200 protein-coding genes, 1 tRNA gene and 2 pseudogenes (2 of these 203 running past the window's edge) are annotated in these 224,627 nt (G+C 64.0%); 89 read left to right on the top strand and 114 right to left on the bottom strand.

The window, feature by feature from the left end; all coding sequences use genetic code 11:
• Positions 1–367, bottom strand: the 5' end (the start) of a protein-coding gene (gene modA, locus PQV96_RS13035) for a molybdate ABC transporter substrate-binding protein (protein ID WP_273623148.1). 398 nt of this gene lie to the left of the window's left edge; 367 of the gene's 765 nt are visible here — the first part of the coding sequence; its start codon is at positions 365–367; its stop codon lies off the left edge, out of view.
• A 108-nt stretch (positions 368–475) separates the two neighbouring features.
• Here modA and PQV96_RS13030 point away from each other — a divergent pair, with 108 nt between their 5' ends.
• Complete coding sequence (locus PQV96_RS13030) at positions 476–1,231, top strand: TOBE domain-containing protein (protein ID WP_273623147.1); 756 nt, start codon at positions 476–478, stop codon at positions 1,229–1,231.
• Between the two features lie 82 nt (positions 1,232–1,313).
• Here the strand turns inward: PQV96_RS13030 and PQV96_RS13025 are convergent, their stop codons facing one another.
• Entirely contained in the window at positions 1,314–2,423 is a 1,110-nt protein-coding gene (locus tag PQV96_RS13025; RefSeq protein WP_273623146.1) for a sigma-54-dependent Fis family transcriptional regulator, read from the bottom strand.
• 237 nt (positions 2,424–2,660) lie between these two features.
• On the opposite strand from PQV96_RS13025, the gene PQV96_RS13020 reads away from it, so the two are divergent.
• The 7 genes from PQV96_RS13020 (at position 2,661) to PQV96_RS12990 (ending at position 10,563) form a co-directional block, all read left to right on the top strand.
• Complete coding sequence (locus PQV96_RS13020) at positions 2,661–3,125, top strand: (2Fe-2S)-binding protein (protein ID WP_273623145.1); 465 nt, start codon at positions 2,661–2,663, stop codon at positions 3,123–3,125.
• 21 nt (positions 3,126–3,146) lie between these two features.
• Entirely contained in the window at positions 3,147–5,534 is a 2,388-nt protein-coding gene (locus tag PQV96_RS13015; protein ID WP_273623144.1) for a xanthine dehydrogenase family protein molybdopterin-binding subunit, read from the top strand.
• Positions 5,535–5,546: 12 nt separating this feature from the next.
• Positions 5,547–6,341, top strand: a complete 795-nt coding sequence (locus tag PQV96_RS13010; RefSeq protein ID WP_273623143.1) for an FAD binding domain-containing protein — start codon at positions 5,547–5,549, stop codon at positions 6,339–6,341.
• 215 nt (positions 6,342–6,556) lie between these two features.
• Positions 6,557–7,531 carry an AAA family ATPase gene (locus PQV96_RS13005; RefSeq protein WP_207373770.1) on the top strand — a complete coding sequence of 325 codons (975 nt, stop codon included), beginning with the start codon at positions 6,557–6,559 and terminating at the stop codon, positions 7,529–7,531.
• Positions 7,528–8,811: a vWA domain-containing protein gene (locus PQV96_RS13000; protein ID WP_207373769.1), complete on the top strand. Its 1,284-nt coding sequence runs from the start codon at positions 7,528–7,530 to the stop codon at positions 8,809–8,811. The genes PQV96_RS13005 and PQV96_RS13000 overlap by 4 nt, the downstream gene beginning before the upstream one ends.
• A 27-nt stretch (positions 8,812–8,838) precedes the next feature.
• Positions 8,839–9,468 (top strand): SRPBCC family protein, encoded by a 630-nt coding sequence (locus tag PQV96_RS12995; protein ID WP_207373768.1) that lies wholly within the window; start codon positions 8,839–8,841, stop codon positions 9,466–9,468.
• Positions 9,469–9,498: 30 nt separating this feature from the next.
• Positions 9,499–10,563 carry an XdhC family protein gene (locus PQV96_RS12990; protein ID WP_066696857.1) on the top strand — a complete coding sequence of 355 codons (1,065 nt, stop codon included), beginning with the start codon at positions 9,499–9,501 and terminating at the stop codon, positions 10,561–10,563.
• 4 nt (positions 10,564–10,567) lie between these two features.
• On the opposite strand, the gene PQV96_RS12985 is transcribed toward PQV96_RS12990, so the two are convergent.
• The 3 genes from PQV96_RS12985 to PQV96_RS12975 form a co-directional block, all read right to left on the bottom strand.
• Positions 10,568–11,257, bottom strand: coding sequence for a glutathione S-transferase family protein (locus tag PQV96_RS12985; RefSeq protein WP_066696855.1), 690 nt, complete (start codon positions 11,255–11,257; stop codon positions 10,568–10,570).
• A 131-nt stretch (positions 11,258–11,388) separates the two neighbouring features.
• On the bottom strand, positions 11,389–12,168 hold the full coding sequence (locus PQV96_RS12980) for a response regulator (protein ID WP_207373767.1): 780 nt from the start codon (positions 12,166–12,168) through the stop codon (positions 11,389–11,391).
• A complete protein-coding gene (locus tag PQV96_RS12975; RefSeq protein ID WP_273623142.1) occupies positions 12,165–12,827 on the bottom strand; it encodes a response regulator in 663 nt (220 codons plus the stop codon). Before PQV96_RS12975 ends, PQV96_RS12980 begins: the two co-directional genes overlap by 4 nt.
• 159 nt (positions 12,828–12,986) lie before the next feature.
• Here PQV96_RS12975 and PQV96_RS12970 point away from each other — a divergent pair, with 159 nt between their 5' ends.
• The 3 genes from PQV96_RS12970 (at position 12,987) to PQV96_RS12960 (ending at position 16,793) form a co-directional block, all read left to right on the top strand.
• On the top strand, positions 12,987–13,358 hold the full coding sequence (locus PQV96_RS12970) for a response regulator transcription factor (RefSeq protein ID WP_044398272.1): 372 nt from the start codon (positions 12,987–12,989) through the stop codon (positions 13,356–13,358).
• Positions 13,359–13,461: 103 nt separating this feature from the next.
• A complete protein-coding gene (locus tag PQV96_RS12965; protein ID WP_066788919.1) occupies positions 13,462–14,256 on the top strand; it encodes an ABC transporter substrate-binding protein in 795 nt (264 codons plus the stop codon).
• Between the two features lie 2 nt (positions 14,257–14,258).
• On the top strand, positions 14,259–16,793 hold the full coding sequence (locus tag PQV96_RS12960) for a sensor histidine kinase (RefSeq protein WP_082758825.1): 2,535 nt from the start codon (positions 14,259–14,261) through the stop codon (positions 16,791–16,793).
• Positions 16,794–16,900: 107 nt separating this feature from the next.
• Here PQV96_RS12960 and PQV96_RS12955 read toward each other — a convergent pair whose 3' ends face one another.
• From PQV96_RS12955 to PQV96_RS12945, 3 genes are all read right to left on the bottom strand, one after another.
• On the bottom strand, positions 16,901–17,071 hold the full coding sequence (locus PQV96_RS12955) for a hypothetical protein (protein WP_167336958.1): 171 nt from the start codon (positions 17,069–17,071) through the stop codon (positions 16,901–16,903).
• Between the two features lie 169 nt (positions 17,072–17,240).
• On the bottom strand, positions 17,241–18,209 hold the full coding sequence (locus PQV96_RS12950) for an MBL fold metallo-hydrolase (RefSeq protein WP_273623141.1): 969 nt from the start codon (positions 18,207–18,209) through the stop codon (positions 17,241–17,243).
• Positions 18,210–18,350: 141 nt separating this feature from the next.
• Complete coding sequence (locus tag PQV96_RS12945) at positions 18,351–18,719, bottom strand: hypothetical protein (RefSeq protein ID WP_066696845.1); 369 nt, start codon at positions 18,717–18,719, stop codon at positions 18,351–18,353.
• Between the two features lie 108 nt (positions 18,720–18,827).
• Here PQV96_RS12945 and PQV96_RS12940 point away from each other — a divergent pair, with 108 nt between their 5' ends.
• The 5 genes from PQV96_RS12940 to PQV96_RS12920 all read left to right on the top strand — a co-directional run bounded on the left by PQV96_RS12940 (position 18,828) and on the right by PQV96_RS12920 (position 29,745).
• Positions 18,828–19,466, top strand: coding sequence for an ABC transporter ATP-binding protein (locus tag PQV96_RS12940; RefSeq protein ID WP_273623140.1), 639 nt, complete (start codon positions 18,828–18,830; stop codon positions 19,464–19,466).
• Positions 19,467–19,644: 178 nt separating this feature from the next.
• A complete protein-coding gene (locus tag PQV96_RS12935; protein ID WP_273623139.1) occupies positions 19,645–21,087 on the top strand; it encodes an MdtA/MuxA family multidrug efflux RND transporter periplasmic adaptor subunit in 1,443 nt (480 codons plus the stop codon).
• 66 nt (positions 21,088–21,153) lie between these two features.
• Positions 21,154–24,261 carry an MdtB/MuxB family multidrug efflux RND transporter permease subunit gene (locus PQV96_RS12930; RefSeq protein ID WP_273623138.1) on the top strand — a complete coding sequence of 1,036 codons (3,108 nt, stop codon included), beginning with the start codon at positions 21,154–21,156 and terminating at the stop codon, positions 24,259–24,261.
• A gap of 850 nt (positions 24,262–25,111) precedes the next feature.
• Positions 25,112–28,261 (top strand): efflux RND transporter permease subunit, encoded by a 3,150-nt coding sequence (locus PQV96_RS12925; protein ID WP_273623137.1) that lies wholly within the window; start codon positions 25,112–25,114, stop codon positions 28,259–28,261.
• A gap of 8 nt (positions 28,262–28,269) precedes the next feature.
• Positions 28,270–29,745 carry an efflux transporter outer membrane subunit gene (locus tag PQV96_RS12920; RefSeq protein ID WP_273623136.1) on the top strand — a complete coding sequence of 492 codons (1,476 nt, stop codon included), beginning with the start codon at positions 28,270–28,272 and terminating at the stop codon, positions 29,743–29,745.
• A gap of 65 nt (positions 29,746–29,810) precedes the next feature.
• On the opposite strand, the gene PQV96_RS12915 is transcribed toward PQV96_RS12920, so the two are convergent.
• Both PQV96_RS12915 and PQV96_RS12910 read right to left on the bottom strand, forming a co-directional pair.
• A complete protein-coding gene (locus tag PQV96_RS12915) occupies positions 29,811–31,079 on the bottom strand; it encodes a putative Na+/H+ antiporter (protein ID WP_273623135.1) in 1,269 nt (422 codons plus the stop codon).
• 147 nt (positions 31,080–31,226) lie between these two features.
• Positions 31,227–31,679, bottom strand: coding sequence for a LytTR family transcriptional regulator DNA-binding domain-containing protein (locus PQV96_RS12910; protein WP_420482147.1), 453 nt, complete (start codon positions 31,677–31,679; stop codon positions 31,227–31,229).
• Between the two features lie 253 nt (positions 31,680–31,932).
• On the opposite strand from PQV96_RS12910, the gene PQV96_RS12905 reads away from it, so the two are divergent.
• Together PQV96_RS12905 and PQV96_RS12900 are read left to right on the top strand one after the other, a co-directional pair.
• Positions 31,933–32,757: an undecaprenyl-diphosphate phosphatase gene (locus PQV96_RS12905; protein WP_273623134.1), complete on the top strand. Its 825-nt coding sequence runs from the start codon at positions 31,933–31,935 to the stop codon at positions 32,755–32,757.
• 62 nt (positions 32,758–32,819) lie between these two features.
• Positions 32,820–33,689 carry a MipA/OmpV family protein gene (locus PQV96_RS12900; protein WP_273623133.1) on the top strand — a complete coding sequence of 290 codons (870 nt, stop codon included), beginning with the start codon at positions 32,820–32,822 and terminating at the stop codon, positions 33,687–33,689.
• Between the two features lie 52 nt (positions 33,690–33,741).
• Here PQV96_RS12900 and PQV96_RS12895 read toward each other — a convergent pair whose 3' ends face one another.
• The 5 genes from PQV96_RS12895 to mutS form a co-directional block, all read right to left on the bottom strand.
• Positions 33,742–35,328, bottom strand: coding sequence for a diguanylate cyclase (locus PQV96_RS12895; protein WP_273623132.1), 1,587 nt, complete (start codon positions 35,326–35,328; stop codon positions 33,742–33,744).
• A gap of 2 nt (positions 35,329–35,330) precedes the next feature.
• The gene (locus tag PQV96_RS12890; protein WP_244939131.1) at positions 35,331–35,546 is read right to left on the bottom strand and encodes a hypothetical protein; all 216 of its coding nucleotides are present in this window, start codon (positions 35,544–35,546) and stop codon (positions 35,331–35,333) included.
• Between the two features lie 380 nt (positions 35,547–35,926).
• Positions 35,927–36,766, bottom strand: a complete 840-nt coding sequence (locus PQV96_RS12885; protein WP_207374303.1) for an alpha/beta fold hydrolase — start codon at positions 36,764–36,766, stop codon at positions 35,927–35,929.
• Positions 36,767–36,804: 38 nt separating this feature from the next.
• Positions 36,805–37,632, bottom strand: a complete 828-nt coding sequence (locus PQV96_RS12880) for a proteasome-type protease (RefSeq protein WP_066689983.1) — start codon at positions 37,630–37,632, stop codon at positions 36,805–36,807.
• Between the two features lie 194 nt (positions 37,633–37,826).
• Positions 37,827–40,454, bottom strand: a complete 2,628-nt coding sequence (gene mutS / locus PQV96_RS12875) for a DNA mismatch repair protein MutS (RefSeq protein ID WP_273623131.1) — start codon at positions 40,452–40,454, stop codon at positions 37,827–37,829.
• Between the two features lie 275 nt (positions 40,455–40,729).
• On the opposite strand from mutS, the gene PQV96_RS12870 reads away from it, so the two are divergent.
• The 3 genes from PQV96_RS12870 (at position 40,730) to PQV96_RS12860 (ending at position 49,423) form a co-directional block, all read left to right on the top strand.
• Positions 40,730–43,225: a sensor domain-containing protein gene (locus PQV96_RS12870; RefSeq protein WP_337931942.1), complete on the top strand. Its 2,496-nt coding sequence runs from the start codon at positions 40,730–40,732 to the stop codon at positions 43,223–43,225.
• Positions 43,226–43,375: 150 nt separating this feature from the next.
• Entirely contained in the window at positions 43,376–48,259 is a 4,884-nt protein-coding gene (locus PQV96_RS12865) for a PAS domain S-box protein (RefSeq protein WP_273625255.1), read from the top strand.
• 33 nt (positions 48,260–48,292) lie between these two features.
• Positions 48,293–49,423 (top strand): response regulator, encoded by a 1,131-nt coding sequence (locus tag PQV96_RS12860; protein WP_273623129.1) that lies wholly within the window; start codon positions 48,293–48,295, stop codon positions 49,421–49,423.
• Positions 49,424–49,477: 54 nt separating this feature from the next.
• On the opposite strand, the gene PQV96_RS12855 is transcribed toward PQV96_RS12860, so the two are convergent.
• Positions 49,478–50,413: an inositol monophosphatase family protein gene (locus PQV96_RS12855; protein ID WP_273623128.1), complete on the bottom strand. Its 936-nt coding sequence runs from the start codon at positions 50,411–50,413 to the stop codon at positions 49,478–49,480.
• A 149-nt stretch (positions 50,414–50,562) separates the two neighbouring features.
• On the opposite strand from PQV96_RS12855, the gene PQV96_RS12850 reads away from it, so the two are divergent.
• On the top strand, positions 50,563–51,381 hold the full coding sequence (locus PQV96_RS12850) for an RNA methyltransferase (protein WP_207374297.1): 819 nt from the start codon (positions 50,563–50,565) through the stop codon (positions 51,379–51,381).
• Between the two features lie 33 nt (positions 51,382–51,414).
• The gene (cysE, locus tag PQV96_RS12845; protein ID WP_044398324.1) at positions 51,415–52,194 is read left to right on the top strand and encodes a serine O-acetyltransferase; all 780 of its coding nucleotides are present in this window, start codon (positions 51,415–51,417) and stop codon (positions 52,192–52,194) included.
• A 104-nt stretch (positions 52,195–52,298) separates the two neighbouring features.
• Here the strand turns inward: cysE and PQV96_RS12840 are convergent, their stop codons facing one another.
• From PQV96_RS12840 to yjgA, 3 genes are all read right to left on the bottom strand, one after another.
• Positions 52,299–53,396, bottom strand: a complete 1,098-nt coding sequence (locus PQV96_RS12840) for an NAD(P)-dependent alcohol dehydrogenase (protein ID WP_273623127.1) — start codon at positions 53,394–53,396, stop codon at positions 52,299–52,301.
• A 199-nt stretch (positions 53,397–53,595) separates the two neighbouring features.
• Positions 53,596–54,207, bottom strand: a complete 612-nt coding sequence (mog, locus tag PQV96_RS12835) for a molybdopterin adenylyltransferase (protein ID WP_207374295.1) — start codon at positions 54,205–54,207, stop codon at positions 53,596–53,598.
• A complete protein-coding gene (gene yjgA, locus PQV96_RS12830) occupies positions 54,200–54,865 on the bottom strand; it encodes a ribosome biogenesis factor YjgA (protein ID WP_142084742.1) in 666 nt (221 codons plus the stop codon). The genes mog and yjgA overlap by 8 nt, the downstream gene beginning before the upstream one ends.
• Before the next feature lie 64 nt (positions 54,866–54,929).
• On the opposite strand from yjgA, the gene pmbA reads away from it, so the two are divergent.
• Complete coding sequence (gene pmbA, locus PQV96_RS12825) at positions 54,930–56,363, top strand: metalloprotease PmbA (protein WP_207374294.1); 1,434 nt, start codon at positions 54,930–54,932, stop codon at positions 56,361–56,363.
• 147 nt (positions 56,364–56,510) lie between these two features.
• On the opposite strand, the gene PQV96_RS12820 is transcribed toward pmbA, so the two are convergent.
• The gene (locus PQV96_RS12820) at positions 56,511–57,599 is read right to left on the bottom strand and encodes a tartrate dehydrogenase (protein WP_198846017.1); all 1,089 of its coding nucleotides are present in this window, start codon (positions 57,597–57,599) and stop codon (positions 56,511–56,513) included.
• A gap of 96 nt (positions 57,600–57,695) precedes the next feature.
• Between PQV96_RS12820 and PQV96_RS12815 the strand changes: the two genes are divergently transcribed.
• Complete coding sequence (locus PQV96_RS12815) at positions 57,696–58,631, top strand: LysR substrate-binding domain-containing protein (protein WP_198846018.1); 936 nt, start codon at positions 57,696–57,698, stop codon at positions 58,629–58,631.
• The gene (locus tag PQV96_RS12810; protein ID WP_242638178.1) at positions 58,628–59,563 is read left to right on the top strand and encodes a DMT family transporter; all 936 of its coding nucleotides are present in this window, start codon (positions 58,628–58,630) and stop codon (positions 59,561–59,563) included. Before PQV96_RS12815 ends, PQV96_RS12810 begins: the two co-directional genes overlap by 4 nt.
• Before the next feature lie 105 nt (positions 59,564–59,668).
• On the opposite strand, the gene PQV96_RS12805 is transcribed toward PQV96_RS12810, so the two are convergent.
• From PQV96_RS12805 to PQV96_RS12785, 5 genes are all read right to left on the bottom strand, one after another.
• Positions 59,669–60,115 carry a GatB/YqeY domain-containing protein gene (locus PQV96_RS12805; RefSeq protein WP_044398339.1) on the bottom strand — a complete coding sequence of 149 codons (447 nt, stop codon included), beginning with the start codon at positions 60,113–60,115 and terminating at the stop codon, positions 59,669–59,671.
• A 191-nt stretch (positions 60,116–60,306) separates the two neighbouring features.
• Positions 60,307–60,519 carry a 30S ribosomal protein S21 gene (gene rpsU / locus PQV96_RS12800; protein WP_007833691.1) on the bottom strand — a complete coding sequence of 71 codons (213 nt, stop codon included), beginning with the start codon at positions 60,517–60,519 and terminating at the stop codon, positions 60,307–60,309.
• A 207-nt stretch (positions 60,520–60,726) separates the two neighbouring features.
• On the bottom strand, positions 60,727–61,974 hold the full coding sequence (locus PQV96_RS12795; RefSeq protein ID WP_273623126.1) for a BaiN/RdsA family NAD(P)/FAD-dependent oxidoreductase: 1,248 nt from the start codon (positions 61,972–61,974) through the stop codon (positions 60,727–60,729).
• Between the two features lie 66 nt (positions 61,975–62,040).
• Positions 62,041–64,266: a TonB-dependent siderophore receptor gene (locus tag PQV96_RS12790; RefSeq protein WP_273623125.1), complete on the bottom strand. Its 2,226-nt coding sequence runs from the start codon at positions 64,264–64,266 to the stop codon at positions 62,041–62,043.
• A 226-nt stretch (positions 64,267–64,492) separates the two neighbouring features.
• Positions 64,493–65,626 (bottom strand): sterol desaturase family protein, encoded by a 1,134-nt coding sequence (locus PQV96_RS12785; RefSeq protein ID WP_273623124.1) that lies wholly within the window; start codon positions 65,624–65,626, stop codon positions 64,493–64,495.
• Between the two features lie 141 nt (positions 65,627–65,767).
• Between PQV96_RS12785 and PQV96_RS12780 the strand changes: the two genes are divergently transcribed.
• Entirely contained in the window at positions 65,768–66,256 is a 489-nt protein-coding gene (locus PQV96_RS12780; RefSeq protein WP_273623123.1) for an acyl-CoA thioesterase, read from the top strand.
• A gap of 56 nt (positions 66,257–66,312) precedes the next feature.
• Here the strand turns inward: PQV96_RS12780 and cobA are convergent, their stop codons facing one another.
• From cobA to nirB, 6 genes are all read right to left on the bottom strand, one after another.
• Positions 66,313–67,146: a uroporphyrinogen-III C-methyltransferase gene (cobA, locus tag PQV96_RS12775; protein WP_207374291.1), complete on the bottom strand. Its 834-nt coding sequence runs from the start codon at positions 67,144–67,146 to the stop codon at positions 66,313–66,315.
• Between the two features lie 11 nt (positions 67,147–67,157).
• Positions 67,158–68,066: a DNA-binding protein YbiB gene (gene ybiB / locus PQV96_RS12770; protein ID WP_207374290.1), complete on the bottom strand. Its 909-nt coding sequence runs from the start codon at positions 68,064–68,066 to the stop codon at positions 67,158–67,160.
• Positions 68,067–68,246: 180 nt separating this feature from the next.
• A complete protein-coding gene (locus PQV96_RS12765; protein WP_207374289.1) occupies positions 68,247–71,084 on the bottom strand; it encodes a nitrate reductase in 2,838 nt (945 codons plus the stop codon).
• A 160-nt stretch (positions 71,085–71,244) separates the two neighbouring features.
• Positions 71,245–71,628: a nitrite reductase small subunit NirD gene (gene nirD, locus PQV96_RS12760; protein ID WP_099655083.1), complete on the bottom strand. Its 384-nt coding sequence runs from the start codon at positions 71,626–71,628 to the stop codon at positions 71,245–71,247.
• A 43-nt stretch (positions 71,629–71,671) separates the two neighbouring features.
• A complete protein-coding gene (locus PQV96_RS12755) occupies positions 71,672–72,475 on the bottom strand; it encodes a type IV pili methyl-accepting chemotaxis transducer N-terminal domain-containing protein (protein ID WP_420482209.1) in 804 nt (267 codons plus the stop codon).
• A gap of 54 nt (positions 72,476–72,529) precedes the next feature.
• Complete coding sequence (gene nirB / locus PQV96_RS12750; protein WP_207374287.1) at positions 72,530–74,974, bottom strand: nitrite reductase large subunit NirB; 2,445 nt, start codon at positions 74,972–74,974, stop codon at positions 72,530–72,532.
• A gap of 311 nt (positions 74,975–75,285) precedes the next feature.
• Between nirB and PQV96_RS12745 the strand changes: the two genes are divergently transcribed.
• A complete protein-coding gene (locus tag PQV96_RS12745; protein WP_207374286.1) occupies positions 75,286–77,052 on the top strand; it encodes a bifunctional protein-serine/threonine kinase/phosphatase in 1,767 nt (588 codons plus the stop codon).
• Positions 77,053–77,479: 427 nt separating this feature from the next.
• Here the strand turns inward: PQV96_RS12745 and PQV96_RS12740 are convergent, their stop codons facing one another.
• A complete protein-coding gene (locus PQV96_RS12740; protein WP_198846030.1) occupies positions 77,480–78,694 on the bottom strand; it encodes an MFS transporter in 1,215 nt (404 codons plus the stop codon).
• 501 nt (positions 78,695–79,195) lie between these two features.
• Here PQV96_RS12740 and PQV96_RS12735 point away from each other — a divergent pair.
• Positions 79,196–79,402, top strand: a pseudogene (locus PQV96_RS12735) (transposase); the annotation flags it as partial.
• A gap of 115 nt (positions 79,403–79,517) precedes the next feature.
• Here the strand turns inward: PQV96_RS12735 and PQV96_RS12730 are convergent.
• Positions 79,518–80,630 carry an IS5 family transposase gene (locus PQV96_RS12730; RefSeq protein WP_273623122.1) on the bottom strand — a complete coding sequence of 371 codons (1,113 nt, stop codon included), beginning with the start codon at positions 80,628–80,630 and terminating at the stop codon, positions 79,518–79,520.
• A gap of 161 nt (positions 80,631–80,791) precedes the next feature.
• Between PQV96_RS12730 and PQV96_RS12725 the strand changes: the two genes are divergently transcribed.
• Together PQV96_RS12725 and PQV96_RS12720 are read left to right on the top strand one after the other, a co-directional pair.
• Positions 80,792–81,277 carry an IS5 family transposase gene (locus tag PQV96_RS12725; RefSeq protein ID WP_273625254.1) on the top strand — a complete coding sequence of 162 codons (486 nt, stop codon included), beginning with the start codon at positions 80,792–80,794 and terminating at the stop codon, positions 81,275–81,277.
• A 39-nt stretch (positions 81,278–81,316) separates the two neighbouring features.
• The gene (locus PQV96_RS12720; RefSeq protein WP_207375479.1) at positions 81,317–82,966 is read left to right on the top strand and encodes a methyl-accepting chemotaxis protein; all 1,650 of its coding nucleotides are present in this window, start codon (positions 81,317–81,319) and stop codon (positions 82,964–82,966) included.
• Between the two features lie 54 nt (positions 82,967–83,020).
• On the opposite strand, the gene gntR is transcribed toward PQV96_RS12720, so the two are convergent.
• Positions 83,021–84,046, bottom strand: coding sequence for an HTH-type transcriptional regulator GntR (gene gntR / locus PQV96_RS12715; protein ID WP_207375480.1), 1,026 nt, complete (start codon positions 84,044–84,046; stop codon positions 83,021–83,023).
• A gap of 169 nt (positions 84,047–84,215) precedes the next feature.
• Between gntR and PQV96_RS12710 the strand changes: the two genes are divergently transcribed.
• From PQV96_RS12710 to PQV96_RS12690, 5 genes are all read left to right on the top strand, one after another.
• Positions 84,216–84,737 (top strand): gluconokinase, encoded by a 522-nt coding sequence (locus PQV96_RS12710; RefSeq protein WP_242638360.1) that lies wholly within the window; start codon positions 84,216–84,218, stop codon positions 84,735–84,737.
• Complete coding sequence (locus tag PQV96_RS12705) at positions 84,734–85,240, top strand: TRAP transporter small permease (RefSeq protein ID WP_207375481.1); 507 nt, start codon at positions 84,734–84,736, stop codon at positions 85,238–85,240. Before PQV96_RS12710 ends, PQV96_RS12705 begins: the two co-directional genes overlap by 4 nt.
• A gap of 8 nt (positions 85,241–85,248) precedes the next feature.
• On the top strand, positions 85,249–86,541 hold the full coding sequence (locus PQV96_RS12700; RefSeq protein ID WP_207375482.1) for a TRAP transporter large permease: 1,293 nt from the start codon (positions 85,249–85,251) through the stop codon (positions 86,539–86,541).
• Positions 86,542–86,597: 56 nt separating this feature from the next.
• Entirely contained in the window at positions 86,598–87,617 is a 1,020-nt protein-coding gene (locus PQV96_RS12695; protein ID WP_207375483.1) for a TRAP transporter substrate-binding protein, read from the top strand.
• Between the two features lie 416 nt (positions 87,618–88,033).
• Positions 88,034–88,474, top strand: a complete 441-nt coding sequence (locus PQV96_RS12690; protein ID WP_207375484.1) for a CBS domain-containing protein — start codon at positions 88,034–88,036, stop codon at positions 88,472–88,474.
• A 45-nt stretch (positions 88,475–88,519) separates the two neighbouring features.
• Here the strand turns inward: PQV96_RS12690 and PQV96_RS12685 are convergent, their stop codons facing one another.
• The 6 genes from PQV96_RS12685 to PQV96_RS12660 all read right to left on the bottom strand — a co-directional run bounded on the left by PQV96_RS12685 (position 88,520) and on the right by PQV96_RS12660 (position 94,826).
• Positions 88,520–89,983: a methyl-accepting chemotaxis protein gene (locus tag PQV96_RS12685; protein ID WP_273623120.1), complete on the bottom strand. Its 1,464-nt coding sequence runs from the start codon at positions 89,981–89,983 to the stop codon at positions 88,520–88,522.
• A 189-nt stretch (positions 89,984–90,172) separates the two neighbouring features.
• Positions 90,173–90,397 carry a hypothetical protein gene (locus tag PQV96_RS12680; protein ID WP_207375064.1) on the bottom strand — a complete coding sequence of 75 codons (225 nt, stop codon included), beginning with the start codon at positions 90,395–90,397 and terminating at the stop codon, positions 90,173–90,175.
• A gap of 157 nt (positions 90,398–90,554) precedes the next feature.
• Positions 90,555–91,370, bottom strand: coding sequence for an ABC transporter ATP-binding protein (locus PQV96_RS12675; RefSeq protein WP_066786300.1), 816 nt, complete (start codon positions 91,368–91,370; stop codon positions 90,555–90,557).
• A 93-nt stretch (positions 91,371–91,463) separates the two neighbouring features.
• The gene (ntrB, locus tag PQV96_RS12670) at positions 91,464–92,414 is read right to left on the bottom strand and encodes a nitrate ABC transporter permease (protein WP_066786303.1); all 951 of its coding nucleotides are present in this window, start codon (positions 92,412–92,414) and stop codon (positions 91,464–91,466) included.
• 65 nt (positions 92,415–92,479) lie between these two features.
• A complete protein-coding gene (locus tag PQV96_RS12665) occupies positions 92,480–93,724 on the bottom strand; it encodes a CmpA/NrtA family ABC transporter substrate-binding protein (protein WP_099655098.1) in 1,245 nt (414 codons plus the stop codon).
• Between the two features lie 475 nt (positions 93,725–94,199).
• Complete coding sequence (locus tag PQV96_RS12660; protein WP_066784816.1) at positions 94,200–94,826, bottom strand: ANTAR domain-containing response regulator; 627 nt, start codon at positions 94,824–94,826, stop codon at positions 94,200–94,202.
• Between the two features lie 216 nt (positions 94,827–95,042).
• Between PQV96_RS12660 and PQV96_RS12655 the strand changes: the two genes are divergently transcribed.
• The 6 genes from PQV96_RS12655 to PQV96_RS12630 all read left to right on the top strand — a co-directional run bounded on the left by PQV96_RS12655 (position 95,043) and on the right by PQV96_RS12630 (position 102,501).
• Positions 95,043–96,206, top strand: a complete 1,164-nt coding sequence (locus PQV96_RS12655; protein WP_207375063.1) for a branched-chain amino acid ABC transporter substrate-binding protein — start codon at positions 95,043–95,045, stop codon at positions 96,204–96,206.
• A 91-nt stretch (positions 96,207–96,297) separates the two neighbouring features.
• The gene (gene tsaD / locus PQV96_RS12650; RefSeq protein ID WP_142084722.1) at positions 96,298–97,347 is read left to right on the top strand and encodes a tRNA (adenosine(37)-N6)-threonylcarbamoyltransferase complex transferase subunit TsaD; all 1,050 of its coding nucleotides are present in this window, start codon (positions 96,298–96,300) and stop codon (positions 97,345–97,347) included.
• A 390-nt stretch (positions 97,348–97,737) separates the two neighbouring features.
• On the top strand, positions 97,738–99,072 hold the full coding sequence (locus PQV96_RS12645; RefSeq protein WP_420482208.1) for an efflux transporter outer membrane subunit: 1,335 nt from the start codon (positions 97,738–97,740) through the stop codon (positions 99,070–99,072).
• A gap of 80 nt (positions 99,073–99,152) precedes the next feature.
• A complete protein-coding gene (locus tag PQV96_RS12640) occupies positions 99,153–100,502 on the top strand; it encodes an efflux RND transporter periplasmic adaptor subunit (protein WP_273623118.1) in 1,350 nt (449 codons plus the stop codon).
• Complete coding sequence (locus PQV96_RS12635; protein WP_273623117.1) at positions 100,499–101,293, top strand: ABC transporter ATP-binding protein; 795 nt, start codon at positions 100,499–100,501, stop codon at positions 101,291–101,293. The genes PQV96_RS12640 and PQV96_RS12635 overlap by 4 nt, the downstream gene beginning before the upstream one ends.
• Positions 101,293–102,501 (top strand): ABC transporter permease, encoded by a 1,209-nt coding sequence (locus PQV96_RS12630; protein WP_273623116.1) that lies wholly within the window; start codon positions 101,293–101,295, stop codon positions 102,499–102,501. The genes PQV96_RS12635 and PQV96_RS12630 overlap by 1 nt, the downstream gene beginning before the upstream one ends.
• Before the next feature lie 101 nt (positions 102,502–102,602).
• Here PQV96_RS12630 and PQV96_RS12625 read toward each other — a convergent pair whose 3' ends face one another.
• The gene (locus PQV96_RS12625) at positions 102,603–102,998 is read right to left on the bottom strand and encodes an Hsp20/alpha crystallin family protein (RefSeq protein WP_066694537.1); all 396 of its coding nucleotides are present in this window, start codon (positions 102,996–102,998) and stop codon (positions 102,603–102,605) included.
• A gap of 92 nt (positions 102,999–103,090) precedes the next feature.
• Between PQV96_RS12625 and PQV96_RS12620 the strand changes: the two genes are divergently transcribed.
• Positions 103,091–104,437 (top strand): branched-chain amino acid ABC transporter substrate-binding protein, encoded by a 1,347-nt coding sequence (locus tag PQV96_RS12620; protein WP_082759071.1) that lies wholly within the window; start codon positions 103,091–103,093, stop codon positions 104,435–104,437.
• 39 nt (positions 104,438–104,476) lie between these two features.
• Here the strand turns inward: PQV96_RS12620 and mltB are convergent, their stop codons facing one another.
• The 4 genes from mltB to PQV96_RS12600 all read right to left on the bottom strand — a co-directional run bounded on the left by mltB (position 104,477) and on the right by PQV96_RS12600 (position 109,791).
• Positions 104,477–105,568 carry a lytic murein transglycosylase B gene (gene mltB, locus PQV96_RS12615; RefSeq protein WP_273623115.1) on the bottom strand — a complete coding sequence of 364 codons (1,092 nt, stop codon included), beginning with the start codon at positions 105,566–105,568 and terminating at the stop codon, positions 104,477–104,479.
• Positions 105,569–105,577: 9 nt separating this feature from the next.
• Positions 105,578–107,683, bottom strand: a complete 2,106-nt coding sequence (locus PQV96_RS12610; RefSeq protein WP_207375055.1) for a transglutaminase TgpA family protein — start codon at positions 107,681–107,683, stop codon at positions 105,578–105,580.
• 147 nt (positions 107,684–107,830) lie between these two features.
• Positions 107,831–108,871 (bottom strand): DUF58 domain-containing protein, encoded by a 1,041-nt coding sequence (locus tag PQV96_RS12605; RefSeq protein ID WP_142084704.1) that lies wholly within the window; start codon positions 108,869–108,871, stop codon positions 107,831–107,833.
• On the bottom strand, positions 108,871–109,791 hold the full coding sequence (locus PQV96_RS12600) for an AAA family ATPase (protein ID WP_273623114.1): 921 nt from the start codon (positions 109,789–109,791) through the stop codon (positions 108,871–108,873). Before PQV96_RS12600 ends, PQV96_RS12605 begins: the two co-directional genes overlap by 1 nt.
• Before the next feature lie 101 nt (positions 109,792–109,892).
• Here PQV96_RS12600 and PQV96_RS12595 point away from each other — a divergent pair, with 101 nt between their 5' ends.
• The 8 genes from PQV96_RS12595 to PQV96_RS12560 all read left to right on the top strand — a co-directional run bounded on the left by PQV96_RS12595 (position 109,893) and on the right by PQV96_RS12560 (position 119,254).
• Positions 109,893–110,798, top strand: coding sequence for a histone deacetylase family protein (locus tag PQV96_RS12595; protein ID WP_273623113.1), 906 nt, complete (start codon positions 109,893–109,895; stop codon positions 110,796–110,798).
• 90 nt (positions 110,799–110,888) lie between these two features.
• Positions 110,889–111,680, top strand: coding sequence for an enoyl-CoA hydratase (locus tag PQV96_RS12590; protein ID WP_273623112.1), 792 nt, complete (start codon positions 110,889–110,891; stop codon positions 111,678–111,680).
• The gene (locus PQV96_RS12585; RefSeq protein ID WP_420482146.1) at positions 111,680–113,029 is read left to right on the top strand and encodes a mechanosensitive ion channel family protein; all 1,350 of its coding nucleotides are present in this window, start codon (positions 111,680–111,682) and stop codon (positions 113,027–113,029) included. The genes PQV96_RS12590 and PQV96_RS12585 overlap by 1 nt, the downstream gene beginning before the upstream one ends.
• Before the next feature lie 195 nt (positions 113,030–113,224).
• Positions 113,225–113,974: an electron transfer flavoprotein subunit beta/FixA family protein gene (locus PQV96_RS12580; RefSeq protein ID WP_273623111.1), complete on the top strand. Its 750-nt coding sequence runs from the start codon at positions 113,225–113,227 to the stop codon at positions 113,972–113,974.
• Positions 113,975–113,986: 12 nt separating this feature from the next.
• Positions 113,987–114,919 (top strand): electron transfer flavoprotein subunit alpha/FixB family protein, encoded by a 933-nt coding sequence (locus PQV96_RS12575; RefSeq protein ID WP_273623110.1) that lies wholly within the window; start codon positions 113,987–113,989, stop codon positions 114,917–114,919.
• A 75-nt stretch (positions 114,920–114,994) separates the two neighbouring features.
• Positions 114,995–116,785: an acyl-CoA dehydrogenase gene (locus PQV96_RS12570; protein ID WP_273623108.1), complete on the top strand. Its 1,791-nt coding sequence runs from the start codon at positions 114,995–114,997 to the stop codon at positions 116,783–116,785.
• A 142-nt stretch (positions 116,786–116,927) separates the two neighbouring features.
• Positions 116,928–117,881, top strand: a complete 954-nt coding sequence (locus tag PQV96_RS12565) for an NAD(P)H-dependent flavin oxidoreductase (protein WP_044403012.1) — start codon at positions 116,928–116,930, stop codon at positions 117,879–117,881.
• 254 nt (positions 117,882–118,135) lie between these two features.
• Positions 118,136–119,254, top strand: a complete 1,119-nt coding sequence (locus PQV96_RS12560) for an acyltransferase family protein (RefSeq protein WP_273623107.1) — start codon at positions 118,136–118,138, stop codon at positions 119,252–119,254.
• Positions 119,255–119,301: 47 nt separating this feature from the next.
• On the opposite strand, the gene rnk is transcribed toward PQV96_RS12560, so the two are convergent.
• Positions 119,302–119,715, bottom strand: a complete 414-nt coding sequence (gene rnk / locus PQV96_RS12555) for a nucleoside diphosphate kinase regulator (RefSeq protein WP_273623106.1) — start codon at positions 119,713–119,715, stop codon at positions 119,302–119,304.
• A gap of 205 nt (positions 119,716–119,920) precedes the next feature.
• Here rnk and PQV96_RS12550 point away from each other — a divergent pair, with 205 nt between their 5' ends.
• Positions 119,921–121,156, top strand: coding sequence for a PA0069 family radical SAM protein (locus tag PQV96_RS12550; protein ID WP_273623105.1), 1,236 nt, complete (start codon positions 119,921–119,923; stop codon positions 121,154–121,156).
• Positions 121,157–121,337: 181 nt separating this feature from the next.
• Here PQV96_RS12550 and PQV96_RS12545 read toward each other — a convergent pair whose 3' ends face one another.
• A complete protein-coding gene (locus tag PQV96_RS12545; RefSeq protein ID WP_066695513.1) occupies positions 121,338–122,405 on the bottom strand; it encodes a sodium-dependent bicarbonate transport family permease in 1,068 nt (355 codons plus the stop codon).
• 95 nt (positions 122,406–122,500) lie between these two features.
• Here PQV96_RS12545 and PQV96_RS12540 point away from each other — a divergent pair, with 95 nt between their 5' ends.
• Positions 122,501–123,400, top strand: coding sequence for a LysR family transcriptional regulator (locus PQV96_RS12540; RefSeq protein ID WP_066695511.1), 900 nt, complete (start codon positions 122,501–122,503; stop codon positions 123,398–123,400).
• A gap of 11 nt (positions 123,401–123,411) precedes the next feature.
• Here PQV96_RS12540 and PQV96_RS12535 read toward each other — a convergent pair whose 3' ends face one another.
• From PQV96_RS12535 to PQV96_RS12510, 6 genes are read right to left on the bottom strand one after another with little or no spacing between them, the layout of a single operon-like run.
• Complete coding sequence (locus tag PQV96_RS12535) at positions 123,412–125,166, bottom strand: phosphoethanolamine transferase (RefSeq protein WP_207373076.1); 1,755 nt, start codon at positions 125,164–125,166, stop codon at positions 123,412–123,414.
• A gap of 43 nt (positions 125,167–125,209) precedes the next feature.
• Positions 125,210–126,553: a response regulator c-di-GMP phosphodiesterase, NosR family gene (nosR, locus tag PQV96_RS12530; RefSeq protein WP_207373075.1), complete on the bottom strand. Its 1,344-nt coding sequence runs from the start codon at positions 126,551–126,553 to the stop codon at positions 125,210–125,212.
• Positions 126,554–126,607: 54 nt separating this feature from the next.
• Entirely contained in the window at positions 126,608–127,570 is a 963-nt protein-coding gene (locus tag PQV96_RS12525; protein ID WP_207373074.1) for an ATP-binding protein, read from the bottom strand.
• Positions 127,567–128,445: an HDOD domain-containing protein gene (locus PQV96_RS12520; RefSeq protein ID WP_273623104.1), complete on the bottom strand. Its 879-nt coding sequence runs from the start codon at positions 128,443–128,445 to the stop codon at positions 127,567–127,569. The genes PQV96_RS12525 and PQV96_RS12520 overlap by 4 nt, the downstream gene beginning before the upstream one ends.
• Positions 128,442–128,666, bottom strand: a complete 225-nt coding sequence (locus PQV96_RS12515) for a hypothetical protein (protein ID WP_207373072.1) — start codon at positions 128,664–128,666, stop codon at positions 128,442–128,444. The genes PQV96_RS12520 and PQV96_RS12515 overlap by 4 nt, the downstream gene beginning before the upstream one ends.
• 56 nt (positions 128,667–128,722) lie before the next feature.
• Positions 128,723–131,698, bottom strand: coding sequence for an EAL domain-containing protein (locus PQV96_RS12510; protein ID WP_273623103.1), 2,976 nt, complete (start codon positions 131,696–131,698; stop codon positions 128,723–128,725).
• A gap of 332 nt (positions 131,699–132,030) precedes the next feature.
• Between PQV96_RS12510 and PQV96_RS12505 the strand changes: the two genes are divergently transcribed.
• The gene (locus tag PQV96_RS12505) at positions 132,031–133,959 is read left to right on the top strand and encodes a PhoX family protein (protein ID WP_207373069.1); all 1,929 of its coding nucleotides are present in this window, start codon (positions 132,031–132,033) and stop codon (positions 133,957–133,959) included.
• A gap of 84 nt (positions 133,960–134,043) precedes the next feature.
• On the opposite strand, the gene fghA is transcribed toward PQV96_RS12505, so the two are convergent.
• The 11 genes from fghA to PQV96_RS12450 all read right to left on the bottom strand — a co-directional run bounded on the left by fghA (position 134,044) and on the right by PQV96_RS12450 (position 143,718).
• On the bottom strand, positions 134,044–134,907 hold the full coding sequence (fghA, locus tag PQV96_RS12500) for an S-formylglutathione hydrolase (RefSeq protein WP_273623102.1): 864 nt from the start codon (positions 134,905–134,907) through the stop codon (positions 134,044–134,046).
• A 115-nt stretch (positions 134,908–135,022) separates the two neighbouring features.
• Positions 135,023–136,138 (bottom strand): S-(hydroxymethyl)glutathione dehydrogenase/class III alcohol dehydrogenase, encoded by a 1,116-nt coding sequence (locus tag PQV96_RS12495; protein WP_142084659.1) that lies wholly within the window; start codon positions 136,136–136,138, stop codon positions 135,023–135,025.
• Between the two features lie 34 nt (positions 136,139–136,172).
• Positions 136,173–136,439: a metal/formaldehyde-sensitive transcriptional repressor gene (locus tag PQV96_RS12490; RefSeq protein ID WP_044397595.1), complete on the bottom strand. Its 267-nt coding sequence runs from the start codon at positions 136,437–136,439 to the stop codon at positions 136,173–136,175.
• 250 nt (positions 136,440–136,689) lie between these two features.
• On the bottom strand, positions 136,690–137,028 hold the full coding sequence (locus PQV96_RS12485; protein ID WP_207373067.1) for an ankyrin repeat domain-containing protein: 339 nt from the start codon (positions 137,026–137,028) through the stop codon (positions 136,690–136,692).
• A gap of 637 nt (positions 137,029–137,665) precedes the next feature.
• Positions 137,666–138,976, bottom strand: a complete 1,311-nt coding sequence (locus PQV96_RS12480) for a citrate synthase (RefSeq protein ID WP_066695491.1) — start codon at positions 138,974–138,976, stop codon at positions 137,666–137,668.
• Between the two features lie 57 nt (positions 138,977–139,033).
• The gene (locus PQV96_RS12475; protein WP_066786571.1) at positions 139,034–139,354 is read right to left on the bottom strand and encodes an FAD assembly factor SdhE; all 321 of its coding nucleotides are present in this window, start codon (positions 139,352–139,354) and stop codon (positions 139,034–139,036) included.
• An 18-nt stretch (positions 139,355–139,372) separates the two neighbouring features.
• Positions 139,373–140,077: a succinate dehydrogenase iron-sulfur subunit gene (locus PQV96_RS12470; protein ID WP_044397589.1), complete on the bottom strand. Its 705-nt coding sequence runs from the start codon at positions 140,075–140,077 to the stop codon at positions 139,373–139,375.
• A 25-nt stretch (positions 140,078–140,102) separates the two neighbouring features.
• Positions 140,103–141,911, bottom strand: coding sequence for a succinate dehydrogenase flavoprotein subunit (sdhA, locus tag PQV96_RS12465; RefSeq protein ID WP_066695481.1), 1,809 nt, complete (start codon positions 141,909–141,911; stop codon positions 140,103–140,105).
• Between the two features lie 22 nt (positions 141,912–141,933).
• A complete protein-coding gene (sdhD, locus tag PQV96_RS12460) occupies positions 141,934–142,299 on the bottom strand; it encodes a succinate dehydrogenase, hydrophobic membrane anchor protein (RefSeq protein ID WP_273623101.1) in 366 nt (121 codons plus the stop codon).
• A 64-nt stretch (positions 142,300–142,363) separates the two neighbouring features.
• Positions 142,364–142,798 carry a succinate dehydrogenase, cytochrome b556 subunit gene (gene sdhC, locus PQV96_RS12455; RefSeq protein WP_066695475.1) on the bottom strand — a complete coding sequence of 145 codons (435 nt, stop codon included), beginning with the start codon at positions 142,796–142,798 and terminating at the stop codon, positions 142,364–142,366.
• 134 nt (positions 142,799–142,932) lie between these two features.
• Positions 142,933–143,718 carry a GntR family transcriptional regulator gene (locus PQV96_RS12450; protein ID WP_066695470.1) on the bottom strand — a complete coding sequence of 262 codons (786 nt, stop codon included), beginning with the start codon at positions 143,716–143,718 and terminating at the stop codon, positions 142,933–142,935.
• A gap of 198 nt (positions 143,719–143,916) precedes the next feature.
• Between PQV96_RS12450 and PQV96_RS12445 the strand changes: the two genes are divergently transcribed.
• The 6 genes from PQV96_RS12445 (at position 143,917) to PQV96_RS12420 (ending at position 153,542) form a co-directional block, all read left to right on the top strand.
• The gene (locus PQV96_RS12445) at positions 143,917–144,903 is read left to right on the top strand and encodes a malate dehydrogenase (protein WP_066695468.1); all 987 of its coding nucleotides are present in this window, start codon (positions 143,917–143,919) and stop codon (positions 144,901–144,903) included.
• Positions 144,904–145,090: 187 nt separating this feature from the next.
• Positions 145,091–146,104 carry an HpcH/HpaI aldolase/citrate lyase family protein gene (locus tag PQV96_RS12440; protein WP_273623100.1) on the top strand — a complete coding sequence of 338 codons (1,014 nt, stop codon included), beginning with the start codon at positions 145,091–145,093 and terminating at the stop codon, positions 146,102–146,104.
• 22 nt (positions 146,105–146,126) lie between these two features.
• Entirely contained in the window at positions 146,127–146,756 is a 630-nt protein-coding gene (locus tag PQV96_RS12435) for a hypothetical protein (RefSeq protein ID WP_142084653.1), read from the top strand.
• Positions 146,757–146,844: 88 nt separating this feature from the next.
• Positions 146,845–149,436 carry a bifunctional aconitate hydratase 2/2-methylisocitrate dehydratase gene (gene acnB, locus PQV96_RS12430; RefSeq protein ID WP_273623099.1) on the top strand — a complete coding sequence of 864 codons (2,592 nt, stop codon included), beginning with the start codon at positions 146,845–146,847 and terminating at the stop codon, positions 149,434–149,436.
• 142 nt (positions 149,437–149,578) lie between these two features.
• On the top strand, positions 149,579–150,910 hold the full coding sequence (locus PQV96_RS12425; protein WP_125958944.1) for an IS4 family transposase: 1,332 nt from the start codon (positions 149,579–149,581) through the stop codon (positions 150,908–150,910).
• Positions 150,911–151,010: 100 nt separating this feature from the next.
• On the top strand, positions 151,011–153,542 hold the full coding sequence (locus PQV96_RS12420) for an ankyrin repeat domain-containing protein (RefSeq protein WP_273623098.1): 2,532 nt from the start codon (positions 151,011–151,013) through the stop codon (positions 153,540–153,542).
• A gap of 137 nt (positions 153,543–153,679) precedes the next feature.
• On the opposite strand, the gene tolA is transcribed toward PQV96_RS12420, so the two are convergent.
• The 11 genes from tolA to PQV96_RS12365 all read right to left on the bottom strand — a co-directional run bounded on the left by tolA (position 153,680) and on the right by PQV96_RS12365 (position 161,236).
• The gene (gene tolA, locus PQV96_RS12415) at positions 153,680–154,717 is read right to left on the bottom strand and encodes a cell envelope integrity protein TolA (RefSeq protein ID WP_273623097.1); all 1,038 of its coding nucleotides are present in this window, start codon (positions 154,715–154,717) and stop codon (positions 153,680–153,682) included.
• A 24-nt stretch (positions 154,718–154,741) separates the two neighbouring features.
• A complete protein-coding gene (locus tag PQV96_RS12410; protein WP_066693534.1) occupies positions 154,742–155,164 on the bottom strand; it encodes a biopolymer transporter ExbD in 423 nt (140 codons plus the stop codon).
• A 9-nt stretch (positions 155,165–155,173) separates the two neighbouring features.
• A complete protein-coding gene (gene tolQ, locus PQV96_RS12405) occupies positions 155,174–155,878 on the bottom strand; it encodes a protein TolQ (RefSeq protein WP_066693536.1) in 705 nt (234 codons plus the stop codon).
• Complete coding sequence (ybgC, locus tag PQV96_RS12400) at positions 155,875–156,291, bottom strand: tol-pal system-associated acyl-CoA thioesterase (RefSeq protein WP_273623096.1); 417 nt, start codon at positions 156,289–156,291, stop codon at positions 155,875–155,877. Before ybgC ends, tolQ begins: the two co-directional genes overlap by 4 nt.
• Positions 156,292–156,310: 19 nt before the next feature.
• Complete coding sequence (locus PQV96_RS12395) at positions 156,311–157,495, bottom strand: pyridoxal phosphate-dependent aminotransferase (protein WP_273623094.1); 1,185 nt, start codon at positions 157,493–157,495, stop codon at positions 156,311–156,313.
• Between the two features lie 125 nt (positions 157,496–157,620).
• Entirely contained in the window at positions 157,621–158,187 is a 567-nt protein-coding gene (gene nusB / locus PQV96_RS12390) for a transcription antitermination factor NusB (RefSeq protein ID WP_044397567.1), read from the bottom strand.
• Complete coding sequence (gene ribH / locus PQV96_RS12385) at positions 158,184–158,648, bottom strand: 6,7-dimethyl-8-ribityllumazine synthase (protein WP_044397565.1); 465 nt, start codon at positions 158,646–158,648, stop codon at positions 158,184–158,186. The genes nusB and ribH overlap by 4 nt, the downstream gene beginning before the upstream one ends.
• Before the next feature lie 2 nt (positions 158,649–158,650).
• On the bottom strand, positions 158,651–159,772 hold the full coding sequence (gene ribBA / locus PQV96_RS12380) for a bifunctional 3,4-dihydroxy-2-butanone-4-phosphate synthase/GTP cyclohydrolase II (protein ID WP_142084639.1): 1,122 nt from the start codon (positions 159,770–159,772) through the stop codon (positions 158,651–158,653).
• A 296-nt stretch (positions 159,773–160,068) separates the two neighbouring features.
• Entirely contained in the window at positions 160,069–160,359 is a 291-nt protein-coding gene (locus PQV96_RS12375) for a 2Fe-2S iron-sulfur cluster-binding protein (RefSeq protein WP_044397561.1), read from the bottom strand.
• A gap of 61 nt (positions 160,360–160,420) precedes the next feature.
• The gene (locus PQV96_RS12370) at positions 160,421–161,047 is read right to left on the bottom strand and encodes a DUF938 domain-containing protein (RefSeq protein WP_066690847.1); all 627 of its coding nucleotides are present in this window, start codon (positions 161,045–161,047) and stop codon (positions 160,421–160,423) included.
• A gap of 42 nt (positions 161,048–161,089) precedes the next feature.
• The gene (locus PQV96_RS12365; protein ID WP_156451199.1) at positions 161,090–161,236 is read right to left on the bottom strand and encodes a hypothetical protein; all 147 of its coding nucleotides are present in this window, start codon (positions 161,234–161,236) and stop codon (positions 161,090–161,092) included.
• A gap of 439 nt (positions 161,237–161,675) precedes the next feature.
• On the opposite strand from PQV96_RS12365, the gene PQV96_RS12360 reads away from it, so the two are divergent.
• Both PQV96_RS12360 and gshA read left to right on the top strand, forming a co-directional pair.
• Complete coding sequence (locus tag PQV96_RS12360) at positions 161,676–162,584, top strand: SDR family NAD(P)-dependent oxidoreductase (RefSeq protein WP_044397557.1); 909 nt, start codon at positions 161,676–161,678, stop codon at positions 162,582–162,584.
• A 177-nt stretch (positions 162,585–162,761) separates the two neighbouring features.
• Positions 162,762–164,285 carry a glutamate--cysteine ligase gene (gshA, locus tag PQV96_RS12355; RefSeq protein ID WP_273623093.1) on the top strand — a complete coding sequence of 508 codons (1,524 nt, stop codon included), beginning with the start codon at positions 162,762–162,764 and terminating at the stop codon, positions 164,283–164,285.
• An 85-nt stretch (positions 164,286–164,370) separates the two neighbouring features.
• Here gshA and PQV96_RS12350 read toward each other — a convergent pair whose 3' ends face one another.
• Positions 164,371–164,544 (bottom strand): oxidoreductase-like domain-containing protein, encoded by a 174-nt coding sequence (locus PQV96_RS12350; protein ID WP_066782794.1) that lies wholly within the window; start codon positions 164,542–164,544, stop codon positions 164,371–164,373.
• Positions 164,545–164,609: 65 nt separating this feature from the next.
• Positions 164,610–164,864 (bottom strand): hypothetical protein, encoded by a 255-nt coding sequence (locus tag PQV96_RS12345; protein WP_066690810.1) that lies wholly within the window; start codon positions 164,862–164,864, stop codon positions 164,610–164,612.
• Positions 164,865–164,989: 125 nt separating this feature from the next.
• Between PQV96_RS12345 and ylqF the strand changes: the two genes are divergently transcribed.
• Entirely contained in the window at positions 164,990–165,964 is a 975-nt protein-coding gene (ylqF, locus tag PQV96_RS12340; protein ID WP_273623092.1) for a ribosome biogenesis GTPase YlqF, read from the top strand.
• Positions 165,965–166,048: 84 nt separating this feature from the next.
• Here the strand turns inward: ylqF and PQV96_RS12335 are convergent, their stop codons facing one another.
• Together PQV96_RS12335 and PQV96_RS12330 are read right to left on the bottom strand one after the other, a co-directional pair.
• On the bottom strand, positions 166,049–167,317 hold the full coding sequence (locus tag PQV96_RS12335; protein ID WP_273623091.1) for a sensor domain-containing diguanylate cyclase: 1,269 nt from the start codon (positions 167,315–167,317) through the stop codon (positions 166,049–166,051).
• A gap of 144 nt (positions 167,318–167,461) precedes the next feature.
• Positions 167,462–168,724, bottom strand: a complete 1,263-nt coding sequence (locus tag PQV96_RS12330) for a DEAD/DEAH box helicase (protein ID WP_273623089.1) — start codon at positions 168,722–168,724, stop codon at positions 167,462–167,464.
• 300 nt (positions 168,725–169,024) lie between these two features.
• On the opposite strand from PQV96_RS12330, the gene PQV96_RS12325 reads away from it, so the two are divergent.
• From PQV96_RS12325 to PQV96_RS12310, 4 genes are all read left to right on the top strand, one after another.
• Positions 169,025–169,483: a DUF2721 domain-containing protein gene (locus PQV96_RS12325; RefSeq protein WP_142084619.1), complete on the top strand. Its 459-nt coding sequence runs from the start codon at positions 169,025–169,027 to the stop codon at positions 169,481–169,483.
• 3 nt (positions 169,484–169,486) lie between these two features.
• Entirely contained in the window at positions 169,487–169,858 is a 372-nt protein-coding gene (locus tag PQV96_RS12320; RefSeq protein WP_198848004.1) for a translation initiation factor Sui1, read from the top strand.
• A gap of 10 nt (positions 169,859–169,868) precedes the next feature.
• Entirely contained in the window at positions 169,869–170,090 is a 222-nt protein-coding gene (locus PQV96_RS12315; protein WP_273625253.1) for a DUF3820 family protein, read from the top strand.
• 84 nt (positions 170,091–170,174) lie between these two features.
• Complete coding sequence (locus tag PQV96_RS12310) at positions 170,175–170,348, top strand: LiaI-LiaF-like domain-containing protein (protein ID WP_170207419.1); 174 nt, start codon at positions 170,175–170,177, stop codon at positions 170,346–170,348.
• A gap of 92 nt (positions 170,349–170,440) precedes the next feature.
• Here the strand turns inward: PQV96_RS12310 and PQV96_RS12305 are convergent, their stop codons facing one another.
• Positions 170,441–170,866 carry a group III truncated hemoglobin gene (locus tag PQV96_RS12305; RefSeq protein ID WP_066694100.1) on the bottom strand — a complete coding sequence of 142 codons (426 nt, stop codon included), beginning with the start codon at positions 170,864–170,866 and terminating at the stop codon, positions 170,441–170,443.
• An 18-nt stretch (positions 170,867–170,884) separates the two neighbouring features.
• On the bottom strand, positions 170,885–171,610 hold the full coding sequence (gene ytfE, locus PQV96_RS12300; protein WP_273623088.1) for an iron-sulfur cluster repair protein YtfE: 726 nt from the start codon (positions 171,608–171,610) through the stop codon (positions 170,885–170,887).
• A 92-nt stretch (positions 171,611–171,702) separates the two neighbouring features.
• On the opposite strand from ytfE, the gene PQV96_RS12295 reads away from it, so the two are divergent.
• Positions 171,703–172,191 carry an RrF2 family transcriptional regulator gene (locus tag PQV96_RS12295; protein ID WP_273623087.1) on the top strand — a complete coding sequence of 163 codons (489 nt, stop codon included), beginning with the start codon at positions 171,703–171,705 and terminating at the stop codon, positions 172,189–172,191.
• 148 nt (positions 172,192–172,339) lie between these two features.
• On the opposite strand, the gene serB is transcribed toward PQV96_RS12295, so the two are convergent.
• From serB to mfd, 4 genes are all read right to left on the bottom strand, one after another.
• Positions 172,340–173,056: a phosphoserine phosphatase SerB gene (serB, locus tag PQV96_RS12290; protein WP_273623086.1), complete on the bottom strand. Its 717-nt coding sequence runs from the start codon at positions 173,054–173,056 to the stop codon at positions 172,340–172,342.
• A 261-nt stretch (positions 173,057–173,317) separates the two neighbouring features.
• Positions 173,318–173,503 (bottom strand): DUF3149 domain-containing protein, encoded by a 186-nt coding sequence (locus PQV96_RS12285; protein ID WP_066789441.1) that lies wholly within the window; start codon positions 173,501–173,503, stop codon positions 173,318–173,320.
• Between the two features lie 99 nt (positions 173,504–173,602).
• Positions 173,603–174,259: a hypothetical protein gene (locus PQV96_RS12280; protein ID WP_273623085.1), complete on the bottom strand. Its 657-nt coding sequence runs from the start codon at positions 174,257–174,259 to the stop codon at positions 173,603–173,605.
• A 36-nt stretch (positions 174,260–174,295) separates the two neighbouring features.
• Positions 174,296–177,769: a transcription-repair coupling factor gene (gene mfd / locus PQV96_RS12275; RefSeq protein WP_273623083.1), complete on the bottom strand. Its 3,474-nt coding sequence runs from the start codon at positions 177,767–177,769 to the stop codon at positions 174,296–174,298.
• A gap of 98 nt (positions 177,770–177,867) precedes the next feature.
• Here mfd and PQV96_RS12270 point away from each other — a divergent pair, with 98 nt between their 5' ends.
• Both PQV96_RS12270 and ispF read left to right on the top strand, forming a co-directional pair.
• Positions 177,868–178,698 carry an IspD/TarI family cytidylyltransferase gene (locus PQV96_RS12270; protein WP_273623082.1) on the top strand — a complete coding sequence of 277 codons (831 nt, stop codon included), beginning with the start codon at positions 177,868–177,870 and terminating at the stop codon, positions 178,696–178,698.
• Between the two features lie 75 nt (positions 178,699–178,773).
• Positions 178,774–179,253, top strand: coding sequence for a 2-C-methyl-D-erythritol 2,4-cyclodiphosphate synthase (gene ispF, locus PQV96_RS12265; RefSeq protein WP_273623081.1), 480 nt, complete (start codon positions 178,774–178,776; stop codon positions 179,251–179,253).
• Between the two features lie 45 nt (positions 179,254–179,298).
• Here the strand turns inward: ispF and PQV96_RS12260 are convergent.
• Positions 179,299–180,481: pseudogene (locus PQV96_RS12260) on the bottom strand (MFS transporter).
• Positions 180,482–180,673: 192 nt separating this feature from the next.
• Positions 180,674–181,093, bottom strand: a complete 420-nt coding sequence (locus PQV96_RS12255; protein ID WP_211360827.1) for a thermonuclease family protein — start codon at positions 181,091–181,093, stop codon at positions 180,674–180,676.
• 230 nt (positions 181,094–181,323) lie between these two features.
• Between PQV96_RS12255 and PQV96_RS12250 the strand changes: the two genes are divergently transcribed.
• The 3 genes from PQV96_RS12250 to PQV96_RS12240 all read left to right on the top strand — a co-directional run bounded on the left by PQV96_RS12250 (position 181,324) and on the right by PQV96_RS12240 (position 182,868).
• Positions 181,324–181,902 (top strand): DUF2242 domain-containing protein, encoded by a 579-nt coding sequence (locus PQV96_RS12250; protein ID WP_198847514.1) that lies wholly within the window; start codon positions 181,324–181,326, stop codon positions 181,900–181,902.
• Positions 181,903–182,010: 108 nt separating this feature from the next.
• On the top strand, positions 182,011–182,430 hold the full coding sequence (locus tag PQV96_RS12245) for a hypothetical protein (RefSeq protein WP_273623080.1): 420 nt from the start codon (positions 182,011–182,013) through the stop codon (positions 182,428–182,430).
• A 66-nt stretch (positions 182,431–182,496) separates the two neighbouring features.
• Positions 182,497–182,868 (top strand): hypothetical protein, encoded by a 372-nt coding sequence (locus PQV96_RS12240; RefSeq protein WP_273623079.1) that lies wholly within the window; start codon positions 182,497–182,499, stop codon positions 182,866–182,868.
• 98 nt (positions 182,869–182,966) lie between these two features.
• On the opposite strand, the gene PQV96_RS12235 is transcribed toward PQV96_RS12240, so the two are convergent.
• The 3 genes from PQV96_RS12235 to PQV96_RS12225 are packed head-to-tail and all read right to left on the bottom strand — an operon-like array spanning position 182,967 to position 184,870.
• Positions 182,967–183,638: a pseudouridine synthase gene (locus PQV96_RS12235; protein WP_273623078.1), complete on the bottom strand. Its 672-nt coding sequence runs from the start codon at positions 183,636–183,638 to the stop codon at positions 182,967–182,969.
• Between the two features lie 27 nt (positions 183,639–183,665).
• The gene (locus PQV96_RS12230) at positions 183,666–183,902 is read right to left on the bottom strand and encodes a hypothetical protein (RefSeq protein WP_207373037.1); all 237 of its coding nucleotides are present in this window, start codon (positions 183,900–183,902) and stop codon (positions 183,666–183,668) included.
• Positions 183,887–184,870 carry a peptidoglycan DD-metalloendopeptidase family protein gene (locus tag PQV96_RS12225; RefSeq protein ID WP_273623077.1) on the bottom strand — a complete coding sequence of 328 codons (984 nt, stop codon included), beginning with the start codon at positions 184,868–184,870 and terminating at the stop codon, positions 183,887–183,889. The genes PQV96_RS12230 and PQV96_RS12225 overlap by 16 nt, the downstream gene beginning before the upstream one ends.
• A 199-nt stretch (positions 184,871–185,069) precedes the next feature.
• On the opposite strand from PQV96_RS12225, the gene PQV96_RS12220 reads away from it, so the two are divergent.
• Positions 185,070–186,401: an IS1380 family transposase gene (locus PQV96_RS12220; RefSeq protein ID WP_103737289.1), complete on the top strand. Its 1,332-nt coding sequence runs from the start codon at positions 185,070–185,072 to the stop codon at positions 186,399–186,401.
• Positions 186,402–186,614: 213 nt separating this feature from the next.
• On the opposite strand, the gene PQV96_RS12215 is transcribed toward PQV96_RS12220, so the two are convergent.
• The 7 genes from PQV96_RS12215 to katG form a co-directional block, all read right to left on the bottom strand.
• On the bottom strand, positions 186,615–186,863 hold the full coding sequence (locus PQV96_RS12215; RefSeq protein ID WP_044400959.1) for a hypothetical protein: 249 nt from the start codon (positions 186,861–186,863) through the stop codon (positions 186,615–186,617).
• A gap of 142 nt (positions 186,864–187,005) precedes the next feature.
• Positions 187,006–187,467 (bottom strand): SRPBCC family protein, encoded by a 462-nt coding sequence (locus PQV96_RS12210; RefSeq protein WP_273623076.1) that lies wholly within the window; start codon positions 187,465–187,467, stop codon positions 187,006–187,008.
• A 128-nt stretch (positions 187,468–187,595) separates the two neighbouring features.
• Positions 187,596–187,916: a DUF2322 family protein gene (locus PQV96_RS12205; RefSeq protein ID WP_198847488.1), complete on the bottom strand. Its 321-nt coding sequence runs from the start codon at positions 187,914–187,916 to the stop codon at positions 187,596–187,598.
• 137 nt (positions 187,917–188,053) lie between these two features.
• Positions 188,054–188,767 carry a dethiobiotin synthase gene (bioD, locus tag PQV96_RS12200; protein ID WP_198847489.1) on the bottom strand — a complete coding sequence of 238 codons (714 nt, stop codon included), beginning with the start codon at positions 188,765–188,767 and terminating at the stop codon, positions 188,054–188,056.
• A complete protein-coding gene (bioF, locus tag PQV96_RS12195) occupies positions 188,764–190,005 on the bottom strand; it encodes an 8-amino-7-oxononanoate synthase (protein WP_198847490.1) in 1,242 nt (413 codons plus the stop codon). The genes bioD and bioF overlap by 4 nt, the downstream gene beginning before the upstream one ends.
• 3 nt (positions 190,006–190,008) lie before the next feature.
• A complete protein-coding gene (gene bioA / locus PQV96_RS12190; RefSeq protein ID WP_198847491.1) occupies positions 190,009–191,334 on the bottom strand; it encodes an adenosylmethionine--8-amino-7-oxononanoate transaminase in 1,326 nt (441 codons plus the stop codon).
• 484 nt (positions 191,335–191,818) lie between these two features.
• On the bottom strand, positions 191,819–194,041 hold the full coding sequence (gene katG / locus PQV96_RS12185) for a catalase/peroxidase HPI (protein WP_273623075.1): 2,223 nt from the start codon (positions 194,039–194,041) through the stop codon (positions 191,819–191,821).
• A 226-nt stretch (positions 194,042–194,267) separates the two neighbouring features.
• Between katG and PQV96_RS12180 the strand changes: the two genes are divergently transcribed.
• Together PQV96_RS12180 and PQV96_RS12175 are read left to right on the top strand one after the other, a co-directional pair.
• Positions 194,268–195,050, top strand: coding sequence for a transporter substrate-binding domain-containing protein (locus tag PQV96_RS12180; RefSeq protein ID WP_207373034.1), 783 nt, complete (start codon positions 194,268–194,270; stop codon positions 195,048–195,050).
• Positions 195,051–195,239: 189 nt separating this feature from the next.
• Positions 195,240–196,184, top strand: coding sequence for a M14 family metallopeptidase (locus PQV96_RS12175; RefSeq protein ID WP_066690331.1), 945 nt, complete (start codon positions 195,240–195,242; stop codon positions 196,182–196,184).
• A 62-nt stretch (positions 196,185–196,246) separates the two neighbouring features.
• Here PQV96_RS12175 and PQV96_RS12170 read toward each other — a convergent pair whose 3' ends face one another.
• The 9 genes from PQV96_RS12170 to PQV96_RS12130 form a co-directional block, all read right to left on the bottom strand.
• Positions 196,247–197,236: a restriction endonuclease gene (locus PQV96_RS12170; protein ID WP_273623074.1), complete on the bottom strand. Its 990-nt coding sequence runs from the start codon at positions 197,234–197,236 to the stop codon at positions 196,247–196,249.
• A gap of 599 nt (positions 197,237–197,835) precedes the next feature.
• A complete protein-coding gene (locus tag PQV96_RS12165; protein ID WP_066690325.1) occupies positions 197,836–198,147 on the bottom strand; it encodes a hypothetical protein in 312 nt (103 codons plus the stop codon).
• Between the two features lie 95 nt (positions 198,148–198,242).
• Positions 198,243–198,599 carry a HepT-like ribonuclease domain-containing protein gene (locus tag PQV96_RS12160; RefSeq protein WP_273623073.1) on the bottom strand — a complete coding sequence of 119 codons (357 nt, stop codon included), beginning with the start codon at positions 198,597–198,599 and terminating at the stop codon, positions 198,243–198,245.
• Positions 198,596–198,886, bottom strand: coding sequence for a nucleotidyltransferase family protein (locus PQV96_RS12155; RefSeq protein ID WP_273623072.1), 291 nt, complete (start codon positions 198,884–198,886; stop codon positions 198,596–198,598). The genes PQV96_RS12160 and PQV96_RS12155 overlap by 4 nt, the downstream gene beginning before the upstream one ends.
• A gap of 108 nt (positions 198,887–198,994) precedes the next feature.
• Entirely contained in the window at positions 198,995–199,534 is a 540-nt protein-coding gene (locus tag PQV96_RS12150; protein ID WP_207373031.1) for a DUF924 family protein, read from the bottom strand.
• A 2-nt stretch (positions 199,535–199,536) separates the two neighbouring features.
• On the bottom strand, positions 199,537–200,250 hold the full coding sequence (locus PQV96_RS12145; protein WP_207373030.1) for a phospholipase D family protein: 714 nt from the start codon (positions 200,248–200,250) through the stop codon (positions 199,537–199,539).
• Between the two features lie 105 nt (positions 200,251–200,355).
• Positions 200,356–201,843, bottom strand: coding sequence for an AAA family ATPase (locus PQV96_RS12140; protein ID WP_207373029.1), 1,488 nt, complete (start codon positions 201,841–201,843; stop codon positions 200,356–200,358).
• Positions 201,840–202,682, bottom strand: a complete 843-nt coding sequence (locus PQV96_RS12135; protein ID WP_207373028.1) for a hypothetical protein — start codon at positions 202,680–202,682, stop codon at positions 201,840–201,842. Before PQV96_RS12135 ends, PQV96_RS12140 begins: the two co-directional genes overlap by 4 nt.
• Positions 202,682–204,550 (bottom strand): glutamine--tRNA ligase/YqeY domain fusion protein, encoded by a 1,869-nt coding sequence (locus PQV96_RS12130; protein WP_273623071.1) that lies wholly within the window; start codon positions 204,548–204,550, stop codon positions 202,682–202,684. The genes PQV96_RS12135 and PQV96_RS12130 overlap by 1 nt, the downstream gene beginning before the upstream one ends.
• A gap of 173 nt (positions 204,551–204,723) precedes the next feature.
• Between PQV96_RS12130 and PQV96_RS12125 the strand changes: the two genes are divergently transcribed.
• From PQV96_RS12125 to PQV96_RS12105, 5 genes are all read left to right on the top strand, one after another.
• Positions 204,724–205,071, top strand: a complete 348-nt coding sequence (locus PQV96_RS12125) for a hypothetical protein (protein ID WP_273623070.1) — start codon at positions 204,724–204,726, stop codon at positions 205,069–205,071.
• Between the two features lie 224 nt (positions 205,072–205,295).
• Positions 205,296–205,715, top strand: coding sequence for an alternative ribosome rescue aminoacyl-tRNA hydrolase ArfB (arfB, locus tag PQV96_RS12120; protein ID WP_273623069.1), 420 nt, complete (start codon positions 205,296–205,298; stop codon positions 205,713–205,715).
• A 151-nt stretch (positions 205,716–205,866) separates the two neighbouring features.
• Entirely contained in the window at positions 205,867–206,700 is an 834-nt protein-coding gene (locus PQV96_RS12115; protein WP_273623068.1) for a DODA-type extradiol aromatic ring-opening family dioxygenase, read from the top strand.
• An 82-nt stretch (positions 206,701–206,782) separates the two neighbouring features.
• The gene (locus PQV96_RS12110; protein ID WP_273623067.1) at positions 206,783–207,454 is read left to right on the top strand and encodes an alpha/beta hydrolase; all 672 of its coding nucleotides are present in this window, start codon (positions 206,783–206,785) and stop codon (positions 207,452–207,454) included.
• A gap of 155 nt (positions 207,455–207,609) precedes the next feature.
• On the top strand, positions 207,610–208,506 hold the full coding sequence (locus PQV96_RS12105; protein ID WP_273623066.1) for a DUF3014 domain-containing protein: 897 nt from the start codon (positions 207,610–207,612) through the stop codon (positions 208,504–208,506).
• Between the two features lie 31 nt (positions 208,507–208,537).
• Here PQV96_RS12105 and PQV96_RS12100 read toward each other — a convergent pair whose 3' ends face one another.
• Entirely contained in the window at positions 208,538–209,005 is a 468-nt protein-coding gene (locus tag PQV96_RS12100) for an Lrp/AsnC family transcriptional regulator (protein ID WP_044401006.1), read from the bottom strand.
• Positions 209,006–209,154: 149 nt separating this feature from the next.
• Here PQV96_RS12100 and PQV96_RS12095 point away from each other — a divergent pair, with 149 nt between their 5' ends.
• Positions 209,155–210,459 carry a methionine gamma-lyase gene (locus PQV96_RS12095; protein WP_273623065.1) on the top strand — a complete coding sequence of 435 codons (1,305 nt, stop codon included), beginning with the start codon at positions 209,155–209,157 and terminating at the stop codon, positions 210,457–210,459.
• Here the strand turns inward: PQV96_RS12095 and PQV96_RS12090 are convergent.
• Positions 210,407–210,880: an Lrp/AsnC family transcriptional regulator gene (locus tag PQV96_RS12090; protein ID WP_044401012.1), complete on the bottom strand. Its 474-nt coding sequence runs from the start codon at positions 210,878–210,880 to the stop codon at positions 210,407–210,409. The genes PQV96_RS12095 and PQV96_RS12090 overlap by 53 nt on opposite strands.
• 103 nt (positions 210,881–210,983) lie before the next feature.
• On the opposite strand from PQV96_RS12090, the gene mdeB reads away from it, so the two are divergent.
• Entirely contained in the window at positions 210,984–213,686 is a 2,703-nt protein-coding gene (gene mdeB / locus PQV96_RS12085; RefSeq protein ID WP_273623064.1) for an alpha-ketoglutarate dehydrogenase, read from the top strand.
• Positions 213,687–213,808: 122 nt separating this feature from the next.
• On the opposite strand, the gene PQV96_RS12080 is transcribed toward mdeB, so the two are convergent.
• The 6 genes from PQV96_RS12080 to PQV96_RS12055 all read right to left on the bottom strand — a co-directional run bounded on the left by PQV96_RS12080 (position 213,809) and on the right by PQV96_RS12055 (position 219,338).
• The gene (locus tag PQV96_RS12080; RefSeq protein WP_207373021.1) at positions 213,809–214,639 is read right to left on the bottom strand and encodes a M90 family metallopeptidase; all 831 of its coding nucleotides are present in this window, start codon (positions 214,637–214,639) and stop codon (positions 213,809–213,811) included.
• Between the two features lie 53 nt (positions 214,640–214,692).
• Positions 214,693–215,472 (bottom strand): UDP-2,3-diacylglucosamine diphosphatase, encoded by a 780-nt coding sequence (locus PQV96_RS12075; protein ID WP_273623062.1) that lies wholly within the window; start codon positions 215,470–215,472, stop codon positions 214,693–214,695.
• Between the two features lie 183 nt (positions 215,473–215,655).
• A complete protein-coding gene (locus PQV96_RS12070; protein ID WP_273623061.1) occupies positions 215,656–216,183 on the bottom strand; it encodes a peptidylprolyl isomerase in 528 nt (175 codons plus the stop codon).
• A gap of 21 nt (positions 216,184–216,204) precedes the next feature.
• A complete protein-coding gene (locus PQV96_RS12065) occupies positions 216,205–216,786 on the bottom strand; it encodes a peptidylprolyl isomerase (RefSeq protein ID WP_142084563.1) in 582 nt (193 codons plus the stop codon).
• Complete coding sequence (locus PQV96_RS12060; RefSeq protein ID WP_244939125.1) at positions 216,783–218,111, bottom strand: L,D-transpeptidase family protein; 1,329 nt, start codon at positions 218,109–218,111, stop codon at positions 216,783–216,785. Before PQV96_RS12060 ends, PQV96_RS12065 begins: the two co-directional genes overlap by 4 nt.
• Positions 218,112–218,237: 126 nt before the next feature.
• Positions 218,238–219,338 (bottom strand): L,D-transpeptidase Cds6 family protein, encoded by a 1,101-nt coding sequence (locus PQV96_RS12055; RefSeq protein WP_142084562.1) that lies wholly within the window; start codon positions 219,336–219,338, stop codon positions 218,238–218,240.
• Between the two features lie 215 nt (positions 219,339–219,553).
• Between PQV96_RS12055 and cysS the strand changes: the two genes are divergently transcribed.
• The 6 genes from cysS to PQV96_RS12025 form a co-directional block, all read left to right on the top strand.
• On the top strand, positions 219,554–220,930 hold the full coding sequence (gene cysS, locus PQV96_RS12050; RefSeq protein ID WP_066690118.1) for a cysteine--tRNA ligase: 1,377 nt from the start codon (positions 219,554–219,556) through the stop codon (positions 220,928–220,930).
• Positions 220,931–220,975: 45 nt separating this feature from the next.
• Positions 220,976–221,650, top strand: a complete 675-nt coding sequence (locus tag PQV96_RS12045) for a DNA-3-methyladenine glycosylase family protein (protein WP_142084560.1) — start codon at positions 220,976–220,978, stop codon at positions 221,648–221,650.
• Between the two features lie 87 nt (positions 221,651–221,737).
• The gene (locus PQV96_RS12040) at positions 221,738–222,715 is read left to right on the top strand and encodes an acetyl-CoA carboxylase carboxyltransferase subunit alpha (RefSeq protein WP_066690120.1); all 978 of its coding nucleotides are present in this window, start codon (positions 221,738–221,740) and stop codon (positions 222,713–222,715) included.
• A gap of 156 nt (positions 222,716–222,871) precedes the next feature.
• Complete coding sequence (gene tilS / locus PQV96_RS12035) at positions 222,872–223,822, top strand: tRNA lysidine(34) synthetase TilS (RefSeq protein ID WP_273623060.1); 951 nt, start codon at positions 222,872–222,874, stop codon at positions 223,820–223,822.
• 65 nt (positions 223,823–223,887) lie between these two features.
• Positions 223,888–223,980: transfer RNA gene (locus PQV96_RS12030), tRNA-Ser, on the top strand.
• A 439-nt stretch (positions 223,981–224,419) separates the two neighbouring features.
• A protein-coding gene (locus PQV96_RS12025; protein WP_170207418.1) for an HD-GYP domain-containing protein crosses the window boundary here: on the top strand, positions 224,420–224,627 show its beginning. Its footprint extends 1,061 nt past the window's final position; the window shows 208 of its 1,269 coding nt (coding positions 1–208); it begins with the start codon at positions 224,420–224,422; the stop codon falls past the right edge of the window.

The raw sequence follows: 224,627 nt of genomic DNA, 5'->3' as shown, positions 1-224,627 counted from the left end.
CTTGCGCGTCCACGTAGTGGGCGTTGGGGCTCCAGAGCACCAGTTGGCCTATCGCGTAGGTGAAGCGCGACCCGGCCACGGTGCGGCCTTCCCGGTCGAGCCGGGCCGGGGTGGTGTCGTCTGCCGACAGGAACACCTGAAACGGTGCACCGTTGGTGATCTGCGCATAGAACTTGCCTGTAGCCCCAAACGAAAGCACGGCCTTGTGGCCCGTGTCTGCCTCAAAAGCGGCTGCAATCTTCTGCATGGGGGCGGTGAAGTTGGCTGCCACGGCGACCTGAACCTGGTCTGCGTGGGCGCAGGTAAGGCCGCTGAGCAAGAGGGCGAGGGCAACGGCCCAAGGGTGGCGGATGGCAGGCAGGCGCATAAGGTGGGCGCAAAGCGCTATTCATGAATGGAATAGCGAAGTATAGAAGCGCCTGCCAACCAGTGGGGCGTATGCCCCTGCGGTGTGTAGGCTGTCTACACTTCCTGCATGCCTTCTTCTTCCCATTCGCTGGCCGGTGCTCTGGGGCACGACCTTTCTGACCGCCGCATCGGCATCCTGCGCCAGATTGGCGCGCTGGGCTCCATCTCGCGCGCAGCGCGGGCGGTGGGCGTGAGCTACAAAGCGGCCTGGCAGGCGGTGGACACGTTGACCAACCTGGCGGGCGTGGCGCTGGTAGAGCGCGTGGTGGGGGGCGCTGGCGGTGGTGGGGCGCGCCTGACCCCTGCCGGGCTGGAACTGCTGGCGGCCGCTGATGCCATGGCCCAGGCCCGCAGCGCGGTGCTGCAGCGCCTGCAGCAGCCTGCCCCCCGCTTGGGCGTGAAGACCAGCATGCGCAACCAGTGGCCCTGCGTGGTGGAGTCGGTAGAGCGGCTGGGGCCCATCGCCCGTGTGCATTTCAAGGCGGCCGAGCCGGGATCGGTGGCCTTGTCGCTGGCATCGCGCATCACGGCGGAGAGTGCCGAGCTGCTGGGCCTGCAGCCTGGGCAGGCCTTGTTGGCACTGTGCAAGGCCACGGCGGTGCGGGCGATGCCGTATGCCGAGTCGCCCTCCGCTGGGGTGAACTTGTGGGAAGGGCGCGTGACCCGCCTTTCACGCGGCCCCGAGGTCGACGAGGTGGCCGCGCAGCTCGATGCGGGTGTGCAGATGGTGGGCTTTGCGCCGGCAGGCAGCGGCTTGCGGGTGCGATCCCGGGTCAAGCTGCAGGTGGATGAATCGGCGGTGGTGCTGGCGCTGTGGGATTGAGGGATGGGCCGCCGTAGGTTGGCTTGCTCTGTTTTTGATAGCTGCTGGCGCTTTTCTGGTGAGCTCTAGGGCTCATTTTTGTTCAAAATTTCCCTGCGGGCTGACCTAGCTTGCGGTACACCGTGGCGCGGCTGATGCCCAGTGCGCGCGCGGCCTCGGCCACATTGCCACGGGCGTCTTGCACCGCCTGGCGGATCAGCGCGGTTTCTGTCTGCCGCAAGGGCGCGGCAGGGCTTGCGCGCACACGGCCCTGAACTGCTGCAGCCGGTTGCACCAGCGCTTGCAGGCGCAGACCCGACCACAGCGGGACCGGCATGGCTGCACTGCGCTGCTGGCATGCCGCATCGCGCAGCATGGCCCAGGGCATGGCAAACAGATCGGCGCTGTGCAGAGCGCCGCCGGGGCTGCGCAGCGGCATGGGAAGCAGTTGCCGCGCCGTGGTGTTGGTGCCCAGCACCTGGCCGTCGTCGTCCAGCGTGACCAGGCCATCGCTTTCGCCGCCCAGTGCGCCGCCGGGCCAGTTCAATCGCATCAGCCAGTCGTGCGGGCGAGACAGCAGCAGTGCATCTTCGATCGCACGGGCAGATCGCGCCACCAGGTGCCGCAGCTCGGGCCGCTCGGGCACATCCACGCCTGTCAGGTCCAGCATGCCCATGCAGCGCCCTTCCGGGTCGAACAGAGGCGCGCCTGCGCAGCTGTATGCGCTGTTGTCATCGCAAAAGTGCTCGCCCCGGTGCAGCCAGACCGGGGTCAGTTCGGTCAGCGCAGCGCCGATGGCGGTGGTGCCCACAGCGGCTTCAGAGAGGTCCACCCCCACGCGGCCGATCAGCTGGCTGCGCGCGTCGTGCCGATCCACCGCGCCTTGCACATCAATCACCACGCCGCGCGCGTTGGTCAACATCGCGAAGTAGCGCATGCCCGCAATTGCGCGGGTGAGCTGGTCCAGCACCGGCCGCGCGGCCTGCACCAGCGCATGGCTTTCATCGGCCAGCTGGCGCAATGCCTGGCCGCTGATGGGGTTGAAGACCACCTTGTGCCCGGGATGGAGCCCGGCGGCCAGGCACCGCTGCCACGAGCGCGTGATCCATGGCTCCAGCGATACCTCGCCACCCGCGCCCAGCAAAACGCTCTGCCGGGCCCTCTGGATCAGGGCCTGGCGGTGGTGGGATGACGGATCGGCAGCAGCAAGCATCGCAGTCCCTGGGGCAGGGCCTTGGGTACGCCGTGGGAGCGTGCGCGCAAGGCGAGGTGGCAAGGGGGTGAAGATTTCCGCGCATGGTGCACCGGTGTGCAGTGCAGCATGTTTCATTTTGAGAATATCCCGCGCAGCGCCGGGTGTTTCTAGGGTTGTCCCTAGAGAAGCGGGGGGCAGGGGCGTTTCAAGATGCGCCGTGCGAATCCAGCCATCACCATTACAGGAGACAGCGAGATGCAAGTGCAGTTCACCGTCAACGGCCGCGCGGCCAGCATAGACGTCCCCCCCAACACCCTGCTGGTTCACGCGTTGCGAGAGCACCTGCAGCTCACAGGCACCCACGTAGGGTGCGATACCAGCCAGTGCGGTGCCTGCACCGTTCACGTCAACGGCCGCGCCGTCAAGTCCTGTGCCATGCTGGCCGTGCAGGCCCAGGGGGCCGAGGTGACCACCATCGAGGGCATGGCCGCGCCCGACGGCACCATGCACCCCATGCAGGCGGCCTTCAAAGAGTGCCACGGCCTGCAGTGCGGCTTCTGCACCCCCGGCATGGTGATGAGCGCGGTAGACCTGTGCAAGCACCACCCCGACGCCAGCGAGGGCGAGATCCGCGAGCTGCTGGAAGGCAACATCTGCCGCTGCACGGGCTACCAGAACATCGTGCGCGCAGTGCAGGTCGGCCAGAAGGCCATGGCTTAACCAGGAAAGAGGAGAACGACCATGGGTGCATCCGACTTTTCCAAGCTGCCATACATTGGCGAGGCCTTGAAGCGCAAGGAAGACTACCGCTTCCTCACCGGCGCCGGCCAGTACACCGACGATGTGGTGCTGGCCGCGCAATGCCACGCGGTGTTCGTGCGCTCACCGCACGCCCACGCCAAGATCAACAGCATCAATATCGATGCGGCCAAGGCCGCTCCTGGCGTGCTGGGCGTGTTCACGGGGGCCGATGTGGCCGCCGACAACATCAACGGCCTGCCCTGTGGCTGGCTCATCACCAGCACCAACGGCGAGCCCATGAAGGAGCCGCCACACCCCATCCTGGCCCAGGGCAAGGTGCGCTACGTGGGCGACCATGTGGCCATGGTGGTAGCGTACACCCAGCAGCAGGCCCGCGATGCGGCCGAGCTGGTGCAGGTGGACTATGACGTGCTGCCCGCCGTGGTCAATGTGGCAGATGCTGCATCGGGCGCGGTGGCCGGTGCGGTGGTGCACGACATTGCGCAAGACAACCATTGCTTCAAGTGGGCCATTGGCGATAAGGGCGGTGTGGACGCAGCGTTTGCCAATGCGGCGCATGTCACCAAGCTCGACTTGGTCAATAACCGCCTGATTCCCAACGCCATGGAGCCGCGCGCAGCCATCGGCAGCTACAACCGGGCCAGCGACGAATACACGCTGTACGTGAGCAACCAGAACCCGCACGTTGAGCGCCTGTTGATGACAGCGTTTGTGATGGGCCTGCCAGAGCACAAGGTGCGCGTGATTGCGCCCGACGTGGGCGGTGGCTTCGGCTCCAAGATCTATCTGTATGCCGAAGACGTCTGCCTGACCTGGGCGTCCAAAAAGCTCAACCGCAACATCAAGTGGGTGGCCGACCGCAGCGAGGCTTTCCTCTCCGACGCCCATGGCCGCGACCATGTGAGCCATGCCGAAATGGCGATGGACAAGGACGGCAAGTTCCTGGCCCTGCGCGTGCATACGCACGCCAACCTGGGTGCCTACCTCAGCACCTTTGCCAGCGCCGTGCCCACCATTCTTTACGCCACGCTGCTGGCGGGTCAGTACAGCACGCCTCAGGTGTATGTAGAGGTGGACTCGTGGTTCACCAACACTGCGCCGGTGGACGCCTACCGGGGCGCAGGCCGCCCTGAGGCCACCTACCTGCTGGAGCGCCTGGTCACCCGCTGCGCGTGGGAGATGGGCCTCTCGCAGGACGAAATCCGCCGCCGCAACTTCATCCAGACCTTTCCGTACCAGACGCCGGTGGCGCTGCAGTACGACACGGGTGACTTCAACGCCTGCATGGATGGTGCCAACAAGCTGGCCGATGTGGCCGGGTTTGAGCAGCGAAAGGCTGCCAGCGCTGCCAAGGGGTTGCTGCGGGGCATCGGCTATTCGTCGTACATCGAGGCCTGCGGCATTGCGCCATCCAACATCGCTGGCGCTTTGGGCGCACGCGCCGGGCTGTTTGAATGCGGCGAGGTGCGGGTGCACCCCACGGGCAGCGTGACGGTGTTCACCGGCTCGCACAGCCACGGCCAGGGGCATGAAACCACTTTTGCCCAGGTGGTGGCCGCGCGCCTGGGCATCCCGGTGGAGAACGTGGACATCGTGCACGGCGACACGGGCCGCGTACCGTTTGGCATGGGGACGTATGGCTCGCGCTCCATCAGCGTGGGCGGCGCAGCCATCATGAAGGCGCTGGACAAGATCGAGGCCAAGGCCAAGAAAATTGCCGCGCATTTGATGGAGGCCAGCGACGCCGACATCGACTTTGCCAACGGTGAATTCACCGTGCGCGGCACGGACAAGAAGATCCCGTTTGGCCAGGTAGCGCTCACCGCCTATGTGCCGCACAACTACCCGCTGGACAAGCTCGAACCTGGGCTGAACGAAACCGCCTTCTACGACCCGACCAACTTCACTTTCCCAGCAGGCACCTACATCTGCGAGGTGGAGATTGACCCACAGACTGGCGTGACGCGCGTGGACAAGTTCACGGCGGTGGACGACTTCGGCACCATCATCAACCCCATGATCGTGGAGGGTCAGGTGCATGGCGGGCTGGTGCAAGGCATTGGCCAGGCGCTGCTGGAGAACTGCGTGTACGACCGCGAGACCGGCCAGTTGCTTACCGGCAGCTTCATGGACTACGCCATGCCGCGTGCGGACGACTTCCCCGAGTTCAAGCTTGGCCATGTCTGCACGCCGTGCACCCACAACCCGCTGGGCACCAAGGGCTGCGGCGAGGCCGGGGCCATCGGCTCGCCACCGGCGGTGATCAACGCCGTGCTCGATGCGCTACGACCTCTGGGCGTGAAGGACTTTGACATGCCCGCATCGCCCCACCGCGTGTGGGAAGCGATTCAACAAGCCAAGGCATAAGGAGATTCGACCATGTACGCATTCACCTTTGAAGCGCCTGCTTCCACCGCCGCTGCCGCGCAGTTCATTGCCCAGGGCGGAAAGCTGCTGGCCGGTGGGCAAAGCCTGCTGCCTTCCATGCGGCTGCGCCTGGCCAATCCCGAGAAGATCGTTGACTTGAACAGCATTGCCGAGCTGGCGGGCATTCGCCGCGAGGGCAACGCTTTGGTGATCGGTGCCATGACGCGCCACGCCGATGTGGCGGCCAGCAGCGAGGTCAAAGCAGCTATCCCGGCCCTGGCCGACTTGGCTGCGGGCATTGGCGACCGGCAGGTGCGCGCACGCGGCACGCTGGGCGGCTCTGTTGCCAACAACGACCCCGCCGCCTGCTACCCCAGCGCGGTGCTGGGACTGGGGGCCACCGTCATCACCAACCGGCGCGAGATTGCGGCAGACGAATTTTTTGTGGGCATGTACACCACCGCGCTGGACGAGGGCGAGATCATCACCGCCGTGCGCTTCCCTATCCCAAAGCGCGCGGCCTACATGAAGTTCAAGCAGCCTGCCTCGCGCTTTTCGCTGGTGGGCGTGTTTGTGGCGCAGTTCGATGCGGGTGTGCGCGTGGCTGTGACCGGGGCTTCAAGCTGCGTGTTCCGCCACGCGGGGCTGGAAGCCGCGCTGTCGCGAGACTTTACGCCCCAGGCCGCAGCCGCGGTGGTAATCGACCCCAGCGACCTGAATGCTGACCTGCATGCCAGCTCGGCCTACCGGGCCAACCTCATCAGCGTGCAAACCCAGCGCGCGGTGGCGAAGATGACATCCCCCTGAGCGGCTGCGCCGCTTCCCCCTTCTCTCGCATGGCGGTGCCATTCGGGAAGGGGGACACCGCCGGTGCTGCGGGGCGGCCCTTGCACGGCGGTTGCTGGCCCAGGGCGCTCCGGTATCGAAGGGCGCGTGTACTAATGGTGATGTTTTTGAATGAAATTGTCCTCTAGCGCTTATCCATCAAGCGCAAGTAGCTATCAAAAGTGAAGCAATCAAGCATGAATGCCTTGGCCTCTGTCGATGCCCTGATGCAGGCGCTGCGGAACGAGGGCTACCTCGCAGACCGGCGGCTGGCCACCGCTGTGTTCCTTGCGTTGAAGTTGCAGCGGCCGCTGCTGCTGGAGGGTGAGCCCGGCGTGGGCAAGACAGCCTTGGCGCAGGCTTTGGCCCGGGCGCTGCAGCGGGTGCTGATTCGCCTGCAGTGCTACGACGGCATGGAGCAGCGCGAGGCGCTGTACGAATGGAATTACGCCGCGCAGCTTTTGCATCTGCGTGCCGCTGAAATGTTGGCCCCCACGCTCGGCACTGGCGTGTCCTCGCTGCCCCCCGAGGGGGCGCCCGCGCCTTCGGGCGGCCGTGCGGCGCTCGGTTCCGTTCGTGACATCGAGGCCGAGGTGTACCAAGACCGCTACCTCATTCCCCGTCCGCTGCTGCAGGCCCTGCGCGCACCTGCGCCCGGGGCAGTGCTGCTCATTGACGAGGTAGACCGCGCCGACGAGCCGTTTGAAGCCTTCCTGCTCGAATATCTGGGCGAGTACCAGGTCAGCATTCCGGAAATCGGCACCGTGCAGGCGGCCGTGACGCCCGTCACCATCCTCACCAGCAACCGCACGCGTGACCTGCACGACGCTGTGAAGCGCCGCTGCCTATACCACTGGCTGGACTACCCCGAGCGCGAGCGCGAGCTGGCCATTGTCCGCGCGCAGGTGCCCGGTGCCAGCGATGCTCTGGCCCAGCAGGTGGCGCTGTTTGTGTCGCGCCTGCGCAGCCAGCCGTTTGCTGACGCCTTCCAGCGCGCCCCCGGCATTGCCGAAAGTGTGGAATGGGCCAAGGCCCTGGTGGCGCTGGACACGCTGGTGGTGGACCCCGAGGTGGTGAGCGACACCGCGGGCATCTTGTTCAAGCAGCGTGAGGATGTCGCGGCACTGACCGCCGCGCTGGCGTCTGAGTTGTTGCAGCCGGAGGCTTCATGAGCGGGGCAGGGGCTGCTCCTGTTGCCGCAGCTACCGGCTGGACGCATGGCACCGCCTCGCAATTGGGGGATGCGCGCAGCGGCAAGCTGGCGGACAACCTTACCGGCTTTGGTCGCGCCCTGCGCCGCGCCGGTGTGCCAGTCGATGCCGCCCGGATGGCGCTGGCCCAGCAAGCCCTGTTGCTGGTGGGCCTGGCCCGGCAGGACATGGCCGCCGCGCTGGAGGCCGTGCTCATCAGCCGCGAGCAAGACCGCCAGGTGTTTCGCGAGCTGTTTGCCGCGTACTTCCGCAACCCCGATGTGGCGCAGAAGCTGCTGGCGCAGATGTTGCCCACCGCCCCCGAAAAATCCAAAGGCGCCCCCCGCCGCCAGCGCGTGGCCGATGCGCTGGCGCCGCTGCGTGCGGCACGGCAGCAGCACGCCAGCACGCAAGAGCAAAAGATCGAATTCGACGCCGCCATGACAGCGAGCGACCAGCAGCGCTTGCGCCGGGCAGATTTCAACCAGCTCACTGCTGGTGAATACCAGCTGGTGCAGCGCTTGGTGTGCGAGGTGGCCTTGCCCCTGCCGCGCTACGCATCACGCCGCACCTGCCCCGGCAGCCGGGGCAGCCGCCCGCATTGGGCCGCCGCCATGCGCCGGGCCGCGCGCACGGGCGGCGAGCTGCTGGAGTTGCCACGCCTGGCGCGGCGCGACCAGCCCGTGCCCCTGCTGGTGCTGGTGGATGTGTCCGGATCGATGGAGCGCTATGCACGCCTGCTGCTCACCTTCTTGCACGCCGCCACGGCGCGAGGGCAGGGTGCTGCGCGGAATGTGGGGCGGCGCGATGTGTTCGCGTTTGGCACAGGCCTGACCGACCTGACCCCGACCTTCCGTCACGCCGATGGCGACGCCATGCTGGCCCACGCCAGTGCCGCCATCACCGACTTTGCAGGCGGCACCCGACTGGGTGAGGCGTTGCACCAGCTGCGCCGCCAGCACGCGCGCCGACTGGTGGGGCGGCGCACGCTGGTGCTGCTCATCAGCGATGGGCTGGACACGGGCGAGCCTGCCGCGCTGCTGCAAGAGTTGGGCTGGCTGCGCCGACACTGCGGGCAGCTGATGTGGCTGAACCCCCTGCTGCGCTACGAAGGCTACCGCCCCACTGCGCGTGGCGCAGAGGTGCTGCATCGCCACGCCCACGGCATGCTGGCCGTGCACAACCTGGAGAGCCTGCAGCAATTGGCGCGCAGCATTGCGGCGGTGTTGCAGCCGCAGCGCCGTCAGGCCGTAAAAGTTTGAATATTCACTGAACGAAGGAACCTAATCATGGAAATGCAAGCCAGCCGCACCCTGGCCGTGACCCAGCAACAAGCCTGGGAGGCGCTGAATGACCCTGATGTTCTCAAGCTTTGCATCCCCGGCTGCGACAAGGTAGAGGCCAGTGGCGAAAATCAGTACGTCGTGGCCATGGCGCTCAAGATCGGGCCGGTGTCTGCGAAGTTCGCGGGCAAGATCACGTTGGCAGACATCGTGCCGCCTGAGAGCTACACCATCGCTTTCGATGGTTCGGGCGGTGTGGCCGGTTTTGGCAAGGGCACAGCGCAAGTGCGATTGGAACCAGCGCCTGCCGATGCCTCGGGTCTGCCCACCTGCGAATTGCATTACACCGTGCACGCCACGGTGGGCGGCAAGATCGCGCAGCTCGGCCAGCGGCTCATCGACGGGGCTGCCAAAACCATGGCAGAAGATTTTTTCAAACGTTTTGACAACGAAATGCAGCGCCGCTACCCCCGGGAGGCGGCCGGCGAAGAAGCCCAGGATACGGTGATGTCGCATGCCCCAACGCAGCCTATTGCGCTGCCAACCGATTCGCAAGCCTCGGGCGGCATGCCGGTGTGGGGCTGGATTGCCATCGGTGTGGCGGTATTGGCGATGGTGGCGTGGTTAATGAGTTGAACAAGCCAGCGCTTGCAGTGAGGTAGGAGCATGGAAAATCTGGATGTGATGGTGTTGCGCACCCTGCTGGCTTGGCGCCAGGCGGGCCAGCGCGCTTTGCTGGCCACGGTGGTGCGCACCTGGGGGTCGTCGCCTCGGCCCGTCGGCTCCATCATGGCCCTGTGCGAAACGGGGGCGGTGGTGGGCTCCGTATCCGGCGGTTGCATTGAAGACGACTTGATTGACCGCCACACCCGCGCCTACGCGCAGGCCGCAGGGGCAGACCGTGGTCTGGCGCACGCCATCCCCAGCGGGCCGCCCACCTTTGTGAAGTACGGAGTGACAGCCGACGAGGCCCACCGGTTTGGATTGCCCTGCGGCGGCACACTGGAGCTGCTGTTGGAATACGACCCCGACCCGCAGAGTCTTGCGGAATTGGTCGCACAGCTGGAGTCTGGTCAACTGGTGCAACGCACTGTGCTGCTCCCTGATGGGCGGGTCAGCCTGCAAGCGGCTGCAGCACCTGCCGAGCTGGTGGTGGACGCTGTGCAGCTCACCAACACCTTCGGCCCCGAATACCGCATGCTGCTCATCGGAGCCGGACAGTTGGCGGAATACCTGGCCACCATGGCGCTGTTCAGCGGTTTTGCCGTGACGGTGTGCGACCCGCGCGAAGAGTTTGTCGGCAGCTGGAACGTGCCGGGCGCCAAGCTGGTAAGAGACATGCCAGACGATGTGGTGGCCGCCTTCAAGCCCGACCGCCGCAGTTGCGTGGTGGCCCTCACGCACGACCCCAAGCTGGACGATCTGGCGCTGCTGGAAGCCTTGGCGTCAGAGGCGTTTTACATTGGTGGCATTGGCTCCCGGCGCAACAACGAGGCGCGCCGCGCCCGCATGATGGAGCACTTCGGGCAGACCGAGGTATCGCTGCAGCGACTGCGCGGCCCCATTGGGGTGTACATCGGCAGCAAGACACCGCCTGAGATTGCCGTCAGCGTGATGGCCGAGATCCTGGCGGTGAAAAACGGCGTGGCCCTGCCACAAGGCGTAGAGGTGGCGCGCGCCAAGAACGAGCGTGAACTGGCGCCCACCGGGCCGCTGGTGTGCGGCGTGTGAGGGCTCAGGCGCTCATCACCACAGGCCCGCCTTTGGCAATGCCGCGTTGGTAGGCTGGGCGGGCCTGCATGCGCTGCAGGTAGGCCTGCAGGTGAGGGCGGGGTTTGCCGGGGTTGGCCCGCGCAAGAGCTGCTTCCACCGCAAAGCTCATTTGAAAATCAGCCATGGTGATGTGCTCACCCGCGAACCAGTGGTGGGTGGCCAAGTGGTCTTCCATGAAGTCCAGGGCCGTGTCCACGTTGGGGTCGATCAGCTTGCTTTGCACAGTGGCACACAGCGCCTTGGCCACCGGCCTCACAAAGAACGGCATGGGCTGTTTGGGAATGCTGGCGAACACCAGTTTCATGACCAGCCAGTTCATCAGTGACCCCTCTGCGTAGTGCATCCAGAACCGGCATTGGCGGTGGGCAGGCGTGCCCGCAGCGGGAGCGAGGTGCGCCAGCTCGCCAGTGGCTTGGATGGCATGGGTTTCGACCAGGTATTCAATGATTGACCCCGATTCCGCCACCACGATCTGCCCGTCGGTGATGACGGGCGACTTGCCCAGCGGGTGGATCTGTTTGAGTTCAGGAGGCGCAAGCCGGGTGCGCTTGTCACGTTGGTAGACCTTGAGCTGGTAGGGCAAGCCCAACTCTTCCAAGAGCCAAAGAATGCGCTGCGAGCGCGAGGTTTCAAGGTGGTGGACGGTGATCATGGCGTCATTTTGAACAGGTTTGCACGTCAGTGTTCGTGCAGGCGTTTTGCACCCCCATTGGGAGGGTGGCGCAGTGACTCATGCGCCGATGGGGCAAACCAACCAGCCGTCATGTGGCTGGCGGGCTGCGTTCAGTTCAGCATCGCGAGGCGATGCCGCAAATCACTCCAGCCGCTGCTACAGGTGGCGGCATCAGCCACGGCTGCGGCATCCTCCAGCGCCCTGGCGACCAGGCTGTCTTGCGGCCTGCCCAGTGTGAGGAGCACGGTGGCGAGGCTGTGGGCCAGCGTGCGCAGAGCGGGCCAGTCTTGCGCTTGCGCTGCGGCATCACCCGTTTGCACATCGGCGGCAAACTGCTTGAGACATGCCGCGCGGTAGGTGGTGAAGAGTTGTGTGTCGCCACCAAAATGGGTTGCGATGGCCAATGTCTCGGAAGCGTTGGTGGCTGGGGTTGGTTTGGCAGCCGGGTTGGTGGAGGAGGGCTGCAGCGCTGCCGTTGCAGTATTGGTATCCGCCTCTGGCGACGCATGCAGGCCCAGTGCATCGCGCACGCAACTCTCCAGTTCTCGCGCGGCGATCGGCTTGGACAGAACTCTCCAAAGGTCCATTCCCTGCAACTTCTCCTTCACAGCCGTCGTCAGGCCAGCGCTGAAGACGGCCACCAGCGTGCCACCCCGCAGCTGCGGATTCGCTGAAAGGCGTTGCACCAAAGAAATGCCAGACTCGCCCGGCAGCATCAAGTCCGTGATCACGAGCTGGATATCGTGCTGCTCTAGCAACGCCACTGCGGCAGGCACGCTGGTGCAGGTGAGCAGCTCAATGGGCAACTGATCCAGCGCCATTGCCACGAATCGCGTGATGGAGGTGTCGTCCTCCACCAGCAAAACACAGGGCGATGCAGCGCTCGTCATGCGGTGGGGGCGGGCAGCGACTGTGCCAGTATGGCGGGCAGTTCTGCCACCAGTTGGGGTTTATGGATCACTGTCACACCCTGCAAGGCGAACGCGTAGGGCTCTCGCTGCTCTTGGTCCAGCGAGGTCACCACAATCAGCCGGCTGCGGGCGAATTGCGGGTGAGACCGCAAGGTGGTGATCAGCGTGGCCCCGTCGATGCCCGGCAGCAGAATGTCCACGATCAGGATGTCGGGCTGAATCTGCCCATACATGGCCAAGCCGGTGATGCCATCGCTGGCCGTGTGCAAAGCAGCGCCTGGGAAGTGCTGGTTCACAAGCAGGGTGACCAGGTTTTGAAAGTGGATGGAGTCTTCGATCAACAAAATCTGCGGAGCACCACGGCCGCGCGCTGGCGTGCCAGTACCCACTGCGCCATTGCCACTGCCAGCAGGCTGCGAGGCGGCCTTGCCGCCTGCGCCCGTACGGGCATTGATCCACTGCTCTACCGAAGCTCTAGAGATGCGGCGGTGACCCCCAGGGGTCTTCCACGCTTCCAGCTCGTTGCGATCGACCATCAATTGCACCGACCGCACCGCAAGCCCGAGCATGCTGGCCACTTCCAAAGTGGTGTAGTGGTCTTGGACCAGCGACGGTGGTGGTGTTTTTTCAGATTTCATGAGTTGCGCATTTTCCTCTTTTTTCATAGCAGGGAGAAGAGCTTGCATTTGATACAAATGCTTGATATGATTTGATCATACCAAGCAAACGAAGCAACGGGACAATAACCACCTGAAGCGCCATGAGGCTAGGTTCACCATCTCTTTCAAGGGCGTGCCATGAAAAAAATACTGATTGTTGAAGACCATGCCGACATTCGCAAGTTATTGAAAATGACGCTGGAGTTCGATGACTTCGAAATCCATGAGGCTTCTACGGGTGACGCTGGGTTGGCACTGTGTCGTGAGATCTGCCCTGACATCGTGCTGCTGGACATCATGATGCCCGGCACCCTGAACGGTTTGGAAGTATGCCGCCAGATCAAGGCAGACCACGCCACACGGTTCACGAAAGTCGTCTTGCTGACAGCCCGTGTTCAGGCCGGTGACAAAGAGGCAGGTTTGGCCGCAGGGGCGGACGATTATTTGATGAAGCCTTTCAGCACATTGCAGGTGCTCGAAACCATCTACCGCATGGAAGCCGAGGCGTGAGCTTCACGGCCGCGCTACCGTGCCCAAGCTGCGAGGTAGAGCGGCTGCGCGCTCGATGGACCCGCCGCGTTTGAGCGGCTACTTCTGGGCGGAGGGGGTTGTCATGATTTTTCTCTCGAGGGCTTGCCCGCTGCTGGCGGTGCTTGGCATGCTGCTGCTTGGCTACGCCCACGCTCAGCCCGTTCTGGACAGAGTGCGCACGGCAAGGGCTCTGAAGGTGTGCATCTGGCCCGAATACTACGGTGTCACTTACCGCCACCCACGCACGCAAGAACTGAGCGGTATCGACATTGAGCTGGCCGCTGCGCTGGCTGCAGACTTGAACGTTCGCGTCGAATACGTGGACTCTTCGTTTCCAACGCTGGTCAGTGACCTTGTGGAGGATCGTTGCGATGTGGCGATGTTTGCCGTGGGCGTTACCGCGCAACGGGCGGAGAAATTGCGTTTCACCCAGCCTTATTTGCGCAGTGATATTTACGGCATCACGACCAAGAGCAACCAAGTTGTCCGCGAATGGTCGGATATTGACAAGCCAGGGGTGCTGGTTGCCGTTCAATCCGGCACCTTCATGGAGCCGGTGATGGAGCAGCGCCTCAAGCATGCCCAACTGGTGCGTGTGAAGTTGCCGGCGACGCGAGAGCGGGAACTGGTGGCTGGGCGTGTGGATGTGTTCATGACCGACTATCCCTACAGCCGGCGCTTGCTGGACAACGCTGACTGGGCGCGACTGATTGCACCCGCCGAGCCTTTTTCGGTGCTGCCTTATGCGTATGCGGTGAAACCGGGCGATGCTCAGTGGCTTGCGGTGGTGGATGAGTTCGTCTCGCGCATCAAGAAGGACGGCAGGTTGAACAATGCCGCCAGCAAGCAGGGGCTGGGGCCCATTGTGGTTCGTTGAACATGGCCAACACGCATGCAGCCGCTTCCATCAACGCCCCCACCTCGGAGCGTTGGTCCAGGGCCAGCACACTGGTGCTGGTGGGGGGCGCCGCTGCCACGCTGATCGCTGTGATCCTGGTGGCGCTGGTCACTGGCAATGCGTTTCGCCGTGCCATCGCTGAAGAGCAGTCTCACTCGATCTTGCTGGCCAGAGTGATTGAAGACCAGGTCACGCGCACGCTGGATTCCGGCGAAATGGCGCTGGATGCTCTGGCAATATCGCCAGCGCTGCGCGCTGATGTTCCTGATGCTGCGGCCATACAGGCGGCGCTGAATCAAACGCTGTCGGGCCTGCCTTTTTTGCGAACCATTGCGGTGGCTGATGCGCATGGCAATATTCTTGCAAGCACCAGTCCCTCTGAGGCAGGCATTCGCATCGATCTGGAGCGTTTGGGCCCCCGAAATGTCGGCGGCCGTGCAGTGCTGGGCCCCTTGGTCATGGGGAGGGGATTGGCTGCGATCCAGGTGGGCGCCCCTGCGGTGAAAGCACCGCCGGGCCTGGCGTTCATTCCTTTGTTGCGCCCTATGGCGAGCGAGGCGGGTCGCCCACTGTTTCTGGTGGGCTTGATCAACCCGGATGCGTTTTCCAACTTTCAGTATCTTGCGCTGGAAGGTGGCAGCTTTGAATCCATCGTGACCACTGATCGGGGCATGGTCTTGGCCGGGTCTCGCGATGGTGCTGCGCTCATGGGCACCAACGTCGGCGGTATCCCTGTATTCACCAGTTACCTGGCCTCCAAAGAGCACGAGCAGTACGTAGGGCGTGGTGTGCTGGGGGATCGGCAGCTCCTGGCATTCCGCGCCTCCAGCACCAAACCGCTGGTGGTGATCGTGGAGGAGTCGTACAGCGGTGTTGTCTGGCGTTGGTTGTCTGGCGCCAAGGCGCTTTTGGGCATTGGTGGTGCTTTGGTCCTGCTGGTGGCTGGTTTGACCGCAGCCGTGTGGCGGGTGGTCAAGTTGCGTGAAGCAGCCCAAGTTGCTGCCAACAAAGCGCAGCAGCGCATTGCCCAGAGTGAGCGCGAGCTGAGCGTGCTGATGCGCAGCGTGCAGGAGCTGATCTTTCGTATCGATGCGCAGGGGATGGTCACTTATGTGAACGATCACTGGGTAGCCTTCAGCGGTAGCCCGAAAGAGCAGGCCATCGGCAAGCGCCTGGAGGACATCGTGGATCCCTCCAGCCGCGATGATGTGCGCAAGGCGCTGGATCCGTTGGCGCCTGCTGGGGTGCGTCACCTGCAGACCAAGGTTCGCCCGCGAAATGGCGGCGAAATGCATTTCGACGTGGCCTTGGTGTCCTTGCGGTCCGAAGGGCGGCTGGTCGGCTTTGTGGGCAGCGCTGTGAATGTGACCGAGCGCCGGGTGGCAGAACACCGCTTGCAGGCCCAGATCGCCTTCCAGAATTTGCTGCTGGACACCAATCCGCTGCCGATTTCCGTCGTGGACCTGCGTGGGGCGGTGGTTCAGGTCAATCGTGCCTGGGAGGAATACAAGGGTCTGGACCGAAGCTCGGTGGTCGGGCGGCTGCTGCCGGATCTGTTGCCTGCAGATGAAGCGCAGGTTGAGCTGCTGCACACCCGAGAATTGCTTGTCAAGGGCGGGCAGGCTTTTTTTGAAACCAAGGTGCTGCATGCCGATACGACGCGGCGCGAGACCCGGGTGATCAAGGCCGCCATCACAGATGCGCAGGGCCAGGTGTCGGGCGTGCTGACCATCTTCGTGGACGTGAGCGAGTTCCGCGAGGCCGAGCGCGCCACCCAGGAAGCCCGGCACGCAGCCGAGGAAGCATCGCGGGCCAAATCAGAGTTTGTGGCCAACATGAGCCACGAGTTGCGAACCCCCTTGCAGTCCATTCTTGGTTTTGCCGAGCTGGGCGCGCTGCGCGGGCGCGCCGAGCCGCGCTTGGCAGGCATGTTTGAAGACATCCATTCAGCCGGGCAGCGCATGCTCGCTTTGGTGAACGACTTGCTTGAGGTTTCCAAGCTGGAGAGCACGGTGGGCACTTTCCACCTGGAGCGCATCGATTTGCGGGGCCTGATCCAGCCGGTAGTAAAGGAGTTGGAGCCCTTGCTCGCGCGCAGCCAGCAAACCATGCAGTTGCGGCTGTCAGAACTGCCACTGGTGGCGAAGGTGGACCCGCTGCGCCTGCAGCAGGTCATTCGCAATGTGGTGGCCAATGCCATCAAGTTTTCGCCCCCTGGCTCCGCCATCTCGGTGGTGGGACGCATGGACTCCCGAGGGCAGGTCCATCTGGAGGTGCACGACGAAGGCCCTGGGGTGCCCGAAGCTGAGTTGGAGCAGATCTTTGAAGCCTTCGTACAGTCCAGCAAAACCAAAGATGGTTCAGGCGGCACCGGGTTGGGGCTGGCCATCTGCCGCAAGATCATCGAAGCCATGGGAGGCCAGATATTTGCGCGCAACCTCACGCCTAAAGGGGCCGCGTTCCACATCGTGTTGCCAGCACGCGGTTTTGCAGAGACCCAGCCGGCTTCTTTGTGAGTGCATCCGCGGCACGGTGAGTGCAACAGTGAGTGGGGGCGAAAAAAAAGCCAACCGATTGGTTGGCTTCTGTTTTTGGGTGACCCTGCTTGAGGTCACCACAGGCTTTAGCCGCCCTTCTTGGAGCGCTTGCCGGGGTTCTTCTTGCTGCGGGTAGCAACGCCACGTTCCAGGCTCACGCGCTGGCCACGACCGGGGGTTTGCAGTGTGTTGCCTGGCAGGGGCTGTGGACGGGGAGTGCGCTTGCGGTCTGCTTCGGTAACGATCTTGTTGCCCATGGAACTTCTCTGGAAAAAGTGGTGGAAAAGCTGCTATTAGGCCATAGGTTGGCGTGGTTGCCAAAAATTGGGGGATAGGTCACAGCAGCAATGCCACCATGATCTCGCTTTTTTGCCCCCAACCTTTCGCTGCTTGGATGCGATGGGCTGCTAAGGCAAACAGCCCGCGTCAGACCGTTGGCTCGAATGTGTAGCCGTTACCTGTCGCAGTCATCCGGCCAAACGCCGGGAAGGGGAAGTGGAACCCGCCCACGAGCGATTTGCTGGAAGTCACCCGCGCAAAGACCTCACGACGCACCTTGCGTGCGGCTTCTGCGTCCATATCGAAAGACACGGCCCAGTCGGGGTTGCGTGCAAAGAGGGAAGGCACGTTGGTCAGGTCAGCCAGGTAGAAGAAGCTCTGCCCTGCAGATGTCACTTCAAACAGGGTGTGCCCTGGGGTGTGCCCGTAAGCGGCCACCGAGCGGATGCCAGGCAACACCTCGGCACCTGCTGCGAACTGCACCAGCATGTCAGGCCCCATGGCGCTGAAGGTATGGCGGGCATTTTCAAAGGCACCCTTTTGTCCGGCGGGAGCGGCTGCCATTTTGGCGTCGTCCATCCAGAACGCGTACTCGGCTGCAGGCACCATCACCTTGGCTTTGGCAAAGGCCAGTTCGCCCGCCTTGTTGCGCAGGCCATTGATATGGTCGCCGTGAAAGTGGCTGATGAGCACGGTGTCGATGTCGGAGGCGGGCACACCTGCGGCACGCAGGTTTTCCAGCAGCTTGCCTGCGTTGGGGCCACCGAAGTCACCCAGGCCGGTGTCGATCAGCACCTTGCGTCCGCCAGCAATCACCACGAACGGGGTGAACGGCACGTCGATGTAGTCGGTGGGCAGGCCTTGGGAGGTCAGCAGGGCTTTGACTTCCGCGAGCGGGGCGTTCTTCACGAATTCTTCGCCCAGCGGCCGGCGCGCAATTCCGTCCAGCACCGAGATGATTTCGACGTCACCCATCTTGGTGCGGCGAAACCCCGGAGATGGCAAGGTGGGCGTACCCAGATTGGGCGCGCTTTGAGCCCACACGGGAACGAAAGAGCCAGCAGCATAGGCGCAGAGCCCTGCACCAGCACCCAGAAATTGACGGCGTTTCAGCATTGTTACTCTCCGGTCATTGATTAGACTAATAAGTATTCCAATGTAACGCCAGAGTTTGCTGCGTGCATGCTGCGGGCTTTTCCCCTAAAGGGCTTGGGGTTTTGGGTCGCCATCGCGCACCCAAAACGCCCCGCAGATGGGCTACTCCAGGCCGAATTCGGCGCGCAACGCCTCGCAAAACTGTGCGTGGCCGCTCAAGGTCAGGGTCACCGTCAGTCTTGGTGGTGCTGCCGTTTCAAGCTTGCGCGCAATGCCCCCGGTCGCTGGGTCGAAATGCAGGGCCACGGGTGTGCTCACTTCCTGCACCCCTTGCAGGTCGTACTGCCAATCGCCGCCATCTTCCAAGGGGCTGGGGCCTTCCGGAAACTGCTCATGACACCACTGCAGCACCTGAGTGATCTCATGTTGCAGGCGTGCCCATTGCGCTTCCGTCACACAGGCCATCGCGTCAAAAGTGCCGGTGCCTTCGTCGTCTTCGCTGTAATCAAAATCAAGGTAGTCCAGGGTCATGGGGCGTAGGTGTGAGAGGGTGGTGATCAGAGCGCATTGTCCGGTCTGTGCAGCAGTCGCCGTGCACAATGTCTGCCGCCACCCACTACCTTTTTTGCTCGCAACGCCATGTCTCCTATGCCCACTTTGCTGTCTGTCGATGCGCTGGATTTTGGTTATCCCCAGTGCAACGTTTTTCAGGGCTTCAGCCTTCGCTGTAATGCGGGATTGGTGCTGGTGTGCGGCGATGAAAGCACGGGCAAAACGACCTTGCTGCGTTTGCTTGCAGGTGAGCTGGCGGCGCAAAAAGGGCGCGTGGCAGTGGGTGGCGTGGATGCTGTGCAGGAACCTGAGCGCTACAGCGCCCAGGTTTTTTGGATGGACCCGCGCTCGGATGCAGTGAACCCCACCACCGCCCAGGCTTGGCTGGATGCGCAAGCCGCCAAGTATTCGCGCTGGGATGCGAACGCTTTGGCGGTGCACGTTGCAGGCTTTGCGTTGGCAGAGCATTTGCCCAAGCCTTTTCATGCGCTGTCCACCGGCACTCGGCGCAAGGTGTGCATGGCGGCTGCATTGGCCAGCGGGGCGCCGCTGACGCTGATTGATGACCCCATCGCCGGGCTGGACAAGCCTTCGGTGACGTACCTCGCCCAGGCGCTGAACAGTTGTGCGGACCAGCCCGAGCGCGCCGTGGTGGTTGCCCACCATGCGCCTTTGCCCGGAGTACGGTGGGCACACAGGGTGGATTTGGCTGGCCTCGGCAGATAGGCGAGTGCCACGTTGCAGGCCCAGTCAGGTCGGCGTGCGCTAATGAATGCCCATGTCTGTACAAGACCGGTAAAGCCTGGGTAAATCCCGCGCCCGTCCAGCGCTGGTGGCCGAGCCATGGCTACCATACGGCCTCCGTTACCGCATTGCTCCGGCACGCCTGGCTGCGCTTTTTCCCATGCCCGCTCCTCTTTTCATGTCTTCCTGGTCTGCTGTGCGCCAACAGGGCCGCGTGCGGTGGTGGTTCGTGTCATTGGTGTTGCTGGCGGCCGCTGCGGCCGGGGCCTGGTGGTGGAAGCAGCAGCAGGCGCCCGCTGCCGCATTTGCGGGCGCCGCGCGCACGCCCGGCCGGTTCAGTGGGGCAGGGGCCGCCCAACCGGTGTCGGTGGGGGTGGTGCAGCGCCAGGATGTGCGCGTGATGGTCAGCGCCATCGGCACCATGAGCGCGCGTGCCACGGCCGTGGTGCGGGCCAAGGCCAGCGGGGAGCTGTTGTCCATCAAGTTCAAGGAAGGTGATGAGGTCAAGGCCGGGCAACTGCTGGCTGAAATCGATTCCCGCAGTTACCAGGCCACGCTGACCCAGGCCCAGGGCAACCTGCAGCGCGACCAGGCCCAACTCAAAAATGCCCAGCTGGATTTGCAGCGCTACCAGGACCTGCTCGCCAAGGATTCGATCGCAGCCCAGCAGGTAGACACCCAAAAAGCTTTGGTCCGCCAATTGGAAGGCACGGTAGCCGCCGACCAGGCCCAGGTCGATGCCGCCAAGCTGCAGCTGAGCTACACCCGCATCACCGCGCCCATCAGTGGGCGTCTGGGCTTGCGCCAGGCCGATGTGGGCAATGTGGTGGGCCCATCAGACGCCGCGGGCATCGTCACCATCACCCAGGTGCGGCCCATCGATGCCGTGTTTTCGGTGCCCGAGGCACAGTTGGTCGCCATCAACCAGCGCCTTCAAAGTGGTGCCAGCTTGCCGGTAGAGCTGTGGGACCGCGAGCAAAAACAGCGCCTGGCCCGCGGGCGGCTGGGTGCGGTGGACAACGCCATCGACGCCACCACCGGCACCATCAAAGCCAAGGCAGCCTTTGCCAATGAAGAAGGCGCTCTCTTTCCCAACCAGTTCGTCAACGTGAAGCTGCAGGTCAACCTGCTCAAAGACATGCTCACGGTGCCCAGCACGGCGGTGCAGAACAACTACGTGTATCTGGTGCGGCCCGACGGCACCGTGACCCAGCGGCGCATTCGTGTGGGTGTGGTGGACGGCGACCGCGTGAGCGTGGAGGGTGAACTGCAGGACGGTGACCAGGTGGTGACCGATGGCATCGACCGCCTGCGCGAAGGCGCCAAGGTGGCTGTGATTGACAGCGGCGCTGCCACCCGCGCGGATGCTGCCGCCCAGGACGCAGGTGCCCGCCGCGCAGCCCTGATGGCCAGCCTGACCCCGCAAGAGCGTGAACAGGTGGCCAAGATGACACAAGAAGAGCGGCGGGCGTTCTTCCGCAACCGGCGCGCGCAGGCGCCGCAGGCGGCGGCTTCCGCCCCGGATTCTGGCCCGACTGCTGCGGTGGCCTCCACGCAGGCGGCCTCTGCGGCAGCATCGCCAGGGTCTGCCCCCGTGCGCTGAGCGATAGCGCTTCTCCACCCAGCGCTTTCCGCGTCGCACCTCGCAGGCCCCGTTGCCGTACCCGCCATGAATTTGTCCCGCATCTTCATTCTGCGCCCCATCGCCACCTCGCTGTTGATGGTGGCGCTGCTCATCGCGGGCTTGCTGGCTTACCGGCTGCTGCCCATCTCGGCTTTGCCTGAGGTGGACTACCCCACCATTCAGGTCACCACGCTGTACCCCGGCGCCAGCCCGGATGTGATGACCTCCAACGTCACTGCGCCCCTGGAGCGCCAGTTTGGGCAGATGCCGGGTTTGTCCCAAATGTCGTCCACCAGCTCGGGCGGGGCCTCGGTCATCACGCTGCGGTTTGCGCTGGATATGTCGATGGACGTGGCCGAGCAGCAGGTGCAGGCCGCCATCAACGCCGGCAGCAACCTGCTGCCCAGCGACCTGCCCATGCCGCCGATCTACAGCAAGGTCAACCCGGCCGATGCGCCCGTGCTCACGCTGGCCATCACCTCGCCCTCGTTGCCTGTCATTCGCCTCAACGATCTGGTGGAAAACCGCCTCGCGCCCAAGCTCTCGCAGGTCAACGGCGTGGGCTTGGTGGCCATTGCGGGCGGGCGCCGCCCGGCGGTGCGCATCCAGGCCAACCCCACCGCGCTGGCCAACCTGGGCCTCACGCTGGAAGACGTGCGCACTGCGATTGCGGCGGCCAACGTCAAGCAGGCCAAGGGCGGCTTTGATGGTCCCGCGCGTGCTTCCACCATCGACGCCAACGACCAGCTGCAGTCCGCGCAGGAATACCGCGACCTGATCCTCGCCTTCAAAAACGGCAACCCCATCCGCCTGCGTGATGTGGCGCAAACCGTGGACGACGCCGAGAACACGCGCCTGGCCGCATGGGCGGGTACGCCCGAGACGGGCTCCAAGTCCGGCGTCATCCTCAACATTCGCCGCCAGCCGGGCGCCAACGTCATCGACACGGTCGATCGCATCAAGGCCTTGCTGCCCCAGTTGCAAAGTACGCTGCCCGCGTCGATGGACGTGCGGGTGCTCACCGACCGCACCACCACCATCCGCGCCTCGGTCAACGACATGCAGACCGAGCTGGCGCTGGCCATTGGCCTGGTGGTGGCGGTGATTTTTGTGTTCTTGCGCAGCGCCTCGGCCACGCTCATCCCCAGCTTTGCGGTGCCGCTGTCGCTGGTGGGCACGTTTGGCGTGATGTACCTGGCGGGCTTTTCCATCAACAACCTCACGCTGATGGCGCTGACGATTTCCACCGGCTTTGTGGTGGACGACGCCATCGTGATGATTGAGAACATTGCCCGCTATGTGGAAGAGGGCGAGCCACCGCTGCAGGCCGCGCTCAAGGGCGCCAAGCAGATCGGCTTCACCATCATCTCGCTCACCATTTCGCTCATTGCGGTGCTGATTCCGCTGCTGTTCATGGGCGATGTGGTGGGGCGCCTGTTCCATGAATTTGCCATCACCATGGCGGTGGCCATTTTGCTGTCGGCGGTGGTGTCGCTCACGCTCACGCCCATGCTGTGCGCCCGCCTGCTGCGCCACACACCCGAAGAAAGCCACGGCCGCCTGTACCAGGCCACGGGCCGGTTTTTTGACCGCACCATTGACCACTATGGCAGAGCGCTGCACTGGGTGCTGAACCGCCAGGGCCTGACCTGGCTGGTGTTTGGCGCCACGCTGGTGCTGACGGTGGTGCTCTATCTGGTGGTGCCCAAGGGGTTCTTTCCAGTGCAAGACACCGGCACGCTGCAGGCCACCACCGAGGCCGACCAGTCCATCTCTTTTGCTGCCATGGCCGAGCGCCAGCAGCAATTGGCCGAGCGCATCCTGCAAGACCCGGCCGTGAAAAGCGTGTCGTCCTTCATCGGTGTGGACGGGGCCAACACCACGCTCAACACCGGTCGCCTGCTCATTGACCTGAAGCCCCATGCCGAGCGCGACCGCGCCCCCGTGGTGCTGCGCCGCCTGGCCGATGAAACGGGGGACATCGTGGGCATTCGCCTCTATGCCCAGCCGGTGCAAGACCTCACCATTGAAGACCGCGTGGCGCGCACGCAATACCAGTTGCTGCTCTCGTCGCCCGACATGGCGCAGCTGCAGACCAGCACGGCCGACCTGGTGCAGCGCATGCGCGCCCTGCCGCAACTGGCCGATGTGGCCAGTGACCTGCAAAACCAGGGCCTACAGGCCTTTGTGCAGATTGACCGCGCCCAAGCCAGCCGCCTGGGCGTGACGGTGGCGGGCATCGACACCGCGCTGTACAACGCCTTTGGCCAGCGGCTTATCTCCACCATCTTCACCCAGTCCAACCAGTACCGCGTGGTGCTGGAGGTGGCGCCCCAATTCAAGCTGGGGCCGGAGGCTTTGAACAGCATCTACGTCACTTCGAGCGCAGGCAAGCCCGTGGCTTTGTCATCGGTGGCGCGCATTGAAGAGCGCCCCATGCCGCTGGCCGTGAACCACGTGGGCCAGCTGCCTGCCGCCACCATCTCGTTCAACACCGCGCCGGGCGTGTCGCTGGGCGATGCCGTCAAGGCCATCCAGACCGAGCAGGCGGCAGCGCGTGCGGCGGGCTTGCTGCCGCTGTCGGTGGACACCAGCTTCCAGGGGGCGGCGCTGGCGTTTCAGGCGTCGCTGTCGAACACGCTGCTGCTCATCCTGGCGGCGGTGGTCACCATGTACATCGTGCTGGGGGTGCTGTACGAGAGCACGATCCATCCGGTCACCATCCTCTCGACCTTGCCCTCGGCGGGTGTGGGGGCGCTGCTGGCGTTGTGGATGGCGGGGCTGGACGTGGACATCGTGGCGGTGATCGGCATCGTGCTCTTGATCGGCATCGTCAAGAAGAACGCCATCATGATGATCGACTTTGCGTTGGAGGCTCAGCGCGACCAGGGGTTGCCTGCGCGGGAAGCGATTTACCAAGCCTGTTTGCTGCGGTTTCGGCCGATTTTGATGACGACGCTGGCGGCTTTGCTCGGTGCGTTGCCGTTGATGTTGGGTGGGGGTGTGGGCAGTGAGTTGCGGCATCCGCTGGGGGTGACGATGGTGGGGGGGCTGATCGTGAGCCAGTTGCTCACGTTGTTTACGACGCCGGTGATTTATTTGACGTTTGAGGGGTGGGCTGAGCGGTGGCGGGCGCGGCGAGGGGCTGTGTGATGGGTGCTCCTGTTTTTGTAGCTGGTTGCGCTTTTTTGATAAGCGTTAGAGGCCGTTTTGGCTTCATGCCTTTGCATGGGGCGGGGGCCGGGTTGTCGCCCCGGCGGGCGACTCACTTTCTTTTGCTTCGCCAAAAGAAAGTAAGCAAAGAAAAGGCGACCCCACTGTCTGCGTCCCTGCGCTTCGCTTCGGGCAACCTGCGGTGCTCGCGTCCAGCGGGGTCTCGCTCGAACTCGCTGCGCTGCGCTTCGCTCAGACAATCGCGAGCCCTGATCCGCTGGCCGCTGCGCTCCTCGGCGCATACAGAGGGGATGGGGGAGCCAAACAGCCAAACAGCCTCTCGGGCCATTGCTTCGCTCGGCCCTTTGTTGTGGGCGCAAGCACCTTGCGCAGGGCGCAGCATTTTTTGGGTCGAGCGCAGCGAAGACCCGAATGGCTGTTTGGCTGTTCACCCCCTGCTGGCTGCGCCTGCGGCGGGGCGGTTGCGGGGTGGCACGCGCGTCGGAGCGCGCGTGCTTCGTGATCTGACTCGCCGTGGCTGTCCGAGCGGCGCTGCGCAGCAGCAAAGCGAGTTCCACGGCGCACCCCGCAAGCGCACCGCCGCAGGTTTGCCCCGTAGCGCAGCGCAGGGGTCGCAGACTGGGGGGCGCCTTTCTTTTGGGTACTTTTCTTTGGCGAAGCAAAGAAAAGTGCCTCGCCCGCCGGGGCGAACACCCGGCTCCCGCCCTTGGCAAAGGCATGCAGCCAAAAGAATGGCGACAAATCAAGACACTATCAAATTAGTAGCTGCAAGCGCTTATCTAGTAAGCGCTAGAGCTATAAAACACATCAAAACCCAGAGGCCCGTTCCATGAGCCTCTCCACCCCCTTCATCCACCGCCCCATCGCCACCATGCTCCTCACCCTGGGCCTGGCCCTGGTGGGCGCGGTGTCGTACTTCCTGCTGCCTGTGGCCCCGCTGCCCCAGGTCGATTACCCCACCATCTCCGTCAGCGCCAGCCTGCCCGGCGCCAGCCCCGACACCGTGGCCGCCACCGTCGCCACGCCGCTGGAACGGGCGCTGGGCTCCATTGCCGGGGTCAACGAAATCACCTCGCGCTCCATCCTGGGCAGCACTAGCATCACCCTGCAGTTTGATCTGAGCCGCGACGTGGACAGCGCCGCGCGCGATGTGCAGGCGGCCATCAACGCGGCGCGCTCGCTGTTGCCCACGGGCATGCCCAGCAACCCGACCTACCGCAAGGTCAACCCGGCCGATTCGCCCATCATGATCCTGGCGCTCACGTCCAGCTCGCTCACGCGCGGGCAGATGTACGACGCGGCCTCCACCGTGCTGGCGCAAAAGCTCTCGCAGGTCGAAGGGGTGGGGCAGGCCACCGTGAGCGGCGGGGCGCTGCCTGCGGTGCGTGTGTCGCTGGACCCGGTGCGGCTGGCGGCCAACGGCGTGTCGCTGGAGCAGGTGCGCAGCGCCATCAGCACCACCAACGCCAACCGCCCGCTGGGCGCGGTGGAGCGTGAAGACCACTATTGGCAGATCGCCGCCAACGACCAGGCCCGCGTGGCGGCTGACTACGCGCCGCTGGTGCTGCGCTGGAAGGATGGCAACGCCATTCGCCTCTCAGACGTGGCCGAGGTGACCGACTCGGTGCAGGATGTGCGCAACTTTGGTGTGGCCAACGGCAAGCCTGCCATCTTGCTGCAGGTGTTCAAGCAGCCGGGCGCCAACATTCTGGAGGCCGTGGACCGTGTGCGGGCGTTGATGCCGCAATTGCAAGCGTCTATCCCGGCGGCCATCGACATTGAAATCGTGTCAGACCGCACACCCACCCTGCGCGCTTCGGTCAAAGAGGTGGAGAACGCGCTCGTCATCGCCGTGGGGCTGGTGATCCTGGTGGTGTTTTTGTTCTTGCGCAACGCGCGCGCCACGCTCATCCCGGCGGTGGCGGTGCCGGTGTCGCTGGCCGGCACGTTCGGGGTGATGTACCTGGCGGGCTACACACTCGACAACCTGTCGCTCATGGCGCTCACCATTGCCACCGGCTTTGTGGTGGACGACGCCATCGTGGTGCTGGAAAACATCATGCGCCACATGGAGCGGGGCAAGTCGGCGCTGCAGGCGTCATTGGATGGTGCCCGCGAGATCGGCTTCACCGTCGTCTCCATGAGCATCTCGCTCATCGCCGTGTTCGTGCCCATTTTGTTCATGGGCGGCATCGTGGGCCGGTTCTTTCGCGAATTTGCCATCGTCATGTCGGCGGCCATTCTGGTGTCGCTGGTGGTCTCGCTCACCACCACACCCATGATGTGCGCGGCCTTGCTCAAGCACCCTGCGCCTGCGCAGGCGGCGCCGCGCACGCTCTGGTGGGCGCGGTTTTCGCGGTGGGTGGATGGCTGGCAGACCCGTGGTTTGCGGGCTTACCGCCACAGCCTGGCCTGGTGCCTGCGCCACCAGCCCGTCGTGCTGCTGGTGCTGGCCGGTGTGGTGGGGCTCAATGTGTACCTCTATACCGCCATCGACAAGGGCTTTATGCCTGAGCAGGACACGGGCCGCATCTCGGGCTTCATCCGGGCCGACCAAGCCACGTCATACCAGGCCATGGAGCAGCGTCTGCAGCGCTTTTTGGCCATCGTGCAGGCCGACCCGGCGGTGGAATATGTCACCGGCACCACGGGTGGCTGGCAGCGCAATGCGGCGGCGATGTTCATGACGCTCAAGCGCGGGCCGGGGCAGGAGTCGTCTGAGGCGGTCATCGCACGGCTGCGCGAGCAACTCAAGAACGAGCCGGGCGCGCGCCTGTTCATGTCGCCGCAGCGTGACATCCGCATTGGTGGGCGGCAAAGTGGCGCGTCTTTCGACTTCACGCTGCAGGCCGACGATATTGCCGAGCTGCGCACCTGGGAGCCGCGCATCCGCCAGGCGCTTTCGCAACTGCCCGAGCTGGAAGACGTGAACAGCGACGTGGCCGACTACGGCTTGCAGACCACGCTGGTGATTGACCGCGACGCCGCCACCCGCCTGGGCCTCACCATGGCGCAGATCGACGCCACGCTGAATGACGCCTTTGGGCAGCGCCAGGTGGGCGTCATCTACAACCCCCTCAACCAGTACCGCGTGGTGATGGAAGCCGCGCCGCAATACCTGCAAAGCCCCGAGACGCTGCGCGGCTTTTTCTTTGTGAACAACGTGGGCCAGCAGGTGCCGCTCACCGCGTTTGCGCGCATCACCACCGCCAACACGCCGCTGTCCGTCAACCACGAGCGCGGCACACCCGCCAGCACCATCAGCTTCAGCCTGGCGCCGGGCGTGTCGCTGTCGCAGGCGGCCGATGCCGTGAACAACGCCGTGGCCGAACTGGGCGTGCCCGTGGGCATTCGCGGCAGCTTCAGCGGCACGGCGGGGGCATTCCAGTCGGCTCTGGCGGGGCAGCCGCTGCTCATCCTGGCGGCCATCATCACCATCTACCTGGTGCTGGGCATCTTGTATGAAAACCTGGTGCACCCCATCACCATCCTCTCCACACTGCCTTCGGCCGGGGTGGGGGCGCTGCTGGCGCTGATGTGGTTCAAAACTGAGTTCTCGCTGATCGCGCTCATCGGCGTCATCCTGCTGATCGGCATCGTCAAAAAGAACGCGATCATGATGATCGACTTCGCCCTGGCGCGGCAGCGCGATGGCTACGCCACGGCGGCCCAATCCATCTACCGCGCCTGCAGCCTTCGCTTGCGCCCCATCCTCATGACCACCATGGCCGCCATTTTTGGTGCGCTGCCTCTGGCGCTGAACCGTGCGGACGGGGCCGAGCTGCGCCAACCCCTGGGCATTGCCGTGGTGGGTGGGTTGCTGGTGAGCCAGCTGCTCACGCTCTACACCACGCCCGTGGTTTATGTCGCGCTGGACCGCTTGCGCCAGCGTGTGCTGCGCGCTTTGCGCCGCCAGCGGGGGCGTGCGCCCCAGGCCGCTCATGGCCCCGTGGCCCCAGCGCTCGAAGGAAACGACTGATGTCTGCCATGCCACTATCCCTTGCGTTGACGATCCGTTCTTGTCGGCCTGCCACTCTGCGCCTGCTGCCCGCCTTGCTGGTAGCTGCCGGGTTGGTGGCATGCAGCACCCCGCCGGTGTACGAACGCCCCGCACAGCCCGTGCCCGCCCATTACAAGCAAGCCTTGGCCGCCACGGCGGGGGGTGTTTGGCAGCCTGCGCAGGCGGGCCAAATCGCCGCTGAAGCCCCCGCCGCGTGGTGGACGCTGTACGGCGATGCCACGCTCAACGCCCTGCAAGAGCAGGCCGCCAGCGGCAACCAGAACATCGCGTTGTCTCTGGCCCGCCTGCGCGCGGCCCAGGCAGTCGTGGCCAGCAGCCGCGCCAGCCTGGGACCCACGCTGGGCACCACAGCCAGCGCTTCGCGCGCACGCAGCGGCAGCCAGGCGGCAGACGGCAGCAGCAATACGCGCACCAGCAGCAGTTATTCGCTGGGCCTGAACGCGAGCTGGGAGCTGGATCTGTGGGGCCGCCTTGCTGGCACAGTGGATGCTGCCCAGGCCACCGCCCAGGCCAGTGCGGACGACCTGGCCGCTGCCCGCCTGTCGGTGCAGGCCAGCGTGGCGCAAACCTATTTTTCGCTGCGTGCGGCAGAGGCCAACGCGCAAATTCTGCGCGAGACGCTGCAGGCCTACGAGCGCAGCTGGGAGCTGACGCGCAACCGCCAGCAAGCGGGCGTTGCCTCGGTGGCTGATGTGGCGCAGGCCGAATCGCAATACAAGTCCACCCAGGTGCAATTGCTGGAGGCAGAAACCACCCGCACCCAGCTGGAAAACGCCCTGGCTGCGCTGCTGGGCCAGGCCCCCGCCAGCTTCAGCCTGCCCGCCACGGGCACGCTGCCCCAGCCCCCGGTGGTGCCCGCCCAGCTGCCATCGCAACTGCTGGAGCGCCGCCCCGATATTGCCGCTGCCGAGCGCCGGGTGGCCGCCGCCAACGCGCAAATCGGCGTGGCCCAGGCCGCATTTTTCCCAGCGCTCACGCTGTCGGGCACGGCGGGGTACCGGGACTCGGAGCTGTCCAACCTGTTCAATGCCCCCAACCTGTTCTGGTCGCTGGGGCCGCAACTGGCGCTGTCGCTGTTCGATGGCGGTGCCCGCACGGCGGCGGTGGAATCGGCCCGCGCCGCCAACGAACAGGCCGCCGCCACCTACCGCCAGACGGTGCTGACGGCCCTGCAAGAAGTGGAAGACAACCTGACCGCTGCCACGGCCCTGGCGCAAGAGCAGCAACTGCAAACCGAAGCCCTGGCCGCCGCCCAGCGCGCGCTGGAGGTGGTGAGCAACCAGTACCGCGCGGGCACGGTGGGGTATCTCAATGTCATCACCGCGCAGGCCACGGTGCTGTCAGCCCAGCGCAGCCTGATCGATGTGCGCAGCCGTAGGCTGGCGGCGGTGAATACGCTGCTGAAGAACGTGGCGGGGCGGTGGGAGGTGGAGGGCGGGTGACACGGGGGGCTTGCGCTGCAGACTGCTGAGTCTGCAGGGCAAGCGCTGTCAGCCACCGGCCCCCTTCACAACACCAAAAACGCCGCCGCCGCCATGGCCGTAGGCCCCAGCGCCCCCAGCAGCAGCCCGCCGGCCCCAATCGTCTGGTCGGCAAAGCCGTTCTTCAGCAGCGCCACACCCGCAGGGTTGGGCGCGTTGGCAATCACGGTGAGGCCGCCGCCTGCCACAGCCCCAGCCACCAGCGCGTATTGGGCGGCGGGTGAGATGCCTTCAATGAGCGAGCCCAGGTAGGTGAGTGCGGCGTTGTCGGTGATGGCGGTGAGGCCCAGGGCGCCTGCGAACAGGGCCAGGGGCTCCAGCCCCGCGACGATGGGTTGCAGCCACCATTGCTGCATGCCGCCCAGCACCACCAGCCCCGCCAGGAAGAAGCCCACCAGCAGTGCCTCTTTGAGGATGAGCGGGCTCTGGTGGCGTGCATAGGCCTGCGTGTAGCCCAGGAACATCAGAAAGATGCCCAAAAACACCACCGGGTGGTGTGCAAACAGCACCACGCCCGCCAGCAGCGCAATGTGCACAGCGGCCACACTCACAGGCACAGGGCGCTGGTCAGCCGCTTCTTGCCCTGCCCGCAGGGCTTCGGCGCTGGGCAGGTGCCGGCGCAGGGCCAGCGCACATGCCGTGGCGTTTACCAGCACGGCCAGCGCGGCCTTCCAGCCAAAGGTGGTAAGCATGAAGGCGCTGTCCCAACCCCAGGTGGCGGCCACCATCAGCACGGGCGGCGCGGCATACGAGGTGAGCGTGCCGCCGATGGATACATTGACAAACAGCACGCCCAGCGCCAGGTATTTGAGCCGCTCTGGCACGCCCGTGCGGAAGATTTGCGGGGCCAGCATGAGGGCGGCAATGGTCATGGCGGCGGGTTCGGTGATGAGCGAGCCCAGCAGCGGCACAGCCGCCAGCCCCAGCCAGGCGGTTGCCAGCGGGGTGGGCACCGGGGCCAGCTTGGCAAGGGTGTGGACGATGGCCACCACCGTGCGCAGCACCGGGCGCGATGCGGCAATGACCATGACCACGAAGACGAACAAAGGCTCGGTGTAGTTGCGCGATTCAGCGTATTGCAGGGCCTGCGGGCCGCCCACGGCCAGCGCCATGGCCACGATGAGCACCATGGCCCAGAAGCCAAAGACCACCTCGACCTCGCCCAGCAGGTGAAACAGCCCGGCGTGGCGTGGGTAGCGGTGCGAGAGCCGCTCGAAGAATTTGACGGAAAAGGTGTGCAGCAACGCCACGCCAAAAAGGGCAGCGGCAATCCATTGGATGAGGGGTGTGATCATGCAGGCAAGCGGTCGTAGAAAAGCCGCGTGGCGGCCCGACCATCGCTGTACCTGTTGCGCCGATTTGCGCAGACACCCGGCGCGCATTTTAACCGCCAGGACTTGCGCAGCTGCGTAGGAGAAGGGCGCCCGTGGTGCCCGGCACCGCTACATCGCCTTGAACAGGTGTGCGTAAAGGCGGCTCACGGCCAGGCGCTCGGGGCGCCCGTGCAGGTTCAGGTGCAGCTTGCCCAATTCGTCGCGCACCGCGGTGGCGATGGCGCTGGCGCGCACCAGGGTGCTGCGGTGCACTTGCCAGAATTCCTGCGGGTCCAGCTGGTCTGCCAGCTCTTTGAGCGGGGTGCGGATGAGGTATTCGGCACTTGCCGTGAGCACGCGGACGTACTTGTCTGCGGCCTCAAAGTACAGCACGTCGCCCACGGGCACCATGTGGATCTGGCTGCCGTGGCTGGCCTGGATGACGGTGAGGCGTGGGCGCTGTGCCTGGCTGCGGCGTGCCCACAGGGCCACCGAGCCCAGGGCGGTGGCCAGCACGGCGGCGGTGAGGTGGATGGCGACAGCGGGGCTGAGGTTCGACAAGGCAGGCAGGGCGGTGGTCATGGCGTTCATCTGTGCGGCATGGCTGGGATGGACGTGACTGTGCCGCTGTCCCCGCGCAGCCACTACCGGTTTGCGACGAACTGCATGGTGACGCCGCGAAATGCAGGCGGCTTACCGCGAGGTGCAGTCCACTTCGCTTCGGGCGAGGTGCGCAGGTGCTGCATCGCCTGGGAGTAGAGACTGTGCCAAACCAAGATGCGGCGCGACGATAATTTGCGCTTTAGTTGGCCCGTGGGGCCTGAAGGAATTGCGCGTGGATATCGTTTTGCTGGTCAAGGCCGCCATCATGGGCGTGGTCGAGGGATTGACCGAGTTTCTTCCCATCTCGTCCACCGGCCACCTGATTTTGGCGGGGTCGCTGCTGGGTTTTGACGATGCCAAGGCCAAGGTGTTCGATATCGCCATTCAGACCGGTGCCATCTTTGCCGTCATCCTGGTGTATTGGCAAAAGATTCGCGCCACGCTGGTGGCCCTGCCCACTGAACGGCAGGCCCAGCGTTTTGCGTTGAATGTGTTGATCGGTTTTGTGCCCGCCGTGGTGCTGGGCCTGCTGTTTGGCAAGGTCATCAAGGCACACCTGTTCACCCCGGTGGTGGTGGCCACCACGTTCATTGTGGGCGGCTTCATCATCCTGTGGGCAGAGCGGCGCGCCCCGGTGGCCACGCGCATTGAGTCGGTCGACGATATGACCCCGCTCGACGCCCTGAAGGTGGGCCTAGTGCAGTGCCTGGCCATGGTGCCGGGCACCAGCCGCAGCGGCTCCACCATCATTGGCGGCATGCTGCTGGGGTTGTCGCGCAAAGCGGCGACGGACTTCTCCTTCTTTTTGGCCATCCCTACGCTGATTGGCGCAGGGGTGTACAGCTTGTACAAAGAGCGTGCATTGCTGTCGATGGCCGATGCACCCATGTTCCTCACCGGGCTGGTGTTCTCGTTCATCAGTGCCTGGCTGTGTGTGCGCTGGCTGCTGCGCTACATCAGTACGCACAGTTTTGTGGTGTTTGCCTATTACCGCATCGTGTTTGGTGTGGTGGTGCTGGCAACGGCATGGTTGGGGTGGGTGCAATGGGCCGAATGAACATGCTGCGAGATAGGGTGGCGGTGACAGCCGCCCTGGTTTGCTGCGCCACAGGCTCAGCTTTGGCTGAGGAAGTCGCCAGTCAGGCGACTTCCTCCACCTCTTCGGCCCACGGGCTGGAACCAGCGTCCACACTGGCGTCTGGTGCTCTTGACGAGTCGGGGGCTGTGGTCACAGAGGCGGCGGCCCCAGCCCCCAAACCCCGTGTCAACTACGTGCTCGGCGCCATCGTCAGCTCAAGCCCTGACTACGCGGGCGGTACCGAGCGCTCTTACGGCCTGCGGCCTGCCTGGGCTCTGGAGTACGGGCGCTTTCGCCTCAGCTCCTCGCGTGGCAATGCCTTGATGGGACACGGGCTGACCGCGCAATCAGAGTCAGGCGCCAGTGCGATGCTGGCGCAAAGCGAACGGTTTTCTCTGCGCGCTTCATTGCGCATAGACCAGGGCGATGACGGCTCGGACTCTCCACGCCGCCGGGGCTTGCCCGAAGTGCGCTCCACCCTCCGGGCGCGGCTCAGCACCGGCTATGCCCTGACCCCACGCTGGTCGGTGAGCGCCGGGGTTTCGCAAGACATTCTGGGGCGTGACGGTGGCGCCCTGATGTCGCTCAACCTGGGCTACAGCTTTCCCTATTCACAGCAAACGCGGGTGTCGTTTGGTCTGGGGGCAGGCTTTGCCGACCGGCAGTACCTGCGCAGCCATTTCGGCGTGCCCGCAGGTTCGGCCAGCCCGCTGCCTGCGTTCGACCCGAAAGCCGGGCTTTACTCGGTGGATGCTGGTGTGGATGTGATGGTGGCCCTGAGCCGCCATTGGGTGGCGGTGGGCGGGGTGAGCGTGTCGCAGTTGCAGGGCGATGCGCGGCGCAGCCCGCTCACGGTGAAACCCCTGGGGTATTCGGCCTCGGTGGGGCTGGCATACCGCTGCTGCCGTTGAGATGTGCGGGCATGGCCAGACACGCTGGCCGCTTGATTCGCGCAGAGGACAGCTAGGCCGATGACAGGGCCAGGTCGCCCGTATTGCGGCGCACACAGAACTTGCCGCTTTGTTTGCCGCTGTACATCGCCGCATCGGCCAGCTTGATGAGGCCGGCACCGTCCTGGCTGTCGATGGGCGCGATGGCGTAACCGATGGTCAGGCCCACCTGGACCTGGATGCCGCCCAGCGCGAAGGGCGATGAAAACGCCTCAAGCAACTTGAGGCCCAGTTCATGGGCTTGCGTGGTGCTTTGCAATTCGCCCGTCATCACCACAAACTCGTCGCCACCCAGGCGGGCAATCACATCAGACTGGCGCAGGTGGCACTGCAGGCGGCGGGCCACGGCCACCAGCAGCTCGTCGCCCACGTCGTGCCCGTGCTGGTCGTTGACGGGCTTGAAACCGTCCAGATCCATCACGTAGACCGCCAGCAGGTTTTCATGTGTGGCGCGCGCGAGGGCTGACGACAGTTCGATCTGCATGCCGCGGCGATTGGGCAGGCCGGTCAACGGGTCGGTGTGGGCCAGTGAGTGCATGGCATCGAGCTGCTGGTTGGCGTGTTGCGCCTTGGTGTGCAGCTCTTTGGTGCGCAAGCCCAGCACGCGCATGAACAGCAGCATGTCGAGGGTGGCAGAGATCTGGAATGAATACAGCGTCCAGAAATTGACGGGCAGCGCCCCATTGATCACACCGATGATGGCTGCCGAGCCCAGGCCGTATACAAACCACGCTATCAGCAAGGTGGTGCCAATGCTGCCGCCCGCGCGTGCGCGCCGCCAAGCGCCCGGCAGACAGAGCAGGGCGGGCAGCGGGCCCATGATGCTGACGATGGCGGCCAGCCCCTTCAGCGAGATCAGGTCAAGGGCAAACGCCACCCCCAGACCCACGCTGAACAAGGCGCCCCACCGCATGCGGCGCAAGAAGCGGCTTTGCGGGTTGTGCCCCTCCAGGGCCTGGCTCATGAACAAAAAGCTGCCCGTGATGGCCATCAGCGATGCCAGCCCCACGGCATGGCTCGTCAACCAGGGGCTGTGGCCCCACAGATACTGCTGGCCCACGCCAAAAAAGTGCAAGGAATAGAGCAGGCTGCCGCTGGTGAGCAGCGCGTACTGGATGAACATCGGCTCGCGCAGGCTGTACCACTGCGCCATGCTGTAGAAGATGAGGCACAGCGCCAGGCCGGTCAACACGCCTTGGAGCATTTGCTCGTTCACGGCACGGCCCAGAATGCCGGTGGGTGTGTTGAAGGTGATGGGCAAAATCATCGCGCCCCGGGTCTGCACCCGCAGCAAGAATTCGTAGTTCTGGCCTGCTTCCAGTTGAAACGCCTGGGCAGGCGTGCGGCCGGGCAGGGGCCGCTGGGCCCGCGGCACTTCTGTGCCCAGCACGCTGCGTTGCAGCACTTTTCCGTTTTGCAGCAGCACATCAATGCGGTTGAGGTCGGGGTGGTTGATTTCAAGCACCCACCGGCCGTCTGATGCGGGGTCCACCGCCAGGGGGATGTGCAGCCACACGGCATCCTTGCGCACGCCCAGCGTGGCATCTTTGGTGGGCTTTTGAAACTCGTCCAGCCGGGCCAGCGTCTCTTCGGCGGTCAACGTCAGTTGCTCATCGACCAGAAGCCGCAGGCGGGCCAGGCGGCCACTGTGTTGTCAGCGTCACGCAGCAGCAGCGGCCCTGCCGCCTGCACCGGGCTCAGGTGCGCTATCCACAGCATCCAGACAGCAGCCATACCCATGCACCAGCGCACAGAGGCCGCGCGCGGGCCCAGGCCTGTGAGCCAGTGGCTGATCAGCTGAAGAAACGAGATCTGCACGTGCTGAGACTGTTTGAGCGAGGGAAAGTGGGACGGATGGCCTCAGGGCGTAGCGGTGTGCCAGCACGCAGGCGTAGCCTCTGCCACCCACAGGGCTCGCGGGTGGCTCCACAGGAATTTCATGGGTTGCTCGCCCTGAACCCTCCGCCCGGCAAGCAACCGAGCGCAAGAAGCAAAAAGATGGGCGGCAAACGGCGGCATGATTGATGTATCACCTTGTAACGCGCACTCAGTGTAGGGTATCGCGGGCTCAAAGCGTGCTGAATTTTCACAATTCCGTGCGTGCTGGTGCCTCCCACTACAGGCTTGATGGCTCGGGTGAGGGTAACCATCGGGGGCGCAGTTGCCTTCCGCCCACCAAACGGGGAAGGGCTCGCCGCTCAGCGGCCCTGGGTGACGGCCTGCAGGTTCAGCAGCGAGGCCTCGATGGCAGCCGCCGTGGCCAGGGGCTGCTCCATGGGGAAGAGATGGCTGCCGTCCAGCATCATGGTGCGGCCCTGGGTTACGCGCTGCGTCATGGCCATGCCCACCTGGCGCATCTCTTCAGAATCGCGCCCGCCGATGAAAGCCACAGGGCAGCGCAGGGGGTGGGTGCTGAGCAAGCGCCCCAGGTTGTGGGGCAGGGTGTTGTAGATGGCGGTCTCCACCGCCCGGTCAAAAGCCAGCACGCGTTTGCCTGCGTGGTCTTGCAGACCGTGTTCGATGTAGTCCTGCAGCACCTGGGGGTGCCAGCGGGCAAATGCCTTTTTCTTGCGAAAGTGCTCCAGGGCTTCTTCGTTGCTGGCCCAGCTTTCGCGGCGGCGGCTGCTGACCTTGCCGGGCGAGAGCGAGCCCACCACCTGCGTGCGCTTGGCCACGCCCAGGGCATTGGCGCGCCAGCCGCCGATGAGCGGCGAGTCGATCAGCACCACGCCCCGTGCCAGTTCGGGGTGGCGTGCGGCAGCCATCACGCTCAAGAATCCGCCCAGCGAATGCCCCACCAGATACACCGGGTCGCCAATGCGTTGCACCTGGGCCTGGGTAAAGTCCACCAGTTGCTGCACCAGATGGGGCCAGTTGTTGGTCACCGGGTACTGGGGCTCGTGGCCGAAGCGTTCCACGGCGCTCACGTCCATGCCGCGTTCTTTCAGGTACTTGAACAGCAGCCGGTAGGTGCCGGCTGGAAAGCTGTTGGCGTGCGAGAAAACGACAGGCAGGTGAGGCGAGGCGTGGCGTGGCATGGTGGGGTGCGGTGGGTGAGGTCAGCCGGGGCTGGCGGTCAGATCAGCTTGTCCTGGGGGGTGGTGATCTTCTTGAGCGGCTTGCTGCGCGGGTTAGTCGTCAGGATGGGCGCCTGCGTGCTGCCGCCGTTCCAGGCCGGGTCTTCAATGCTGTCGAACACTTCGCGCAGCTTCTGGCCCCAGCTGTCGTGCAGCATGCGGAAGTAAGGATTGTTCTCGTCGATGCACACCACCTTGTCGGTGCCGAAGCGGTCGGCTTCGTACACCACCAGGTCCAGCGGCAGGCCCACCGACAGGTTGGACTTGAGCGTGCTGTCCATGGACACCAGCGCGCACTTGGCGGCCTCGTCCAGCGGGGTGTCGGGCGTCAGCACGCGGTCGAGCACGGGCTTGCCGTACTTGGATTCGCCGACCTGGAAGTAGGGCGTCTCTGAAGTCGCTTCGATGAAGTTGCCTGCGGAGTAGACCTGGAACAGGCGCATGCCCTCGCCCCTGATCTGGCCGCCAAACACCAGCGATACGTTGAAGTCCACGCCCGAGCGCTTGAGGGCTGCGCCATCGCGGTCGTGCACATGGCGCACGGCGGCGCCCAGCACGCGGGCCGCGTCGAACATGCTCTTGGCGTTCCAGATGGTGATGCCCTCGGCGTCGTCGCGGTCCTTGATCTGCGTGGTCTGCAAAATCTCGCGCACCGACTGCGAGATGCTCAGGTTGCCCGCCGACAGCAGCACCATGAACCGGTCGCCCGTCTTCTCGTAGATCATCATCTTGCGGAAGGAGCTGATCTGGTCCAGGCCCGCATTGGTGCGGGAGTCGGACAGGAACACCAGCCCGGCATTGAGTTTGATGGCGACGCAGTACGTCATGGGTCGATTGGGGGAGAAAACAAAAGCGTGGAGTGTAGTGCGCCGCCTGTCAGCGCGGTGTCGCCTGCCAGTCGCAGCCGCCACCACAGGCGGCCGCGCCTGCAGGAGCCTGTTTGCATAGCATTCAGTTTGCTATGAAAAGTGTAGCTGCTAGCGCTTATTCATCAAGCGCTAGAGGCCAATTTGGCTTCAAATCAGCCAGCAGAACCGGTCAGGCGCTTGAGCTGGTACAGCGCATCCAGCGCCTCGCGGGGGCTCAGCGCATCGGGGTTGATGGCGGCCAGAGCGGCTTCCACCGGGCTGGTGCCTGGGCCCTCGGGCTCGGGCGGGGTAGCAAACAGGTCCACCTGCACGTCGTCCTCGCCCGCGCGTTCTTCCAACGCCGCCAGGGTGTGGCGGGCGTGGTGCAGCACCGGCGATGGCATGCCTGCCAGCTTGGCGACCTGGATGCCGTAGCTGCGGCTGGCCGGGCCGGGCTGGATTTCGTGCAAAAAGACGATGTCGCTGCCCGCTTCGGCCGCGCTCACATGCATGTTGACGGCGTGGCGCGCCTTGGCGGGCAGCTCGGTCAGCTCAAAGTAGTGCGTGGCAAACAGGGTGAAGGCGCGGGTCTTGTCGTGCAGGTGGGTGGCAATGCCGCTGGCCAGCGCCAGGCCGTCAAAGGTGCTGGTGCCGCGGCCAATCTCGTCCATCAGCACCAGGCTGTGGGGCGTGGCGGCGTGCAATATTTGCGCAGCCTCGGTCATCTCCAGCATGAAGGTGGACTGGGCGTTGGCCAGGTCGTCCGCCGCGCCAATGCGGGTGTGGATGGCGTCGATGGGGCCAATGCGGCAACTCGTGGCGGGCACATGGCTGCCCATGCAGGCCAGCAGCGTGATCAGCGCCACCTGCCGCATGTAGGTCGATTTACCGCCCATGTTGGGGCCGGTGATGATCTGCATGCGGGTGTTGGCATTGAGCCGCGTGTGGTTGGCGATGAAGCTGGCGTTCGACGTTTCGGCCAGCCGCGCCTCCACCACCGGGTGGCGTCCGCCTTCGATGTCGATGCAGGGCTCGGGCGCAAACTGCGGTGCGCACCAGTTCAGGGTGAGCGAGCGCTCGGCCAGCGTGCACAGCACATCCAGCGCGGCCAGCGCCTGCGCCAGTTGTGTGAGGGCGGGTACGTGGGGTTGGAGCTGGTCCAGGATCTGCTCGTACAGCCATTTCTCGCGCGCCAGCGCCCGCTCGTTGGCCGACAGGGCCTTGTCTTCAAACGCCTTGAGTTCGGGCGTGATGAAGCGCTCGGCGTTCTTCAGCGTCTGGCGGCGGCGGTAGTCGTCGGGCACGCTGGCCAGGTGGCTGCTGGTCACTTCAATGTAGAAGCCGTGCACCTTGTTGAACTGCACCCGCAGGTTGGGGATGCCGGTGCGCGCCTTCTCGCGGGTTTCCAGCTCCAGCAAAAAGCTGTCGCAGTTGGTCTGGATGGCGCGCAGCTCGTCCAGCTCGGTGTCAAAGCCCCCGGCAATCACGCCGCCGTCGCGCACCAGGGCGGCGGGCTCCTCGGCAATGGCGCGGCGCAGCAAGTCGGTGCAGCCCTCTGGCGGCTGCAGGTGGCTGAAAATTTGAGCCAAATAGGGCTCTGGCGCTTGTGTGTTGTGCGCTAGCAGCTCTGCTTTTTGTAGCGTTTTGCCCAGACCTACCAGCTCGCGGGGGCGCACCTGGCGCAGGGCGATGCGGGCGGTGATGCGTTCCACATCGCTCACGCCCTTGAGTTCGCCGCGCAACTGGGCCCACGGGCCTGATCCGCCGCCTGCGCCCCCGGCCCCACGCAGCGCGGTGGTGGCTGAGAGGCGCTTGCGGGCCTCGGTGCGCTCGCGCTGGGGCTCCAGCAGCCAGGTCTTGAGCAGGCGGCTGCCCATGCCTGTCATGCAGGTGTCGAGCAGCGAGAACAGGGTGGGGGCGTCATCGCCGCGCAGGGTTTTGACCAGCTCCAGATTTCGCCGCGTGGTGGCGGGCAGGTCGATCAGGTCGTCGCCCCGCTGCACCTGCACGGTGTGGATGTGCGTGAGCTGGCGGCCCTGGGTGTGCTCGGCATAGGCCAGCAGCCCGGCGGCGGCGGCATGGGCCTCACCCAGTTCGTGCGCGCCCCAGGCCTGCAGGCTGGCCGCGCCCAGGTGCTCCAGCAGCTTGCGCTCGCCCAGGGCACTGTCAAATTGCCAGTCGGGCCGCAGGCTCATGGGGCAGGTGAAGACGCCGCCCTGGCGCATCACCTGCAGTTGCTGTTCAAAGCGCTCGGTCACGCCGGCGCTGTAGATCACTTCGCTCGGGGCCACACGGCCCAGCCAGTGGGCCAGCTCGTCCTGGCTGCATTCGGCCAGATGCACGCGGCCTTGCGTCACGCTCAGCCACGCCAGGCCGCAGCGCGCACGCGGGCCCTGGTGCACGGCCAGCAGCATGGATTCGGTTTTGTCAGACAGCAACTCAGTGTCCGTCAGCGTGCCGGGGGTGACCACGCGCACCACCTTGCGTTCCACCGGGCCTTTGGCCGCGCCCACTTCGCCCACCTGCTCGGCAATAGCGACGGATTCACCCATCTTGATGAGGCGGGCCAGGTAGTTTTCAAGCGCATGGAAGGGCACCCCCGCCATCACCACCGGCTGCCCGCCCGACTGGCCGCGCTGGGTGAGGGTGATGTCGAGCAACCGCGCGGCTTTCTCGGCGTCCTGCCAGAACACCTCGTAAAAGTCACCCATGCGGTAAAAGAGCAGCGTGTCCGGGTACGCGGCTTTGAGGCCAAGGTACTGCTGCATCATCGGCGTATGGTGCTCGAAGGTGTCGGACATGCGGTGCGAATGGGAAGACGAAAGAAAAACAGGGCCAAGCGGGGTGCTGCGGCGAGAGGCGTGGACTGTAGCAGGGCCGGGTGGCGGCTGTTGTTTCACAAATCTTTGACGATTCGCCGCGTTTTGCTGTTACCTTTTGACATACTGTGGTCGGCGACGCAGCACAGTGCGCCGTTGCGGGATACCCGTTCTTCTAATTTTGCAGAGGTTCCAGAGCGATCGTGATTTCTTCCGAACTGCTGACCGATCTTCTCTATCCCGAGGGAGACATCCTGATGGGGCCCCTCGCACATGGGCGCATGCAGGCGTTGCTGGATGCCGTGCCCGTGGGGCTGCTGGAGTTTCGCCTGGAAGAGGATGGCCTGTATCTCTGGGCCTCCAATCCAGCCGCGCGCCGCATGCCGGGCCTGGGCTTGGTGCGCGAGGAAGGCGTGCTGGCGCAGGTGGTGTTTGACCAGCTGGCGCACACCGCGCTGGTGGAGCAACTGTGCACAGTGGCGCGCCTGGGTGTGCCCCTGGATTGCCGCCAGGTAGTGCGTGAGGGCACACGGCTGCTGTTGGCCTGGGATCTGTCTGCCAGGCGCGTGGCAGATAACTGCATCGTGGTGAGCGTGCGCGATGTGTCGGAGGCCGAGAACCTGCGCATGGCCCTGGCGCAGGCCCAGAGCGCCCTGGCCGATGCCCGCCGGGACCTGCAGGAGCAGACCGAGGTGTTCAACACCATGGAAAGCCTGGCGCAGGCCGGCCATTGGCGCCACATTGAAGACCCGGGCGAGACGGTGCTGCTGTGGTCGCCTGGCCTGTGTGACATCGCGGGTTTTGAGCGGCAGGAATGGCTGAGCAACGAGCGTGCGGTCAGCGGCATTCCCGCCGAAGACCGGCCCGTGTTTGATCAGGCCTGCCGGCTGGGCGATGGCTCGGACGTGGAATACCGCTGGCGCCGCCCCGATGGCGAGGTGCGCTGGATGCGTTCGCGCGTCCTGCACTCGCGATCGCGCGACGGCATGGTGGTGTACATGGGCGTGGTGCAGGATGTGACCGAGGAGCACCGCGCGGCAGAGCAGTTGCGCGAACAGCTGCTGTTCATCCAGCGCATCGCCAGTCGCATCCCCGGTTTCATTTACCAATACCGCCTGCATTCGGATGGCACCACTGCCCGTGTGCAGTACATCAGTGATGCGGTGAAGCAATTCCTGGGCGTCACGCCCCAAGAAGTCGCGCAAGACCATGACTTGCTACTCAAGCATGTGCTGCCCGAGGACGCCCCGCACCTGCGCCGCTCTGCGGTGATGTCGGTGCGCCGCATGCTGCCGTGGCGCTGCGAATACCGTGTGGTGGGGCCTGACGGCAGCGTGCGCTGGCACATGACCAGCGCCGTGCCCCACAGGGAGCCGGACGGCACCGTGCTGTCGCATGGGTTCACCATGGATATCACCGACCGCAAGCAGGCCGAGCAAGAGATCAAGCGGCTGGCCTTTTATGACGCGCTCACGGGCCTGCCCAACCGGCGCTTGTTGCTAGACCGCCTGCAGCGCGCCATCGTGGCGGGGCAGCGCACCAAGGCCCAGGGCGCGCTGTTGTTCATTGACCTGGATAACTTCAAGGACCTGAACGACACCCTGGGCCATGACATGGGCGATCAGCTGCTGTCCCAGGTGGCATCGCGGCTGGTGGCCTGCGTGCGCGAAACCGATACTGTGGCCCGTTTTGGTGGCGACGAGTTTGTCGTGATGCTCGAAAACCTCAGCAGCCACCTGCATGAAGCCGCTTCACAGGCAGAAGCAGTGGCCGAAAAGCTGCTGGCCAGTCTGAACCAGCCGTTTGAGCTGGGCGGGGCGCGGCACTACAGCACGCCCAGCATTGGCATCACCTTGTTTGGGGAGCATCGCCTCTCGGTGGACGAATTGCTCAAGCGGGCCGACCTGGCGATGTACCAGGCCAAGGCTGCGGGCCGCAACACCCAGCGCTTCTTTGACCCGGAAATGCAGGCGGCGGTGAATGCCCGCTCTAACCTGGAGGCTGACCTGCGCCAGGGCCTGGCGCGCAGCGAGTTGCTGGTGCATTACCAGCCGGTGGTGGACCATCAAGGCAAGCTCGTCGGTGCCGAGGCCCTGGCCCGCTGGCGACACCCGCAAAGGGGCATGATCAGCCCGGCAGAGTTCATACCCCTGGCAGAGCAGACGGGTCTGATCCTGCCCCTGGGGCAAGCCGTGCTGCGCAGTGCCTGCACTCAGCTCAATCTGTGGGCCCAGCACGAAGCCACGGCCCACCTCACCCTGTCGGTGAATGTGAGCGCCCGGGAGTTTCGCCAGCCTGGCTTTGTGGCGCAGGTGCTCGACACCCTGCGCGAATGCCAGGCGCGCCCGCACAATCTCAAGCTCGAACTCACCGAGAGCATGCTGCTGGGTGATATTGAAGACACCGTGCAGCGCATGGAACAGCTCAAGAAACAGGGCGTGGGCTTCGCGCTGGATGACTTCGGCACCGGCTATTCCAGCCTGAGCTACCTCAAGAGGCTGCCGTTAGAACAGGTCAAGATCGACCAGAGTTTTGTGAGAGATGTGCTGAGCGATCCCAACGACGCGGCCATCGTCAGAACCATTCTTGCGCTGGCCAAGAGCCTGGATTTGCAGGTGGTGGCCGAAGGTGTGGAGACAGCCGGGCAGCTAGGGTTTTTGCGTTTGCACGGGTGTGATGGGTTCCAGGGATACTTGTTTGGGCGCCCCGTGCCCGTGCACGAAATGGACGCCCACATCTACCCCGCGCTTTGAAAAGCAGGGCGCAGTGGGGGTAAGGGGGAGACAACGCATGTGCTGCAGCGCCACAAGGCGCGCGGCGTGATGAGGGGAACGTGTGATGAATGAGGAGTCATTTCAGTGCACGCCTGCGGCACCTAACTGGTGGAGCGTGTGGTGGTAGGGGTGAAACGCTCGGGCACCGGCGTTGCCACGCTGCTGGACAAGGTGCTGGGCCGCAATGCGCCGGGCTGGCGCGGCGTATCCGTGGTGTTGCTTGCCGCTGTGCTGGCGGCCTGGCTGACGGTGGAGGTTTTCGCCCACTGGCTGGCGATGGAGCGTGCGCAGGAGCGCCAAGCCAAACTGCAGCAAACCGCCGATGCCCTGGTGTACCAGATCATGGGTTCCGGCATGCTGGGGGCAGTGTCCCTGCTGGGCCTGAGTGAACCCGTGCTTAAGGACATGGCCCGGGGTAAGGTGCCGCCTGACCACCCCGCTGCGCTGGCACGCCTGACCGTGGCGCGCGAGCGTTTTCTCGTCAATGGCGCGTATGTGATTGCCCGTGATGGAACGGTGGTGGCCCATGAAACTGCGGGGCCTCGCTCCACCGGTGTGAACCTTGCGTACCGGCCCTATTTCCAGCAGGCGATGCAGGGCAGCATCAGCGTGTATGCGGCCATTGGCGGTAACACGCACGAGCGCGGGCTTTACTACGCAGCACCCCTGTATGAATCCGATTCGCCCTCGGGCGCCATCATTGGTGTGGTGATGTTCAAGGTGGGGATGGAGTCGGTCGATGGCCTGCTATCGCGGGTGGGTTTGCCGGTTTTGCTCTTGTCGCCGCAGGGCGTGGTGTTTTCATCCGCCCGGCCTGAGTGGCTGTTTGCCGTGGCGCCGCCTTTGACCCAGGCGCGCATCGACAGCATTCGCGCCACGCGCCAGTTTGGCAGTTACTTTGACAATGGCCTCGCCTCCGAGCTGCCTTTCAGCGTGGACGCATCACACGTGGTTCTGAACGGCGTACCCCATGCCATTTCGCGGCGTGCCGTGGATTGGAAAGACCCCGGAGGGCAATGGCAGCTCTTGATGCTGGACGATGTGAGCGGACTGATGCCCTGGTCGCAGCGCCTGCAAGTGGGCCTGGCGGCATTCATGTTGTTTGCCATTCTGGGGTGGCTGCTGCTGGATCTGCTGCGCAGCAGGGCACAGGTGGCGCGCGCGTTGGAGCGCTTCAAGGTGCTGGGCATTGCCTTGGAAAGCAGCCCGGTAGCCGTCGTCATCACAGACAGTGAAGGCTTCATCGAATGGGTGAACCCGCAATACGAGCGCAACTGCGGCTACACGCTGGAAGAGGTCAAGGGGCGAAAACCTTCGGTCGTGGCGAGCGGGCAAACGCCCCCCGCGACGTACCAGGCCATGTGGGGGACCTTGTTGTCAGGCCAGTCTTGGCGCGGCACCTTCATCAACCAGCGGCGCGATGGAAGCATCTACCACGACGAAGTCACTTTGTCGCCCGTTTTTGACGAGCGCGGCAAGCGCATTGCCATCGTGGGCTTGCAGGAAGAAGTGTCAGAACGCATGCGCGCCCAGGCAGAGCTGCAGCGCCGCGAGCGCATGCTCAACGAACTGCTGGAGCAGCAGACCGCCATCTTTGACAACGCCCCGCCCATCGTGCTGATTTGTGACCGGCACCTGCGCCAGTTCAACCCTGCGTTTGCCGAGTTGATGGGTGAAAGCACGGCACAGCTGCAGGGCCGTCATGCGTCTTTCCTTTTTGGTGGCGAGGCACCGTTCGAGGCGTTCCGCTCCAAAGTCATGCCAGGCCTGCACCCCCATGAAGCGGTGCGTGATACGGCCGTGTTGCATCGTCCTGATGGCAGTGTTTTCCACGCCCGGCTGTCTGGGCGCCGCCTGCAAATGGAAGGTTTCGCCAACGCCTCGCTGTGGGTGATTGAGGACGTGACCGAGGCCCGCAAGGCCGAGGCTGCGCTGCGCGAAATCCATGAGCGCCTGGAGCTGGCGCAAGAAGCGGGCAAGATCGGTGTGTTTGACGTAGACCTGCGCAGCGGCCGTATTCTCTGGTCGTCCAAACTGTCCGTCATGATGGGATTTGCGCCCGACAAGCAACCCCTGTCGCGCGACGAGTGGCTGGCCTGCCTGCACCCGCAAGACAGGCAACGCGCCCGCGACCATTTCGACGCCTGCATCAACGGCACCCAGGACTCTGTGCGCGACTCCTGGCGCGTGTTGCGCCAGGATGGCGAAGTTCGCTGGTTCCTGGAGGCCGCCCGCATCTTCCGCGATGAGACCGGAAAGGCCACCCGGGTAGTGGGCGTCAACGTGGACATCCATGACCAGAAACAGCTGGAAGCCCAGGTGGCGGCGCAGCTGGATTTTCAGCAGGCCCTGATCGATGCCATCCCGGTGCCGCTGTTCTACAAGGGCGCGGATGAGCGCTACACCGGGTTCAACCGCGCGTACGAGCAGGCCTTTGGTGTGAATCGCTCAGACTTCATTGGCAAGACGGTTCAAGAGCTGGCGTTTTTGCCCGAAGAGCTGCGCATGCAGTTCCTCCAGGATGCCGAAGAGGCCCTGGGAGGCAACCAGACAGTGCACCGCGAGGTGGACTTGCCTTATGCCGACGGGCAGATGCACCACACCCTGTTCTGGCTCCACGGCTTTGTGCGCCCCGACGGCACGCCGGGTGGCGCTATTGGCACCTTTGTAGACATCACTGATCGCAAGCTGGCAGAGCAAGGCCTGTTGCGCGCGAAGGAACTGGCGGAGGAGTCAACGGCGCTCAAATCCAACTTCCTGGCCAACATGAGCCATGAAATACGCACGCCGATGAACGCCATCATTGGCATGTCGCACTTGGCGCTCAAATCGGGGCTCAGCCCGCGCCAGCACGATTACGTCAGCAAGATTCAACAAGCCGGCCAGCATCTGCTGGGCGTGATCAACGACATCCTGGATTTTTCAAAAATCGAGGCAGGCAAGCTCGAGGTGGAGCACCAGCCATTTGTGCTCGACCGTTTGCTCGAAAGCGTGGCCGACGTCGTGGGCTACAAGGCAGGTGCCAAGGGGCTGGAGCTGGTTTGCGATGTCGCCAGCGATGTGCCGCCCAATTTGGTGGGCGATTCGCTGCGGTTGGGGCAGATTCTCATCAACTACGCCAACAACGCCATCAAATTCACTGAAAAAGGCGAAATTTCCATCGCGGTGCGCATGGTGGAAGAGCGTGGACAGCAGGTGCTGCTGCGCTTTGAGGTGCGCGATACCGGCATCGGGTTGACGCCAGAGCAGATGGGGCGCCTGTTCCAGAGCTTCCAGCAGGCCGATACCTCTACCACGCGCCGCTATGGGGGCACAGGGCTGGGCTTGGCCATTTGCAAGAGCCTGGCCGAACTCATGGGCGGGGAGGTCGGCGTTGTCAGTGAATTTGGTTGCGGTTCCACGTTCTGGGTGACCTTGCCGCTAGAGCGGGGCGCGCCAGCACGGGCCCTGCAGCCACCTGCGGATTTGCGTGGCCAGCGCGTTCTGGTGGTGGATGACAACCATACGGCGGCGGCTGTCTTGTCAGACATGCTGGTGGCGATGGGCCTGGAGGTGGATCAGGCTTATTCGGGCCTGCAAGCGCTGCAAATGCTGCGCGAGTCGATGGCCCAGCAGCGCCTGTATGGCCTGCTGCTGCTGGACTGGCACATGCCGGGCATGGATGGGGTGGAGCTGGCGCGCCACATCCGCAGCCTGGGCATGTCCCGCGTGCCGCAAATGTTCATGGTGACCGCCTATGGCCGGGAAGACGTCATGCGTGCGGCCCGCTCTGAGGGCATAGAAACCGTGCTCATCAAGCCGGTGAATGCATCGGTGTTGCTGGACACCCTGATGCAGCCGCTGGATGGCGGAAGCGGCAACACCTCACGCACACCTGCGGCCGCGCCCGCGCCTGATGTATTGCCTGTGGCTATTCGTGGCGCACGCGTGCTGCTGGTGGAGGACAACGAACTCAACCAGATCGTGGCTGCGGAGTTGTTGCGCGATGCGGGTTTTGTGGTGGATGTGGCGGACAACGGCCAGATGGCTTTGGACCAGTTGCGCCAAGCCGCCTATGACGTGGTGCTGATGGACATGCAGATGCCGGTGATGGACGGGGAGACCGCCACCCGGCAACTGCGCCAGGATCCACGCCTGCAAGACCTGCCTGTGATCGCCATGACCGCCAACGCCATGGATGCCGATCGGCAGCGCTGCTTTGCTGCGGGCATGAATGACCACGTTGCCAAACCCATCGAGCCTGCCGCGTTGTGGAGCGCGTTGTCCCGCTGGATCAAGCCCCGGCCTGGGCTGGGCCAGGCTGCCATGCCCCCGCTGGCAGGCGCGGCCCCGGTGCTGGCCTCGGTTCCGCGGCTGACGGGGTGGCCGCCTGTGGTACAGGGCCTCAATACGGCCCTGGGCTTGCAGCGCGCCCTGGGCAAGCCCGCGCTGTACGCCGATATGCTGGTGCGCTTTGTCCAGGCCCAATCGTCCGTTGTGGCCCAGATTGATGCGGCGATTGCAGCGGGCAACCAGGGGCAGGCCGAACGGCTTGCCCACACGCTCAAATCCGTAGCAGCCAACATCGGTGCGCAAGAGGCCTCGGAACACGCCCATGCGCTGGAGCAGGCCCTGCGCCACCAGCCTGCAAGCGCATCCAGCGCGCAGGTGCTGCCCTTGCTCGGCGCTCTGGCGGCGGCCATGGAGCCCTTGGTGGCAGGCCTGCAAAGCTGGGTCGATCAGTCCGGGGCTGCATCGGCTGCATTCGCTCCGGGTCTGGCCGCGCAGCAATCGCCCACGGCGGATGTGCTGGCGGTGGATGACGTACTCACCCAGCTGCGTGATCTGCTATCGCAGGACGATCCGGCAGCGACCGAGTTTTTGCAACACAATGCAACAATTCTGGAAGCTGCCCTGGGGGATGGGTTCGCCACGGTCCAGGCGCAGGTTCGCAACTTCGATTTCGAGCAGGCACTGGAGCATCTTCCCCAAAGTCAGGGGGGCGTGCAGCCACCTGGCCCGAATTCTGGTTAAGCTCTCTGAACGGTGTACTTCGCAGGAATTCCAATGGAACAAGCGCCTTTTACCGTGAATGCTTCCACCCTGGTGGACAAGCACATCGCTACCGTGCTGGTGGTGGACGACACGCCAGAGAACCTGACCTTGATGGGCGCCTTGCTGCGCGACCACTTCATGGTGAAGGTGGCCAACAACGGCGAGAAGGCCTTGAAGATTGCGATGTCTGACGCACAGCCTGACCTGGTGCTGCTCGACATCATGATGCCGGGCCTGGACGGGTACGAGGTGTGCCGCCGGCTCAAAGCCACCGCAGCGACCCGCAATATTCCGGTGATCTTTTTGACGGCCCGCTCAGATCCTGACGACGAGCGCATGGGCCTGGCCCTGGGGGCGGTGGACTACATCGCCAAGCCCATCAGCCCTCCGATCTTGCTCGCACGGGTCAACACCCACCTGGCGCTCAAGGCGACTGCCGATTTTCTGCGCGATAAAAGCGCCTACCTGGAGCGCGAGGTGGCGCTGCGCACCCTGGAGGTGCAAGCCATTCAGGACGTGACCATCATGGCCATGACATCACTGGCAGAGACGCGAGACAACGAGACGGGCAACCACATTCGCCGCATCCAGCTGTATGTCAAGGCGTTGGCAGTGCGCTTGCGCAACCACCCCAGGTTTGAGGCCGTGCTCAACGAGCGGATGATCGAGCTGCTCTACAAGTCCGCTCCCCTGCACGACATTGGAAAGATCGGCATTCCCGACAGCATCCTTCTGAAACCCGGCAAGTTGACGGTGGAGGAGTTCGAGGTGATGAAGACCCACACCACCCTGGGACGCAAAGCGATTGAAGATGCAGAGCGCAGGTTGGGAATGCGGGTGGCGTTTTTGAGTGTTTCTAAGGAAATCGCCTACAGCCACCAGGAAAAGTGGGATGGCAGGGGCTACCCCCAAGGATTGGCGGGTGACCAGATTCCCGTATCGGCCCGCCTGATGGCGGTGGCCGATGTGTACGACGCGCTCATCAACAAGCGTGTCTACAAGGTTGCGTTCTCGCACGACCAGGCTTGCAGCACCATCGTCAAAGGCAAAGGCACGCACTTTGACCCGGACATGGTGGACGCCTTCGTAGATATTGCTGAGGACTTTCGCAGCATCGCGCTGAAGTACCCCGATCCAGAGTGAACCCGGGTCGGCGTGCGCAGCGCCCCGCCAGGGTGCTGCGCTCAGCTCAACGGTTCAGAACGGTGCGTCGCCCGAGCTTGCTGATGCGTCGGGGTTGGTGAGCTCTTCTTCAGCAGTGCTGGCGCTATCGGCAGAGATGTCTTCAGCGGCTGCCTGGCGCACGGAAGCCTTGTCACCAGCGCTGGCAAACTTGCTGTATTTGCCCAGAATGGGCACGAGCTGGCCGTACACGCGGGGGTTGCCCGCCATGCATTCGCGCTGTTCCATGAAGTCGGCTTCGCCTGTGAAGTTGCCGATCAGGCCACCGGCTTCGGTCACCAGCAGTGAGCCTGCAGCCACGTCCCAGACGGACAGACCGGTTTCAAAGAATCCATCGGTAAAGCCCGCAGCCACGTAAGCCAGGTCGAGCGCGGCGGCACCGGGGCGGCGCAGGCCGGCCGTGCGTTGCATCACGTCGCTCATCATGTTCATGTAGCTCTTGAAGTTGTCGCCAGGGCGGAAGGGGAAGCCTGTGGAGATCAGGCAGTCCTTGAGCTGGGTGCGCTTGCTCACGCGGATGCGGCGCTCGTTCAGGAAGGCGCCACGGCCCTTGGTGGCGGTGAACAGGTCGTTGCGGGTGGGGTCGTACACCACCGCTTGTTCGACCTTGCCCTTGACGGTGAGCGCAATGCTCACGCAGTACACGGGGAAGCCGTGGATGAAGTTGGTGGTGCCGTCCAGCGGGTCGATCACCCAGACGAAATCGGAATGCTTGGCGCCGTACTCCTGGCCCGACTCTTCAGCCAGGATGCCGTGGCCTGGGTAGGCTGTGAGCAGGGTTTCGATGATGATTTTTTCGGCCGCATGATCCACTTCGGTCACAAAGTCGTTGATCTGCTTTTGCGAAATGCGCACGGATTCCACGTCAAGGGCCGCGCGGTTGATGATGGCGCCGGCGGCGCGTGCAGCCTTGATGGCCACGTTGAGCATGGGGTGCAGATTGGACGACATAAATTGTGGTGGTTGGCAAGGCTTTCGGGCGCGCGGGTGGCGTGAAAGTCTTGCGGATCATGAGCGGTGATCGCAGCCGGGCGATGCGGGCGGCGACAATAAGCCCTCCATTTTAGCTGCACCGCCGCTTTTTTACCTAGTCCCCGTCCATGAAGACCCGTTTTGTCCTGATCAACACCAGCCACGCTGGCAACGTGGGCGCCGCTGCCCGTGCCATGAAAGTCATGGGTTTTGATGACCTGGTGCTAGTGGCTCCGCGCTGGCCCAACGTGCTGCGCAAGGAAGAAACCATCCAGCGCGCCAGCGGAGCCCTGGATGTGCTGGAGAAGGCCCGCGTGGTGGCCACGCTGGACGAGGCGCTGGACGGAATGAGCCACCTGTGCGCCACGGCCATGACCCCGCGCGACTTCGGCCCGCCTACGGTGGAGCCGCGTGTGCACTTCGAAGCGCTATTAAAACAAGAGCGTTTGGCGCTTGCTGCATCAGCGCCAGAGGCCAAAAACGCTTCAAACCCCGCTGACGACGGTGAAGCAGGCGGTGGCTCAGCACCGGTAGGCCAAACCGGCGTGGCATTTCTGTTTGGCTGCGAACGCTTTGGCATGACCAATGAAGACGTGTACCGCTGCCACGCCGCGCTTTCCATTCCCACCAACCCGCGTTTCGGCTCGCTGAACCTGGGCGCAGCCATCCAGGTCATTGCCTACGACTGGCGCCAGGCGCTGGGCGGCTTTGGCGTGCAAGATGCGACCCCCGCCCGCGTGCAGGCTGATGCGGCCCAGGTGGCGGGCATGCTGGGGCATTGGGAGCAGGCGCTGACCAGCATCGGCTTTCTGGACCCGGCCGCGCCCAAAAAGCTCATGCCCCGCCTGAACCAGCTTTTTAACCGCGCGCAACTCACCCCCGAAGAAATCCACATCTTGCGTGGTGTCGCCAAAGCCATGATCGAGACGGCGCAGGCAAAGCGCTAGACTGCGTTTCCAAATTCCAACAACAACCTGACCATGTTTGCCCGCCTGCGCTCCGATATCCAGTGCATCCTTGACCGTGACCCTGCAGCGCGCAGCACCTGGGAGGTGATCACCTGTTACCCCGGCCTGCACGCCGTGTGGCTGCACCGGCCGGCGCACTGGTGCTGGGGTAATGGGCTCAAGTGGCTGGGGCGCTTCATTTCGCACTTTGCGCGCTGGTTCACGGGCATTGAAATCCACCCTGGCGCCAAGATTGGTGAGCGCGTGTTTTTCGACCACGCCATGGGCGTGGTGGTGGGCGAAACGGCCGAGATTGGCGACGGCTGCACCATCTACCAGGGCGTGACTCTGGGCGGTACCTCGCTGTACAAGGGCGCCAAGCGCCACCCCACGCTGGGCAAGGATGTGGTGGTGAGCGCTGGGGCCAAGGTGCTGGGCGGCTTTGAAGTGGGCGATGGCGCCAAGATTGGCAGCAATGCCGTGGTCATCAAGCCGGTGCCTGCGGGCGCGACGGCGGTGGGTATTCCCGCTCGCATCATTCCCTCGAAGGAAGGGCAGAGCGCCGACGTGACCGAACCGCAGCAACCGCGCAAGTTCACGGCCTACGGCATCACCCAGGAAGACGACCCCCTGTCGCAAGCGATGCGGGGTCTGATCGACAACGCCTCTTCGCAAGAGCACCAGATCGCCTTGCTGTGGCAGGCCATCGAGAAGCTGTCGGCCTGCGTCAAGACCGGTGACTGCGTGCCGGACGACGCTGCGCTCAAGGAACAGTTCGAAGCCGGCAAGCTCAACGATCTGGTCGGAAAGTAGCAAACGTCCGTCACCACTCCATGCAAAAAGCCCTGCAACATTTGCTGCAGGGCTTTTTCGATGGTGATGGGCAAGGGCCTTTGCAGCCCTTGCAAACCGGTGCCTTATTGGGGCTTGATGGCCACCTTCAGCACGCCATCGCGCTGGTGCGCGAACAGGTCGTACGCGGCCACGATGTCGTCGAGCTTGTACTGGTGGGTGACCAGCAGGCCCAGGTCCAACCGGTTGGACGCCAGCACGTTCATCAGGCGGCGCATGCGCTCCTTGCCGCCGGGGCACAGCGCGGTGTTGATCTTGTGATCGCCCAGGCCAGCGGCAAAGGCAGACAGCGGGATCTTCAGGTCTTCGGAATACACGCCCAGGCTCGACAACGTGCCGCCGGGCTTGATGGAGCGCAGCGCCGATTCAAATGTGGCCTGCGTTCCCAGCGCCTCAATGGCGGAATCCGCGCCACGGCCACCGGTGATCTTCATGATCTCGTCGATCACGTCGCAGTTCTTGACGTTCAGCGTGACATCGGCGCCCATCTTCTGCGCAATGCCCAGGCGGTGGTCGTTGCCGTCCACCGCAATGATGGTGGTAGCGCCCAGCAGGCGCGCACCGGCCGTGGCGCACAGGCCAATGGGGCCTTGGGCAAACACCACTACCGTGTCACCGATGCGGATATTGGCGTTTTCAGCCCCCTTGAAACCGGTGGACATGATGTCGGGGCACATCAGCACCTGTTCGTCCGTCAGGCCATTGGGAATGGGCGCGAGGTTGGCCTGCGCATCTGGCACCAGCACGTACTCGGCCTGGGTGCCGTCAATCAGGTTGCCAAAGCGCCATCCAGCGGTGGCCTTGAAGCCGTGGCAGCCGCACATGCCCTGGGGGATGAGGTAGCTGCCGTCTTGCGAAGGCGCGCCGTCTTGCGCTGCGTAGGAGTTGAAGTTGGGGCAGATCGCCCCGGCAATCACGCGCTGGCCTTCGGTGTAGCCCACCACGGCGCTGCCCAGTTTTTCGATGACGCCCACGGGTTCGTGGCCCACGGTGAGGCCCTTGGCCACCGGGTATTCGCCCTTGAGGATGTGCACGTCGGTGCCGCAGATGGTGGTGGTCGTGATGCGGATTAGGGCATCGTTGGGGCCCACCGAGGGGATGGGCTTGCTGACCAGCTCAATGCGGCCAGGTTCAACGAAAACGGCGGCTTTCATGGTGCTCATGGGGAAACTCCTTGGTGGTTTGCCAATGCAAGAGCACGCCCCGCGTGCTCAACCCCCAATGTGTAGCCCAAAACCGTGACGATGTGGTGCCCCTGGGCCGCGCGGCTTGACTTGGAGCAAGACCGCGCCGGAAGCCTGCTCATGGCAACACCGCCGCGTGAGGCTACCTACCACCGCGATGAGCGAGGGCTGCGCGCACTCAGGCGCCGCGTGCAGGGCGCTGTGCCGAGGCCGGGCGAAACGCCTTGCAGAGCTCGTCGCGCGTTTCCAGATATGGCCCGCCGATCAGGTCCACGCAATACGGCACGGCCGCAAAGATGCCGGGCACCACCGTGGCGCCCTCGGCGTCTTTCAGGCCTTCCAGCGTCTGCGCAATGGCCTTGGGCTGGCCGGGCAGGTTGATGATGAGGCTCTGGTCGCGGATGACCGCCACCTGGCGCGACAGGATGGCCGTGGGCACGAACTTCAGGCTGATCTGGCGCATCTGTTCGCCAAAACCGGGCATCTCCTTGTGGGCCACGGCCAGCGTGGCCTCGGGCGTCACATCGCGCAGCGCGGGGCCGGTGCCGCCGGTGGTCAGCACCAGGCTGCAGCCCGCGTTCACCAGCTCTATCAGCGTGGCGCTGATGGTGGCTTGCTCGTCGGGAATAAGGCGGGCCTCGAACTGGATGGGGTTGTGCAGCGCACGGCCCAGCCAGTCTTGCAAGGCGGGCAGGCCCTTGTCTTCATACACGCCGGTGCTGGCCCGGTCGCTGATGGAGACGATGCCGATTTTCACGGCGTCGTGGCTGCTGGTCACGGCTTCAGTCATCGCTGTCCTCGTCAGAGTTCGATTCCTCTTCGCGCTCCAGCCCGGTGCCGCCCAGGTGCTCGCGCACCAGCTGGAACAGCTCACGGTATGCACGGCCCTTGCGTGGTGCCAGCCCTTGCGAGACGGCGGCCTTGTCCACGGGCGGCGCATCCTTGCGCGCCTGGCGGATCAGGGCGCGCAGCTGCTGCGTGTCGGTGTTGGGATACTCGTCCATCCACTGGGGCAGGGTGGCGTCGTCGGCAATCAGGCGGTCCCGCCATTGCTCGGCCAGGTGCAGGCGCAGCTTTTCTGTGGCCGATCCCTTGTGTTGTTCTTCCAGCGCAGTGCGTGCGGCTTCCACAATCTCGGGGTCGAGCTTGCGCATGAGCTTGCCCACGTATTGCATCTGGCGGCGCTTGCCTTCGAAGTTGGTGATGCGCTTGGCTTCAACAATGGCCTCGACCAGCTTGTCGGGCAGGCCCACGGCGTCGAATAGGTCAGAGCGCAGCGTCAGCAGTTCCTTGCCCAGGTCTTGCAGGGCGTCGCTTTCGCGTTTGAGATCGGTGCGGCTGGCATCGGGAGTGCCTTTGAGTTCGGCCTTGAGCTGGATGTCCAGTTCGCTACCTTCGGCAACGAATTGGCCTCGCACAAAGTAACCTTTTTTGGGTTTGCGTGACATGGGTGGGGGCAAAGAGAGAGGTGGCAGCGAGTGCGCCACAGTGGCAAGTATCATAGCCGCCGCTATGAATAAACCTTCTACCCGCGCGAAAAGCGCCCCGGCCGCTGCCAAGGCTTCCGCTTCCCTTCAAGAGCCCGCCAGTGGCTTCAGCTACAGCCGCCCGTTTTTTGAAGAGCTGGTAGACCGTGCCCTGGCCCACGCCAAGAAGCTGGGTGCCACCGATGCGGGCGCCGAGGCGTCCGAAGGTTGCGGCCTGTCGGTCAGCGTGCGCAAGGGCGAGCTGGAAAACGTGGAGCGCAACCGCGACAAGTCGCTCGGCGTGACGGTCTACATCGGCCACCGCCGTGGCAATGCCAGCACCTCTGACTTTTCCGAAAAAGCCATCGAGCAAACCGTGCAGGCGGCCTACGATATTGCCCGCTTCACGGCCGAAGACCCTGTGGCCGGCCTGCCCGATGCGGATGACATCGCCCCGCCAGAAACCCACCGCGACCTGGACTTGTTCCACCCCTGGGCCATCACCAGCGAAGAAGCGGCCGAGATGGCCAAGGCCTGCGAGGCTGCAGCGTTCAAGACGCACCGCCGCATCACCAACAGCGAAGGCGCGGGCGTGTCGGCCCAGCAAAGCCATTTCTTCAGCGCCCACACGCGCGGTTTTCGCGGTGGCTATGCCAGCTCGCGCCACAGCTTCTCGGTCGCTCCCATCGCCTCGCTGCCCGGCAAGAACGGCGAGATGCAGCGCGATGCCTGGTACAGCTCCATGCGCAACGCGGCCGACCTGGCCTCGCCCGAGGCCGTGGGCCGCTACGCCGCGCAGCGCGCGCTGAGCCGCCTGGGCAGCCGCAAGATCCCCACCACGCAATGCCCTGTGCTGTTTGAATCGACCCTGGCCGCGGGCCTGCTGGGTGGTTTTGTGCAGGCCGTGAGCGGCGGCTCGCTGTACCGCAAGAGCAGTTTCTTGCTTGACTCGCTGGGCAAGATGGTCTTCCCCAAGCACATCGATATTCTGGAAGACCCCTTCATCCTGGGCGGCAAAGGCAGCTCGCCGTTTGACGAAGAAGGCGTGCGCGTGGCGCCGCGCAAGGTGGTACAGGGCGGCCGTGTGCAGGGTTACTTCCTCTCCAGCTACTCTGCCCGCAAGCTGGGCATGAAGACCACGGGCAACGCTGGGGGCTCGCACAATCTGGTGATGGCCTCGCGCCTCACGCAGGCCAGCGACGACCTCGATGCCATGCTGCAAAAGCTGGGCACGGGCCTGTTTGTGGTGGAGCTGATGGGCCAGGGCGTGAACTACGTGACGGGCGACTACTCGCGCGGCGCCAGCGGCTTCTGGGTGGAGAACGGCAAGATCGCCTTCCCGGTGCACGAGATCACCATCGCTGGCAACCTCAAGGACATGCTCAAGGGCATTGAGGCCGTGGGTGCCGATGCCTACAACTATGGCGCCAAGACGGTGGGCTCCATCCTGGTCAACCGCATGAAGGTGGCGGGCAGCTGATACGGGCGTTCGCGCACCATGCAAAAAGGCTCCTGGGTTTCAGGAGCCTTTTTTGTTGGGCGTTTGATCGGTACGAGGCCGGTGTGGTAGGCGCTGGCAGCTCTCATTTCAGGAGCGCACCGCACCGGGCGCGCCTGTGCCTGTGTTTCAGCCCGCCGCAATGCGTGCGGCAATCGCCTCACCCACCTGGGTGGTGTTGGCCGTGCCGCCCAGGTCGGGCGTGCGCGGGCCGCTCTTGATGGTTTCTTCGATGGCGCTCACCATGGCGTCGTGCGCCGCGCGGCCTGCGCCCTGGCCTTGCGTCAGAAAGTCCAGCATCAGCGCGCCGGACCAGATCATCGCAATCGGGTTGGCGATGTTCTTGCCGTAGATGTCGGGCGCGGAGCCATGCACGGGCTCGAACAGGCTGGGGAAGTTGCGCTCGGGGTTCAGGTTGGCAGAGGGGGCCAGGCCAATGGTGCCGGTGGTGGCCGGGCCCAGGTCCGAGAGGATGTCGCCAAACAGGTTGGTGGCGGCCACCACGTCGAAGCGGCCGGGTTGCAGCACAAAGCGGGCGGTGAGGATGTCGATGTGCTGCTTGTCCAGCGTGATCTCTGGGTAGTCCTTGGCGACTTCGTCGGCGCGCTTGTCCCACCAGGGCATGCTGATGGCGATGCCGTTGCTCTTGGTGGCCAGGGTGACGTGCTTCTTGGGGCGGCTTTGGGCCAGGTCAAAAGCGAACTTGAGCAGGCGGTTGGCGCCGTGGCGCGAGTAGACGGATTCCTGGATGACGATTTCGCGGTCGGTGCCTTCGTACATCACGCCGCCCAGCGATGTGTATTCGCCCTCGGTGTTCTCGCGCACCACGTAGTAGTCGATATCGCCGGGTTTGCGGCCGGCCAGAGGGCAGGGCACGCCTTCAAACAAACGCACGGGGCGCAGGTTGATGTACTGGTCGAACTCGCGTCGGAATTTGAGCAGCGAACCCCACAGCGAAACGTGGTCGGGCACGGTGGCGGGCCAGCCCACAGCGCCGAAGAAGATGGCGTCCATGCCCGACAGTTGCGCCTTCCAGTCGTCGGGCATCATCTTTCCGTGCTCGGCGTAATAGTCGCAGCTGGCCCATTCAAAGGTGTGCAGCTGCAAGTCCAGCCCAAAGCGCTTGGCGGCGGCCATGGTGGCGCGCAGGCCTTCGGGCATGACTTCTTTGCCAATGCCGTCTCCGGCAAGCACGGCGATCTGGTAGGTCTTGGACATGGGTCTCCTTGAGGGTGTTGGATTGTCAGTGGGGGCATTTTCGCCCTATCTCCGGCAAATACAATCCGCGCTCTGTGGCCTCATTGTTTACACATCGTGCATAAAAACCCGTCGCCGGACGACCTGCGCGTCTTCACCATCGTCGTGCGCAAGGCCAGCTTTGCCGAGGCCGCGCAAGAGCTGGGCGCTTCGCCCGCCTTTGTCAGCAAGCGCATCCGCCTGCTCGAAGAGGACTTGGCCGTGAAGCTGCTGCACCGCACCACCCGCCGTATGAGCGTGACGGAAGAGGGCGAGCGCGTCTTCCACTGGGCGTTGCGCATTCTGGACGACATGGACCAATTGCTGCAGGAAGTGGCCGTGACCCGCGCTGAGCCACGCGGCCTGCTGCGGGTGAGCTGTAGCTTTGGTTTTGGCCGCAGCGTGGTGGCGCCGGTGCTGTCACAACTGGTGGAACGCCACGCCGGCCTGCAAGTGCGGCTGGAGGTGTTTGACCGCTTGGTGGACGTGGCGGGCGAGGGGTTTGACCTGGACGTGCGCGTGGGTGACGAAATCGCGCCGCACCTGATTGCGCGCCGCCTGGCCGACAACCACCGCGTGCTGTGCGCAGCCCCCGCCTACCTGGCGCGGCGCGGCACGCCCCGCACGCTGGCCGAACTGCCGGGGCACGATTGCCTGGTGATCAAGGAGCGCGACCACCCCTTTGGCGTGTGGCGCCTGCGCCAGGGCGCGCAGGAACAGGCGGTGAAGGTGCGCGGTCCCTTGTCGGCCAACAACGGTGAGATGGTGGTGCAGTGGGCGGTGGATGGGCGTGGCATCGCGCTGCGCTCGCTGTGGGACGTGGCCCCCTTGCTGCAAAACGGCCAGCTGGTGCAGGTGCTGCCCGAGTGGCGGCAGGAGGCCAATATCTGGGCCGTGTACCCCACGCGGCTGGAACGCTCGGCCAAGGTGCGGGTGTGCGTTGAATTTTTGCAGGAGCAGTTTCGCCACCGGCCCTGGGCCAGCGCCGTGCCTGCTGCGCAAGGTGCGGCATGAGCGCCCCGGCGTGGAGCGGGTGGCTGCCGCCTGAAAGCCTGGCCTTGCTGGCCGCTGCCACCTGGGCCACGGCCAGTTTGTTTTCGGCAGCCGCCTCGGCGCGCATGGGGGCGTTTGCCTTCACGCGCTGGCGCATGGTGTTTGCCGCGCTGCTGCTGTGGGGCATGGCGCTGGCCACGGGCCAATGGCGCAGCCTGTGGAGTGATGGTGGCTCTGCTGCCTGGCAGGCCATAGGTCTGCTGGTGCTGTCGGGCGTGATTGGCATCTTTGTGGGCGACACCGCCTTGTTTGCCTGCATGAACCGGCTGGGGCCACGCCGTTCGGGCCTGCTGTTTGCCACGCACTCGCTGTTCACGGTGGTGCTGGCGGCGCTGTTCCTGGATGAGTCGCTCAAAGGCTGGGCTGTGCCCGGCGGCGTACTGCTGGTGGGCGGCGTGATGGGCGCCATTGCCCTGGGTAGGCGCGAGGGCGCGGCGCACCAGCTGGAGGCCACGCAGGGCCAACTGGCTGCGGGCGTGGCGTTGGGGCTGCTGTCTGCCCTGGGGCAGTCGGTGGGCACGCTGGTGCTCAAGCCTGCGATGGCGGCGGGGCTGGACCCGGTGGCCGCATCGGCGGTGCGGATGACGGCGGGCTTTGCCTGCCATGCGCTGCTGTGGTGCACAGGGCTGCAGATGGCGCGGGTGCAGTCTGCCCTGCGGTGGCGCGACCTGGCCTACACCTTTGCCAGTGCCGCGCTGGCCATGGCCGTGGGCATGACGCTCATCTTGAAAGCCCTGCAGCATGGCAGCGCCGGGTTGGTGGGCATGTTGTCGTCGGTATCGCCAGTACTGCTGCTGCCCCTGCTGTGGTGGCGCACCGGGCAACGCCCTGCCTGGGGCGCCTGGCTAGGTGCAGCCATGGCGGTGGTGGGGTGCGCGTTGATATTGGCGTGAAACCTCTGCGGCAGGCCTGGCAGGTGCAGTATTGCAAAAGAAAATAGCTTCCAGCGCTTGCGGAACAAGCGCTGGAAGCTATTGTTTTGATAGTGATGGAGAGGCTCAGCCTGCCAGCGCAGCCTTCACGGCGGCAGACACCTGGCCCATGTCGGCCTTGCCGGCCAGGCGGGTCTTGACCACGCCCATCACCTTGCCCATGTCGCCAGGGCCCGAGGCGCCCACTTCGGCCACGATGGCCTTCACGGCGGCCAGCGTTTCTTCGGCCGACATGCGCTCTGGCAGGTAGGCTTGCAGCACCACCATTTCAGACTTTTCCTTGTCAGCCAGGTCCTGGCGGCCTGCGCCCTCGAAGGCGGCGATGCTGTCCTTGCGCTGCTTGATGAGCTTGTCCACGATGGCGACGATGGCCGCATCGTCCAGCTCCACGCGCTCGTCTACTTCCTTTTGCTTCATGGCCGCCTGCAGCAGGCGGATGGTGCCCAGGCGCTCCGAGTCCTTGGCGCGCATGGCGGTTTTCATGTCTTCAGTGATTTGGGCTTTCAGGCTCATAGTGATCTCCTAAAGGTGAGCGACAGGATTTGCACAAAGCCACTTCGGCTAGGCGTGTCGCCGCAGACAGTAGTTCAGCTACGGCAAGGCGGCACAACGACGCTGAAGTGGCTTTGTGCAAATCCTGAAAACAAAAAACCCGCGCTTGGCGTCCCTAGCGCGGGTTGTGCATCGGCCTGGGCCGGCTGCGATCAGTACAGCTTCTTGGGCAGCTGCATGCTGCGAACGCGCTTGTAGTGGCGCTTGACGGCAGCAGCCTTCTTGCGCTTGCGTTCAGCAGTGGGCTTTTCGTAGAACTCGCGAGCGCGCAGGTCGGTCAGCAGGCCCAGCTTTTCGATGGTGCGCTTGAAGCGACGCAGTGCAACGTCGAAGGGCTCGTTTTCTTTTACGCGGATGGTGGTCATTAGCTAATGTTTTCCAAAAGTGTGCCGTCAGAGGGTTTTCGGGAAGATCGCGCCCAAAAGCCATGCACAGCGGTTGTCCCCGTCTCTAACTAGTATTGGCCGACGGGGTATTGCCAGCAAAGCCAAAGATTATAGCGACTTCAATGAAAAACGGTAGCAGTTGGCGCCGAAGTTGCCTGCAAAAGGCCTGCAGACGCCCCAAAAAACTCACTGCGGCCCTGGCAGCGCCTGCGCGCAGGCCATGCCGCTGGCCCACGCCCATTGAAAGTTGTAGCCGCCCAGCCAGCCCGTGATGTCCACCACCTCGCCAATGAAGTACAGCCCCGGCTGGGCCTTGCACTCCATGGTCTGCTGCGACAGGGCTTTGGTGTCCACGCCGCCCAGCGTCACCTCGGCCTTTTTGTAGCCCTCGGTGCCGGTGGGTGTCAGCTCCCAGCGGGCCAATTGCTCGGCCAGCTTGGCCAGGGCTTTGTCAGAAGCCTCATTGACAGGGCGCTGCCAGTCGGCCTCGCGCTGCGCCCACGCATCGGCCAGGCGGCTGGGCACCAGCGTGGCCAGCTCGTTGGCAATCAGCTTGCGCGAGCGGGCCTTGGCCTGCTGCAGCGCTTCTGGCAAGTCCACCGTGGGCGCCAGGTTCACGGCCAGGGGCGTGCCCTCGCGCCAGTAGCTGGAGATTTGCAGCACCGCCGGGCCCGACAGGCCGCGGTGGGTGAAAAGCAAATCCTCATCAAACGCCATGCGCTCTTTTTTGCTGCCGGTGCTGATCTGCACGGGCAGCGCCAGCCCTGACAGTTGGGCGTAGGGCGCCCAATCCGCGCCATCGAAAGTCAGCGGCACCAGCCCGGGACGCCGCTCCACCAGCGGAATGCTGAACTGCTGCGCCAGCCGATAGCCCAGGTCGGTTGCGCCGATCTTGGGGATGGACAAGCCCCCCGTAGCCACCACCACGCTGCGGGTGTGCACTGGGCCCTGGCTGGTATCAATTTGATAGCTGCCGGCGCTTGATTCGTGGGCGTTAGAGGCCAAAAAGGCTATGTTTTTGATGCTGCACGGCTGCCAGCGCGTGACCTGGCCTGCTTCGCATTCGGCCAGCAGCATCTGGATGATGTCTTCGGCCGAACGGTCGGCAAACAGCTGGCCCTTGTGCTTCTCGTGGAAGGGGATGCCGTGCTTTTGCACCAGCGCAATGAAGTCGGCCGGGGTGTAGCGCGACAGGGCAGAGCGGCAGAACTGCGGGTTCTGCCCCACAAAGTGCTTGTGCGGGGCGCGCACATCCAGGTCGCGGTTGGTGAAGTTGCAGCGCCCGCCGCCCGAGATGCGGATCTTCTCGGCCACCTTCTCGCTGTGGTCGATGAGCAAGATCTTCAGGCCGCGCTGGCCCGCCTGGCCTGCGCAGAACAAGCCTGCAGCACCCGCGCCGATGATGACGGCATCAAAAAAGGGAATGGAAGACACAACAACCCACCGGTGAACAAAACGCGTGATTGTCCACCGGAGGGCTGGCTTGCTGGGCAAGCAGGGTCAGAACTCTGCGCGCAGCGTCACGCTCACGTTGCGTGGGTCCGCATAGTTGCCGTAGTCCAGATTGGCCCAGTATTTCTGGTTGGCCACGTTGTTCACCGCCAGCGTGGCGCTGAGCTTGGGGTTGAACTGCCAGGACGCGCGCAGGTTGAGGATGGCCTTGGGCGACTGCTTCACCGTTACGGTGCCGCTGGGGTGCGGGATGTTGAAGCCTTCAATGGAGCTTTGCCAGGTCAGGTTGCCGCCCACCGACAGCGGCGCGAGCGTGCCGGAGAGCTGGTAGTCCGTGCCCAGCTGCAGCAGGTAGTCGGGCATGTTGGCGTAGATCAGGTCGGTGGGGGCGCGCGTGACCTTGGCGCGGGTCAGGCCCGCGCTCACGCGCCACTGCCGGGTGGCCATGCCTGCGAATTCCAGTTCAAAGCCGGTGGACTTCGTGCCATTCACGGCGACGTAGGGCAGGGTGCCGTCGGGCAGCGGGGTGGTGATGGCGCTGTCGCGCACGCCGAAGTTGTCTTGCTTCGTCTGGAAGACCGCAAAGTGTGCCTGGATGCGGCGTTCAAACAGCTCGGCTTTCAGCCCAGCCTCGGCATTGCTGCCGATGACGGGCGACAGCGGATTGTTGTTGCGGTCCTTGTAGTTCTGCGGGTTGAAGATGCGCGCGTAACTGGCATAGGCCGACAGCGTGGGCGTGATGTCGTACACCGCGCCGATGAAGGGCGTGACCTTGCGGTTCTCGTCCTGGATGGCCGAGCGGCCCGCGTAGGCGCCGGTGGTGCCATAGGTGTCGGAGTGGCGGTGCCAGTCGGTCAGGCGCAGGCCAGTGAGCACCGACAGCGGATCGGTCACGCGCCAGCGTGCCGAGGCGAACAGGCCGGTCTGCTGCGTGATCTGCGTGCGCCAGGCGCCTGTCTTAGAGTAGGTGGGCGCAGGCGCGTTGCCGTCCCAGGTGTAGATGTTGGGGATCACGTAGCTCCAGCCCGCCACGGACGTGTAGCCATCGGTGCGCGCGGCGGTGCGGGTGGAACTCATGCCCACCACCAGGTCGTGCTTGCGGCCGCCCAGCTCGAACTTGCCCGACAGGTAGGCGTCCACCGTGTCCTGCTTTTCGCTGCCGCCGCCCACGGCGGCATACAGCGTCGTGCCCGTGCCGGTGGCCGGGTTGATGAACGGGGCCTGGCTGGTGGTAGCGCCAGAGCCGTAGGTGCTCAGACGGAAGGTATCGCCCTCGGTGTGGTTCAGCGCGGCCTTCAGGCTCCAGTCGTCGTTGAGCTGGTGGTCCAGCGTGGCGTAGAGCGTGCCGGAGGTGCGTTCCCAGCGTGTCCACGATGGTGAAAAGCTGGTGGAGATCGGCAGGTCGATGGGCGCACCCGTGGTGGCAAAGCGTGGGATGGTGCCCCAGATGGGCGCCTTGGGGCCGTTGGACTGACGCTGGTAGCCCAGTGCCACCACGGTGGACTGGCCGATGTCGGCCTCCACCGCAGCGAGCAGGGCGGTCTTGTCTTCGGAATAGCGGTCGCGGAAGCTCTCCTTCTTCTGCGGGGCGACGACCAGGCGGCTGCGCACGCTGCCGTCGCTGTTGAGCGGTGCGTTCAGGTCCAGCTCGCCCCGGTACAGGTTCCAGGAACCCGCCGTGAGTGCCACAGAGGCCGCGAACTCGCGCTGCGGGCGCTTGCGGATCATGTTGATGGTGGCTGAGGGCACACCCACGCCGGTCTGGATGCCGTTGGCGCCACGCACGATGTCGATGCGTTCGTACAGCGCGGTGTCGAATTCCTGGTTGGTGCTGCTGCTGTAGCTGGGCAGGCCGTCGGTCTGGAAGTCGGTGATCTGGAATCCGCGCGCGTAGTACAGCGGGCGCTGCGTGTCATAAAAACTCACCGCAATGCCGTTCACGTTGCGCAGCACCGCATCAATGCTGGTGAGCGACTGGCGCTCGATCTGCGCGCGGGTCACGGTGCTGGTGGACTGCGGGGTTTCGCGCGGCGTCAGGGGCAGGCGGGTGGAGGCGCTTTCGCGTGCGCCAGAGATGGTGATGCCCCCTAGCGCTTTGGGCTCTTGCACCAATTCATCGGGTGCGCTGGTTAGGGTCTGCTCGGCGGGCTGCGGCGCAGCAGTGCCCGTTTGGGCCCAGGCGGGGCTGAAGGTGAAAACGGCGACCGCCAGGGCAATGGGATGCAGGCTGGGGGCGGCAGCACGGCGGCTGCCAGCAGGGCACGATGAGCGCATGCGGGGTTCCTGAAGGGGAGGGTGAGGACACTGGCTGGCGGCGCAGCCCCTTCAGGACGCACGGCTTGCTAACGGAGCCGTGCATTGTAAATTTATTGAGAATAGTTCTTGTTTATTTGTTTCCAGGTGTTGTTGCGGAACGACGACCAGCGGGTGGGTGCACGCATCGCGCGGGCCCCGTGCACGCACAAGGCCAGCTCAGGCTGCAGATGCGCGCAGCTTGTTCCTAGCCTTTCCAGGTAAACGGAAACTTCAACTGCTTGATGAACCCGTTGGGCACGTAGTCGCCCAGCACTCCGTAGTGCTCAGGCCACAGCTTGGTGCTTTTGACGGCAGTGCCGAACAGGTAGTCCAGAAACGCGAAGTGCGCGGCGTAGTTCTTGTCCAGCGCTTCCTGGTCCTGGCTGTGGTGCCAGTGGTGGAAGTTGGGCGTGACCAGCACATAGCGCAGCGGGCCCAGGCGCACGCTCACGTTGGCATGGTTGAACACCGCCTGGAAGCCCACGATGACGATGTACGCATCGATCACTTCCTTGGAAAAGCCCAGCACGTAGATGGGCGCCAGCACCATCGAGCGGGTGATGATCAGCTCCAGGATGTGCTGGCGCGAGCCGGCCATCCAGTCCATGCTTTTGACGCTGTGGTGCACCGCGTGCAGGCGCCACAGCAGCGGCACCTCGTGGTAGGCGCGGTGCGTCCAGTACTGCACCAGGTCGGCCACCAGAATGATGCCGAACAGCGCCACCCAGAAGTTCAGGCCTTGCACCCAGCCGCGAATGCCATTGTTGGCGGCCCAGCCAAAGAACTTGTGCACGATGAGGTTGGTGGCCAGCAGCACAAAGCCCACCACCATGTGGTTCACGATAAAGTGGTGAAAGTCCGTCTGCCACTCGGCGCGGAACACGGGCTGGTCCTTGCGGTGCGCAAACAGCTTTTCAATGAAGATGAAGATGAGCGAGCTGCCCAGCAGATCCAGGATGAACCAGTCCAGGCCAATGTAGGGCGTGTGGTCCGGGAAGTTCGGGTCCACCTCCACCTTGTGCCCGCCCAGCAGCGCTGCCAGCGCCACCATGGCAAACGCAAACGTGGCCAGCCATCGGGCGCGGTTGAACAGGATGTTGACCAGCGAGATACCACCCGCCGCGGCCATGGCGGCCAGCATGATGGTGCGGATGATGTTCACGTCGTAGCTCTTGCGCAGCTCGGGCGTGGTGAGGTACTGCGGAAAGTGAAATGCCAGCACGCCCAGCAGGCACAAAATGGCCAGCGTGAGCGCGATGACGCCTGACACCAGCCCCTTGCCTGTGCGCAGTGCGCCGTGGCTTTCGGTGAATTCGTTGAGTTTTTCTAGTTCGATCATTGTTGGTTCCTCCCTTGCATCCGAGAGGGAAAGCCTCGGATGCCCGCGCGAGTGTAGCGAAGCAGGCACGGCGCGTGCATGTTGTGTGATCTGGCGCAAAGCATGGTCCAGCGGATCGGGCCCCACTCCTAAAATCGCAGCATGAACATCCCTTCACACCAACTCAGCATGACCGTGCTCATGTCGCCTGACATGGCCAACTTTTCGGGCAACGTGCACGGCGGCGCCATCCTCAAGTTGCTCGACCAGGTGGCGTATTCGTGCGCCAGCCGCTATTCGGGCTGCTACACCGTGACGCTGAGCGTGGACCAGGTGATGTTTCTGCAGCCCATTCACGTGGGGGAGCTGGTGACGTTTCTGGCCAGCGTGAACTACACCGGCAGCTCGTCGATGGAAGTGGGCATCAAGGTGATGGCAGAAGAGATTCGCTCGCAGGTGGTGCGCCATGTGAACAGCTGCTTTTTCACCATGGTGGCGGTGGATGAAAACCGCAAGCCGGTGGCCGTGCCGGCATTGACGCCATCCACCCCGGATGAGCGCCGCCGCTGGGATGCGGCCTTGATGCGCAAAACACTGCGCAAGGAATTGGCTGCGCGATTTGCCGAAGTGCGCCAGACGGCGGGGCAGTGAAACCCGCAGGGGTCACGTGTAACGCGCTGCTCCGGGCGCTGTGGCTGAAGGCGTGATCAGGTCGCGCGGCGGGCCTGGGGGGCCGCCTCAGCCGCATCCTGCGTAGCCAGCGCCACCCCGCGCACCACGTCGCCCACCACAATCACCGAGGGGCTGCCCAGCCCCTGTGTTGTGATGGTGGCCTGCAGCCGCCCCAATGTGGTGATGGCGTGCCGCTGGTGGGGCAGGCTGGCGTGCTGGATGATGGCCACCGGCGTGTGCGCAGGCAGGCCGCTCAGCAACTCTTGCTCGATGGTGGCGGCGCCGCTCACACCCATGTAAATCACCAGGGTGAGCTTGGCGTCCCTGGCGGTGCGGGCCAGGGCTTTCCAGTCGGTGCCGGTGTCGCCGGGCTTGGCATGGCCAGTGACAAACACCACGCCGTGCGCGTGCTCGCGGTGGGTGAGCGGTGCACCCAGTGAAGTGAGCCCGGCCAGACCCGCCGTGATGCCATTGATCACCGTCACCGGCACGCCTGCTGCGCGCAGGTGTTCCACCTCTTCGCCGCCACGGCCAAAGATGAATGGGTCGCCTCCCTTGAGGCGCACCACGTTCTCACCCTCGTTCACGGCCATCAGCATCAGCTTTTCGATGAAGGCCTGGGGCGTGCTTTTGCAGCCACCGCGCTTGCCCACGTAAACGATGCGGGCGCTGGGTGAGGCGTGGGCCACGATGGCGTCGCTCACCAGGTCGTCCACCAGCAGCACCGTGGCGGCCTGGATGGCCTTGAGTGCCTTGATGGTGAGCAGCTCTGGGTCTCCTGGCCCAGCGCCCACCAAGGTGCATTGTCCGCCCGTGCCCAAATGGGGGCGGGCCGGGTCGGAAGAAGAGGGTTGGGTTGGGCTGCTCATGGCTTTGTCTCTCAGGAAGTTTGTGCTGCCACCTGCAAGATATGTTCCACCTGCCGCGCCAGCGCCGGGGGCACCGGCAGGGCGCCCGCCAGCACCTGCCGCGTGTATTCGGCCGTGGTGGCCACGTCGATTTCGGTGGGCAGGCCGGGCACTTCGGCGGCGGTGCCAGGTTGCTGTTCTTCCAGCAGGCGGTGCTGGCCGCCCACGAATGCGTCATAACGGGGCTTGCGGCGCGGGTCGGTGGCCACTTCGCCTTCCAGCCCGCGCGAGAGCAGGGCAGTCATCCCCATGCTGGTGAATGTGGCGTGCAGCATGTCCAGGTACTCGGGGTGGGTGTAGGCCGTGACGACCACGGCTGGGCCCGCGCAGGGGTTCATCAACTTGACCACGCTGTGCCCTGGGTTGCGCAGGCCCACCACCTGCCGCACGGACAACAGGCGCGCCAGGCCGGGGTGCAGGTGCTGGGTGTGGATGTGTGCCACCTGTCCATTTGCTATGGTTTCAGGAGCTGCTAGCGCTTTGATATCAAGCGCTTCAAGCACATCTGATGCCAAAACCCTGCGCGCTTCGGTACGCATGCCGTGCAGCAGCACGGGCAGCCCCTCGCGTGCCAGCAGCATGGCCAGCAGCGGGGTCAGCACGGGTAGCTTGCGGGCGCCGTTGTAGCTGGGCAGAACGATGGTGGCGCGGCTGGTGGCTGGCAGCTTGGCCAGCCGCTGGTGCGTCGCGTCCAGAAAGCCGCACATTTCTTCGGGCGTTTCGCCCTTGATGCGCATGGCCAGGCAAAAGGCGCCAATTTCCAGATCGGTCACGCTGCCATCCAGCACCTGGCCAAACAGGTCGGCTGCCTGCTCACGCGTCAACGGCTTGGAGCCGCGCGGGCCGCGACCGATTTCCTTGATGTACTGACTGATAGCCATGGTTTTGTGTGGCGGGACTTGTGAAATAGGGCTCCAGCGTCGTTATTTCGGCTTGCCGTACAGGCGTACTGTCTGCGCCGAAAATGCCTAGCTGGAGCCCTATTGCACAAGTCCTGGTGCGGTGGTTGTGGCAGTGAGGTGGGTGGGGCGCTATTTTGGCGCAACCCAGACAACTTTTGGTTATATGACGGCCTGTGTCGCGGGTTTGGACGCCAGCGGCCCGGTGGTGCGCACCATGCGCTTTAGTTCGGGCAGGCACGAGCCGCAGTTGGTGCCGCAGCGCAGCTTGCCTTGCAGCTGGGCCAGGCGGTCGTCGTCGGTGCCGTGGCAGTGTGCCAGCTCGGCGGTGATGGCGGCGTCCGTCACGTTAAAGCAGGTGCACACCGATTTGCCGCGCGACTGCACGGCCACGGGTGCCTTGGCGCCGGGGACCAGCAGCAGGCGGCCGTAAGTTTGCGCGGGCAGTTCTTCTTGCAGCAGGGTCTTGAGCCAGCCCTCGGCGCTGGTGTCGCCCGCCAGCACGATGCCTTCGAGCGTGGTGGTGTCATCGTGGCGTGCCAGCCGCGCGGCGCGGCGCTGGCCGCGTTTTTTGTCGGCATAGCGCAGCGTGTCGGTGGTGGCCAGGCCCATCAGGGCTTCGATGCGTTCCACCGTGGCGTCCGGCGGGGCTTCGTGCGCGGCGGCGCGCAGCAGCACGCCCACGCGCTCGCGCCCGGGTTCGCCCAGCGGCGTGTTGTTGCTGAAGGGCACACAACTGGCAAACGGAAACTGCGCCATCAGTGCGGACAGCGCTTCGCGTGCGGCCTGGGCGCTGTCGGCGGGCAGCCAAGCCATGGCCAGCAGTGTCCAGGGCAGCTCGGCCTTGAGCACCTTCACGGCCGCGTGCTTGAGCTCGGGCTGCTTGGACGTGGGGCAATAGGCCGAGGTGGTGAGCGCGTTCACGCCTGCCAAGCGCTCGCCGGTGGACGAGCAGCCGCTCAAAAATTCGCTGCCCCAGTGCATGGCCATGAAGGCCTGCGACAGGCCCACGGTGGTGTCGGCCTGCGCGGGTACCACGATGGTGCCGCGCTTGCTCGTCACGTAGACCAGGTCGCCGTTCTTCAGGCCGCGCCGCTCCATGTCCTGCGGGTGCAGCTGCACGCTGGGCTCGGCCACATGGCCAAACAGGCGGCCCAGCGTGCCGGTGCGGGTCATGCCGTGCCACTGGTCGCGCAGGCGGCCCGTGGTCAGGCTGAACGGGTAGCGCGATTCGCGTTGTTCCGCCGTGGGTTGCCAGGCATGCGCGGCAAAACGGGCGCGGCCGTCGGCCGTGGGGAAGATGCCGTCTTCGTACAGGCGGGCCTTGCCGGTGGTGACGCCCTCGGGCAGCGGCCACTGCTGCGGGCCAGCAGATTCGAGCATCTCCCACGACAGGCCGGTGATGTCCAGGTCGCGGCCGCGGGTGCTTTCGCGGTGTTCGTTCCACACGGTTTCGGCGCCCTGGTCTGCATGGTCGGTGGTGTAGGGAAACAGCGTGGGCTGGCCGGGGCGCAGGCGTGCCTCCAGCTGGTGCGCAAACTGCACCGCAATGGCCCAGTCGTGGCGTGCCGCGCCGGATGCGGGCACGGCAGAGCGCACGCGCGAGATGCGGCGCTCGCTGTTGGTCACGGTGCCGGTTTTTTCGCCCCAGGTGGTGGCAGGCAGCAGCAGGTCGGCGTACCGCGCGGTCTCGGCCGTTGCGAAGGCCTCTTGCACCACCACAAATTCGGCGCGCTGCAGGGCGCGGCGCACAGTGGCCTGGTCGGGCATGCTCTGCGCGGGGTTGGTGCAGGCAATCCACAGGGCCTTGATCTCGCCGTCGGCAGCGGCCTGGAACATCTCCACCGCCGTCTTGCCCGGCTTGCTGGGCACATCGACCACGCCCCACAGCGCGGCCACCTCGGCACGGTGCTGGGGGTTGGCCAGGTCGCGGTGGGCGCTGAGCAAATTGGCCAGGCCACCCACCTCGCGCCCGCCCATGGCATTGGGCTGGCCGGTCAGGCTGAAGGGGCCTGCGCCGGGTTTGCCGATCTGTGCGGTGGCCAGGTGCAGGTTGATGAGCGCTGCGTTCTTGGCGGTGCCGCTGCTGCTCTGGTTGAGGCCCTGGCAGTAGAGGCTCAACGTAGCCTTGGACGTGGCAAACCACTTGGCGGCCGTGGTCAGGTCGGCCACCGAAATGCCACACACCTGGGCCACGCGCTCGGGCGTGGCGTCACGCACCAGGGCCTTGAGTTCGTCGAAGCCCGTGGTGTGTGCGCCGATGTAGGCGGCGTCGATCCAGCCTTCCCACAGCATGATGTGCAGCATGCCGTTGAACAGCATCACATCGCTGCCGGGCTGGATGGGCAGGAACAGGTCGGCCATGCCCGCCGTGTCGGTGCGGCGCGGGTCGGCCACGATGACCTTCATGCCGGGGTTGGCGGCGCGTGCGTCTTCGATGCGGCGGAACAGGATGGGGTGCGCCCAGGCCGCATTGCTGCCCACAATGAACAGGCACTGCGCGTGTTTCACGTCGTCGTAGCAGGCGGGCGGCGCGTCGGCGCCCAGCGTCTGCTTGTAGCCGGCCACAGCGCTGCTCATGCACAGGCGCGAGTTGGTGTCGATGTTGTTGGTGCCGATCAGGCCCTTAGCGAGCTTGTTGAAGACGTAGTAGTCCTCGGTCAGCAGCTGGCCGCTCACGTAAAAACCCACGGCGTCGGGGCCGTGCTGCTGGATGGTGTGGGCAAACTTGTCCGTGGCCAGGCCCAGGGCCGCATCCCACGACAACGGCCGAGGGGCATCGCTGCGTTGCGCGCGGTGCAAGGGCTGCAGCAGCCGGGTCTGCAGCGTGATGGGGCTGCTGGCCGTGAGGTGCAGCGTCGAGCCCTTGGTGCACAGGCGGCCAAAGTTGGCGGGGTGGTTCGGGTCGCCCCGCACGCCGGTGATCTGTGCACCGTCGCTTTCAATGATCACGCCGCAGCCTACGCCGCAGTAGGGGCAGGTAGATTTGGTTTCTTGCATGGCGTGTGGCTTTGAATGTTTTACGGCGCTAGCGCTTTATTTATAAGAGCTAGCAGCTATTATTTTTATAGCTATGGTGCCCGTTGGGGCTGGCGCAGGGGTCTGGGGGCTGGGCTTGTTGGCAAGGGGCGGGCGCACAAGGCACCCTGCGCCTACGCGCCTACGCGCCCACCGTGCGGCGTGCAGGCCCGGCGATGGGCCGCGTCAAATCCGTGGCCACGGTGGCCAGCTCTGCAGCGTCCAGGTACACGGCACCGTCCTCCACCTTCACGGTGAACTTGGGGGTGCAGCCCTCATCGGGGGCCGATGCCTGGCCGTCGCACAGGCCGATGGTCCAGTTGTGCATGGGGCAGGCCACATGGGTGCCAAACACAATGCCTTGCGACAAGGGGCCACCCTTGTGCGGGCAGCGGTCGAGCAGGGCGAAGACGCCGCCCGCGTCGTTGCGGAACACCGCCACATCCAGGCCTTGGGGGCGGGCAACGCGGCGCGAGCCCAGCACGGGGATGTCTTCGATGCGGCAGATCAGTGTCCATTCAGTCATGGTGGCGATTCCTTGTGGTTGTTGGGGGGCTCTGGGCTCTGTGTCAGGCGGCCAGGGCGGCATACATGCCGGTGACGCGGTCCATGCTGGCCAGCAGGTTCTCGCTGGTCACAAACACCTCGGACACCTGGCGAAACGTGTTGGCGCCTGTTTGCATGCGCTGCAGCGCGGCGTCAAAAAACACCCATTGCCCGTCGGCCAGTTGCAGTTCCTGGCGAATGCGGTCGGTGGCTTGCGGCGCGGTGCGCAGCAATTCGTTGGCGCTCAAAAACTCTTTGCGCGCCTTGTCGATTTCGGTGGTGCTGGTGGCAGCGTCCACCTGCAGCATCGCGGCCAGGCAGAACTTGGCCATGCGCTGGCTCAGCATGCGCTGGCGCCCGGCCACGTTGACCAGATGGCCCACGGGCTTGCCCGAGGCCGCTTCGTATTGCACGGTGCCCTGGTGGGCCAGGGCCAGCACCTTGGCGTCGGCCTGCAGCAGGCTGCTGGCCGCGTCTTTGGAGGGCTGGGCCGTGGTCAGCACGGTTTTGTAGGCGCTCCAGGCGGCTTCCAGCTCGGTGTAGGTGGTGCGGATGTCTGCCTGCGGGGCGTAGGCCTTGAGTTCTGCCAGCTGCCGCTCAAACAGCTTGATGGACTGGGCCAGCGCCTGGCGCGCCGGGTTGGCATCGGCCTGGTGGGCCAGCATGAGCCAGGCTTTGGCCATGCGCTGGCTCAGCATGCGCTGGCGGCCCGCCTTGTTGATGGCATCGTTCACATCCTGCAACTGGGCCCACGCCGCCACCGGGGCGCCCACAGCGCCTGCCAGCAGGGCGCCAGCGCTGGCGTTCAAAATCCATCGGCGTTGCAGCATGGGTGGGCTCCTTGGTGGTTTGGGGGCGGGCAGGGGCAGTGGGCAGCGGCGTCAGGCGCCCAGGGGCACAAACTGGCGTGTGTCCACGGCGGCTTTGTCAAACTCGAACCAGGGGTCGGGCTCGCCGTCCAGCGCAAACTGCAGTTGCTCCCACAGCGCCTTGCGGCCTTCGTGGTCTTCCAAAATGCGCTTTTTCACATAGTCCAGGCCCACGCGGCTCACGTAGTGCACGGTGCGCTCCAGGTACCAGCCTTCCTGGCGGTACAGCTCGCAGAACGCGCCGGTGTACTCCAGCACTTCTTCGGCGGTTTTCAGCTTGGTGAAGAAGTGCGCCACCTCGGTCTTGATGCCGCCGTTGCCAGCGACGTACATCTCCCAGCCGCTGTCCACGCCGATGATGCCCACGTCCTTGATGCCGGCCTCGGCGCAGTTGCGCGGGCAGCCGCTCACCGCGAACTTGACCTTGTGCGGGGCGTACATGCGCCACATGGCGCGCTCCAGGTCCTTGCCCATCTGCGTGCTGTCCTGCGTGCCCATGCGGCACCACTCGCTGCCCACACAGGTCTTCACGGTGCGCAGCGCCTTGGCATAGGCGTGGCCGCTGGGCATGCCGATGTCTTTCCACACGTTGACCAGGTCTTCCTTCTTCACGCCCAGCAGGTCAATGCGCTGGCCGCCCGTGACCTTGACGGTGGGAATGTTGTACTTGTCCACCGCATCGGCAATGCGGCGCAGCTCGTCGGCCGTGGTTTCGCCGCCCCACATGCGGGGGATGACGCTGTAGGTGCCGTCCTTTTGGATGTTGGCGTGGCTGCGCTCGTTGATGGCGCGGCTTTGCGGGTCGTCCTTCGCGTCCTTGGGCCAGGTGCTCAGAAGATAGTAGTTAACGGCGGGGCGGCAGGATGCACAGCCGTTGGGCGTCTTCCACTCCATGAACTTGAACACATCGCCAATGCTCAGCAGCTTGTTGGCGCGGATCGCGTCGCGCACCGCCTGGTGGCCGTGGTCGGTGCAGCCGCACATGGCCTTGGTCTTGGGCGTGGCGCTGTAGTCGCCACCGGCGGTGAACATGATGATCTGCTCGACCAGGCCCGTGCACGATCCGCACGATGCACTGGCCTTGGTGTGCTTGCGCACTTCGTCGAGCGTGAACAGGCCCTTGTCCTTGATGGCCTTGCAGATGGCGCCCTTGGTCACGCCGTTGCAGCCGCACACCTCGTCGCTGTCGGCCATGGCCGATGCCTTGCTCTGGCCCTGGTGGCCCACGTCGCCGATGTTGCTCTCGCCAAACATCAGCTTGTCGCGGATATCGCTCACGCTGCGGCCGTCACGCAGCAGCTTGAAGTACCAGCTCCCGTCCACGGTGTCGCCATACAGGCAGGCGCCCACCAGCTTGTCGTCCTTGATGACCAGTTTTTTGTACACGCCGCCAAAGGGGTCGCTCATCACGATCTCTTCGGTGTTCTCGCCGCCCTGGAAGTCGCCCGCGCTGAACAGGTCGATGCCTGTCACCTTGAGCTTGGTGGATGTCAGCGAGCCCTGGTAGCGGCCGATGCCGAACTCGGCCAGGTGGTTGGCCAGCACCTTGCCCTGCTCGAACAGCGGGGCCACAAGGCCATAGGCAATGCCCCGGTGCGCGGCGCATTCGCCCACGGCGTAGATGCGCGCGTCGGTGGTGGTCTGCAGCGTGTCGCTGACCACAATGCCGCGGTTCACGTGCAGGCGCATCTTTTCAGCCAGCGCGGTGTTGGGGCGGATGCCCACGGCCATCACCACCAGGTCGGCGGGCACCTGGGTGCCGTCCTTGAACTTGACGCTGGCCACGCGGCCGTCGGTGTTGCCCACCAGTTCCTGCGTCTGCGCGCCCATCAGGAACTGCATGCCGCGCTCCTGCAGCGACTTCTCCAGCATCTTGCCGGCCACATCGTCCAGCTGGCGCTCCATCAGCCAGTCGCCCACATGCACCACGGTGACCTGCATGCCGCGCTTCATGAGGCCGTTGGCGGCCTCCAGGCCCAGCAGGCCGCCGCCGATGACGACGGCGTGCTTGTAGGTGGCGGCGGCGTCGATCATGGCCTGGGTGTCGGCGATGTCGCGGTACGCCAGCACGCCCTGCAAGTCCTTGCCGGGGATGGGCAGGATGAAGGGGTTGGAGCCGGTGGCGAGGATCAGGCGATCGTATGCGGCGGTGACCACCGTGCCGTCTTTGCTGGTGGCGCTGACCACGCGGCGCACGCGGTCCACGTCGGTCACGGTGAAGCCGGTGTGCAGCGTGATGTGGTTGTCGGCGTACCACGACCAGTCGTTGAGGATGATCTCGTCGATGGTCTGCTCGCCCGCCAGCACGGGGGACAGCAGAATGCGGTTGTAGTTGGGGTGGGGCTCGGCACCGAACACCGTGATGTCATACAGATCGGGGGCGATCTTGAGCAGCTCTTCCAGCGTGCGCACACCGGCCATGCCGTTTCCCACCATCACCAGTTTGAGCTTTTTCATCATGACTCCATCGGTTCCATCGCCGGGGCGATGCGCAAAACAAAAAAGGCGTCCACACGATGCTGCTCCGAGGTCTCGAAACCGCATGTGGGGACGCCTTCGTCCTGACAACTCCTCTGTGCGCCTTTGCACTGCTGAATTGCGTGGGCCTGCCCGGCCCTTGCCCTTGTTAAGCAATGGCCGTGCCAGATTCCTTGCACTGATCTGGGGTGGGCGCGCGGGACGGGCCCGGGCGTGGGCTGCCGGGGTGGGCAGGCGGCCCCGCCCCGGCATGCACCACCTTGGGCACAAAACCTGCATGGAGCTGGTGCATGAGCTTTGAACTGGATGTGGGCCAGGCCTCGCTGGCCGGCCGCAATGAGGTGAACGAGGACTTTGCCGCCCTGGCGGTGGGGCAGGGGCGCGACCGCGAGCGCGGCGCCATCGCCGCCATTGCCGATGGCGTGAGCACGGGCGGCAAGGGCCGCGAGGCCGCCCAGACCACGGTGAGCACCCTGGTGGGCGACTACTTCGCCACCCCCGAGACCTGGGACACCACCGTGGCGCTGGACCGCATCCTGAACGCCCACAACGGCTGGCTCGCCTCCATGAACCGGCGCCGCCAGCCCGCCGTGGGCCTGACCACACTCACCGCGCTGGTGCTGCGCGGCCAGTCGTACACGCTGGCCCATGTGGGCGACACCCGCGCCTACCTGCTGCGCGGCGGGCGCCTGCAACTGCTCACGGCCGACCATGTGATGGCGCAGCGCGACTTTGCGCACCAGCTCACCCGCGCCATGGGGCTCGATGACCATGTGGTGGTGGACTACAGCCAGGGCGAGCTGCACAGCGGCGATCTGTTCGTGCTGCTGTCCGACGGTGTGCATGGCAGTCTGCCCGAGCGCGAACTGCGGCAGCTGCTGCGCCAGGAGGGCGTGGCGGCCCAGGCGCTCAGCGACGAGCTGGTGCAGGCGGCTCTGCGCCGGGGCAGCAGCGACAACGTGACCGCGCTGGTGGTGCGGGTGCAAGGCGCGCTGCAGGCCACGCTGCAGGACGAATCCCGCCGTGCGCAGGACCTGCCCGTGCTGCCCCTGCTCAAGGTGGGCGATACCGTGGACGGCCTCACGGTCACGGCCATCGTGGCCGACAACGGCATCCACCGGCTGTACCAGGTGCGAGACCCGGCCACGCAGCGCCTCTACGCCCTCAAGACCCTGCTGCCCACGCGCGCCCACGATGCCGAAGAGCGCGCCACGCTCGCGCACGAGGCCTGGGTGGCGCGGCGCATGCAGTCGGGCCAGGCCGCCGCCCACCTGGCGCGGCTGAACACCTGGCCTGCGGGCGAGGGGCAGGAAGGTGCAGGAACCAGTGCCAGCGCGTTCTACCTGCTGTACGACTGGCACGCGGGCGAAACGCTGGGCCAGCGCCTGCGCAGCCGCCAGCATCTGCCCGTGCCACAGGCCGTGTCGGTGGTGGTGCAGGCTGCGCGCGTGCTGGGCTGGCTGCACCGGCAGGGGGTGGTGCACCGCGACATCAAGCCCGACAACCTGCACCTGGGCGACGACGGCGTGCTGCGCGTGCTCGATTTGGGCGTGGCCCTGTCCGGCCGCGAGCCCGAGGCTACGCGCCAGCTGCACGCGGGCACGCCCAGCTACATGAACCCCGAGCAGTGGCCCGGCTACGAAAAAAGCGGCGATACCGAAGGCCAGCTGCCCGACGCGCGCAGTGACCTGTTTGCGCTGGGCGTCACGCTCTACCAGCTGCTGAGCCAGGGCCGCCTGCCCTATGGCGAGGTGGTGCAGTACCAGCTGGGCCGCTACCACCGCGACCCGCTGCCCCCCAGCCGCCACAACCCCGGCGTGCCCATCTGGCTGGACCAGATCTCCCTGAAAGCCGTGGCCCGCAGCCGCGCCCAGCGCTTCGAGACCGCCGAGGAACTGCTGCTGGCGCTGGAGCGCGGTGCATCCCGCCCGCTATCAGCCCCCGGCCCGCAGCCGCTGATGCAGCGCGACGCCACGGCCCTGTGGAAGATCGCGCTGGCGGTGAGCGTGCTGGTGAATCTGCTGTTGATCTACTGGCTGTTGTTTTTGCCGAGGTAGTGGGGAGTCTTGGTTTGCTCCTGAAAATGTAGCTGCTTCCGCTTATGCAGTGGGCGGTGGAGCCGATTTTGGCTTGAATATTCAGCGGTGCATCGCCTGGTTTTGATGTACGCCCCGGTGGGTAGCAGGCTCTGCCACAGGGCGCTGCCTGTGGGCTCCCTCTCCCCTTGCGGGAGAGGGCGGGGGGAGAGGGGGCTTCCCTGGGGGCGCTGCTGCCCCCTCTCCCCAACCCTCTCCCGCGAGGGGAGAGGGGGTTTCAGTCGGCAACACTTGCGCCGGTCACGCGCTGCGCGCGCGGCCGCCCTTTTAGCGAAAGTTCGGCAAGCGCTATCGCGCTTACTTGTTTAACGCAAGTCATGCGCTACGCGCACGGCCACCCTTTTGCTGGAAGTGTGGCGAGCGCTTGCGCGCTCACCGGCTACGCCGGTCATGCGCTGCGCGCACGTCCACCCTTCTCCGCCCACGTGCGCGTCCAGCGGATCTGCATCACCCGCAGTAGCACCAGCATGGCCAGCGCGCACGCCGCAATGCCGACAAAGCCCCACAGGTAGGTGCCGGTGTACTGGCGCGAGATGCCCATGCCGCTGGGGATCAGGCCGCCGCCCAGGGCGCCGATCTCGCCAATCATCGAGCCTGCCACGGCCGTGGTCAGAGGCCAGCGCAGGGGCACCAGCTGGAACAGGGCGCCATTGCCCGCGCCCAGCGCAGCAAAACACACCAGGAACAGCAGCATGGTGATGGGCAGCGAGTTCTCGGCCAGGCCGCACAGCACCATGCTCACGGCCGTGATGGCCAGCACGGCCGTGAGTGTGTTCACGCCGCCCCAGTGGTCCGACAGCCAGCCACCAAAGATGCGCAGGGCCGCGCCCAGGAAGGCCGCCAGCATGGTGAGCTGGCCTGCCTGCACCTTGCTCACATGGAACTGGTCGTAAAAATAGCCGGGCAAGAAGGTGGTGAGGCCGATGAAGCCGCCAAAGGTCACGGCATAGATCAGGCTGAAGGCCCAGCCATCTTTTTCAAACAGGCAAGCGATGTGTTCGCGGAAGCTCGAATGGGCCGCCAGGTCGGAGGGCTCCTGTGCAAACACGGCCATCACGATCGCGGGCACCGCCACGCTCACGGCGGCAAAGCCGTACACGGCCTGCCAGCCAAACTTCTGGGCCAGCGCCGGGGCCAGCAGAGCCGCCACGGCGGTGCCCACGTTGCCTGCGCCCACGATGCCCATGGCCAGGCCCTTGTAGCGCGGCGGAAACGAGCCCGAACCCAGCGACAGCGCCACGCCAAAGCTGGCCCCGGCCACACCCAGAAGGATGCCCATGGCCAGCAGGTCGCCGTAGTCGTGCACAAACAGGTAGCCGTAGCCCATGGCCACAAAGATGCCCGCCATCTCGACCAGCGTGGCGTTCTTGCGCCCGATGTACTGCGCCAGGATGCCCAGCGGAAAGCGCATCAGCGCACCGGCAAAGATGGGGATGGACAGCATCATGCCCATCTGCGTGGGCGTGAGCTGGAAGCTGTCGCGGATGAACGGCGCCATGGCACCGTTGATCACCCAGACAGCGCACGAGAAACCGAAGTAGAGGAAGGACGACCACAACGTGGGGGCGTGGCCGGACTTGAGGAACTCGCGGAATTGAAGCATGGCGATCGTGCGCAAAAGGGCTGAGGGGCTTCCCAGCCGGGGCAAAAAACAAAAAGGCGCCTGCATGGATCGCGCAGGCCTTGCAGCCTGTTTGCATTCCATGAAGACGCCATCGTCCTGTTCGCCCAATCCGCCATTGCACCGGGCTGATACACGGCCAGCGTTGACCGCACCCATCTGCAAGCAATGTCTGTGCCAGCCAGGGTGCTTCGAGGGTTTGAATAAAAAATGGCCGTTACCGCGCGTCCATTCTCAGTTTATTGCTATAAAAATATGAGCATCCCATCGAAGATTGCCACGCTTTGGGGCAGGGTGTTGGATGAATGCTCTCTTTTGGTGAATGCGCAGCACACGGCGATTTAGTTGTTTGCGAAACAACTTTTTCGCCTTAGGATGAATTCGACTTTTCCGAGGCTTTTTTCAGTTCAGTTTTTTCTGGGGTGACTAGGGTCTGTTGAGAATCAATCTGAGAGGCGTGAATGGATGTGATGCAATAGGCGCATGAGCATTCGATGGGTACTGACAGACGAGCAATGGGCCAAGATGGAGCCTCAATGCCTTGGCAAGCCAAGTGATCCTGGACGCAGCGGCACAGACAACCGCCGCTTCGTTGAGGCAGTGCTGTGGATTGCCCGCACAGGCAGCCCCTGGCGAGACCTGCCGCCAGAGTTCGGCAAGTGGAACACGGTGTTCAAACGCTTTAGCAGGCTGCTGAAATACTCCCCGCCGCAGCCCAGCCCACCTCCCCGCTTTTGACGGAACCGCCTGATTTTTCAGCAGTCTGGGCCTGTTTTGCTCGTTTTTGAGCCCTTTTCTTCGCCCTTTACACCCCGCTGGCACCCTGCAGACGCACCTGTCCCAAGGTGCGCATGCGCGTGAGGTTGTACGCAGCCATGTTCAGCACAAACAACTGGTCGACCTTTTGCAGTCCGCGCACCATCACTTGCCGGATGCTGCCGATCATCTTGGCCCAGCCAAAGCCTTGTTCGATCAGCTTTCTCTTTTGCTGGGAGATGGCGTAGCCTTCGCTGTTTGCAATCGCGTCAGGAACTGCCGACTGGCGCCCCGATTTGTTCTGCGCCACATGGGGCAGCACGTTCATCTCTTGCAGCGCGTCGATGAACTCCCTGGCGTCGTAACCCTTGTCCGCGCCCAGCGTGATAGTGATGGGCTCATCGCCCGGTAGTGCCTGCCGCGCATCGTTGATCATGGCCTTGGCCGCTTCACGTTCGGCATGCCCGTCAGCCTGGGTGACCACAGCACTGACCACCAACCCATGGCGGTTGTCGGTGAGTGTGTGGCCCATGAAGCGCAACTCACTGGCCGTCTTGCCCTTGCGGTACAGCCTTGCATCCGCGTCCGTTGTGGACTCGTGGGTGTCGTTGCTGCGCTTTTGGCCTTTGAAGTTCCCCGCGTCGGTATCGTCGTCGCCCTGGCGGTCTTTGCGCACAAAACTCTTGTGGCCCGCCCAGGCCTGGATCAGGGTGCCATCCACGCTGAAGTGCTCGCCCGAGAGCAGTTCCCGCTCCTGGGCTTGTTGCACAATCTGATTGAAGAACTCGATGACCGCATCGTGCTCGATCAGGCGTTCGCGGTTCTTGCTGAAGACGGTGGGCACCCAAACGGCATCGTCCATGGCCAGGCCAATGAACCAGCGAAACAGAAGGTTGTACTGGGTCTGCTCCATGAGCTGGCGCTCCGAGCGCACGCTGTAGAGCACCTGGATGAGCATGGCGCGCAGCAGCTTCTCGGGGGCAATGCTGGGGCGCCCGCCCTTGATGTCGGCCGCATACATCTGGGCAAACAGATCGTCCATCTTCTGCAGGGCCTTGTTGACCATGATGCGGATCACCCGCAGGGGGTGATCAAGGGGCACGAAGTCATCGAGATGGCGCATCGTGAACAGGCTCTCGGTGAAGGTGTCGGCTCCGCGCATGGATGGCTCGTCTGTCTGGTCAGTAGGGGGCTTGATTGTCGCGGCTGGGCGGCTGTCGCGGACTGTCGGTGGGGAGTATTTCAGCAGCCTGTTAGAGACTGGGTTAAGGCCGATGTGTTCCAACGTCTGTTCGATGCAGTGAGCGAGCAGCCAGACATGGAATATGCGATGGTGGATGCCACGATTGTGAAAGTGCATCGGCACGGCCAGGGGGCAAAAGGGGGACTTCGGGCCAGGCCATAGGCCACTCGAGGGGCGGCATGACCACGAAGATACTGGCGCTGACAGATGCATTGGGCAATCTGGTGAAGTTCGTCTTGATGCCAGGGCAGCGCCACGACACCAAAGGGGTCAGAGAGCTGATTGCCGATGTGCGCTTTGATGCCTTGCTTGCCGACAAGGCCTTCGATGTGAATTGGCTGATCCAGGAGTTGGGTAAGCGCGGGGCGCAGGTGGTGATCTCACAGATGCCCCGCAGGAGAGCGCCACTGGAGATTGACCTGGAGGTCTACAAATGGCGCCACTTGATCGAGAACTTCTTTGGCAAGCTCAAGGAGTTCAAGCGCATCGCCATGCGTAGCGACAAAACGGATACCAGCTTCGCAGCGATGATCTATCTCGCGGCTGGGGTTATCAACTCTCGGTGATTCTCAACAGCCCCTAGGTTTTCCGTAAGGAGGGGTTTCATGCGCGTCAATCTGCCCGTCAGCACGCACGAATATGCGTTTCCCAAAGGCCAGACTCTGGTGTCCACCACCGATCTCAAAGGCCGCATCCTGTACTGCAACCCGATGTTCATCGAGGTCAGCGGCTACGCCAAGGAAGAGCTGCTGGGGCAGCCCCACAACATCGTTCGGCACCCGGACATGCCTGAAGAGGCGTACCGTGACATGTGGGAAACCATTGGCAAAGGCATTCCCTGGTCGGCACCAGTGAAGAACCGTCGCAAAGACGGCACCTACTACTGGGTGATGGCCAATGTGACGCCCTTGATGGAGGGTGACCAACCCGTGGGCTACATGTCGGTGCGTACGCAGGCTTCGCGCGATCAGATCCAGCAGGCCGAGCAGCTCTACAAGACCATGCAGGCTGAAAAGCAGGCCGGTGTGTTGGCGCACGGACTGCGCGCAGGGCGCGTGGTCAAGAACAACCTGTGGGGGCGCGTGAGCGGTGCGCTGCGCATGGGGGCGTTTTCCGAAATGCTGCTGGGGATGGGCGTAGTGGTGGCGGCTGCCGTGGCTGCCGCTCAGCTGGGTGGGCAGGGGCTGACTTTGGCCTCTGGCCTGGCATGGCTGGGCGTGGTAGCGCTGGCGTTGGGCTATTGCGTTTACATGCGCTCGGTGTTGGTGTCGCCGCTGCAGCAGATGCTCAAGTGGGCTAACCGCATGGCGGCCGGTGATCTGACCCAGAAGATCACGGTGTCGCGCGACGACGCGGTGGGGCATTTGCAAAAGGCGCTGTCGCAACTGAATGTGAATTTGATGTCCATCGTGCGTGATGCTCGTCAGGAAGCGGAGCACATGCAGCTGTCTACCCAGGAGATCGCTCAGGGCAACCAGGACCTGTCAGCCCGCACCGAGTCTCAGGCCAGCAACCTTGAGCAAACGGCTGCCTCGATGGAAGAAATCACCGGTACGGTGCGCCAGACTGCAGAGTCTGCCCGCCAGGCTACTTCGCTGGCCACGCAGGCCACTACGGCAGCTGAGCGCAGCAGCGAGGCCGTCAACAGCGTGGCAGACACCATGCACCAGATTCAGACGGCGTCGGGCCGCATCAGCGAAATCACGCAGATGATCGACAGCATCGCCTTCCAGACCAACATCCTGGCATTGAACGCGGCCGTTGAGGCCGCCCGCGCGGGCGAGCAGGGCCGGGGCTTTGCGGTGGTGGCTTCTGAAGTGCGCAGCCTGTCGCACCGCACCCTGTCGGCTGCGAAAGAAATTCGCCAGCTGATCGATGATTCAGCCAACAAGGTGCAAGAGGGCAACGTGAAGACGGATTCCGCCCAGAAAACCATGACCGAGGCCCTGGAGCTGGTGCGCCGCGTGAACTCGCTGATGAGTGAAATCCACGGCGCTTCCAACGAGCAGCTCAGCGGTATCTCGCAGGTCAATGCCGCCGTGGCTCAGCTGGACACCATCACCCAGCAGAATGCCGCGCTGGTAGAGGAAAACGCGGCGTCCGCCATGCAGTTGCAAGAGCAGGCCAAGTCTGTGGCCGACACGGTGCAGGTATTCCGCATTGATGGGTCTGCATCCACCAAGGGCCCGGGTGCCGTAGCCTTGCGCCGCGAAATGCGGGCGGCCTCTGCCCAGCGGTCGCTGACCGTCGATTAACCCGGCCGCTCGCCAGCGCAGCAGCCCTCGCGGATCTCGCGGCCGCTGCAAGCGTCAGGTGCTTTGCCGTACCGTCAGTTCAAACCCCAGGTTCACACAGTTGTTCTCTGGGGGGTGGCCCCGCATCAATGCCAGCAGCATGTTCGCGCCCGCCTCGCCCATCGCGGCACGTGGTGTGCGCACGGTGGTCAGGGGCGGCACCATCTGGTCGCTGCCCGCCAGGTCGTTGAAGCCGGCAATCGCCACTTGTGCGGGCACAGCAATGCCCAGCCGCTGGGCCGCCAGCAGGCCGCCCTGGGCCAAGTCATCGTTGCAGAAGAAGATGGCGTCTACCTGAGGGCGGGTGCGCACGATTTCTTCGAGCAGCGTAGCCCCCAGGCGTATGGAGGAGGGCTCGGGGCTGAGGATTTCCAGCTTGGCGTCGTACACGCCTGCATTTTTCAGGCAGCGCCGGTAGCCCTCCGCGCGCTGGAGGGTGCGCGGGTCCAGCTGCGCAGCCGCAAAGGCGATGTGGCTATAGCCGCGCTGCAGCAAATGTTCCGCCATGGCGTAGCCCGCATCGTGCTGCGAAAAGCCTGCGCAATACACACCGGCAGCAGCCGTCACTTCCATCAGGTGCACGCACGGCACACCACTGGCAGCAATCATCTGCCGCGCGTTTTCGGTGCGGTCAAACCCCGTCACCAGCAGGCCCGCAGGGCGGTGCGCAAGGTAGGTGCGCAGCAGTTGCTCTTCTTCCTGCGGGTCGTAATGCGTCACGCCAATCAAGGCCTGGTAGCCCAGCGGAAACAGCACGCGGTGCACGGCGTCCAGAACGTCCACGAACAACGCGTTCGATAGCAGCGGCACCAGCACGGGCACCTGCACGCTGCGTTGGGATGCGAGGGCGCGGGCGGCGGGGTCGGGCACATAGCCGAGTTGTTGCACGGCGGCTCGCACGCGGTCTGCCAGTTCGGGGGCCACGCCGCGCTCGCCGCGCAGCGCGCGCGATGCGGTAATCGGGCTCACGCCCGCCGCCTTGGCCACGTCGCTCAGGGTGATGCGGCCGCTGGAGCGGCGTTTGGTGTCGGGTTTGTTCAAGGGTTTACCCCTAATGATGTTCTTGGAAGTCGATTTAGGATAGCGCTATCCCGCTGGTCGGGCAACCGTATTACGCTTGATTTTGGTCTTTCTTCGGCCAATCCTAGCGCTTCAGCGTACCTTGGTTTGAGGTGCGTTTTTTTGGTTTTGATTGGATAGCGCTACCAATATGTCTTTCGACGGATCTCCATTGTTTCTGGTGGTCATGGGCGTGGCAGGCTGCGGCAAGTCCAGCCTGGGCTTGGCGCTGGCCCAGGCCCTTCGTCTACCCCTGATTGAGGGCGACGACCACCACAGCCCCGCCAGCCGCGCCAAGATGAGCGAGGGCATCGCCCTGACCGATGCCGACCGGGAGGGCTGGCTCACCACGCTGGGCCAACTGCTGCAGGCGCACCCGCAAGGTGCGGTGCTGACGTGCTCCGCACTCAAAAAGGCCTACCGTGACCGGCTCCGTACGGCCTGCCCCCCGCTGCGCTTTGCGTTTCTGGAGATTGGCCGCGCTGAGGCGGAAGTACGCGTCAAGGCCCGGGCCCAGACGCATTTCTTTTCTGCCGCGTTGGTGGAAAGCCAGTTCGCCACGCTGGAGTCTCCGGCGGGCGAGCCCGGTGTGCTGACTCTGGACGCCGGGCTGCCTTTGCCTACCCTGGCCCAACAGACCTGTGCCTGGCTTGCCCTGCAGGAGGTTGCATGAATTCACCCACCCCGGCGCCCGTGCACCCCGCAGCGCGCGTGGCGCACATCCTCATGGCGCTGTGCCTGGGGATCATGGCCGTTGCCGTGTTCTTCAACGTGGTGTTGCGCTACGGGTTTGGCAGTGGCATTCCCGCCAGCGAAGAGCTGTCGCGCCTGCTGTTCGTATGGATGGTTTTCATTGGGGCTGCAGCCGCCTATCCGGCGGGTGAGCACATGGCCTTCACCAGCCTGGCGGGCCTGCTGGCGCGCAAGCCTCTGGCTTTCAAGCTGCTCACGGCGGTGATCCGTGTGCTGGTCATGGCCGCCTGTGCCATGCTGGGCTGGGGCGCCTGGCAGCAAGTGGTGGTGGGCATGGACAGCCACTCGGTGGTGCTGGGCTACCCGGTGGCACTGCTGCCGCTGCCCGCCTTGCTTTGTGCCGTGGCGATTGGTGTGATGGCCCTGGTCGAACTGGTGCGCGGCAAGCCGCTGGACCTGGGCCACGGCGCGGAGGTGGAATGATGCTGGGAATGACGCCTGAAGCCATGGCCTTCGTGGTCTTTTCGGTGGGCATGCTGGTGCTGATGGGCACGGGCATGAACATGGGCCTGGCGCTGGTGCTCACGGGCGCTGGCATGGCCTGGGTGCTGGACTTTTGGGACACGCAGCTGCTGGCCCAGAACCTGGTGGCAGGGGTAGACAGCTTTCCGCTGCTGGCCGTGCCGTTCTTCATTCTGGCGGGCGAGTTGATGAACTCCGGCGGCATCAGCCGCCGCATCATCGACATGGCCCAGGCCTGGGTGGGGCATATCCGTGGCGGGCTGGGCTATGTGGCCATTGGCGCTGCGGTGCTCATGGCCAGCATGAGTGGCTCGGCCCTGGCCGACACCGCCGCCCTGGCCACCATCCTGCTGCCCATGATGCGCCAGCAGGGCTACCCGATGAACACCTCGGCCGGGTTGATTGCCTCGGGCGGCATCATCGCGCCCATCATCCCGCCGTCCATGCCGTTTGTGATTTATGGCGTGACGACCAACACCTCGATCTCGGCGCTGTTCGTGTCGGGCATCGTGCCGGGGTTGATGATGGGCGTGGGCCTGATCTTCGCCTGGCGCTGGGTGCTGCGCGACCTGGACCTGCCCAAGGGCGAGCCACTGCCGGTGAAAGACCGCCTGCGCGCCACGGCCCGCGCGTTCTGGGCCATGCTCATGCCCATCATCATCATCGGGGGCATGAAGACGGGTGTGTTCACTCCCACCGAAGCCGCCGTGGTGGCCGCGTTCTATGCGCTGATGGTGGCGCTGTTCATCCACCGCGAAATGCGTGTGGGTGAAATCTACGGCGTGCTGCTGCGCGCCGCCAAGACCACCTCCATCGTGATGTTCCTGTGCGCTGGCGCCCAGGTGGCCAGCTACATGATCACCCTGGCCGATCTGCCCAATGTGCTGACAGCATGGCTGGGCCCGCTGGTGGAAAGCCCGCGGCTGCTGATGGCCGTCATGATGATCGTGCTGGTGATGATTGGCACGGCGCTGGACTTGACGCCCACCATCCTGATCTTCGCGCCGGTGATGCTGCCCATCGCCGTCAAGGCAGGCATCGACCCTGTCTACTTCGGCCTGATGTTCGTGCTCAACGGCGCCATTGGCCTCATCACCCCGCCGGTGGGCACCGTGCTCAACGTGGTGGCCGGGGTGGGGCGCATCTCCATGCACAGCGTCATTAAGGGGGTGAACCCGTTCCTGTTGACCTACGTGCTGATCCTGGCGCTGCTGGTGGTCTTTCCGCAGATCGTGACCGCGCCGGTGCTTTGGATGCGTTGATGACGCAGCACGCTCTTTTTCCTGTGCCTTTCTTTCCCTTGCCAATGGAGACAACCATGAAAACTTTCCGTCGCACCCTGCTGGCCGCCTTGTCGGTGGCTGCTTTTGCAGCTTCGTTCCAGGCCGCTGCCCAGGACTTCAAGCCGCGCATCATCCGCTTCGGCTACGGGCTCAACGAGGCTTCCAACCAGGGCCGCGCCACCAAGCTGTTTGCGCAAGAGGTGGAAAAAGCCTCGGGCGGCAAGATGCGGGTGCGCGCCATTGGTGCTGCCGCTCTGGGTTCTGATTTGCAGATGCAGCAAGCCTTGATTGGTGGTGCGCAAGAGATGATGGTGGGCTCCACCGCCACGCTGGTGGGCATCACCAAAGAGATGGCGATCTGGGACACGCCTTTCCTGTTCAACAACGCCAAAGAGGCCGACGTGGTACTAGACGGCCCCGTGGGCCAGAAGGTGATGGACAAGCTGCAGGAAAAGGGCCTGGTGGGCCTGGTGTACTGGGAGAACGGGTTCCGCAACCTCACCAACAGCAAGCGCCCTGTGGCCAGGCTGGAAGACATGAACGGCATCAAGCTGCGCGTGATGCAGAACAACGTGTTCCTCGACAGCTTCAAGACCCTGGGCGCCAACGCCGTGCCGCTGCCGTTCTCGGAACTCTTCACCGCGCTGGAAACCAACACCGTGGACGGGCAGGAGAACCCCTACAACACCATTCTGTCGAGCAAGTTCTACGAGGTGCAGAAGTACCTCACGGTGACCAACCACGTCTACAGCCCCTGGATCGTGCTGGTGAGCAAGAAGTACTGGGATGGCCTCTCGAAGGCTGAGCAAAAGGTGCTGCTGGACGCCGCCAAGAAGAGCCGCGACTTTGAGCGCCAGGACACCCGCGCTGAAGCCGACAAGGCCCTGGCCGACCTGAAGGCCAAGGGCATGCAGGTGAACGAGCTGCCCGCCGCCGAAGCCAACCGCATGCGAGAAAAGCTGGCCGCCGTGAACGCTGGCATCGCCGCCAACGTGGGCGAGGCCCTGTGGAAGGAAGTGCAGGGCGCTGTGGCGCAGGCACGCGCAGCCAAGTAATTCCATTTCTAAATCATCCGTGTCGTTGTTGCTTCGCCTTGCCGTGCTACAGCACTCTCTGCGGCTTCGCGCCTAGACACAAATGATTTGGAAACGGAATAAGTACAGGGAACAGGGTGGGTCGCGACCCTGAAGGCGCAGCCAAACCCTCCATGCAAAAGCCAGCAGCCCTTGGGCCGCTGGCTTTTGTGCTTTTCAAGGCCCGCCCTGGCGCCTCTACAGCGCAGGACTGGACCACACGCTCATTGCGGGGCCTGGTAACCAGACGTCTCATCAAGGCATCTACGGTTGCATTCAGCGCACAGATGGGCTGAAATGTTCCGAAGCCTGTGGATTGCTTTTTGGGGGTAGGGCCCTCAAGAGGCTTGAGCAGGTCGGTTCATCCATCGTGCTTTGCGCTCTACCGGGAGGTTGCCATGACCGTTGTTGCCGAAATCCTGAAATCCAAACCCGACACCACCGTTCACACCGTGCGCCCCGCCGATTCGGTGCTGGACGCCTTGCGCCTGATGGCGGAAAAGGGCATTGGGGCCCTGCTGGTGACGCAGGACGATGACCGCATCGTTGGCATCTTCACCGAGCGTGACTATGCCCGCAAGATTGCGCTGCTGGGCCGCACGTCGGCCGCCACCCAGGTGCGCGATGTGATGACGACCGACGTGCTGTTTGTGCGACCACACCAGACCAGCGAGCAGTGCATGCAGATCATGAGCAACAACCGCCTGCGTCACCTCCCGGTGGTGGAGAACGAGCAGCTCGTGGGCATGATCTCCATCGGTGACTTGGTCAAGGACATCATTTCCGAGCAGAAATTCATCATCGAGCAGCTGGAGCAGTACATTACCGGCCACCGTTGATGCCAACCCCCGGAGCGCAGCGCACGGGGGCCGCCCGCTGCGGCGTCAATGCTGCCAGCGGAAGTGCGCCATGGCGCTGCTGACCTGATCGGCCTGCGAGCGCAGCCCTTGTGATGCGGCGGCCGTTTCCTCCACCAGGGCTGCGTTTTGCTGGGTCATGCGGTCCATGTGCTCCACCGCCTCCAACACCTGAGAGATGCCTGACGCCTGCTCGGCGCTGGCGCTGCTGATTTCGGCCATGATGCCGCTGACCCGGGCAATCGCTTGCACGATGCCCTGCATGGCCTGGCCCGCGCTGTCGGCCTGGCGAGATCCTTCATCCATGCGCTGAACCGAGTCGGTGATGAGGGCCTTGATCTCGTGCGCAGCCTGGGCGCTGCGCTGGGCCAGGCTGCGCACCTCGCTGGCCACCACGGCAAAGCCCCGGCCTTGCTCGCCCGCGCGGGCCGCCTCCACGGCGGCATTCAGCGCCAGGATGTTGGTCTGGAACGCAATGGAGTCGATCACCCCGGTGATGTCTGCGATCTTGCGCGAGCTGTCGTGGATGCCCTGCATAAACGCCACCACCTTTTGCACTTGCGCGCCGCCGTGCTCAGCCTCTTCGCTGGCTTGGCGCGCCAGTGCGTGGGCATGGCTGGCGCTTTGGCTGTTGGCGTTCACCGTCTGGTTCAAGGTTTCCATCGATGCGGCGGTTTGCTCCAGCGCGCTGGCTTGCTGCTCGGTGCGTGCACTCAGGTCTTGCGTGCCTGTCGCAATCTCCACGGATGCTGTGTGCACCGTAGCGATGGACTGCTGAATGCCTTGCACCGTGTGCGCCAAGGCGCGGGTGGACTGGCCCAGGGCGCGGGCGATGTCGCCAAACTCGTCGTGGGTGTCCAGGTGCAGCGGGTGGCCCAGGTCGCCTGCCGCCAGGGCGCGTGCTGCACCCAGCGTTTGCTGCACAGCGGCTTGCGCCTGGCGCACCGTGGCCAGACTCACCCACAGGGTCACCACCAGGGCTGCCAGCAGCGCGGCGGTGAACCACCACATGAAGCGCTGAGCCTGCACCACCCGCTCTTCCAGCATGGTGTCCAGGGTTTCGTAGCCCTTGGCGATGAGGGCGAATTGGGTGTCGATGGCCTCGGTCAGGCTGGCGAAGTAGGCCTGGGGCGGGTGGCTCAGCTCGGTGGGTTGCAGCAGTTGCTCCTGAATGGACTGTAGTGCGCGGCTGGCGTCGTCCGCCGCTTTTTTCTGCGCGCTGGCCAACGTGCGTTGCACGGCTGCATCGGCTTCGCCAGCGCGGCTGAGCAGTGCTTGCGCCTTGTCGTTCTGTAGGCGCGCCGCAGTGACGGCTGCCAACAAGGCGGCCCGCTCGGTGTTGCCCAGATCGCGGCGGGTGAGTGCGCCGGCGCCCACCGCCCGCGCCTGGCCGAGTGACTCCGTCAGCGCGGGCAATTGGTCGAGCGTGCCCGACATCAGGTAGTAACTGGATGCCTCGGCGTCCAGGGTCAGTGTGGATGTGTCCAGCACCTGGTTGAGAAGCCCCAGTTGCCGCGCGATAAGGGCGGTGTGGTTGCGAAAGCTGTCTGCCGCCTTGGCGCCGGGGGCCGCGACCTGGGCGGCGAGCGCCTGCCAATCATTTTCAATCTGCGCTGTCAGGGGTGCCAGCTTGGTGTCGTTGGCGCTGGTGGCCAGTGCCTGGGTGGCTTGCAGTGCCTGTTACAGGCGGTCTTGTACCTCGACCTGCTTTTTCTCGCGTTGCGCGATGAATTGGGTGTTGCCCGAGAGCGCTCCGTTGGACAGCCCTCGGTGCTGCTGGGTCAGCTGGATGAGCCGCAGCACCTGCTCTGCGGGCTTCAGCCCCGCTTGTTCCGCCCGTGCAGTGCGCAGGGCTTCATAGCGAGCTTGCAGCACCAAAGCCGATGCGGTAATTGCTAGCAGCATGCAGGCTGCACAGACCAGTGCAAATTTTTGCCAGAGTTTCAAGCGTGCAATCAGTGCATTCATCCTCGTGGTTCCCGTGTTGATTTTGCGACCCATGCGTTAAAGAGTTCACAATTCAGTTTAGGCCCGCCCCAGAGGTTTTGGGCGAGGTGCACGCTCAGGCCGCGGTTTTTTCCACGTGGGTTTGACGTGTGTACAAAAAGTCGATCACCGCCTTGCGGTACTGCACGTAGTGCGGGTCTTCCGCCAGCTCTACGCGCTTGCGGGGGCGGGGCAAGTCCACATGCAGCACTTCGCCAATGGTGGCGGCGGGGCCGTTGGTCATCATCACGATCTTGTCGGACAGCAGCACGGCCTCGTCCACATCGTGCGTCACCATGACCACGGTGCTTTGGGTGCGGGCCACAATCTCCAGCAACTCGTCTTGCAGCTTGGCGCGGGTCAGGGCGTCCAGCGCGCCAAAGGGCTCGTCCATCAGCAGCACCTGGGGTTCCATGGAGAGGGCGCGGGCAATGCCCACGCGCTGCTTCATGCCGCCCGATATTTCGCCGGGGCGCTTTTGGCCAGCGTGCGTCAGGCCCACCAGGGCCAGCGCGGCGTCGGTGCGGGCCTGGAGCTGGGCCTTGTTTTCCTTGCCACCAAACACGCGCTCCACGGCCAGGTAGATGTTGTCAAAGCAGGTGAGCCAGGGCAGCAGCGAATGGTTCTGGAACACCACCGCACGCTCAGGGCCAGGGCCCTTGATCTCTTTGTTGGCGCAGATCAGCACCCCGTTGGTGGGGGTGGTGAGGCCTGCAATCAGGTTCAGCAGCGTGGATTTGCCGCAGCCCGAGTGCCCGATGAGCGCCACGAACTCGCCTTTCGCGATAGTCAGGTCGATGCCCTTCAGCGCCGGGAAAAGCCCCTTGGCGGTTTTGAACGTTTGCTCCACGCCTTGGATTTCGATGAACTTGGTGGTGAGAGAGGTATGCATGAGGAGCTCCTGGTATTTCCGAGGACCGCCGTGGAGCCGGCTTTGCCGGGCCACGGGGAGTGATGCGCCGATGGCGCGGCTCTCAGGGGTGGGTCAAGTTTTGACCTCTTCAAACGTGAAGGCGGTGGCCAGCTTGATGAGTGCGTACTCCAGCACCAGCCCGACGATGCCGATCACGAAGATGGCGATGATGATGTTCTTGACGTTCAGGTTGTTCCACTCGTCCCACACCCAAAAGCCGATGCCTACGCCGCCCGTGAGCATCTCGGCCGCCACGATCACCAGCCACGCGGTGCCAACGGCCAGACGGATGCCGGTGAGCATGTAGGGCAGCACGGCGGGGAACAGGATCTTGGTGGCGATCTTCCACTCCGACAGTTGCAGCACACGGGCCACGTTCATGTAGTCCTGCGGCACGCGCTGCACGCCCACCGCAGTGTTGATGACCATGGGCCAGATGGAGCAGATGAAGATGGTCCAGATGGCAGCCGGGTTGGCGCCCTTGAACACCAGCAGGCCGATGGGCAGCCAAGCCAGGGGCGACACGGGGCGCAGCAGGCTGATGAGCGGGTTGAACATGCGCGACAGGATGTTGAAGCGCCCGATGACAAACCCGGCCGGAATGCCCACCAGCGCCGCCAGCCCAAAGCCCACGGCCACGCGCTGCAGGCTCATCAGCACGTTCCAGCCCACGCCCTGGTCGTTGGGGCCATTGCGGTAGAAGGGGTTGCTGAACACCTCCACCGCCTGGCCCCAGGTCTCCAGCGGAGACGGGATACTCTTGCCTGTGGCTGCAGACACCATGGCCCAGGCCACCAGCAGCAAAGCCACACCGCAGGCCGGTGGCAGTACTGCCATCCAGAAGTTGCGTGACCAGGTGGCCAGGTCACGCCCGGAGGCTTTGGTAGAGGTGGTGGCTGCGGTTTTAGAGGCGTTTTGGGCTGTAGCGCTCATGGATAAAGCGCTAGGCGCTATGGAGTTTGTAGCGGGCTTGTCCGCGTGGGGCGCGGCGTCCAGCGGGGTGTGAAAAACAGCACTGACCATGGCGATCTCCTGGTTTCAACGTGGGGGAGGGCGGGGCGTGGGTGTTGCGATGAAGGGGGTGGGCTTCAGGCCTTGATCTTGAAGCCGTCGGCGTACTTCTTGGGGTCCTTGCCGTCCCACACCACGCCGTCGATCAGCTTGTGGCTGCGCGTGTCGCTCTTGGGCAGGGGGGTCTTGGACGCAGTGGCGGCCTGCTTGTAGAGATCGATCCGGTTGATGGCCTTGGCCACGCCCGCGTAGTCGGGGTGGTCCTTGAGCAGGCCCCAGCGCTTGTGCTGGGTGAGGAACCACATGCCGTCAGACAGGTAGGGGAAGTTCACTGCGCCGTCGTTATAGAACTTCATGTGGTTCGGGTCGTCCCAGCTCTTGCCCATGCCGTCCTGGTAGCGGCCCAGGATGCGCTGGTTGATCGCATCCACACTGGTGTTCACATAGGCCTTGCCCGCAATGGTTTCGGCCATCTTGTTCTTGTTGGCCAGGCCTTCGTCGATCCAGCGGCTGGCTTCCAGGATGGCGGCCGTCACGGCGCGTGCGGTGTTGGGGTACTTTTGCGCAAACTCGGCCGTGGTGCCCAGCACCTTCTCGGGGTGGTCTTGCCAGATGGCTTGTGTGGTGCTGGCCGTGACCCCGATGCCGTCCATGATGGCGCGCTGGTTCCAGGGCTCGCCTACGCAGAAGCCGTCCATGTTGCCCACGCGCATGTTGGCCACCATTTGCGGTGGGGGCACGGTGATGACCTTGGCGTCCTTCATCGGGTCAATGCCATGCGCGGCCAGCCAGTAATACAGCCACATGGCGTGCGTGCCGGTGGGGAAGGTCTGGGCAAAGGTGTACTCGCGCTTTTCGCTGGCCATTAGCTTGGCCAGCCCGGCGCCGTTCACGGCGCCCTTGTCCGCCAGCTTTTTAGACAGCGTGATGGCCTGGCCGTTGTGGTTCAGGTTCATCAGCACGGCCATGTCTTTCTTGGGGCCGCTCACACCCAGGTGCACGCCATACACCAGGCCATACAGCACGTGGGCAAAGTCCAGCTCACCGTTGACCAGCTTGTCGCGCACACCGGCCCAGCTGGCTTCCTTGGTGGGGATGATGGTGACGCCGTATTTTTTGTCGATGCCCAGCACCGAGGCCATCACCACGCTGGCGCAGTCGGTCAGCGGGATGAAGCCGATCTTGACCTCTTTCTTCTCCGGCGCATCCGACCCCTGGGCGTGGACAAGCGCACGCAGTGCGGGGCTGACACCCACGGCGCCCACGGTGGCCGCTTGCAGCACGGTGCGGCGGTGGAGGCTGGTTTTCAACAAATCGGTCATGGCACATCCCTCAAGGGCAAGTCGGTGAAGAAAACAAAAAAGGCGTCCTCACGCCTCGCACGGCTGCCGTAGCAGCACGTTGCAAGGGTGGGGACGCCTTTGTCCTGGGTGGAGCCTGGGGCTCCTTGGCTGCATTCACCCGCCGTTGGGTGTTTGCTGCCAGTACAAGACCTTCATTGGTCTATGCAGGAGCTGATGCAAGCGGTGTGCCAGCTTTGAAAAGAATGCGTTTGCTATTTATTTGATAGCTAGTAGCGATTGCAGATAAAGCGCTACAGCATGTTTTGGCTTGAAGGGGTATGCCTGCTGTGCACCTGTGGCGTGGCGCAGGCCTGCACGCGATTTGTGCGTTGCACCATCGCTGTTCCTTCGCAGAGCCGTGGCTGCTCCATGGGCGTGCTGCTGCGGTGTGGTGCTGCCCCATTGCGGGGTGGTGTGACGTGGTGCGGTGCGAAGGGCGGGGCGGTGCTCGCCGTCAGCCGAGCAGGTCCATCACATCCAACATGCGCTGGGCTACATCCACGAGCTTGAGACCCTTGTCCATGGCCGTCTTGCGCAGCTTGTCGTAGGCGGCCTGTTCGCTCAGGCCCTGGCGCTGCATGAGCAGGCCCTTGGCGCGGTCGATGGTCTTGCGGTCCTTGAGCTCGGTCTTGGCATCGGCCAGCTCCGCCCGCAAGGCCTGCTCGTGCTGAAAGCGCGCCATGGCGACATGAAGGATGGGGCGTATGCGCTGCGGCGCCAGCCCCGCCACGATGTAGGCCGACACGCCTGCGGCCACCGCGTCCTTGACGTGCGAGGTGTCCTCGTCGTTGGTGAACATGACGATGGGCCGGCGGGCATCGCGCGTGGCCATCACCACATGCTCCAGCGCATCGCGGGCTTCGCTCTCGGCGTCCACGATGATCAGGTCGGGTTGCAGCTGCGCCAGACGGTCGCTCAGGAAAACGTCGGCGGGCAGTGTGGCAATGAGGTTGAAGTTGTTTTCCAGCAAACCAATGCGCAACGCCTTGGAGCGCTGCGCTTGCAGCAGCGCGTGTTCGTCATCCGGGTCGGTGACGGCCAGGTCGGAGGCGACCACCACGATACGTAATGCCTCATTCATACCGCTACTTTAAGCAAGATTTACGCCACTTTTTGGTGCGCTGCTGCGGTGCGCAGGGTCGTGCACAAGGTGTGGCTCACGCTGCCGTGGCTTACGGGGCCTGAAACTTGCTAATAAATGTAACCCTGGCGGGGCATACCCGCTGGTGCGGGGCCCGGCTGCTCTTCTATACCTCCGGTCACTTGATCATTCATCTCATATTCAGGAGTCCACTGCATGAAGAATCACATCGCGCGTCGCCGTTTCCCGGTGGCCTTGGCCCTGCTGCCCACCTTGGTGGCAGCCGCTGTGCTGGCCGGTTGCAGCAAGGTGCCAGACACCCTCAAGATCGGCGTAGCCCAGCCCCTGACTGGCCCCCTGGGGGCGCTGGGGCAAGACCTGCTCAACGGCGTGAACCTGGCCGTGCAAGAGCTGAACAAGGACGGCTTCATGGTGGACGGCAAGCGCGTCAAGCTGGAAGTGGTGTCGGTGGACGACAAGGCCGATGCGGCCACGGGCAAGCAAGTGGCCCAGCAACTGGTGGATGCCGGGGTGGTGGCGGTCATTGGCCACCTCAATTCGGGCGTGAGCATTGAAGCCGCGCCCATCTATGCGGCCAAGGACATCGCCCAGATTGCGATTTCGACCAACCCCAAGTTCACCCAGCTGGGCTTGAACTCCACCTTCCGCATGGTGGCCAACGACACGCTGCAGGCCCGTGCCATTGGCTCGTTTGCCGCCACGCAGCTCAGCGCATCCCGCTATGCCGCGCTGGACGATGGCACGCCCTACGGCAAGGGCCTGACCGATGGCGCGGCCGCCCAGCTCAAGGCCGAAAACAAGGAGGTGGTGGTGCGCAAGTCGTTTGACGACAAGACAGTGGAGTTTGACGCCCTGGCCGGTGAGCTCAAGGCCGCGCGGGTCGAGGTCATCGTCTCCACGCTCAACGACTTCCAGGCGCTCGCTTTGCTCAAGGCCCTGCAGAAGGTGGGCCACACGCAAGTCAAGCTGCTGGGTGGAGACACGGTGAAGACCACCGACATGGCCAAGGGCGCGGGCTTGATTGAGGGGTTGTACGCCACATCCCCCGTGCTGGAGGCCAAGGAGTTCACCACCGGCAAGCCCTTCCTGGAGAAGTACATCGACGCCTACCAAAAGCCCCCGGCCTATGGCGGCCACTACAGCTACGACAGCACCTATGTGTTGACGGCCGCCATGCAAAAGGCCAAGTCGGCCGATCCCAAAGACATCATCAAGGCCATGCGCACCATCAACGGCTATGCCCCGGTGATTGGCACCATGAGCTGGGACGACAAGGGCGAGCAGCGCTACGGCGCCGTCGGCGTGTATGAACTGCGCGGCGGGGTCTGGGAACTGCGCATGCGTTCAGACCGCTGGTAAGCCTGCGGTCGTGTAGGCGCATAGCTGTGCATGCGAGAGGGCTTGGGCGCAGCACCGCGCTGCGCCAGGGCAGGGGTTTTACACTCAGGGCATGAGTCTGCTGATCCTGGGTATTGAATCTTCTTGCGATGAAACGGGCGTGGCGCTGGTGCGTTCTGCCGACACCGGCGTGCCCGTGCTGTTGTCGCACGCATTGCACAGCCAAATTGAAATGCACCAGGCCTATGGCGGCGTGGTGCCCGAGCTGGCCAGCCGCGACCACATCCGCCGCGTGCTGCCGCTGGCCACCCAGGTGCTGACCGATGCCGGCCAAACCCTGGCCGATGTGGACGTGGTCGCCTACACCCAAGGACCAGGCTTGGCCGGGGCCTTGCTGGTGGGTGCAGGCGTGGCCTGCGCCCTGGGCGCGGCGCTGGGCAAACCCGTGCTGGGCGTGCACCACTTGGAGGGGCATTTGCTTTCACCCTTCTTGAGTGCCGACCCGCCCGAGTTCCCGTTTGTGGCGCTGCTGGTGTCTGGCGGCCACACCCAGCTCATGCGAGTCGATGGCGTGGGCCGCTACGAAATTTTGGGTGAAACCATTGACGACGCGGCGGGCGAAGCGTTTGACAAATCTGCCAAGCTCATGGGCCTAGGCTACCCCGGCGGGCCCGCCTTGTCGCGCATGGCGCAGCAGGGTGATGCGGCAGCCTTCAAGCTGCCACGGCCTTTGCTGCACAGCGGCGATCTGGATTTTTCATTCGCGGGGCTCAAGACCGCCGTGCTCACGCAGGCCAAGAAGCTGGGCGACGAGCTAGAAGCCCGCAAGGCCGACCTGGCCGCAAGCACCGAGGCCGCGATTGTGGAAGTGCTGGTGAAGAAGACCCTGGCAGCCCTCAAGCAGACGGGCCTGCAGCGCGTGGTGGTGGCGGGCGGCGTGGGGGCCAACCGGCTGCTGCGCGAACAACTCAACACCGCCTGCAGCAAAGCCCGTGTGCGCGTGCACTACCCCGAACTGCACCTGTGCACCGACAACGGCGCCATGATTGCCATGGCCGCCGCCATGCGCCTGCAGGCGGGGCAGCAACAGGCCAACACCGCCTATGCCTTTGACGTGAAGCCGCGCTGGCCGCTGGATGCCATCACGGCACCTGCTGCCTGATCTGGCCTGTGGGCTATTTGCTATTAAAAATATAGCTGCTGGCGCTTGTTGAATAAGCGCTAGAGCCCTAAAAGACTCGTATTGCAACGGCGCTGTGAGCGGTCAGAGGTCCTCCCGCCGGTGGAGGGGGGAGCGCATCTCCCAGTGCCCTGGTGCGGGTGAAATCAGCACGCACGGCCCCAGCGACAAGCCTGGCGGCCCGGGCCGCTCGATTTCTTTACCTCAGGTTGACACAAGCGCCTTCAGAGCGACAAGGGAAACCGTGACAATGGACTTTGCTGAGAATGATTTGCAAATAGATCCATGAAATCTTCCCCTTTCCAGTCCCCTGTCGCCGCTGGGCGGTGGCCGCGCTGCGTGCCATCTGCCAGTGCTGCGCTGGCTTTGGCCATGGTGCTGGCCGGTTGCAGTACCTTGCAGCCGCCCGATGCGCAGTTGCCCCCCGTGGCAGTGCCTGCCGGCTGGTCAGCGGCTGGGGCAGGGGGCATTGCCACGCCGCTGGTGCAGTGGTGGGAGCGGCTGGGCGACCCCGAACTGACCGCACTCATCAGCGAGGCTCTGGCCGTCAACACTTCGGTGCGCAGTGCCCAGGCGGCATTGCAGCAATCGCGCGCGCTGGTGGATGTGCAGACGGCTGGCACCTTGCCCCAGCTGGGTGCTTCGGGCTCTGCGCAGCGCAGCCGGGCGTCGGGCAGCACGGGCAACAGCTTCAGCGCCGGGTTTGATGCCAGCTGGGAGCCCGATGTATTCGGCCGCCTGCGGGCCGGGGTGAATGCTTCTGAAGCCGATGCCCGCGCTGCACAGGCCAGCCTGGCCGATGTGCAGGTGTCATTGGCGGCTGAAGTGGCCGTGAATTACATCGAGCTGCGCGGCCTGCAGCAGCGCCTGCAAATTGCTCTCAGTAATCTGGCCAGCCAGCAAGAAACCTTGCAGATTGCACAGTGGCGCCTGCAGGCCGGGTTGACCACCTCGCTGGTGGCCGAACAGGCCCGGGCTGCGGCAGAGCAGACCGCAGCCCAGGTGCCGGCGTTGCAAAGCAGCCTGGCCCAGTCGCGCCACAGCCTGGCAGTTTTGACGGGGCAGCCACCGGCGGCGCTCAACGCACGGCTGGAGGCCACGGCCATGGTGCCCTTGCCGCCCGACGACCTGGCTTGGGATATTCCGGCCCAGACGCTGCGCCAGCGCCCCGATGTGCGCGCCGCAGAACACCGCGTGGCAGCGGCCGCAGCGCGCGTGGCGCAGGCGGATGCCGCCCGCTACCCGGATTTTTCGCTCAGCGGCACGCTGGGACTCAGGGCCTTGACCGTGGGGGCACTCACGGCGGGCAATGCGGTGACCAGCTCGCTTGCTGCCGGTGTGACGGCGGCGTTGTTCGATGGTGGCGCGGCCCGCGCCCAGGTGCGTTCGCAAGAAGCCGCGCTGGAACAGGTGCGGGTGGCGTACGAGGCCACGGTGCTTGCAGCCCTGAAGGACGTGGAAGATGCCCTGGTGGCCTTGCAAGGCAACCGTGAACGGTTGCAGCGCCTGCAGGCCGCAGCCGATGCCGCCGCCAATGCCGCATTGATGGCGCAACAGCGCTACGCCAGTGGCCTGATTGATTTCGCCACCGTGCTGGAAACCCAGCGCACGCAGTTATCTGCACAAGACAGCGTGGCGACCACGGTGGCCAGCGTGGCGGCGGACCATGTGCGGCTCTACAAAGCTTTGGGTGGCGGCTGGCAATAGCCAGGCGCTCTTGGCGCCCTTGCGGGCGCAGTCTGGCGCAGGCCACGGGCTCTTTATCTTGTTGTTTTGATTCTTGATCCATGAACCATCCTGACACTTCTGTGAAATCTCCCAAGGCTGCATCGGCGCAGGCTGCAGGCCTGGCCGGGTTGCTGGGGGCCGCGCCTCGGCGCCGCTGGTGGCAGCGCACCACGCTGTGGATTGGCGTGGCTGCCTTGCTGGTGGCTGCCGGGGGCGTGTATGCCTGGCAGAGCAGCAAGGCGGCCAACGCTGCCCCCAGCTATGTGACGGAAGAAGTGCGCCGCGGCAACCTCACGCTCAGCGTGGCGGCCAACGGCACCTTGCAGCCCACCCGGTCGGTGACGATTGGCAGCGAGCTTTCGGGCACCGTGCGCAACGTGCTGGTCGATGTGAACGACAAGGTCAAGAAGGGCCAGGTGCTGGTGGAACTGGACACCGCCAAGCTCGAAGCGCAGGTGCTGCGCTCGCGTGCATCGCTGGCTGCCGCCCAGGCAAGGCTGGCGCAGGCCGTGGCCACCACCAAAGAGGCCACCGCGGGCCTGGCGCGCTTGCAGGAAGTGGCGCGCCTGTCGGGCGGCAAGGTGCCGTCTGCCACCGAACTGGATGCCGGCCAGGCCACGCTGGACCGCGCCAAGGCCGACGAGGCCAGTGCCCGTGCATCGGTCGATGACGCCCGTGCGGCGCTCTCTACCGACGAAACCAATCTCTCGAAGGCATCGATCCGTTCGCCCATCAACGGTGTAGTGCTCACCCGCAGTGTCGAGCCCGGCAACGCCGTGGCCGCATCGCTGCAAGCGGTGACGCTGTTCACCGTGGTGGAAGACCTGACGCGCCTGCGGCTGGACGTGAGTGTGGACGAAGCCGATGTGGGCTCGCTCACCGTGGGGCAAAAGGCCAGCTTCACCGTCAGCGCTTACCCCTCGCGCCGCTATCCAGCCGAGGTCACGCGCGTGTCGTTTGGCTCCACCAAAACTGACAACGTGGTCACCTACATCACCTGGCTGGACGTGGACAACAGCGACCTGAGCCTGCGCCCCGGCATGACGGCTGCGGCCACCATCACCTCCACCGAGCGCAACGACGTGCTGCTGGTGCCCAACACCGCCTTGCGCTTTACCCCCGCCCAGGCGGGCGCCGAGGCGGCAGGCAAGCCTGCCAGTGCCAACCGCGGCATCGTTTCGCAGCTCATGCCCGGCCCGCCCCGCAACGCCAGCCGCAAAACGGCTGGGGGCGCAGGGCCTGGCACTGGGCAGACGCGCCAGATCTGGCTGCTCCAGGACGGTGTGCCGCAGCCTGTGAGCGTGAAGGTGGGTATCAGCGATGGCCGCATGACCGAGGTGAGCGCCGAGGGCCTGGAGCCCGGTGCGCAGGTGATCACCGACCAGCGCATGGGCAAGGCGGCACCATGACCGCTGCGCAGGCTGAACCAGGGCGCCCGCCAGCCGAGGCGCCCATCATCGAGTTGCGTGGCGTGACCAAGGTGTATGGCGAAGGGGCGCTGGCCTTCCAGGCCCTCAGGGGGGTGGACCTGCGGATTGCGCAGGGCGACTTCGTGGCCATCATGGGCCCCAGCGGGTCGGGCAAATCCACCGCCATGAACACGCTGGGTTGCCTGGACCGGCCCACCACCGGCGAATACCTGTTCAAGGGCGTGCGTGTCGAAGCCCTCTCGCGCGACGAGCGCGCGCTGCTGCGCCGCCGCTATTTCGGCTTTGTGTTTCAGGGCTTCAATCTGCTGGCACGCACCTCGGCGCAAGAGAATGTGGAGTTGCCGCTGCTGTACCGGGGCGAATCTGCGGCCACGCGCAAGGCGGCTGCCGCACGGGCGCTGGAGGCGGTGGGGCTCAAAGGCTGGGAGCATCACACCCCGGCCGAACTCTCGGGCGGGCAACAGCAGCGCGTAGCGATTGCCCGGGCCATCGTGACCGAGCCCGTGGTGCTTCTGGCCGATGAGCCTACCGGCAACCTCGACACCCAACGCAGCCACGAAATCATGGAACTGCTGTGGCGGCTCAATGCCGAGCAGGGCATCACCGTGCTGATGGTGACGCACGAGCCCGATATGGCCGAATACGCGCGCCGGATGGTGCGGTTTGTCGATGGCGTGGTGGATTCGGACACCCTCAACCCTCACCCGGTCGGGCTGCGTGGCAAGCCCGCCCCGGTGGTGGCTGCTCACGCCAGCCAGGGAGTCGCGTGATGCTGTTCAACACCATCTTGCTGGCGTTGCGCTCCATCCGGCGCAACCTGATGCGCTCGTTCCTGACCATCCTGGGCATCGTGATCGGGGTGAGCGCGGTGATCACCATGGTGACGCTGGGCAACGGCGCCACCTTGGCTGTGCAGACGCAAATCTCCAGCCTGGGCACCAACCTGCTGCAAGTGCGGCCAGGCCAGCGCATGGGGCCGGGTGGTGGCACGGGTGCGCCGTCATTCAAGGACACTGATGCCGACGCGATTGCGCAGCAGATCGGCGGCATTCTGGCGGTGGCGCCAGAAGCGCGTGCAGGCGCCACGGTGGTGGCAGGCGGGCGCAACTGGACGACCAGCGTGATCGGCAGCACCAATGCCTGGCTGCAGACGGGCAACTGGACGGTTCAGGCCGGAGGCCGCACTTTCACCGACCCCGAACTGCGCGCCGGTGCCGCGGTGTGCCTGATCGGCGAGACCATTCGCCGCGAGCTGTATGGCGGCCGCGACCCGGTGGGCGAACAGCTTCGCGTGAAAGCCTTCTCGTGCGAAGTGGTGGGCGTGCTCGGCTCCAAGGGCCAGGGGGCGTTTGGCAATGACCAGGATGACATGGTGCTCATCCCCCTCAAAACACTGCAGCGACGCGTGACGGGCAACACCCGCGTGAACACGCTGCTGGTGTCCATGCAGGACGGCAGCGACCCCGCGCGTGTGAAAAGTGCCCTGACCCAGTTGCTGCGCGAATTGCGCAAGCTGGCCGACACCGATGAGGACAACTTCAACGTGCTCGACACCAAGCAGCTGGCCGACACCTTTGCGGGCACCACCAAGGTGATGACCACGCTGCTGGGCGCCGTGGCCGCCGTGAGCCTGCTGGTGGGCGGCATCGGCATCATGAACATCATGCTGGTGAGCGTGACGGAGCGCACCCGCGAGATCGGTCTGCGCCTGGCCATTGGCGCGCTGGAGCGCGAGGTTCTACTGCAGTTCCTGATCGAGGCGGTGGTGCTGGCCGCGCTGGGCGGCCTGGTGGGCATTGTGCTGGCCATAGTGGCATCGCTGGGCCTGGCGCAGGTGATGGGTGTGCCCTACCTGTTCAATCCTGCGGTCAACCTGCTGTCGTTCGTGTTTTCTGCAGGCATCGGCGTGGTGTTTGGCTACTTCCCGGCGCGCCGTGCAGCGCACATGGACCCCATCGACGCCTTGCGCCACGAATAGCCGGGGGGCTGTGATAACCCTCTGCTGGAGCGGGGCAGAACGCACAAAGGCCGCTTTCGATCGTGGCGAAAGCGGCCTTTTTTGACGGCGTGCGCCGTGGCTCAGTGGATGGTCAGCGAGGTGGCTTTGCTGGCAGGCTCCACGCGGGCCAGGGTCAGCGTGAGAACACCGTTTTCAAGCTTGGCGGTGCTGGCGGCGGTGTCAATGTCTTGTGCCAGTTCCCAGGCGCGCTGAACGCTGCGGGGCGCGCCTTCCACACTTTGCACTTTGACTACATTGCCTTCGATGGTGATGTTCAGTTGCTCGCGTGACAGACCGGGTACATCCAGTTGCAGCGTGGTGTGCTTGTCATCCTGGGTAACCGTGTAGCCCGCTGGCTGGCCAGAACCACCAGCCGTGGCCCCCAGGGTGCCCATCAAAAAACGTTGCAAAGCCAGGTCGGCAGAGCGGGGTGCGTGGGTGTAAGCGGCGCGGCGGATGACGGGGGTGAAGAACATGGGGACTCCTATACACTGCGCGGCTCTCGACGTGGTCGCCGCATGCACAGGAGGTGTGTGCGCCGCCGCAGGATTTCAAGGGAAAAATGAGTATGAATAAATTGCAGACCACGGGCTTGAAATGGCGCCGTGCAGCACTATTTCGGGCTGTTTGTGCCGTCGCCGGCGCAGCAGTGATGGGCTTGGCGCCCGTGGCGTCGGGCTGGGCCCAGACCGCAGCGCCTGCCGCTGCCGCCCCTGCGGGCAAACCCATCAAGGTGGCTTTGATCGAAAGTCTTTCAGGCACCTTTGCCAACACAGGCGAGGCGGTGTTTCGCAACGTGTACTGGGCCATGGAACGTGTGAATGCCCGCGGTGGTGTGGCCTTGCCAGCCGCAGCTGGTGGCAAGCGCCCGCTGGTGCTGGAACGCTATGACAGCAAGGGCCAGAACGAAGAAGCCTTGTCTGCCCTGCGCGCAGCAATTGATGACGGCGCGCAGGTCATCCTGCAGGGCAATTCGTCGGCCACGGCTGCGGTGCTGATCGAGGCCATCAACAAGCACAACGAGCGTGAACCCAGCAAACGCGTGCTGTTCCTCAACTACTCGGCGGTGGACCCGATCCTCACCAACGAAAAGTGCAGCTTCTGGCACTTCCGCTTTGACGCCCACGCCGACATGCGCATGGCCGCGTTGATGGAGGTGATGCGCGAGGACAAAGCCCTCAAGAGCGTGTACCTGATTGGCCAGGACTACAGCTTTGGCCAGGCCGTGCTGCGCGAAGCCAAGAAGCAGCTGGCAGCGCAGCGCCCCGATGTGGCCGTAGTGGGCGACGAGCTGCACCCCGTGGGCCGCGTGAAAGACTTTGCGCCTTACGCCGTCAAGATCAAGAGCAGCGGCGCGCAGGCGGTGGTGACTGGCAACTGGGGCAATGACCTGACCCTGCTGGTGAAAGCCGCCCGCGAGGTGGGCTACGAGGGTAGCTTCTATACCTTCTATGGCAACGCCCTGGGCGCGCCTGCCGCCATGGGCGACGCAGGTATTGGCAAGGTGGTGGCCGTGGCCGACTGGCTGCCCAATGTGCCCGGTGCGCAGAGTGAGGCGTTCTACCAGTCCTTCCGCGAACGCTTTCCCAAGCCGCAGGACGACTATGTGCACATGCGCATGCAGCTCATGATCGAGGCCCTGGCCCAGTCGATGGAACGGGCCGGCACCACCGATGTGGTGGCTGTGGCGCGGCAAATGGAAAAAGCCAGCGTGCAGCTGGCGGGGCAGGCCGGCACCATGCGCGCTGCCGACCACCAGTTTCAGCAAGCCCTGGCCGTGGGCGTGATGGACAAGAAGGGCGCGCCGGGCGTCAAGTTTGACGTGGAAGGCTCGGGCTACGGCTTTCGCGTGGTGAGGCAGATTCCTGCGGCCAAGGCGCAGCAGCCACACAGCTGCAACATGCAGCGGCCTTGAGGACCATGTAGCGCCGCCGCCCCGGCCCCAACGGCTGCTTCAGCGGCTGGACGCCAGGGCCGCGTTGCGTGCGGCGGCCACTTCGCGCCCCAGCTCAATCACTGCCATGGCGTAGTAGCTGGACCAGTTGTAGCGCGTGATGGCGTAGAAGTTTTCGGTGCCCGCCACGTAGGTGGGCGCATCGCCACCGTTTTCCAGTTCCACCAGAGCCAGTGGGCCTGTGTGTTGGGCGCCGGCCGCATCCAGCAAAGCGCCCTTGGCCTGCATGCTGGTGGCGCTGAAGGTGGGCAGGATGTCGGGGGCCAGCAATTCGTCCATCTTCACCGTGGCGGGGTCGAACTGCACGGTGTAATGCGTGGGCATGCCAGTGGTCCAGCCATGGCCCTTGAAGTAGTTGGCCACAGAGCCGATGGCATCCGTGGGGCTCCTGAACAAATCAATGCGGCTGTCGCCATCAAAGTCTACGGCAAACCGGGCCCAGCTGGAAGGCATGAACTGCCCCAGCCCCATTGCGCCCGCGTAGCTGCCGCGCACCTCGAACGGATCGATGTTGGTGCGGTTGGACAGGCTCAGCCACTGCTCCAGCTCGCGGCGGAAGAATTCGGTGCGCTCTTTGGCGCGCGGGTGGGCGGTGGGGAAGTCAAACGCCAGGGTGGCCAGCGCGTCCATCACGCGGAAGTTGCCCATCTGCTGGCCGTAGATGGTCTCTACCCCGATGATGCCGACGATGATCTCGGCGGGCACACCGTATTCCTGCTCGGCGCGGGCCAGGGCCTCGCGGTGTTCCTGCCAAAACCGCACGCCCGCGCGGATGCGGATGGGGTCGATGAAGCGGCTGCGGTACACGCGCCAGTTCTTGGCCGTGCCTTTGGAGGGCGGCAGCATGAGCTTGGGCACCGAACCCAGAAAACGGGCCTGGCCCACCGCTTGGCGCACCCATTCGCGGTCCAGCCCCCGGCGCTCTGCCAGGTCGTCGGCAAACTGCATGGCATCGTCGCGCTGGGCATAGGGGGTGCTGCCCTGCACGGCGTTGCTGCGGCTCACGCTTTGTGAGGTTTTTTGGGGCTTGGCGCTTGCGGGTATTGCGCAAGCAGCTATCAAAGCAGTAGCAAGAAAAACAGTTTTGAACATGCAGTCAGGTCACTGGCCTGGGGTGGGTTGGGGCCAAGAAAGGGTGTTGAATTCGCGCCGCAGCGTGCCCAGTTGCTGGGCCGGTTGCGGGGCATAGCGTACCTGCTCCAGCCGCAGCAGCCAGTCGTGGATACGCTGCACCTGGGCTTGTGTGCTCGGTGCCGCCGCGCCACTGGCCGTGCCCCAATGGGCCTGTACGCGCTGCGCGATGGCGCGTGGGGGCAGGTGATCGGGCAGTGGCAACCCGGCCGCTTCCGCCCGCTTGCGCGTGCGCCCCAGCAGGCGCAGCCACGGGTCATGCTGGCGGCGTTCCCACCAGCTCCACGTGGCGCCACCCAGGGCAGCCACGCCCAGCAGCGATCCAAGGATCGTGGTCAGGTCTTGCCAGCTGGGCGATTCAAAACCCAGTTTTTTCAGCAAGTCCATCTGGCTGTTCTGGGTGTAGTTGAGCACCCACTGGTTCCAGCGGTTGTTCACGGCCTCCCATACCGCACGCATTTGCTGCAGTGCGTTCGCGCCGATGACGTTGCCCACGGCCGACGCAATCGCTCCCTGGGGAATGGGCAGTCGCTCAAAAGCACCCACGCGGCCGGGTGCTACGGCGCCCGTGGGGTCCACCCGCACCCAGCCACGCTCGGCGATCCACACCTCTGCCCAGGCATGGGCATCGCTTTGGCGCACGGTCCAGTAGCCATCCAGCGAGTTTTGTCCGCCGCCCTGGTAGCCGGTGACGATGCGCGCAGGCACGTCCATGGCTCGCATCAGCACCACGAAGGCCGAGGCAATGTGTTCGCAAAATCCTTCTTTACGGTCAAACCAGAACTCATCGGCTGTGTGCTCGCCGTACACCCCTGGCTCCAGCGTGTAGGTGTAGCCGCCGGTGCGCAGGCGCGCCATGGCAGCATCGATCAGGGCGGCGGTATCGTCGCCCGCCAGGGCCGGGTCGGCACGCATTTGCGCTGCCAGGGCCAGGGTGCGCGGGTTGAAGCCTGGCGGCAGGGCTGTGAACTCACGCAGCTGCCGCACGGACGCCGCGGGGCCGTGGCGGAATTCCGGGTAGCTTTCAACCCGGTAGCGCACCACATCGGTGACAGGGCGGGTAGTCATCCACTGCAGATCCTGCGTCATGTAGGTGGGGTTGCCGGGCAGTTCTGGGGCTTTTGGGGTGGATTCCAGCACCATCAGCCAGGGGCGCTTGTGCGGCTCCAGGGTCACTTCGTAACGCAGCGCGGGGCCTTGCACCTGCAGGTTGGCGGGCAGGGCGGCTCGTGCCGCCCAACTGCTGTCTTCACGAAACGGCTCGGCCCGCCATTCACGCCCATCAAACCCGGATAGCACGGGCCCGCGAAAGTAGAGGGAAGACGCGGGTGGAGTCGCTTGCGCCAGGTCGTCGAACTTGATGCGAAAGGCTATGGCATCGCTGAGCGCAAGTTCGGCAATCGTTCCCACTTGCATGGACCCCGACAGCCCCGTTCGGCCCACCATCTGATCGCCCGGCACACCCCACAGCGGCGCCATGCGCGGGAAGAACACGAACAGCGCCGCCATGATGGGCGCCCCCAGCAGCGCCATGGTGAACGCGGTGCGAAACGCTTGCACCAAGGGTGGGCGGCCCACTGGCATGTGGGCGTTGACCAGCGCCGTGAGCATGCCCAGCAGTGCGAGCAGCATGGCCGCAGCGGTCAGCAGCGACTGCGAGTTGAAAAAGCTGCTGATCATGGTGAAGAAGCCCAGGAAGAAGATGACCAGCGCATCGCGACGGGCCCGCAATTCCAGGGTTTTCAGGGCCAAGAGGGCAATCACCAGCGTTACCCCTGCTTCGCGGCCAACAAACGTGCCGTGCGAAAAAACGGTGCCCGCCACCGCCAGAGGGGCCAGCAGGCCGGAACTGATCCAGCGGCTGGGCAGGGGACGGCTGTGCCAGGCCAGCCACCCGCGCCACACCAGCACCCCCGCCGCGAGCAGCGTGGTCCACACCGGCAGGGTGGGGACTTGCGGGGCGATCACCCAGGCAATCACCACCAGCAAAAACAGCGTGTCGCGCGCGTCGCGTGGTAATTGGGCCAGGGTTTGGCGCAGCGAGGCGCCGCTCTTGATGCTGGAAAGGCTGCTCATTCGGTCACCTCGCAAATGGCAGGCCCAATGGAGGCAGGCGGTATGGCGCTATAAAAAGATGAGCTGCTTGCGCTTTTGCAGAGGGCGTTAGAGGCAGTTTTCATGCTTTACTCCAACCAATGACCGGCGGGACACGGCGAATACCGTTCAGCACAGCGCCAACGCTTCCAGGCATTGCACGCGGTGGGCTGCACCGTTGGCTGGCGGGATTTCTCGCCCGGGCACACGCAGGCCGTAGTCCAGGCCCAGCCGGTCGGCTTGCAACACCCAAGCGGTGACGCGTGAGATGCGGGCTTCCAGGTCGGGCAACTGGGCATGGGCCACGTCCAGCCACAGTTCCTGCCGGTGGCTTTGTTGCGCGTCGCGGCTGACCAGATCGTCAGCTCCGCTGCCCAGGGATTTGGCGGCTTTTTTCCAGACCACGAGCTTGAGAGGATCCCCACGGCGGTAGGCTCGCACGCCGTCAAACTCACCGATGCCTTGGCTGGTGGCGTGGCCCTTGCCCGTGGCGCGGGGCTCTCCCGCTGGCAATGGCGGCGGGGTGGATTCGGGGGCCGGATACACCAGCAGCTGGGCGGCCGGCCGCCAGTAGGTCCAGACGCGGAAGGTGCCCAGCGGAAAGCGCGTCTCGGCCGTCAGGGTAGGCACGGGATGCAGGCCTCGCCGTTGGGGTTGAAAGGCAACGTGCACCACGGCTTGCCCTTGTGCGGGAACGTCCGTCCAGGCCCAGTGGTGGTCTGCGGGGGACGATGGGTCATCGCCACTGTGCACGGCGATGCCAATGCCATACCGTGGGGTGGAGCGCTGGCTGGTGAGTTGCACCTCCAGCGCCGCGCTGCTGCCCATGAATTGCGGTTGGGGCTGCTTCAAATGCAGGGTCAGCCCGCGCAGCGTAGCGTGGCTGATGTGCATGCCAATCACGGCGCTGCCCGCCAGCATGAAGGTGAACAGGTAGCCCAGGTTGAGCTGGAAGTTGATGGAGGCAATGAGCAGCACCACCAGCGTCACCGCCAGCATCCATCCCGGGCCGGTGGGCAGGATGTAGACGTTGCGCTGTGTCAGCTCCAGCGTGTCGGTACGTTTGAGGCGCCCCTGCCACCATGCGCGAATGCGCCGCCGCAGTGCGGCGGCGGGTGACCAGCTTGCCAGCCAGCCCGGGGCGGAGGGGGGAGGGGCAGTGGAGGCCATCACGCAAGCGCAACCGCATCCACCATGGCGCGTACCTGCTCCACGGCGCCGCGTCCGGCGTCACGCACGGGTACCAGCCGGTGGGCAATGGTTTGGGGTAGCACGGCTTGCACGTCATCGGGTGCTACGTAGTCGCGCCCGCTGATCAGCGCCTGCGCCTTGGCCGCACGCATGAGCGCAATGCCTGCGCGCGGCGATAGACCTTGCAAAAACCACTTGCCCGAGCGGGTGGCATCCACCAGGTCCTGCACGTAATTCAGCAGGGCGTCTGACGTGTGCACGGCCAGCACCTGGCGTTGCAGTTCGGCCAGTTCGTGCGGTGTGAGCAAGGCGGGCAGGGTGTCCACCATGTCGCGGCGGTCGGAGCCTGCCAGCAGCAGGCGCTCGGCAGCCCGGTCGGGGTAGCCGATGGAGATGCGCATCAAAAAACGATCCAGTTGCGATTCAGGCAGTGCAAAGGTGCCCAGCTGGTCTTGCGGGTTTTGCGTGGCAATCACAAAGAACGGATGGGGCAGGGGGCGGGTGGCGCCTTCCACCGACACCTGCTTTTCCTCCATGGCCTCCAGCAGCGCGCTTTGCGTCTTGGGGCTGGCGCGGTTGATTTCATCGGCCAGCAGCACCTGCGCGAACACGGGGCCGGGATGGAACACGAAGGATTCCTTGCCGCGCTCATAGACAGACACGCCGGTGAGGTCGCTGGGCATCAGGTCGGCCGTGAATTGCACGCGCGAGAACTGCAGGCCAAAGGTGCGCGACAGCGCATGGGCCAGCGTGGTCTTGCCCACCCCCGGAACGTCCTCGATGAGCAAATGCCCCCCGGCCAATAGGCAAGCGACGCAGTCTTGTACCTGGGCCTTTTTCCCCACGATCACCGTGTTAAGCTGATCCAGAAGCGAGTTGATTTTGTGCTGTGCATCCATGGCACAACGTTATCCGAAAAACTCTGAATCAATCGAGACACGGGGACAAGACTGTGAGCAAGACGGGCTATTTCACGCACAGGGATTGTTGGAAACACGAAATGGGCCCTGGCCACCCGGAATGCCCGGAGCGGCTGGATGCCATTGAAGACCGCTTGCTGGTCACCGGAGTGGGGGATGCGCTGGAGCGTTTTGAAGCCCCCGAAGCCGCCCTGGCCGACATTGAACTGGCTCACGACCGGATGTACGTGGCTGCGCTGCGGGGCATGTCAGATCGGCTGAATGAAGAACTGATGGCGGGCGGCCCTAATTACGCGCAGCTCGACACCGACACCTCCATCAACGCGCACACCTGGAAGGCCGCCCTGCGCGCTGCGGGCGCCGCCCTGGCCGCCACCGATGCCGTGATGGCCGGCGAGCTGGAAAACGCCTTTTGCGCGGTGCGCCCCCCAGGCCACCACGCTACCCGCAGCAAGGCCATGGGTTTTTGCTTTTTCAACAACGTTGCGGTGGCTGCCAAATACGCGCTGCAGCGCTACAACCTGCACCGCGTGGCGGTGGTGGACTTTGATGTGCACCACGGCAACGGCACCGAGGACATCCTGGCGGGCGACTCGCGCGCCCTCATGGTCAGCATCTTCCAGCACCCTTTCTACCCTTACAGCGGCGACGTCGATCCGGCGCCCAACATGGTCAATGTGCCCGTGGCGGCCTACACCCGGGGCATGGACATCCGCGAAATCATCGAGATGATGTGGATTCCGAAGCTGGAGGCGTTCAAGCCCGAGATGATTTTCGTGAGTGCGGGCTTTGACGCCCACCGCGAGGACGACATGGGCCAGCTCGGGTTGACCGAGCAGGACTACACCTGGATCACCCAGCGCATCAAGGACATTGCCCGCCGCTATTCCAAGGGGCGCATTGTTTCTTGCCTGGAGGGGGGCTATGTCATGGGCCCACTGGCCCGCAGCGTGGAAGCGCATCTGCGCGTGCTGGCTGATTTGTGACGTATTCCCCGGGGCGCAGCTGGTGTTGCGTCCCGGGTCGCCTTGCGGTGAGCCGCCCTACTGCGGCGGCTTGGCCGATGAAAGCAAGACATGACAACAACGACTTTGAACGATGTACTCCAGGTCACCCGTGATGCGCGCGGCGTGGTCACCCTGACTTTGAATGACCCCGCCCGCTTCAACGCCTTGAGCGGTGAGATGCTCACGGCGCTGCAGCATGCGCTGGATGACGTGGCGCGGGACGACACTGCGCGCGTGGTGGTGCTGGCTGGCTCTGGCAAGGCCTTTTGTGCGGGGCATAACCTCAAGGACATGGCAGCCAACCCCGATCTGGCTTACTACCAAAAGCTGTTTGCACAGTGCAGCCGCATGATGCTGGCCATCCACAAGCTGCCCGTGCCCGTCATCGCGCGCGTGCACGGCATGGCGACGGCGGCGGGTTGTCAGCTGGTGGCCCAGTGCGACCTGGCAGTGGCGGCCGAAGAGGCCAGCTTCGCCACCAGTGGCATCCACTACGGTCTGTTTTGCGCCACGCCCAGTGTGCCGCTGGTGCGCAACGTGCCGGCCAAGCGCGCCATGGAAATGCTGCTCACCGGTGACTTCATTGACGCACGCACCGCTTTGGCACAGGGCTTGGTCAACCGGGTGGTGGCTGCCGATGCGCTGGATGCCGAATTGGAAAAGCTTGTTCATTCCATCCTGGAAAAGCCCCGCACTGCCGTGGCCATGGGCAAGGCCCTCGTGTACCAGCAGCGCGAACTGGGGCTGGAAGCCGCCTACCAGTTGGCGGGCCAAACCATGGCCTGCAACATGATGGACGCTGCCGCCCAGGAGGGCGCCCGTGCATTCGCTGAAAAACGCACACCGGAGTGGAAGCGCTGATGGCGATGGATACAGGCGACTTTCTGATGGATGACGTAGGCCAGTGGCTGGGGGCCTTTGCGTCCCCTACGGTGTTGATTGAATTGGCCAGCCTGCTGGTGTGTGTGGGGCTGGCCTGGGTGGTGGTGGCGGGGCTGCGACGTGGGTTCCACCATGAAGGGCGCCGTTCCATCCTGTTTGGCCACCGGGTGATAGACGGCGCCTTGTTCCCCATCGTGTTGCTGGCGTCTGGCTATGTGGCGCGTACCCTGTTGATCAAGTGGGTGCCGCTGGCCGTGTTCAAGGTGGCGATTCCGGTGCTGGTCTCGCTCGTGGTCATCCGCATCGGCGCCAAAGTGCTGCAGGTGGCCTTTCCCCAGTCGGCCTGGGTCAAGCCGATCGAGCGCTCCATTTCCTGGCTGGCATGGATGGCTATGGTGCTCTGGGTTACGGGCCTGCTGCCGCGGGTGCTGGGCGAGATGGAGCAGATCCACTGGAAGGTGGGCAACGTCACCCTGAGCCTGCGCACCATGGTGGAGGGGGCTTTGACGGCGGGCGCGGTGCTGCTGCTCACCCTGTGGGTGTCCGCCGCCATTGAGTCGCGGCTGCTGCGCTCGGCCACCGGCGCCGAGTTGTCGCTGCGCAAGGCCATCAGCAATGCGCTGCGGGCCCTGATGGTGTTCTTCGGCCTCATCATCTCGATGTCTGCGGTGGGCATCGACCTCACGGCCTTGTCGGTGCTGGGCGGTGCGGTGGGGGTGGGGATTGGTCTGGGCTTGCAGAAGCTGGCAGCCAACTATGTCAGCGGCTTTGTGATCTTGACCGAGCGCAGCATGCGCATTGGTGACAACGTGCGGGTGGATAACTTTGAAGGCCGCATCACCAACATCAACGCGCGGTACACGGTGGTGCGTTCTTCTGCCGGAAGCGAATCGATCGTGCCCAATGAAATGATGATCACCCAGCGCGTGGAAAACCTGTCGCTGGCCGACCCACGGGTGTGGCTTTCCACGGTGGTGAGTGTGGCTTACGACAGTGATGTGGACCTGGTGATCCGTTTGCTCACCGAGTCTGCCCTGGCCAGCAGCCGCGTGCTGCGCGATCCAGCCCCCTCGGCGGCGCTGTCGGCCTTTGGTGCCGATGGTCTGGAGTTCACGGTCGGCTTCTGGATTGCCGACCCCGAAAACGGCACTTTGGGTCTGCGCTCAGACATCAACCGCGCCATTTTGGTGGCGCTGCGGGCGCACAAGATCGACATTCCATTTCCGCAGCGGGTCATGCATGTGCAGGTGGACGGCAGCCTGCCTGCGGCAGGCCCTTCCGTCGCGGATTTGGCGGGCGTTGCCATGTCGGGTGAACGGGGGCAATGACCCCGCCGCGCGCAGGGTGCCGAAAACTTTTGCGGTGTGGGCGGTTTGCTGGCCTATAATCCAGAAAAGCACGGTCGTTCGTTTTTGAGATTTGCTGCATTGGTGCGTACTTTTTGACAGGTTCGCTGCAGTGCGACATAGAATGTTCCGGTTTACGTAAACGTCAATTCAACCAACTCTCTAGGAGCCGCAGCAATGAAGGTTTTGGTCCCTGTCAAGCGCGTGGTGGACTACAACGTGAAGGTCCGCGTGAAGTCGGACAACACGGGTGTGGACATCGCCAACGTGAAGATGAGCATGAACCCCTTTGACGAAATCGCCGTTGAAGAGGCCGTGCGCCTGAAAGAAAAAGGCCTGGTGACCGAAGTCATCGCAGTCTCGTGCGGCGTGGCCCAATGCCAGGAAACCCTGCGCACCGCCATGGCCATCGGCGCCGACCGCGCCATCCTGGTCGAGACCGATGCCGAACTGCAGCCCCTGGCCGTGGCCAAGCTCCTCAAAGCCCTGGTCGACAAAGAACAACCCCAGCTCATCATCCTGGGCAAACAAGCCATCGACGACGACGCCAACCAGACCGGTCAGATGCTCGCCGCCTTGGCAGACCTGCCCCAGGCCACCTTCGCCAGCAAGGTGGAACTGGCTGCTGACAAAGTCAGCGTGACCCGCGAAGTGGATGGCGGCCTCGAAACCCTGGCCCTGACTCTCCCCGCAGTCATCACCACCGACCTGCGCCTGAACGAACCCCGCTACGTCACCTTGCCCAACATCATGAAGGCCAAGAAAAAGCAGCTGGACACCGTCAAGCCAGAAGACCTCGGAGTGGACGTGGCCCCCCGCCTCAAGACCCTGAAAGTGACCGAGCCCGCCAAGCGCGGCGCGGGTGTGAAGGTGGCCGACGTGGCCGCCCTGGTAGAGAAACTCAAGAACGAAGCAAAAGTCATCTAAGGAGAACAAGAAATGACCGTACTCGTTATTGCTGAACACGACAACGCATCCATCAAAGGCGCAACCCTCAACACCGTCACTGCCGCTGCAGCTTGCGGCGGCGACGTGCACATCCTCGTCGCCGGCCACAACGCCGGTGCCGCCGCACAAGCCGCTGCCCAGATCGCCGGTGTCGCCAAAGTCATCCACGCCGACGCAGCCGGCCTGGAGCATGGCCTCGCTGAAAACGTCGCCGCGCAAGTTTTGGCTATCGCCAGCAACTACAGCCACATCCTCTTCCCCGCCACCGCTGGCGGCAAGAACGTGGCCCCCCGCGTGGCCGCCAAGCTCGACGTTGCGCAGATCAGCGACATCACCAAAGTGGTGAGCGCCGACACTTTCGAGCGCCCCATCTACGCCGGCAACGCCATTGCTACGGTGCAAAGCGCAGATAGCGTCAAAGTCATCACCGTGCGCACCACCGGCTTTGACGCAGCAGCCGCCACTGGTGGCTCTGCCGCCGTTGAAACCGCAGCCGCCACAGCCGACAACGGCAAGAGCAGCTTCATCGGCAGCGAAATCGCCAAGAGCGACCGGCCCGAGCTCACCGCCGCCAAGATCATCGTCTCCGGTGGCCGGGCTTTGGGCAGCGCCGAGAAGTTCAACGAAGTCATCACCCCACTGGCCGACAAGCTGGGCGCAGCCATTGGCGCCAGCCGCGCGGCGGTGGATGCGGGCTACGCCCCGAACGACTTGCAAGTGGGCCAGACAGGCAAGATCGTGGCGCCGCAGCTGTACATCGCTGCTGGTATCTCGGGTGCGATCCAGCACTTGGCCGGGATGAAGGATTCGAAGGTGATCGTGGCGATCAACAAGGATCCGGAAGCGCCGATCTTCAGCGTGGCTGACTACGGGCTGGAGGCGGACTTGTTCACGGCTGTGCCGGAATTGGTCAAGGCGCTGTAAGAACGCCAACTGCGTACAAAGGCATCGCTCGCGATGCCTTTTTTTTGACGAAATATCGCTTTCTCGGAGACATCCATGAGTTACACCGCACCCGTCAAGGACATGTTGTTCGCCATCGAGCACCTGGCCAACATTGAACAGATCGCCCAGATCCCCGGCTTTGAAGACGCAGGCCTGGACACCGCCGCCGCCGTGCTGGAAGAGTGCGCCAAGTTCAATGAAGGCGTGCTGGCTCCGCTCAACTGGGAAGGCGACAAGAACCCCTCGAGCTGGAAAGACGGCGTGGTCACCACCACCCCCGGCTTCAAGGAGGCCTTCCGCCAGTACGCCGAGGGCGGCTGGCAAGGCCTGCAGCACCCAGCCGACTTTGGCGGCCAGGGCCTGCCCAAGACCATCGGCGCTGCCTGCATCGAGATGACCAACAGCGCCAACATGAGCTTCGCGCTGTGCCCATTGCTGACCGATGGCGCGATTGAGGCGTTGCTCACGGCCGGTAGCGATGAGCTCAAGGCCACTTACCTTGAAAAGCTGGTGACCGGCGAGTGGACCGGCACCATGAACCTGACCGAACCCCAGGCGGGCTCGGATCTGGCCCTGGTGCGCACGCGCGCTGAACCTCAGCCCGATGGCATCTACAAAATCTTCGGCACCAAGATCTTCATCACCTACGGTGAGCACGACATGGCCGAGAACATCATTCACCTGGTGCTGGCCCGTGTGCAGGGGGCGCCTGAGGGTGTGAAGGGCATCAGCCTGTTTGTGGTGCCCAAGTTCATGGTCAACAAAGATGGCTCGCTGGGCGCGCGCAACGACGCGCACTGCGTGAGCATCGAGCACAAGCTGGGCATCAAGGCATCGCCCACGGCCGTGCTGCAGTTTGGCGACCACGGCGGTGCCGTGGGCTACCTGGTGGGCGAAGAAAACCGCGGCCTCGAATACATGTTCATCATGATGAATGCCGCCCGCTACGCCGTGGGCATGCAGGGCATTGCGATCTCTGAGCGCGCTTACCAAAAGGCTGTGCAGTACGCCAAAGACCGTGTGCAAAACCGCCCCGTGGATGGCAGCATCGCCGCCAGCGCACCCATCATTCACCACCCCGATGTGAAGCGCATGCTCATGACGATGCGCGCCACGGTGGAAGGTTGCCGCGCCATGGCCACTGTGGCCGCTGCTGCGTTTGATGCAGCGCACCACCACCCTGATGCCGACACGCGCAAGCAAAACCAGGCGTTCTACGAATTCATGGTGCCGCTGGTTAAGGGCTACAGCACCGAAACCAGCCTGGAAGTGACCAGCCTGGGCGTGCAGGTGCACGGCGGCATGGGTTTCATTGAAGAAACCGGCGCGGCCCAGTACTACCGCGACGCCAAGATCCTGACCATCTACGAAGGCACGACCGCCATCCAGGCCAATGACCTGGTGGGCCGCAAGACAGCGCGTGACGGTGGCCAGGTGGCCAAGGGCATTGCTGCGCAGATCGAAAAGACTGAGAGCGAATTGCTGGCCAGCGGCACGCCTGCCGCGCTGGCTGTGGCCAAGCGCCTCACTGCCGCACGCAAGGCGCTGCTGGACGTGATCGACTTTGTGGCCGGTGGCACCAAGGCCCAGCCCAACGCCGTGTTTGCGGGCAGCGTGCCTTACCTGATGCTGGCAGGCAATGTGGTGGCAGGCTGGCAGCTGGCTCGCAGCCTGCTGGTGGCGCAAGACCTGTTGCAAAAGGGACAGGACGAAGCCTTCATGCGAGCAAAAATCACCACGGCCCAGTTCTATGCCGACCACATCCTGGTGAAGGCCCCTGGCCTGCGCGACAGCATTGTGGAAGGCGCGGCCAGCGTGACCGAGCTGGCGCTGGAAGCCTTCTGACAGCGGGCGCCTACCCGCTAGGGAGTGAGACAAGGCCTGTGCAGGGTGCAGGCTGTTACTATAAAAATAATAGCTGCTGGCGCTTATTGCATAAGCGCTAGGGGCTGTTTTGATCAAAATCTATTTCTGGAAGTCGTTGCCCATGTCCAAATTGCCTCCCGTGTTGCAAAACATGTCATTGCCTGTGATTGGCTCGCCGCTGTTCATCATCAGCAACCCCAAGCTGGTCATTGAGCAGTGCAAGGCGGGTGTGGTGGGCTCCATGCCTGCACTCAATGCCCGCCCCGCCGAGCTGCTGGACGAATGGCTGGCCGAGATCACCGAAACCCTGGCGGCCTACAACAAGGCCAACCCCGACAAGCCCGCCGCGCCCTTTGCCATCAACCAGATCGTGCACAAGAGCAACGACCGCCTGGAGCACGACATGCAGGTGTGCGCCAAGTACAAAGTGCCGATCGTCATCACGTCCTTGGGCGCGCGCGAAGATGTGAACCAGGCGGTGCACAGCTGGGGTGGCGTGGTGCTGCACGACATCATCAACAACAAGTTTGCGCACAAGGCGATTGAAAAGGGCGCAGACGGCCTGATCGCCGTGGCCGCGGGTGCGGGGGGCCACGCGGGCACCAAGAGCCCGTTTGCCTTGATTCAGGAAATCCGCCAGTGGTTCGACGGCCCGCTGGCGCTGTCGGGCTCCATCGCCTCGGGCGGTGCCATCCTGGCGGCACAGGCCATGGGGGCCGACTTTGCGTACATCGGCTCGGCCTTCATCGCCACGCACGAGGCGCGCGCGCAGGACGCCTACAAGCAGGCCATTGTGGACAGCAATTCAGACGACATTGTCTACAGCAACCTCTTCACAGGTGTGCACGGCAATTACCTGGCACCGTCGATCCGCGCTGCGGGTCTGGACCCTGACAACCTGCCCGAGTCTGACCCCAGCAAGATGAACTTTGGCGGCGACGCCAAGAAGGCCTGGAAAGACATCTGGGGCTGCGGCCAGGGCATTGGTGCCATCAACGCCGTGACCAGCACTGCCGAGCTGGTGGGCAAACTGCGCCGCGAATACGAAGAGGCCCGCGCACGCCTGAAGCTGTAAGCCTTCGCGCGTTCCAACCAGCCAAAGCGGGCCTCGGGCCCGCTTTTTGTTGTGCAGCGTTGGCGGTGGCTGCGCGGATTCCATGCGAACGCGCTCCACGCCGCGTTGATCGCCAAGGCGTGCTGGATGGCGCTGTTTGAGCAATTTGGTCTGTTTTACCCGCCGGGTGGACAATAGAGGGCTTTACCTCCACGCCCTCCTATCGCCCAAGCCCACTGCCGCTGCGGGTGAGCACCGGCAATTTCGCTGTCTGCATGTCTCAAGTTTCCTCTCGCCTGCCACTTCTGGACACCGCCAAGGGTTTGGCTTGCGCAGCCATCGTCGCGCACCACCTGGCGTTCTATGGCCCCATGTCTGATATTGCGCAGCCGCTGGCGCCTGACCTCATGGCCTGGCTGTACGACTACGCGCGCATGGCGGTGCAGATCTTCCTGGTGCTGGGCGGCTACCTCGCTGCAGCCAGCCTGGCACCGGAAGGCGTGGCGCGCTTTGATTCGGCAGGGCAGCAGGTGGGCAAACGGTTTGTGCGGCTGGTGGTGCCCTACGTGGTGGCGCTGCTGGTCACGGTGCTGGTCAGTGCCCTGGTGCGGCCCTGGTTCGATCACCCCTCGGTGCCTGGAGACCCAGATGTTGCCCAGCTAATCACCCACGCGCTGCTGCTGCACAGCGTGGCAGACCACGAATCGCTGTCGGCGGGGGTGTGGTATGTGGCCATCGACTTTCAGCTCTTCACCCTCAGCGTCCTGGCATTCGCTGCCGTGCGTGCGCTGCCGCAGGGGCTGCCCCGCCAACGCGCCGCATGGGTGGGCCAGTGCGCGGTGGTGACCGGGGTGGCAGCCTCGCTCTGGGGCTTTAACCGTGACGCCCAGTGGGATGTGTGGGCGGTGTATTTCTTTGGCGCCTACGGCCTGGGCATGATGGCCTTCTGGGCCAGCCGTGCGCCGCGCGCTGCGGGCTGGGTTGGGGCCATGGCCGTGTTGGGCGTTGTGGCTCTGGTGGTGGACTTCCGGGGGCGCATTGCGCTGGCGCTTGCAACGGCCTTGCTGTTGGTGTGGGCCATGCGCACCCCTGCGGTACGCCAGTGGCAGGGAGTGGCTCCGCTGGTGCGACTGGGGCAAATGTCCTACTCGGTGTTCCTCATCCACTTCGCGGTGTGCCTGCTGGTCAACGCGGTGGTCAGCAGCCTGTGGCCCACTTCGCCCGGCGCCAACGCGCTGGGCATGGTGGCGGCGTTTGCGCTGTCTTTGGTGGCTGGTCAGTGGCTCTACCGCCGGGTGGAGCGGCACACGCCGTCGCTGCCCACGTTGTTGCGCTGGCAGGCCAGTCTGGTGGCTGCCGGGGTGCTGGTGCAACTGGGGAGCAACTGGGCTTGAACGAGGGGCGTACGCTACGGGCTCGCGCCGCCGCCCCATGCACGCGCTCAGCGGTGCAATTCGCCCGAGCTTTCGGGCTGGTACACGATTTCCTTGACCTGCACCGTCATGGCCTTGCCGCCGGGGCCAGGCCAGGCCAGTTCGTCGCCCACCGCCAGGCCCAGCAGCGCACTGCCCACGGGGGCCAGGATGGAAATCTTGTCAGCGCTGCCGTCCATGTCGCGTGGGTAGACCAGCGTCAGGCAAAACTCCTTGCCTGTCTCGACGATCAGGAACTTCACCGTGGAGTTCATGGTGACCACGTTGGGCGGAATCTCCTCGGGCGCCACCACATCTGCCCGGTCCAGCTCGGCCTGCAACTCTATCTTGCCCGGAAAGACACTCGCGGGCATCGCTGCAATCAGGGCTTCGATACGGTCAACATCCAGAGAAGAGAGAACGATTTGGGGCTTGCGCGCCATGGCAGTACCTTGCGTTGATTGAAAAGGCGGGACTGAAGCCCACCGGGCAATCTCGCACTGGGGTGTGCGGGCATTGCCTCAGGCGCTGTGGCGGTGGCGACGGGGGCTGTTGTGCGATGGCTTGGCGTGCCATGACGGCAGTGCGGACACAGTTGCGCGGGTTGTTACAGCCAATTTTCTCAAAAAACTGTATATTTATACAGTTATGAGCCATGCCGATGACACCTTCCCCGACGACCTCCCGGCGCCCCCGGCAGAGGTGCGCATTCCGCTGCAGGCCCTGCGGGGGCGGGGTGCGGCGTCCAGCATGGCGCACCGGTTCAGCCCTGATGTGCGCGAAGTGGCTGACGATGGGTGGGGGTACACCGGCACATTGCACATGCCCGGGTCTGTGGTGGCAGAGCGCCGCGCGGAATATGCCGAGGCGGCCCAGGACGGCGAGGCGCATGGGTGGCACAGCAGCGGGTTGATTGCCCCCGCCACCCGCGTGCATCTGGAGACAGCGCGCAGCGCCCTGTGTGCCAACGATTCGCCTGATATCTTTTTTGAGCTGTCGGTGAACCCCTACCGGGGCTGTGAGCACGGGTGTATTTACTGCTATGCCCGTCCCACGCACAGCTACCTCAACTTTTCGCCGGGGCTGGATTTTGAAACGCAGATTGTGGCCAAGCACAACATTGCCGAGGTGCTGCGCAGCGAGCTGGCCCAGCCGCGCTACGTGCCCAGGCTGGTGAACATTGGCTCAGCCACCGATTGCTACCAGCCTGTGGAGCGCGAACTGAAGCTCACCCGCAGTCTGATCGAGGTGATGCAGCAGGCGCGCCACCCGTTTTCGCTCATCACCAAATCCAGCGGCGTGGAGCGCGACCTGGATCTTCTGGCCCCTCTGGCCGCGCAGCGCCTGGCGGCGGTGTACGTCACCATCACCACGCTCGACCCGGTACTGGCCCGCCGCATGGAGCCGCGCGCCGCCGCGCCCCACCGGCGCTTGCGCACAATTCGCGCGCTGGCTGACGCGGGCGTGCCCGTGGGCGTGAGCGTGGCGCCGCAAATACCGTTCATCACCGAAGACATGGAACACGTGCTGGAAGCCGCCCATGAGGCAGGTGCGCGCTCGGCCTTCTACACCGTGCTGCGCCTGCCGTGGGAGCTGGATTCGCTGTTCCGTGAATGGCTGTCTGTGCACTATCCGCAGCGCGCCGCGCGGGTCATGGCCCGCGTGCAGGATTTGCACGACTTGAGCGACGCCCAGCGCGGCGCTGGCAAAACCTACGACAGTGACTTTGTCACCCGCATGAAAGGCAGTGGGCTGTGGGCAGACTTGCTGCGCCAGCGCTTCGCGGCCGCCTGTCGCCGCCTGGGGCTGAACCGCGAGCGCGAGGGGCTGGACCTGACCCAGTTTCGCCCCGGCCTGCTGCGTGGGCAAAGCAGCTTGTTTTGACGCCGGGGCTGTTGCTGCTTTTGCCTGTGGTGTGCAGCAGGCGCCCCATAGGTTTTTAATGAAAATCGGCTCTAGCGCTCATGGGTAAAGCGCTAACAGCTATTTAATTGATAGCGGTACAGGTTGCCTCAGTCCGCCTCTCCACGAAAGCCGCCAGGCAAACTGCTGGGCGGCTCCATGCTCAACCACCCCACAGGCGCAACACCACCTGCGTGTACAGCGGAATGCCCACCAGGATGTTGAGCGGAAACGTCACCCCCAGCGACAGGCTGACGTACAGCGAAGGGTCTGCCTCAGGAATGGCGTAGCGCACCACGGCGGGCACGGCGATGTAAGACGCGCTGGCGGCCAGCACCATCAGCAGCGCCGCGTCGCCTGCGGGCACCCGGGCCAGCCACGCCAGGGCCAGGGCCAGCCCGGCGTGCACCAGCGGCCCCAGCACGGCATAGGCCAGCAGCCACGGCGACTGCTTGCGCACGGCAGGCAGGTTGCGCGCTGTGGAAAGGCCCATGTCCAGCAGAAACAGGCAGAGCATGCCCTTGAACAGGTCGCCCGAAAACGGCTGCATGGCAGCCTTGCCCGCATCGCCCGTGACCAGGCCGATGACCATGGCGCCCAGCAACAGCAGTTGGGTGCCGTCGGTGAGGGATTCATGCAGGATCTTGCCCACCGACAGATGCGGCCCAGCCTTGCCCGCAGTGGCTGAGCCTGAGGCACCCAGGCTGCCCGGGCTGGGCAGGGTGGCTGCACCGGAGGGGGACATGGCCACCATCTGCGCTGCATGGGTGGCGGGCACCCCCTGCCGCTGGCGCAGTGCGTTGGCCAGCATCACGGCCAGGATGATGGCGGGCGACTCCATCAGCGCCATGGCGGCGGCCATGTAGCCGCCATAGGGCACGGATTGCGATTCGAGATACTGCGTCGCCGTCACAAACGTCACCGCGCTGACCGAGCCATAGGTGGCTGCCACCGCCGCGGCGTTGAAGCCCGACAGCATTCGCCGCAGCAGCGCGTAACCCATCAGGGGCACCACCACGGCCAGCAGCACCGCCAGCCCCAGGCTGCTAGCCACGCTGGCGGTGAATCCCGAGGCAGCCAGCGCAAAGCCGCCCTTCAGGCCCAGTGCCATCAGCAGGTAAATCGACAAGAACTTCGAGATGGCCGCAGGCATTTCCAGGTTCGACCGCACCAGGCCCGCAAACACGCCCAGCGCAAAAAAAAGGACCGCAGGGTCCAGCAAACTTTGCATTTTTCTACTCCAAAGGGATGACTGGGGTGGATGCTAGAGACAGCAGAGCGCAAAGTAAAATCGATTCGAATGCGGTTATCTATAGATAAAAATCTATGAACATCACCTTTCGCCAATTGCGACTGTTCCTGGCGCTGGCTGAAACCGGCAGCGTGAGCGCCGCCGCCAAGGTCATGCACGTGACCCAGCCCACGGCCTCGATGCAGCTGCGCGAGGTGACGCAGGCCGTGGGCGTGCCGCTGTACGAAGTGGTGTCGCGCCGCGTGTACCTGACCGAGGCCGGGCAGGCCCTGGCCCGCACGGCGCGCGCCATTGCCGGGGAGTGGGATGCGTTTGAGCAAAGTATTTCGAGCGCCAAGGGCCTGACCAGCGGCCGGCTCAAGGTGGCGGTGGTGAGCACCGCCAAATACTTTGTGCCCCGTTTGCTGGGCAGCTTTTGCAAGCTGCACCCGCAAATCGACATTTCGCTGGAAGTGCTCAACCGCGACCATGTCATCACCCGCCTGCGCGCCAACCAGGACGATCTCTACGTGATGTCCATGCCCCCGGGGGATTTGCCGCTGGAGGACCAGATCCTCATGCCCAACCCGCTCGTGGTCATCGCCGCCGCAGGCCACCGGCTGGCCGCCCGGAAACGGGTGACGCTGGCGCAGTTGCAGGGCGAGCGGTTCATCTTGCGCGAGAAAGGCTCAGGCACCCGCATGGCTACCGATGCACATTTGCGCCAGCTGGGCTTTACGCCCAGTGCCGTGCTGGAGCTGGGCAGCAACGAGGCGATCAAGGAATCGGTAGAAGGGCAACTGGGCGTGTCCATCGTGTCCCGGCATGCGCTGGGGCCGCATTGGGATGGTCTGGCCATCCTGAACGTGCAGGGCTTTCCCATCCAGTCGCAGTGGCACCTGGTGTGGCCCAAGGGCAAGCGGCTGTCGCCCATTGCCGAGGTGTTTCGCGGCCACCTGATCGCCCAGGCCGCGGTGTGGATGCAGGGCCGCTGACGGGCGGCCGCTCAGCTCTTGGCTGGCGCGGGGGCCGCCTGCTTGGCGGCCACGGTCTTGCGGCAGGCGCTGAAGATGTCCAGCTCGGGCTGGTACGCGCCCGTCTTCACATCCATCAAGCCCAGCACCGAGTGGAAGTAGTTGTCGTGCGTGATGCGCTGCTGGGCCAGTTCTTTTTGCAGGCAGGGTGTGGCCGTGCCCGTGCGCGACTGCATGGCGGGCGAGAGCCAGGTGATCCATGGCACATGCTTTTGCACGTCAGGTGCAATGGAGTAGGGTAGGCCGTGCAGGTAGATGTTGTTCTCACCCAGCGATTCGCCATGGTCTGCTACATAAATCATAGCTGGTTGCGCTTGATTGGATTGCTTTCCAAGCCAGTTGAGCACTGAATCCAGAAAGTGGTCGGTTTCCACGATGCTGTTGTCGTAGGCGTTCACCACCTGCTGGCGGTCGCATTCCTGCAGCGCGTTGGATGTGCATTCGGGCAGGAACTTCTTGCGCTCTGGGGCTGAACGCTTGGAGTAAGCGGGGCCGTGGCTGCCCATCTGGTGCAGCACCACCACAGTGCCGCGCTGGCGCTGCTCGGCGGGCAGGTCTGCCAGGCGCTGGTCCAGGCCCTTGAGCATGATGTTGTCCAGGCAGTCGCTGCCAGTGGGGCACAGTTCGGGGTCTTTCTGTGCCGAAGTGTTGGCGTTGGGAATGCGGTCGCAAGTGCCCTTGCAGCCCGATTGGTTGTCCACCCACAAAACGGCCAGGCCTGCGTGCTGCAGCACGTCCATCAAGCCTTCGAAGTTGGCGCGGCGCGCCTCGTAGCCATTGCGGCCCAGGTGCGAGAACATGCACGGCACCGAGGCCGCCGTGCTGGTGCCGCAAGCCCAGGCGTTGCCAGCGCTGATGAGGTCTGGCCGGGCCGCCAGCAGCGGGGTGGTGTTGCGTTCGTAGCCGTTGATGCCAAAGTTGCCCGCGCGGCCGGTTTCGCCCAGCACCAGCACCAGCAGCGGTGGTTTGGACTGGCCTGCGTAGCTGGCACCCAGTTGGGCATCGCGCCCCACGGGCAGGATGGTGCGCGTGTCCATGCGCAGCGGTTTGGTGGCAATGTTGCCCAGCGCATAGACGGTGTTGAGGGGATTGATCAGGTAGCGCAGCTGGGTGTGGTTGCGCATGGTGGAGGCAAAGTCCTGGAACACCAGCAACACCGCACCCACGGCCACCAGCACGGCGGCGACGAAAAGCCCCGCGTTGTGGAGCGTTTGCCGCAGCGGTGCCAATGGGCGCACGGGTTGGCGAACCAGCCACGCCACTGGGGGCACGGCCAGGGCGCCGACGGTCAGCGGCAGTTGCCAGTTCAGCAGGTCGCCCGCTTCCTTCACATCGGTTTGCAGCACGTTGGTGAGCATGCTGGCGTCAATCGCAATACCGTAGGCCAGCATGAAATAGGCGCCAAAGGCCGCCACCAGCACCAGCAAGCCAGCGGCGGGCTTGAGCGTCCAGCGCCAGGCCAGCAGGCTCAGCAAGGCGGCGTTGCCCGCAGTGACCAGCACCATGAAGGCCGCCAGGAAAGCCCAGCCGCGAACGCCGGTGTTACCGGGCAGGTGGAGCACTTCTCGCCACAGCGGCACATTGCACACCGCGGCCATCCAGACACTGATCCACAGCACGACCCAGGCGGGGTGCAAACCCTGCGCCGAGGGCTGTGATGTGGAAGAGGCGTGGGAAGCACCAAAAAATGGGGCGCGCGGCAGCAGCCGTTGCAGGATGAGGGGCATGCGGACGATTGTTGAAACCGCCACTTAACCCCACATTAAGAAACTACCCCGGCATGCGAATGTCCAGCGCCAGGTTCAATCCTTCGGCCATCGCGTATTTGCGAATGCGGCTGATCATGTCTGCGCTGAGCACATGCCCGGCAGACAGCAGCATGACCCCCTCTTTCGAAAGCAGATCCTTGCCCAGCACCATGCCGGGCTTGAGATGGTCGGTGCTGACGGGCTCGATGCGCACGGGCTTGGGCTTGACCTCTTGCGTGATGTGCAGGAAGACGTCCACCACCTCGGGGTCGAATTGCGTGCCGCGCCCGCGCTGCAAGATGGTGCGCGCTTCCGCTTCCGTGAGCGACGCGCCGGTGAGGTGCCCGTGCGTCATGTCGTCGTACGTATCCACCACCGCCAGGATGCGCGCGCCCCGCGGAATCTGCGTGCCCTGGAGTTGGTCCGGGTAGCCGGTGCCGTCAAAGCGCTCGTGGTGGGTGCGGATCAATGTGGCCACGGTCTGGTGGTCGTCCAGCGCCATGAAGGCCTGCGCGCCCAGCACCGGGTGGCGCTGGTAGCTGGCCAGTTCTTCCGGGGTGAGCTTGCCCACGGGCTTGCTCATGATGGAGTCCGGCAAGGCCATGAAGCCCATGTCGTGCAGCAGCCCGGCCACAAAGATGTCCTGCACTTCGTCTTCGGGCAGGCCCATGGTCACCGCCACCTTGCGTGCCAGGTTGGCGCAGCGCTTGCCATGCCCGGCCAGCACGCCGCTGCGCAGTTCCATCACGCTGGAAAAGATCTTGATGCTGGTGAGGTAGTTGCGCCGCAGTTGGTCGTTGGCCTGGCGCAGCTCGTTGGTGCGCTCTTGCACCCGCTGCTCCAGCCCGGTGTTCAGGGCTTTCAGCTCTTCGTTCTGCGCGCTCGTCAGGGCTTGCAGGCGGTCGCGTTCACGCTCCAGCTGCCTGCGCTCGGCCGCCTGGCGCACGGTCAGCCGCAGTTCGGTCTCGTCCCAGGGCTTGTGGATGTAGCGATAAATCTGCCCTTCGTTGATGGCCGCAACCGTGGCCTTCATGTCGGCATACCCCGTGAGCAGAATGCGCGCGGTGGCGGGCCAGCGGGCTCGCACCTGGGCCAGCAGGGCGGCGCCGTCCATGCCCGGCATGCGCATGTCGCTCACCACCACGTCCACGGGGTGTTGCTCCAGCACGGCAATGGCTTCCGCGCCGCTGCCCGCTTGCAGCACCTTGCAGTCTTCGGCCCGCAGCACGCGCTTGAGGGCTGACAGGATGCTGGGCTCATCGTCCACGCACAGCACGGTCCAGGGCTCGGCAGGTGGGGCGGGCGGCTGGCTGGGCGCTGGCGCCGTAGCCTCGGCGGGGATCAGTGGGCTGTTGTCGGTGTCCATGGCTGCAAAAAGGGTGCGGGGCTGGGCGGTACTGGCAAAGACGCTGAACTGCCGTCAGGCGGCTGGCTGTGTGGCTGCTTCTTCGTGCTGGATGGGCAGCGTGACCCTGAAACGGGTGCCCACCCCCAATTCGCTGTGCACCTCCATGCGCCCACTGTGCTTTTGCACGATGCCGTAAGACAGTGACAGGCCGAGGCCCGTGCCTTTGCCCACCGGCTTGGTGGTGAAGAAGGGGTCAAAAATACGCTGCAGGTTTTCTTGTGCAATGCCTGCGCCAGTGTCGGCCACCTCCACCCACACATTGCGGCCCTCGACTCCGGTGCTGATGGTGATGGTGCCGCGCTCAGCCGTGATGGCGTGGGCTGCGTTGACCAACAGGTTCATGAACACCTGGTTCAGCTCCGAGGGCAGGCACTGAACTTCGGGCAGCGCGCCGTAGTGCTTGACCACGTCGGCCTTGTACTTGATCTCGTTGTTGACGATGTTGAGTGTGGAGTCGATGCCCGCGTGCAGGTCCACGCTTTCCCATTCCTGGCGTGCATCCACGCGCGAAAAATCTTTCAGGTCCTGCACGATTTTGCGCACTCGCTGGATGCCATCGCGCGACTCGCTCATCAGGTTGGGAATGTCTTCCTTCAGGTAGTCAATGTCCAGATCTGCCTTGAGGCTGCGGATGCGAGCCAGTGCTGCTCCGTCGCTCATGCTCGCCTCGGCCTGCTCGTAGGCGTCCAGCATCTGGAACAGGTCTTCCAGGTATTGCTCCAGGGTGCCGAAGTTCGAGAAGATGAAACCGATGGGGTTGTTGATCTCATGCGCCACACCCGCTGCCAACTGCCCGATGGAGGCCAGCTTTTCCGACTGGATGAGCTTGCTTTGTGCATCAGACAGCTTGGAGTTCAACTCCTTCAAGTCCCGGTTGGCCTTGATCAGCTCGCCCACGATGGCGCGGATCTGTGCGTCCGACATCTCGGCCAGCGTCATCTCATGAGGCAGTGGGGACAGTCCGGTGTGGTTCATGGGGCCTCCTTGGCGGGCTTCAGCACGGCATACAGATCGTTGAATTCGCTTTCAATGCTTGCCGGCAGCGCCGGTAGTTCGCGCTCTTGCAGGCCCAGCCGTGCCCACGCTGCGGGGCTGATTCCAGGCACAGCCTCGTTGGGGGCATCGGCCAGGTCCAGTGCGTGGGTGATGGCGTCGGCCACGTGAACGATGTCAATCAGCGTCAGCGCGCCCGAAGGCGGTGGGTGGTGGTAGCCCGCGATGGCATCGGTCACATCGCTGGTAAACCGCCAGTGGCGGCACACCCAGGACCCCAGTTCTGCGTGGTCAATGCCCAGCAGCATGTACTCAGCATCGCAGTGGGGCGTGTCACTGGCCTCTGCCCAGGCAATGGCCTGCGCGGCTTCCAGGGGGTGGTGGCTGTTTACCACCAGTAGGCCCACGTCGTGCAGTAGGCCTGTGGTGAAAGCTGCTTGCTCATCCAGGCCCATGCGCTTGGCAAGCTGGCGGGCTGCGGTGGCGCAGCCTATCGAATGCCGCCAGAACGCATTCATGTGCAGGGACTGGCCGTGCAGCTTTTCGAACTGCAGGGTCAGCGCCGCAGCGATGACCAGGCTGCTGAGCTGGCGCATTCCCAAAATATTGATCGCATCACGAATGGAACGCACCCGGCCGGACAGCCCGTAGAACGGAGAGTTCGCCAGCTGCAGCACTTTGACCGACAAGGCCTGGTCCAGGCTCAGCGTGTTGGTGATGGTGTCCAACTGCACCTCATTGTTCTGCACCAACATCATCAGCTCCTGCACCACGGTGGGCAGTGACGGCAGGGCGCGTACGTCGCGTGCGAGGGCTTCGCGATCAAGCTTCAAGATACGGGGAGGCGGGATTTTCATGGCAGCTCAATTCCGCGGTATTCGAAAAGCGCTTTCTTCAGCACATGGGTCTGGCCTTTGGCATCCAGGCGGCGAAACAGGTAGTGCAGCCGTTGTGCAGCAGGGTTCGCGGCCTTCGCGCCAGATGCTGGCGATGCAGCTTCAGGCGTTGCGCCGCTGGGTGCCGCAACGGGCGTGGCACTGGGTGTGTCGGGCAGTGAGGGGGCGGAATGGGGTGCCATGGACAAGGGCTGGTGTTTTTGATCGGTGCCGTGTTCGCGCTCGCGTCTTTCGCGTCTTAACAGGGTGTTTCGTTGTCGGGCTGTGGCTGTGCTGGGCTATGGTGGTCCGTCAACACCACCATCAGGCCGCGCGGCGGCGTGGTGTTCAGCACGCGCACCTTGCCGCGCCAGTGGGGGCCCTGCCAATGCAGGGGCGGCTGGTAGGAGTGTGGGGCGTTTTGGACTGGGGTCGAAAGTGGTTCCGTCGCCACGGGCGGCAGAGGCTGTTGTAGTACGGCCTCGGCAGGTTCACCCAGCACGGCAATCCGGTGGCCCAGAACGCGCTGGGCCTCTTGGTTGGCCAGCACGATGACTCCGTCGGGGTCCACCCCCAGCAACGGGACGGGCACCAGGTCCAGCATGTCGCGCACGGCGTTGGCGCGGGCTGATTCCTGGTCGATTTGCTGCTGCTGGTCGTTCAGCACCATCTCCAGCCGCTCGTTGGCGGCGGCCAGGGCCTCGCTGGCCGTGACGACTTCGGTGGCCAGGCGCTTGTTTTCGTCGCCCAGTTCCTTGTGGGCAAAGGCCTCGCGCACATGCACGAGCAGCCGTTCGTCATCCCACGGTTTGGTCAGAAAGCGGTAGATGGCGCCTTCGTTGACGGCGTTGGTGATCGACTGTAGTTCGGTGTAGCCGGATAGCACCATGCGCACGGTGTCGGGGTACAGCTCTTTGGCGCGGCGTAAAAATTCAACGCCGGTCATGCCGGGCATGCGCTGGTCCGAAAGCACCACGTCCACTTCGTATTCGGCCATGCGCTGCAGCCCCTCGGCTCCGCTGCTGGCCGTGACGATGCGGTAGCCCTCGCGGCGGAACAGGCGCCGCAGCGCCGAGACGATGTTGGGCTCATCGTCCACCAGCAGCAGGGTACGTTCGCGCCTGCGGGTGAGCAGGTGTGCTGGCAGCGTGATCTTGCTGGCCAGCTGCTGCACCAGTGCGGCGGCGTCCACAAAAGGCGACAGCACCGGGCCCTGCATGCGGTCACAGCCATTGGCAATCAGCAGCGTGAGCTGGCCTGTGGTTTCCACGCCATCCGCCATTACCTTCATCTGCAGGCTGTGCGCCATGTTGATGATGGCCCGGGTGAGCGAGACATCACCGGTGGCTGCTGTCACATCGGGCACGCATGAGCGGTGCACCTTGATTACATCCACCGGCAGGGTGCGCAGCAGGCCCAGGTTAGTGGCGCCCGCGCCGAAATCGCCCAGCGAAATCTCCAGCCCCAGCCCGCGCAGCTGATTCAAGGTCTGCACCAGTTCGGGCGATGCATTGAACAAGGCCTGTTCGCTGATCTCAATGCCGAGCGCTTGCGCTTGAAGGCCGTTGGCCAGAAGGCTTTGGCGCAGCTTGTCCACCATGTCGGGCTGCTGCAATTCCAGTTGCGAGATGCGCATGGACAGGCGCGGCACGCGCACGCCCGCCTGCTCCCAGGCACGCAATTGCTGGCAAATGGCTTCACGCTTCCAGTCGCCCAGCATGACGATCAGGCCGGTTTGCATGGCAATGGGCACAAACTCATGGCCTGGAACACTGCCCAGTGCCTGGCTCGTCCAGTTCATGATGACCTGCGCACCAGCAATCTCGCCGGTGGTCAGGTCGGCCTGCAGTTGGTAGGAAAGGCCCAGCTCACCGCGTTCTGCGGCATGCCGCAGGCCCGACTCGACAGCCAGTTTGCGCAACGCTGCGGCCCGGGCTTCGGGGGTGAAGATCGCGACCTGCTCACCGGTGGCCGGAATGCCCATGCGTGCCGTTTGGGCGGCTTCCAGCAGTTCGCTGGCAGTTTGTGCATCGGCCGGAAAGCGCGCCACACCCACGCGCCCGCCAGGAACAATTTCGGCCGCGCCCAGGCGCTCGGGCTTGGACATGGCCTCCACCACCGCGCGAGCGTGGTGGTAGCCCTGGGGGTCCAGCGCGCTGCTCTCGGGGCTCAGCAAAATCGCAAATTCGCCGCCGTCCAGGCGCGCCACGATGTCGCCGGGCGCGGCCAGCGTGTAAAGGCGTGATGCCACGGCCATGGCCATGGCATCGCCCGCGCCATATCCCATGGCCTGCTTGAGATGGTCCACCTGATCGACCTGGATGGACAGCAGCAAAAACGTCTGCGGGTCCCACTTGGCGGCGTGCACTGCGGCATCGATGCGGTCAAGCAACTGCGTGCGGTTGGCCAGGCCCGTGACCTCGTCGTGGTTGGCCAGCTCCTGGATGCGCTGCTCAGCTTCACGCTGGGCGGTGATGTCCTGGATGATGACGTGGCCATGGCGGCGGCCAGAGCCGTCGGTTTCGACCATGCCACGCTGCAGCACTTCAAGCCGCTTGCCATCGCTGCACACCAGCCGGTGCTGGAACTCGAACGGCTCGTCGGGCAGTGCGCCTTGCCAGATCGAGGCCGCATAGCCGCGCTCTTTCGCGGGCAACCGCTGCAGCAGGCGCCAGCTGGGCACGGCTTCGGGGTGGAATGGCAGCCCCAGCAGCGTATACAGCCCCTTGGACAGCACGGCCTTGCCATGGTCCAGGTCGATTTCTGCCGAGCCGCTGCGGCCCATGGTCTCCGTCTGCTCCAGCATGCGGGCACGCCAGCGAGATGAAAAAGCAATTTGCGCGCGTTGGAGGTCGTCTACCACGGTGATCAGTTCCGCCCCTTCGGCCAGTGCGGGCAGCACCCGCGCATAGGCACGGCCATTGAAGATGCGGCCCGAGGTTGTGGCACAGCTCACATGCCGTTGGCCGTGTCCGATGCCGAGCAGTTGTGGCCACAGCTCTGGCCACTGTCGCTGCAGCCAGGTGACAGGGCGCAGAGCGTCCTCAGGGGCGGCCCCGAGCAATTCGGCAAACCGCCCGTTGATGAGCACGGGCTGGGCATGGATCAGCAAGCACAGCCCCATGGGGGTTGCGTCAAAGATCCGTCGCTTGAGTTCATCGACAGACAAGCACACCTCTGCAGCAGCGCCTCCCGGCGCGGGAGAGGTTTCTGTCGACAAAGAAGAGGTCGTCATCATGCAATCTTTCCGGTGCCTGCGTGCGCGGGTGGCTGCTGGCGAAGCCCATGCACCAGCGCTGTGCATGGTTACATTATGTGACGCGTTTGCTCAATTATAAGCACATTTATCAAATAAATGGTTATTTGATAAATGTATCAATTTTCGATTGAGCAGCTTCACTGCTCTGTGCCCGTTCTGCGGCAGGAGGCAAGAGGCAGGGCGCCCTCGTTGCGCCATGCAGAAGTCTATCTTTTGCAGGGGCCTGTCATGCCTTGGTCACACGCCGCGCCTACAAATGCGGCGCGCGCTGCTACCCCGGCGGCGCAGTCACAACCAAGTACTGCACGATGGCAAAAGACTTTTCCCTGATGGAAGACAGCAACCGTTCTTCCAACCCCAGCATCCATGAGGTGTCCGACCCTTCGCGCCGCACCTTGCTGCGGGGCGGTCTGGGTGCGTTGGCCGGTAATTTTCTGGCGCCGCTGAGCACGGTGGCCGGTGCGGCTGCGCTGGTGGGTTGTGCCACCCCTGGCTCTGGTGCTGGCCCCCTGCTGGGCTTCAAGAGCGTAGCTCTTTCCACGGCCGACACGGTGACGGTGCCCGAGGGCTACACCGTGCAGGTGATTGCGCCCTGGGGTGACCCGGTGGGCATGTCTGGCGAAAACGCCGCATTCAAGGACGACGCCAGCAACACAGCCGCTCAGCAGGAAACGCAGTTTGGCATGCACCACGACGGCATCCACTACTTTGCGCAAGAAGGCTCCAAGGTGGGCCTGCTGGCCATGAACCATGAGTATGTGGACCACGGTCTGCTGTTCCCCGACGGTGCAGCCAACTGGAGCCTGGAGAAAGTGCGCAAGTCGCAGGCCGCCCATGGCGTATCGATTTGCGAAGTGCAGGAAAAGAACGGCAAGTGGGAGGTGGTGACCCCCTCGCCCTGGGCGCGCCGCATCACCGCCAATACGCGCACCCAGCTCAGCGGCCCCGCCGCAGGCCATGCGCTGATGAAAACCGCAGCCGACCCGCAAGGGCGCTCGGTGCTGGGCACCCTCAACAACTGCGCCAGCGGCATCACGCCCTGGGGTACGTACCTCACGTCTGAAGAAAACTTCATCAACTACTTCAGCGGTGGCGACACACTCAGCGCCCACGAAAAGCGCTGGGGCCTGAAGAAGGGCGGCTCCGGCTACCGCTGGCATGAGTTTGACGCGCGGTTCGACGCCACCAAGAACCCCAACGAGCCCAACCGCTTTGGCTGGATTGTCGAGATTGACCCCAACAACCCCAGTTCCACCCCCATCAAGCGCACGGCCATGGGCCGGGGCGCGCACGAAGGCGCCACCGTGGCCGTCACGCGTGACAACCGGGCCGTGGTCTACATGGGCGAAGACGCACGCTTTGAATACATCTACAAGTTTGTGAGCCGTGATGCCATCAAACCCGGCGGTGCAGCAGCCAATGCCACGCTGCTGGACCACGGCACGCTGTACGTGGCCCAGTTCAACGCCGACGGCAAGGGCCGCTGGATTGCACTGACCCATGGCGAAGGCCCGCTCACAGCCGCCAACGGCTTTGCTGACCAGGGCGAAGTGCTGATCAAGGCACGCCAGGCCAGCGACCTGCTGGGCGCCACCAAGATGGATCGCCCCGAGTGGATTGCCGTGGACAAGCAGGGCTGGGTCTACACCACGCTGACCAACAACAGCAACCGCGGCGGTGCCAACCAGCCCGCCGTGGATGCGGCCAACCCCCGTGCCAACAACACCCAGGGCAACATCATTCGCTGGAAGGAAGACGGCGACTTCAGCGGCCAGACTTTTGCCTGGAACCACTTCGTCATGGCGGGCGACCCCTCGCTGCCTCGCGCCGAGGCCAAGGGCAACATCAAGGGCGACATGTTCTCGTGCCCTGATGGTCTGTGGGTGGACGGCCGTGGTGTGCTGTGGATCCAGTGCGACATGTCCACATCGGCCATGGGCAAGGGCGACCTGAAGAACTTTGGCAACAACATGATGCTGGCTGCCGATGTGAACACGGGCGAAGTGCGTCGCTTCCTGGTTGGCCCGGCAGGCTGCGAGGTCACGGGCGTGACCACCACGCCCGACGGCAAGACCATGTTCGTCAACATCCAGCACCCCGGCGAGCCTGCCAATGAGCTGACCGACCCGAAGAACCCCCGTGCCGTGTCCAACTGGCCCGAGAAGAAGGCCAACGGCCGCCCCCGCTCGGCCACCGTGGTCATCCGCAAGGCAGACGGCGGCGTGGTGGGCACCTGACCCGCGCTGGGCGCTGAGTAAAAAAGGGCTGCCCCTTGCGGGACAGCCCTTTTTGCCATTGGAAGGCGGTACGAAACAGCCCGTTCAGGCCGCTACGCCCAGGCCCTTGGCGTGGTGCCGCAGGTGGTCGTCGATGAACGTCTGGATGAAGTAGTAGCCGTGGTCGTACCCTGCGTGGCGGCGCAGCGTGAGGGGCTGGCCAATCTGCGCGCATGCTGCCTCGAACAGATGGGGGTGCAATTGCCCTTCCAGAAACTTGTCCGCCACGCCCTGGTCGATGAGGATGCCGCCAGGGTAGGGCGCCAGGGGCTGGTTTTCCATCAGCACGGTGGCGTCATGCTCACCCCAGCTGGTGCGGTCTGCGCCCAGGTAGCCGGTGAACGCCTTCTCGCCCCAGGGGCATTGGGTGGGCGCGCAGATGGGCGCAAACGCCGAGAGGGTTTTGAACCGCCCAGGGTGGCGCAACGCCAGGGTGAGCGCGCCGTGCCCGCCCATCGAGTGGCCAAAAATACCCAGGCGCTGCGCGTCGATAGGCAACTGTGCCGTGCACAGCGGCAGCAGTTCGTTCATCAGGTAGCTTTCCATGCGCCAGTGCGTGGCCCAGGGTGCCTGGGTGGCGTCCAGGTAAAAACCTGCGCCCACGCCAAAGTCCCAGCTCTCGGCTTCGCCGGGCACGTTGGCGCCGCGCGGGCTGGTGTCGGGCGTGATGAGCGCCAGGCCCAGTTCGGCTGCACGGCGCTGGGCGCTGGCCTTGGTAGCGAAGGTCTCTTCGGTGCAGGTCAGCCCGGCCAGGTACAGCAGGGCCGGGACAGGGCCCTGGCTGGCCTGGGGCGGCAGGTACACCGCAAATTTCATCGGCAGGCCGATGGTGCCCGAATCATGGCGGTAGAAGCGTTGCTCACCGCCAAAGCAGGCATGGCTGCTCAACAGTTCTAGATGGGTGGACATGGGTTGCTCACAAAAGAATAGCTGGTAGCGCTTGCTGAATAAGGGTTTCAAGGGCTTTATACCTTGAATGCTTATCCAGCCAGCGCAAGGCGCTCTTGTTTTTGTAGTGCCTGGGTCAGGCTGCGTACTTCACCACCGAGCGGATGGACTTGCCTTCGTGCATCAGATCGAACGCGGTGTTGATCTCTTCCAGCCCCATCGTGTGGGTCACGAACGGTGCCAGCTGGATCTTGCCGGCCATGGCGTCTTCCACCATGCCGGGCAGCTCGCTGCGCCCCTTCACGCCGCCAAAGGCCGAGCCCAGCCACTTGCGGCCGGTGACGAGCTGGAAGGGGCGGGTGGAGATTTCCTGGCCCGCGCCGGCCACGCCGATGATGACCGACTGGCCCCAGCCACGGTGCGCGCATTCCAGCGCGGCGCGCATCACGTTCACGTTGCCAATGCACTCAAAGCTGTGGTCCACGCCCCAGCCTGTCATCTCCACAATCACTTGCTGGATCGGCTTGTCGAAGTCCTTGGGGTTGACGCAATCGGTGGCGCCAAACACCTTGGCCAGGTCGAACTTGGAGGGGTTGGTGTCAATCGCGATGATGCGCCCGGCCTTGGCCAGCTTGGCACCCTGGATCACAGCCAGGCCAATGCCGCCCAGGCCAAACACGGCCACCGTGTCGCCTTCCTGCACCTTGGCAGTGTTCTTCACGGCGCCCAGGCCCGTGGTCACGCCGCAGCCCAGCAGGCAGACCTGCTCGGGGTTGGCGTTGGGGTTGACCTTGGCCAGCGACACCTCGGCCACCACGGTGTATTCGCTGAAGGTGCTGCAGCCCATGTAGTGGTAGATGGGCTGGCCGTTGTAGCTGAAGCGCGTGGTGCCGTCGGGCATCACGCCCTTGCCCTGCGTGGCGCGCACGGCCACGCACAGGTTGGTCTTGCCGCTCTTGCAGAACAGGCATTCGCCGCATTCAGCGGTGTAGAGCGGGATCACATGGTCGCCCGGCTTCACGCTGGTCACGCCTTCGCCCACTTCCACCACGATGCCGGCGCCTTCGTGGCCCAACACCACGGGGAACAGGCCTTCTGGGTCTTCGCCGCTCAGGGTGAAGGCGTCGGTGTGGCACACACCGGTGTCGGTGATCTTGATAAGCACCTCGCCTTTTTTGGGCGGAGCGACGTCGATCTCGACGATTTGCAGGGGTTCTCCGGCTTTGAAGGCAACGGCGGCGCGGGATTTCATGGGGTGGTCCTTTCAGTGAGTCGGGATAGGCGGTTTATTTGAGGTATGACCGCAGCAGCGCCAGTGTTTCATCCACGGCCTGCTGCGACGGTGCGGGTTTTTCTGCCAGCGTTTCGCGCACATGGCTGTCCAGCAGGTCGGCCATCAGTCCGTGCACTGCGCCACGCATGGCCGCCAGCTGCTGCAGGATGGGGGCGCAGTCTGAACCGGCCTCCACCGCGCGCTCCAGCGCCTCCGCCTGGCCTTTGATGCGGCGCAGGCGGGTGATGGCGCGTTGCTTGTCTTCAGCGGTGTGGGGCATGGGGCATTCCGTTCTGGCGCCTCTCAATCATCGATCAAGAGGTGTACTGGGTGGTAGTATAAATTGCTAGCGCAAACTACATAAGCGCTAGCCTGGGTAAAAGTGGGGTTACTAGGGGGGAGTACGAGCGTGTCTTTGCAAAAAGACGTAAGGGTGCATTCGGCAATCCTCGCGGTTCCGCGCCTGCCGTTGGTGGGTGGTTGCTCTGCTACCCAGCCCGCCTGTAGGCGCAAGCGGGCGGGCTCTGCCTCTACCAACCCAGCCAGCGCTTCCAGAAGTTTCGGGCAGGCCGGGCGGCAACCCCCATGCGGTTCAGCTGTTCTTTGAGGCGCCGAAGATCGCAGGTGGCCAGCAGATCCATGGGCGAAGCGCCATCCACCTCAGACACACGCAACGGATTACCGCCGCGCTGCAAGATGAAGAGCGCCACTTCTTCCCGCTGGTTGCGTATGGCTGCTACCAGCGGCGTGGAGAAGAACTCTGGGTGGGCATAGTTCACATCAATGCCTGCTTCGATGTAGTGCCGCACCAGGCGCATATCGCCATCACAGACCGCCTGGTAAAAGCGCTTCCAGTCACCTGCGGACATAGGAACTTCCTCCATGTTGGGTTTGGCTGTGGGCAGGGCCATAAGTCATGCTGGCGCGCTGGTCCCATGGGGCCGGGGGCGGTCAGCGTGTCCAGCGATCCATGCCTAGCTTATGCCGTAAAGGCTGCATTCTGCGGTGCACTGAAGGCTGGCGCGGTGATGGAAATCCCTTGGAATATTCGGCGCTTAAGGGTGTCCTGCAAAACCCTCGCGAGTCGGTGGTGGTGCGGATCGGGATAGGCTGCAAGGCGTCTTTTTGCAGCCAATAGCCGGGCTATTGGCAAGAAAAGCAACGCAGCGGACTGCCCGAGGCCGCGCTATCACGGACCGCAGGGAGTTATGCAGGACATCCTTAAGACTGCGCCGTGGGCACTTTCGGCAGTGTGGCGTGGACTGCTGCGTTGCAAAGACTCGCCACCGTCGTTGGAGTTACTTCGCTCAACGGCTGGCGGTTCCGAGGGATGCGCGGTGCTCTTGGCCCGCAAGGTTCCTGCCAATCACCCTGGGGTCATTTCCCTGGTCTGAACCCCATCGCAGGCTCAAAAGAAGCGGCAGCAGGCGTAAAAAAGCCCGCAGGGGGCACCTGCGGGCTTTGGAGTTCAGGCCTGGGCGCCATGCGCGCCAGGCACTTGACCGATCAGCGCTTACTGATAGGCAGCACGTCTCGGCGCTCAGCACCGGTGAACAGCTGGCGTGGGCGGCCGATCTTGTACTCGGGGTCGCCAATCATTTCGTTCAGTTGGGCAATCCAGCCCACGGTGCGTGCCAGCGCGAAGATGGCAGTGAACAGCGACACGGGGATGCCGATGGCGCGTTGCACGATGCCCGAGTAGAAGTCCACGTTGGGGTACAGCTTGCGCGACACGAAGTAGTCGTCTTCCAGCGCAATCTTCTCGAGCTGCTTGGCCAGCTTGAACAGGGGGTCGTTTTCCAGGCCCAGTTCCTGCAGCACTTCGTTGCAGGTTTCCTGCATCAGCTTGGCGCGGGGGTCGTAGTTCTTGTACACGCGGTGGCCAAAACCCATCAGCTTCACGCCAGAGTTCTTGTCCTTGACCTTCTCCATGAACTCGCCGACCTTGGCCACGCCACCGTTGCGCTGGATGTCTTCCAGCATGTTCAGGCAAGCCTCGTTGGCGCCACCGTGGGCAGGGCCCCACAGGCAGGCCACGCCCGCAGCAATCGCTGCGAAGGGGTTGGTGCCCGACGAGCCGCACAGGCGCACGGTCGATGTGGATGCGTTTTGCTCGTGATCAGCGTGCAGGATGAAGATGCGATCCAGAGCGCGTTCGAGCACAGGGTTGACCTTGTACTCTTCGCAAGGCGTGGCAAACATCATGCGCATGAAGTTGCCGGCGTAGCTCAGGTCGTTGCGTGGGTAGATGTAAGGCTGGCCCACGCTGTACTTGTATGCCATGGACACCAGCGTAGGCATCTTGGCGATCAGGCGAATCGCGGCGATTTCGCGGTGCTCTGGGTTGTTGATGTCGGTACTGTCGTGATAGAACGCAGACAGACCGCCCACCAGACCGGTCAGCACAGCCATGGGGTGCGCGTCACGGCGGAAGCCACGCAGGAAGAACTGCATCTGCTCGTTGACCATGGTGTGGTTGGTCACGCGGCTGGTGAAGTCCTTCTTCTGGGCTTCGTTGGGCAGGTTTCCGTACAGCAACAGGTGGCAGGTTTCCAGGAAGTCGCAGTTCACAGCCAGCTGCTCAATGGGGTAGCCGCGGTACAGCAGCTCGCCCTTGTCGCCATCGATGTAGGTGATGGCGGACTGGGTTGCAGCTGTGGACAGGAAGCCGGGGTCATAGGTGAACATGCCCGTTTGTGCATACAGCTTGCGGATGTCGATGACGTCCGGGCCGATGCTGCCCTGATAGACCGGCAGGTCCACGCTGGGGCTGCCGTTGGAGAACGACAGGGTGGCTTTGTTGTCAGCTAGCTTCATTGTTACTTTCCTTAGGTTTGCCGATGTCAATCCGGTCTAGAGAGCGCCCTGCGTTTGTCAGGCCCGCAGGGCAGGGGTGCCGCCACTCAAGCGCAGCATGCTGAGTACTTCGTTCACTTCTGCGCTGGCCAGTGTCTCGTCTGGTTCGCGGCGGCAGAGCAACAGGTCCAGCAGGTCGTTGTCTGCCAGGGCCATGAGCGCCGCCAACCCCTGAGCATGGCGTTGCTTCAGCTCAGGTTCGAAACGTTTGAAGAACTGCTGAATGAACAGGTCGTTCTCCAGCAAGCCGCGCCGGCAGCGCCAGTGCAGCTTGCTCAGTTCGCGCTCTGTCAGCAGCTCGTCGGCTGCTGCAGGCGCTGTGGTGGCGATATCGCTCATGGTGAGGCCCTGAAAGGATCAGATGGCGCGGCGCACCATCAATTCCTTGATCTTGCCGATGGCCTTGGTGGGGTTCAGGCCCTTGGGGCAAACGTCCACGCAGTTCATGATGGTGTGGCAACGGAACAGGCGGTACGGATCTTCCAGGTTGTCCAGGCGCTGGGCTGTGGCTTCGTCGCGGCTGTCGGCGATGAAGCGGTAGGCCTGCAGCAGACCAGCGGGGCCCACGAACTTGTCGGGGTTCCACCAGAAGCTGGGGCAGCTGGTCGAGCAGCTTGCGCACAAGATGCACTCGTACAGGCCGTTGAGCTCTTCACGCTCTTCGGGGCTTTGCAGGCGCTCACGATCAGGGGCCACGAGATTGTCGTTAATCAGGTATGGCTTGATCGAGTTGTACTGCTTGAAGAACTGCGTCATGTCCACGATCAGGTCGCGGATCACTGGTAGGCCGGGCAGGGGCTTCAGAACAATCGTGCCCTTGAGGGTGTTCATGTTCGTCAGACAGGCCAAGCCGTTCTTGCCATTGATGTTCATGGCGTCAGAACCGCAGACGCCTTCGCGGCAGGAGCGGCGGAACGACAGCGTAGGGTCTTGTTGCTTCAGCTTGATCAAGGCGTCCAGCAGCATGCGTTCGTGGCCGTCGAGTTCGATCTCGATGGTCTGCATGTAGGGCTTGGCGTCCTTGTCCGGATCGTAGCGATAGATTTGGAATGTGCGCTTCATGATTCTGCTCTCGTGGGGCTACTGTTTAGAACGTCCGGACCTTGGGTGGAATGCTTTCCACTGTCAGGGGCTTGAGGTTGACCGGCTTGTAATCCAGGCGGTTGCCTTCGCTGTACCACAGGGTGTGCTTCATCCACTCCTGATCGTTACGGCCCAGTGGGAACTCTGGGTGGTCGGCAGGATGCTCGTAGTCGTACACGGTGTGGGCGCCACGGCATTCCTTGCGGGCAGCGGCAGAGACCATCGTGGCCTGCGCCACTTCGATCAGGTTGTCCACTTCCAGGGCCTCGATGCGGGCGGTGTTGAACACCTTGGACTTGTCTTGCAGAGTGACGCTTGCCACGCGATCGCGCAGCTCGGCAATCTTCTTGACGCCTTCGTCCATGCTGGCCTGGGTGCGGAACACGCCAGCGTGCTGTTGCATCGTGGCGCGGATGTCGCCGGCGAGGGTTTGGGCGTAGGTGCCGCTCTTGGAGCTTTCGAGCTGGTTCAGGCGTTCCAGCGTGCGGTCTGCCGCGTCGGCAGGCAGTGGCTTGTGCTCTTTGTTCTTGTTGTTGAACTCAACGATGTGGCGGCCAGCGGCCTTGCCGAACACCAACAGGTCCAGCAGCGAGTTGGTGCCCAGGCGGTTGGCGCCGTGCACGCTCACGCAGGCACATTCACCCACAGCGTACAAGCCGTTCACCACGGAGTTGTTCACACCGTTCTTTTGCTCCACGACCTGGCCGTGGATGTTGGTGGGCACGCCACCCATCTGGTAGTGGATGGTGGGAACCACGGGGATGGGTTCCTTGGTGATGTCCACGTTGGCGAAGTTCACGCCGATTTCGTACACCGAAGGCAGACGCTTGTGGATGGTTTCCGCACCCAGGTGATCCAGCTTGAGCAGGATGTAGTCCTTGTTCGGACCGCAGCCACGGCCTTCCTTGATTTCCTGGTCCATGCAGCGCGATACGAAGTCGCGGGGAGCCAAGTCCTTCAGGGTAGGCGCATAGCGCTCCATGAAGCGTTCACCATTGCTGTTGAGCAAGATGGCGCCTTCACCGCGGCAGCCTTCGGTCAGCAGCACGCCGGCACCGGCCACGCCGGTGGGGTGGAACTGCCAGAACTCCATGTCTTGCAAGGCGATGCCAGCACGCGCTGCCATGCCCAGGCCGTCACCGGTGTTGATGAAGGCGTTGGTAGATGCCGCGAAGATACGGCCTGCGCCACCCGTGGCCAGCAGCACGGTCTTGGCTTGCAGGATGTGCAGGTCGCCGGTTTCCATTTCCAGGGCGGTCACGCCGACCACGTCGCCGGATTCGTCGCGAATCAGGTCCAGAGCCATCCACTCCACGAAGAAGTTGGTCTTGGCCTTGACGTTTTGCTGGTACAGCGTGTGCAGCATGGCGTGACCGGTACGGTCAGCGGCTGCGCAGGCGCGTTGCACAGGCTTTTCGCCGTAGTTGGCGGTGTGGCCGCCGAAGGGACGCTGGTAGATGGTGCCGTCGGGGTTGCGGTCGAACGGCATGCCGAAGTGTTCCAGCTCGTACACCACCTTCGGTGCTTCGCGGCACATGAACTCGATGGCGTCCTGGTCGCCCAGCCAGTCAGAACCCTTGATGGTGTCGTAGAAGTGATAGTGCCAGTTGTCTTCGCTCATGTTGCCCAGCGAGGCAGACACGCCACCTTGTGCGGCCACGGTGTGCGAGCGGGTGGGGAAGACTTTGGACAGCGAGGCCACGTTCAGGCCTGCACGGGAGAGTTCCAGCGCGGCACGCATGCCCGAGCCGCCTGCGCCGACGATGACTACGTCGAACTTGCGCGTGGTGATGTTGGCTTTTGTATAGCTCATTTTGTACCTTCAATCGCGGGAATCAGAGACGCCACAGAACCTGGATACCCCAGCCAGCGCAACTGACCAGCCAGACAATGGTGAAAACCTGCAGGACCAGACGCAGGCCCACGGGCTTGATGTAGTCCATGAAGATGTCACGGACGCCCACCCACACGTGCCATGCCATGGCCACGATCACGGAGAAAGTCAGAACCTTCATCCATTGGGCAGAGAAAATGCCGGCCCACAGGTCGTAACCGATGGGGCCCTTGGAGGCCACGAGCTGGACCAGAACCACGACGGTGAACAGAACCATCAGGGCGGCGGTGACGCGCTGGCTGAGCCAGTCGCGAAGGCCATAGTGGGCGCCGACGACCGTGCGCTTGGAGCCGTAATTGACGGACATATTGGTTTCCTTTTTTGTGGGGGCTATGGTGCCTTCAATGGCACGCACGCCTTGTTGTTTGAAATCAGTACAAGCCGAAAAGTTTGGCGCCCAGTACCAACGTCAGGCCGATGCTGACTGCCAGTGTGAAAACGGCGGAAGTCTTGCCGAATTCCTTGGTCACGGCGTCGTGGCTGACGTCCATCCACAGGTGGCGCAGGCCGGCGATGAGGTGGTGCATGTAGGCCCAGATCAATGCCAGAACCACGAGTTTGATGAACCAGCCGGGGACAAAGCCCAAGCCCGCATTGAAGGCTGCTTTGAATTTTCCGAAAGAGATTTCCGACGACAGCGAGGTGTCGAACATCCAGATGACAAAGGGCAGCAGCAGGAACATGATGGCCCCGCTGGCACGGTGCAGGATCGAAACCCATGCTGCTGGTGCCATGCGATAGGTCGTCAAGTCCTTGAAGGCATTGATGTTGCGGAATTCAGGCCGTTTTTTGGCTAGTTCAGTCATGTCTGGTGCTTTCGTGGATGTAACTGCTCTGTAATTGGAAGATGCAAACAACACAAAATTCTATTGCAATGCAACAACCGCGCTTTTGTATCGGGATCAAAAATCGACGTTTGTAATCAGGTGCCAGCCTGCTGTCAGCTCAGTTCGTTACGGTAATGGTGGGTGTCGGTTCGGTAGAGGCCACGTCGTAACTCCATGGGAACATCGTTATAGGTGTAAGCGATGCGCTCCACACTCAACAGGGGGGTGGCTGTGGTGACCTGTAGCAATTGGGCCTGCTCTGCATCGGGCAGCACGGCGCGAATCTTTTCTTCGGCACGCACCATGCGTACTCCGAAATCCATCTCGAACATGGCGTAGGTGGGGCCTTGGTAGTTGGCCATCTGCTCGCCCGTCAGTCCTTTGAAAGCGTGGCCGGGCAGCCAGATGTCTTCCAGAATGGTTGGAACACCGGCAAAAGACAAGATGCGTTTGGCCTGCATGACGGGGTCACCGCTGCGCAATGCCAGCACCCGTGAAATGTCGGCGCTGGCGCGCACGCGGCGGCATTCGATCACGGAGCGCTGGGCCGGACCTTCCACGCTGGCATCGCCAGTATCGGGTAGCAGCTTCAGGAACCGGTATTGGACATGTTGCTCGGCGTGGGTGGCAACAAAGGTGCCCTTGCCTTGCCTGCGCACCACCAGGTTTTCGGCAGCCAGTTCATCAATGGCCTTGCGCACGGTGCCTTGGCTCACCCGAAAGCGTGCCGCCAGCTCCATCTCGCTGGGAATCGATTCCCCAGGCTTCCACTCGCCTTGCTGCAGGCTCTGCAAAATCAAACCCTTGATTTGCTGGTACAGCGGGCTGAACGCAGGCGTCGGCAACCCGGCGCCTTGAGGGGCGGGCGAATTGTCGGCAGCGAACGGGAGCGAGGACATGGGCAGGTGGTTGGGCGGGATGGGCGGTGAACCGCAGCGCTCGCAATCATATCTTATATAAGACATAAGACAAATTGACCGAGGCCATGAAACGGGGGTAAACTCCAAGGCTGTTTGCGGGGCACGGGCTGCTGGTAACAGGCGCTGGTGCTGCGTTGCACCTTTACCTGTTTTTGTCACTTCCTGGAGTTTTTCACCATGAGCAAGAAGCCTGTCCGTGTTGCCGTTACTGGCGCCGCTGGTCAAATCGGTTACGCACTGCTGTTCCGCATCGCCTCCGGCGAAATGCTCGGCAAGGATCAGCCCGTCATCCTGCAACTGCTGGAAATTCCTGACGAAAAGGCCCAGAACGCACTCAAGGGCGTGATCATGGAGCTGGAAGACTGCGCCTTCCCTCTGCTGGCTGGCATCGAAGCCCACAGCGACCCCATGACCGCTTTCAAGGACACCGATTACGCCCTGCTGGTGGGTGCCCGTCCTCGCGGCCCAGGCATGGAGCGCGCTGACCTGCTGGCTGCCAACGCCCAGATCTTCACTGCCCAAGGCAAGGCTCTGAACGCCGTGGCTTCCCGCAATGTGCGCGTGCTGGTGGTGGGCAACCCCGCCAACACCAACGCCTACATCGCCATGAAATCCGCTCCTGATCTGCCAGCCAAGAACTTCACCGCCATGCTGCGTCTGGACCACAACCGCGCTGTTTGGCAAATCGCCGCCAAGATCGGCTGCGCTGTGGGCGATATCGAAAAGCTGGCCGTGTGGGGCAACCACTCGCCCACCATGTACGCTGACTACCGTTTCGCTACAGTGAACGGCAAGTCCGTGAAGGACACCATCAACGACCACGACTGGAACGTCAATACGTTCCTGCCCACCGTGGGCAAGCGCGGCGCCGCCATCATCGCAGCCCGTGGCCTGTCGTCGGCTGCCTCGGCCGCCAACGCTGCCATCGACCACATGCGCGACTGGGCCCTGGGCACCAACGGCAAGTGGGTCACCATGGGTATTCCTTCCAATGGCGAATACGGCATTCCCAAGGAAGTCGTGTTCGGTTACCCCGTCACCTGCGAAGGCGGCGAATACAAGATCGTCGAAGGTCTGCCCATCGACGCATTCAGCCAAGAGTGCATCAACAAGACCCTGGCTGAGCTCGAAGGCGAGAAGGACGGCGTCAAGCACCTGCTGTAAAGCACGTAGTCGCTAGCGCTTTGTGGCGGGCGGTTTGAGGGTTTTTGGCCTCTAGCGCCCGCCAATCAAGCGCTAGCAGCTCTCAATTTGAGAGCGGTGAGAGACATGCTGTGGCCCTTGCTTTCGATTTGCAGTGGCCACACGATTTTTCTCCCCCTGGGCATTGCACATAGCCCTGTAGCTGATGATGGACGCACTCCACCCCCGTGAAATACTGCTCGGCGCCCAGGCGGGTGGTCAGGCATTGCCTGTGTGCGATCACTACAGCGGTGTGGAAGCTCGCATGCGCAAGAGCCTGCAGATGCAGGCTGAGCTGACCGAAGAGTTTGGCGCTTGCGTGGTAGACGTGACGCTGGATTGCGAAGACGGCGCTCCGGTGGGGCAAGAGGTGGAGCACGCCCGCCTGGTGGCTTCGCTGGCCTCGGGTGCCTCGGCCACTGCCCGGGTGGCAGCGCGGGTGCACGCCACAGACCACCCCGCTTTTGCAAGCGATATCGACATCATTGCCGGCGCGGCCGGTCAACGCCTGTGTCACATCATGGTGCCCAAGGTGGAAACGGTGGACGACGTGGTTGCTGCCGAACAAGCCTTGCTGCGTGCAGGCGCCACCCATTTGCCTTTGCATGTGCTGATTGAATCGCCCTTGGCGGTATCACACGCTTTTGAGATCGCATCCCACACCCGGGTGCAGAGCATCAGCTTTGGGTTGATGGACTTTGTCTCCTCCCACGGCGGCGCCATTCCTGCCCACGCCATGACATCGCAGGGGCAGTTCGCCCACCCTCTGGTGGTGCGTGCCAAGCTGGAGATTGCAGCAGCCTGTCATGCCTACGGCAAGGTGCCCTCGCATTGCGTGGTGACGGAATTCACCGACCCTGCCGCGATGCAGGCTGCGGCCCAGCGCGCATCCCAGGAACTGGGTTACACCCGGATGTGGAGCATCCATCCGTCGCAGATCCGCCCCATCCTGCGTGCGTTTGCGCCGGCGTTGGCTGAGGTGGAAGCGGCGGCGCGCATCCTGCTGGCAGCCCAGGCCGCCCAGTGGGCCCCCATCAGCCACGATGGGGTGTTGCATGACCGGGCGAGTTACCGCTACTACTGGCAGTTGCTGGAGCGTGCGCACTACACTGGCGTCGCGCTTCCTTCCTCGGTGGGCCACTGGTTTGATGTGGTTACGCCCGTGAGCCACGTTACTGCATGATTTTTACTGGAGCTTTGACGCCATGAAACAACTTTTCGCCTCCGCTCTCCTGCTTTTGGCGCCTGCTTGGGTGATGGCCCAGGGTTCCGGCGCCGCAACGCCTGCCAAGCCTGCATCGGCCAAACAGGCGACGGCGGCCAAGGCCAAGCCCGCCAACACCACCAAATCCTCTACCGCTGCGGCAGGCAATGGCAAGACTGTAGTGGCCAAGGCCCAGCAGACCAGCAGCCGCACCCAACTCAAGAGCGCGGCCAACCAGGTGGCTACCGGCATCATCGCCGCAGAGGCTGCACTGTCCCCCGAAGAGTTGGCCATTGCCGAGCGTGTGCATGTCGGGCGCATCGCCTGCGAACTGGGCGCTTTCGTCAATGTCTCAGCCGACAAGGCCAATCCAGGCCACTTCCAGGTCGAAGGCAAGGGCTTCAAGTACCGCATGATTCCCGTGGCGACCACCACGGGTGCGGTGCGTCTGGAAGACACCAAGGCCGGCGCGGTCTGGCTTCAAATTGCCAACAAGTCCATGCTGATGAACCAGAAGCTGGGTCAGCGCATGGCAGACGAATGCATGAGCCCCGAGCAGTTTGTTGTTGCTGAAGCCATCAAGAAAGCGCCCCCGCAGAGCGTTTTTGACGCCCCCAGCGGCAGCAAATAAGAACCTTGAAAACGCAGCACTTTCTTGCCCGGCCAGTGGGCAGGGAGGTGCGCTGTTGCCCCACTTTAGAACGTAACCGGAGAGAAGTATGTTGAAAGCCTACCGTGACCACGTCGCCGAGCGCGCCGCCCTGGGCATCCCGCCGCTGCCCCTCGACGCCAAGCAAGTGGCCGAGTTGATCGAGCTCATCAAGAACCCGCCCGCAGGCGAAGAAGCCTTTCTGCTGGACCTGCTGACGCACCGTGTGCCTCCAGGCGTGGACGATGCCGCCAAGGTCAAAGCCAGCTTCCTGGCCGCTGTGGCGCATGGCGACATCAAGGTGGGCCTGATCTCCAAGGCCAAGGCGACCGAGCTGCTGGGCACCATGGTGGGCGGCTACAACGTGCACCCTCTGATCGAACTGCTGGACGACGCGGAAGTCGCTGGCGTGGCCGCAGAAGCCCTCAAGAAGACGCTGCTGATGTTCGACTTCTTCAACGACGTCGCCACCAAGGCCAAGGCCGGCAATGCCAAGGCCCAGGAGGTCATGCAGAGCTGGGCCAATGCCGAGTGGTTCACATCGCGCCCAGAAGTGGAAAAGAAAATCACCGTCACCGTGTTTAAAGTGCCCGGTGAAACCAATACCGACGACCTGTCGCCCGCACCCGATGCCTGGAGCCGTCCAGACATCCCGCTGCACTATCTGGCGATGCTCAAGAACACCCGTCCTGACGCGGCCTTCAAGCCCGAAGAAGACGGCAAACGCGGCCCCATCCAGTTCATCGAAGACCTGAAGAAGAAGGGCCACTTGGTTGCCTACGTCGGTGACGTGGTGGGCACCGGTTCTTCGCGCAAGTCCGCTACCAACTCGGTGATCTGGGCCACCGGCCAGGACATCCCCTTCGTGCCGAACAAGCGTTTCGGCGGCGTGACGCTGGGTGGCAAGATCGCCCCCATCTTCTTCAACACGCAGGAAGATTCCGGCGCTCTGCCCATCGAAGTCGATGTGTCCAAGCTCGAAATGGGCGACGTGATCGACGTGCTGCCCTACGACGGCAAGATCGTCAAGAACGGCGAAACCGTGGCTGAGTTCGCGCTCAAGAGCGACGTGCTGCTGGACGAAGTGCGCGCCGGTGGCCGTATCAACCTGATCATTGGCCGCTCGCTCACTGCCAAGGCGCGTGAATTCCTGGGCCTGCCAGCTTCCACCGTGTTCCGTCTGCCTACGGCACCAGCCGCGTCCAATGCTGGCTTCACATTGGCGCAGAAGATGGTCGGCCGTGCGGTGGGTCTGCCAGAAGGCCAGGGCGTGCGCCCCGGTACCTACTGCGAACCCAAGATGACCACCGTGGGCTCGCAAGACACCACGGGCCCCATGACCCGCGACGAGCTGAAAGACCTGGCTTGCCTGGGCTTTTCGGCTGACCTGGTGATGCAGTCCTTCTGCCACACCGCCGCCTATCCCAAGCCAGTGGATGTCAAGACGCACCGCGAACTGCCAGCGTTCATCAGCAACCGCGGCGGCGTGGCACTGCGTCCTGGCGACGGCGTGATCCACAGCTGGCTGAACCGCCTGCTGTTGCCTGACACCGTGGGCACGGGCGGCGACTCGCACACCCGTTTCCCGATTGGTATTTCCTTCCCCGCAGGTTCCGGCCTCGTGGCCTTCGGCGCCGCTACCGGCGTGATGCCTCTGGACATGCCTGAGTCGGTGCTGGTGCGCTTCAAGGGCGAGATGCAGCCCGGTGTGACGCTGCGCGATCTGGTGCACGCCATTCCGCTGTACGCCATCAAGGCTGGCTTGCTGACCGTGGCCAAGGCTGGCAAGAAGAACATCTTCTCCGGCAAGATCCTGGAAATCGAAGGTCTGCCAGACCTGAAGGTGGAACAGGCCTTCGAACTGTCTGACGCTTCGGCCGAGCGCTCTGCCGCTGGCTGCACGATCAAGCTCAACCCAGAGCCCATCGCTGAATACCTGCGCTCGAACATCGTTCTGATGAAGAACATGATCGCCGATGGTTACCAGGACGCGAAGACGCTGCAGCGTCGCATCGAGAAGGTGGAAGCCTGGCTGGCCAACCCCAACCTGCTCGAAGCCGACAAGGATGCCGAGTACGCCGCCGTGATCGAGATCGATCTGGCCGACATCAAGGAACCTATCGTCTGCTGCCCCAACGATCCTGACGACGCCAAGTTCCTGTCGGAAGTGGCCGGCACCAAGATCGATGAAGCCTTCATCGGTTCGTGCATGACCAACATCGGCCACTTCCGCGCCGCAGCCAAGCTGCTGGGCGGCCAGCGCGACATTCCCGTCAAGCTGTGGGTGGCACCGCCCACCAAGATGGACCAGAGCGAGCTGATCAAGGAGGGCCACTACGCCGCCTTCGGTACCGCCGGTGCGCGTACCGAAATGCCCGGTTGCTCGCTGTGCATGGGCAACCAGGCCCAAGTGCGCGAAGGTGCGACGGTGATTTCTACCTCCACCCGCAACTTCCCGAACCGCCTGGGCAAGAACACCAACGTGTTCCTGGGCTCTGCCGAGCTGGCCGCCATCGCCTCGCGCCTGGGCAAGCTGCCCACCAAGGAGGAATATCTGCAGGAAATGGGCGTGATCGACGCCGACAAGGCCAGCGTGTACCGCTACATGAACTTCGACCAGATCGAGGAATACGCTGAGGTTGCAAAGGGCGTGACGGCCTGACAGGCTGCGCTTAGCGCATCGATGCAAACGGCCCTTCGGGGCAATGCCAGTAAGTTAAGCAAAGGCCCTTCGGGGTCTTTGTTGTTTGTACAGTGCAGGCTTGATCAATTGAGCTTTGGCCATAGAGGTCAAGCGATAGCCAATGCTGCTGCAAGAGTACCTGAACGATACCCATGAGTTTGCGAGCCCCGAACAATGGGGTGTCGTTCAAAGCAACATACCCCAGCAGTGGATTGAACAGGCCTTGCAGATGACGGGTGTAGCCACGCTGCGCAAGCGGCGACTGCCCATGGAGCAGGCACTTTGGCTGGTATTGGGTGTGGCCTTGCTTAGAGACCGCTCCATCGTGAACGTGGCCGAGGTACTGGAGCTGGCACTGCCTGGGCAGCACAATGAACCCATCAGCTCCAGCGCGCTGAGCCAGGCGCGCCAACGGCTGGGCAGTGAGCCCCTGCAATGGCTGTTTCGCCACACTGCTGCCCATTGGGCGCACCAGCAGGCCGCTCGCCACCGCTGGCAAGGCTTGGCGCTGTACGCATTGGATGGCGTGGTCTGGCGTACCCCCGACACACAAGACAACCGCCAGCACTTTGGTTGCCAGCGCAACCACGCAGACCACCAAAGTCCCTTCCCCCTGGTGCGCATGGCCTGCTTGCTCGATGCCAGAGCTCGTTTATTGGTAGATGCCAGCCTGGATGCCTACGACACCAGTGAGTACGCATTGGCTGAACGCTTGTGGCCGAAGTTGCCGCCTGACTCGCTGGTGATTGTGGACAAAGGGTTTTACTCGGCAAGTCTGCTGTGGCCGCTGCAACACCGCCAGGGACGTCACTGGCTGATCCCTGCGCGTGCCGGACTCAGGGGCGAGGTGGTGCAAACGCATGGCCCTGGCGATGTGAGCTTGCGCATGAAGGTCTCGCCCCAAGCTCGCAAGAAAGACCCCGGCTTGCCGCTCACGTGGGAGGTGCGCGCCATCACCCGTGAACTCGATGGCAAACCCAGAACCTTGTTCACGTCCCTGATGGATCCGGCACGCTACAAGGCCGAGGAGGTGTTCGCGCTGTACCACGAACGCTGGGAGATTGAGCTGGCCTATGGAGAGATGAAGACGGACATGCTGGGCCAGGCGATGACGTTGCGCAGCCAGCAACCCGATGGGGTCAAGCAAGAGCTGTGGGCAACCTTGCTGATGTACAACCTGATCCGCTTGGAGATCACGCGCATCGCAGACGAGGCCAAAGTGCAGCCCTGTCGCATCAGCTTCATCACGGCGCTGCGCTACATCGTGGATGAGTGGCTGTGGAGTTCAGGATCACACACCCCTGGGGCCATCCCGGCCAAGCTTGCGGCCATGAGAAAGAACATCCGCCGCTTCGTGCTGCCGCCTCGCAGATCCCACAGGCGGTATCCGCGTGAGGTTCGTATGACCAAGACCCAGTATCCCGTCAAAAAAATGCCGCTCAGACTTAACTGAGCGGCATTGCCCTTCGGGGCCGTTTTTTGTTGGGTGCTGTCACCAAATTGTCATGAATCCGTCACTATGCTGGAGGCCATAACAACAAAAAGGAGGGGCCATGGCAGAAGGAAAAACGGCAGTGGGGCGGGGCGTGTTGGTGGTGTTTTGTGCCGTCTTTGCAGTCCTCTTCACGGCCGTGGGTTACTGGGCCGGGCTGCGTCCTCTGGCCTCCACCTTGCAGGCTGCGTTGTCCGTCCAGTCCTGGCAGCCTGTGCCAGCGCAGGTGCTGGACGCCCAGATTCGCAAACATGCGGACAGTGAGGGCGGCACTACCTATCAGGTGCTGACGCGCTATCGCTACGAAGTGGCTGGCAAAGCCTACGAAAGTCAGCGTGTGGGGTTGGACCCCCAAGCGGGTGCCGACAACGTGGGTGATTGGCAGGAACGATGGTTTCAGACGCTGTACCAGGCGCAGCAACAAGGGCGCCCCATCACGGTCTGGGTCAATCCCGCGCAGCCCTCTCAAGCCCTGGTAGACCCGTCCATCCGCTGGCGGTTGCAAATCTTTCGCTTGCCGTTTGCACTGGTCTTTACCGGGGTGGGCTTGGCCGCTGGCTGGATGCTGTGGCGGCTGCTGTTGGGCCGCGATGCAAAGGCGCCAGAAGACTCACCGCCAAACCCGCTGACCAACAGCCATTGGGGTCTGTGGGCCTTCACGCTGTTCTGGTGCGGTATTTCCTTTCCCATGGCGGCGCTGTTCTGGAGCGACGCTCGCGCACCCTGGTGGGTCAAGGCGCTTCTGGGTGGTTTTGTGGCCATTGGCGCGGGCATGGCCTGGTCTGCTGTCCATCAAACCCGCAAGGTATGGCGCTACCGTGGGCTGGTCATGACGGCACTGCCGTCACGGCCCAGGGCAGGTCAGCCCGTTGAAGTGACGCTGGTGCTTCCGCCCCGCGCAGCGCAGCACCCGGCTGCCGGCCAATTCCAGCTGCGCGTGGCGCAGTACCGTGTGGACGAGGCCAGTTCAGGTTCACCCGAGCGGCGCGTGCAGACCCTGGAGGCTGGCACGCGCCGCCTGGCAGTGGGCGATGGACATCTGCGCCTGGTCGCCCGGTTTTCCCTTCCAGACGATGCTCCTGCCCATGGTGCCCAGCGCAGTGGCGAGCGCGTGGACTGGCGGTTGGAGTTGCTGGGGGCAGAGGGCGGACTGGAGCTGGCTTATGAATTGCCCATTCGAGCATCCACCGCGATAGGGGCGCGGTTGGATGTCGATCCGTACGCTCCTTCGGCTGCCTGGCAGGAGGAAACCCCCATCGGAGCGATTGGCGAGGCGGAAGAGGGCGGCGCGGCTTCGCCGGACGCATCCCGGCTGCCCGTCAATGTTCAGGTGCGCGAAGGGGCTGATGGATGGAGTCTGCAGTTTGGGCAAACGCCCTGGCGCTGGTCTGCCGTGGTGGCTGCTGCCGCATTGGTGGGCGATGGGTGGCTCCATGCCCGCCTGCAGCCCGGCGCGTTCGTGCTACCGCAGAGCCTGGGGGGCATGTTGGCCTGGCTGGTGTTGCTGGGGTGGCTGCTGCACGCTGCAACCCGGCGCTGGACTTTGAGCGTGCTGGACGATGGTCTGCTGGTGGCAAGAGGGTCGTGGCTCTGGTCGCGACGGGTCCAGCTGCCCGGTGCTGCCAGCCAGTCCCTGGTCTACAAACTGTTTTTTACGAAAGGCGCAGGCGCCGCGAAGCGAGACTACTACGCCGTGCATGCCAAAAATGCACAGGGTGAGTTGACCAGGCTCACCCCTGGTGTGCATGGCACGGGCACTGCGCGTGCCGTAGGTCAAGCTATCGCGCAGGCGTGGAAGGACCGTCAAGGCCGCTTCACGCCAGGGTTGCAGCGGGCGGTGGCAACGGGGCATTCCAGGCCTGCGTGGGGCAGCTTGTTGGTCGCAGCGCTGGCGTGCGCATGGGCGACGGATGCCCGGGTTCTGGCCTGGAACCCCGCCCGGCACCAGCAGTCTGCCCGTGCTCCACAGGTGGAACGCATCTGGGCCCCCGCGGATGCCCAACTCATCGACGCCCAGAACGCAGGAAATGCACGAGCCCTGACGCAGGCGCTGCAGCAGGGCGCGAACCCCAATTTGCTGGCCGACAGTGGTTCTTCCATGCTCATGCTCGCAGCGCATCGTGGGCAGCAGGAGCATGTGGAACTGTTGCTCCAGGCAGGCGCGCAGGTGGATTTTCGACAGACGCAAAAAGACAGTGAGCGGGGCGACACCGCCTTGCTGCGGGCCTTCTATGGCGGCCACCTTGGCGTGGCGCAACGGCTGGTGCAGGCGGGTGCCAGCTTGCAGGCCCGCAACCGCTGGGACTGGGGCCCCGTGCACATGGCCGCGCAAAGCGGCTGTGTGCCTTGCCTGGCGTGGCTGCAAGGGCAGGGCCAGTCACTGGTGGAGCCTGCCCCGGCAAGCCGTGGCGAGACACCGGCCATGCTGGCGGCGGCCAAAGGGCGCCTGGCCGCTTTGGAGTGGTTGCACGCGCAAGGCGTGGATTTGTGGAGCCGCGACGCGCACGGCAAAACGGCGCTGGACTGGGCCCAGTTTGGCAAACAGGCAGATGCCGTGCGCTGGCTGCGAGAGCGCCAGCCAGTGGCGCCTTGAGCTACAGGTTTGATGACATGCTATAAAAAATATAGCTGCTTGCGCTTGTCTGACAAGCGCTAGAGGTCGTTTTGTCTTGAAATCGCGGGCAACCTGGGTGGCTTGTGGTTACAAGCGCCCAGGCGCCACTCTCTCATTCAATCCTGTGGCCTGAAGCCAATCTCCAGTGAGGAAGGCACACGCCCATCCACATCGCGCGGCAAGGTTTCTGTCTTTTCCAGTGCGCGCAACACGGCGTCGTCCCATGCCTTGTTGCCACTGGACTGGATTAGCTTTTTGCCGACGATGGTCCCGTCGGGCGCCGCACGCACTTCCACCACGGCCCGGGGGTTGCCCGAAATAGCATCGGGGTACACGATGTTGGGCTTGACCTTGGCTGCCACCTTGCCGCCGTAGCTGCCTGAGGGGCCCGAGGTAACCTTGTCTTTGCCCGTGGCATGTTCGCCGCCCGTGGCGCCCGCCAGGCCTTGCATGCGGCGCATGTTGGCGTCACGCAAGGCGGCCAGTTCCTTGGCTTCGGCATCGGCCCGGCGCTTCGCATCGGCTTCTGCCTTGCGTTTGGCCTCCGCGTCTGCGGTGGCCTTGCGCTTGGCTTCTGCTTCTTCGGCACGGCGCTTTTCTTCGGCCTGCTTCTTTTGCTCGGCGCGTTTTTGTGCTTCCTGCTTTTCCTTCAGCTCGCGCTCTTTTTCACGTTCCTTCTCGCGTTCTTTTTCTTTTTGCAGGCGCTCTTTCTTCTCGGCTTCCAACTTCTCGCGGCGCTCACGTTCGCGCTTTTCTCGCTCCTGCTGTTCGGCGCGTTCACGCTTTTCCTGCGCCAGCCGCTTTTTCTCGCGCTCGATGGCAATGTCTGCTTCGCGGGTGTCAGGCTTTTCCTGAGCCCGTGGCGCAGGTGGAGGCGGGGGCGGCACCACGGCAGCGGGTGGCGGAGGAGGCTCTGCGGGCGTGGGAGGCGCAGGCGGTGGGGGCGGGGCCACGAGGGCAGGCGCGGCCTGCTGCGGAACCGCTGACCACAGCTCGGCCTCCACTGCGGGCTGGTCGGTCGTCGTGGTCCAGTTCACCCCCATGGTCAGCGCCGCGATCAATGCGGCGTGCACCACAACGGCCAGCGACACCGCGCGCAGGCGGCCGGGCGGCGAGGGGGGAGAGAACTGGTCGCGTTCGTCGTGAGCGTGCATGGATGGCCTGGTGACGCTGCGGTATCAGCCGCCTTGCTTGACGGAAAGGCCCACGCGCTGCACGCCGGCTTTTTGCAGGGCATCCATGGCTTTGACCACGGCTTCGTATTGCACGCCCTTGTCCGCGCTGATGATGACGGCGGTGTCCTTGCTCTGGTCTTTTTGCCAGCGCAGGGCGGCCTCACCCACTTCGCGCTGGGTGACGGTGCGCGTAGCGTCAGGCGTCTTGAGCTGCAGTGACCCGTCCTTGTTCACGATCACCTGCGCCACCACCTTGGGCACATTTTTGCCTTTGCCCACGCTGGGCACATCGATCATGCCGGGCGTGAGCATGGGCGCTGTCACCATGAAGATGATGAGCAGCACCAGCATCACGTCAATGAAGGGCACCATGTTGATTTCATTGATGGTGCGACGGCCTCGGCCGCGGGACGCCATGGCGGGCATGCGGGCTCCTTAATGGCCAGAGGCCGATTGCGAAGGCTGTGCGCCCAGGTTGCGCTGCAGGATGTTGGAGAACTCTTCGATGAAGGTTTCGAGGTGCGTGGCCACGCGATCAATATCACGCGCAAACCGGTTGTAGGCAATCACCGCAGGAATGGCAGAGAACAGGCCAATGGCCGTGGCGACCAGCGCTTCGGCAATGCCGGGGGCCACGGTAGCCAGGGTGACCTGCTCCATGCCTGCAAAGCCAGTGAAGGCGTGCATGATGCCCCACACGGTGCCAAACAGGCCGACGTAAGGCGAGACGGAGCCTACCGATGCGAGGAACGACAGGCTGGACTCCACCACATCCATCTCGCGCTGGAAGCTCGCACGCATGGCGCGGCGGGCGCCGTCCAGCAGCGTGCCGGGGTCGGTGATGCGGCGCTCGCGCAGCTTTTGGTATTCGCGCATGCCGCTGGCAAAAATGCGCTCCATCGGGCCTGCGTTCTTGGCGTTCTGTGCTGCGCTGGCAAACAGGTCATTCAGGCTGGTGCCGGACCAGAACTCGCGCTCAAAATCCTCGTTGAGCGACTTCACCCGCTTGAGTGCAAACAGCTTGCGGAAGATGGCCGCCCAGCTGGCGATGGAGACGCTGAGCAGCAGCAACATCACCAGCTGCACCACCCAGCTGGCCTGCAGCACCAGGTTCAAGATGGACATGTTTTGAGGGGTCATGAAAGTTGTTCCAGAAGGGTGCTCGGTATTCTTGCGGGCCGCATCGTTGCAGCATCCACCCAGCCAATGCGGATGGTGCCTTCGGTCAGCAACGTGGGCTTGTCTTTGGTCATGTGCTCTGGTTTCAGGAGCGCTTGCTGCGTGATTGTCAGGGATGCGCGGCCCTTGTCGAGCAGGCTGGCGGTAACAATCAGTTCGTCGTCCAGCTTGGCGGGCCGCAGGTAACGCAACTGCGCGTCGGTTACGACAAACATGCCGCCGGTTTGTTCCCGCAAATTGTGCTGGCCAACGCCCAATGAGCGCAGCCATTCGGTGCGCGCGCGCTCAAAGAACTTCAGGTAGTTGGCATAGAACACGATGCCGCCGGCATCGGTGTCCTCCCAGTACACGCGGATCGGGAATTCAAAAGCCATGCCGTTCCCTCAATGCCGCTCAGGCCAGCAGCTTGCGCAGTCGCGCTACGGATTCCTGCAATTGCTCCATGGAGTTGGCCGTGGAGAAGCGCACAAACCGTTCGGGCTCAAAGCTGCCAAAGTCACGGCCCGGTGTGATGGCCACATGGGCGCGGCGCATCACTTCCAGGGCAAAGTCCCAGCTGCCTTGCACGCCCAGGCGCTGGGCTGCGTCGGTGCAGTCGGCCCAGGCGTAAAAGGCGCCATCCGGCATCACGGGCACGCTCAGCCCCAGCGACTGCAAGGCCGGGATGAAGTAATCGCGGCGCGCCTTGAACTCGGCGCGGCGGCGTTCGTATTCGGCAATGCTCTCGGCTTCAAAGCAGGCGAGGGCGGCCTGTTGCGACACGGTGCTGGCGCAGATGAAAAGGTTTTGTGCCAGCCGCTCCACCACGGGCACCATGGCATCGGGCACCACCATCCAGCCCAGGCGCCAGCCGGTCATGTTGAAGTACTTGCTGAAGCTGTTGATGCTGATGATGTGCTCATCGATGGCCAGGGCGGTGTGGCCAAACTCTTCCTCGTACGACAAGCCCAGGTAGATCTCGTCGATCATGGTCACGCCGCCACGCGACTGCACCACCTCGTGAATGCGGCGCAGTTCGGCGGGGGCAATCGATGTGCCGGTGGGGTTAGAGGGCGATGCCAGCAGCACGCCCCGTGTCTTGTCCGTCCACGCGGCGTGCACCTTGTCGCTGCTCAGCTGGTAGCGCTCGGCTGCCGTGGTGGGCACCAGCACGGCCCGGCCTTCGGCAGCGCTCACGAAGTGGCGGTTGCAGGGGTAGCTCGGGTCGGGCATCAGGATTTCGTCGCCACGCTCAATCAGCGCCAGGCAGGCCAGGTGCAATGCGGCAGATGCGCCAGCCGTAACCACAATGCGCCGTGCCGGAACGTCCACCCCGAAGCGGCTTTGGTACCAGCCGCTGATACGTTCGCGCAGCGCATCCAGGCCCAGGGCGTTGGTGTATTGGGTGGCACCGTCGCGCACCGCCTTGGCTGCAGCTTCCTGCACCAGCGGCGGGGCGGTGAAGTCCGGCTCGCCGATGTTCAGAAAGATCATGGGCTCGCTGGTGCCCGCCACCTCGCGTGCCATGGCCTGGGCGGCCTTGGCCACTTCCATGACATAAAACGGATCAATGCGCTCTGCGCGGCTGGAGAATTTCATGCTCGGGAATCCTGCGGCCCGCGAGGCTGCGGGCATGGCTCAAAAGAGAAAGACTGCGCCGGAGGCGCGGCCTCTGGCTGGCCGGTGCAGCACCCATCGACAGATAGGCGCAGCACGGGAAGGGCTCAGGCCCCTTCGCCTTCGGCGGCTGCGGCTTCGGGGCCGGGCTTGCCAGCCGCTTTGTCGGCAGCGACTTCGTTGGCACGCAAGCGGGGGGCCAGGCCGTTGAGCACGGCATTCACGTACTTGTGGCCGTCGGTGCCACCAAACTCCTTGGCCAGCTCAATGCATTCATTGAGCACCACGCGCCATGGCACGTCCATGCAGTGCATGAACTCGTACACGCCGATCCACATGGAGGCGCGTTCGATGGGCGAGATCTCGCCCAGCTTGCGGTCCAGCAGCGGCGTGATCAGGGCGTCCAGATCATCAGCGGTGTTGATGCAACCATGCAGCACGGCGTTGTAGTGCGCCGCGTCGGCCTTGTGAAAGCCTGCAAGGTCACGCGTGAAGGAGTCGATGGCAGCCGCGTCGTTGCGGCCCACGATGTGCTGGTACAGCGCCTGCAGCGCAAATTCGCGCGCACGGCTGCGGTTGGATTTGGATGCCGCCTTGCGCGTACCGTTGGCCTTGAGGCCGGTGCGCGATTGCTTGGGTGGGCGCGTTTTGGACGATGGGGTGGTTTCGGTCATGACAATTCGTCCAGCAGGTTGGCCATCTCTACTGCCACACGGGCTGCATCGGTGCCCTTGTCGCTCTGGCGGGCAATGGCTTGCTCCATGTTTTCGGTGGTGATGATCGCGTTGGCGATGGGGATCTGGTAATCGAGCGAGAGTCGCGTCACGCCGGCGCCAGACTCGTTGGCCACCAGCTCAAAGTGATAAGTCTCGCCGCGGATGATGCAGCCCAGTGCGATGAGGGCGTCAAAGCTGTCGCTCTCGGCCATGGCTTGCAGCGCCACGGGCACTTCCAGTGCGCCGGGCACTTTCACGTGGGTGATGTTCTTTTCCTGCACGCCCAGTGCCTTCAGCTCTGCCAGGCAGGCAGAGGCCAGGGTGTTGGTGATGCTTTCATTGAAGCGGGCCTGCACGATACCGATGTGCAACTTCTTGCCGTCCAGCTTGTCCGCTGTGCCTTTTTCTGCGCCAAACATGTTTATTCCTTGGGGATGAAGCCGGTGATTTCGAGGCCGTAGCCGGCCATGCTGGGCATGCGGCGGGGCTGGCCCATGAGTGCCATTTTTTGCACGCCGCAGTCGCGCAGGATTTGCGCGCCCACGCCATAAGTGCGCAGATCCATGCGGCCGCGCTCTGGGGCCTGAGATGCGCGGGCCGTGCCTTCAAACTGGGCCAGCAATTGCTGCGCGGTTTCGCCGCAGTTCAGCAGCACCGCCACGCCCTTGCCCTGCTTGGCCAGGTACTGCAGGCTGGTGTCCAGACCCCATGAATGCATGGAGCGGTTGATTTCCAGCGCGTCAAGCACCGACAGAGGTTCGTGCACGCGCACGGGCACCACTTCGTCGGCCGTCCATTCGCCCTTGACCAGGGCCAGGTGCACGGCCTGGCTGGGCTTGTCGCGGAAGGCGTGGGCGGTGAAGGTGCCGTATGCCGTGGTCAGCGGGCGGCTGCCCACTTTTTCCACCAGCGATTCATTGCGGCTGCGGTATTGGATGAGATCGGCAATGGTGCCAATCTTCAGGCCATGCTCTGCGGCAAACAGCTGCAGGTCGGGCAGGCGGGCCATGGTGCCGTCGTCCTTCATGATCTCGCAGATCACCGACGACGGGCTGCAGCCGGCCATGGCGGCCAGATCGCACCCGGCTTCCGTGTGCCCGGCGCGCATCAGCACGCCGCCATCCACCGCCTGCAGCGGGAAGATGTGGCCTGGCTGCACCAGGTCGGAAGGCTGGCTCTTGCGGTCCACGGCCACTTGCACGGTGCGGGCACGGTCAGCGGCGGAAATGCCGGTGGTCACGCCTTCGGCTGCTTCGATAGACACGGTGAATGCGGTGCTGTACACCGTGCCATTGCGCGCTGCCATGGGGGGCAGCTTCAGGAACTCGCAACGCTCGCGGGTCAGCGTCAGGCAGATCAGGCCGCGGCCAAAGCGGGCCATGAAGTTGATGGCTTCTGGGGTGACGTGGTCGGCGGCGAGCACCAGGTCGCCTTCGTTTTCACGGTCTTCTTCGTCCACCAGGATGACGATGCGCCCAGCGCGCATGTCGGCCACGATGTCTTCGACGGGCGAGATGGACACAGGGGTGAGGGGGGTGTTCATGGGAGAGGGCTTTCGTTAGGGCCACAGCGGGGTTGTGCAGCGCGAAACCACACGCCCTCATGGGCCGCACAACCGCAAAGGGTCGCTTGGCCATCCAAAGAACATGTTGTGCGGCGCTGCCGCAGCGCAAGGGGCCAAGCGTGCAGCCTCTTGCAAAGCTGAGTATTTTAGTTCAGCCGGGGCCGCGCTTTGGTGCGCCGGATCAATGGCCTCTGTCATGGCTGGCAAAAAAACGGCGTTGCCATGGGCGGCTGCAGAGCTTGCGGCTGAGTCGGCCTTTTGTGCCAGCCCTTGGGTCAGATCGCGCTGCCCTGCAGCACCACATCCGACTCGGGGTAGGCCACGCACGGCAGTACGCAGCCTTCGGCCTTTTCTTCAGGACTCAGGCCCGGCCATTCGATGTCATAGCGCACGCTTCCTTCAACCAAATGGCCGATGCAGGTGCGGCAGGTGCCATTGCGGCAGGAACTGGGCCAGTCGATGCCGCCTTGCTCCATGGAAGTCAGCAGCGGTTGTTCGGGCCAGGCATCGCACTGGGTGCCGTCGGGCTCGATGCGGGCGATGAAAAAGGGGGCAGCTTGGGTCATGGTGGTTGGGGCCGAAGTGAGCGGTGGGCGGAAGGGGTAAGTGGCAGAGGGAATGATCGGGTCAACGCGAGCGCCGCCACACCAGCAGCAGGTTGTTGGCAGGCATGGCGTGGCGCTCGCTCAAACGGAGGCCGGCCGCCTCTGCCTGCCGGGCGACATCTTCCAGCGCGCGCAGGCCCCACTGGCTGTTTTGGGCTCGCAGGCTGGCGTCAAAGGCCAGATTGCCTGGAGAAGTGAGAACCCCTTGCTCCAGATAGGGGCCATAGGTCACCAGCATTCCGTCGGCGGCCAGGTGGCGGGCGGCGCCGCGCATCAGTGCCACGCAGCATTCCCAGGGCGCAATGTGGATCATGTTGGCGCAGTAAATCAGGTCAAACGGCGTGGAGAAGGGCTCGCCCTCGCTGGGCCATTGCGCCTGGGTCACGTCCAGCCGCAGCGGCGGCAATACCTGCTGCGCACCGCTGTGCGCGCACCATCCGGAGATCGACGCGAACAGATCGTCTTGCCAGTCAGTGGGCTGCCAGCGCCAGCCGGGCAGGGCGGCGCCAAAGTGCGCTGCGTGCTGCCCCGTGCCGCTCGCAATCTCCAGAGCGTTGCCACGGGGGGCGAGCAGCGCTTGCAGCACCGCAAGGATGGGGCCCTGGTTGCGTTCAGCAGCGGGGCTGTGGGCCCATGGCGGTGTTTGCATAAAAAAGGGTGTTAGCGCTTCACAGTCAAGCGCAAGATGCTATCAAAAATAGAGCGCCACAGTGTTGCCTGGTTTTTTCCGGGCCGGCAGCCCATGTGCCAATTTGCTTAAAAAATGTGCAGCGGATAGGCGGCCCTTGTAAATCAATGACTTGCGACGCTCATACAGCACTTGTTCAGAGTTATCCACAATTTTGTCCAGAAAAGAACGGGATAACCGCTGAAAACTCGCGTGTCAGCACCGGGTGGTAGATTTGCTTAATTTTTCAGCATTTCGTTGAAAGTCTTTGAAAATCAAAGGGTTGCATCGCTCATACAAGACTTGTCAAAACTTATGCACAGGCTTGTTCAGCGTGAACAGGGAAAACTGAGCGCCTGAGTGGTTTGCGTTGATGAAAAATTAAGCAGCACAAGTGGCTTCTTGATAAATCAACCACTTAGCAGTCTCATACAAGACTTTTCCCCACTTATCCACATGCTTGTCCAGTGCTGTCAGGGATAACCCGTGCACGGCGTTCTGTCCCCTTCGCAACGATGCCGCGGCGGGCGTTGCCGTACAGTGCTGCCAGCAGTTTTTGTTCCGACATTCATCCCATTCCCCCCCTTTTTAGATACAGGAGAGTCTTTCTATGGCAGACATCGAATTCAAAGGCCGCGTAGCCATCGTCACGGGTGCAGGTGGCGGCCTGGGGCGTCAACATGCGTTGGCCCTGGCGGCCCGCGGCGCCAAGGTGCTGGTCAATGATCTGGGTGGCGCCGTGGATGGCAGCGGTGGTACAGCAGGCGCGGCGCAAAAGGTGGTGGATGAGATTCGTGCTGCGGGCGGCGAGGCCCTGGCCAATGCGGCCTCGGTGACCGACTTTGCAGCGGTGGAAGCCATGGTGCAGCAAGCCATCGACGCCTGGGGGCGAGTGGACGTGCTGGTCAACAACGCCGGCATTCTGCGCGACAAGAGCTTTGCCAAGATGAACATGGACGACTTCCGCCTGGTGGTGGATGTGCACCTGATGGGCGCGGCGTACTGCTGCAAGGCGGTGTGGCCGCACATGGTGGCCCAGCAATACGGGCGCATCGTGATGACCACCTCGTCCACCGGCCTGTATGGCAACTTTGGGCAGAGCAACTATGGCGCTGCCAAGCTGGCTCAGGTGGGGTTGATGCAGACCCTGGCCCTGGAAGGCGCCAAGCACAACATCCATGTCAACGCCCTGGCACCGACAGCTGCCACGCGCATGACTGAAGGGCTGATGCCCCAGGAAGTGCTGGACGCCCTCAAGCCCGAGGCCGTGGTGCCCGCCATGCTGGTGCTGGCGCACGAGTCCGCGCCCACCCGCACCATCCTGTGCGCCGGGGCTGGCACGTTCGAGGCGGCCCACATCACGCTCACGCAGGGCGTGCACCTGGGCATTGGCTCTGAGGTGCCCGAGCAGCTTGCGGCCCGCCTGGCCGAAGTCACGAATCGCGCCGGTGAACAGGTGCCGCAAAGCGGCGCGGCCCAAGGTACCAACGAGGTGGCCAAGGCGATGGCGGCCCGTTGAGTGCTGGCGGGGGACGAAGGGTAGGGGCTGCGAGCAGCCTCCAACCACAGCCTTCCGATGCGCGTGCGGGGCTGTGTTTTCAGCCGTTTTACGACAAGGACTTGAGCAGGGTTCGGGCGCAGGGGGCCGGGCCGTGCTAAGTTCCGGGCCAATGAGAAGATGGACCGGTATTACCTTATGAGCAAACTGCAGGACAAACTGAACGCCCTCCCCACCGATTCCCTGCGCGGCATTCGCCGTGGTGTGGAAAAAGAGGGGCTGCGCGTGCAGCCCACCGGAGGACTGGCGCTCACCCCCCATCCCAAGGCCCTGGGCTCTGCACTCACCCACCCGCTGATCACCACCGACTACAGCGAATCCCAACTGGAACTCATCACCGGCGCACACCTGGGCGTGCAGCAGTGCATGGATGAGTTGACCGAGGTGCACCAGTTTGTGCACCACACCTTGAAGGACAGCGGCGGCGAGCTGCTGTGGGCGTCGAGCATGCCGTGCGGGCTGCCCACGGACGAGACCATTCCGCTGGCCCGCTATGGCGGCTCCAATGTGGGCCGGGCCAAGAGCGTGTACCGCATGGGCCTGGGCCACCGCTACGGCCGGCGCATGCAGACCATTTCGGGCATTCACTACAACTGGTCGCTGCCCGGCGTGAGCAGCGAGCAATATTTCTCGCTCATCCGCAACTTCCGTCGCCATGCGTTTGTGCTGCTGTACCTTTTTGGCGCATCGCCCGCGTTGTGCCCTTGCTTTGTGCAAGGGCGTGAGCACCGCTTGCAACGCCTGAGCGACAGCGCCTTGTACCTGCCACATGCCACATCACTGCGCATGGGGCGGCTGGGCTACCAGAGCGATGCCCAGGCCACCCTGGCCGTGAGCTACAACGGCCTGCAGGGTTATGCCAACTCGCTGCACGAAGCGCTGACCAAGCCTTACCCCGCCTACGAACAGGTGGGCGTGCGCAATCCGGGCGGCGACTACAACCAACTGGGCACCAGCCTGCTGCAGATCGAAAACGAGTTCTACGGCACCATCCGCCCCAAGCGCACGGTGCGCACGGGCGAGCGCCCCTTGCACGCCTTGCGTGAGCGCGGGGTGGAATACGTGGAAGTGCGGTTGATGGACATCGACCCCTTCGTTCCCGTTGGCATCACAGCGCCCACCATGCGTCTGCTGGATGTGTTCTTGCTGCACTGCCTGCTGTCAGACAGCCCGCCGGACACCCCTGAAGAGATCGCGGAACTCAAGCAGAACCAGCACCTCACGGCCGAGCGTGGCCGCGAGCCCGGCCTGCTGCTGCAGCGCCAGGGCCAGGCTGTGGCCTTGACCCAATGGGGTGACGAAGTGCTGGCGGCGTGCGAACCCCTGGCGGCCGCGCTGGACGCCACCCACGGCTGCACCGACTACAGCGCCGCCTTGCGCGAGGCCCGCGCGCTGATGCAGGCGCCCGAGCGCACCCCCTCTGCCCGGGTGCTGGCCACCATGGTGCGCGAACATGCCAGCAGCTTCGAAAGCTTCGCCTTCCACCAGTCAGAACTGGCCCGCGACACCTTGCTGAACTTGCCCTGGACGGCCGAGCAGCAGGCACGCTACGTGGCCATGAGCGAAGAGTCCATTGCCGCCCAGAAGGCCATTGAAGCCGCTGACACCCTGCCGTTTGAGGCTTGGCGCGAGCAGTACATGGCGGTGGAGGGGCTGGGCTGATTTGCCGGGGCTGACCGGTTTAATGCTGGGTTGCTATTGAAATGTGAGCTGCTTGCGCTTGCTGTGTAAGCGCTAGAGCCCATTTTTATTCATAACCCAGCACCAGCAGCGCTTCCTGCCGCCAGTACTCTGCAGCGTCTGCAAAGCCTTCCCACACGCAGCCGTTGCAACCCCGCCCGCAGCAGGTGGTGGGCTCGGCCGGTGGTGGTCGCAATGCCAGGCCCTGCGCAAGTGCTTGGGCCTGCAGCGCGGCAAACATGGCGCTTGCGCTGGGTCCGTCCGTTGCGCGGGTCGCAGCCACGGCGGGCAGGGCAGGCCGCGTGCTCACTGGCGGTGTGCCCCGGCACGCACCCGGCGCACCACGTACTGCACGATGAACGCCCCGCCCAGCACCAGCGCAAACCAGCCCACGGCTGCTACCTGGCCCATCAGCTCGCGCACGTCGCCCGAGCGGGCAATGTAGGGCGCCAGCACAATCACCAGCCCGATGAGCGCGCAAGTCACGCCTTTGAACAGCAGTTCCTTGTCGGCCTTGCTGGGCTGCCGGGTGTTGGGGGGCGTGGGTTGGTGTGGTGGCATGGGCGTCTGAAAAAGGTGGCGTGCCGGTTTGACCGGCTGCCGCAATAGAAATGGTGGCGCAGGAAAGCGCAGCGCGATTATCCTTGCCGCCTCTGTCTGAACTGAACGAACAAGAAAGATCCCGCATGTCCATCCAGTGGTTCCCCGGTCACATGCACCTGACCAAGAAAGCCATCACCGAACGCATCAAGGACATTGACGTGGTGATCGAGGTGCTGGACGCGCGCCTGCCCGGCTCCAGCGCCAATCCGCTGCTGGCCGAGCTTACGGGCCACAAGCCAACCCTCAAGGTGCTGAACAAGCAGGACGTGGCCGACCCCGAGCGCACGGCCCTTTGGCTGGACTGGTACAACGCCCAGAGCGAAACCCGTGCCGTGCCGCTGGATGCGTCTGACCCAGCCCCGGCGCGCAAGCTCATCGATGCCTGCCACCTGCTGGCACCCAACCGGGGCGGCATGGCCAAGCCCATGCGGGTGCTGATCTGCGGCGTGCCCAACGTGGGCAAGTCCACGCTGATCAACACGCTCAGCAACAAGCGTCAGGCCAAGACGGGGGACGAGGCGGGCATCACCAAGCTGGAGCAGCGCATCACGCTGGCCGATGACTTCTACCTGTGGGACACCCCCGGCATGCTCTGGCCCCGCATCATCGTGCCCGAGAGCGGCTACAACCTGGCTGCCAGCGGTGCCGTGGGGCGCAATGCCTACGACGAAGAACTGGTGGCGCTGGAGCTGCTGCGCCGCCTGCAAGAGCACTACGCGCCGTTGCTGGAAGCGCGCTACAAACTGGGTCTGCCGCCCGGCGCCATGGCCGAGATGCAGGACGACGAGCTGCTGGAAGCCATTGGCCGCAAGCGTGGCGCCATGATGAGCGGCGGGCGGGTGAACCTGCAAAAAACCGCCGAGATCGTGATGACCGACTTCCGCACCGCCACGCTGGGCCGAATCACGCTGGAAACCCCTGAGCAATTCGAGCGCTGGCTGGCTGCAGGCTTGGCCAAGGATGCCGAGCGCGCTGCCAAAAAAGAGGCTCGACTCAAGTCCCGTGGCAAGGGTTCAGGCAAGCGCGAACCAGGATCGGGCGACCCAGGGGCGCAATAAGCTTCACCCTGTGCGTGGCTGTGTCCACGCACTGAAGGGCCAGGGGTTCGCGGCCATCGGCCCGACCTTGCCTTGGACTGGTCCTTACGTGGGAGAGCCGTCCACCGGCGCTATGGCAATCTGGTTGCGGCCCCGGTTCTTGGCGAGGTACAGCGCCTGGTCGGCGCGGTCCAAAACGTCCCGCAAACTGCGGTCGTGGGGGCTGATGGTGCCTACCCCTACGCTGACTGTGATGCGGTAGGGGCGGCCCGTCTCATCGGTCAGAGGCGTGCAGGCAACCCCATGCATGATGAGGGTCGCAATCTCGACGGCTTGGTCGTGCGCCGTCAGGGGCAGCAGCACACAGAATTCTTCACCGCCCAAGCGGCCCACCACATCCGTGGCCCGGAGCTGGGCTTTGACCACATGGGCAAACTCTGCCAGCGCCCGGTCACCCTCCAGGTGGCCCAATTCGTCGTTGATGGTTTTGAAATGGTCCAGATCCAGCATGAGCAGGGCAAACGGCGCTCCATCGGCGCGTGCCTGTTCGTACACCTGGGTGGCCGCTTCCAGAAAAGCCCTGCGGTTGGCCATGCCGGTGAGCATGTCGGTGGTGGCCAGCCGGTGCAGCTCGCGCTCCAGATTTTTGCGCTGGGTCACGTCGCGGTAGATGCCCTCCACGCCCGCAAAATTGCCGGCTTGGTCGTACAGGGCGTGGCTGCTGATGGAGATGTCGATCACCGAGCCATCCCGCCGCACCATCTGCCCCGGAAAGTCCGACACCTCACCTGTTTGCTGGATGGCCGCCTTGAAGGCGTCGCGGTCTTTGCTTTGCGGGTAGTACGACTCGGCCGTGCGGCCCTCGATCTCGTGGGGCTCGTAACCCAGCACGCGCCGCACACCAGGCCCCACATGCTGGACGACGCCGTTGGCGTCCGTGCGGTAGTACACGTCCTGCATGTTTTCAAAAAGACGGCGAAAGTTCTGCTCACTCTCGCGCAGCTGGGCCTGGATTTCACTTTGGTGGGTCATGTCCAGCCCGCACATCAGCACGGCGGGCTTGCCATGCCACTCCACGGCGACGCTGGAGATCAGTACCATGCGCAAATGGCCTTTGGCCGTGCAGATGCGAAATTCGGAGGACTTGTTGGGGCGCCCCTCCTGGTCAGGGTCAGCCACTTGCTGGATGCGTTGGGTGGAGCGGATCTGGTCCACCAGGTGCACGAATTCGCCAGACTGCCGCCCGATCAGGCATCCGGCGCTTTCCACTTCAAGCAATGCCACCGCGGCCGCGTTCGCGTACCGGATGGCTCCGTCCTGGGTGATCAGCACAGCCCCAGGCAGCGCGTGCAGCAGATCTAGTGGGTCAGACATGGGTGGGCTTGCCGGAATAGTCGGTGCATTGTGGCACCCGCCACGACCCGCTCGCACACATTTTTTTGCAAAGTGTCACGCATGTGCCAAGCCCAGGCGCTGCCGCGTTGCGGCCTGGAACGTGCCGCTGACGCGCTGGTGGCGTCAGTCTTTGGAGTCGGCCTGGGCGCTGGCGGCCAGGGCTGCCGCAGCGCGCAGCTTGTCTTTCTTGCTGGGGCGTTTGCCCTTGATACCGCCAGTGCCGGGCGGCTGCTTGTTCACGGCCACGGCCGTGGGCTCAAAGCCCGCCACGGTTTCACGCGCCACCTGCTGGTTTTGCCGCTTTTCGATCAACTGAAAATGCGCTTCGGCTTCCGGGGTGATGAAGCTCACGGCCACACCACTCTGCCCTGCACGACCGGTGCGGCCGATGCGGTGGGTGTAGTCGGCCGCAGAGCGGGGAAGGTCGCAATTCACCACGGCGGGCAACTGGGCAATATCAATTCCGCGTGCGGCCAGATCGGTGGTCACCACCACCTGCCAGCGTTCATCCTTGAACTCTTGCAACACTTGGGCGCGCGAGCCCTGGCTGAGCCCGCCGTGAAACGGCGATGCGTAGATGCCTGCTTTGTAGAGCTTTTCTGCAACGTGATCTGCGGCGTATTGGGTGGCCACGAAAACCAGCACCCTGGACCACTGGTGCTGCTCGATCAAGTGCTTGAGCAACTGGGTGCGCCTGGGGGCATCCACCACGATGGCGCGTTGGGCAATATCGGGTTGGGTTTGCTCGGTGGCGGCAATCTCGATGCGCACGGGGTCGCGCAGCAGGCTTCCCGCCAGCGCTTCCACCTCTTGGGGGAAGGTGGCCGAGAAAAACAGGTTCTGGCGGCGCTGCGGCAGCAGTTGCAGCACGGCTTGCAACTCTTCGGAAAAACCCAGATCCAGCAGGCGATCGGCCTCATCCAGCACCAGGTGTTGGACCTGGCCCAGCCGCAGTGCGTTGTTCTGCACCAGATCCAGCAGCCGGCCAGGCGTTGCCACGACCACATCTGCGCCCCCGCGCAGGCGCATCATCTGCGGGTTGATGGAGACTCCCCCGTACAGCACGGCCACCCTGGTGCGGGTGGGCAGGGCCAACGCGAACTGGCTGAATACCTCGCCCACCTGGGATGCCAGCTCGCGCGTGGGCACCAGCACCAGAACCAGAACGCTGGGGTCCCTTTGCTGGGGGGCGCTTTGCAAGGCCTGCAGCAAGGGCAGGGCAAAGGCGGCGGTTTTACCGGAGCCGGTCTGGGCACAGGCCAAGACATCGCGTCCTTCCAGCACCGATGGAATGGACGCTGCCTGCACAGGCGTGGGCGCAGTGAAACCACTGGCCACAGCGGCCTGGGCAAGTGCTGGGGATAAACCGAGGGAGGCAAAAGGCATGGATTGGAGTCTGGCGAGGCAAATAAAGCGCGAAACACGGTGTGTGCGGGAGCACCTGCGCCCCTGAACCGTTGGCAGGTCGTGATGCCCAGACCCGTCGCGCAACGGGCATGGCATTTCGCGGTGCAGGGATCGCCTGATTGTCGGGCACTTCGCGCCAGGCGGCACAGGCCTGTGGAAAAGTTTGTTTCTCTCGTACTTCAGCGGCAGGGGGTGGGTGCCCTGTCTGGAGCCACGGGAACACACCGATAATCGCTTCCCCGCGCTTTTGCAGCGTTGATTTCTTACCGGTAGCCGACCATGAGCATTGCCCCCGAACCCAGCACCATCACCCACGGCATCCAGCTGGCCGTGGCCCCGGTTTTCTTGTTGACTGCCGTGGCCGGCATGATTGGCGCGGTGGCTGGGCGGCTGGCGCGCATCATTGACCGTGCACGCGTGGTGGAAGACAGGGCCCGCAATTCCAGCGATGCCGAACACCACGACCACGCCATGCTGGAGTTGGGCTACCTGCGCACCCGTGGGCGCTTGGCCAATGCCTGCATCGGGTTGCTGACGCTGTGCGGCTTCTTGATTGGCGTGACCATCGTTTTGCTGTTTCTGGGCGAAACCATGGATTTCCGGGGGCACAGCTGGGCGGTGGCCAGCTTTCTGTCGGGCGTGATCTCCTTCCTGGCCGCATTGGTGCTGTTTTTCACCGAGACGGTGATGGCCACCCGCCTGCTCAATTTCCAGCTACTGAACGCGAGAGGGAAGTGAGCCATGGCCTCGTTGCGCGACCTTCAAAGCCTGGGTGGGCTGGTGTATTCCACCGACCATGGCCGCATGTGCCCTGCCTGCAGCAAGCCACAGGCGCAGTGCGTCTGCAAGCAAATCAAGCCAGTGCCCACGGGCGACGGCATCGTGCGCGTATCGCGTGAAACCAAAGGCCGTGGGGGCAAGGCTGTCACCTTGGTCAAAGGCGTTCTGGTGGATTCAGACCAACTGGAGCAGCTGGGCAAGCAGCTCAAAACCGCTTGTGGTACCGGTGGCACCGTCAAGGACGGTGTGATCGAGGTGCAAGGCGACCATGTCGAAAAGGTCATGGCCGCGCTGCAGAAGCTGGGTTACAAGGTCAAGCGGGCAGGGGGCTGAAGGCGTGAACATTCCTGGGCTAGACCCGGCCGCGTTGCAGCGCCTGGTCACGGTGCAAATGCCCTATGGCAAGCACAAAGGCTGTGTGTTGGCAGACTTGCCCGGCAACTACCTGAACTGGTTTGCCCGCGAGGGCTTTCCGAACAACGAGCTGGGCCGTTTGCTGGCGTTGATGCACGAAATCGACCACAACGGTTTGAGCGAGCTTTTGACGCCGCTGCGGCGGCGGTAGCCCTGCCTCAAGCCGCATCGCGGATGCGTGGGGGCCCGGCACCATAATGGCTGCCGATCAATTCATAAAAAAAAAGGAGTGCAGATGAAGGGCAACGTCGCAGCCATCGTGCTGATTGTTCTGGGCGTATTTTTTCTGTTGACCAACCTGGGGCTCATCAGCATCAGCTTGCGCGAACTGCTTCGCGTCTGGTGGCCTGTCGCGTTGATCGCCGTCGGCGTGGCACTTTTCTTCACCCCCGGGGGCAAGGGGCGGTAAGACAAAAGCCTGCGCTTGCGGCGCAGGCTTGTTGAAAGGCAGCAGGGGTTTCCGGTCACCAACCCCGTGACTGGAGAATGGGCGCGAAGCGCTCAAGCCCCGTTGGCATGGGCGTCTTGGCGCGGCGTGGCAAAGCCGGGCAGCTCCCCAAAATACCCTCGGAAGAGATTGCGGGCCACCCCATGCGCTGCGGCCTGCAGCCCGTGTGCCACTTCCGGAGCAAACAGCCGGGCCGTGTGCTCGTTCCACAAACGCACCCAGGCCGCAAAGTGGGCGGGCGTGATGCCTTGCAGCTGCATGTGCTTGCCCAGCACATTGCCTTTAAAGCTGCGACTGCCCAGCAGCACTGTGCTCCAAAAATCCACCAACCTGTGCAAGTGCTCGTCCCACTGGCCGTTCAGGGCCTCGTCAAACACCGGGCCCAGCAGCGCGTCTTGTCGCACATCGGCATAAAACGCGTGCACCAACTCGGAAATGCTCTCAACAGTGGGGGTGTGATAGGTCAGGTTGGCTTGCATGGCGCACAGTGTGAGCGATCAGCTGCAGCTACATGCTGACGTACCGCAACCCCCGGCCTTGGAAGACGCCTCAAACTGAGGGAAAAGCACGTTGTTTTCCAGGTGGATATGGTTGATCAGGTCATCGTTGAGCTGGGCGATGCCGGCATACAGGGCGCGCCAAGTGTTGCACGCGCCCTGGGGGGGCGTGGCATCGTTGGTCAGGGCGTTGAGCTTGTCGAGCGCCTCACCGTGGTCCACATGCTCGGCACGCATCATGCCAATGGGGTGAACCACAAAGGCATTGCCGCCGGTCTTCAGCATGGGGAACAGAATGGTTTCTTCCTTCTCCATGTGCGACAGCAGCTCTTCGTGCATGGCTTCCAGCGTATCGGCCAAGCCTGCTGGCACATCGGGGTTGTCGCGGTGCACAGCTTCCACTCGGCGCGCCATGCGAATCAGCTCAGGAAGCTGCGCGCGATGCACTTCGTGGTAGCGGGCCAGGATGTGGTCTACCAGTTCGGCTGGCGAAGTAATGCCAGGCAGGTCAGTGCTGCGCTGCAGTTGCGACAGCTCGGCAAGGATGGCGTCCACGTCCAGCGATTTCTGTGCAGCCGCCTCGCGCAGGCTGATCTGGCCGCCGCAGCAAAAGTCCAGCTTCAAACGGCGAAAAACGGCGGTGGAACCTGGCAGCTCCACAGCGATCTGACCGATGGCTTGCTCTGCGCTCAAAGCGGGTTGGGTGTCTTGCAGGCGGGCATTCATGGGGTCTTCCTTAAAGATTCATTTGGTATGAATATTTTATTCAATAAAATTCACGTTGCAAGCATCTTTTAATTCGAGCCAGGAACAACGCCATGCGCCTTACCCAATGGACTGACTACACCTTGCGTGTACTGATGTATTGCGCGGCTACGCAGGGCCGTGAACAACCTGTGACGATCACCGAAGTGGCCGAGGGCTATGGCATCTCGCGCAGCCACCTGATGAAGATCGTGCAAGAGCTTGCTGCCCAGGGTTTGCTCGAGACAACGAGGGGCAGAGGAGGCGGCATGCGCCTGATGAAGCCGCCAAGCGAGATCAACCTGGGCGCCGTGGTGCGCCAGACCGAAACCGACTTTCACCTGGTCGAGTGCTTTGACCCCCGGGTGAACCGTTGCCGTTTGAGTGACAACTGCCGGCTCAAGGGTGCCTTGGGGGCAGCCATCAACGCTTACCTGGCGGTGCTGGATGGCGTGACCCTGGCGGATTTGGTGGATGCGCCCACTTCCACCATGGAGGTGTTGCCGCTGGTTCAGCATCCCCGGCGCAGCGCCAAGCCTGCGTCTGGCGTGGCGGTGAAATGATCCGGTGAGCGTGCTTGAGGTGGCCTAGGGCCTGGCCGGGCCTATTCCACCTGCATTGATTACTGCCCCTGGTTGGGCGGTGCTGTTGCGAAGGGGCAGAGCTGTTGTGTGTTCGAAAAGGTCCGTTGTCGAACCTTTTTGAAGGAGCTTACGGAGTCACCACTTCGAGCAAACGGTCCAGGCCACCCTGGTTGATGGCCACATGGGCTTGCGCACGCACGGTGGGTTTGGCGTGGTAAGCCACTGAAAGACCAGAGACGCTCATCATGGGCAGGTCGTTGGCACCGTCGCCCACAGCAATGGCCTGCTTGGGGGAAATGCCCATCAGCGATGCCAGCTCCAGCAGGGTGCGGCGCTTTTCGGCGCCATCGCAAATGTCGCCCCAAGCCTGGTCCACCATGCGACCGGTCAGCTGGCCGTTGTCCACTTCCAGCATGTTGGAGCGGGCGAAGTCGATGCCCAGGCCCGCGCGAACGCGATCGGCAAAGAAGGTGAAGCCTCCCGATACCAGCAGCGTGGTGAGTCCGGCGGCTTTCGCGGCGGTGATCAGCTCTTTGGCTCCGGGGTTGAAGCGCAGCCGTTCGGTGAACACATGCTCCAGATGGCTCACCGTCACCCCTTTGAGCAGGGCCACGCGCTGGCGCAGGCTTTCCTTGTAGTCGGTGATCAGTCCTTGCATCGCTGCTTCGGTGATGGCGGCCACTTCTGCCTTTCGGCCAGCGGCATCCGCAATTTCATCCACGCATTCGATGTTGATGAGCGTCGAGTCCATGTCAAAAGCAATCAGCTTGAAATGGGACAGCGAGAGCGGCGCTTGAATGCCCTGGACAACGAGGCCTGGGGCCAGTTCGGTGGCTTGTGTCATGAAAAAACTGCGGCTAGACGGAAATGGAAAACCGCAATGGTAGCCCTGTGGCAAAGGGCTGCCGCTGTGCCGCAGACATTGGGCACAGGGCGCATGGCTTTGTCAGCGCACGCTCAGCCAGCCCACGTCACTAGTGGGTGGCTACAGGATTTAAAGCGAAAAAAGGCCCTAAGGCCCATGGATAAAGCGCGAGCAGCTATCAAAATCGAAGCAAACGCTTGCGCCCAAAGCGCCATCACTGCAGGCGCCTCTCAAAGCAACTCAGCGCGTGGACGTCTGTCCTTCTCGGTTGCCCTTGCCGACCTGTGCGGGGTTGGGCGCTGGTGGCTCGTTCATCTTCACCACAAACATGCGCACGAAGAACGCGGCCATGCACAGCATGAATCCAATGCCGATGATGCTCATCAGGCCGTAGTCGGTAGAGAAAAGGTCGTTCAGCAATTTCATGGGGAAACCCTCTTTCTTGAATGGATATCCCACTATCGTGCCCCAGAGGCGTGGGCGGCTTGCGCTATGTCAAGAATCCACCAGCCACGGCGGTCGGCTTCAATCGGGTTTGCGCAAGTACAAACGATCCGACCATGTGGCCAGCCACTCGGGCTTGAACGCCACAAAGATCGCCGTCAACATGCCCGTGACGAAAGCGTCGCCCCAGGCCATGAGCCAGCGTGCGACCAGCGACAGGTCGCCTTCCACGCCTGGGAGCGAATGTCCGCTCCACTGCCCCAGCACGTTTGCCAAAAACAAGCACACGGCCGTGCCGAGAAAGGCGCGACCCAGCACGTAGACAAAGGGCTGTGTGCCGATCAGGCGCCGGATGACCGCACCCAATGCCAGCGCCAAGGTGGCAGGCACAACCCCTTGCCAGGCAATCGTGCCCACGGCGTCAGCCCAGTCGAGCGAGGGTGAAAGCACGGCCGCAATGCCGCCCACGGCCACCAAGGCCGGTATGGCCAGCGGCCACCCCAGCATCAGCATCACCAGGCAGGCACCAGACCATTGCAACTGCAGCGGCATGCGATGCAGTGTGGGCAGCGCCCACAGCCAGGGCAGCACCACCAGTGTAGCCAGCAGCGGCGTCACAAGTGGGGAGGGCTCGCTAGGCCCGTCTTTCTCCAGCGCCTGACGGCTCAGCATGCGCCAGGGGCGCAGCCACAGCGAAATGGCCAAGGCCACCGCGATCAGACAAGCTTCAAGTTCCATAGCGTTCCTGGCGCGGTGTTGCCGAGGGCGTGGCGTTTATCCGAGGGCGGGTTGGGCCAGCGGCTGCCCGAGCCCGCGCAAGATATCGCGCACCAGTTGTGCCCGATCCTTCGGCTCTTTCAACTCGCGCTCGATGCGCAGCTTCTCGTTGCCCGCCAGCTTGATGTGCTTGTTCTTCTGGATGAGCTCGATGATGCGCATCGGATCAATCGGCGGCTGGGGCTTGAAGGTGATGTTGATCACGCCCGGCGCCGCATCCACCTTCACCACCCCGTAGGGCTGGCTCAGCACGCGCAGGCGGTGCACGTCAATCAAGGTCTGGGCCTGCGGCGGCAGTTTGCCAAAGCGATCCACGATCTCTTCGAGCAAGCCGTCGATCTGGTCAGGTGTCTTGGCCGTGGCCAGCTTCTTGTAGAACGACAAGCGCAGGTGCACGTCGCCGCAGTAGTCGTCGGGCAGCAGGGCGGGGGCGTGCAGGTTGATGTCGGTGGTGACGGACAGGGGCGAGAGCAGGTCGGGCTCCTTGCCCGCCTTGAGCGCCTTGACGGCTTCGTTGAGCATCTCGTTGTACAGCTGGAACCCGACTTCGAGCATGTTGCCGCTCTGGTTTTCGCCCAGCACCTCGCCCGCACCGCGGATCTCCAGGTCGTGCATGGCCAGGTAAAAGCCGCTGCCCAGCTCTTCCATCTGCTGGATGGCTTCGAGCCGCTGCTGCGCCTGCTTGGTCAGGCCTTCCACGTCAGGCACCATGAGGTAGGCATACGCCTGGTGGTGGCTGCGGCCCACGCGCCCACGCAGCTGGTGCAGCTGCGCCAGGCCGAACTTGTCGGCGCGGCTCATGATGATGGTGTTGGCCGTGGGCACGTCGATGCCGGTCTCGATGATGGTCGAGCACAGCAGGATGTTGTAGCGCTGGGCCACGAAGTCGCGCATCACGCGCTCCAGCTCGCGCTCGGGCATCTGGCCGTGGGCCACGGCAATACGCGCCTCGGGCAAGATTTCTTCGAGCTTCTGGCGGCGGTTCTCGATGGTCTCCACCTCGTTGTGCAGGAAGTAAACCTGCCCGCCGCGCTTCAACTCGCGCAGCACCGCCTCGCGGATCACGCCCGTGCCTTCGTTGCGCACAAAGGTCTTGATCGCCAGGCGCCGCTGCGGCGCGGTGGCGATGACTGACAGGTCGCGCAGCCCTTCCAGCGCCATGCCCAGCGTGCGCGGGATGGGGGTGGCGGTGAGGGTGAGCACGTCCACCTCGGCGCGCAGGGCCTTCATCTGCTCCTTGTGGCGCACGCCAAAGCGGTGCTCCTCGTCGATGATGAGCAGGCCCAGGTTGTGGAACTTGGTGGATTCAGACAGCAGCTTGTGCGTGCCCACCACAATGTCCACCGTGCCATCGCCGATACCCTTGATGGCGGCCGTGATTTCCTTGCCGGAGCGGAAGCGCGAGACCTCGGCAATCTTCACCGGCCACTTGCTGAAACGGTCCACCAGCGTCTGGTAGTGCTGTTCGGCCAGCAGCGTCGTGGGCGCGAGGAAGGCCACCTGCTTACCGCCCGTCACAGCCACGAAGGCAGCGCGCAGCGCCACCTCGGTCTTGCCAAAGCCCACGTCGCCGCAGACCAAGCGGTCCATGGGGCGGGGGCTGATCATGTCCTGGATCACCGCGTGGATGGCGGCATTCTGGTCGGCCGTTTCTTCAAAGCCGAAGTCGTTGGCAAAGGTCTCGTAGTCTTGCGGGCTGTAGCGGAAGGCATGGCCTTCGCGCGCCGCACGCCGGGCGTAGATGTTGAGCAGCTCGGCCGCGCTGTCACGCACCTGCTCGGCAGCCTTGCGTTTGGCCTTTTCCCACTGGCCGCTGCCCAGCTTGTGCAGCGGCGCCTCGTCGGCGCTCACGCCGGTGTAGCGGCTGATGAGCTGCAGCTGGCTCACGGGCACATACAGCACGGCCTTGTCGGCGTACTCCAGGTGCAAAAACTCCTGCATGGCGGGCGAGCCATCGGGGTTCTTGTTGCCCACGTCCATGTTGACCAGGCCCCGGTAGCGGCCGATGCCGTGCTGGCTGTGGACCACCGGGTCTCCCACGTTCAGCTCGGCCAGGTCCTTGATCAGCGCCTCGACATCGCTCACCTGTTCCTGCTTCTTGCGGCGGCGCGTGGTGGGGCCTGCGGCAAACAGCTCGGTCTCGGTGACGAAGTCGATGCCGTCCTCGATCCAGCTGAAGCCCACGGTCAGCCCGGCGGTGGCGATGCCCACCTTTTCGTCGGCTGCTCCCTGAAACTCGGCCAGCGAATCAAACGCGGGCGGATTCAGTTGCGACGCGCGCAAAAAGTCCAGCAGACTTTCGCGTCGGCCGTCACTCTCGGCCAGCAGCAGCACGCGGTGCTGGGTGTTGCGGATGTGGGCGTGCAGGCGGGCCAGCGGGTCTTCCGCACCGCGCACTACCGACAGGTCGCCAAGCTTCTGGAAGTGCGGGTTGTCATCCACGTCCTGCACGCCGGGGCGCAGCGACAACTGGGCATGCTCGTTGGCGCGGGTGTAGAACTGGTCTATCGAGAGAAACAGCGATTCGGGCGGCAGGGCAGGGCGCTCGGGGTCGCCCTGCACCAGACGGAAGCGGTCTTTCGTGTCCTGCCAGAAGCGCTGAAAGGCAGGCTCCAGGTCGCCGTGCAGCACCACCGTGGCTTCGTTGCCCAGGTAATCAAATACGGTGGCCGTCTCGTCAAAAAACAGCGGCAGGTAGTACTCGATGCCCGCCGTGGCCACGCCCGCGCCCATGTCTTTGTAGATGCGGCTCTTGGTCGGGTCGCCCTCCAGCATCTCGCGCCAGCGGCTTCTGAATTTGGCGCGCGCATCGTCGTCCATGGGGAACTCGCGGCCGGGCAGAAGGCGCACCTCGGGCACGGGGTACAGGCTGCGCTGGCTGTCGGGGTCGAAGGTGCGGATGCTGTCGATCTCATCGTCGAACAGGTCTACGCGGAATGGCACGAGCGAGCCCATGGGGAACAGGTCGATCAGCCCACCGCGCACCGCGTATTCGCCAGGGCTTACCACCTGCGATACATGGCTGTACCCGGCCAGCGTGAGCTGCGCTTTGAACTTGGCTTCGTCCAGCTTTTGCTTCGTCTTGAAGTGGAAGGTGTAGCCGGCCAAGAACGAGGGTGGTGCCAGGCGGTACAGCGCAGTCGTGGCGGGTACCAGCACCACATCGGCTTCACCTTGCGAGATGCGCCACAGTGTGGCCAGCCGCTCGCTGATCAGGTCCTGGTGCGGGCTGAATGTGTCGTAGGGCAGCGTCTCCCAGTCGGGGAACAGCGCGCAGCGCAGGCCGGGCGCAAAGAAGGCCATCTCGTCGATGAGGCGCTGCGCGTCGGCAGCGTCGGCGGCGATGATGGCCGTGGTGCGGTGAGAGGCTTTGTCACGCTCGGCCAGGCGGGCCAACAGCAGGGAATCGGCGCTGCCCACGGGGCGGGGCAGGGAGAAGCGTTTACCAGGGGTGAGTTTTGGCAGTTCCATGCGGAGACGGTGTCGTCAGCCCCGCAGCACCCCCTGGGGCGCGAAGCGCGCACGGGCTGGGCGGGGCGGGGGAGTGGGGATTTTAGAATGCTCTCCTCATGACCGCTGCGCTCCTGCCCTCCGCCCCTTCTGATCCTGTTCCTTTGTCGGCCCATGGCCGTTTTTGGGGCCTGGTGCCCTGTGCAGGCATGGGGCTGCGCGCGGTGGCTGCGCCCGCAGCGGGCACGGCGCCTGCACCCTCGCTGCCCAAGCAGTACCACTTGGTCGCGGGTCAGCCCATGGTGCTGCACACCCTGGCCGCTTTTTCTGGTGTCAGCCGTTTGTTGGGCACGCTGGTGGCGGTGGCGGCAGGTGACCATTTTCTGGACGCCTATGCCCATCCCTCTTTCTTCAGGGTGGAGTGCGGCGGCCCTACCCGGGCTGATACGGTGCTGGGAGGGCTGAAGGCGCTGCTGGCGCGCGGCGCGCAGCCACAGGACTGGGTGCTGGTGCACGATGCGGCCCGCTGCCTCATCACCTCGGCGCAGATCGACACCCTGATTGACACCTGCGCGACCGATGGCGTGGGCGGTCTGCTCGCCCACAAGCTGGCTGACACGCTGAAAACCTCGATTGATGGCCCTGGCGGCGTGCGTGTGGCCGCCACGGTGGACCGCAGCGACAAGTGGCTGGCCCAAACGCCGCAGATGTTCCGCATCGGGCCGCTGATGGCAGCCCTTGAACGCATCGGCCCTGCTGCGACCGATGAGGCCAGCGCGATGGAAGCGATGGGGCTGCACCCCCGGCTGGTGCCTGGCGGGGCGCAAAACTTCAAGGTGACCTACCCCGATGACTTTGCCCTGGCCAGCGCGGTGCTGGCCCAGCGCGGGCATGGCACGACGCTGGAGCGTTTTGGCGGCGGGCGAGTGGCGCCCAACCTGGGTGGCTGAGCCAGGGCTGCTCCACAAACCTCTTGCGAACGATTTTTGAAACAGGTTGCCTCTACGCAGGCAGAAGGTGAAGCGATGAATTTCCGGATTGGTGAAGGATGGGACGTGCACGCACTGGTGCCCGGCCGCCGTTTGGTGATTGGTGGCGTGGTGATTGAGCACAGCATGGGGCTTCTGGGTCACTCAGATGCCGATGTGCTGCTGCACGCCATCACCGATGCCCTGTTGGGCGCGGCCGGTCTGGGCGACATTGGCACGCATTTTCCAGACACCGACCCCGCCTTCCGTGGCGCGGATTCGTCCGTGCTGCTGGCTGAAGCAGCCCGCCGGGTGCGCGCGGCTGGCTACGAGATTGGCAACATCGACAGCACCGTGGTGGCCCAAGCGCCGCGCTTGGCAGCGCACATTCCTGGCATGCGCGCCTGCATTGCGCAGGCACTGGGTGTGCAACCTGATCAGGTCAACGTGAAAGCCAAGACCGCAGAGCGCCTGGGCCCGGTGGGGCAGGGGCTGGCCATGGAAGCGCGTGCCGCTGCGCTGATCTACCGCGCCTGACAGTGCTTATAACGGGCCGAGCCGCCCGCCTTGGCGCGCAATACTTCAGTGCGCGTTCGCGGCTTCTTCAAACCGGTCTACCGTGCGCAGTTGTTTGAAGCCCAGCGTCCATCCCCCCACCACGCCCGGCGTGCACAGCCCACCCAGCACGGCGGCGGGCACGACGCCTAGCCAGGCGGCGCTGGTGCCGGCGCGGAACTCACCCAGCTCATTGGATGAGCCAATGAACAGCATGTTGACCGCGTTCACGCGGCCCCGCATATGGTCGGGCGTGGAGAACTGCACCAGCGCACCGCGGATGTAGACGCTGACCATGTCGGCAGCGCCCGCCACCAGCAAGGCCGCGAACGACAGCCAGAACCAGGTGGACACCGCAAAGAGCAGGTTGGCCAGCCCAAACACGGCCACCGCCACAAACATGGTGCGCCCCACCTTGCGGTTGAAGGGGCGCATGCTGAGGTACAGCCCTGCACCCACTTCGCCCACCGCCAGGGCGCTGCGCAGCGCACCCAGCCCCGCCGGGCCTACGTGCAGCACTTCGCTGGCGTAGATGGGCAGCAAGGCCACCACACCGCCCAGCAGCACCGCAAAAAGATCCAGCGAAATGGTGCCCAGGATGATGGGGCGTGAGCGGATGAAACGGATACCTGCGCCAAACCGTTCCCACATGGTGCCCGTGGCCGCCGCTGCATTGCGGGCCTGCAGGGTGACAACGCGTGACAGCAGCACGGTGCCCAGCGCAAAGCCCACAAAACACAAGGCATAGGTCAACCGGCCCCCAGCCCAGCGCATACAGCACCCCACCCAGCAGGGGCCCGCCAATGCTGGCGGCGCGCATGAGCATGTTGTTGGCGGCAATGGCAGCGGCCAGCTGTTCGCGCGGCACGACTTGCGGCAGCAGGCTTTGCAGTGCGGGCCCAGAAAACGCCCGCGAGCAGCCAAACAACACCAGCACGGCATATACGCCCGCCACTCCCGCCGCGCCTGCCGTGGTGTGGCCTGAAAGCCACCACAGTGCGCCGCTGCACACGGCTCCCACCGCCCAGCTGCTGGCCAGGATGGCTTTGCGGTTGAAACGGTCGATCAAATCCCCGGCGGGCAGCAGCAGGCACAGCATGGGTAAAAACTGCGCCAACCCCACGTACGCGAGTGCGAGGGGGTCTCGTGTCAGGTCATACACCTGCCAGGCCACCACCACGGCCTGTATCTGCGTCGCAAACACCGCCATGAGCCGTGCACTGATGAACGCCAGAAAGCCCGGGTGGCGGTAGATGCTGGCGGACGGCTTGGCAGCGAGGGCGGGGCTGGGGATGGTCACGTTGCTGGGCGGGCCCCGAGGCCTGCAGAGAGGGGAGGAGGATGCTAACGCTTGGCCTGGCGCAGGAGCGCGCAAGGGTTGGCCGCATTGACTGCTGGCGCCTTAGGCCCGGTGCCGTTGCCGATAAGTCCATGGCGCCAGAGGGCGCTTTTGCGACCAAAGCCCCAGACGCTGCGATCGCGCGCGCTGCTGCAACGGCTGCAGCTGGGGGTGTTGCTGTGCATAGGGCGCGTAGACCCAGGCCATCCCAGCGGCAACCTGGGCGGCCGCCACATCTTTGCCCGCACACTGCACATTGGCCACGGTGCGGCCGTAATCGTCCCGGGTCAGCGGCTGTAGCCGGGCCTTTTGCCGAAAGCACAGCTGCGCCAGGTGCTGCTTGGAGCGGGTGCCAAACGCCTGTTTGGTTTCGGGGGCATCAATGGCGGCGACGCGTACTTTGACGGGGCGATACGCCCCCGGTGCGCCGCAGCGGGCGGTGAGGGTGTCGCCATCGCTGATGGCAACAACCAGGCAGAACATGACAGTGAGAGACACGAGCAAAGGCGCGCGGGAACAAACCGTGGCGCAATGGAACCAAAAGGGGCGCCACTATACGGTGATCCCGCTCGGCGGCGCATGGTGGGCTACAGTTCTTTACGCTCGCAGTTCACAAAGTGGCCAGAAAAACCGGCTACCCTTTCACTACCTTTCCAGTCTTGTCGGAGAACACAGATTTGAACCAGTTTTCAAGCGCCTCGCGTGCCGGGGCCATGCCCCTGCCCATCGGGCGCCGGGTGATGAGCGCCATCGCCCTGTGTGCGGTGACCTTGCTGGCTGGTTGCGCCACCACCGGCAGCGTGCCAGTGTTTTACGGCCCGCAGGAGAAGTTTGGCTCGGTGGCCACCTATTCGCGCCTGTTTGACGCCACCCCTGCGCAGACGTGCGAGGCCTCGCGCCGCGCCTTGCTCAGCCAGGGCTACCTGATCAACACCACCACGGCCGAGATGGTGGAGGGGAAGAAGAGCTTCCAGCCCAGCCCAGAAACCCACTTGCAGATGGTCATTCGCGTGGTGTGCGTGCCTGACAGCCCCAGCGGCAAAGTGAGCCTCGGGTTTGTGACGGCCTTGCAGGACAGCTATGCCCTGCGCAAGACCAACAACTCCGCCAGCCTGGGCGTGGGGGCCCTGGGGTCCGTGTCGTTGCCCATAGCGGCCAGCAGCGATTCGTTGGTCAAGGTGGGGAGCGAAACCATCGCCTCCGACGTTTTCTACGACAGCTTCTTTGACCTGATCAAGCGCTACCTGGCGGCCGATGAACTGCCGCCTGAGGCATCGTCCAGCGGGGGCTGATGCCCGGGTTGTGAACCCCCATGGGCTGGGTCTGAATGGCTGCAGCCTTTACTTTTGTGCGCGGTTGCATGACCATTTGACTTTTATGCACTGCAACAGGAGGCAGCCATGGAATCTGTTCAGCCCCGCGCCGATGCCGCCACCCGATACGGCCCGCTGACTGCCACCACCGCCGTTCAGTCTGCGGGCAACGCCCGCCGCGAAGCCGCCGCACAGCCCGGCAATGCGGCCAGCCCCTCCAGCGACGCCGGTGAAGCCACCGCCACCTTCAGCCGCCGCGCGCAAGAGCTTTCGGCCCGGCAGACGCAAGAGGTGCGACAGGCGCAGGACACACAAGACCAGGATCGCATGACGGCCCGTCAGACGAATGACGCCATGCAGGCGCGCCAAGTGGCTGAGACCGATGCGGCTGCCGAGGTCAATCGCAGGGCCACGGCCCAATCCACTTCCACTGAAGTGGCAGGGGCCCTGGGTGCGCAGGCCCGCCGGGCCTACCAGGGTGTGGACAGCATGTCGGCCGCTGGCTGACGCAGCCGCGCTACCGCACACCGCAGGTTCACCCCCAGCACCACCCCCAAGCGCCAGGAGTTCGCCATGGTTTCCGCCGTTCGCAGTGTGGCCCCTGCCGCCAATACCTCCTTGGCTGTGCAGAGTGCTCGGCGCGAAGCGCAGCAGGCAGAGCAAACGGCGCGCGCGCTGCAAAGCCAGGCGCAGGCCGCCCAGCGCAGCGCAGACCAGGAACAAGCCCGCGCTGACGACCTCCGCACCCAATCCGCCACCGCCGACCAGCGTGCCAACCGGGCGCGTAGCAGCTTGGCTGCGGCCACTGATGCAGCATCGCGCCCTGCCGCCACGCCGCCGGGGGTGACGCTGGCGTCCCCACCGTCTGACCCCACGCTGCTCAGGGCAGACGGACGCGTGGCCGGGGCCTCCAGCACGGGGCTTTACGTCAACGTGTTTGCTTGATGGCTTGATGGAGCTGATTTGACGGTTCGGAACTGAAGCCGCATACCCCGCAGGCACACTCTTGCAAGCGTGGCTGCAAATTAGCAGCCGGGCGTTGGCTACCGCGCGCTCACCTGTTTCCACAGGCCGGGCGCAAGCCCTTCCAGTGAATACGGCCCCACGGCCGCCCTGACCAGGCGTAGCGTGGGGTAGCCCACCGCTGCCGTCATGCGGCGCACCTGGCGGTTGCGGCCCTCGCGGATCACCAGCTCCAGCCACGACGTGGGGATGGACTTGCGCTCACGGATCGGGGGCACGCGTTCACCCACATCGGGCGGCGGGTTCAACAGGCGTGCGTGGGCGGGCAGGGTGGGGCCGTCATTCAGCACCACGCCCAGGCGCAGGGCAGCCATGGCAGCTTCGTCGGGTGTGCCTTCCACCTGCACCCAGTAAGTCTTCTCCATTTTGAAGCGCGGGTCTGCAATCTGCGCTTGCAGCTTGCCGTCGTTGGTCAGCAGCAGCAGGCCCTCGCTGTCCGCGTCCAGCCGCCCGGCCACATACACGCCGGGCAGGTCGATGTAATCCTTGAGGCCTTGCCACTTGCCCTCGGGCGTGAACTGGCTGAGCACGCCGTAGGGCTTGTAAAAGCAGATCAGCAGCGCGTCTTCGGGTGCGATGCGTTCCGCCACCGGTCTGCGCACGCCTGCCCGCGTGGGCGCTGCCTTGCCGGTGGGCTGCGCCACCGCTGGCCTGGGGCGGGTGAGCTTGGGGCGGGGGCTGGGTGGGGTCATGGGGCGTTGCGACGGCAGCGGCTCGCGTCAATCTTCATCTTTGCCCACCACCGCCCGCACTCCGGCGGCGCCTACGTCTACCGTGGTGCCCACCACGGTCGCACCCACTTTCACCGTGGTGCTCACCACCGTAACGGCTGCGTCGGCCACAGCCACCACGGCGCAGCCAGAGCACAGCAGGGCCACCGCGCAGGCCAGTGCGCCCAGGGCTGGGCGAACCCGTGGAACAGGGTGCGGGCGGGCAGAAATCAAGGTGAGGCGCATGGGGCAGACCAAAGGTGTGGGTGGCGTGGGGCAGGGGCTAAAGCACCAGCCTTTCCAAGCGTGAGGGGCGGATTGTGCTCCAGCCCCGGTCGGTCCATGAACAGGGCTGGGTCCACCATGGCGCGGTTGAGCATCACGCCCCAGTGCAGGTGCGGCCCGGTCACGCGGCCAGTGGCGCCCACCTTACAGAAGGCGTCGCCTGCGCTCAGGGTGTCGCCCACCTGCACGTCGATGCTGCTCAGGTGGCAATACATGGTGAGCACGCCGTGGCCATGGTCCAGCCACACTGTGCCGCCGTTGAAGAAATAGTCGCCCGTGTCAATCACAGTGCCCGGCAGCGGCGCCACGATGGGCGTGCCGGTGGGGGCGGCGATGTCCATGCCGCTGTGCGGATTGCGGGCTTGCCCGTTGAACACCCGCCGCAGGCCAAACGAGCTGGAGCGCCGCCCCGGTGTGGGTTGGCGCATGTGCAGGGACGGCACGGCGCCGCCTGCGGGTTCGCTCCAGGTGGCCATGATGCGGGCCTGGTGGTCGCGTTCGCGCTCGTAGCGGGCCTGGTCTTGGGGCGACAGGTCTACCGTGCGGGGCGAGACGGTGAGTTGCTGCTCCGCATACCGCTTGGGGGCCACGGTGTAGTGAACCTGCCGTGCCTGCCCTTCGGCCGCTGCGGGCAGCACCGTCACATGGGCGTCGCCCGTGGGTGCGGCCAGTGGAATGCCCAGCACAGCCGTCCACTCGATGGCGTCGCCCACCACCAGCACGGGCACATCCGCATCGCCCTGGCGCACCTGCACACGGGGCCGCTGCGCTGCGGGGCCCAGCGACAGCCGCGCCACCCCGCCTGGCACTGCCAACGCGCGCGGCCAGACACCTGCGGGCGCGGGCCGCTGCTTGGCCGCCAGGCCAATGCCGGGCAACGATGCCAGGGTGAGGGACGCGAGCAGGTGGCGGCGGTTCAAGAGCGGCATGGAAGGGGGCGGTGTTTGAAAGAAAAATAGCTGCCAGCGCTTATTCTATAAGCGCTGGCAGCTATCAAATTTGAAGTGAGTTGCTGGCTGGCTGGACGGCTAGCCCGGATATTTCACCGTAGTAGAGCCACAAACGAGGACGGCATTGCCCTTGTGTGCCCGAAAATCCAGGTGTCGAATCTTGATCAACGAGCGGGCAATGCCGAAGCCAAACTGTACCGAAGAAATTGACGTTGGGAGCATGGACTTTGGCCGGTTGGGCCGGCGCGTGGTGCAGGGGTGTTTTGACGGCGGCAGCATGACCAGCGATGGTGGCGTGATGCTGCTTGGCCAGGTCGATCGCAAGCTGGGCTTGATGGATGCGGCGGCGCGCTGCATCGCCGATCCGCGCAATCCGCTACTGATCACGCACGACGTGCGCGACATGTTGCGCCAGCGGGTGTACGGCCTGGCGCTGGGCTGGGAAGACCTCAACGACCACGGTGCTCTGCGCTGTGACGTGGCTGTGCAGACGGCTGTTGGCGTGGACCACGAGATTGCCAGCGCGCCTACGCTTTGCCGACTGGAGAAATGGGCCGACCGTGCCACGGCGTGGCGGCTGCACGAGGTGTTGGTCAATCAGTTCATCGCCAGCTTCGAGAGCGCGCCCGAAGAGTTGGTGCTGGACTTTGATGCCACCGACAACCCGTTGCACGGCCAGCAGGAGGCACGCTTCTTCCATGGTTACTACGACAGCTACTGCTACCTGCCCCTGTACGTGTTCTGCGGCCAGCAACTGCTGTGCGCCTACTTGCGGCCCAGCAACATCGATGCGGCGCAGCACGCTGGGGCTATCCTCAAGCTGCTGGTGCGCCGACTGCGCCAGAGTTGGCCGCAGGTGCGCATCGTGTTTCGGGCCGACTCCGGGTTCTGCCGCCAACGCATCCTGAACTGGTGCGAGCGCGCCGGCGTGCACTACATCGTGGGTCTGGCGCGCAATGCACGGCTGCAGGCGCGCGTGGCGTTTGCCGAACTCTCAATGAAAGACGAATACGAGCGCAGCGGGGCCAAACAGCGCATGGTCGATGAATTCGACTACGCCGCACAGAGCTGGCCGCACGAGCGGCGCGTGATCACGCGGCTTGAATGGGGCGCGCAAGGCTGCAACCCGCGCTTCATCGTGACAAACCTTGCCGGTGATCCCCAGGCGCTGTACGACGGCGTGTACTGCCAGCGCGGCGAGGCGGAGAACCGGATCAAGGAAGCGCAGGTAGGGCTGTTCGCCACGCGCACGAGCTGCCATGTGCTGCGCTCCAACCAACTGCGCATGCTGCTGGCCGCGCTGGGCTACGTGCTGGTAGAGAGGCTGCGCGCGTTGGCGTTGCAGGGCACAGAGCTGGCCACGGCGCAGATCGACACGCTGCGCATGAAGCTGCTCAAGGTGGCGGCAGTGGTGACGCGCAACACGCGGCGCATCCGCCTGTACCTGGCCTCCAACTGGCCCAGTGCGCAGACCTTCGCGCACGCCATGAGCCAGCTGCGCTCACCCTGAACACACCAGCAGCGCCTGGCCGGCGCGATGAAACAAAAACGGCCCGCAACCCAAGCCGGGGTGGGGGTCAGTGCGACCGCATTGCGCATGCCAACCATCACACCCATGGCTGCGGCCAACATCGTGGCCTTGCTCGCTCAAATCCGCGCCGCGATGCCCCGCTGCGCAGGCCGTTGCCTACATGCGTGAAATATCCGGGCTAGCAGCGCCGCGTCAGACGGGGGTGAATTCGTAGGTGACGGATTCGCTGTCCACCATGTCCAGCACATCGTTGAGCACCTCATCGTCGTCGGTGCTGCTCCAGGTCTCTTCGGGGTTGGTGGCAAACAGGGGTTCGATGGCCAGGTCCATGAACGTGCCGTCGGGCAACTGGAGCACGGGCGTGCCTTCAGACGTTTCCACCAGGCTCCAATCGTCGGGCACGGACATTTCAAGCTGGATGGTGACGTTGAGTTTTTTCATGGTGCATTCCTAAAGAGTAAGCTGCCAAGGGTAACCGAGTTTGATGAAAAAAATGGTGCTGGGGCACGGTGAATAAGCGCCGACAGCTATCAAAAGAGGAGCGAATGGATGAGCGCGGGCCAGGGCCGGCACAACCCCCGCATTAGTCCGGTATGGCGGCCTCGGCCGGTTGGGCGAGCAGCAGCAGCGACTCCTGCCACCCCAGGTAGCAGGCCTCGGCAGGAATCATGGCCGGAATGCCTTCTTGCACTACCTTCAGCTCGGTGCCCACGGAGACGGGCTTGAAGGTGACGGTGGTACGCATCTCGCCGGGCAAGTGGGCGTTGTCAAACCGGTCGGTGTGGACGATGCGCTCATGGGGCACCAGTTCCAGGTACTCCCCCCCAAACGCGTGCACTTGTCCGGTGGCAAGGTTGCAAAACTGCATGCGGTAGCGCCCGCCTACGCGCGCATCCAGCTCGAGCACGCGGCCGGTGAAACCGTGCGGCGGTAGCCATTTGGCCATGGCGTCGGGGTCCAGAAAGGCGCGGTACAAGCGCTCAGGCGGTGCGCGCAGAACGCGGTGCAGCGTGACGGTGCCGGGGGCAGACGAGTTGGCGGGCATGGGGGCTCCAGAACAAGGGATGCAGGCAACGAAGAATGGGCGCCCATCATGATCTGTGCCCCTGGCGCTGTAAATGGCGCAGCCGCGTGGCTGCATAACATTTACATCGCGTTGCGAAAGGGATGGTTTTACGCGGCAGCCTGCAGGCGCACTTCGTAGCTGGTGCTGCCTTGCGCCCACTGCACCAGGCGATCAATGTTGGGGTGCTTGCCGGGGTTGGCGTGGGCGTCGGCCGTGTGTTCGGCATACCACTCCAGGCCCAGGCTGGCGGCAGCAGGGGTGATGCGGCCGCCATACAGGGCAGCCAGCGCGTGGTACACGGCCAGCGAACCCGCTTGACCGGGCTTGTTTTCTAGCGTGGCGGTAGGTTGGTTGTCGGCGCCCAACACATGCAGGGCGGAAAGGTGGGCGATGGAAGGCAGTTGCTGGAGGCGGCTGGCAAAGTTCATGGTGTGTGGTGCAGTGAGAAAACCCGCGACCATACCGCAACGGAAGGGGTGGCGGGAGAAAGGCTTGCTTCTGTTTTGATAGCTGCTTGCGCTTGTGGATAAGCGCTAGAGCCAAATTTTGTGAATTTTCGAATGGCTCAGGCCAGCAAGGCCGTGTGCAGCTCGGCGGTGTTCAGGTGGCTTGCCACGTCTGCCGCGCCCGGCGCAGAGCCGCCCAGGCGTGGTACCACGCCCCAGCAGGGGGCGTTCAGCCGGTCGGCCAGCGCCGTCAGGTTGTCGGCCTGGTGGGGTTGGGTGGCGTCCACGGTGTTGCCCACCCAGCCGGCCAGCGCCAGCCCGCGCGCACGAATCGCCTGGGCGGTGAGCAGGGCGTGGTTGATGCAGCCCAGGCGCAGGCCCACCACCAGCACCACGGGCAAGGCCAGCTCGGCGGCGAGGTCGGCGGTGTCCCAGTCGGCGGTGAGCGGCACGCAGAAGCCGCCCACGCCTTCCACAAAGCCGACCTCCGCCCGCGCCAGCGTGGCGCGCACTGCGCTCAGCAGAGCGGTGCGGTCGATGCTCACCCCCTCCAGTGCGGCGGCGATGTGCGGCGCGCAGGGGGTGCGCAGCTGCAGTGGGCCCACATCGGCATCGCTCAGGTCGGGGAGGTTACTGGCCGCTTGCAGGCGGGCCACATCCTCATTGACCCAGTGCAGTCCTGCGGGGCCGCTCACGGCCTCCTGGCCGGCCGCCACGGGCTTGACAGCCACGCTGCGCCGCCCGGCCTGGGCTGCCCAGTGCGTGAGCGCGGCGGTGATGGTGGTCTTGCCGATCTCGGTGTCGGTGCCGGTGACAAAGAAGGCACGGGTCATGGTGTGGCGGTCTCCAGGTCGCTTGTCAGGGTGTTTTGCAGCGCATGCAGCAGCGCGTCCACATCGGCCTCGGTGTGGCTCGCACACAGGGTGATGCGCAGGCGTGCCTCACCTTCGGGCACGGTGGGCGGGCGGATGCCGGGAACGCGCAGGCCCGCCGCATCAAGCCGCGCGGCCAGCGCCATCACGGCGGCGTTGTCGCCCACGATCAGCGGTTGCACGGGGGTGTCGGAATCGGCCAGCCGCCAGCCCAAGTCAGGTCGGCGCGCCATGAGCGCCTGCACGCCGGCGCGCAGCCGGGCCTGCAATGCTTGCAGTTGCTGGCGCCGTGCCTGGCCTTCGGCTCCCTCGATCAGCGCCAGGCTGGTGCACAAGGCGTGGGCCACGGCGGGCAGCGAGGCGGTGGTGAAGATGTAGGTGCGTGCGGCCTGCAGCAGGTACTGCGCGATGGTGGCGTGCGCCACGACGAAAGCCCCGGCCAGGCCGGCCGCCTTGCCCAGGGTGCCGACCAGGATCAGCCGTTCGCTGCACAGGCCAAAGTGTTCCAGCACACCGCGCCCGCGCTCGCCCAGCACGCCAAAGCCGTGGGCGTCGTCCACCACCAGCCAGGCGTCATGGGCCTCGGCCAGGCGCAGCAGCGCGGGCAGCGGGGCGATGTCGCCATCCATGCTGAAGACGCCGTCGGTCACGATGAGCTTGATGCGCGCCGTACTGGCGGCGAGCTGGGCGGCCAGGGTGGCGAGGTCGGCGTGCGGGTAGCGCTGCACGGGGGCCTTGGCCAGGCGCATGCCGTCGATCAGCGAGGCGTGGTTGAGCGCGTCTGAGAAGAACTCGGCCTCGGCGTCGCCCAACGCGGTGGTCACGGCCAGGTTGGCCATGTAGCCCGTGCTGAAGGTGAGGCACCGGGCCTGCGGGATGTGGGGCGCGTACCAGCCGGCCAGCGTGGCCTCCAGCGCCTCGTGGGCGGCGGTGTGGCCGCTGATGAGGTGCGACGCGCCCGAGCCGCCAGCCCAGTGCGCGGCACCCTCGGCCAGGGCCTGGGCCAGCGCGGGGTGGCCGGCCAGGCCCAGGTAGTCGTTGGAGCAGAACATGAGCAACTCCCGCTCATCCCCCGGGCTGGCCTGCGCATCGCGCACCCTCTGGCGCGGTCCGGTGGGGCTGTGGGCCATGCGCAGGCTGCGGGTCTGGTGGCGTGCGGCGATGGCCGCAAGCTGGTGGTTCAGGTGGTCAAGCAGCATGGCTCAGTCCTTGGCGGTGACGTCGTCGAGGGCGGCGGCCACGGCACGGGCCAGGAAAGCGGCGCTTTCGTCGTCGATCAGGTAGGGCGGCATCAGGTAGACGGTGGCGCCGATGGGGCGGATCAGCAGGCCGTGGCGGCGTGCCGCCAGGTGAAAGCGCTCGCTGAAGCCAGCGCCGGCTTCGGCCACGTCAAACGCCAGGATCAGGCCGCGCTGGCGCCAGTGGCGCACGCGCGGGTGGGTGGCCAGCGGCGCGCAGTGGGTGGCCAGGCAGGCGGCCTGCACGCGCACGCGCTCTGCCTGGCCCGCATCAAAGCGGTCGAGCACGGCGTTGGCGGCGGCGCAGGCCAGGGCGTTGCCGGTGTACGAGTGCGAGTGCAAAAAGCCCCGCCCCACGTCTTCGCTCCAGAAGGCCCGGTAGACGGCTTCGCTGCTCAGCACCAGCGAAAGCGGCAGGGTACCGGCGGTGATGCCCTTGGACAGCAGGATGAAGTCGGGCCAGTCGGCTGGTCCGGTGGGCTCGGTCTGCTCCCAGGCGAAGAAGGTGCCGGTGCGCCCGCAGCCCACGGCGATTTCGTCGGCAATCAGGTGCACGCCGAACTCGCGGGTGAGGGCGCGCAGACCGCGCAGGTAGCCCGGCCCGTGCATGACCATGCCGGCTGCGCCCTGCACCAGGGGCTCGACGATGACGGCGGCGATGTGCTCGGCGCGCTCGGCCAGCAGCGCGCGCATCGCGGCCAGGGCGGCGGCCTCGTTGCCCCGGCGCTCATCGGGTGATTCGACGGTGTGGGCACGCATCAGCAGCGGGTCGTACGCATCGCGGAACACGGCCACGTCGGTCACGGCCAGCGCACCGATGGTTTCGCCGTGGTAGCCGTTTTGCAGACACACAAACTCGCGCCGCTGCGCTTGCCCCAGGTTGCGCCAGCTGTGGAAGCTCTGCTTGAGTGCAATCTCGACCGCGCTGGCACCGTCGGATGCGAAGAAGGCGTGGCCCAGGGCGCCGCCAGTGCGTGCACCCAGGCGCTCGGCCAGGCGCACGGCGGGCTCGTGGGTGCAGCCGGCCAGCATCACGTGGGGCAGGGTGCCCAGCTGCTCGCGGATGGCGTTGTGCACGCCAGCATCACTGTGGCCGAACAGGTTGACCCACCAGGAGCTGTTGGCGTCAAAGTAGCGTTGCCCTGCCGTGTCTTCCAGCCAGGGGCCATTGCCCCGGGCGATGGCCAGCGGCGGCAGGTGCTCGGCCCGCGCCATTTGTGTGCAGGGGTGCCACACAGCATCAAGGCTGCGGCGCGCGAGGGACGCTGGCTGCGGGTGAGGTGAGGACATCGGGTTCTCCGGCAATGCGCAAAAAAACACTGCCCAGGGCCTCAGCGTCAGCCTGGGTGGACAGGTCGGGGCCGGAGTGTAGTGGAGGAAAACGCGTTTTGAAGGGCTTTGAGGTGTGGTGCACCGGTCAAGAAAATGGCGAAAGTAGATAGCTATTTATAGAAGATGGTGATTTTTCGATGCGTTTGTTGATTTTTGCCAAGTTCGAGAATTGGGCCATTTCAGCATCTGCCGCTATCTCGCGGAAACGGTCGGGCCCCACGGGGCGCAAAAAGTGATGTGACTGGCACAAAAAAGCCCCGCGGTGGGGGCAGGGCTTGATGGCGTGGGACTGGCGGACTGTGCGGGAAGATTCGGCGCCCCCTTGCTGTGGCCTTTGGCGCCAGCCCCCGACCGCCACGGTGTGCGGCCGGGGGGCATGGCGCGCCGAGTGGCCCCCTCCGCCCGTGCCGTGGAGCGATGTGAGAGAGGGGGGGAAAGTGCGTCACGCTACATCGAAGCGGTCCAGGTTCATCACCTTGGTCCACGCGGCCACAAAGTCGCGCACAAATTTGGCTTGTGCATCTGCCTGGGCATACACCTCGGCAATGGCGCGCAGTTGGGAGTTGGAGCCGAACACCAGGTCCACGCGGGTGCCTGTCCACTTCACGGCGCCGGTCTTGCGGTCGCGGCCTTCATACACCTCGTTGGCGGGCGATGCGGGGCTCCAGGCGGTGCCCATGTCCAGCAGGTTGGTGAAGAAGTCGTTCGTCAACTGCCCGGCACGCTGGGTGAACACTCCGTGCTGTGTGCCACCCACGTTGGTGCCGATGACGCGCAGGCCTGCAACCAGCACGCTCATTTCGGGCGCGCTCAGGGTCAGCAACTGGGCCTTGTCGATGAGCAAGGCCTCGGCGGGCACGCTGTACGTCTTCTTCTGGTAGTTGCGGAAGCCATCAGCCACGGGCTCCAGCACGGCGAACGATTCCACATCGGTCTGCGCCTGGCTGGCGTCGGTGCGGCCGGGGGTGAAGGGCACTTGCACCGACTGGCCTGCGGCCTGGGCAGCGGCTTCCACACCAGCGTTGCCCGCCAGCACGATCAGGTCGGCCAGGGATACCTTCTTGCCACCGGTTTGTGCAGCATTGAATGCAGCCTGGATGCCTTCGAGCACGCCCAGCACCTTGGCCAGCTGGGCGGGCTGGTTGGCTTCCCAGTCCTTTTGCGGTGCCAGGCGGATGCGTGCACCGTTGGCACCGCCGCGCTTGTCCGACCCACGGAAGGTGGATGCCGAGGCCCAGGCGGTAGACACCAGCTCGGCCACCGTCAGGCCCGATGCCAGCACCTGGGCCTTGAGTTCGGCCGCATCCTTGGCGTCGATCAGTGCGTGGTCCACCGCAGGCAGCGGGTCTTGCCAGATGAGGTCTTCGGCCGGTACTTCAGGGCCCTTGTACAAGGCCTTGGGGCCCATGTCGCGGTGGGTCAGCTTGAACCAGGCGCGGGCGAAGGCGTCGGCAAACTCGGCGGGGTTCTGGTGGAAGCGGCGGGCAATCTTCTCGTACGCTGGGTCCATGCGCAGCGAGAGGTCGGCCGTGGTCATCATGGGCGGGTGCTTCTTGCTGGGGTCGTGCGCGTCTGGGATCATGTGCTCGGGCTTCACGTCCTTGGCCACCCACTGGTGCGCGCCGGATGGGCTCTTGGTCAGCTCCCACTCGTAGCCAAACAGCATGTCGAAGTAGCCGTTGTCCCAGGTGGTGGGGTTGGGCTTCCAGGCGCCTTCAATGCCGCTGGTGGTGGTGTGCACGCCCTTGCCGGTACCAAACTGGTTGATCCAGCCCAGGCCCTGCGCTTCCAGCGGGGCGGCTTCGGGCTCCGGGCCGACCAGCTTGGGGTCGCCCGCGCCGTGGGCCTTGCCGAAGGTGTGGCCGCCGGCCACCAGGGCCACGGTTTCTTCGTCGTTCATCGCCATGCGGGCAAAGGTTTCGCGCACATCGCGGCCGCTGGCCACGGGGTCGGGCTTGCCGTCCGGGCCTTCGGGGTTCACGTAGATCAGGCCCATCTGCACGGCGGCCAGGGGGGGTTCCAGGTCGCGCTCGCCGCTGTAGCGGCTGTTCGGCTTGTCGCTGGTGGCCAGCCATTCGGCTTCCGAACCCCAGTAGATGTCTTCTTCGGGCTGCCAGATGTCGGCACGGCCACCGGCAAAGCCGAAGGTCTTGAAGCCCATGGATTCGAGCGCCACGTTGCCCGCCAGGATCATCAGGTCGGCCCACGAGATGGCATTGCCGTACTTTTGCTTGATGGGCCACAGCAGGCGGCGGGCCTTGTCCAGGTTGCCGTTGTCGGGCCAGCTGTTCAGCGGGGCAAAACGCTGGTTGCCAGTGCCTGCGCCGCCACGGCCATCGCTGGTGCGGTAGGTGCCGGCGCTGTGCCAGGCCATGCGAATGAACAGGCCGCCGTAGTGGCCCCAGTCGGCGGGCCACCAGTCTTGCGAGTCGGTCATCAGCGCCTTCAGGTCGGCTTTGAGGGCTGCGTAGTCCAGCTTTTCAAAAGCGGCGGCGTAGTCAAAGTCTTCGCCCAGCGGGTTGGATGCGGGGGCGTGCTGGTGCAGGATGCCCAGGTTCAGTTGGTTGGGCCACCAGTCGCGGTTGGTCTGGCGGGCGGTAGCAGTCTTCGCGCCTTGTACGCTGGCTTGCGCGCCGGTGAAAGGGCATTTGGCTTCGTTGCTCATGGTTCTCTCCTTCTGAAACGGGTGTCTTGCTCAACAGTGCATGAAGGATATTTCAATCGATGACGAATGGCCATTTGTTAAAACTAATCGCTCATATGCACCTGGGCTATACGGCGCTGCATTGATAAGCATGCAAATGGTTTCTACGCATTGGCACCCCCTTTGCTTTGGCATACCGTGTGCCGCTGGTTCTGCTTGCATGTTCACCCTTTTGGAGCTTTTTGAAATGACCCCCAACAAATTCCTGGCAGTGGCCGCTGCTGCCGTGGTGGCTACCTTGTCGTTCACCCAGGCAGCCGTGGCGGGCCCCCGGCTCGACAAGATCATGGAGACCAAGGTCATCCGCGTGGGCACGCCGGGCGACTACCGGCCGTTTGCCATCAAGACCGATGGCGGCTATTCGGGCCACGACATTGACGTGATCGAAACCATGGCCAAAGAACTGGGCGTGAAGATTGAATACGTGCCCACCTCATGGCCCAACCTGTTCAAAGACCTGCAGGGCGACAAGTTTGACGTGGCCGTGGGCGGCATCACCCGTAACGTGAACCGCATGCGCCTGTTCGACATGCTGCCCGGCTACGCACCCTTCGGCAAAGTGGCCCTGGTGCGCGCTGCAGACAAGGCCAAGTTCACCAGCGTGGACGCCATGAACCAGCCCGGCGTGCGCGTCATCAAGAACCCCGGTGGCACCAACGAAACCTATGTGCTGGCCAATCTGAAGGCTGCCCAGGTGAGCACGCACGACAAGAACGCCGAAATCCCCGCGCTGATCGCCGAAGGCAAGGGCGACGTGATGATTACCGAAACCTACGAAGCCCTGCACTACGCCCGCGTGGACACGCGCCTGCACGCCGCGTTTGTGGATGCACCCCTCACCCCCAAGAACTACCTGGGCTTCATGGTGCCCACGGATGACGCGGACTACACCCGCGTGATGGGCTTTGTGTGGGGTTTGATTGAAAGCCGTGGCGCCATCAAGCAAGCCGCAGACAAGTGGCTCAAGTAACGCCCTGATGCCGCTGGGACAGGGCGCCAGGCACTGCAAAATAAGTGCCCCGGCAATGGGCCGGTGACCACACCGGCCTGGCCACCGTGGCCTTCATACGGCTTTGCCTTCCAACGTATAACCGCGTTCGTTCGCCTTGCCGTGCTACCGCACCGCCTGGTTACTCGATTGAATGCAAACCCCAATCCCATGACTGCACCCAGCACCGCCAGCCCCTCGGCTTTCCCCCCGTCGTCCTACCCCATCGGCACCCCTGGCCAGGCCTGGGGGCCTGCCGAGCAAGCCCAGTGGCGCGCGCGGCAAGTGCGCCAACGCAGCTATGCCGACGATGTGCTGGCGGTGGTGGAAGGCCTGCGCAACCGGTTCGACATCAGCCGCTACGGCGAAGTGGCCTACGGCGATGACCGCTACCCCGTGCACGCCATTCGCCCCCGCCAGTGGGTAGCAGGTCTGCCCACGGTGCTGGTCACGGGCGGCGTGCATGGTTATGAAACCAGCGGCGTGCTGGGCGCCTTGCGTTTTGTGGATGAGCATGGCGAACGCTACGCAGGCCGCGTGAACTGGCTGGTGGCCCCCTGCGTCAGCCCCTGGGGGTGGGAGCGTATCCAGCGCTGGAACCACGACGCCATCGACCCCAACCGCAGCTTCCGCCCCGGCACCACGGTGCAGGAATCCGCTGCGCTCATGGCCCTGGTTGCGCCCCTGCGCGGGCAGTTCGCCGCGCACATTGACCTGCACGAAACCACCGACACCGACGAATCTGAATACCGCCCCGCACTCGCCGCGCGGGACGGCAAGGCATTTCAGCCCGGCACCATTCCCGACGGCTTCTACCTGGTAGACGACACCGAAAACCTGCAACCCGCCTTCCAGCAAGCCGTGCTGCAGGCTGTGGCCGCCGTAACCCACATCGCCCCGGCAGACGAGCGCCAGCAGATCATCGGCTCGCCCGTGCTGGCGCCCGGCATCATTGCCTACCCCTTGCAGGCCTTGGGCTTGTGTGCCAGCGTGACCGGCGCGCGCTACACCACCACCACCGAGGTCTACCCCGACAGCGCCCGCACCACACCCGAGGAATGCACCGCCGCGCAGGTGGCCGCCGTCTGCGCGGTGATGGAATTTGTGCTGCGATAGTTTTGAATCAAAATCGGCTGTAGCGCTTGTCCATCAAGCGCTACCAGCTATGAAATCAATAGCTAACCGCCGGTGGCCTTGGGCAGCGTGCGCTTGCAGCGCGGGTAGTTGGTGCAGCCCCAGAACAGGCCACCATCGCTGCTGCGGCTGCGCTCCACCATCTTGGTGCCGCAGCTGGCACAGGTGGGGCGCCAATACTCTCCCTCATAAGCCACTTGCAGCAGTTCCTGCTGCTGCGCAGGCGTGCGGCGGCTGATGAGTTGCAGCAGCCCGGCGCCGTCCAGCGTGTGGATGCTGTTGGCCCGCGCAAACGCCAGGGCCTCGGGTGTGTAGGTGGACGTGGTGGCAAACGTGCCGCGCTTGAGCTTGTGCGATGCCATCACCCCATAAAACTCGCGCAGCTCGCGCACCCCCACGGGTTTGCTCTGCCAGTGCTTGCATTGCACCACCGCCGCCGGGCCCGGGCTGTTGCGGCTGTGCAGCCAAATGTCCACGCCGCCATCGGCCCCGTGCGATTGGGCGTGTGTCTCAAACCCCGCCTGCGCAAACAGCGCCTCGCACACCGCTTCAAAGCGGCGCCACTCAATTGCGGCAAACACTTCCATGTTCCATGCCACCGCGGGTCCGGCCGGGGTTGTAGTGGGGGCAGCTGTGTCGGTCAGCGTGGGCTCGGTGCGTTGCGCCGTGTTGCGGGCATCGGCAGCAGGGTGGCTGGCAACGCTGTTGGCCGTTTGCAGGGTGGCGCGCCCGTTGCGCTTTTGCGCTGCCGGGCGCGAGTTGGCGGGGGGCACCGCGCGCAGTTTTGATTCTTTGCCCTTCAGCGCATAGTGCAGGGCCAGCAGCACCACCCCCAGGCCCAAGGCCGTCCACCCCACCGGGCGCAGCCCTTGGCTGACGGCGGTGCCGAAGGTGGTGTTGCCAGCGACCAGCGGGAACACCGTCAGCAGCGCCACACCCAGCACACACGCCGCCCAGCCCTTTTCCCGCAGCGCACCCCGCGCCCGCTCTTGCCGCCTGCTGCGCCCCACCGACCGTGAATAAGTGCGTGCCACGTCGTTCTCCTTGCTAACGCGATGGTCTGCGGCCTGCCCAGCAATTCCCGGCCGCATCAAGTGGAGCAATCCCAATGCTTTAAAGCCTTCTAGGGCTTGTGCAGAAAGCGCTGGGCGCTATCATTTAGGTAGCGTAGAAAGTCGGAGGCTAAACACCTCTCACACTTGCGCTGCTGCCATGCAACCGCTACGGCAATCCGTATCAAATTACATTTTGTTAACATTGTAAGCAGGTGCGGAGGTTGTATCCATCTTTCCTTCGCCGAACGGTTCAAGCCGTGAAGTCGATGTGGAACACGTGGCCTTCTTTCGGGCGGCCATGAAGGCAAGCGCAGAGCGCACACCAGCCCGCCAGCACAGGTGCGCTGCTGGCCACGCGTACGCAGGTTGAGCAACCAGATGTTTAAAGCAAAAAGGCCTGTAGCGCTCAGCTAGTAAGCGCTACCAGCTATAGATATGAGAGCAATTTCAGGGCTGTGCTGAACGACAAGGAGAGGCCTTGCCTATTCACTTCAGCGCCAGCCGCGCCCGGTGCGTAGGCCACTCACTGCACGCCCACAACCCCCGGCGCCTTGAAGTGTGCCGAGAGCTTTAAACCGTCAAGACCCCGCGCCAGATTTGCCCGCCAGCGCCCCCAGCAACCGCGCACTCACCTCGGCCGCATCGGGCGCGGCAAACGCCATGTTGTGCTGGTTCGTCAGCGGGCCGTGGCCCGGCTCCATGCGCCCGGCAGCGTCGTAGCCCATGGCCTTGAACTTCCACACCCCGCCCACCTGTTTGAGCGAACCCACATGCGCCCCGGTGGCGGTGTGCACTGCCACCACCTCGGAATTGACCGGCAGCAACTGCAACGGCCCCGCCAGCGGGCCGGGCGGCACATGGACAAAGGTGGGGGTGAACGAAGTTTTCATGGATGGATGGGCGTTAACAGTGCTGGATTGCCTTGATTGAAATTGGCCTTCAGCCGCTGACTGCCGTCGCGTTGGCAGAGGCGGCAACCCACTATTCAGCTCGGCTGCAATGCATCCAACTGGCTTTTTAATGCAGGCAGTGCGGTTTGGACAGTACCCCAAACCACTTCAAGGTTGATATCGAAGTAGCCGTGCGCAATGCGGTTTCGCATCCCCCGCATATTGCGCCAGGGAATCTCAGCATGGCTGGCGGCAAAGTCCGGGAATTGGTCCATCACCTTGGTCGCCGCCTCGCCCAGCACGATGAGGCTCCTCACCACCGCTTGCTGGGTGCGCCTGTCTTGCATGAAGTCCGCTGGGGCCATGCCTTCGGTGAAAGTCTGTGCATCGGCAATGGCCTGCCGCATGGGGTCCAGGTAGTCTGGCAACCTGTTCGACGTCTTCAAGGTCATACAGGGCGCGCTTCTTGCGCAACGATATCGCGGAACTTGGCGGGCAGGTCTTGGAGCGTGAGCACATCCACCGATACGCCGAGCAGCTCCTGCAGTTCGTCTTGCAGGCCACCCAGATCGAACAAGGTGGCTCCCGGCAGTGGGTCTACCAACAAATCCAGATCGCTTCCTTCGCGGTCATTGCCGTGCAGGGCCGAACCAAACACCCGTGGGTTGGCCACGCGGTAGCGCGCTGCAGCAAGGCAGACGGCTTCACGGTGCTGGCTCAGGGCTTGGGAGGGGCGCATGGGCTGCAGTTTACCGGAGCAGTTCAGTTATGTGCCAAATTGGCTTCTGGCGCTTATGGATAGAGCGCAGGCAGCTACCAAAAGCGTAGCAAATCTGCCGCCGTCAATCTAGAACGAAGAGCCCGGTTCGCTCAAGAAAGCCAGTTCTTCGGGCGTGGAGGTGCGGCCCAGCACTGCGTTGCGGTGCGGGTAACGCCCAAAGCGGTCAATGATGGCCTTGTGGCGGCGCTCAAAGTCCAGGTTGTTTTCCATGCCCGGCTGCGCAAACAGCGCAAGGGCTTGCTCGTGGATCAGCGCCGATTCGCTGTGCATGTACGGCATGTAGGCAAACACGCGCTGCGCCGTGGGCAGGAGGCGGTCCTGCCCGCTGGCCACCAGCTCTTGCGTCAGCGCAAGGGCCAGCGCGTCCTGCGCAAAGGCGCGGGCGGTGTCGCGGTACACATTGCGCGAGAACTGGTCCAGTACCAGGATTTCTGCCAACCGGCCTTCGGGCGTGGCGCGCCAGGCGAACAGCTCACAACGGGCCGCGACCTCTAGCGTGGGGCCGAAGCGGGTGCGGATGGATTCGTCCAATGCAGTGTCTTTGGCGAAGTGCTGCTGGGGGGTGAGTTCGGTGAACCAGAAATGGATGATGGACTGCGGCGACATGGTCAGACCAGATGGAAGTCTTGCGGCCACAAGAAGTACGGGCCGAAGCGCGATTTGGCAACAAACTCCACGCCCGCTTTTTCGCCCTTGGGCGTGATGGTGTGTTTGTCGCCATCGGCAGCCAGATAGCCCAGCTCTGTTGCGCGATCCAAAAACTGCGCCGTTTTCAGCCCCAGCTTTTGTCCAATCTTGGAGGACGTGAGCTTGTCTGTTGGCGCATCGGTCGCACTTTTATCGTCGTCTTTGCCATTTGCATCGCTATCACTGGTCACTCGTTCCAACGATATCCGCACCTCATCGCTGATGCGAATGATGCGCTGCGCCTCTTCATAAGCGTCTTTGTAGAGCTGACCGTCCTCGCTGCGCTGAATCAGGATGCCCATCTCGTTGTTGTTCACCTGGCTGAACTCGTACAGATTCAGGCTGGTGATGATGCACATCTCTTCATTCATGTAGCACTTGGCATGCAAGTTCTTGCAAAAGCTGGTGCGGATGTAGGTCAGACCGCGCAGCCATTCAATCTCTTGCGGCTGCAACTCGCTTTTGCCATAGACGATACGGACATCGATCTTCAGGCGGTTTTTATCGGCCAGCAGCTCCTTCATCCGGTCGTTGAGCTTGAGGAAAGGGCTGATCAGGATCAAGCGGTCTGACGCGCCTTTGATCAGTTCTTCAAGGTGGTAGTTGGTGCCGGTTGTCGAAAGAAATTTCGCCATTTATGTTGATCTTCCATGAAATAGAGCGCTTGTGACTTATTGCTTGCGGATGATCTCGATCACTAATAAAGGCAAAATCAAGATCTGACTCCTTTATGTCCTCGCTCACATCCAAATTGCCTGTGCGAGCACAGCCCTGATTTTTGGGAGGGTTGCCTCTTTAATCCATGGTAATGCCGTCAGTTCCGCATCGCTAGCGTCCACTACATCGCCGATGGTCTTGTAACCTGCGCTTTCAAGTACTTCTAGACGCTTAGGTGTAAGGCCATAAGGATAAGCTGGAGATTTCGCAATCGCGGAGACGGGGCTATCTAAAATTCCCAAGTCTCTGTTTTCCAAAAGACTGGGCATTTCAATTCCTTCGAACGCACCACTAGACCTTTGAATTTCCGCGACATCGTCGCGATCTGTTTCAAGCCATTTACTGAAAAGGTCTTGAGTTAGCCGTGCACCTGGCGTTGTTTCCAAAAGGTTTGCCAGATTGACCGCATAGCGTGGACCTCGACCACCTTTCTTCAAAGCTCTAGATGCCTCGCGCTTCAAGATAAAACCCGCATATTCAAGGATTTCCAGCGGCTTGGCGTAGTGTTGGCAAAAATCGCGATGAATTATTACTGACGGGGATCGAGCATCGCCGCAAACTTTAAATATTGCAACGGCGAGTGATTTGCTTGGCTCTACTAGTGGTTCATATCGTCCCAGCTTTGGTTGTACTTCTTCCAGCAACGGCCAGAAGTAGCCTGCGCAAAGTTCAATAAGGCATTTGGTTAATTCGGGTAAACCGATTGAGCTTTCAAATTGGCTCAGCTTGTTGCATGCGAAAACAAAAGCACGCATGTTTCCAAGAACAGCTTTCCCTAAGAAAGCTGCAACTTCGTTTTTTCTAAGGCTAGATGTGAACTTTGCAGGTAAAGTCGGATATCTCGCCTCCATCACGGAACTGAAAAATTGCGCTAATGCTTCTGCGCCTTCTTCGCGTGAAACATCAATAACCGTTGCATCGTTATAAACATCGAAGCGTTTACCAAAATTTGTTACTCCCGGATATATGGAGGCTTTGCAAGACACATTGCGGCTTGATATAGAGCGAAAAAGATCAAAAAATTCCGTTGAAGCTGATTCGCGACCTAAGTGAGCTGCATCATCGAAGAGGAGAACAATTCTTTTGTTCACCATGTTGGCAAGATTGGATAGCGCCCTTTGTAACTCTCCGCCATGTTCGACACTTGGAAAATTTATATCGTCTATCCCTTGATCCACCAAAGCCGCGTTTATTGTTTCAGTCAACAGCTGACAAAAGAAGCGCTCGTAAGTTGGCCCCGACTCTCGCAGTAAGGGTAGGTAACGCAAACTCAAATAAATGCCAAAAGCAGTTGATTCTTTTCCATTGAGGCGGTTCGCCGCTTCTCGCATTAATGTGCTTTTCCCACTCCCTCGCCCCCCGCGTAAAAGGACCGGCCCATGTGCAATTAAAGTCCGAACGATGCGTTCTTCAAATGCTGAGAATTTGTGAAGAACATAAAAAAGTTCCGGAGAGCACTCTTCTGCTGCAAGAACGAGTTGTCCTTGTTCTTCTATTTGTTCTATGTTCATCTTGCTATTTCCTCAATTGTCTTGAGATGATTGAGGCAGTGCTCAAACTGTAGTCTGGTTGAAAAAGATGCAGAGCAGTGCGATAGCAGTCCTAAGGACGAAGTCCATTTAAATGCTCTTTCCAAATAGGTTTGCAGTGTTGGGCTGTCGTATTCTGACTCGCGATTTACAGCAAATTCTGGGTGTATGCCCTTTGAAAGTTCACTGTAAATTTGATTACCCTCGCCAATGAGCTTCTTAATGAGGTCCTTAGGCGTCTCGCTTTGTAGTTCCGCCAGCCACGTTGACGAAATCGCGTTCGGCAGATTGGCCAAATTTTTTGCAGCGGGTTCCCAAAAAGCCTCGCACATTTGTCCGGAGAAAAGATGTCTAGGAAGTTTTGAGCTACTCAAGCTAGGGTCCCATAAACTCTTTGTTGCCGCTCCTGCTGTGCTATTGGCTGGCGTAGCAGAGGATTTTTCAGCTTCCCCCATAACGTCGCCCTTCCATTTGAGAGCGGCTGCTTGAGGCATCGCCTTGTTGTAGGCTGCACTGTTTTGTGATTTGCTAGAGAGCAAGACCCTTAATGGGTCAATGCGTGCAAGTAGCCCGATAGCAGTGGTCTCCATGAGGCTTCGCAGTGAAACAGGTAAGAAATATGAGGACTGAAGCCTTGATAAATCTTGTTTATATTCCAATGAGAAATCGTAGTAAGAAGTAATCAATTTGCTGATTCCCTTAAGAACCAGAATTGATTCGTCCTCTATAGCCGTGCTTGTTGCGGTGGCTGAACCACAAATAAGCTGCTCCAGCGGACACATCGCGTTAACTGCTGGCGCTACCGCTGCGTTCGATTGCATTACTTCCCCCACGAATCCTTCAACCCCACCGCCAAGTTAAACACCGGCTTCTCCGCCCGGTGGTCCACCCGGTCCGCCACAAAGTACCCATGCCGCTCAAACTGGAACTTGTCGTCCGGCTTGGCGTTGGCGAGTGACGGCTCCACGATGGCGGTCACCACCTTCAGGCTGTTCGGGTTCAGGCTCTCCAAAAAGTTTTTACCGCCCGCGTCGGGGTGGGCGTCGCTGAACAGGCGGTCGTACATGCGCACTTCGGCGTTCACGCCGTCGGCCACGCCCACCCAGGTGATGGCGGCTTTCACCTTCACGGTGTCGGCGCCGGGGGTGCCGCTCTTGGTGTCGGGCACCACGGTGGCCAGCACTTCGGTGATGTTTCCATCTGCATCTTTAGTGCAGCCTGTGCATTCAATGACGTAGCCGCCCTTCAGGCGCACAGTGTTGCCGGGCAGCATTTGACCGTCCGCCCCTGGCCGGGGCGGATAAAGGCGCTTGTAGCCCTTGGGCGGCACTTCGGCGAAGTCTTCGCGCTCAATCCACACTTCCTTGCCGATGGTGAAGTGGCGGATTGGCGATTCTGTTCCTTCTGGTGGGTGGGGCAGGGCGGGCAGTTGGCAGGGCTCCAGGTGGCCGGGGCCCATCACTTCGTCCCAGTTGGTCAGCACGAGCTTGACGGGGTCGAGCACGGCCATGCCGCGGTGGGCCTTGGCTTCCAGGTCTTCGCGCAGGCAGCCTTCCAGGGTGCTGTAGTCGATCCAGCTGTCGGACTTGGTGACGCCAATGCGCTCGGCAAACATCTGGATGGCGGCGGGGGTGTAGCCACGGCGGCGCAGGCCAACGATGGTGGGCATGCGGGGGTCGTCCCAGCCGTTGACTTTGCCCTCCTGAACCAGTTGGGCCAGCTTGCGCTTGCTGGTGATGACGTAGGTGAGGTTCAGGCGCGCAAATTCGTACTGCTTGGGGGCGGGGGCGGCCAGCAGGCCACCTTCGCAAAGGCGGTCCATCAGCCAGTCGTAGAAAGGGCGCTGGTCTTCAAATTCCAGCGTGCAGAACGAGTGGGTGATTTGCTCCAGCGCATCTTCAATGGGGTGCGCAAAGGTGTACATGGGGTAAATGCACCATGTGTCGCCCGTGTTGTGGTGCGTGGCGCGGCGAATGCGGTAGATGGCCGGGTCGCGCATGTTGATGTTCGGCGAGGCCATGTCGATCTTGGCGCGCAGCACGGCTGCGCCGTCGGCCAGCTTGCCACCCTTCATTTCGCGAAAGCGCGCCAGGTTTTCTGCCGGGGTGCGGGTGCGGAAGGGGCTGTTGACGCCGGGCTTGCCAAAGTCGCCCCGGTTCACGCGCATTTCTTCGGGTGTTTGCTCGTCCACGTAGGCGTGGCCGGCTTCAATCAGGTATTCCGCCGCGCGATACATGAAGTCGAAGTAGTCGCTAGCCTGGTAGGGCGCGGCGCTGCCGGGGGCCTGGCCGAGCTGGGCCCAGTCAAAACCGAGCCATTTCACCGCGTCGATGATGCTGTTGACGTATTCGGTGTCTTCTTTTTCGGGGTTGGTGTCGTCAAAGCGCAGGTGGCACACGCCGCCGTAGTCACGCGCCAGGCCAAAGTTGATGCAGATGCTCTTGGCATGGCCCACGTGCAGGTAGCCGTTGGGCTCGGGCGGGAAGCGGGTGCGGATCTTGGCGGGGTCGGGCTCGCCCTTGGCGTGGTGGGCGGCGTCGCCGGGGCTGCCTGCCCAGCGGCGGGTGGCGTAGGTGCCTTTTTCCAGATCAGATTCGATGATCTGGCGCAGAAAGTTGCTGGGCTTGACGGCTTCGGGGGCTGCAGCGGTGGCTGCAGGTTGTGTGTTGGCGGGGGTGGGGGTACTCATTCGCCCATTTTAGGCGGCGCTTACGTGGCAAATGGCACAGGTGCCGCTGGCGCGTGTACGTCCAGAAACAATATTGCGGCGGTTTTGTGCCATCCTTTTGGGCACCTGGTGCGTTATGCACGGCAGAGGCCAACCCCGCCCGTGGGCCGCCTCCCCTCAAAAAGGAGATTTCCATGACGAAAACCCGTTCTATCCAAGCCATGGCCGCAGCGGCCGGCGTGGCACTGGCGCTGCTGACTGGCGCCGGTGCTGCCCAGGCGCGTGATGTCAATTGGTCGATTGGCGTGAATTCGCCTGGCGTGTCGGTGGGCGTTAGCAACGGCTACGGTTACCCCGTGTATGTGGCTCCCCCGCCGGTGTACGTGGCGCCGCGCCCCATTTATTACGCGCCACCGCCACCCCGCGTGTACTACGCGCCCCCCCCAGCGGTGTACTACGCGCCGCCCCCCGGCCACTATTACCGTGAAGGCCATCGCGGGCATCGCCACCACCGCCACCACGGTGACCGTGACTGGCGCTGAACGTTAAGGGCCCCTGCGGCCCTGGCTGCGCACCATTCCCCTCGCGCTTCGTGCGTCGTCACCGCCGAAGCGCCTTCCCAGCGCCTTGCCTCTTTGGGGCAGGGCGCTTTTTTGCGGCCTGTGCAAGCGGCGCGGCAAAAAGGCGCGGTATTCTGGTGCCGCGTGTTTCTTGTGTTTCTAGAAGAAGCCGCGCTCAGCCTTGCTTGCACCATCATCACCGCCCTATGTCTACTGCCCCGTTGGTTCGCCCCATTCAGCCTGAAGAGGTGGAGTGGTGCGCCGTGCGTGCGCAGGGGCCGGGTGGGCAGAACGTCAACAAGGTATCAAGCGCAGTGCATCTGCGCTTTGATGTGCGGGCCTCTGCGTTGCCAGAGGCGGTGAAAGAGCGCCTTCTGGCCTTGCACGATTCACGCATCACGCAAGACGGGGTGGTGGTGATCAAGGCCCAGCAGTTTCGCAGCCAGGAGCAGAACCTGGCTGACGCCATGGCCCGGCTCAACGCGTTGGTGCAATCGGTGGCTGCACCGCCGCCCGTGCGCCGCCCCACCAAGCCCACATACGGTGCGCAGCAGCGCCGCCTGGCCGGCAAGAGCCAGCGGGGCGAGACCAAAGCGCTGCGGGGGCGGGTGTGCAGCGGGGATTGAGCGGCCCGCGCACACCGCGCGGCGGTTACCACCGCTGGGGTGCCACGAAGAGGGTTGATTCGCAGCATGGGCGGAACAATCCGTCCTTGTTCGGCGGCTTTTTCGGCGGGACGATCTCTTCTACAGTACGAATACTCACAAGAGGTGTTCCATGTCCACGCATTCTTCCGCTCTTTCTACCCCTGCTTCTGCAGCCGTGCCTGCACTGTTCGTGTCGCACGGTGCCCCCTTGTTTGCGCTGGAGGCCGGTGAAACCGGCCCGGCGCTGACCCGCTGGGGCCAGGAGCTGAAGGCGCAGTTTCCGGGGCTGCGCGGCGTGGTGGTGATGTCGCCCCACTGGATGGCGCGATCACCCCTGGTGATGGCGGGTGCGCAGCCCGCTACGTGGCACGACTTTGGCGGCTTTCCGCCCGCGCTGTACCAGTTGCAGTACCCGGCCCCAGGCTCGCCTGCGTTGGCGTCTGAAGTGCTGGAGTTGCTGGGCGCTGCGGGCATTGCCGCGCAGGGCGATGCAGCTCGGCCCTTTGACCATGGCGCCTGGGTGCCCATGATGCACTTGCTGCCGCAGGCCGATGTGCCCGTGGTGCAGGTGGCGCTGCCTGTGGGCGCAGGCCCGGCAGAGGTGTATGCCATGGGCGCTGCCTTGCGCAGCCTGCGCAGCCAGGGCGTGCTGGTGGTGGGCTCTGGCAGCATGACGCACAACCTGGCGGAATTCTTTGGCGGTGCGCGCGAGCCCGCCCCGTATGTGCTGGAGTTCAGCCGCTGGATTGAAGACGCTTTGGCACGGGGCGACCTGAAAGCCTTGCTCAACTACCGCAGCCAGGCCCCGCACGCCGCCCGCGCCCACCCCACGGACGACCATTTCCTGCCTATCTTCTTTGCGCTGGGCGCGGCAGGCGACGATTTGCGGGCAAACTATCTGAGCCGCGAAGTGATGTACAGCATGCTGGCCATGGATGCCTTCTCGCTGCACCCGGTGCACTGACTACCATCCCTGGTTCCCGCACCAAGTGCCCGCCTGGCGGGTGCTGGCGCCCAACTTTTCAACCCGCCCAAGGTGACTGGATATGCTTGATTTGCCACTGACCTTTTTGCAACGCCCCGCCACCGCCACTACGCCCCATCCCTGGTTGCTGGTGCTGATGCACGGCGTGGGCAGCAACGAGCAAGACCTGTTCAGCCTGGCGCCCCAGATACCAGACCGCTTTCATGTGCTGAGCCTGCGGGCGCCGTTTCGCATGGGGCCGGGTTCGCATGCGTGGTTTGATTTCTCCATCGAGCCCAATGGCGAGCGCACCATCAACGAAGCGCAAGAGGCACAAAGCCGCGCCCTGGTGGCGCAGACGGTTCAAGCCGCCAGCGAACAACTGGGCATTCCGCCTGAGCGGGTGGTGGTGGGCGGCTTCAGCCAGGGCGGCATCATGGCGCTGTCGCTGCTGCTGACGCAGCCAGCGTTGATGCACGCTGCGCTGGTGTGGCACAGCCGCCTGTTGCAACAGGTGGTGCCCCTGACGGCGCCTGCAGATGCACTGCACGGCAAGCGACTGTGGCTGAGCCATGGCACCTACGACAACGTGATCCCGCTGGCCCACGCCCAGGCCATCGCGCACCACATGGCTACGCTGCCTGTGTCGGTGGCGTACCACGAGTTTCCCAGCGCACACGAGATCCGGCCATCCGAACTGGCGGCCACGGTGGCGTGGCTGGAGTCCCTTTCGACCACGCCGATGGCGTTCTAGCCCTGGGGCGAGCGGGGCGCGGTCTACATCGCGTTACCGGCGCCTCACCCAGCGGGTTTCCAATTCAGCAAGCCCCACTGCGGTAGGGGCGGGGAGCGCCTGGCGCCTCAGCCACTCGGACAAGGGTTGTTCCTGTTTTGACCTGAGGAGACCTGATGCCCGATCACGAAACCCCCGAGTTCCGCCCCGCGCCGGAGCGCGCATCGTCCACACCCCAGGTCATTGCGGCCGCGCTGGCCTGCGCGGTAGCGGCGGCAGCTGCCTGGTGGTACTGGCTGCGCCCTGAACAGGCCACCGTGGTGCCGCCCCCTGTGGCTGCAGCGCCAGAGGCGCCTGTGGCCCCGCCGCCCATGCACGAGGCATCTGGCCCCCAGAATCCTGTGGACGCCCTGGCACCGGCAGACCCTGCCTTGCCTGCGCTGGCCGAGTCTGACCAACGGGTCACGGCCCTGCTGGCCGAACTGCTAGGCCGCGACAAACTGGCGTCGTTTTTGGTGAGCGATGGCTTCGTTCGCCGTGTGGTCGCCACCGTGGACAACCTGGCCCGCGCCCATGCACCCTCGCGCATGTGGCCGGTGCAGCCCATGCCGCAGCGCTTTGTGGTGGATGACCAAGGGGACGCTGGCACCACGATCTCTGCCGCCAACGCAGCCCGCTACAGCGCTTTTTTGACGTTTGCCGAGGCGGTGCCGCTGGATTCTGCCGTGGCGCTCTACGCGCGGCTGTACCCGCTGTTTCAGCAAGCGCACGAAGAACTGGGCTACCCCAAGCAGTACTTCAACGACCGCCTGGTCGCCGTGCTGGACCACCTGCTGCTGGCGCCCGAGCCGCAGGGCCCGCTGCGCGTGAAGCTCACGCCAGTGAACACCGATGTGCCCAACCTGCGCCCGTGGGTGCGGTATGAATGGGGCGATCCGGCGCTGGAATCGCTCTCGAGCGGGCAGAAAATTCTGGTGCGCATGGGGCCCGCCAACGAGGCGCGGGCCAAAGCGCTGATTCGCGAGCTGCGCAAGCGTGTGGCCACCAGCGCGCTGCAACTCCCGCAACGCTGAAGGGTTGGAGCGGTGGCTGCCGCGCAGCTTGCTACAGCGGCAGCGCCATGGTGCGCTTCACTTCCTTGAGCGAAAAGCTCGTCGAAATCTCACGCACGCCGGGCAGGCTGCGCACATGGGTGCGCACGTAGTCGGCAAACGATTCCAGGTCGGCCGCCACCACCTCCAGCTGGTAGTCGTACCGGCCCGAGAGGTTGTGGCACGACAGCACCTGGGGCATGGCCATCACCTCGCGCTCCAGGGCCGAGGTGGTCTCGGCCGTGTGGTCGTGCAGCGCCAGTTGCACAAAACCCAGCACGCCCCAGCCCACGCGCTGGCGGTGCAAGTGGGCGTGGTAGCCCGCAATCACCCCGGCTTCTTCCAGCGCCCGCACGCGCCGCCAGCAGGGTGAGGTGGAAAGTGACACCGCCTCGGCCAGGTCGCCCACGGTGGCGCGGCCATCGCGCTGCAGGGCGTTGAGCAGGGTGCGGTCTACGGGGTCGAGCGGGTAGGGGTGCATGGTGGCTCGCAGGGTGATTGTTTGAGGCAAATTTTGCCCTTTGAATCTGATATTGAGGCAAAGAAGGCGAAATTTTGCCCGTCGATGAGGCCAAGAATCTCCACATCCGACCCGCACCCCGCCTGTGGTCGGTCCATCAGGAGACAAGCATGACCCGCACCATCGACCGCACCACCGACCACACCACCGCCACCGGTTTCAGCACCCGCGCCATCCACCATGGCTACAACCCCGCCGACCACCAGGGCGCGCTGGTGCCGCCCATCCACACCTCGGCCACCTACGCCTTCCCGGACGTGGCCTATGGCGCGCGCTGCTTTGCAGGCGAGGAACCCGGCTACTTCTACACCCGCATTGCCAACCCCACGCTGGCGCTGCTGGAAGGGCGACTGGCGGCGCTGGAAGAGGGCGCGGGCGCGGTGGTGTTCGGCTCGGGCATGGGGGCCATCACCGCCACGCTATGGTCCATGCTGGAGCCGGGCGACGAAATCCTGGCTGACCTCACGCTCTATGGCTGCACCTTCTCGTTCCTGCACCACGGCCTGGGCCGCTTTGGCGTGACGGTACGCCATGTGGACATGACCGACCCCGCCCGCGTGGCCGAGGCGCTGACCGCCAAGACCCGCGTGGTCTATCTGGAAACCCCCGCCAACCCCAACATGCGTCTGGTGGACATCGCTGCGGTATCAGCTTTGGCCCACGCCCAGGGCGTGAAGGTGGTGGTGGACAACACCTACTGCACGCCCTACCTGCAGCAGCCATTGCTGCTGGGTGCCGATGTGAGCGTGCATTCCATGACCAAGTACCTCGGCGGCCATGGCGACCTGACGGCAGGCGCAGCCGTGTTTGCCGATGCCGAGCTGGCCCAGCGCGTGCGCCTGTACGGCCTGAAAGACATGACCGGCGCCGTGATGTCAGCACAAGACGCCCACCTGGTGATGCGCGGCCTGAAAACCCTGGCGCTGCGCATGGATCGCCACTGCCAGAGCGCGCAGAAGGTGGCCGAATTCATCGCTGCCCACCCGGCTGCCGCAGCCGTGCACTACCCCGGCCTGCCCAACTTTGCGCAGCACGCGCTGGCCCAGCAGCAGATGCGCCAGATGGGCGGGATGATTGCTTTTGAGCTGCGCGGTGGCCTGCAGGCGGGTGTGCGCTTCATGGACGCACTGAAGCTCGTCACCCGCGCCGTGAGCCTGGGCGATGCCGAAACCCTGGCCCAGCACCCGGCCAGCATGACGCATTCCACCTACACGCCCGAGCAGCGTGCCGCCCACGGCATTGCCGAAGGGCTGGTGCGCCTGTCGGTGGGGCTGGAAGACCTGGACGACCTGCTGGCCGACATCGGCCAGGCGCTGGACCTGGCCCACGCCATGGACCTGAGCGCAGGCACCAACACGGCGATCAGCCCCGAGCGTGCGGCAGCGGCAGCGCCGTCTTGTAGCGCACCTGCTTGAGCGCAAAGCTGGAGCGGATCTTCTCGATGCCCGGAATCGGCGTGAGCTGCTCCAGGATGAACCGCTCCAGCGCCGCAATATCGGGCAGTGCCACGCGGATGAGGTAGTCGGAGTCGCCGCTCATCAGGTAGCACTCCATCACCTCGTCGTGCTCGGCGATGCGCCGCTCGAAGTCGGCCAGCGCCTCCTTGCTCTGCGTCTTCAGGCTGATGTTGATGAACACATTCAGCCCCAGGCCCAGCGCCGCCGCATTGGCCAGCGCCACATAGCGGGCAATCACGCCCGCCGCCTCCAGCGCCTTCACCCGCGCCAGGCAGGGCGAGGGCGACAGATGCACGCGGCGCGCCAGCTCCACGTTGGAGAGCGAGCCATCGGCCTGCAACTCGGCCAGAATGCGCAGATCGGTTGCGTCAAGCTTCATATGCTGTCATTTCATTGTGGTGCAGCATATTGTGCTTTTGAAGTGGCAAATTCTGCGCACTTCGGCATCCTATTTTTGGAAAACTTTTCTACAGTGTGCTCCCATGAACGCCCCACTGCCCACCCATCTCCTCAGCCCTCAGGACACTGTGGCTGACATCGACCCCCAAGAAACCGCCGAATGGCGCGACGCCTTTGTGGCCCTGGTGGCCACCGAGGGGCCCGAGCGCGCTCGCCTCATCTTGGCCGAGCTGGTGCACCTGGCACGCACCCAGCAGATTGGCTGGCAGCCGCAGCTCAACACGCCCTACGTGAACACCGTGGCCGTGCAGAACCAGCCCGTCTTCCCGGGCGACTTGGCGGTGGAAGAGCGGCTCGCGTCCATCATGCGCTGGAACGCGCTCGCCATGGTGGTGCGCGCCAACCAGGCCGATCTGGGCGGTTCAAGCGAGCTGGGCGGGCACATTGCCAGCTATGCCAGCGCGGCCGATTTGTTTGAGAGCGGCTTCAACCACTTCTTCCGTGCCCGCGAGGGGCTGGGCGAGGGCCAGCACCGGGGCGACCTGGTGTTCTTTCAGCCGCACAGCGCGCCGGGGGTGTACGCACGGGCGTTTTTGGAGGGGCGCTTGTCTGAGCAAGACCTGATGCACTACCGCCAGGAGCTGACAGCGCCCGCCGCCGGGGCGCAGGGCCTGTGCAGCTACCCGCATCCGTGGCTGATGCCTGATTTTTGGCAGTTCCCCACCGGCTCGATGGGCATTGGGCCCATCAGCAGCATCTACCACGCACGCTTTATGCGCTACCTCACGCACCGCAACCTGCTCAATTGCGAAGGGCGCAACGAGGCAGGGGGACACACCGCGAAGCGGCGTGTGTGGGGCGTGTTTGGTGATGGCGAAATGGACGAGCCCGAGAGCATGAGCGCCCTGACCCTGGCCGCGCGCGAGGGGCTGGACAACCTGGTCTGGGTCGTCAACTGCAACCTGCAGCGCCTGGACGGCCCCGTGCGTGGCAATGGCCGCATCATTGACGAACTGGAGCGACTGTTTGCCGGTGCGGGCTGGAACGTGGTGAAACTGGTGTGGGGCAGTGACTGGGACGGCCTGTTTGCCCGCGACCTGACAGGCGCGCTGGTGCGCACGCTGCAAGGCACGGTGGACGGGCAAATGCAGACCTTTGCTGCGAAAGACGGGCGCTTCAACCGCGACAACTTCTTCGGCCAAAGCCCCGAGCTGGCCGCGCTGGCCCAGGGCATGACGGACGAGCAGATCGACCGCTTGAAGCGCGGCGGGCACGACCTGGTGAAGATCCACGCCGCATATGCCGCCGCTGCTGCCCACAAGGGCCAGCCCACCGTCATCCTGGCCCACACCAAGAAGGGCTACGGCATGGGCACGGCGGGGCAGGGCAAGATGACCACGCACAGCCAGAAGAAGCTTCATGATTCCGACCTCATCGAATTCCGCAACCGTTTTAACCTGCCGCTCACCGACGCGCAGGCCACGGGCCTGGCCTTCTACAAGCCTGCTGAAGACAGCCCTGAGATGCAGTACCTGCGCCGCCACCGCCAACAACTGGGTGGCTACTTGCCGCGGCGCGAGACCGTGTGCGATGCGCTGCCCGTGCCCGCCATCGAAAGCTACGCGCAGTTCGCGCTGCAGTCCGATGGCAAGGAGATGAGCACCACCATGGCCTTTGTGCGCATGCTGGGCACGCTTTTGAAAGATGCCCAACTGGGCCCGCGCATCGTGCCCATCGTGGCTGATGAAGCGCGCACCTTTGGCATGGCCAACCTGTTCAAGCAGGTCGGCATCTACAGCAGCGTGGGCCAGCGTTATGCGCCCGAGGACATTGGCTCGGTGCTGAGCTACCGCGAGGCGCTGGACGGCCAGATCCTCGAAGAAGGCATCAGCGAGGCCGGGGCCATCGCCAGCTGGACCGCGGCGGCCACCAGCTACAGCGTGCACGGCCTGGCCATGCTGCCGTTCTACATCTACTACTCGATGTTCGGCTTTCAGCGCGTGGGCGATGCCATCTGGGCGGCTGCCGACCAGCGGGCGCGGGGCTTTTTGCTGGGCGCCACCTCGGGCCGCACCACGCTGGGCGGCGAGGGCCTGCAGCACCAGGACGGCAGCAGTCATCTGGTGGCAGCGACCATCCCCAATTGCAAGGCGTACGACCCAGCCTACGCAGGCGAGATGGCCGTCATCATCGACGCTGGCATGCGCGAAATGGTGACCGAGCAGCGCGACGTTTTCTACTACGTCACGCTGATGAACGAGAATTACGCCCAGCCCGACTTGCCAGCGGGTGCCACCGAAGGTGTGCTGCGTGGCTGCTATGTTTTCAGGAGCTACCAGCGCTTGATGGGCGGGCGTGAGAGCCCGATTTCATCCAAATACGTCACCCTGATGGGCTCGGGCGCCATCCTGACCGAAGTGGTCAAGGCAGCCGAGCTGCTGGCGGCTGAAGGCGTGGAGGTGACCGTGCTGAGCGTGACCAGCTGGAGCGAGCTGGCCCGCGATGGCGTGGCCTGCGAACAGCGCGCCTTGAGTGGCGAGGCCGAGCACGGCACGCCTTGGCTCACGCAACAACTGGCAGGCACCGCCGGGCCGGTGATCGCCGCCACCGACTACGTGCGCGCCGTGCCCGAGACGGTGCGCGCCTTCGTGCCCGAAGGCCGCCGCTACATCACCCTGGGCACCGACGGCTTTGGCCGCAGCGACACGCGCGCGGCGCTGCGCCAGTTCTTTGGGGTGGATGCGCAGGCCGTGGCGAAGGCGGCGCGCTTCGCGTTGGGTTTGTAGTCAAAATAGCTGCTGGCGCTTGATGGATAAGCGCCAGCAGCTATTGAAAATATAGCGTTCACACTGCGCAACACAAGGTACTGCGGGCCATCGCTGGCGCACAGCTTGTGGGCCAATGGCCTTCAGTCGGCCATCGCCTCACGCCGGAAGAACGCATCCAGCACCTGCACCAGGCTCGCGAACTCTTGCGCAAACCGGGTGCGGTTCACAAAGTAAGCCTCGCAGGCCACAGCAAAAAACTCGGATTGCGATGTGGCGCCATACGCATCGAGCCAGGGCTTTTCAGCGCCAAAACGCTCGGCCAGGATCACGCGCTCGCGAAAGTCCTGGTAGGCGGGCTCCCACGCGTTCCACCACGCTTCATAGGCCGCTCGGCCCGTGCGTGCGCCCATGAAGCCCGCAGGCAATGGCGGGCAGCCGTTGGCGTCGCCGCTGCGCATGTCCAGCTTGTGCACAAATTCATGCACCACCACGTTGTGGCCGCGCGCGGTGTTTTCGTGGGCGTTGGCAATGTGCTGCCAGCTCAGCATCACGGGGCCGCGCTCCATGGCTTCGCCCAGCAGCACCTGGGCGTGTTCGTGCACCACGCCCGCCTCGTCCACCATCTGCCGCCTGGCCACGGCTTCACCGGGGTGGACCACGATGGTCACGAAATCGTCGTACCAGTCCAAGGCCTTGGCAGCGTCGCCCAGGTGCAGCAGGGGCAGGCAGGCCTGCGCCGCAATGTCGATGGCCATGGCATCGGTCACTTCCAGCCCATGCGCGCCGTGGAACTGCTTTTGGTCCAGAAACAGGGCGCTGAGCGCGCGCAGCTTGCCCTGCTCGGGCAGCGACAGGCGGGCCAGGAAGGGGTAGCGCTGCAGGGTTTGCAGCCAAAGCTCTGCCGAAATGTCGGGGACGGGGGCCACGGTGGCACGCACACTGCGCCAGAGCCGGTTGAGAAAAGGGGGCATGGTGGGCTGGATCGGAGCCTGCCGTGGGCAAGCCCCTGAGTTCAAGACACCCGCTACATGGGGCCCAGGGCCACGCGTTCCAAGCCCGTGGCCGACAAACGCAGTGCTTCCAGGCGCGGGGGTACTGCGGCCGCGTCCCAGTCGCTCAGCACCACGCGCTGCAAGCCGGGGGCCAAGGCATGGTCTGCCGGGCGGTGGGTGTGGCCGTGGATGAGTGTGTGCGCGCCTGCGGCCTGCAGCCAGGCGATGGCGCTGGCGTGGTCCACATCGGCATAGACGGTGCCTGATTGCTTGCGCGCTTCACTCTCTTGCCGGATGCCACGCGCCTGTGCGCGGCGCGTAGCGAGCGGTTGCGACAAAAACTGTTGCTGCCAGGCGGGGCTTCGGGCCTGCACGCGAAAGCGCTGGTAGTCCACATCGTCCACGCACAGCAGATCGCCATGGCTGAGCAGGTAGCGCTGGCCTGCAAAGCTCAGCACGGTCGGGTCTTGCAGGCCGGTGATGCCGCAGTGCTGCAAGAAAGCGCTGCCCGCCAGAAAGTCGCGGTTGCCGTGCATGAAGTACAGCGCGGTGCGCTGTGCAGCGGCCTGGAGCTGAGCGCACACCTGGCCCTCAAAACTGCCAGGGTCGTGGATGGCATCGTCGCCCACCCACACTTCAAAAATGTCGCCCAGTAAAAAGACGGCGTCGGCGGGTGTGGTTAGCAGGTACTGCTGCCAGGCGGCCACGGTGGCGGGCTCGCTGGCCTGCAGGTGCAGGTCGGAAATGAAATCGACCGTGCGCCAGTGTGAGGGAGCAACAAGCTCCTCCAACGGGGGCACGGTCGGGGTCACGGAGTTCGTTTCTCTCAGAGCTTCATGCGCACAGCCATGAGCGCGGCGCATGAAACCGGCGCGATGCAAGCCAGTGGCCGCCGCGCAAGGGCCGCCCCGCCGCGCTGGCGGCGTCTCCCTTCCCGAATTGCGCAGCAATTCGAGAGAAGGGGGAAGGCGCGCAGCGCCTCAGGGGGATGAGGCTCAAAGCGCCACAGCCTTGTCGATGACCACGGCGTCAAAGGGCACGTCGTCGTGGAAGCCCTTGCGGGTGGTGCGCACGGCCTTGATGGCATCGACCACTTCCTGGCCCTTCACCACCTTGCCGAACACGGCGTAGCCCCAGCCTTGGGGGGTGGGCGAGCTGTGGTTCAGGAAGCCGTTGTCCACGGTGTTGATGAAGAACTGGGCGGTGGCGCTGTGGGGGTCACCCGTGCGGGCCATGGCCACGGTGTACTTGTCGTTCTTCAGGCCGTTCTTGGCTTCGTTTTCGATGGGGGCCTGGGTTTCCTTTTGCTTCATGTCAGCAGTCATGCCGCCGCCCTGGACCATGAAGTTCTTGATCACGCGGTGGAACACGGTGCCGTTGTAGAAGCCGCTGTTCACGTAGGCCAGGAAGTTGGCGGTGGACTTGGGCGCGTTCACGGCGTCCAGTTCGAGGGTGATGACGCCTTGGGTGGCGGTTTCAGCCACGTTGATGGTGACGTGGAGTTCAACTTGTGGATTGCTCATTGCAGTGCTTTCTTCAAAAAATCACTTCACCACGGTGGCAGAGGTGATGGTGACGGGGGTGTTGGGAACGTTCTGGTGGGGGCCCTTGTTGCCCGTGGCCACGGCCTTGATCTTGTCGACCACGGCAGTGCCTTCCACCACCTTGCCGAACACGGCGTAACCGTGGCCGTCAGGGTTGGGGGCGTTGAGCATGGCGTTGTCCTTCACGTTGATGAAGAACTGCGAGGTGGCCGAGTTGGGGTTGCCCGTGCGCGCCATGGCGATGGTGTAGGTGTCGTTCTTGAGGCCGTTGTTGGCTTCAAGCGGAATGGGCGCCTTGGTGGGCTTTTGCACCATGTCGGCAGTGAAGCCGCCGCCCTGGATCATGAAGCCGTCGATCACGCGGTGGAACACCGTGCCGTCGTAGTGCTTGTCGTTCACGTAGGCGAGGAAGTTCTCCACCGTCTTGGGAGCCTTGGCAGGGTCGAGCTGCACCACGATGTCGCCCAGGGAGGTGGTCAGCTTGACCTTGGGGGCAGTCTGAGCGTGGGCAGGTGCTACGGAAAACATAGCTGCCAGCGCAAGTCCAGCAAGCGCCAGCACCGATTTTCTTTTGGAAATCATCCAATCACTCCTTCAAAAAAGATTTGCCACTGCTGGCCGCGTCGCGTCCAGTACTGGCGTTTGATGGGGCCGGTGCGCGCACCTTCTGCCACTTCGCCGAACGTTACCACCATGGTGTCGGCCGAGTCCGTCCAGCGCAGGTAAGCCTTGTCCTTGAGGTGGACAGGGCGGCCCTTGAGCGCCTGGGATTCAGCCTGCAGCACGGTGGCCCATTCGGACAGGGGCTTTTTCTTGTGGCTCTGGAAATCAGGCGCGTAAAAGCCGAGCAGACGGTTCATGTTGCCTTCGGACTTGGCAGCGCTCCAGGCGTTGAGCACGGCTTCGAACGAATTGCGCTCGGCCTGCACGCTGTGGGCCTGCACCCACTGCAGTTGCTTGGCGATCACCACGGGGGTGGAGCGGGGCTCTACCGTGCGCAGGATGCGTTCCAGGTCCGGGTTGGCCAGGGCCACGCAGCCATCGGTGGCCAGCGGTGCGCGAGAAAACTGGTCGGGCGGCGTGCCGTGCAGCCAGATGCCGCTGCCGGTCTTGCCCCGCACCTGGTCCAGCGGGTTGGGGTAATTGATGGGCAGGGCACCCGCACCGTAAAAGTCCTTGAGCGTGGCGGGGTCCAGACGGCTGGTGATGAAGTACACGCCCAGGGGGGTGCGCTGATCGCCTTCCGTCGCCTTTTCAATGCCCAGCTTGCCTACCGAGGCGTAGTAATCCGCCACCAGCTTCAGGCCCTTGTCGGTGTTCTCGAACAGGTACAGCCGCGAACGCGAGGCATCCACGGCAATCGCATGCTTGTAGCGCGGCGCCAGTTCCACAAACTGCGCCGGGATGTGGGTGGACGCCGGGCGGTTGCGCTGCGCCTGCACACGCTGGCGTGATTCGGTGCGCAGTTCGTCCAGCGTGGCAATCACCTCGGGCGGGTAGGGCAGGGGGGGCTCCGGGACATCGCCCAGTTGCTTGACGGGGCGCACGCGGGCCGCCAGCAGGTCGCCCACGGCCAGTTGCGCCAGTTGAAAGTTGGGATGCTCGCGCGCCAGGCTTTCGGCCTGCGCCAGTGCTTCGCGCCCCCGGCCTTCGCTGGCCAGCTGGTACACCTTCAGCAACCGCGCCTCGGCCTGCCCGTCTCGCAGTGCGGGGGGTGCCACAGGTGCTGCAGGCTTGGCTGCAGCGCGCTTGGAGGGGGCCGCAGAGCGCTGGTTTTTGGCTGCAGCTTGCTGGGCCTGGGCTGATGTGCGCTTGGGCGGCTGAGACGGTTGTGCGTAGGCGCTGGCCTGCACGGCCATGGCAAGCAGCGTCAGGGTGCTGGCGGTGTGACGAATCCAGGTGGGCATTCCCACCCTGTGGCGCTGTGTCAAGGGGCTGTCAAGATAAAGGAAAGAGGGGCATGAAAGGTGAAGCGCCCGCTGCACGCATCACTGCCCGTGGGCAGGGTTGGTGCAGCGCAGGCGATTTGCAGGTCAGCCGCCAGTGGCTTCGCGCACGATAAGCCAGCGGCCGTTGCTCTCGACCAGATCCAGCGTCTTGCGGCTGGAGACGTTCAGCGAGTCAGCGCTGTAGGCTTGGCGGAAGCGCGCGGTGGCCTTGTTGCCGTTCACCGAAACGTTCAGGTCGGACACCTGCACGGTGATCTTGGATTTGCCCACGATCCGGGCCTCACGTTCTTTCTCCCACGCGGCGCGGGTCATGCGGCCTGGTGGGTCAAAGTCTTTGCCGTATGCGGCCAGGTAGGCCTTCATGTCTTTGGCTGCCCAAGCGGCAGCCCAGGCTTGCACGGCTGCGGTGACTTCCTTGGCATCCTTCGCGGCCTCTTGCTTGGCTGCGTCTGGCGCGGCGGGTGCCGGGGCTGGTGTGGCAGCCGGTGCAGCCGCTGTGGCGGCAGGGGCGGTTGTTGGGGCAGGGGCCGCAGCAGGTGCAGGGGCCGCAGCAGGTGCAGGGGCCGCAGCAGGTGCAGGGGCCGGTGCCGGCCGCTGGGTAGCCACCACGGCCGGGGCAGGCGCTGCCGCTGCAGGCTTGGCACCCTTGGCAATGTCGGCCGAGAACAATTCGCGGATCAGGGCCAGCTTGGGCTTGACCGATGTGGCGTTGGCCGCATCCAGCTGCAGTGCCTTGTTGTAGGCCTGGCTGGCCAGCTTGGCGTAAATGTCGCCCAGGTTTTCGTGCGCGGTGGCGTAGCTGGGGTTGGTGCGGATGGCCATTTCCAGCGCGGTGCGGGCCTTGTCCAGCTGGTTCTGGTTGGCATACAGCACAGCCAGGTTGTTGTAGGGCTCGGGCAGCTCTGGGTAATCTTCCGTCAACTTGGTGAACGTGGCCACGGCGTCTGCCGGCTTGCCCGAGTCGGCCTGGGCCACACCCTTGAGAAAGCGCAATTGCGGATCGCGGGGCGTGGCAGACAATCGCTGGTCCGCCTTGGTCAGGGCTTCGGCCGCTTTGCCAGCCTTGAGCAGCTGCGTGATTTCGGCATAGTCGTTGGCCTGCGCCTGGGCAGCACCGGTACCGACAAGGGCCGTCAGTGCCAACAGGCGCAGTAGTCGGGGAAGGGTGCGGCGGACTTGCTTCATGGGGGTTCTGGAGGGGTTGAACGGCGTGAAACCCGGGCCGGGCTTATACTGCGGCGGATTGTAGCTGAGGGGGTTGTCATGACGGAGCACTGTTGCCGCTGGTGATTTCATCGGTCGCCCACTTGAGGCGCCGTCCCCCGCGAGGGACCGATTCCTCGCGCTACAGGGCGATCCGCATCGCCCATCCACACCCCCGATCCCGACCCTGACATCCCATGAGCTTGCGCATCTACAACACGCTGTCGCGTGCATTGGAAGACTTTTCTCCGCTCGAACCTGGCCACGTCCGCATGTACGTCTGCGGCATGACCATTTATGACCTGTGCCACATTGGCCACGCCCGCATGATGATGGCGTTTGATGTAGTGCAGCGCTGGCTCAAGGCCAGCGGCATGCGCGTGACCTATGTGCGCAACATCACCGACATTGACGACAAGATCATCAAACGTGCGCTGGAGCGTGGCATCACCATCCGCCAGCTCACCGACGAAATGATCGCTGCCATGCACCAGGACATTGGCGCGCTCGGCATCGAGCCGCCCTCGGTGGAACCCCGCGCCACGGAATACGTGCCGCAGATGCTTTCGCTGATTGGCCAACTCGAAGGCAAAGGGCTGGCCTATCGCGCCAGCAATGGCGATGTGAATTACTCCGTGCGCAAGTTTGCGGGTTACGGCAAGTTGTCGGGCAAGTCGCTCGACGAACTGCGCGCGGGCGAGCGCGTGGCCGTGCAAGACGGCAAGGAAGACCCGCTCGACTTCGTGCTGTGGAAGTCTGCCAAGGCCGATGAGCCGGACGACGCCAAGTGGGCGAGTGAGTTCGGCACGGGCCGCCCCGGCTGGCACATCGAGTGCTCTGCCATGAGCTGCGCCACGCTGGGCGAGACGTTTGACATCCACGGCGGTGGTGCGGACCTGCAATTTCCCCACCACGAAAACGAAATTGCCCAGAGCGAAGGTGCTACGGGCAAGCCGCTGGCCAAGTTCTGGGTGCACAACGGGTTTGTGCGCGTGGACAACGAGAAGATGTCCAAGAGCCTGGGCAACTTCTTCACCATCCGCGATGTGCTCCAGCAATACGACGCCGAGACGGTGCGGTTTTTCATCGTGCGCGCCCATTACCGCAGCGCACTCAATTACAGCGATGCCCACCTGGACGACGCGCGCCAGGCCCTCAAGCGCTTGTACACCGCGCTGAGCCTGGTGGAACCCGCCGCCGTGGCTGTGGACTGGAGCAACCCCTACGCTGCCCGCTTCAAGGCCGCCATGGACGAAGACTTTGGGACGCCCGAAGCCGTGGCAGTGCTGTTTGACTTGGCCAGCGAAGTCAACAAGACCCGGTCTGCCGAACTGGCTGGTCTGCTCAAGGCCCTGGCCCAATGCCTGGGCTTGCTGCAGGGCGATCCCAAGGCGTTTTTACAGGCGGGTGCTGGACTCGACGAAGCCGCTATTCAGGCGCAAATTGCCGCTCGCGCTGCTGCCAAGGCCGCGAAGGACTTTGCTGAGGCCGACCGCATCCGTCAGGCCTTACTGGCCCAGGGCATCGTGCTCAAGGACTCTGCAGCGGGTACGACCTGGGAAGCTGCACAGTGATTCTTTTTATGAAAAAAACCGCCATCAAGGCAGACTGGATGAGCGGTGGCAGCTACTAAAAATATAGCATCTGCGGATGCAGCTCAGCCATCGCCTGATCTGGCGACGCCGGCCTACTGGGCCGAGGCCTGCAAACACCTGGTCAAGAAAGACCGGGTGATGAAGCGCCTGATTCCTCAGTTTGGGGATGCAGCGCTGCAAACCCGGCGCGATGCATTCACCACGCTGGCGCGCAGCATCGTGGGCCAGCAGTCGTCGGTCAAAGCCGCACAAGCCGTGTGGGAACGCTTTGCCGCGTTGTCGCGAACCCTGAGCCCGGCCCATGTGCTCAAGCTCAAGGTGGACGATATGCGCGCCGCAGGCTTGTCGGCCCGCAAGATCGACTATCTGGTGGATTTGGCCCTGCACTTTGACAACGGCAAGCTGCACGTCAAGGATTGGGAGTCCATGGACGACGAGGCCATCATTGCCGAGCTGGTGGACATCCGCGGCATTGGCCGCTGGACGGCCGAAATGTTCTTGATCTTCTATCTGCAGCGCCCCAATGTGCTGCCGCTGGATGACCCTGGACTGATCACCGGTATCAGCCAGAACTATTTTTCGGGCGAGCAGGTCAGCCGCAGCGATGCGCGTGAAGTGGCCGAGGCCTGGAAGCCTTGGTGCAGTGTGGCGACTTGGTATATTTGGCGGTCGCTGGACCCCGCACCCACTGCCGATTGACGGCGGACAACCGACCCTTGTTTGACATCGGTTACATTGCGTGCCGTTCGCGGCTGCCCCGCAGTGCGCGACCTAAGGAGAAAAACGTTGGCGAAAAAAACCTTTCTGGATTTCGAACAGCCGATTGCTGAGCTCGAATCCAAAATCGAAGAACTGCGCTACGTGCAGACTGAAAGCGCTGTCGATATTTCTGAAGAAATCGATCAGCTCAGCAAGAAGAGCCAGCAGCTCACCAAAGACATCTACAGCGAGCTGAGCCCCTGGCAGATCACCAAGATTGCCCGCCACCCCGAGCGTCCCTACACGCTCGACTACGTGCGCGACATCTTCACTGACTTTGTGGAACTGCACGGTGACCGCCACTATGCCGATGACCTCTCCATCGTAGGTGGCTTGGCCCGCTTCAACGGCCACGCCTGCATGGTGATGGGCCACCAAAAGGGCCGCGACACCAAAGAACGCGCCATGCGCAACTTTGGCATGAGCAAGCCCGAGGGCTACCGCAAGGCGCTGCGCTTGATGAAGACGGCCGAGAAGTTCAAGCTGCCCGTGTTCACCTTTGTGGACACGCCCGGCGCTTATCCCGGCATCGATGCCGAAGAGCGCGGCCAGTCCGAAGCCATTGGCCGCAACATCTTCGAGATGGCGCAGCTCGAAGTGCCCATCATCACCACCATCATTGGCGAGGGCGGTTCGGGCGGCGCGCTGGCCATCAGCGTGGCTGATCAGGTTGTGATGCTGCAATACGCCATCTATTCCGTTATCAGCCCAGAAGGCTGCGCGTCTATCCTCTGGAAGACGAGCGACAAGGCCCAGGAAGCGGCCGATGCCTTGGGCATTACTGCCCACCGCCTCAAGGCACTGGGCCTGGTGGACAAGATCGTGAGCGAGCCCGTGGGCGGCGCCCACCGCGACCACAAGCAAATGGCGGCTTTCCTCAAGCGCGCTTTGGGCGATGCCTTCCGCCAATTGGCCGACCTCAAGACCAAAGACCTGCTGGATCGTCGTTATGAGCGTCTGCAAAGCTATGGCCGCTTCAGTGACACCAAGGCAGACAGCCGCTGAACGCCTGACTGTGGCCGCGAGTTTCGCGCTACGTAGCACCGCTGCAAAGGCCCCGGATGGGGCTTTTGCATTTGTGCCGATGGCTGGGCTTCTCTCTCGCCTTCGGTGGTTTGTTCAATGGTGCCAGTGCGGGGCAGGGCATGCGGAGGTCTGGGCATGACCATCTCCGTGGATGCCGCCATGGCGGCGTTTTCTCCCAAACTACCCTTGGCTGTCGGGCTCAGTGGGGGCGCAGACTCTACGGCGCTGTTGTTGGCCGCGTCACGAAAGTACCCAGGGCAAGTCAGCGCCATCCATGTGAACCATGGCCTGCAAGCGGCGGCAGCGTCTTTCGAGCGGCATTGCGTGCAGCTGTGCAACGCTCTCGGTGTTCCCTTGTTCGTGCAGCGTGTGGACGGTCGCCACGCCAGCGGCCAGAGCCCGGAAGACGCTGCACGCCAGGCGCGCTATCAGGCATTTGATGCTGCACTGGCCTCTGAGCCTGCGCTAGCTGCTATCAAGACTGTAGCGCTGGCGCAGCACGCGGACGATCAGGTAGAAACCATGCTCCTTGCCTTGTCGCGCGGCGCAGGGGTCGCAGGCATCGCGGCCATGCCCGCCCACTGGCAACGGCAAGGGCGCGTTTGGTGCAGGCCACTGCTCCAGGTATCCAGTCATGACGTGCGCGACTGGTTGCGCCAAGGTGGGCATGCGTGGATAGAAGACCCCAGCAACACAGACCAGCGTTTCACCCGCAATCGCATTCGCGCCCAGCTACTGCCTGCGCTTCAGGCAGTTTTCCCCTCGTATCGGGAAACGTTTGGACGAACCGCGGCCAACGCAGCCCAGGCAGACGAGTTGCTGCAAGAGATCGCAGAGCAAGACCTCGCTGCCACGGGCTTGCCTCCCACGATACAGCGCCTACAGACGCTGACCCGCTCAAGGCAGGCCAACGTCTTGCGCTACTGGCTGCGGATCCATCACCAAACCACCCCATCCGCCGCCCAGCTGGCGGAGCTGCTGGATCAGATAGCTGCGTGCACGACCCGAGGACACCGTTTGCGGCTGAAAGTGGGGCGTGGCTTTGCGCTGAGGCAAGGGGCTGTACTTGAATGGAGTGCGGCCTGAAACCTCTCCGGCAAGCCTCCAGGTTTTCCTAGAAAGCCTCAAAAATGAGGCATAATAGCGGGATTGGAAACGTGACCGAGTGGCCGAAGGTGCTCCCCTGCTAAGGGAGTATGGGGTGTAGAGCCTCATCGAGGGTTCGAATCCCTCCGTTTCCGCCAAGATAAGCCCTGAGCAACAAAGTTGTTCAGGGCTTTTTCGTTTGGATCCCCATCTGCGCATTGAGGCGGTATCGACAGCATCCCGTCATCCCAGTACTTGGGATATTGAAGCCAGGACGTATGCCATCTTGTGGACCGCCGACCCCAACCTACGGTGAATTTGAGGCGTAAGGGCCGTGATATGAGCAACGGTGTTCCCTCGCCCGCGACCAAGCACCAGGGCGATCTGTACAAGGCCACCAAAATGCGCGCCGGACCCTGTGTGGGCTTGTTTGAAGACGTTCATAGCGTGTTCTTGCAGATCTTGCCGTCTTTCATGACCAATTTCAGATTTCTCTCAGGGGCCTCACGCGCTATCGCCCCGCCCGTGGCAAACCAGGGTGGTACTTTTGGGAGTGCGCGGCTCATAATCAGCCATCACGTTTCTGGGGGACACACGATGACGCCACCTACCGCCTCTGACCGAAGTGCTTTCGGTAAAGCCAACCCCCACGCTCTGGCCACCATTTTGGAGGCGAGCGAAACCCGCCGGATCATTTCCGCCACCGACATCTACGACATTTCCGGCGTAAAGCTTTGGGCTGGCAACCAGCCTGTGTCCACCTCGCTGCAACGCAAGCTGCTGGACCGTGAGTTGCGTCAGCCGC

It is taken from the genome of Acidovorax temperans (assembly GCF_028596105.1).
In the GTDB taxonomy this organism is placed as follows: domain Bacteria; phylum Pseudomonadota; class Gammaproteobacteria; order Burkholderiales; family Burkholderiaceae_C; genus Acidovorax; species Acidovorax temperans.
Note: the sequence above shows the minus strand (reverse complement) of the source record. Positions and strands in the feature narration are given on the sequence as shown.

Excerpts from the sequence above, each read along its gene's own strand:
- PQV96_RS12345 (WP_066690810.1), bottom strand. The coding sequence starts at position 164,864 with ATGCCACCACACCAACCCACGCCCCCCAACACCCGGCAGCCCAGCAAG.
- PQV96_RS12810 (WP_242638178.1), top strand. The coding sequence starts at position 58,628 with ATGAGCGCCCCGGCGTGGAGCGGGTGGCTGCCGCCTGAAAGCCTGGCC.
- PQV96_RS12675 (WP_066786300.1), bottom strand. The coding sequence starts at position 91,370 with ATGCATACCTCTCTCACCACCAAGTTCATCGAAATCCAAGGCGTGGAG.
- PQV96_RS12610 (WP_207375055.1), bottom strand. The coding sequence starts at position 107,683 with ATGAGCAGCCTTTCCAGCATCAAGAGCGGCGCCTCGCTGCGCCAAACC.
- PQV96_RS12785 (WP_273623124.1), bottom strand. The coding sequence starts at position 65,626 with ATGATCGAACTAGAAAAACTCAACGAATTCACCGAAAGCCACGGCGCA.
- PQV96_RS12220 (WP_103737289.1), top strand. The coding sequence starts at position 185,070 with ATGCCGAAGCCAAACTGTACCGAAGAAATTGACGTTGGGAGCATGGAC.
- PQV96_RS12180 (WP_207373034.1), top strand. The coding sequence starts at position 194,268 with ATGACCCCCAACAAATTCCTGGCAGTGGCCGCTGCTGCCGTGGTGGCT.
- PQV96_RS12995 (WP_207373768.1), top strand. The coding sequence starts at position 8,839 with ATGGAAATGCAAGCCAGCCGCACCCTGGCCGTGACCCAGCAACAAGCC.
- PQV96_RS12235 (WP_273623078.1), bottom strand. The coding sequence starts at position 183,638 with ATGACCCCACCCAGCCCCCGCCCCAAGCTCACCCGCCCCAGGCCAGCG.
- PQV96_RS12295 (WP_273623087.1), top strand. The coding sequence starts at position 171,703 with ATGCGCCTTACCCAATGGACTGACTACACCTTGCGTGTACTGATGTAT.
- PQV96_RS12505 (WP_207373069.1), top strand. The coding sequence starts at position 132,031 with ATGGCAAAAGACTTTTCCCTGATGGAAGACAGCAACCGTTCTTCCAAC.
- PQV96_RS12710 (WP_242638360.1), top strand. The coding sequence starts at position 84,216 with ATGTCTTTCGACGGATCTCCATTGTTTCTGGTGGTCATGGGCGTGGCA.
- PQV96_RS12165 (WP_066690325.1), bottom strand. The coding sequence starts at position 198,147 with ATGAAAACTTCGTTCACCCCCACCTTTGTCCATGTGCCGCCCGGCCCG.
- PQV96_RS12935 (WP_273623139.1), top strand. The coding sequence starts at position 19,645 with ATGCCCGCTCCTCTTTTCATGTCTTCCTGGTCTGCTGTGCGCCAACAG.
- PQV96_RS12590 (WP_273623112.1), top strand. The coding sequence starts at position 110,889 with ATGACAACAACGACTTTGAACGATGTACTCCAGGTCACCCGTGATGCG.
- PQV96_RS12090 (WP_044401012.1), bottom strand. The coding sequence starts at position 210,880 with ATGAAGCTTGACGCAACCGATCTGCGCATTCTGGCCGAGTTGCAGGCC.
- gshA (WP_273623093.1), top strand. The coding sequence starts at position 162,762 with ATGAGCAAACTGCAGGACAAACTGAACGCCCTCCCCACCGATTCCCTG.
- PQV96_RS12880 (WP_066689983.1), bottom strand. The coding sequence starts at position 37,632 with ATGACGTACTGCGTCGCCATCAAACTCAATGCCGGGCTGGTGTTCCTG.
- yjgA (WP_142084742.1), bottom strand. The coding sequence starts at position 54,865 with ATGTCACGCAAACCCAAAAAAGGTTACTTTGTGCGAGGCCAATTCGTT.
- PQV96_RS12480 (WP_066695491.1), bottom strand. The coding sequence starts at position 138,976 with ATGAAGCTAGCTGACAACAAAGCCACCCTGTCGTTCTCCAACGGCAGC.
- PQV96_RS12515 (WP_207373072.1), bottom strand. The coding sequence starts at position 128,666 with ATGGCACCCCATTCCGCCCCCTCACTGCCCGACACACCCAGTGCCACG.
- PQV96_RS12695 (WP_207375483.1), top strand. The coding sequence starts at position 86,598 with ATGAAAACTTTCCGTCGCACCCTGCTGGCCGCCTTGTCGGTGGCTGCT.
- PQV96_RS12330 (WP_273623089.1), bottom strand. The coding sequence starts at position 168,724 with ATGCCTTTTGCCTCCCTCGGTTTATCCCCAGCACTTGCCCAGGCCGCT.
- PQV96_RS12665 (WP_099655098.1), bottom strand. The coding sequence starts at position 93,724 with ATGACCGATTTGTTGAAAACCAGCCTCCACCGCCGCACCGTGCTGCAA.
- PQV96_RS12130 (WP_273623071.1), bottom strand. The coding sequence starts at position 204,550 with ATGAGTACCCCCACCCCCGCCAACACACAACCTGCAGCCACCGCTGCA.
- PQV96_RS12285 (WP_066789441.1), bottom strand. The coding sequence starts at position 173,503 with ATGAAATTGCTGAACGACCTTTTCTCTACCGACTACGGCCTGATGAGC.
- PQV96_RS12210 (WP_273623076.1), bottom strand. The coding sequence starts at position 187,467 with ATGCCCGCCAACTCGTCTGCCCCCGGCACCGTCACGCTGCACCGCGTT.
- PQV96_RS12565 (WP_044403012.1), top strand. The coding sequence starts at position 116,928 with ATGTCCAAATTGCCTCCCGTGTTGCAAAACATGTCATTGCCTGTGATT.
- PQV96_RS12885 (WP_207374303.1), bottom strand. The coding sequence starts at position 36,766 with ATGCCACGCCACGCCTCGCCTCACCTGCCTGTCGTTTTCTCGCACGCC.
- fghA (WP_273623102.1), bottom strand. The coding sequence starts at position 134,907 with ATGTCCACCCATCTAGAACTGTTGAGCAGCCATGCCTGCTTTGGCGGT.
- mltB (WP_273623115.1), bottom strand. The coding sequence starts at position 105,568 with ATGTTCAAAACTGTTTTTCTTGCTACTGCTTTGATAGCTGCTTGCGCA.
- PQV96_RS13020 (WP_273623145.1), top strand. The coding sequence starts at position 2,661 with ATGCAAGTGCAGTTCACCGTCAACGGCCGCGCGGCCAGCATAGACGTC.
- PQV96_RS12705 (WP_207375481.1), top strand. The coding sequence starts at position 84,734 with ATGAATTCACCCACCCCGGCGCCCGTGCACCCCGCAGCGCGCGTGGCG.
- PQV96_RS13015 (WP_273623144.1), top strand. The coding sequence starts at position 3,147 with ATGGGTGCATCCGACTTTTCCAAGCTGCCATACATTGGCGAGGCCTTG.
- PQV96_RS12980 (WP_207373767.1), bottom strand. The coding sequence starts at position 12,168 with ATGACGAGCGCTGCATCGCCCTGTGTTTTGCTGGTGGAGGACGACACC.
- katG (WP_273623075.1), bottom strand. The coding sequence starts at position 194,041 with ATGAGCAACGAAGCCAAATGCCCTTTCACCGGCGCGCAAGCCAGCGTA.
- PQV96_RS12950 (WP_273623141.1), bottom strand. The coding sequence starts at position 18,209 with ATGCTGAAACGCCGTCAATTTCTGGGTGCTGGTGCAGGGCTCTGCGCC.
- PQV96_RS13000 (WP_207373769.1), top strand. The coding sequence starts at position 7,528 with ATGAGCGGGGCAGGGGCTGCTCCTGTTGCCGCAGCTACCGGCTGGACG.
- PQV96_RS12250 (WP_198847514.1), top strand. The coding sequence starts at position 181,324 with ATGCCCCTGCCCATCGGGCGCCGGGTGATGAGCGCCATCGCCCTGTGT.
- PQV96_RS12060 (WP_244939125.1), bottom strand. The coding sequence starts at position 218,111 with ATGCCCACCTGGATTCGTCACACCGCCAGCACCCTGACGCTGCTTGCC.
- PQV96_RS12450 (WP_066695470.1), bottom strand. The coding sequence starts at position 143,718 with ATGTCCTCGCTCCCGTTCGCTGCCGACAATTCGCCCGCCCCTCAAGGC.
- PQV96_RS12080 (WP_207373021.1), bottom strand. The coding sequence starts at position 214,639 with ATGCCCCCTTTTCTCAACCGGCTCTGGCGCAGTGTGCGTGCCACCGTG.
- PQV96_RS12370 (WP_066690847.1), bottom strand. The coding sequence starts at position 161,047 with ATGCAAACACCGCCATGGGCCCACAGCCCCGCTGCTGAACGCAACCAG.
- PQV96_RS12550 (WP_273623105.1), top strand. The coding sequence starts at position 119,921 with ATGAGCCATGCCGATGACACCTTCCCCGACGACCTCCCGGCGCCCCCG.
- PQV96_RS12475 (WP_066786571.1), bottom strand. The coding sequence starts at position 139,354 with ATGAGCGATATCGCCACCACAGCGCCTGCAGCAGCCGACGAGCTGCTG.
- PQV96_RS12175 (WP_066690331.1), top strand. The coding sequence starts at position 195,240 with ATGACTGCACCCAGCACCGCCAGCCCCTCGGCTTTCCCCCCGTCGTCC.
- cysE (WP_044398324.1), top strand. The coding sequence starts at position 51,415 with ATGTTTGCCCGCCTGCGCTCCGATATCCAGTGCATCCTTGACCGTGAC.
- PQV96_RS12720 (WP_207375479.1), top strand. The coding sequence starts at position 81,317 with ATGCGCGTCAATCTGCCCGTCAGCACGCACGAATATGCGTTTCCCAAA.
- PQV96_RS12930 (WP_273623138.1), top strand. The coding sequence starts at position 21,154 with ATGAATTTGTCCCGCATCTTCATTCTGCGCCCCATCGCCACCTCGCTG.
- PQV96_RS12570 (WP_273623108.1), top strand. The coding sequence starts at position 114,995 with ATGAGTTACACCGCACCCGTCAAGGACATGTTGTTCGCCATCGAGCAC.
- bioA (WP_198847491.1), bottom strand. The coding sequence starts at position 191,334 with ATGTCCTCACCTCACCCGCAGCCAGCGTCCCTCGCGCGCCGCAGCCTT.
- PQV96_RS12680 (WP_207375064.1), bottom strand. The coding sequence starts at position 90,397 with ATGCTGCTAGCAATTACCGCATCGGCTTTGGTGCTGCAAGCTCGCTAT.
- PQV96_RS12350 (WP_066782794.1), bottom strand. The coding sequence starts at position 164,544 with ATGTTTGCCGCGCTGCAGGCCCAAGCACTTGCGCAGGGCCTGGCATTG.
- PQV96_RS12925 (WP_273623137.1), top strand. The coding sequence starts at position 25,112 with ATGAGCCTCTCCACCCCCTTCATCCACCGCCCCATCGCCACCATGCTC.
- sdhC (WP_066695475.1), bottom strand. The coding sequence starts at position 142,798 with ATGACTGAACTAGCCAAAAAACGGCCTGAATTCCGCAACATCAATGCC.
- ylqF (WP_273623092.1), top strand. The coding sequence starts at position 164,990 with ATGTCCATCCAGTGGTTCCCCGGTCACATGCACCTGACCAAGAAAGCC.
- acnB (WP_273623099.1), top strand. The coding sequence starts at position 146,845 with ATGTTGAAAGCCTACCGTGACCACGTCGCCGAGCGCGCCGCCCTGGGC.
- PQV96_RS12510 (WP_273623103.1), bottom strand. The coding sequence starts at position 131,698 with ATGACGACCTCTTCTTTGTCGACAGAAACCTCTCCCGCGCCGGGAGGC.
- PQV96_RS12310 (WP_170207419.1), top strand. The coding sequence starts at position 170,175 with ATGAAGGGCAACGTCGCAGCCATCGTGCTGATTGTTCTGGGCGTATTT.
- PQV96_RS12915 (WP_273623135.1), bottom strand. The coding sequence starts at position 31,079 with ATGATCACACCCCTCATCCAATGGATTGCCGCTGCCCTTTTTGGCGTG.
- mog (WP_207374295.1), bottom strand. The coding sequence starts at position 54,207 with ATGACTGAAGCCGTGACCAGCAGCCACGACGCCGTGAAAATCGGCATC.
- pmbA (WP_207374294.1), top strand. The coding sequence starts at position 54,930 with ATGAATAAACCTTCTACCCGCGCGAAAAGCGCCCCGGCCGCTGCCAAG.
- PQV96_RS12620 (WP_082759071.1), top strand. The coding sequence starts at position 103,091 with ATGAATAAATTGCAGACCACGGGCTTGAAATGGCGCCGTGCAGCACTA.
- PQV96_RS12065 (WP_142084563.1), bottom strand. The coding sequence starts at position 216,786 with ATGATTTCCAAAAGAAAATCGGTGCTGGCGCTTGCTGGACTTGCGCTG.
- cobA (WP_207374291.1), bottom strand. The coding sequence starts at position 67,146 with ATGAGCAGCCCAACCCAACCCTCTTCTTCCGACCCGGCCCGCCCCCAT.
- PQV96_RS12940 (WP_273623140.1), top strand. The coding sequence starts at position 18,828 with ATGTCTCCTATGCCCACTTTGCTGTCTGTCGATGCGCTGGATTTTGGT.
- PQV96_RS12205 (WP_198847488.1), bottom strand. The coding sequence starts at position 187,916 with ATGAACTTTGCCAGCCGCCTCCAGCAACTGCCTTCCATCGCCCACCTT.
- PQV96_RS12360 (WP_044397557.1), top strand. The coding sequence starts at position 161,676 with ATGGCAGACATCGAATTCAAAGGCCGCGTAGCCATCGTCACGGGTGCA.
- PQV96_RS12305 (WP_066694100.1), bottom strand. The coding sequence starts at position 170,866 with ATGCAAGCCAACCTGACCTATCACACCCCCACTGTTGAGAGCATTTCC.
- PQV96_RS12640 (WP_273623118.1), top strand. The coding sequence starts at position 99,153 with ATGAACCATCCTGACACTTCTGTGAAATCTCCCAAGGCTGCATCGGCG.
- PQV96_RS12985 (WP_066696855.1), bottom strand. The coding sequence starts at position 11,257 with ATGATCACCGTCCACCACCTTGAAACCTCGCGCTCGCAGCGCATTCTT.
- PQV96_RS13005 (WP_207373770.1), top strand. The coding sequence starts at position 6,557 with ATGAATGCCTTGGCCTCTGTCGATGCCCTGATGCAGGCGCTGCGGAAC.
- PQV96_RS12245 (WP_273623080.1), top strand. The coding sequence starts at position 182,011 with ATGGAATCTGTTCAGCCCCGCGCCGATGCCGCCACCCGATACGGCCCG.
- PQV96_RS12375 (WP_044397561.1), bottom strand. The coding sequence starts at position 160,359 with ATGACCCAAGCTGCCCCCTTTTTCATCGCCCGCATCGAGCCCGACGGC.
- PQV96_RS12645 (WP_420482208.1), top strand. The coding sequence starts at position 97,738 with ATGGTGCTGGCCGGTTGCAGTACCTTGCAGCCGCCCGATGCGCAGTTG.
- mutS (WP_273623131.1), bottom strand. The coding sequence starts at position 40,454 with ATGTCCGACACCTTCGAGCACCATACGCCGATGATGCAGCAGTACCTT.
- PQV96_RS12745 (WP_207374286.1), top strand. The coding sequence starts at position 75,286 with ATGAGCTTTGAACTGGATGTGGGCCAGGCCTCGCTGGCCGGCCGCAAT.
- PQV96_RS12860 (WP_273623129.1), top strand. The coding sequence starts at position 48,293 with ATGGAACAAGCGCCTTTTACCGTGAATGCTTCCACCCTGGTGGACAAG.
- PQV96_RS12595 (WP_273623113.1), top strand. The coding sequence starts at position 109,893 with ATGGGCCCTGGCCACCCGGAATGCCCGGAGCGGCTGGATGCCATTGAA.
- PQV96_RS12820 (WP_198846017.1), bottom strand. The coding sequence starts at position 57,599 with ATGTCCAAGACCTACCAGATCGCCGTGCTTGCCGGAGACGGCATTGGC.
- PQV96_RS12910 (WP_420482147.1), bottom strand. The coding sequence starts at position 31,679 with ATGACCACCGCCCTGCCTGCCTTGTCGAACCTCAGCCCCGCTGTCGCC.
- PQV96_RS12495 (WP_142084659.1), bottom strand. The coding sequence starts at position 136,138 with ATGAAATCCCGCGCCGCCGTTGCCTTCAAAGCCGGAGAACCCCTGCAA.
- cysS (WP_066690118.1), top strand. The coding sequence starts at position 219,554 with ATGAGCTTGCGCATCTACAACACGCTGTCGCGTGCATTGGAAGACTTT.
- PQV96_RS12990 (WP_066696857.1), top strand. The coding sequence starts at position 9,499 with ATGGAAAATCTGGATGTGATGGTGTTGCGCACCCTGCTGGCTTGGCGC.
- PQV96_RS12140 (WP_207373029.1), bottom strand. The coding sequence starts at position 201,843 with ATGAACATAGAACAAATAGAAGAACAAGGACAACTCGTTCTTGCAGCA.
- PQV96_RS12095 (WP_273623065.1), top strand. The coding sequence starts at position 209,155 with ATGACCCGCACCATCGACCGCACCACCGACCACACCACCGCCACCGGT.
- PQV96_RS12445 (WP_066695468.1), top strand. The coding sequence starts at position 143,917 with ATGAGCAAGAAGCCTGTCCGTGTTGCCGTTACTGGCGCCGCTGGTCAA.
- PQV96_RS12070 (WP_273623061.1), bottom strand. The coding sequence starts at position 216,183 with ATGAGCAATCCACAAGTTGAACTCCACGTCACCATCAACGTGGCTGAA.
- PQV96_RS12145 (WP_207373030.1), bottom strand. The coding sequence starts at position 200,250 with ATGGCGAAATTTCTTTCGACAACCGGCACCAACTACCACCTTGAAGAA.
- PQV96_RS12970 (WP_044398272.1), top strand. The coding sequence starts at position 12,987 with ATGAAAAAAATACTGATTGTTGAAGACCATGCCGACATTCGCAAGTTA.
- PQV96_RS12440 (WP_273623100.1), top strand. The coding sequence starts at position 145,091 with ATGGACGCACTCCACCCCCGTGAAATACTGCTCGGCGCCCAGGCGGGT.
- PQV96_RS12605 (WP_142084704.1), bottom strand. The coding sequence starts at position 108,871 with ATGGCCTCCACTGCCCCTCCCCCCTCCGCCCCGGGCTGGCTGGCAAGC.
- PQV96_RS12055 (WP_142084562.1), bottom strand. The coding sequence starts at position 219,338 with ATGAAGCAAGTCCGCCGCACCCTTCCCCGACTACTGCGCCTGTTGGCA.
- PQV96_RS12630 (WP_273623116.1), top strand. The coding sequence starts at position 101,293 with ATGCTGTTCAACACCATCTTGCTGGCGTTGCGCTCCATCCGGCGCAAC.
- ribBA (WP_142084639.1), bottom strand. The coding sequence starts at position 159,772 with ATGAACACCCCCCTCACCCCTGTGTCCATCTCGCCCGTCGAAGACATC.
- ribH (WP_044397565.1), bottom strand. The coding sequence starts at position 158,648 with ATGTTTGGCGCAGAAAAAGGCACAGCGGACAAGCTGGACGGCAAGAAG.
- PQV96_RS12960 (WP_082758825.1), top strand. The coding sequence starts at position 14,259 with ATGGCCAACACGCATGCAGCCGCTTCCATCAACGCCCCCACCTCGGAG.
- PQV96_RS12700 (WP_207375482.1), top strand. The coding sequence starts at position 85,249 with ATGACGCCTGAAGCCATGGCCTTCGTGGTCTTTTCGGTGGGCATGCTG.
- PQV96_RS12730 (WP_273623122.1), bottom strand. The coding sequence starts at position 80,630 with ATGCGCGGAGCCGACACCTTCACCGAGAGCCTGTTCACGATGCGCCAT.
- PQV96_RS12335 (WP_273623091.1), bottom strand. The coding sequence starts at position 167,317 with ATGTCTGACCCACTAGATCTGCTGCACGCGCTGCCTGGGGCTGTGCTG.
- PQV96_RS12230 (WP_207373037.1), bottom strand. The coding sequence starts at position 183,902 with ATGCGCCTCACCTTGATTTCTGCCCGCCCGCACCCTGTTCCACGGGTT.
- ispF (WP_273623081.1), top strand. The coding sequence starts at position 178,774 with ATGAATTTCCGGATTGGTGAAGGATGGGACGTGCACGCACTGGTGCCC.
- ybiB (WP_207374290.1), bottom strand. The coding sequence starts at position 68,066 with ATGGCTATCAGTCAGTACATCAAGGAAATCGGTCGCGGCCCGCGCGGC.
- PQV96_RS12790 (WP_273623125.1), bottom strand. The coding sequence starts at position 64,266 with ATGCGCTCATCGTGCCCTGCTGGCAGCCGCCGTGCTGCCGCCCCCAGC.
- PQV96_RS12425 (WP_125958944.1), top strand. The coding sequence starts at position 149,579 with ATGCTGCTGCAAGAGTACCTGAACGATACCCATGAGTTTGCGAGCCCC.
- PQV96_RS13010 (WP_273623143.1), top strand. The coding sequence starts at position 5,547 with ATGTACGCATTCACCTTTGAAGCGCCTGCTTCCACCGCCGCTGCCGCG.
- tsaD (WP_142084722.1), top strand. The coding sequence starts at position 96,298 with ATGAGTCTGCTGATCCTGGGTATTGAATCTTCTTGCGATGAAACGGGC.
- ytfE (WP_273623088.1), bottom strand. The coding sequence starts at position 171,610 with ATGAATGCCCGCCTGCAAGACACCCAACCCGCTTTGAGCGCAGAGCAA.
- PQV96_RS12625 (WP_066694537.1), bottom strand. The coding sequence starts at position 102,998 with ATGTTCTTCACCCCCGTCATCCGCCGCGCCGCTTACACCCACGCACCC.
- PQV96_RS12575 (WP_273623110.1), top strand. The coding sequence starts at position 113,987 with ATGACCGTACTCGTTATTGCTGAACACGACAACGCATCCATCAAAGGC.
- mdeB (WP_273623064.1), top strand. The coding sequence starts at position 210,984 with ATGAACGCCCCACTGCCCACCCATCTCCTCAGCCCTCAGGACACTGTG.
- nosR (WP_207373075.1), bottom strand. The coding sequence starts at position 126,553 with ATGGACACCGACAACAGCCCACTGATCCCCGCCGAGGCTACGGCGCCA.
- PQV96_RS12945 (WP_066696845.1), bottom strand. The coding sequence starts at position 18,719 with ATGACCCTGGACTACCTTGATTTTGATTACAGCGAAGACGACGAAGGC.
- PQV96_RS12965 (WP_066788919.1), top strand. The coding sequence starts at position 13,462 with ATGATTTTTCTCTCGAGGGCTTGCCCGCTGCTGGCGGTGCTTGGCATG.
- PQV96_RS12115 (WP_273623068.1), top strand. The coding sequence starts at position 205,867 with ATGTCCACGCATTCTTCCGCTCTTTCTACCCCTGCTTCTGCAGCCGTG.
- nirD (WP_099655083.1), bottom strand. The coding sequence starts at position 71,628 with ATGACTGAATGGACACTGATCTGCCGCATCGAAGACATCCCCGTGCTG.
- PQV96_RS12805 (WP_044398339.1), bottom strand. The coding sequence starts at position 60,115 with ATGAGCCTGAAAGCCCAAATCACTGAAGACATGAAAACCGCCATGCGC.
- PQV96_RS12780 (WP_273623123.1), top strand. The coding sequence starts at position 65,768 with ATGAACATCCCTTCACACCAACTCAGCATGACCGTGCTCATGTCGCCT.
- PQV96_RS12690 (WP_207375484.1), top strand. The coding sequence starts at position 88,034 with ATGACCGTTGTTGCCGAAATCCTGAAATCCAAACCCGACACCACCGTT.
- PQV96_RS12740 (WP_198846030.1), bottom strand. The coding sequence starts at position 78,694 with ATGCTTCAATTCCGCGAGTTCCTCAAGTCCGGCCACGCCCCCACGTTG.
- PQV96_RS12150 (WP_207373031.1), bottom strand. The coding sequence starts at position 199,534 with ATGTCGCCGCAGTCCATCATCCATTTCTGGTTCACCGAACTCACCCCC.
- PQV96_RS12765 (WP_207374289.1), bottom strand. The coding sequence starts at position 71,084 with ATGCAAGAAACCAAATCTACCTGCCCCTACTGCGGCGTAGGCTGCGGC.
- PQV96_RS12870 (WP_337931942.1), top strand. The coding sequence starts at position 40,730 with ATGGGGCCCCTCGCACATGGGCGCATGCAGGCGTTGCTGGATGCCGTG.
- ntrB (WP_066786303.1), bottom strand. The coding sequence starts at position 92,414 with ATGGTCAGTGCTGTTTTTCACACCCCGCTGGACGCCGCGCCCCACGCG.
- PQV96_RS12540 (WP_066695511.1), top strand. The coding sequence starts at position 122,501 with ATGAACATCACCTTTCGCCAATTGCGACTGTTCCTGGCGCTGGCTGAA.
- PQV96_RS12420 (WP_273623098.1), top strand. The coding sequence starts at position 151,011 with ATGGCAGAAGGAAAAACGGCAGTGGGGCGGGGCGTGTTGGTGGTGTTT.
- PQV96_RS12100 (WP_044401006.1), bottom strand. The coding sequence starts at position 209,005 with ATGCACCCCTACCCGCTCGACCCCGTAGACCGCACCCTGCTCAACGCC.
- PQV96_RS12585 (WP_420482146.1), top strand. The coding sequence starts at position 111,680 with ATGGCGATGGATACAGGCGACTTTCTGATGGATGACGTAGGCCAGTGG.
- PQV96_RS12410 (WP_066693534.1), bottom strand. The coding sequence starts at position 155,164 with ATGCCCGCCATGGCGTCCCGCGGCCGAGGCCGTCGCACCATCAATGAA.
- PQV96_RS13030 (WP_273623147.1), top strand. The coding sequence starts at position 476 with ATGCCTTCTTCTTCCCATTCGCTGGCCGGTGCTCTGGGGCACGACCTT.
- PQV96_RS12525 (WP_207373074.1), bottom strand. The coding sequence starts at position 127,570 with ATGAACCACACCGGACTGTCCCCACTGCCTCATGAGATGACGCTGGCC.
- PQV96_RS12160 (WP_273623073.1), bottom strand. The coding sequence starts at position 198,599 with ATGACCTTGAAGACGTCGAACAGGTTGCCAGACTACCTGGACCCCATG.
- PQV96_RS12110 (WP_273623067.1), top strand. The coding sequence starts at position 206,783 with ATGCTTGATTTGCCACTGACCTTTTTGCAACGCCCCGCCACCGCCACT.
- PQV96_RS13025 (WP_273623146.1), bottom strand. The coding sequence starts at position 2,423 with ATGCTTGCTGCTGCCGATCCGTCATCCCACCACCGCCAGGCCCTGATC.
- PQV96_RS12215 (WP_044400959.1), bottom strand. The coding sequence starts at position 186,863 with ATGAAAAAACTCAACGTCACCATCCAGCTTGAAATGTCCGTGCCCGAC.
- PQV96_RS12840 (WP_273623127.1), bottom strand. The coding sequence starts at position 53,396 with ATGAGCACCATGAAAGCCGCCGTTTTCGTTGAACCTGGCCGCATTGAG.
- nusB (WP_044397567.1), bottom strand. The coding sequence starts at position 158,187 with ATGACCGAAACCACCCCATCGTCCAAAACGCGCCCACCCAAGCAATCG.
- arfB (WP_273623069.1), top strand. The coding sequence starts at position 205,296 with ATGTCTACTGCCCCGTTGGTTCGCCCCATTCAGCCTGAAGAGGTGGAG.
- PQV96_RS12225 (WP_273623077.1), bottom strand. The coding sequence starts at position 184,870 with ATGCCGCTCTTGAACCGCCGCCACCTGCTCGCGTCCCTCACCCTGGCA.
- PQV96_RS12435 (WP_142084653.1), top strand. The coding sequence starts at position 146,127 with ATGAAACAACTTTTCGCCTCCGCTCTCCTGCTTTTGGCGCCTGCTTGG.
- PQV96_RS12655 (WP_207375063.1), top strand. The coding sequence starts at position 95,043 with ATGAAGAATCACATCGCGCGTCGCCGTTTCCCGGTGGCCTTGGCCCTG.
- ybgC (WP_273623096.1), bottom strand. The coding sequence starts at position 156,291 with ATGGCTTTTGAATTCCCGATCCGCGTGTACTGGGAGGACACCGATGCC.
- rnk (WP_273623106.1), bottom strand. The coding sequence starts at position 119,715 with ATGGCGCGCAAGCCCCAAATCGTTCTCTCTTCTCTGGATGTTGACCGT.
- rpsU (WP_007833691.1), bottom strand. The coding sequence starts at position 60,519 with ATGACCACCATCCGCGTAAAAGAAAACGAGCCCTTCGACGTTGCACTG.
- PQV96_RS12485 (WP_207373067.1), bottom strand. The coding sequence starts at position 137,028 with ATGTCCGCAGGTGACTGGAAGCGCTTTTACCAGGCGGTCTGTGATGGC.
- PQV96_RS12920 (WP_273623136.1), top strand. The coding sequence starts at position 28,270 with ATGCCACTATCCCTTGCGTTGACGATCCGTTCTTGTCGGCCTGCCACT.
- tilS (WP_273623060.1), top strand. The coding sequence starts at position 222,872 with ATGACCATCTCCGTGGATGCCGCCATGGCGGCGTTTTCTCCCAAACTA.
- PQV96_RS12520 (WP_273623104.1), bottom strand. The coding sequence starts at position 128,445 with ATGAAAATCCCGCCTCCCCGTATCTTGAAGCTTGATCGCGAAGCCCTC.
- tolA (WP_273623097.1), bottom strand. The coding sequence starts at position 154,717 with ATGCACGCTCACGACGAACGCGACCAGTTCTCTCCCCCCTCGCCGCCC.
- PQV96_RS12975 (WP_273623142.1), bottom strand. The coding sequence starts at position 12,827 with ATGAAATCTGAAAAAACACCACCACCGTCGCTGGTCCAAGACCACTAC.
- PQV96_RS12600 (WP_273623114.1), bottom strand. The coding sequence starts at position 109,791 with ATGGATGCACAGCACAAAATCAACTCGCTTCTGGATCAGCTTAACACG.
- bioF (WP_198847490.1), bottom strand. The coding sequence starts at position 190,005 with ATGCTGCTTGACCACCTGAACCACCAGCTTGCGGCCATCGCCGCACGC.
- sdhA (WP_066695481.1), bottom strand. The coding sequence starts at position 141,911 with ATGAGCTATACAAAAGCCAACATCACCACGCGCAAGTTCGACGTAGTC.
- bioD (WP_198847489.1), bottom strand. The coding sequence starts at position 188,767 with ATGACCCGTGCCTTCTTTGTCACCGGCACCGACACCGAGATCGGCAAG.
- PQV96_RS12155 (WP_273623072.1), bottom strand. The coding sequence starts at position 198,886 with ATGCGCCCCTCCCAAGCCCTGAGCCAGCACCGTGAAGCCGTCTGCCTT.
- PQV96_RS12125 (WP_273623070.1), top strand. The coding sequence starts at position 204,724 with ATGACGAAAACCCGTTCTATCCAAGCCATGGCCGCAGCGGCCGGCGTG.
- PQV96_RS12490 (WP_044397595.1), bottom strand. The coding sequence starts at position 136,439 with ATGCCCCACACCGCTGAAGACAAGCAACGCGCCATCACCCGCCTGCGC.
- serB (WP_273623086.1), bottom strand. The coding sequence starts at position 173,056 with ATGACACAAGCCACCGAACTGGCCCCAGGCCTCGTTGTCCAGGGCATT.
- PQV96_RS12855 (WP_273623128.1), bottom strand. The coding sequence starts at position 50,413 with ATGTCGTCCAATCTGCACCCCATGCTCAACGTGGCCATCAAGGCTGCA.
- nirB (WP_207374287.1), bottom strand. The coding sequence starts at position 74,974 with ATGAAAAAGCTCAAACTGGTGATGGTGGGAAACGGCATGGCCGGTGTG.
- sdhD (WP_273623101.1), bottom strand. The coding sequence starts at position 142,299 with ATGTCCGTCAATTACGGCTCCAAGCGCACGGTCGTCGGCGCCCACTAT.
- PQV96_RS12135 (WP_207373028.1), bottom strand. The coding sequence starts at position 202,682 with ATGCAATCGAACGCAGCGGTAGCGCCAGCAGTTAACGCGATGTGTCCG.
- PQV96_RS12580 (WP_273623111.1), top strand. The coding sequence starts at position 113,225 with ATGAAGGTTTTGGTCCCTGTCAAGCGCGTGGTGGACTACAACGTGAAG.
- tolQ (WP_066693536.1), bottom strand. The coding sequence starts at position 155,878 with ATGACCCCTCAAAACATGTCCATCTTGAACCTGGTGCTGCAGGCCAGC.
- PQV96_RS12270 (WP_273623082.1), top strand. The coding sequence starts at position 177,868 with ATGACCGCTGCGCTCCTGCCCTCCGCCCCTTCTGATCCTGTTCCTTTG.
- PQV96_RS12535 (WP_207373076.1), bottom strand. The coding sequence starts at position 125,166 with ATGCCCCTCATCCTGCAACGGCTGCTGCCGCGCGCCCCATTTTTTGGT.
- PQV96_RS12280 (WP_273623085.1), bottom strand. The coding sequence starts at position 174,259 with ATGGAACTTGAAGCTTGTCTGATCGCGGTGGCCTTGGCCATTTCGCTG.
- PQV96_RS12560 (WP_273623107.1), top strand. The coding sequence starts at position 118,136 with ATGTCTCAAGTTTCCTCTCGCCTGCCACTTCTGGACACCGCCAAGGGT.
- PQV96_RS12395 (WP_273623094.1), bottom strand. The coding sequence starts at position 157,495 with ATGAAATTCTCCAGCCGCGCAGAGCGCATTGATCCGTTTTATGTCATG.
- PQV96_RS12105 (WP_273623066.1), top strand. The coding sequence starts at position 207,610 with ATGCCCGATCACGAAACCCCCGAGTTCCGCCCCGCGCCGGAGCGCGCA.
- PQV96_RS12850 (WP_207374297.1), top strand. The coding sequence starts at position 50,563 with ATGAAGACCCGTTTTGTCCTGATCAACACCAGCCACGCTGGCAACGTG.
- PQV96_RS12320 (WP_198848004.1), top strand. The coding sequence starts at position 169,487 with ATGGCCTCGTTGCGCGACCTTCAAAGCCTGGGTGGGCTGGTGTATTCC.
- mfd (WP_273623083.1), bottom strand. The coding sequence starts at position 177,769 with ATGGAACTGCCAAAACTCACCCCTGGTAAACGCTTCTCCCTGCCCCGC.
- PQV96_RS12955 (WP_167336958.1), bottom strand. The coding sequence starts at position 17,071 with ATGGGCAACAAGATCGTTACCGAAGCAGACCGCAAGCGCACTCCCCGT.
- PQV96_RS12660 (WP_066784816.1), bottom strand. The coding sequence starts at position 94,826 with ATGAATGAGGCATTACGTATCGTGGTGGTCGCCTCCGACCTGGCCGTC.
- PQV96_RS12635 (WP_273623117.1), top strand. The coding sequence starts at position 100,499 with ATGACCGCTGCGCAGGCTGAACCAGGGCGCCCGCCAGCCGAGGCGCCC.
- PQV96_RS12255 (WP_211360827.1), bottom strand. The coding sequence starts at position 181,093 with ATGTTCTGCCTGGTTGTTGCCATCAGCGATGGCGACACCCTCACCGCC.
- PQV96_RS12545 (WP_066695513.1), bottom strand. The coding sequence starts at position 122,405 with ATGCAAAGTTTGCTGGACCCTGCGGTCCTTTTTTTTGCGCTGGGCGTG.
- PQV96_RS12240 (WP_273623079.1), top strand. The coding sequence starts at position 182,497 with ATGGTTTCCGCCGTTCGCAGTGTGGCCCCTGCCGCCAATACCTCCTTG.
- PQV96_RS12470 (WP_044397589.1), bottom strand. The coding sequence starts at position 140,077 with ATGAAGCGCACATTCCAAATCTATCGCTACGATCCGGACAAGGACGCC.
- PQV96_RS12325 (WP_142084619.1), top strand. The coding sequence starts at position 169,025 with ATGAGCATTGCCCCCGAACCCAGCACCATCACCCACGGCATCCAGCTG.